Source organism: Arthrobacter sp. sptzw32, assembly GCF_059089735.1.
Genome location: NZ_JBNHEZ010000001.1, coordinates 169,318 through 396,638 on the forward strand (window position 1 = coordinate 169,318; position 227,321 = coordinate 396,638).

The 227,321-nt window shown below is 64.9% G+C and carries 212 protein-coding genes, 3 tRNA genes and 1 riboswitch (2 of these 216 only partly in view); of the genes, 144 read left to right on the top strand and 71 right to left on the bottom strand.

What is annotated here, in order from left to right; genetic code table 11:
* Both rplJ and rplL read left to right on the top strand, forming a co-directional pair.
* A protein-coding gene (rplJ, locus tag AC5RVN_RS00810; RefSeq protein WP_494041969.1) for a 50S ribosomal protein L10 crosses the window boundary here: on the top strand, positions 1–407 show its 3' portion. The gene continues 178 nt to the left of window position 1, outside the view; 407 of the gene's 585 nt are visible here — the last part of the coding sequence; the start codon falls outside the window, past its left edge; it ends in the stop codon at positions 405–407.
* 77 nt (positions 408–484) lie between these two features.
* On the top strand, positions 485–859 hold the full coding sequence (gene rplL, locus AC5RVN_RS00815) for a 50S ribosomal protein L7/L12 (RefSeq protein ID WP_307094334.1): 375 nt from the start codon (positions 485–487) through the stop codon (positions 857–859).
* Between the two features lie 126 nt (positions 860–985).
* Here rplL and AC5RVN_RS00820 read toward each other — a convergent pair whose 3' ends face one another.
* Positions 986–1,486: an aminoacyl-tRNA deacylase gene (locus AC5RVN_RS00820; protein WP_494041968.1), complete on the bottom strand. Its 501-nt coding sequence runs from the start codon at positions 1,484–1,486 to the stop codon at positions 986–988.
* Positions 1,486–2,685 carry an acetyl-CoA C-acetyltransferase gene (locus AC5RVN_RS00825; RefSeq protein WP_494136797.1) on the bottom strand — a complete coding sequence of 400 codons (1,200 nt, stop codon included), beginning with the start codon at positions 2,683–2,685 and terminating at the stop codon, positions 1,486–1,488. Before AC5RVN_RS00825 ends, AC5RVN_RS00820 begins: the two co-directional genes overlap by 1 nt.
* Positions 2,686–3,104: 419 nt before the next feature.
* Between AC5RVN_RS00825 and rpoB the strand changes: the two genes are divergently transcribed.
* The 7 genes from rpoB to AC5RVN_RS00860 all read left to right on the top strand — a co-directional run bounded on the left by rpoB (position 3,105) and on the right by AC5RVN_RS00860 (position 15,680).
* Positions 3,105–6,614, top strand: a complete 3,510-nt coding sequence (rpoB, locus tag AC5RVN_RS00830; protein WP_494041966.1) for a DNA-directed RNA polymerase subunit beta — start codon at positions 3,105–3,107, stop codon at positions 6,612–6,614.
* Positions 6,615–6,719: 105 nt separating this feature from the next.
* On the top strand, positions 6,720–10,619 hold the full coding sequence (locus AC5RVN_RS00835; RefSeq protein WP_494041965.1) for a DNA-directed RNA polymerase subunit beta': 3,900 nt from the start codon (positions 6,720–6,722) through the stop codon (positions 10,617–10,619).
* Positions 10,620–10,971: 352 nt separating this feature from the next.
* Positions 10,972–11,346: a 30S ribosomal protein S12 gene (gene rpsL / locus AC5RVN_RS00840; RefSeq protein WP_009358312.1), complete on the top strand. Its 375-nt coding sequence runs from the start codon at positions 10,972–10,974 to the stop codon at positions 11,344–11,346.
* A gap of 1 nt (position 11,347) precedes the next feature.
* Entirely contained in the window at positions 11,348–11,818 is a 471-nt protein-coding gene (gene rpsG, locus AC5RVN_RS00845; RefSeq protein ID WP_026531948.1) for a 30S ribosomal protein S7, read from the top strand.
* A 69-nt stretch (positions 11,819–11,887) separates the two neighbouring features.
* Entirely contained in the window at positions 11,888–14,002 is a 2,115-nt protein-coding gene (fusA, locus tag AC5RVN_RS00850) for an elongation factor G (protein ID WP_494041964.1), read from the top strand.
* Between the two features lie 260 nt (positions 14,003–14,262).
* Positions 14,263–15,453: an elongation factor Tu gene (tuf, locus tag AC5RVN_RS00855; RefSeq protein ID WP_163161890.1), complete on the top strand. Its 1,191-nt coding sequence runs from the start codon at positions 14,263–14,265 to the stop codon at positions 15,451–15,453.
* Between the two features lie 101 nt (positions 15,454–15,554).
* Positions 15,555–15,680, top strand: coding sequence for a hypothetical protein (locus AC5RVN_RS00860; RefSeq protein ID WP_494041963.1), 126 nt, complete (start codon positions 15,555–15,557; stop codon positions 15,678–15,680).
* A gap of 19 nt (positions 15,681–15,699) precedes the next feature.
* Here AC5RVN_RS00860 and AC5RVN_RS00865 read toward each other — a convergent pair whose 3' ends face one another.
* A complete protein-coding gene (locus AC5RVN_RS00865) occupies positions 15,700–17,136 on the bottom strand; it encodes a GH1 family beta-glucosidase (RefSeq protein WP_494136798.1) in 1,437 nt (478 codons plus the stop codon).
* A 398-nt stretch (positions 17,137–17,534) separates the two neighbouring features.
* On the opposite strand from AC5RVN_RS00865, the gene rpsJ reads away from it, so the two are divergent.
* The 31 genes from rpsJ (at position 17,535) to AC5RVN_RS01020 (ending at position 36,196) form a co-directional block, all read left to right on the top strand.
* Positions 17,535–17,843, top strand: coding sequence for a 30S ribosomal protein S10 (gene rpsJ, locus AC5RVN_RS00870; protein ID WP_003803825.1), 309 nt, complete (start codon positions 17,535–17,537; stop codon positions 17,841–17,843).
* A gap of 17 nt (positions 17,844–17,860) precedes the next feature.
* Positions 17,861–18,511: a 50S ribosomal protein L3 gene (rplC, locus tag AC5RVN_RS00875; RefSeq protein ID WP_013601833.1), complete on the top strand. Its 651-nt coding sequence runs from the start codon at positions 17,861–17,863 to the stop codon at positions 18,509–18,511.
* Between the two features lie 4 nt (positions 18,512–18,515).
* Positions 18,516–19,136, top strand: a complete 621-nt coding sequence (gene rplD / locus AC5RVN_RS00880) for a 50S ribosomal protein L4 (RefSeq protein WP_494105527.1) — start codon at positions 18,516–18,518, stop codon at positions 19,134–19,136.
* A complete protein-coding gene (gene rplW / locus AC5RVN_RS00885) occupies positions 19,133–19,438 on the top strand; it encodes a 50S ribosomal protein L23 (RefSeq protein WP_011692807.1) in 306 nt (101 codons plus the stop codon). Before rplD ends, rplW begins: the two co-directional genes overlap by 4 nt.
* Before the next feature lie 29 nt (positions 19,439–19,467).
* On the top strand, positions 19,468–20,307 hold the full coding sequence (rplB, locus tag AC5RVN_RS00890) for a 50S ribosomal protein L2 (protein WP_309073219.1): 840 nt from the start codon (positions 19,468–19,470) through the stop codon (positions 20,305–20,307).
* Between the two features lie 12 nt (positions 20,308–20,319).
* On the top strand, positions 20,320–20,601 hold the full coding sequence (gene rpsS / locus AC5RVN_RS00895; RefSeq protein ID WP_003803803.1) for a 30S ribosomal protein S19: 282 nt from the start codon (positions 20,320–20,322) through the stop codon (positions 20,599–20,601).
* Positions 20,602–20,639: 38 nt separating this feature from the next.
* Entirely contained in the window at positions 20,640–21,005 is a 366-nt protein-coding gene (gene rplV, locus AC5RVN_RS00900) for a 50S ribosomal protein L22 (protein ID WP_306634843.1), read from the top strand.
* Entirely contained in the window at positions 21,006–21,839 is an 834-nt protein-coding gene (gene rpsC, locus AC5RVN_RS00905) for a 30S ribosomal protein S3 (RefSeq protein ID WP_494041961.1), read from the top strand. It begins immediately after the preceding gene.
* Entirely contained in the window at positions 21,840–22,256 is a 417-nt protein-coding gene (gene rplP / locus AC5RVN_RS00910; protein WP_050054315.1) for a 50S ribosomal protein L16, read from the top strand.
* A 2-nt stretch (positions 22,257–22,258) separates the two neighbouring features.
* Complete coding sequence (gene rpmC / locus AC5RVN_RS00915; RefSeq protein ID WP_163161897.1) at positions 22,259–22,588, top strand: 50S ribosomal protein L29; 330 nt, start codon at positions 22,259–22,261, stop codon at positions 22,586–22,588.
* Complete coding sequence (gene rpsQ, locus AC5RVN_RS00920) at positions 22,585–22,890, top strand: 30S ribosomal protein S17 (RefSeq protein ID WP_091415064.1); 306 nt, start codon at positions 22,585–22,587, stop codon at positions 22,888–22,890. Before rpmC ends, rpsQ begins: the two co-directional genes overlap by 4 nt.
* 803 nt (positions 22,891–23,693) lie before the next feature.
* The gene (gene rplN / locus AC5RVN_RS00925; RefSeq protein WP_009358299.1) at positions 23,694–24,062 is read left to right on the top strand and encodes a 50S ribosomal protein L14; all 369 of its coding nucleotides are present in this window, start codon (positions 23,694–23,696) and stop codon (positions 24,060–24,062) included.
* Between the two features lie 3 nt (positions 24,063–24,065).
* Positions 24,066–24,425, top strand: a complete 360-nt coding sequence (gene rplX, locus AC5RVN_RS00930; protein ID WP_494041959.1) for a 50S ribosomal protein L24 — start codon at positions 24,066–24,068, stop codon at positions 24,423–24,425.
* A complete protein-coding gene (gene rplE, locus AC5RVN_RS00935) occupies positions 24,425–25,006 on the top strand; it encodes a 50S ribosomal protein L5 (protein WP_494041958.1) in 582 nt (193 codons plus the stop codon). Before rplX ends, rplE begins: the two co-directional genes overlap by 1 nt.
* Positions 25,007–25,089: 83 nt before the next feature.
* Positions 25,090–25,488, top strand: a complete 399-nt coding sequence (gene rpsH / locus AC5RVN_RS00940; protein WP_494041957.1) for a 30S ribosomal protein S8 — start codon at positions 25,090–25,092, stop codon at positions 25,486–25,488.
* A gap of 18 nt (positions 25,489–25,506) precedes the next feature.
* Positions 25,507–26,043 (top strand): 50S ribosomal protein L6, encoded by a 537-nt coding sequence (rplF, locus tag AC5RVN_RS00945; RefSeq protein WP_387545494.1) that lies wholly within the window; start codon positions 25,507–25,509, stop codon positions 26,041–26,043.
* 2 nt (positions 26,044–26,045) lie between these two features.
* Positions 26,046–26,429 (top strand): 50S ribosomal protein L18, encoded by a 384-nt coding sequence (gene rplR / locus AC5RVN_RS00950; RefSeq protein ID WP_188727435.1) that lies wholly within the window; start codon positions 26,046–26,048, stop codon positions 26,427–26,429.
* Positions 26,426–27,148, top strand: coding sequence for a 30S ribosomal protein S5 (gene rpsE / locus AC5RVN_RS00955; protein ID WP_494105525.1), 723 nt, complete (start codon positions 26,426–26,428; stop codon positions 27,146–27,148). Before rplR ends, rpsE begins: the two co-directional genes overlap by 4 nt.
* Positions 27,149–27,151: 3 nt before the next feature.
* Positions 27,152–27,358, top strand: coding sequence for a 50S ribosomal protein L30 (gene rpmD, locus AC5RVN_RS00960; RefSeq protein ID WP_028269574.1), 207 nt, complete (start codon positions 27,152–27,154; stop codon positions 27,356–27,358).
* Entirely contained in the window at positions 27,359–27,850 is a 492-nt protein-coding gene (gene rplO / locus AC5RVN_RS00965) for a 50S ribosomal protein L15 (RefSeq protein ID WP_461187377.1), read from the top strand.
* A 216-nt stretch (positions 27,851–28,066) separates the two neighbouring features.
* Complete coding sequence (gene secY, locus AC5RVN_RS00970) at positions 28,067–29,377, top strand: preprotein translocase subunit SecY (RefSeq protein ID WP_494041955.1); 1,311 nt, start codon at positions 28,067–28,069, stop codon at positions 29,375–29,377.
* 5 nt (positions 29,378–29,382) lie between these two features.
* Entirely contained in the window at positions 29,383–29,952 is a 570-nt protein-coding gene (locus AC5RVN_RS00975; protein WP_494042032.1) for an adenylate kinase, read from the top strand.
* A gap of 70 nt (positions 29,953–30,022) precedes the next feature.
* Complete coding sequence (gene map, locus AC5RVN_RS00980) at positions 30,023–30,850, top strand: type I methionyl aminopeptidase (protein WP_494136799.1); 828 nt, start codon at positions 30,023–30,025, stop codon at positions 30,848–30,850.
* 86 nt (positions 30,851–30,936) lie between these two features.
* Positions 30,937–31,872 (top strand): P1 family peptidase, encoded by a 936-nt coding sequence (locus tag AC5RVN_RS00985; protein ID WP_494136800.1) that lies wholly within the window; start codon positions 30,937–30,939, stop codon positions 31,870–31,872.
* Positions 31,873–32,044: 172 nt separating this feature from the next.
* On the top strand, positions 32,045–32,266 hold the full coding sequence (gene infA / locus AC5RVN_RS00990) for a translation initiation factor IF-1 (protein WP_009358723.1): 222 nt from the start codon (positions 32,045–32,047) through the stop codon (positions 32,264–32,266).
* 70 nt (positions 32,267–32,336) lie between these two features.
* Entirely contained in the window at positions 32,337–32,450 is a 114-nt protein-coding gene (rpmJ, locus tag AC5RVN_RS00995; protein ID WP_009358722.1) for a 50S ribosomal protein L36, read from the top strand.
* Between the two features lie 185 nt (positions 32,451–32,635).
* The gene (rpsM, locus tag AC5RVN_RS01000; protein ID WP_003803743.1) at positions 32,636–33,010 is read left to right on the top strand and encodes a 30S ribosomal protein S13; all 375 of its coding nucleotides are present in this window, start codon (positions 32,636–32,638) and stop codon (positions 33,008–33,010) included.
* Positions 33,011–33,064: 54 nt separating this feature from the next.
* On the top strand, positions 33,065–33,466 hold the full coding sequence (gene rpsK, locus AC5RVN_RS01005) for a 30S ribosomal protein S11 (RefSeq protein ID WP_018760435.1): 402 nt from the start codon (positions 33,065–33,067) through the stop codon (positions 33,464–33,466).
* Between the two features lie 131 nt (positions 33,467–33,597).
* Positions 33,598–34,608 carry a DNA-directed RNA polymerase subunit alpha gene (locus AC5RVN_RS01010; protein ID WP_013601812.1) on the top strand — a complete coding sequence of 337 codons (1,011 nt, stop codon included), beginning with the start codon at positions 33,598–33,600 and terminating at the stop codon, positions 34,606–34,608.
* Positions 34,609–34,679: 71 nt separating this feature from the next.
* The gene (gene rplQ, locus AC5RVN_RS01015; protein ID WP_494041952.1) at positions 34,680–35,273 is read left to right on the top strand and encodes a 50S ribosomal protein L17; all 594 of its coding nucleotides are present in this window, start codon (positions 34,680–34,682) and stop codon (positions 35,271–35,273) included.
* A 32-nt stretch (positions 35,274–35,305) separates the two neighbouring features.
* The gene (locus AC5RVN_RS01020) at positions 35,306–36,196 is read left to right on the top strand and encodes a tRNA pseudouridine synthase A (RefSeq protein ID WP_494041951.1); all 891 of its coding nucleotides are present in this window, start codon (positions 35,306–35,308) and stop codon (positions 36,194–36,196) included.
* A gap of 20 nt (positions 36,197–36,216) precedes the next feature.
* Here the strand turns inward: AC5RVN_RS01020 and AC5RVN_RS01025 are convergent, their stop codons facing one another.
* A complete protein-coding gene (locus tag AC5RVN_RS01025) occupies positions 36,217–37,884 on the bottom strand; it encodes a sensor histidine kinase (RefSeq protein WP_494136801.1) in 1,668 nt (555 codons plus the stop codon).
* 252 nt (positions 37,885–38,136) lie between these two features.
* Between AC5RVN_RS01025 and AC5RVN_RS01030 the strand changes: the two genes are divergently transcribed.
* Complete coding sequence (locus tag AC5RVN_RS01030; protein ID WP_494136802.1) at positions 38,137–38,931, top strand: response regulator transcription factor; 795 nt, start codon at positions 38,137–38,139, stop codon at positions 38,929–38,931.
* Between the two features lie 9 nt (positions 38,932–38,940).
* On the opposite strand, the gene AC5RVN_RS01035 is transcribed toward AC5RVN_RS01030, so the two are convergent.
* The 10 genes from AC5RVN_RS01035 to AC5RVN_RS01080 all read right to left on the bottom strand — a co-directional run bounded on the left by AC5RVN_RS01035 (position 38,941) and on the right by AC5RVN_RS01080 (position 47,544).
* On the bottom strand, positions 38,941–39,405 hold the full coding sequence (locus tag AC5RVN_RS01035) for an Hpt domain-containing protein (RefSeq protein WP_494136803.1): 465 nt from the start codon (positions 39,403–39,405) through the stop codon (positions 38,941–38,943).
* 92 nt (positions 39,406–39,497) lie between these two features.
* Positions 39,498–40,382, bottom strand: a complete 885-nt coding sequence (locus AC5RVN_RS01040) for a type II secretion system F family protein (protein ID WP_494136804.1) — start codon at positions 40,380–40,382, stop codon at positions 39,498–39,500.
* A gap of 7 nt (positions 40,383–40,389) precedes the next feature.
* A complete protein-coding gene (locus AC5RVN_RS01045; protein WP_494136805.1) occupies positions 40,390–41,322 on the bottom strand; it encodes a type II secretion system F family protein in 933 nt (310 codons plus the stop codon).
* 1 nt (position 41,323) lies between these two features.
* Positions 41,324–42,904 carry a TadA family conjugal transfer-associated ATPase gene (locus AC5RVN_RS01050; RefSeq protein WP_494136806.1) on the bottom strand — a complete coding sequence of 527 codons (1,581 nt, stop codon included), beginning with the start codon at positions 42,902–42,904 and terminating at the stop codon, positions 41,324–41,326.
* Positions 42,905–44,092, bottom strand: a complete 1,188-nt coding sequence (locus AC5RVN_RS01055) for a CpaE/TadZ family protein (protein ID WP_494136807.1) — start codon at positions 44,090–44,092, stop codon at positions 42,905–42,907. It lies immediately after the preceding gene.
* On the bottom strand, positions 44,089–44,865 hold the full coding sequence (gene cpaB, locus AC5RVN_RS01060; protein WP_494136808.1) for a Flp pilus assembly protein CpaB: 777 nt from the start codon (positions 44,863–44,865) through the stop codon (positions 44,089–44,091). The genes AC5RVN_RS01055 and cpaB (AC5RVN_RS01060) overlap by 4 nt, the downstream gene beginning before the upstream one ends.
* Positions 44,866–44,904: 39 nt before the next feature.
* Entirely contained in the window at positions 44,905–45,939 is a 1,035-nt protein-coding gene (locus AC5RVN_RS01065; RefSeq protein ID WP_494136809.1) for a pilus assembly protein TadG-related protein, read from the bottom strand.
* A complete protein-coding gene (locus AC5RVN_RS01070; RefSeq protein WP_494136810.1) occupies positions 45,927–46,331 on the bottom strand; it encodes a TadE/TadG family type IV pilus assembly protein in 405 nt (134 codons plus the stop codon). Before AC5RVN_RS01070 ends, AC5RVN_RS01065 begins: the two co-directional genes overlap by 13 nt.
* A gap of 94 nt (positions 46,332–46,425) precedes the next feature.
* Complete coding sequence (locus tag AC5RVN_RS01075) at positions 46,426–46,677, bottom strand: Flp family type IVb pilin (RefSeq protein WP_494136811.1); 252 nt, start codon at positions 46,675–46,677, stop codon at positions 46,426–46,428.
* A gap of 201 nt (positions 46,678–46,878) precedes the next feature.
* Complete coding sequence (locus AC5RVN_RS01080; RefSeq protein WP_494136812.1) at positions 46,879–47,544, bottom strand: prepilin peptidase; 666 nt, start codon at positions 47,542–47,544, stop codon at positions 46,879–46,881.
* A gap of 296 nt (positions 47,545–47,840) precedes the next feature.
* Between AC5RVN_RS01080 and rplM the strand changes: the two genes are divergently transcribed.
* The 3 genes from rplM to glmM all read left to right on the top strand — a co-directional run bounded on the left by rplM (position 47,841) and on the right by glmM (position 50,333).
* Positions 47,841–48,284, top strand: a complete 444-nt coding sequence (rplM, locus tag AC5RVN_RS01085; RefSeq protein WP_009358699.1) for a 50S ribosomal protein L13 — start codon at positions 47,841–47,843, stop codon at positions 48,282–48,284.
* A 38-nt stretch (positions 48,285–48,322) separates the two neighbouring features.
* Positions 48,323–48,829: a 30S ribosomal protein S9 gene (gene rpsI, locus AC5RVN_RS01090; RefSeq protein WP_050684362.1), complete on the top strand. Its 507-nt coding sequence runs from the start codon at positions 48,323–48,325 to the stop codon at positions 48,827–48,829.
* Positions 48,830–48,971: 142 nt separating this feature from the next.
* Positions 48,972–50,333, top strand: coding sequence for a phosphoglucosamine mutase (glmM, locus tag AC5RVN_RS01095; RefSeq protein ID WP_494136813.1), 1,362 nt, complete (start codon positions 48,972–48,974; stop codon positions 50,331–50,333).
* A gap of 69 nt (positions 50,334–50,402) precedes the next feature.
* On the opposite strand, the gene mscL is transcribed toward glmM, so the two are convergent.
* The 3 genes from mscL to coaA are packed head-to-tail and all read right to left on the bottom strand — an operon-like array spanning position 50,403 to position 52,680.
* Positions 50,403–50,807, bottom strand: coding sequence for a large conductance mechanosensitive channel protein MscL (gene mscL, locus AC5RVN_RS01100; RefSeq protein WP_494136814.1), 405 nt, complete (start codon positions 50,805–50,807; stop codon positions 50,403–50,405).
* A gap of 23 nt (positions 50,808–50,830) precedes the next feature.
* Positions 50,831–51,709, bottom strand: a complete 879-nt coding sequence (locus AC5RVN_RS01105; protein ID WP_494136815.1) for a M15 family metallopeptidase — start codon at positions 51,707–51,709, stop codon at positions 50,831–50,833.
* A gap of 5 nt (positions 51,710–51,714) precedes the next feature.
* A complete protein-coding gene (gene coaA, locus AC5RVN_RS01110; protein ID WP_494041935.1) occupies positions 51,715–52,680 on the bottom strand; it encodes a type I pantothenate kinase in 966 nt (321 codons plus the stop codon).
* Positions 52,681–52,816: 136 nt separating this feature from the next.
* On the opposite strand from coaA, the gene glmS reads away from it, so the two are divergent.
* From glmS to AC5RVN_RS01150, 8 genes are all read left to right on the top strand, one after another.
* A complete protein-coding gene (gene glmS, locus AC5RVN_RS01115; protein WP_494136816.1) occupies positions 52,817–54,703 on the top strand; it encodes a glutamine--fructose-6-phosphate transaminase (isomerizing) in 1,887 nt (628 codons plus the stop codon).
* A 131-nt stretch (positions 54,704–54,834) separates the two neighbouring features.
* The gene (locus tag AC5RVN_RS01120) at positions 54,835–55,182 is read left to right on the top strand and encodes a holo-ACP synthase (protein WP_307094374.1); all 348 of its coding nucleotides are present in this window, start codon (positions 54,835–54,837) and stop codon (positions 55,180–55,182) included.
* A 34-nt stretch (positions 55,183–55,216) separates the two neighbouring features.
* On the top strand, positions 55,217–56,809 hold the full coding sequence (locus tag AC5RVN_RS01125; RefSeq protein ID WP_494136817.1) for an NAD(P)H-hydrate epimerase: 1,593 nt from the start codon (positions 55,217–55,219) through the stop codon (positions 56,807–56,809).
* 66 nt (positions 56,810–56,875) lie between these two features.
* Positions 56,876–59,131, top strand: coding sequence for a glycogen debranching protein GlgX (glgX, locus tag AC5RVN_RS01130; protein ID WP_494136818.1), 2,256 nt, complete (start codon positions 56,876–56,878; stop codon positions 59,129–59,131).
* Positions 59,128–61,455 (top strand): malto-oligosyltrehalose synthase, encoded by a 2,328-nt coding sequence (gene treY / locus AC5RVN_RS01135; protein WP_494136819.1) that lies wholly within the window; start codon positions 59,128–59,130, stop codon positions 61,453–61,455. The genes glgX and treY overlap by 4 nt, the downstream gene beginning before the upstream one ends.
* Positions 61,452–63,221 carry a malto-oligosyltrehalose trehalohydrolase gene (gene treZ, locus AC5RVN_RS01140; protein WP_494136820.1) on the top strand — a complete coding sequence of 590 codons (1,770 nt, stop codon included), beginning with the start codon at positions 61,452–61,454 and terminating at the stop codon, positions 63,219–63,221. Before treY ends, treZ begins: the two co-directional genes overlap by 4 nt.
* A gap of 104 nt (positions 63,222–63,325) precedes the next feature.
* The gene (mgrA, locus tag AC5RVN_RS01145) at positions 63,326–64,366 is read left to right on the top strand and encodes an L-glyceraldehyde 3-phosphate reductase (RefSeq protein WP_494041928.1); all 1,041 of its coding nucleotides are present in this window, start codon (positions 63,326–63,328) and stop codon (positions 64,364–64,366) included.
* A gap of 162 nt (positions 64,367–64,528) precedes the next feature.
* Complete coding sequence (locus AC5RVN_RS01150; protein ID WP_494041927.1) at positions 64,529–65,614, top strand: inositol-3-phosphate synthase; 1,086 nt, start codon at positions 64,529–64,531, stop codon at positions 65,612–65,614.
* Between the two features lie 313 nt (positions 65,615–65,927).
* Here the strand turns inward: AC5RVN_RS01150 and AC5RVN_RS01155 are convergent, their stop codons facing one another.
* The 3 genes from AC5RVN_RS01155 to AC5RVN_RS01165 form a co-directional block, all read right to left on the bottom strand.
* Positions 65,928–67,604 carry a formate--tetrahydrofolate ligase gene (locus AC5RVN_RS01155; RefSeq protein WP_494136821.1) on the bottom strand — a complete coding sequence of 559 codons (1,677 nt, stop codon included), beginning with the start codon at positions 67,602–67,604 and terminating at the stop codon, positions 65,928–65,930.
* Between the two features lie 39 nt (positions 67,605–67,643).
* Positions 67,644–68,906: a D-inositol-3-phosphate glycosyltransferase gene (mshA, locus tag AC5RVN_RS01160; protein WP_494136822.1), complete on the bottom strand. Its 1,263-nt coding sequence runs from the start codon at positions 68,904–68,906 to the stop codon at positions 67,644–67,646.
* 77 nt (positions 68,907–68,983) lie between these two features.
* Positions 68,984–70,438: a family 4 glycosyl hydrolase gene (locus AC5RVN_RS01165; RefSeq protein ID WP_494136823.1), complete on the bottom strand. Its 1,455-nt coding sequence runs from the start codon at positions 70,436–70,438 to the stop codon at positions 68,984–68,986.
* Between the two features lie 82 nt (positions 70,439–70,520).
* Here AC5RVN_RS01165 and AC5RVN_RS01170 point away from each other — a divergent pair, with 82 nt between their 5' ends.
* From AC5RVN_RS01170 to tsaD, 6 genes are read left to right on the top strand one after another with little or no spacing between them, the layout of a single operon-like run.
* Positions 70,521–71,612 (top strand): carbohydrate kinase family protein, encoded by a 1,092-nt coding sequence (locus AC5RVN_RS01170; protein ID WP_494105501.1) that lies wholly within the window; start codon positions 70,521–70,523, stop codon positions 71,610–71,612.
* 37 nt (positions 71,613–71,649) lie between these two features.
* Positions 71,650–72,873 (top strand): alanine racemase, encoded by a 1,224-nt coding sequence (gene alr, locus AC5RVN_RS01175; RefSeq protein ID WP_494136824.1) that lies wholly within the window; start codon positions 71,650–71,652, stop codon positions 72,871–72,873.
* Positions 72,870–73,529: a tRNA (adenosine(37)-N6)-threonylcarbamoyltransferase complex ATPase subunit type 1 TsaE gene (gene tsaE / locus AC5RVN_RS01180; protein ID WP_494136825.1), complete on the top strand. Its 660-nt coding sequence runs from the start codon at positions 72,870–72,872 to the stop codon at positions 73,527–73,529. Before alr ends, tsaE begins: the two co-directional genes overlap by 4 nt.
* Positions 73,529–74,200 carry a tRNA (adenosine(37)-N6)-threonylcarbamoyltransferase complex dimerization subunit type 1 TsaB gene (gene tsaB, locus AC5RVN_RS01185; protein WP_494136826.1) on the top strand — a complete coding sequence of 224 codons (672 nt, stop codon included), beginning with the start codon at positions 73,529–73,531 and terminating at the stop codon, positions 74,198–74,200. Before tsaE ends, tsaB begins: the two co-directional genes overlap by 1 nt.
* 44 nt (positions 74,201–74,244) lie before the next feature.
* Positions 74,245–74,724 (top strand): ribosomal protein S18-alanine N-acetyltransferase, encoded by a 480-nt coding sequence (rimI, locus tag AC5RVN_RS01190; RefSeq protein WP_494137082.1) that lies wholly within the window; start codon positions 74,245–74,247, stop codon positions 74,722–74,724.
* Complete coding sequence (tsaD, locus tag AC5RVN_RS01195) at positions 74,721–75,812, top strand: tRNA (adenosine(37)-N6)-threonylcarbamoyltransferase complex transferase subunit TsaD (RefSeq protein ID WP_494136827.1); 1,092 nt, start codon at positions 74,721–74,723, stop codon at positions 75,810–75,812. Before rimI ends, tsaD begins: the two co-directional genes overlap by 4 nt.
* Before the next feature lie 30 nt (positions 75,813–75,842).
* On the opposite strand, the gene AC5RVN_RS01200 is transcribed toward tsaD, so the two are convergent.
* Positions 75,843–76,994: a glutamate--cysteine ligase gene (locus tag AC5RVN_RS01200; protein ID WP_494136828.1), complete on the bottom strand. Its 1,152-nt coding sequence runs from the start codon at positions 76,992–76,994 to the stop codon at positions 75,843–75,845.
* A gap of 394 nt (positions 76,995–77,388) precedes the next feature.
* Here AC5RVN_RS01200 and AC5RVN_RS01205 point away from each other — a divergent pair, with 394 nt between their 5' ends.
* Together AC5RVN_RS01205 and AC5RVN_RS01210 are read left to right on the top strand one after the other, a co-directional pair.
* A complete protein-coding gene (locus AC5RVN_RS01205; RefSeq protein ID WP_494137083.1) occupies positions 77,389–78,834 on the top strand; it encodes a glycoside hydrolase family 3 N-terminal domain-containing protein in 1,446 nt (481 codons plus the stop codon).
* An 86-nt stretch (positions 78,835–78,920) separates the two neighbouring features.
* Positions 78,921–79,739: a shikimate 5-dehydrogenase gene (locus AC5RVN_RS01210; protein ID WP_494136829.1), complete on the top strand. Its 819-nt coding sequence runs from the start codon at positions 78,921–78,923 to the stop codon at positions 79,737–79,739.
* 6 nt (positions 79,740–79,745) lie between these two features.
* Here the strand turns inward: AC5RVN_RS01210 and AC5RVN_RS01215 are convergent, their stop codons facing one another.
* The gene (locus tag AC5RVN_RS01215; RefSeq protein WP_494041916.1) at positions 79,746–80,990 is read right to left on the bottom strand and encodes a THUMP-like domain-containing protein; all 1,245 of its coding nucleotides are present in this window, start codon (positions 80,988–80,990) and stop codon (positions 79,746–79,748) included.
* A 53-nt stretch (positions 80,991–81,043) separates the two neighbouring features.
* On the opposite strand from AC5RVN_RS01215, the gene AC5RVN_RS01220 reads away from it, so the two are divergent.
* On the top strand, positions 81,044–81,421 hold the full coding sequence (locus AC5RVN_RS01220; RefSeq protein ID WP_494105494.1) for a hypothetical protein: 378 nt from the start codon (positions 81,044–81,046) through the stop codon (positions 81,419–81,421).
* Here AC5RVN_RS01220 and AC5RVN_RS01225 read toward each other — a convergent pair.
* Positions 81,346–82,281, bottom strand: coding sequence for a DMT family transporter (locus AC5RVN_RS01225; RefSeq protein WP_494136830.1), 936 nt, complete (start codon positions 82,279–82,281; stop codon positions 81,346–81,348). The genes AC5RVN_RS01220 and AC5RVN_RS01225 overlap by 76 nt on opposite strands.
* Before the next feature lie 224 nt (positions 82,282–82,505).
* On the opposite strand from AC5RVN_RS01225, the gene groES reads away from it, so the two are divergent.
* The gene (groES, locus tag AC5RVN_RS01230; protein WP_003805290.1) at positions 82,506–82,799 is read left to right on the top strand and encodes a co-chaperone GroES; all 294 of its coding nucleotides are present in this window, start codon (positions 82,506–82,508) and stop codon (positions 82,797–82,799) included.
* Positions 82,800–82,876: 77 nt separating this feature from the next.
* Positions 82,877–84,487, top strand: coding sequence for a chaperonin GroEL (groL, locus tag AC5RVN_RS01235; protein ID WP_461187321.1), 1,611 nt, complete (start codon positions 82,877–82,879; stop codon positions 84,485–84,487).
* 78 nt (positions 84,488–84,565) lie between these two features.
* On the opposite strand, the gene AC5RVN_RS01240 is transcribed toward groL, so the two are convergent.
* A complete protein-coding gene (locus AC5RVN_RS01240; protein WP_494136831.1) occupies positions 84,566–85,162 on the bottom strand; it encodes a dihydrofolate reductase family protein in 597 nt (198 codons plus the stop codon).
* A gap of 52 nt (positions 85,163–85,214) precedes the next feature.
* On the bottom strand, positions 85,215–85,817 hold the full coding sequence (locus AC5RVN_RS01245) for a dihydrofolate reductase family protein (RefSeq protein WP_494136832.1): 603 nt from the start codon (positions 85,815–85,817) through the stop codon (positions 85,215–85,217).
* A 67-nt stretch (positions 85,818–85,884) separates the two neighbouring features.
* Between AC5RVN_RS01245 and AC5RVN_RS01250 the strand changes: the two genes are divergently transcribed.
* The 7 genes from AC5RVN_RS01250 to AC5RVN_RS01280 all read left to right on the top strand — a co-directional run bounded on the left by AC5RVN_RS01250 (position 85,885) and on the right by AC5RVN_RS01280 (position 96,411).
* Positions 85,885–87,408 carry an ATP-dependent DNA ligase gene (locus tag AC5RVN_RS01250; protein ID WP_494136833.1) on the top strand — a complete coding sequence of 508 codons (1,524 nt, stop codon included), beginning with the start codon at positions 85,885–85,887 and terminating at the stop codon, positions 87,406–87,408.
* Between the two features lie 120 nt (positions 87,409–87,528).
* Positions 87,529–89,163 (top strand): helix-turn-helix transcriptional regulator, encoded by a 1,635-nt coding sequence (locus AC5RVN_RS01255; RefSeq protein WP_494136834.1) that lies wholly within the window; start codon positions 87,529–87,531, stop codon positions 89,161–89,163.
* A 94-nt stretch (positions 89,164–89,257) separates the two neighbouring features.
* Positions 89,258–89,602 (top strand): hypothetical protein, encoded by a 345-nt coding sequence (locus AC5RVN_RS01260; protein WP_494136835.1) that lies wholly within the window; start codon positions 89,258–89,260, stop codon positions 89,600–89,602.
* A complete protein-coding gene (locus AC5RVN_RS01265; RefSeq protein ID WP_494136836.1) occupies positions 89,599–90,705 on the top strand; it encodes a flavin-containing monooxygenase in 1,107 nt (368 codons plus the stop codon). Before AC5RVN_RS01260 ends, AC5RVN_RS01265 begins: the two co-directional genes overlap by 4 nt.
* A 9-nt stretch (positions 90,706–90,714) precedes the next feature.
* Positions 90,715–92,793: an acyltransferase family protein gene (locus AC5RVN_RS01270; protein ID WP_494136837.1), complete on the top strand. Its 2,079-nt coding sequence runs from the start codon at positions 90,715–90,717 to the stop codon at positions 92,791–92,793.
* Between the two features lie 262 nt (positions 92,794–93,055).
* Complete coding sequence (gene guaB / locus AC5RVN_RS01275) at positions 93,056–94,567, top strand: IMP dehydrogenase (RefSeq protein ID WP_493969892.1); 1,512 nt, start codon at positions 93,056–93,058, stop codon at positions 94,565–94,567.
* Complete coding sequence (locus AC5RVN_RS01280) at positions 94,558–96,411, top strand: ABC transporter ATP-binding protein (protein WP_494137084.1); 1,854 nt, start codon at positions 94,558–94,560, stop codon at positions 96,409–96,411. Before guaB ends, AC5RVN_RS01280 begins: the two co-directional genes overlap by 10 nt.
* Here AC5RVN_RS01280 and AC5RVN_RS01285 read toward each other — a convergent pair.
* Complete coding sequence (locus AC5RVN_RS01285) at positions 96,408–97,067, bottom strand: hypothetical protein (protein WP_494136838.1); 660 nt, start codon at positions 97,065–97,067, stop codon at positions 96,408–96,410. The genes AC5RVN_RS01280 and AC5RVN_RS01285 overlap by 4 nt on opposite strands.
* Before the next feature lie 49 nt (positions 97,068–97,116).
* Here AC5RVN_RS01285 and AC5RVN_RS01290 point away from each other — a divergent pair, with 49 nt between their 5' ends.
* From AC5RVN_RS01290 to AC5RVN_RS01320, 7 genes are all read left to right on the top strand, one after another.
* The gene (locus AC5RVN_RS01290; RefSeq protein ID WP_494041907.1) at positions 97,117–98,253 is read left to right on the top strand and encodes a GuaB3 family IMP dehydrogenase-related protein; all 1,137 of its coding nucleotides are present in this window, start codon (positions 97,117–97,119) and stop codon (positions 98,251–98,253) included.
* Positions 98,254–98,356: 103 nt separating this feature from the next.
* Positions 98,357–100,096, top strand: coding sequence for a glycerol-3-phosphate dehydrogenase/oxidase (locus AC5RVN_RS01295; protein ID WP_494136839.1), 1,740 nt, complete (start codon positions 98,357–98,359; stop codon positions 100,094–100,096).
* 41 nt (positions 100,097–100,137) lie between these two features.
* Positions 100,138–100,626: a PTS sugar transporter subunit IIA gene (locus AC5RVN_RS01300; RefSeq protein WP_494041905.1), complete on the top strand. Its 489-nt coding sequence runs from the start codon at positions 100,138–100,140 to the stop codon at positions 100,624–100,626.
* 105 nt (positions 100,627–100,731) lie between these two features.
* Positions 100,732–101,589, top strand: a complete 858-nt coding sequence (locus AC5RVN_RS01305) for an SURF1 family protein (protein ID WP_494136840.1) — start codon at positions 100,732–100,734, stop codon at positions 101,587–101,589.
* Entirely contained in the window at positions 101,586–102,110 is a 525-nt protein-coding gene (locus AC5RVN_RS01310) for a DUF3817 domain-containing protein (protein WP_494136841.1), read from the top strand. The genes AC5RVN_RS01305 and AC5RVN_RS01310 overlap by 4 nt, the downstream gene beginning before the upstream one ends.
* A gap of 88 nt (positions 102,111–102,198) precedes the next feature.
* Positions 102,199–103,788: a glutamine-hydrolyzing GMP synthase gene (guaA, locus tag AC5RVN_RS01315; RefSeq protein ID WP_494041902.1), complete on the top strand. Its 1,590-nt coding sequence runs from the start codon at positions 102,199–102,201 to the stop codon at positions 103,786–103,788.
* A gap of 130 nt (positions 103,789–103,918) precedes the next feature.
* Positions 103,919–108,040, top strand: a complete 4,122-nt coding sequence (locus AC5RVN_RS01320; RefSeq protein WP_494136842.1) for an AAA family ATPase — start codon at positions 103,919–103,921, stop codon at positions 108,038–108,040.
* A 31-nt stretch (positions 108,041–108,071) separates the two neighbouring features.
* Here the strand turns inward: AC5RVN_RS01320 and cpaB (AC5RVN_RS01325) are convergent, their stop codons facing one another.
* From cpaB (AC5RVN_RS01325) to AC5RVN_RS01335, 3 genes are all read right to left on the bottom strand, one after another.
* The gene (gene cpaB, locus AC5RVN_RS01325) at positions 108,072–108,797 is read right to left on the bottom strand and encodes a Flp pilus assembly protein CpaB (protein WP_494136843.1); all 726 of its coding nucleotides are present in this window, start codon (positions 108,795–108,797) and stop codon (positions 108,072–108,074) included.
* Positions 108,798–108,887: 90 nt separating this feature from the next.
* The gene (locus AC5RVN_RS01330) at positions 108,888–109,160 is read right to left on the bottom strand and encodes an FmdB family zinc ribbon protein (RefSeq protein WP_494041899.1); all 273 of its coding nucleotides are present in this window, start codon (positions 109,158–109,160) and stop codon (positions 108,888–108,890) included.
* A 113-nt stretch (positions 109,161–109,273) separates the two neighbouring features.
* Positions 109,274–109,894 (bottom strand): 5-formyltetrahydrofolate cyclo-ligase, encoded by a 621-nt coding sequence (locus tag AC5RVN_RS01335; protein ID WP_494105480.1) that lies wholly within the window; start codon positions 109,892–109,894, stop codon positions 109,274–109,276.
* 108 nt (positions 109,895–110,002) lie between these two features.
* On the opposite strand from AC5RVN_RS01335, the gene galU reads away from it, so the two are divergent.
* The 4 genes from galU to AC5RVN_RS01355 all read left to right on the top strand — a co-directional run bounded on the left by galU (position 110,003) and on the right by AC5RVN_RS01355 (position 112,714).
* A complete protein-coding gene (gene galU / locus AC5RVN_RS01340) occupies positions 110,003–110,908 on the top strand; it encodes a UTP--glucose-1-phosphate uridylyltransferase GalU (protein WP_494105479.1) in 906 nt (301 codons plus the stop codon).
* Positions 110,909–110,912: 4 nt separating this feature from the next.
* A complete protein-coding gene (locus AC5RVN_RS01345; RefSeq protein WP_494041896.1) occupies positions 110,913–111,533 on the top strand; it encodes a GNAT family N-acetyltransferase in 621 nt (206 codons plus the stop codon).
* A gap of 81 nt (positions 111,534–111,614) precedes the next feature.
* Positions 111,615–112,532, top strand: a complete 918-nt coding sequence (locus tag AC5RVN_RS01350) for a hypothetical protein (protein WP_494105477.1) — start codon at positions 111,615–111,617, stop codon at positions 112,530–112,532.
* 109 nt (positions 112,533–112,641) lie between these two features.
* A tRNA-Ala gene (locus AC5RVN_RS01355) sits at positions 112,642–112,714 on the top strand.
* A 37-nt stretch (positions 112,715–112,751) separates the two neighbouring features.
* On the opposite strand, the gene corA is transcribed toward AC5RVN_RS01355, so the two are convergent.
* Positions 112,752–113,747 carry a magnesium/cobalt transporter CorA gene (gene corA, locus AC5RVN_RS01360; protein ID WP_494041894.1) on the bottom strand — a complete coding sequence of 332 codons (996 nt, stop codon included), beginning with the start codon at positions 113,745–113,747 and terminating at the stop codon, positions 112,752–112,754.
* Between the two features lie 155 nt (positions 113,748–113,902).
* Entirely contained in the window at positions 113,903–114,451 is a 549-nt protein-coding gene (locus AC5RVN_RS01365) for an Lrp/AsnC family transcriptional regulator (RefSeq protein WP_494136844.1), read from the bottom strand.
* Positions 114,452–114,619: 168 nt separating this feature from the next.
* On the opposite strand from AC5RVN_RS01365, the gene AC5RVN_RS01370 reads away from it, so the two are divergent.
* Positions 114,620–115,861, top strand: a complete 1,242-nt coding sequence (locus tag AC5RVN_RS01370) for an MFS transporter (protein ID WP_494136845.1) — start codon at positions 114,620–114,622, stop codon at positions 115,859–115,861.
* A gap of 14 nt (positions 115,862–115,875) precedes the next feature.
* On the opposite strand, the gene AC5RVN_RS01375 is transcribed toward AC5RVN_RS01370, so the two are convergent.
* Both AC5RVN_RS01375 and AC5RVN_RS01380 read right to left on the bottom strand, forming a co-directional pair.
* The gene (locus AC5RVN_RS01375; RefSeq protein WP_307094416.1) at positions 115,876–116,379 is read right to left on the bottom strand and encodes an Lrp/AsnC family transcriptional regulator; all 504 of its coding nucleotides are present in this window, start codon (positions 116,377–116,379) and stop codon (positions 115,876–115,878) included.
* Positions 116,380–116,430: 51 nt separating this feature from the next.
* Positions 116,431–117,699: an MFS transporter gene (locus AC5RVN_RS01380; RefSeq protein ID WP_494105474.1), complete on the bottom strand. Its 1,269-nt coding sequence runs from the start codon at positions 117,697–117,699 to the stop codon at positions 116,431–116,433.
* A gap of 106 nt (positions 117,700–117,805) precedes the next feature.
* On the opposite strand from AC5RVN_RS01380, the gene AC5RVN_RS01385 reads away from it, so the two are divergent.
* Both AC5RVN_RS01385 and AC5RVN_RS01390 read left to right on the top strand, forming a co-directional pair.
* Positions 117,806–118,765 carry a LysR family transcriptional regulator gene (locus AC5RVN_RS01385; RefSeq protein ID WP_494105473.1) on the top strand — a complete coding sequence of 320 codons (960 nt, stop codon included), beginning with the start codon at positions 117,806–117,808 and terminating at the stop codon, positions 118,763–118,765.
* Positions 118,766–118,841: 76 nt separating this feature from the next.
* Positions 118,842–119,789: an N-acetylglucosamine kinase gene (locus AC5RVN_RS01390; RefSeq protein ID WP_494136846.1), complete on the top strand. Its 948-nt coding sequence runs from the start codon at positions 118,842–118,844 to the stop codon at positions 119,787–119,789.
* Between the two features lie 16 nt (positions 119,790–119,805).
* On the opposite strand, the gene AC5RVN_RS01395 is transcribed toward AC5RVN_RS01390, so the two are convergent.
* Positions 119,806–120,822 (bottom strand): pirin family protein, encoded by a 1,017-nt coding sequence (locus tag AC5RVN_RS01395; protein WP_494136847.1) that lies wholly within the window; start codon positions 120,820–120,822, stop codon positions 119,806–119,808.
* A 236-nt stretch (positions 120,823–121,058) separates the two neighbouring features.
* Between AC5RVN_RS01395 and AC5RVN_RS01400 the strand changes: the two genes are divergently transcribed.
* The 6 genes from AC5RVN_RS01400 to AC5RVN_RS01425 all read left to right on the top strand — a co-directional run bounded on the left by AC5RVN_RS01400 (position 121,059) and on the right by AC5RVN_RS01425 (position 126,894).
* On the top strand, positions 121,059–122,159 hold the full coding sequence (locus AC5RVN_RS01400) for an ABC transporter ATP-binding protein (RefSeq protein WP_494136848.1): 1,101 nt from the start codon (positions 121,059–121,061) through the stop codon (positions 122,157–122,159).
* Positions 122,159–122,890, top strand: coding sequence for an ABC transporter permease (locus tag AC5RVN_RS01405; RefSeq protein ID WP_494136849.1), 732 nt, complete (start codon positions 122,159–122,161; stop codon positions 122,888–122,890). The genes AC5RVN_RS01400 and AC5RVN_RS01405 overlap by 1 nt, the downstream gene beginning before the upstream one ends.
* On the top strand, positions 122,887–123,633 hold the full coding sequence (locus AC5RVN_RS01410) for an ABC transporter permease (RefSeq protein WP_494041886.1): 747 nt from the start codon (positions 122,887–122,889) through the stop codon (positions 123,631–123,633). The genes AC5RVN_RS01405 and AC5RVN_RS01410 overlap by 4 nt, the downstream gene beginning before the upstream one ends.
* Positions 123,630–124,592 (top strand): ABC transporter substrate-binding protein, encoded by a 963-nt coding sequence (locus tag AC5RVN_RS01415; protein ID WP_494136850.1) that lies wholly within the window; start codon positions 123,630–123,632, stop codon positions 124,590–124,592. The genes AC5RVN_RS01410 and AC5RVN_RS01415 overlap by 4 nt, the downstream gene beginning before the upstream one ends.
* Positions 124,593–124,765: 173 nt before the next feature.
* Positions 124,766–125,986 carry a pyridoxal phosphate-dependent aminotransferase gene (locus AC5RVN_RS01420; RefSeq protein ID WP_494041884.1) on the top strand — a complete coding sequence of 407 codons (1,221 nt, stop codon included), beginning with the start codon at positions 124,766–124,768 and terminating at the stop codon, positions 125,984–125,986.
* A 53-nt stretch (positions 125,987–126,039) separates the two neighbouring features.
* Entirely contained in the window at positions 126,040–126,894 is an 855-nt protein-coding gene (locus tag AC5RVN_RS01425; RefSeq protein ID WP_494136851.1) for a polyphosphate kinase 2 family protein, read from the top strand.
* A 26-nt stretch (positions 126,895–126,920) separates the two neighbouring features.
* Here the strand turns inward: AC5RVN_RS01425 and AC5RVN_RS01430 are convergent, their stop codons facing one another.
* The gene (locus AC5RVN_RS01430) at positions 126,921–127,139 is read right to left on the bottom strand and encodes an exodeoxyribonuclease VII small subunit (RefSeq protein WP_494136852.1); all 219 of its coding nucleotides are present in this window, start codon (positions 127,137–127,139) and stop codon (positions 126,921–126,923) included.
* A complete protein-coding gene (gene xseA / locus AC5RVN_RS01435; RefSeq protein ID WP_494136853.1) occupies positions 127,132–128,490 on the bottom strand; it encodes an exodeoxyribonuclease VII large subunit in 1,359 nt (452 codons plus the stop codon). Before xseA ends, AC5RVN_RS01430 begins: the two co-directional genes overlap by 8 nt.
* 162 nt (positions 128,491–128,652) lie before the next feature.
* Here xseA and AC5RVN_RS01440 point away from each other — a divergent pair, with 162 nt between their 5' ends.
* Together AC5RVN_RS01440 and AC5RVN_RS01445 are read left to right on the top strand one after the other, a co-directional pair.
* Positions 128,653–129,510: a hypothetical protein gene (locus tag AC5RVN_RS01440; protein WP_494136854.1), complete on the top strand. Its 858-nt coding sequence runs from the start codon at positions 128,653–128,655 to the stop codon at positions 129,508–129,510.
* A gap of 9 nt (positions 129,511–129,519) precedes the next feature.
* Positions 129,520–130,599: a 4-hydroxy-3-methylbut-2-enyl diphosphate reductase gene (locus AC5RVN_RS01445; RefSeq protein WP_494136855.1), complete on the top strand. Its 1,080-nt coding sequence runs from the start codon at positions 129,520–129,522 to the stop codon at positions 130,597–130,599.
* A 92-nt stretch (positions 130,600–130,691) separates the two neighbouring features.
* Here AC5RVN_RS01445 and AC5RVN_RS01450 read toward each other — a convergent pair whose 3' ends face one another.
* Positions 130,692–131,921 carry a DNA recombination protein RmuC gene (locus tag AC5RVN_RS01450; protein ID WP_494136856.1) on the bottom strand — a complete coding sequence of 410 codons (1,230 nt, stop codon included), beginning with the start codon at positions 131,919–131,921 and terminating at the stop codon, positions 130,692–130,694.
* Positions 131,922–132,019: 98 nt separating this feature from the next.
* On the opposite strand from AC5RVN_RS01450, the gene ychF reads away from it, so the two are divergent.
* Entirely contained in the window at positions 132,020–133,105 is a 1,086-nt protein-coding gene (ychF, locus tag AC5RVN_RS01455) for a redox-regulated ATPase YchF (RefSeq protein ID WP_494041877.1), read from the top strand.
* 458 nt (positions 133,106–133,563) lie between these two features.
* Here the strand turns inward: ychF and AC5RVN_RS01460 are convergent, their stop codons facing one another.
* Together AC5RVN_RS01460 and AC5RVN_RS01465 are read right to left on the bottom strand one after the other, a co-directional pair.
* Entirely contained in the window at positions 133,564–134,715 is a 1,152-nt protein-coding gene (locus AC5RVN_RS01460) for a N(5)-(carboxyethyl)ornithine synthase (protein WP_494136857.1), read from the bottom strand.
* 5 nt (positions 134,716–134,720) lie between these two features.
* The gene (locus AC5RVN_RS01465) at positions 134,721–134,870 is read right to left on the bottom strand and encodes a hypothetical protein (protein WP_494041869.1); all 150 of its coding nucleotides are present in this window, start codon (positions 134,868–134,870) and stop codon (positions 134,721–134,723) included.
* Positions 134,871–135,744: 874 nt separating this feature from the next.
* Between AC5RVN_RS01465 and AC5RVN_RS01470 the strand changes: the two genes are divergently transcribed.
* On the top strand, positions 135,745–136,224 hold the full coding sequence (locus AC5RVN_RS01470) for a hypothetical protein (RefSeq protein ID WP_494041868.1): 480 nt from the start codon (positions 135,745–135,747) through the stop codon (positions 136,222–136,224).
* Between the two features lie 151 nt (positions 136,225–136,375).
* Here the strand turns inward: AC5RVN_RS01470 and AC5RVN_RS01475 are convergent, their stop codons facing one another.
* Positions 136,376–136,963, bottom strand: a complete 588-nt coding sequence (locus tag AC5RVN_RS01475) for a CGNR zinc finger domain-containing protein (protein ID WP_494041867.1) — start codon at positions 136,961–136,963, stop codon at positions 136,376–136,378.
* Between the two features lie 89 nt (positions 136,964–137,052).
* Here AC5RVN_RS01475 and AC5RVN_RS01480 point away from each other — a divergent pair, with 89 nt between their 5' ends.
* The 8 genes from AC5RVN_RS01480 (at position 137,053) to AC5RVN_RS01515 (ending at position 148,162) form a co-directional block, all read left to right on the top strand.
* On the top strand, positions 137,053–138,147 hold the full coding sequence (locus tag AC5RVN_RS01480) for an LLM class flavin-dependent oxidoreductase (protein WP_494136858.1): 1,095 nt from the start codon (positions 137,053–137,055) through the stop codon (positions 138,145–138,147).
* A gap of 51 nt (positions 138,148–138,198) precedes the next feature.
* A complete protein-coding gene (locus tag AC5RVN_RS01485) occupies positions 138,199–139,050 on the top strand; it encodes a cysteine hydrolase family protein (RefSeq protein ID WP_494041865.1) in 852 nt (283 codons plus the stop codon).
* Between the two features lie 3 nt (positions 139,051–139,053).
* Complete coding sequence (locus AC5RVN_RS01490) at positions 139,054–140,670, top strand: cryptochrome/photolyase family protein (protein ID WP_494136859.1); 1,617 nt, start codon at positions 139,054–139,056, stop codon at positions 140,668–140,670.
* Positions 140,671–140,732: 62 nt separating this feature from the next.
* Positions 140,733–142,496, top strand: coding sequence for an ABC transporter family substrate-binding protein (locus AC5RVN_RS01495; protein ID WP_494136860.1), 1,764 nt, complete (start codon positions 140,733–140,735; stop codon positions 142,494–142,496).
* A 278-nt stretch (positions 142,497–142,774) separates the two neighbouring features.
* On the top strand, positions 142,775–144,445 hold the full coding sequence (locus tag AC5RVN_RS01500; RefSeq protein ID WP_494136861.1) for a peptide ABC transporter substrate-binding protein: 1,671 nt from the start codon (positions 142,775–142,777) through the stop codon (positions 144,443–144,445).
* A 129-nt stretch (positions 144,446–144,574) separates the two neighbouring features.
* Positions 144,575–145,504, top strand: a complete 930-nt coding sequence (locus AC5RVN_RS01505; protein ID WP_494041861.1) for an ABC transporter permease — start codon at positions 144,575–144,577, stop codon at positions 145,502–145,504.
* Positions 145,494–146,444, top strand: coding sequence for an ABC transporter permease (locus tag AC5RVN_RS01510; protein ID WP_494041860.1), 951 nt, complete (start codon positions 145,494–145,496; stop codon positions 146,442–146,444). Before AC5RVN_RS01505 ends, AC5RVN_RS01510 begins: the two co-directional genes overlap by 11 nt.
* Positions 146,441–148,162 carry a dipeptide ABC transporter ATP-binding protein gene (locus AC5RVN_RS01515; RefSeq protein ID WP_494136862.1) on the top strand — a complete coding sequence of 574 codons (1,722 nt, stop codon included), beginning with the start codon at positions 146,441–146,443 and terminating at the stop codon, positions 148,160–148,162. The genes AC5RVN_RS01510 and AC5RVN_RS01515 overlap by 4 nt, the downstream gene beginning before the upstream one ends.
* A gap of 9 nt (positions 148,163–148,171) precedes the next feature.
* On the opposite strand, the gene AC5RVN_RS01520 is transcribed toward AC5RVN_RS01515, so the two are convergent.
* Positions 148,172–149,050: an SGNH/GDSL hydrolase family protein gene (locus AC5RVN_RS01520; protein ID WP_494136863.1), complete on the bottom strand. Its 879-nt coding sequence runs from the start codon at positions 149,048–149,050 to the stop codon at positions 148,172–148,174.
* A gap of 271 nt (positions 149,051–149,321) precedes the next feature.
* On the opposite strand from AC5RVN_RS01520, the gene typA reads away from it, so the two are divergent.
* Complete coding sequence (typA, locus tag AC5RVN_RS01525) at positions 149,322–151,250, top strand: translational GTPase TypA (protein ID WP_494041857.1); 1,929 nt, start codon at positions 149,322–149,324, stop codon at positions 151,248–151,250.
* Between the two features lie 162 nt (positions 151,251–151,412).
* Here typA and AC5RVN_RS01530 read toward each other — a convergent pair whose 3' ends face one another.
* Positions 151,413–151,652, bottom strand: coding sequence for a putative acetyltransferase (locus tag AC5RVN_RS01530; RefSeq protein ID WP_494136864.1), 240 nt, complete (start codon positions 151,650–151,652; stop codon positions 151,413–151,415).
* Between the two features lie 134 nt (positions 151,653–151,786).
* On the opposite strand from AC5RVN_RS01530, the gene fdxA reads away from it, so the two are divergent.
* The 3 genes from fdxA (at position 151,787) to AC5RVN_RS01545 (ending at position 154,790) form a co-directional block, all read left to right on the top strand.
* Positions 151,787–152,113: a ferredoxin gene (gene fdxA / locus AC5RVN_RS01535; protein WP_009356972.1), complete on the top strand. Its 327-nt coding sequence runs from the start codon at positions 151,787–151,789 to the stop codon at positions 152,111–152,113.
* Between the two features lie 14 nt (positions 152,114–152,127).
* Complete coding sequence (gene dapC / locus AC5RVN_RS01540; RefSeq protein ID WP_494136865.1) at positions 152,128–153,276, top strand: succinyldiaminopimelate transaminase; 1,149 nt, start codon at positions 152,128–152,130, stop codon at positions 153,274–153,276.
* A 227-nt stretch (positions 153,277–153,503) separates the two neighbouring features.
* The gene (locus AC5RVN_RS01545; RefSeq protein ID WP_494041854.1) at positions 153,504–154,790 is read left to right on the top strand and encodes a citrate synthase; all 1,287 of its coding nucleotides are present in this window, start codon (positions 153,504–153,506) and stop codon (positions 154,788–154,790) included.
* 79 nt (positions 154,791–154,869) lie between these two features.
* Here the strand turns inward: AC5RVN_RS01545 and galE are convergent, their stop codons facing one another.
* Entirely contained in the window at positions 154,870–155,883 is a 1,014-nt protein-coding gene (galE, locus tag AC5RVN_RS01550; protein WP_494136866.1) for a UDP-glucose 4-epimerase GalE, read from the bottom strand.
* A 129-nt stretch (positions 155,884–156,012) separates the two neighbouring features.
* Here galE and AC5RVN_RS01555 point away from each other — a divergent pair, with 129 nt between their 5' ends.
* Together AC5RVN_RS01555 and AC5RVN_RS01560 are read left to right on the top strand one after the other, a co-directional pair.
* Positions 156,013–156,621 (top strand): TetR/AcrR family transcriptional regulator, encoded by a 609-nt coding sequence (locus AC5RVN_RS01555; RefSeq protein WP_494136867.1) that lies wholly within the window; start codon positions 156,013–156,015, stop codon positions 156,619–156,621.
* Between the two features lie 99 nt (positions 156,622–156,720).
* Complete coding sequence (locus tag AC5RVN_RS01560; RefSeq protein ID WP_494041851.1) at positions 156,721–157,332, top strand: hypothetical protein; 612 nt, start codon at positions 156,721–156,723, stop codon at positions 157,330–157,332.
* Between the two features lie 17 nt (positions 157,333–157,349).
* On the opposite strand, the gene AC5RVN_RS01565 is transcribed toward AC5RVN_RS01560, so the two are convergent.
* Positions 157,350–158,207 (bottom strand): transglycosylase SLT domain-containing protein, encoded by an 858-nt coding sequence (locus AC5RVN_RS01565; protein ID WP_494136868.1) that lies wholly within the window; start codon positions 158,205–158,207, stop codon positions 157,350–157,352.
* 5 nt (positions 158,208–158,212) lie between these two features.
* Positions 158,213–159,253, bottom strand: coding sequence for a 2,3,4,5-tetrahydropyridine-2,6-dicarboxylate N-succinyltransferase (dapD, locus tag AC5RVN_RS01570; RefSeq protein ID WP_494136869.1), 1,041 nt, complete (start codon positions 159,251–159,253; stop codon positions 158,213–158,215).
* A gap of 50 nt (positions 159,254–159,303) precedes the next feature.
* Between dapD and dapE the strand changes: the two genes are divergently transcribed.
* Positions 159,304–160,440 carry a succinyl-diaminopimelate desuccinylase gene (gene dapE / locus AC5RVN_RS01575; protein WP_494136870.1) on the top strand — a complete coding sequence of 379 codons (1,137 nt, stop codon included), beginning with the start codon at positions 159,304–159,306 and terminating at the stop codon, positions 160,438–160,440.
* A 64-nt stretch (positions 160,441–160,504) separates the two neighbouring features.
* On the opposite strand, the gene AC5RVN_RS01580 is transcribed toward dapE, so the two are convergent.
* The 4 genes from AC5RVN_RS01580 to AC5RVN_RS01595 all read right to left on the bottom strand — a co-directional run bounded on the left by AC5RVN_RS01580 (position 160,505) and on the right by AC5RVN_RS01595 (position 163,789).
* On the bottom strand, positions 160,505–161,344 hold the full coding sequence (locus AC5RVN_RS01580) for an amino acid ABC transporter permease (RefSeq protein ID WP_494136871.1): 840 nt from the start codon (positions 161,342–161,344) through the stop codon (positions 160,505–160,507).
* Entirely contained in the window at positions 161,341–161,991 is a 651-nt protein-coding gene (locus tag AC5RVN_RS01585; protein ID WP_102974984.1) for an amino acid ABC transporter permease, read from the bottom strand. Before AC5RVN_RS01585 ends, AC5RVN_RS01580 begins: the two co-directional genes overlap by 4 nt.
* A gap of 84 nt (positions 161,992–162,075) precedes the next feature.
* Entirely contained in the window at positions 162,076–162,963 is an 888-nt protein-coding gene (locus AC5RVN_RS01590; RefSeq protein ID WP_494041846.1) for a glutamate ABC transporter substrate-binding protein, read from the bottom strand.
* 70 nt (positions 162,964–163,033) lie between these two features.
* A complete protein-coding gene (locus tag AC5RVN_RS01595; protein WP_494041845.1) occupies positions 163,034–163,789 on the bottom strand; it encodes an amino acid ABC transporter ATP-binding protein in 756 nt (251 codons plus the stop codon).
* A gap of 103 nt (positions 163,790–163,892) precedes the next feature.
* On the opposite strand from AC5RVN_RS01595, the gene AC5RVN_RS01600 reads away from it, so the two are divergent.
* From AC5RVN_RS01600 to AC5RVN_RS01615, 4 genes are all read left to right on the top strand, one after another.
* Positions 163,893–164,675, top strand: a complete 783-nt coding sequence (locus AC5RVN_RS01600; RefSeq protein WP_494105453.1) for an LOG family protein — start codon at positions 163,893–163,895, stop codon at positions 164,673–164,675.
* A gap of 31 nt (positions 164,676–164,706) precedes the next feature.
* A complete protein-coding gene (locus tag AC5RVN_RS01605) occupies positions 164,707–165,135 on the top strand; it encodes a DivIVA domain-containing protein (protein WP_494136872.1) in 429 nt (142 codons plus the stop codon).
* Complete coding sequence (locus AC5RVN_RS01610; protein ID WP_494136873.1) at positions 165,132–166,394, top strand: hypothetical protein; 1,263 nt, start codon at positions 165,132–165,134, stop codon at positions 166,392–166,394. Before AC5RVN_RS01605 ends, AC5RVN_RS01610 begins: the two co-directional genes overlap by 4 nt.
* Before the next feature lie 232 nt (positions 166,395–166,626).
* Positions 166,627–166,794, top strand: a complete 168-nt coding sequence (locus AC5RVN_RS01615) for a DUF3117 domain-containing protein (RefSeq protein WP_494041841.1) — start codon at positions 166,627–166,629, stop codon at positions 166,792–166,794.
* 45 nt (positions 166,795–166,839) lie between these two features.
* On the opposite strand, the gene AC5RVN_RS01620 is transcribed toward AC5RVN_RS01615, so the two are convergent.
* A complete protein-coding gene (locus AC5RVN_RS01620; protein WP_494041840.1) occupies positions 166,840–167,472 on the bottom strand; it encodes an O-methyltransferase in 633 nt (210 codons plus the stop codon).
* A gap of 230 nt (positions 167,473–167,702) precedes the next feature.
* Here AC5RVN_RS01620 and sigE point away from each other — a divergent pair, with 230 nt between their 5' ends.
* From sigE to AC5RVN_RS01635, 3 genes are all read left to right on the top strand, one after another.
* Positions 167,703–168,317: an RNA polymerase sigma factor SigE gene (sigE, locus tag AC5RVN_RS01625; RefSeq protein WP_494041839.1), complete on the top strand. Its 615-nt coding sequence runs from the start codon at positions 167,703–167,705 to the stop codon at positions 168,315–168,317.
* A 7-nt stretch (positions 168,318–168,324) separates the two neighbouring features.
* Complete coding sequence (locus tag AC5RVN_RS01630) at positions 168,325–169,191, top strand: anti-sigma factor (protein WP_494041838.1); 867 nt, start codon at positions 168,325–168,327, stop codon at positions 169,189–169,191.
* A gap of 69 nt (positions 169,192–169,260) precedes the next feature.
* The gene (locus tag AC5RVN_RS01635) at positions 169,261–169,674 is read left to right on the top strand and encodes a twin-arginine translocase TatA/TatE family subunit (protein WP_494136874.1); all 414 of its coding nucleotides are present in this window, start codon (positions 169,261–169,263) and stop codon (positions 169,672–169,674) included.
* A gap of 28 nt (positions 169,675–169,702) precedes the next feature.
* Here AC5RVN_RS01635 and AC5RVN_RS01640 read toward each other — a convergent pair whose 3' ends face one another.
* The 3 genes from AC5RVN_RS01640 to AC5RVN_RS01650 are packed head-to-tail and all read right to left on the bottom strand — an operon-like array spanning position 169,703 to position 172,809.
* The gene (locus AC5RVN_RS01640) at positions 169,703–170,818 is read right to left on the bottom strand and encodes an Mrp/NBP35 family ATP-binding protein (protein WP_494042027.1); all 1,116 of its coding nucleotides are present in this window, start codon (positions 170,816–170,818) and stop codon (positions 169,703–169,705) included.
* Positions 170,819–170,843: 25 nt separating this feature from the next.
* On the bottom strand, positions 170,844–171,542 hold the full coding sequence (locus AC5RVN_RS01645; protein WP_494105449.1) for a DUF1003 domain-containing protein: 699 nt from the start codon (positions 171,540–171,542) through the stop codon (positions 170,844–170,846).
* Positions 171,526–172,809: a magnesium transporter MgtE N-terminal domain-containing protein gene (locus AC5RVN_RS01650; RefSeq protein WP_494041835.1), complete on the bottom strand. Its 1,284-nt coding sequence runs from the start codon at positions 172,807–172,809 to the stop codon at positions 171,526–171,528. The genes AC5RVN_RS01645 and AC5RVN_RS01650 overlap by 17 nt, the downstream gene beginning before the upstream one ends.
* Positions 172,810–172,886: 77 nt before the next feature.
* Here AC5RVN_RS01650 and AC5RVN_RS01655 point away from each other — a divergent pair, with 77 nt between their 5' ends.
* On the top strand, positions 172,887–173,831 hold the full coding sequence (locus AC5RVN_RS01655; RefSeq protein ID WP_494041834.1) for a YflT domain-containing protein: 945 nt from the start codon (positions 172,887–172,889) through the stop codon (positions 173,829–173,831).
* Positions 173,832–173,904: 73 nt separating this feature from the next.
* Here AC5RVN_RS01655 and AC5RVN_RS01660 read toward each other — a convergent pair whose 3' ends face one another.
* The gene (locus tag AC5RVN_RS01660) at positions 173,905–175,485 is read right to left on the bottom strand and encodes an aminopeptidase P family protein (RefSeq protein WP_494136875.1); all 1,581 of its coding nucleotides are present in this window, start codon (positions 175,483–175,485) and stop codon (positions 173,905–173,907) included.
* 80 nt (positions 175,486–175,565) lie between these two features.
* Here AC5RVN_RS01660 and AC5RVN_RS01665 point away from each other — a divergent pair, with 80 nt between their 5' ends.
* Positions 175,566–176,414: a PHP domain-containing protein gene (locus tag AC5RVN_RS01665; protein ID WP_494041832.1), complete on the top strand. Its 849-nt coding sequence runs from the start codon at positions 175,566–175,568 to the stop codon at positions 176,412–176,414.
* A 70-nt stretch (positions 176,415–176,484) separates the two neighbouring features.
* Here AC5RVN_RS01665 and AC5RVN_RS01670 read toward each other — a convergent pair whose 3' ends face one another.
* From AC5RVN_RS01670 to thiE, 4 genes are all read right to left on the bottom strand, one after another.
* Complete coding sequence (locus tag AC5RVN_RS01670; RefSeq protein WP_494136876.1) at positions 176,485–177,357, bottom strand: DNA-methyltransferase; 873 nt, start codon at positions 177,355–177,357, stop codon at positions 176,485–176,487.
* A gap of 8 nt (positions 177,358–177,365) precedes the next feature.
* The gene (locus AC5RVN_RS01675; protein ID WP_494105445.1) at positions 177,366–179,084 is read right to left on the bottom strand and encodes a DEAD/DEAH box helicase; all 1,719 of its coding nucleotides are present in this window, start codon (positions 179,082–179,084) and stop codon (positions 177,366–177,368) included.
* A gap of 293 nt (positions 179,085–179,377) precedes the next feature.
* A complete protein-coding gene (locus tag AC5RVN_RS01680) occupies positions 179,378–180,865 on the bottom strand; it encodes an RNB domain-containing ribonuclease (protein ID WP_494136877.1) in 1,488 nt (495 codons plus the stop codon).
* Between the two features lie 103 nt (positions 180,866–180,968).
* Positions 180,969–181,706: a thiamine phosphate synthase gene (gene thiE, locus AC5RVN_RS01685; RefSeq protein ID WP_494136878.1), complete on the bottom strand. Its 738-nt coding sequence runs from the start codon at positions 181,704–181,706 to the stop codon at positions 180,969–180,971.
* A gap of 27 nt (positions 181,707–181,733) precedes the next feature.
* Positions 181,734–181,852, top strand: a riboswitch (TPP riboswitch).
* Between thiE and AC5RVN_RS01690 the strand changes: the two genes are divergently transcribed.
* From AC5RVN_RS01690 to AC5RVN_RS01705, 4 genes are all read left to right on the top strand, one after another.
* Positions 181,845–183,185 carry an FAD-dependent oxidoreductase gene (locus tag AC5RVN_RS01690; RefSeq protein ID WP_494136879.1) on the top strand — a complete coding sequence of 447 codons (1,341 nt, stop codon included), beginning with the start codon at positions 181,845–181,847 and terminating at the stop codon, positions 183,183–183,185. Its footprint overlaps the riboswitch before it by 8 nt.
* On the top strand, positions 183,182–183,418 hold the full coding sequence (gene thiS, locus AC5RVN_RS01695) for a sulfur carrier protein ThiS (protein WP_494136880.1): 237 nt from the start codon (positions 183,182–183,184) through the stop codon (positions 183,416–183,418). The genes AC5RVN_RS01690 and thiS overlap by 4 nt, the downstream gene beginning before the upstream one ends.
* A gap of 4 nt (positions 183,419–183,422) precedes the next feature.
* Positions 183,423–184,232: a thiazole synthase gene (locus AC5RVN_RS01700; protein ID WP_494136881.1), complete on the top strand. Its 810-nt coding sequence runs from the start codon at positions 183,423–183,425 to the stop codon at positions 184,230–184,232.
* Positions 184,233–184,280: 48 nt separating this feature from the next.
* Entirely contained in the window at positions 184,281–184,619 is a 339-nt protein-coding gene (locus AC5RVN_RS01705; protein WP_494136882.1) for a 4a-hydroxytetrahydrobiopterin dehydratase, read from the top strand.
* Positions 184,620–184,666: 47 nt separating this feature from the next.
* Here the strand turns inward: AC5RVN_RS01705 and AC5RVN_RS01710 are convergent, their stop codons facing one another.
* From AC5RVN_RS01710 to AC5RVN_RS01720, 3 genes are read right to left on the bottom strand one after another with little or no spacing between them, the layout of a single operon-like run.
* The gene (locus AC5RVN_RS01710; protein ID WP_494136883.1) at positions 184,667–184,969 is read right to left on the bottom strand and encodes a hypothetical protein; all 303 of its coding nucleotides are present in this window, start codon (positions 184,967–184,969) and stop codon (positions 184,667–184,669) included.
* 40 nt (positions 184,970–185,009) lie between these two features.
* Complete coding sequence (locus AC5RVN_RS01715) at positions 185,010–185,234, bottom strand: DUF3107 domain-containing protein (protein WP_494105441.1); 225 nt, start codon at positions 185,232–185,234, stop codon at positions 185,010–185,012.
* 49 nt (positions 185,235–185,283) lie between these two features.
* Positions 185,284–185,949, bottom strand: coding sequence for a TetR/AcrR family transcriptional regulator (locus tag AC5RVN_RS01720; RefSeq protein ID WP_494041821.1), 666 nt, complete (start codon positions 185,947–185,949; stop codon positions 185,284–185,286).
* Positions 185,950–186,033: 84 nt separating this feature from the next.
* Between AC5RVN_RS01720 and moeB the strand changes: the two genes are divergently transcribed.
* A complete protein-coding gene (gene moeB, locus AC5RVN_RS01725; RefSeq protein ID WP_494136884.1) occupies positions 186,034–187,233 on the top strand; it encodes a molybdopterin-synthase adenylyltransferase MoeB in 1,200 nt (399 codons plus the stop codon).
* Between the two features lie 134 nt (positions 187,234–187,367).
* Here the strand turns inward: moeB and AC5RVN_RS01730 are convergent, their stop codons facing one another.
* On the bottom strand, positions 187,368–188,687 hold the full coding sequence (locus AC5RVN_RS01730) for a glutamyl-tRNA reductase (RefSeq protein WP_494136885.1): 1,320 nt from the start codon (positions 188,685–188,687) through the stop codon (positions 187,368–187,370).
* A 158-nt stretch (positions 188,688–188,845) separates the two neighbouring features.
* Between AC5RVN_RS01730 and hemE the strand changes: the two genes are divergently transcribed.
* From hemE to hemL, 10 genes are all read left to right on the top strand, one after another.
* Complete coding sequence (gene hemE / locus AC5RVN_RS01735) at positions 188,846–189,940, top strand: uroporphyrinogen decarboxylase (RefSeq protein WP_494136886.1); 1,095 nt, start codon at positions 188,846–188,848, stop codon at positions 189,938–189,940.
* A gap of 4 nt (positions 189,941–189,944) precedes the next feature.
* Positions 189,945–191,366, top strand: coding sequence for a protoporphyrinogen/coproporphyrinogen oxidase (locus AC5RVN_RS01740; protein WP_494136887.1), 1,422 nt, complete (start codon positions 189,945–189,947; stop codon positions 191,364–191,366).
* A 282-nt stretch (positions 191,367–191,648) separates the two neighbouring features.
* Entirely contained in the window at positions 191,649–192,485 is an 837-nt protein-coding gene (locus AC5RVN_RS01745) for a hypothetical protein (RefSeq protein ID WP_494136888.1), read from the top strand.
* A gap of 115 nt (positions 192,486–192,600) precedes the next feature.
* Complete coding sequence (gene hemQ, locus AC5RVN_RS01750) at positions 192,601–193,302, top strand: hydrogen peroxide-dependent heme synthase (RefSeq protein ID WP_494041815.1); 702 nt, start codon at positions 192,601–192,603, stop codon at positions 193,300–193,302.
* A complete protein-coding gene (locus AC5RVN_RS01755) occupies positions 193,299–194,591 on the top strand; it encodes a ferrochelatase (protein WP_494136889.1) in 1,293 nt (430 codons plus the stop codon). The genes hemQ and AC5RVN_RS01755 overlap by 4 nt, the downstream gene beginning before the upstream one ends.
* Entirely contained in the window at positions 194,588–195,586 is a 999-nt protein-coding gene (hemC, locus tag AC5RVN_RS01760) for a hydroxymethylbilane synthase (RefSeq protein WP_494136890.1), read from the top strand. Before AC5RVN_RS01755 ends, hemC begins: the two co-directional genes overlap by 4 nt.
* A gap of 60 nt (positions 195,587–195,646) precedes the next feature.
* Entirely contained in the window at positions 195,647–196,552 is a 906-nt protein-coding gene (locus AC5RVN_RS01765) for a uroporphyrinogen-III synthase (protein ID WP_494136891.1), read from the top strand.
* 58 nt (positions 196,553–196,610) lie between these two features.
* Positions 196,611–197,594 carry a porphobilinogen synthase gene (hemB, locus tag AC5RVN_RS01770; protein WP_494136892.1) on the top strand — a complete coding sequence of 328 codons (984 nt, stop codon included), beginning with the start codon at positions 196,611–196,613 and terminating at the stop codon, positions 197,592–197,594.
* A complete protein-coding gene (locus tag AC5RVN_RS01775) occupies positions 197,591–198,736 on the top strand; it encodes an LLM class flavin-dependent oxidoreductase (RefSeq protein ID WP_494136893.1) in 1,146 nt (381 codons plus the stop codon). Before hemB ends, AC5RVN_RS01775 begins: the two co-directional genes overlap by 4 nt.
* Positions 198,737–198,765: 29 nt before the next feature.
* A complete protein-coding gene (hemL, locus tag AC5RVN_RS01780; protein WP_494136894.1) occupies positions 198,766–200,097 on the top strand; it encodes a glutamate-1-semialdehyde 2,1-aminomutase in 1,332 nt (443 codons plus the stop codon).
* Between the two features lie 99 nt (positions 200,098–200,196).
* Here the strand turns inward: hemL and AC5RVN_RS01785 are convergent, their stop codons facing one another.
* The 4 genes from AC5RVN_RS01785 to AC5RVN_RS01800 form a co-directional block, all read right to left on the bottom strand.
* Entirely contained in the window at positions 200,197–200,934 is a 738-nt protein-coding gene (locus AC5RVN_RS01785) for an amino acid ABC transporter ATP-binding protein (protein WP_494041808.1), read from the bottom strand.
* Positions 200,931–201,695, bottom strand: a complete 765-nt coding sequence (locus AC5RVN_RS01790) for an amino acid ABC transporter permease (RefSeq protein ID WP_494041807.1) — start codon at positions 201,693–201,695, stop codon at positions 200,931–200,933. Before AC5RVN_RS01790 ends, AC5RVN_RS01785 begins: the two co-directional genes overlap by 4 nt.
* Positions 201,696–201,711: 16 nt before the next feature.
* The gene (locus tag AC5RVN_RS01795; RefSeq protein ID WP_494041806.1) at positions 201,712–202,653 is read right to left on the bottom strand and encodes an ABC transporter substrate-binding protein; all 942 of its coding nucleotides are present in this window, start codon (positions 202,651–202,653) and stop codon (positions 201,712–201,714) included.
* Positions 202,654–202,982: 329 nt separating this feature from the next.
* On the bottom strand, positions 202,983–203,693 hold the full coding sequence (locus AC5RVN_RS01800) for a 3'-5' exonuclease (RefSeq protein ID WP_494041805.1): 711 nt from the start codon (positions 203,691–203,693) through the stop codon (positions 202,983–202,985).
* A gap of 63 nt (positions 203,694–203,756) precedes the next feature.
* Here AC5RVN_RS01800 and AC5RVN_RS01805 point away from each other — a divergent pair, with 63 nt between their 5' ends.
* The 3 genes from AC5RVN_RS01805 to AC5RVN_RS01815 all read left to right on the top strand — a co-directional run bounded on the left by AC5RVN_RS01805 (position 203,757) and on the right by AC5RVN_RS01815 (position 211,005).
* Positions 203,757–204,173, top strand: a complete 417-nt coding sequence (locus AC5RVN_RS01805; RefSeq protein WP_494041804.1) for an MGMT family protein — start codon at positions 203,757–203,759, stop codon at positions 204,171–204,173.
* Between the two features lie 92 nt (positions 204,174–204,265).
* A complete protein-coding gene (locus AC5RVN_RS01810) occupies positions 204,266–207,523 on the top strand; it encodes an ATP-dependent helicase (RefSeq protein WP_494137085.1) in 3,258 nt (1,085 codons plus the stop codon).
* Entirely contained in the window at positions 207,520–211,005 is a 3,486-nt protein-coding gene (locus AC5RVN_RS01815) for an ATP-dependent helicase (RefSeq protein WP_494136895.1), read from the top strand. Before AC5RVN_RS01810 ends, AC5RVN_RS01815 begins: the two co-directional genes overlap by 4 nt.
* On the opposite strand, the gene AC5RVN_RS01820 is transcribed toward AC5RVN_RS01815, so the two are convergent.
* The gene (locus tag AC5RVN_RS01820; protein ID WP_494136896.1) at positions 210,992–212,278 is read right to left on the bottom strand and encodes a macrolide 2'-phosphotransferase; all 1,287 of its coding nucleotides are present in this window, start codon (positions 212,276–212,278) and stop codon (positions 210,992–210,994) included. The genes AC5RVN_RS01815 and AC5RVN_RS01820 overlap by 14 nt on opposite strands.
* Before the next feature lie 148 nt (positions 212,279–212,426).
* Between AC5RVN_RS01820 and nudC the strand changes: the two genes are divergently transcribed.
* Genes nudC through AC5RVN_RS01835 form a run of 3 tightly spaced genes read left to right on the top strand, consistent with a single transcriptional unit; the run spans position 212,427 to position 216,248 of the window.
* Positions 212,427–213,449, top strand: a complete 1,023-nt coding sequence (nudC, locus tag AC5RVN_RS01825) for an NAD(+) diphosphatase (protein WP_494136897.1) — start codon at positions 212,427–212,429, stop codon at positions 213,447–213,449.
* A gap of 58 nt (positions 213,450–213,507) precedes the next feature.
* Positions 213,508–215,640: an ATP-dependent DNA helicase UvrD2 gene (locus AC5RVN_RS01830; RefSeq protein ID WP_494136898.1), complete on the top strand. Its 2,133-nt coding sequence runs from the start codon at positions 213,508–213,510 to the stop codon at positions 215,638–215,640.
* The gene (locus AC5RVN_RS01835; RefSeq protein ID WP_494136899.1) at positions 215,637–216,248 is read left to right on the top strand and encodes a M48 metallopeptidase family protein; all 612 of its coding nucleotides are present in this window, start codon (positions 215,637–215,639) and stop codon (positions 216,246–216,248) included. The genes AC5RVN_RS01830 and AC5RVN_RS01835 overlap by 4 nt, the downstream gene beginning before the upstream one ends.
* 3 nt (positions 216,249–216,251) lie before the next feature.
* On the opposite strand, the gene AC5RVN_RS01840 is transcribed toward AC5RVN_RS01835, so the two are convergent.
* Positions 216,252–217,733 carry a zinc-dependent metalloprotease gene (locus tag AC5RVN_RS01840; RefSeq protein WP_494136900.1) on the bottom strand — a complete coding sequence of 494 codons (1,482 nt, stop codon included), beginning with the start codon at positions 217,731–217,733 and terminating at the stop codon, positions 216,252–216,254.
* 309 nt (positions 217,734–218,042) lie between these two features.
* Between AC5RVN_RS01840 and AC5RVN_RS01845 the strand changes: the two genes are divergently transcribed.
* The 5 genes from AC5RVN_RS01845 to AC5RVN_RS01865 all read left to right on the top strand — a co-directional run bounded on the left by AC5RVN_RS01845 (position 218,043) and on the right by AC5RVN_RS01865 (position 223,742).
* Positions 218,043–219,071: a YlbL family protein gene (locus AC5RVN_RS01845; protein ID WP_494137086.1), complete on the top strand. Its 1,029-nt coding sequence runs from the start codon at positions 218,043–218,045 to the stop codon at positions 219,069–219,071.
* 149 nt (positions 219,072–219,220) lie between these two features.
* On the top strand, positions 219,221–222,190 hold the full coding sequence (locus AC5RVN_RS01850; RefSeq protein ID WP_494137087.1) for a UPF0182 family membrane protein: 2,970 nt from the start codon (positions 219,221–219,223) through the stop codon (positions 222,188–222,190).
* Between the two features lie 162 nt (positions 222,191–222,352).
* Positions 222,353–222,426 (top strand) — tRNA-Met (locus tag AC5RVN_RS01855).
* Positions 222,427–222,594: 168 nt separating this feature from the next.
* Positions 222,595–222,668: transfer RNA gene (locus tag AC5RVN_RS01860), tRNA-Met, on the top strand.
* 141 nt (positions 222,669–222,809) lie between these two features.
* Positions 222,810–223,742 (top strand): cytochrome b/b6 domain-containing protein, encoded by a 933-nt coding sequence (locus AC5RVN_RS01865; protein WP_494136901.1) that lies wholly within the window; start codon positions 222,810–222,812, stop codon positions 223,740–223,742.
* A 37-nt stretch (positions 223,743–223,779) separates the two neighbouring features.
* Here the strand turns inward: AC5RVN_RS01865 and AC5RVN_RS01870 are convergent, their stop codons facing one another.
* From AC5RVN_RS01870 to AC5RVN_RS01880, 3 genes are all read right to left on the bottom strand, one after another.
* Positions 223,780–225,210, bottom strand: a complete 1,431-nt coding sequence (locus AC5RVN_RS01870; RefSeq protein ID WP_494136902.1) for a cryptochrome/photolyase family protein — start codon at positions 225,208–225,210, stop codon at positions 223,780–223,782.
* A gap of 86 nt (positions 225,211–225,296) precedes the next feature.
* Complete coding sequence (locus AC5RVN_RS01875) at positions 225,297–226,094, bottom strand: PspA/IM30 family protein (protein ID WP_494041796.1); 798 nt, start codon at positions 226,092–226,094, stop codon at positions 225,297–225,299.
* Positions 226,095–226,201: 107 nt separating this feature from the next.
* A protein-coding gene (locus AC5RVN_RS01880; protein WP_494136903.1) for a TPM domain-containing protein crosses the window boundary here: on the bottom strand, positions 226,202–227,321 show its 3' portion. The gene runs 929 nt beyond the window's last position; 1,120 of the gene's 2,049 nt are visible here — the last part of the coding sequence; its start codon lies off the right edge, out of view — the gene reads right to left on this strand; the stop codon is at positions 226,202–226,204.

The following is a 227,321-nucleotide window of genomic DNA, read 5'->3' on the forward strand; positions in this document are numbered from 1 at the left end:
CAGCCAAGGAAGCCGGCGTCGAAGCATTCGACGGCCAGCTTGCCGGCCCCACTGCAATCGCGTTCATCAAGGGTGACGCAGTTGCCGCTGCCAAGAGCCTGACGGATTTCGCCAAGACCAACAAGCAGCTGGTCATCAAGACCGGTTACTTCGAGGGCAAGGCATTGAACGCCAGCGAGGTTGCCGCACTGGCAGCCCTCGAGTCCCGTGAGCTGCAGCTCGCCAAGGTTGCTGGTGTCCTCAAGGCACCCGCTGCCGCCGCTGCACGCATCATCGACGCACTGCGCCTCAAGCTTGAAGAAGAGAACGGTGCACCGGCAGCTGCCGAGGCGCCCGCCGCTGAAGAAGCTCCCGCCGCCGAAGCAGAAGCTCCCGCAGCTGACGCTCCCGCGGCTGAAGAGAACTAATTCTCTTTACCCCACCAGACTCCGGTGTGACGCGTGGCTTCGTGCCGCTGAACACCACAACAGGAAGGACGCCTACCATGGCGAAGCTCAGCAACGAAGAGCTCATTGAAGCTTTCAAGGAACTGACCATCATCGAGCTCTCCGAGTTCGTCAAGCTCTTCGAAGAGACCTTCGAAGTTACCGCTGCTGCTGTAGCTGTTGCTGGCCCCGCCGGCGCTGCTGCTGAAGAGGTTGAAGAGAAGACCGACTTCGATGTCGTCCTCGAATCTGCCGGCGAAAAGAAGATCGCAGTGATCAAGGAAGTTCGCGCCATCACCTCCCTCGGCCTCAAGGAAGCCAAGGACCTGGTTGACAGCGCACCCAAGGCTGTTCTCGAAGGCGCCACCAAGGAAGCTGCCGAGAAGGCCAAGGAGCAGCTCGAGGCTGCAGGCGCCACCGTTACCCTCAAGTAACAACGCCTTTTCCTTTCGAAAAGCCCCGTCCGCGTTTGTGGGCGGGGCTTTTTGCGTCCCAATGCAAGTAGTGCCCAGCGCGTTTCCGGGGGTCGGAACGGCGGGTGGCGAAACCTGGTTGGAGCGTCAGGCGGGGTCGCTGATGTCCGCGACGACAGCGCGCAGCGCACCTGTGAGGGCGTCTGCGTCCACGAAGGCGCTGTAGCCGTGCGCGCCGGCTCCCATCGAGATCCTCCGCCCCGTGATGGTGGCGTCCGCGTATACCGGCCACGCGTTGGTGCTGCCCAGCGGGGTGATGGTGCCGCGTTCGTAGCCTGTTGCATCCAGCGCCACTTCCGCCGCCGGCAGGGAGAGCTTGTTGACGCCCACGAGGTTCCGGAGCTTCGGCCAGGAGATCTGGCGGTCACCGGGGATCAGGGCGAACAGGAACGAGCCGTCCTTGTGCTTGACCACCAAGGACTTCACGATGTCCGCGGGCGTGATGCCCAGGATGCCCGCCGCCTCCGCCAGGCTTTTAGCCTGCGGCCTTTCCACCACGTCCACCTGAAGCCCGCGGGCGGCGGCGTCGGCAAGGAACCTCTCCCTGCCGGCGCCGCCAGGGGCAACGATGGAGGCGTCGTCCGCCATCAGTCGCGGTACAGCAGGAGCGCTTCGCCCTGCCCGCCGCCGCCGCACAGGGACACCGCGGCTTTGCCCGTACCGCGCCGCTTGAGCTCGTGTGCAGCGTGGGTGGCCAGCCGGGCCCCGGATGCGCCGATCGGGTGTCCCAAAGCGATGGCGCCGCCGTGGATGTTGCACTTCTCGAGGGGGTAGCCCAGGTCCTGCAGGGACTGCACAGCGACGGATCCGAACGCTTCGTTGATCTCGATGAAGTCCAGGTCCGCGGTAGTCCAGCCGGCCCGGCCAAGGGCGTTCATGATGGCATTGGACGGCTGCGAGTGCAGGGAATTGTCCGGCCCGGCCACTTGCCCCGGCTTGCCCACCACTGCCAGGTACTCCAGCCCGTTTTCCTCGGCAAAGGCGCGGGAGGCAAGGACCAGGGCAGCGGCGCCGTCGGACAGGGGAGAGGAGTTGCCGGCCGTGATGGTGCCGTCAGTAACGAAGGCGGCGCGCAGCCCGGCCAGGGACTCAACGGAGGCGTTGGGACGCACCCCCTCGTCAGTGGACACTACGAGCGGATCTCCCTTGCGCTGCTTCACGCTGAGGGGCACGATCTCGTCGTCGAATGTTCCGTTTTTGGCTGCCAGCGCCGCGCGCTGGTGCGACTGGGCGGCCACGTTGTCCTGCGACGTCCTGTCGATGCCCAGGGCAAGGTTCCGGGTTTCGGTGGACAGGCCCATCGACTGGCCGTCAAAGGCGTCGGTGAGCCCATCGTGTGCAGCTGCGTCCAACGCCTGGATGGAACCGTAGGTCCACCCCTGCCGGGACCCTGGAAGCAGGTGCGGTGCCCGGGTCATGGACTCCTGTCCGCCGGCCACCACCACGGATACCTCCCCGCCGCGGATCATCCGCGCGGCGTCTATCACCGCAGTCAATCCTGAGAGGCAAACCTTGTTTACGGTCACAGCAGGGACATTCCACCCGATGCCGGCGGCGATGGAACTCTGCCGTGCCGGGTTCTGCCCCGCCCCTGCCTGAAGGACCTGTCCCATGATGACCGCCTCCACCTGGCCGGCGTCCACGCCGCTGGCCGCCAGTGCTGCCCTGATGGCGTGGGCGCCGAGGTCCACGGCCGTAAAGCTTGCCAGCTGGCCGTTGATCCGGCCCGTCGGCGTACGAACTGCTGCGAGGATGACAACGTCAGTGTTGTCTGCGGAGTTGCCCATGTTTATCTCTCCCAATTTGATCCGCTGTAGGCCACCAAGGCTATCGTGACGCGGCTCACCTAACTATCCCAACGTCCGCGCCGCCAGGTGCATTCCGGGCGGGGCGGGGATTCCGTGGGCGGCGCCGGGGTGAGTCAGTGAAACCGGTGCTTGCAATCGCGCCGGATGTGGGGTAGACATGTAGGTTATTTTGCCGTATCGTAGATATTTGCGTCTTCCCTGTTTACCTTCAGCCTTCATATAGCGGTGGGCTTTCGCCTGGCAGCTGGCAATCAACGTGCCGTCAACAACGTCACAGCATGGTCAGCACCGGCCCCGGGTCATATAGCGGAACCGGATGGTAGCACTGCGGAGTCATTCTGCAGGGTGCACAGCGGGGGAGATCTGAAAACGCCTGAAGGTCTGTGGAAGGATCCCTCTTGGTCGCCTCGAGCACCTCTAATAACGAAACCGCTAACACCGCCGACAGCACTGATGGTGCCACTCGCCGGCTCTCATTCGCAAAGATTCACGAACCTCTTGACGTTCCGAATCTGCTTGCCCTCCAGACTGACAGCTTCGACTGGCTGGTTGGAAACGAACGCTGGCAGGCGCGCGTAGCGAAGGCTGTCGAAGAAAACGATCTTAGCGTCGCCACCACGTCCGGACTCTCGGACATCTTCGAAGAGATCTCCCCGATTGAGGACTTCCAGGGCACCATGTCCCTGAGCTTCTCCGATCCGGAGTTCGCTGACCCCAAATACACCATGGCCGAGTGCAAGGACCGGGACGCAACGTACTCGGCACCGCTGTACGTCAAGGCCGAGTTCATGAACAACAACACGGGCGAAATCAAGCAGCAGACCGTGTTCATGGGCGACTTCCCGCTGATGACCGAGAAGGGCACCTTCGTGGTCAACGGCACCGAGCGTGTCGTCGTCTCCCAGCTGGTCCGTTCCCCGGGCGCCTACTTCGAGCGTGCCGCCGACAAGACCAGCGACAAGGACATCTTCACCGCGAAGATCATCCCGTCCCGCGGCGCCTGGTTCGAGCTCGAAATTGACAAGCGCGACCAGGTGGGCGTTCGCCTCGACCGCAAGCGCAAGCAGTCCGTCACTGTCCTGCTGAAGGCCCTCGGCTGGACCGAAGGCCAGATCCTCGAAGAGTTCGGCCAGTACGACTCCATGCGGGCAACCCTGGAGAAGGACGCCACCGAAACCCGCGAAGACGCGTTGCTGGACATCTACCGGAAGCTGCGCCCGGGCGAGCCGCCCACCGTCGAGGCTGCCCAGTCCCTGCTGGACAACCTGTACTTCAACTCCAAGCGCTACGATCTGGCCAAGGTTGGCCGCTACAAGATCAACCGCAAGCTTGGCATCGACCGCTCCCTTGGCGACAAGGAAGCTTCGGTCCTGCATGTTGACGACATCGTTGCCATGATCAAGTTCCTCGTTGCGCTGCACGCCGGCGAGAAGACCATCAAGGGCACCCGCGACGGCCAGGAAGTGGACCTGCGCGTCGAAATCGACGACATCGACCACTTCGGCAACCGCCGCATCCGCGCCGTCGGCGAGCTCATCGAGAACCAGGTCCGCACCGGCCTGTCCCGCATGGAGCGCGTTGTCCGCGAGCGTATGACCACCCAGGACGTCGAGGCCATCACGCCGCAGACCCTGATCAACATCCGCCCCGTGGTCGCAGCGATCAAGGAGTTCTTCGGAACTTCCCAGCTGTCCCAGTTCATGGACCAGAACAACCCGCTCTCGGGCCTGACCCACAAGCGCCGCCTGTCGGCCCTTGGCCCCGGTGGTCTGTCCCGTGACCGCGCCGGCATGGAAGTCCGTGACGTGCACCCGTCCCACTACGGACGCATGTGCCCCATCGAAACCCCTGAAGGCCCGAACATTGGTCTGATCGGTTCGCTGGCATCCTATGGACGCATCAACCCGTTCGGCTTCATCGAGACGCCGTACCGCCTGGTCAAGAACGGCGTTGTTTCCGACGACGTCCAGTACCTGACGGCCGACGACGAGGCTGAGGTGCTGATCGCCCAGGCCAACGCGCCGCTGGACGAGAACAAGAAGTTCGCCGAGGACACCGTCCTGGTCCGTGCCCGTGGTGGTGGAGGCGAGCCTGTCCTGGTTCCCGCCGAGGACGTCGAGTTCATGGACGTCTCCCCGCGCCAGATGGTGTCCGTGGCTACCGCCCTGATCCCGTTCCTCGAGCATGACGATGCAAACCGCGCACTCATGGGTGCCAACATGCAGCGCCAGGCTGTGCCGCTGGTCCGTTCCGAGGCTCCGTTCGTGGGCACCGGCATGGAGCGCGCTGCAGCTGTCGACGCCGGCGATGTCACCATCGCGAAGAAGGCCGGTGTGGTGACCGAGGTCTCCGCTGAGCTGGTCATCATGCTCAATGATGACGGCACGGAAACCAACTACCGCATCAACAAATTCGCCCGCTCCAACCAGGGCAACTGCTACAACAACCGGGTCCTGGTAAACGAAGGCCAGCGCCTGGAAGTTGGCGGCATCATCGCCGACGGCCCGGCAACGGACCAGGGCGAGCTCGCCCTGGGCAAAAACCTGCTCGTGGCATTCATGTCATGGGAAGGCCACAACTTCGAGGACGCCATCATCCTCTCGCAGCGCATTGTTGCCGAGGACGTTCTTTCCTCCATCCACATCGAGGAGCACGAGATCGATGCCCGCGACACCAAGCTTGGTGCCGAGGAAATCACCCGTGACATCCCCAACGTGTCCGAGGAAGTCCTGGCGGGCCTGGACGAGCGCGGCATCATCCACATCGGTGCCGAGGTTGAAGCCGGCGACATCCTGGTTGGAAAGGTCACCCCGAAGGGTGAAACCGAGCTGACCCCGGAAGAGCGCCTGCTGCGCGCCATCTTCGGTGAGAAATCCCGCGAAGTCCGCGACACCTCCCTCAAGGTGCCCCACGGCGAGTCCGGCACCGTCATCGGCGTCCGCGTCTTCGACCGCGACAACGACGACGAGCTGCCCCCGGGCGTGAACCAGCTGGTCCGCGTTTACGTGGCCGCAAAGCGCAAGATCACCGACGGCGACAAGCTCGCCGGCCGCCACGGCAACAAGGGCGTTATCTCCAAGATCCTCCCGATCGAGGACATGCCCTTCCTTGCCGACGGCACCCCTGTTGATATCGTCCTGAACCCGCTGGGTGTCCCGGGCCGTATGAACGTGGGCCAGGTGCTCGAAACTCACCTCGGCTGGGTCGCCAAGACCGGCTGGAAGATCGAAGGCGAGCCCGAGTGGGTCAAGCAGCTGCCGAACCTGCCGCGCGAGAGTGGCCAGACCACTGTTGCAACGCCGGTGTTCGACGGCGCCCGTGAAGAGGAAATCACGGGCCTGCTGGATTCCACCAACGTGACCCGCGACGGCCAGCGCCTGATCGACTCCTCCGGCAAGACCCGTCTGTTCGACGGCCGCTCCGGCGAGCCGTTCCCGGATCCGATCTCGGTTGGCTACATGTACATCCTGAAGCTCCACCACCTGGTGGACGACAAGATCCACGCGCGCTCCACCGGCCCGTACTCCATGATCACGCAGCAGCCGCTGGGTGGTAAGGCACAGTTCGGTGGCCAGCGCTTCGGCGAAATGGAAGTGTGGGCGCTCGAAGCTTACGGCGCCGCCTACACGCTCCAGGAGCTCCTCACGATCAAGTCTGACGACATCCATGGTCGCGTGAAGGTCTACGAAGCCATCGTCAAGGGCGAGAACATCCCCGAGCCGGGCGTTCCCGAGTCCTTCAAGGTCTTGATCAAGGAAATGCAGTCGCTGTGCCTGAACGTGGAAGTCCTCTCCACGGACGGAACCACAATTGAAATGCGTGACTCTGATGACGCAGTCTTCACCGCTGCGGAAGAACTGGGCATCGATCTGTCTCGTGCAGAGCCCAGTTCGGTAGAAGAGGTTTAGCAGGGGACTTGCGGCGGCGGGTTCGCACCCGTCGTCGCAAGTCACCTCCCTCTTCCCGTAACCCAAGACTTCAGAATTTAGAGAACAAGAGAGAACAGGGACCATATGTCCAGCGAATCCTCCTTCGGCCTCATGCAAATCGGCCTCGCAACCGCGGAAGACATCCGCGGCTGGTCTTACGGCGAGGTTAAGAAGCCGGAAACCATCAACTACCGCACCCTCAAGCCCGAGAAGGACGGACTCTTCTGCGAGAAGATCTTCGGCCCGTCCCGGGACTGGGAGTGCTACTGCGGCAAGTACAAGCGCGTGCGCTTCAAGGGCATCATCTGTGAGCGTTGTGGCGTTGAAGTCACCCGTGCCAAGGTCCGCCGTGAACGCATGGGCCACATCGAACTGGCCGCGCCGGTCACGCACATCTGGTACTTCAAGGGTGTTCCCTCCCGTTTGGGCTACCTCCTTGACCTGGCACCGAAGGACCTCGAAAAGGTCATCTACTTCGCTGCCTACATGATCACCAGCGTCGACGAAGCTGCCCGCCACGAGGAACTGCCCAACCTGCAGGTTGAGCACGACATCGAGAAGAAGCAGCTCATCGACAACCGCGACTCCGACATCGCGGCGATCGCCCGTGACCTCGAAGGCGAAATTGCCCGCCTCGAGGGTGAAGGCGCGAAGGCTGCCGACAAGAAGAAGGCACGCGACTCCGCCGACCGCCAGATGGCCAACGTTCGCAAGCGCGCCGACGCCGACATCGAGCGCCTCGAGCAGGTCTGGGACCGCTTCAAGAACCTCAAGGTCGCAGACCTCGAAGGTGACGAAGGCCTGTACCGCGAGCTGCGCGACCGCTACGGCATGTACTTCGAAGGCTCCATGGGTGCCGAAGCCATCAAGAAGCGTCTTGAAAGCTTCGACATGCAGGCCGAGTCGGACCTGCTGCGCGACATCATCGCCAACGGCAAGGGCCAGCGCAAGACCCGTGCCCTCAAGCGCCTGAAGGTGGTCAACGCGTTCCTGACCACCAACAACAGCCCGCTTGGCATGGTCCTCGACGCCGTCCCGGTGATCCCGCCGGAACTGCGCCCCATGGTCCAGCTGGATGGTGGCCGCTTCGCGACCTCCGACCTCAACGACCTGTACCGCCGCGTGATCAACCGCAACAACCGCCTCAAGCGGCTGCTTGACCTGGGTGCTCCGGAGATCATCGTCAACAACGAGAAGCGCATGCTTCAGGAAGCTGTTGACAGCCTCTTCGACAACGGCCGCCGCGGCCGTCCGGTCACCGGGCCGGGCAACCGTCCGCTGAAGTCCCTGAGCGACATGCTCAAAGGCAAGCAGGGCCGTTTCCGCCAGAACCTCCTCGGCAAGCGCGTCGACTACTCCGGCCGTTCGGTCATCGTCGTCGGCCCGCAGCTGAAGCTGCACCAGTGCGGCCTGCCCAAGCAGATGGCCCTGGAGCTCTTCAAGCCGTTCGTGATGAAGCGCCTGGTTGACCTCAACCACGCCCAGAACATCAAGTCGGCCAAGCGCATGGTGGAACGCTACCGTCCGCAGGTTTGGGACGTGCTGGAAGAGATCATCACCGAACACCCGGTGCTGCTCAACCGTGCACCCACCCTGCACCGCCTCGGCATCCAGGCATTCGAGCCCCAGCTTGTTGAAGGCAAGGCAATCCAGCTCCACCCGCTGGTTTGTGGCGCCTTCAACGCGGACTTCGACGGCGACCAGATGGCAGTCCACCTGCCGCTGAGCCCCGAGGCCCAGGCTGAAGCCCGCATCCTGATGCTGTCCTCCAACAACATCCTGAAGCCCTCCGACGGACGCCCGGTCACCCTGCCTTCGCAGGATATGATCATCGGCCTCTACCACCTGACCACCAAGCGTGCCGGTTCAGCTGGCGAAGGCCGCGTCTTCGGGTCGGTTGCGGAAGCCATCATGGCGTTCGACGCCCGCGAGCTGCACCTGAACTCGCAGGTCAAGATCCGCCTTGAGGGCTTCGTGCCCTACGCCGGCTGGGAAGCCCCGGAAGGCTGGGAGCAGGGTCAGCCCGCACTCGTCCAGACCTCCCTGGGCCAGGTTCTCTTCAACGAGACCCTGCCCGAGGACTACCCCTGGGTTGAGGCCGTTGCCGACAAGGGCGAGCTGTCCCGCATCGTCAACGACCTCGCCGAGCGCTACCCGAAGGTTGTCACCGCAGCAACGCTGGACAACCTGAAGGATGCCGGTTTCTACTGGGCCACCCGTTCAGGCGTTACCGTCGCCATCTCCGACATCGAGGTTCCGGCCGCGAAGCCGCAGATCCTCGCCGGTTACGAGGAGCGGGCTGCCAAGATCCAGGGCCAGTACGACAAGGGCCTGATTGACGACGACGAGCGTCGCCAGGAACTGATCGAGATTTGGAACAAGGCAACCAACGAGATCGCCCAGGCAATGCGCGACAGCCTGTCGCCGATGAACACCATCAACCGAATGGTGTCCTCCGGTGCGCGTGGTAACTGGATGCAGGTCCGCCAGATCGCGGGTATCCGTGGCCTGGTGGCCAACCCGAAGGGTGAAATTATTCCCCGTCCCATCAAGTCCTCCTACCGCGAGGGCCTGTCGGTTCTGGAATACTTCATCGCCACGCACGGCGCCCGTAAGGGTCTGGCTGACACCGCCCTGCGTACCGCCAACTCGGGTTACCTGACCCGCCGCCTGGTGGACGTCTCGCAGGACGTCATCGTCCGCGAAGAGGACTGCGGCACCGAGCGTGGCCTGGTCACGCCCATCGCCGTCGCCGACTCCAACGGTGAACTGGTGCTGGACGAGAACGTCGAGAACAGCGCCTACGCACGTACGCTGGCTGTCGACGTCGTGGACTCCGAGGGCAACGTCCTCGCAGCCGCCGGCACCGACTGCGGTGACGTTGTCATTGCCGAGCTGTTCGCAGCAGGCATCACCGAGGTCAAGGTCCGCTCCGTACTCACCTGTGAGTCCAGCGTCGGCACCTGCGCCCTGTGCTATGGCCGCTCGCTGGCCACCGGCAAGACCGTGGACATCGGCGAGGCCGTGGGCATCATCGCCGCGCAGTCCATCGGCGAGCCCGGTACCCAGCTGACCATGCGTACGTTCCACACCGGTGGTGCAGTTTCCGCCAGCGGCGGCGACGACATCACTCAGGGTCTGCCCCGTATCCAGGAGCTCTTCGAAGCCCGTACTCCGAAGGGTGTTGCACCGATTGCAGAAGCAGCCGGCCGCATCGCCATCGAAGAGTCCGAGCGCCAGATGCGCCTGGTCATCACTCCCGATGACGGAACTGAAGAGATCGCCTACCCGGTCCTGCGCCGTTCACGCCTGCTGATCGAAGATGGCGACCACGTCACCGTCGGCCAGAAGCTGATCAACGGACCGGTGGATCCCAAGCAGGTCCTGCGCATCATGGGTCCGCGTGCGGCACAGAAGTTCCTGGTGGACGAGGTCCAGGGCGTGTACCGCAGCCAGGGCATCGGTATCCACGACAAGCACGTCGAGGTTATCGTCCGCCAGATGCTGCGCCGCGTCACGGTCATCGAGTCCGGCGAATCGGACCTGCTGCCTGGCGAGCTCGCCGAGCGCAGCCGCTTCGAGGACGCCAACCGCCGTGTTGTCTCCGAGGGCAAGGCGCCGGCTTCCGGACGTCCTGAGCTCATGGGCATCACCAAGGCGTCCCTGGCCACCGAGTCCTGGCTGTCCGCAGCTTCCTTCCAGGAGACCACCCGCGTCCTGACGCAGGCGGCCATGGAAGGCAAGAGCGATCCGCTGCTCGGCCTCAAGGAGAACGTCATCATCGGCAAGCTGATCCCGGCCGGCACGGGCCTCCCGCGCTACACCGAGGTCACCGTTGAGCCCACTGAAGAAGCAAAGGCCAACCTGTTTACCGGCCCCAGCGCATTCAGTGACTTCTCGTACGACACCCTGGGCGGCGACGGAGCTCCTGAGTTCCACGCCATCCCGCTGGATGACTACGACCTGGGCAACGACTTCCGCTAAAGGCAGTCAGCGTTCCTGAAAGGCCCCGTCTCAACCTGCTCCACGGCAGGGGGAGGCGGGGCCTTTCGTATACACCCGATTAAGGCTCAGGATCAAGCCGTGCTAGAATTTTGGTAATTGTTCTGTGTGGCAGTGGATGAAGGCCGCCGCAGCATCATTTTGGTTTTGTTCTCATGATGCTGGGTGTGAGCTTGTTTCCGGGTTGCGGGCTAGGTGCGCAACGAATGCCACTCTTTTGCACGCCTCGGCACGATTCGAGACACCAAGGCTGCAGGGACAACGCCAAAACCGACGCAGTGACGGCTGACGCCTGAATGTTCCGGTCGAGATCAAACCAACGGAGAACACGAGAGTGCCTACGATTAACCAGCTGGTCCGCAAGGGCCGCACGCCTAAGGTCTCCAAGACCAAGGCCCCCGCGCTTAAGGGCAGCCCGATGCGCCGCGGTGTTTGCACCCGCGTTTACACCACCACCCCGAAGAAGCCGAACTCGGCTCTGCGCAAGGTGGCACGTGTGCGCCTCAACGGCGGCGTCGAAGTAACGGCCTACATCCCCGGTGTGGGACACAACCTGCAGGAGCACTCCATTGTGCTCGTTCGCGGCGGTCGTGTGAAGGACCTCCCGGGTGTCCGTTACAAGATCGTCCGCGGCGCCCTCGATACCCAGGGTGTCAAGAACCGTAAGCAGGCCCGCAGCCGCTACGGCGCAAAGATGGAGAAGAAGTAATATGCCTCGCAAGGGTCCGGCCCCCAAGCGGCCGCTCGTACTAGATCCCGTTTACGGCTCCCCGCTGGTCACCCAGCTCATCAACAAGGTGCTCGTTGACGGCAAGAAGTCCACGGCAGAGCGCATCGTCTACGGTGCCCTCGAAGGCGCACGCGCCAAGTCCGGCGGCGACCCCGTAGCAGCCCTCAAGAAGGCCATGGACAACGTCAAGCCTTCCCTCGAGGTCCGCTCACGCCGCGTCGGCGGCGCCACCTACCAGGTTCCGGTTGAGGTCAAGCCGGGCCGCTCCACCGCACTCGCCCTGCGCTGGCTGGTTGGCTACTCCAAGGCCCGCCGCGAAAAGACGATGACCGAGCGCCTCCAGAACGAAATCCTGGATGCCTCAAACGGTCTCGGTGCCGCTGTGAAGCGTCGCGAAGACACCCACAAGATGGCCGAGTCCAACAAGGCCTTCGCACACTACCGCTGGTAATACTTCCCGTACGCCGCCGGCCCTTCCAGGCCGGCGGCGAACGTGTAGTCCATCCGAAAGGGAGACACCGTGGCACAGGACGTGCTTACCGACCTTAGTAAGGTCCGCAACATCGGCATCATGGCCCACATTGATGCCGGCAAGACCACCACCACCGAGCGCATCCTGTTCTACACGGGTGTGAACCACAAGATCGGCGAAACGCACGACGGCGCTTCGACCACTGACTGGATGGAACAGGAAAAGGAACGCGGCATCACCATCACGTCTGCCGCCGTGACCTGCTTCTGGGAGAACAACCAGATCAACATCATCGACACCCCCGGCCACGTTGACTTCACCGTTGAGGTTGAGCGCTCCCTGCGCGTCCTCGACGGTGCCGTCGCCGTCTTCGATGGCAAGGAAGGCGTTGAGCCGCAGTCTGAAACCGTTTGGCGCCAGGCTGACAAGTACAACGTTCCGCGCATCTGCTTCGTCAACAAGATGGACAAGCTCGGTGCCGACTTCTACTTCACCGTAGACACCATCATCAGCCGCCTGGGCGCCAAGCCGCTCGTTATGCAGCTGCCCATCGGTGCCGAGAACGACTTCATCGGCGTCGTGGACCTGCTCTACATGCGCGCACTGGTGTGGCCCGGCGATGCCAAGGGTGACGTCACCATGGGTGCCAAGTACGAGATCCGCGAGATCCCGGCTGACCTCCAGGAAAAGGCCGAAGAGTACCGCGCAAACCTCGTTGAGACGGTTGCGGAGTCCTCCGAGGAACTCATGGAGAAGTACCTCGAGGGTGAAGAAATCTCGATCGACGAGCTCAAGGCCGGCATCCGCAAGATGACGATCAACTCCGAGCTCTACCCGATCTTCTGCGGTTCCGCCTTCAAGAACCGCGGCGTTCAGCCCATGCTCGATGCAGTCGTGGACTACCTGCCGAACCCGCTCGACGTCCCCCCGATGGTCGGCCACGATCCTCGCGACGAAGAGAAGGAACTGACCCGCAAGCCTTCCTCTGAAGAGCCGTTCTCCGCACTGGCCTTCAAGATTGCTGCGCACCCGTTCTTCGGCCAGCTCACCTTCATCCGCGTGTACTCCGGTCACGTGGAAGCAGGCGCCCAGGTGGTCAACTCCACCAAGGGCAAGAAGGAGCGCATCGGCAAGCTGTTCCAGATGCACGCCAACAAGGAAATGCCTGTTGAGGGCGCTACCGCCGGCCACATCTACGCAGCCATCGGTCTGAAGGACACCACCACGGGTGACACCCTGTGTGATTCCAGCAACCAGATCGTCCTTGAGTCCATGAGCTTCCCGGAGCCCGTGATCTCGGTTGCCATCGAGCCGAACACCAAGGGTGACCAGGAGAAGCTCTCCACGGCCATCCAGAAGCTCTCCGCTGAGGACCCCACCTTCCAGGTGTCCCTCAACGAAGACACCGGTCAGACCATCATCGCCGGCATGGGCGAACTCCACCTGGACATCCTGGTGGACCGCATGCGCCGCGAATTCAAGGTCGAGGCAAACGTGGGCAAGCCCCAGGTTGCCTACCGCGAAACCATCAAGCGCGCCGTCGAACGCCACGACTACACGCACAAGAAGCAGACCGGTGGTTCGGGTCAGTTCGCAAAGATCCAGATCGCGATCGAGCCGCTGGACACCGCCGAGGGCGAGCTGTACGAGTTCGAGAACAAGGTCACCGGTGGCCGCGTTCCCCGCGAGTACATCCCGTCTGTTGACGCTGGTATCCAGGACGCGCTGAACGACGGCGTCCTCGCCGGCTACCCGGTTGTGGGCATCAAGGCCACACTGGTTGACGGCGCGTACCACGATGTTGACTCGTCCGAAATGGCGTTCAAGATCGCCGGCCGTATGGCTTTCAAGGAAGCCGCACGCAAGGCAAACCCGGTTCTGCTCGAACCGCTGATGGATGTAGAGGTCCGCACCCCTGAGGAATACATGGGTGAAGTTATCGGTGACCTCAACTCCCGCCGTGGCCAGATGCAGTCCATGGAGGATGCACAGGGCGTCAAGGTCATCCGTGCGCACGTTCCGCTGTCCGGCATGTTCGGCTACATCGGTGACCTGCGTTCGAAGACCCAGGGCCGTGCTGTGTACTCCATGACGTTCAACAGCTACGCCGAGGTCCCGAAGGCAGTTGCCGACGAGATCATCCAGAAGACCCGCGGCGAATAGTCTCCGGACTTTCGCAGCGAACAAACTCGGGTGTGCTTCCGGTTGACGGAGGCCCGCCTGGTGCAGGTGGCCGGTACGGCCGGATTCATCCGGACAAGCCGGATTCCGGCCATCTGCGCGAACAGGCTCTAGGGACTAGTATTAGTTCCTGAATCTGCAATTTCAGTAATCCAAAGCCCCCCAAGTAGACTTACCTGAGTTTCTGCCGCTACAAGAGCGGCAGAAGGGTATGTCATTTGAAAACGTTCTAGGAGGAACCTGTGGCAAAGGCAAAGTTCGAGCGGACTAAGCCGCACGTTAACATCGGCACCATTGGTCACGTTGACCACGGTAAGACGACGTTGACGGCCGCCATTTCCAAGGTGCTGTACGACAAGTACCCGACTCTCAACGAGAAGCGTGACTTCGCGTCGATCGACTCTGCTCCCGAAGAGCGTCAGCGCGGCATTACCATCAACATCTCCCACGTTGAGTACCAGACCGAGAAGCGCCACTACGCACACGTAGACGCCCCCGGTCACGCTGACTACATCAAGAACATGATCACCGGTGCTGCCCAGATGGACGGTGCAATCCTCGTGGTTGCCGCCACTGACGGCCCGATGGCTCAGACCCGCGAGCACGTTCTGCTCGCCCGCCAGGTTGGTGTTCCCTACCTGCTGGTCGCACTGAACAAGTCCGACATGGTTGACGATGAGGAACTGCTGGACCTCGTTGAAATGGAAGTTCGTGAGCTCCTCAGCTCGCAGGGCTTCGATGGCGACGAAGCGCCGGTTGTCCGCGTTTCCGGCCTGAAGGCACTGGAAGGCGACCCGGAGTGGGTCAAGTCCGTTGAGGACCTGATGGCTGCTGTGGACGAGTCTGTTCCGGACCCCGTACGTGACCGTGACAAGCCGTTCCTCATGCCTATCGAGGACGTCTTTACCATCACCGGCCGTGGCACCGTTGTTACGGGCCGCGCCGAGCGTGGAACCCTCGCCATCAACTCCGAGGTCGAGATCGTCGGCATCCGCCCGGTCCAGAAGACCACGGTTACCGGTATCGAGATGTTCCACAAGCAGCTCGACGAAGCATGGGCCGGCGAGAACTGTGGCCTCCTGCTCCGCGGTCTGAAGCGCGATGACGTAGAGCGTGGCCAGGTTGTCGTCAAGCCGGGTTCCATCACCCCGCACACCGACTTCGAGGCAAACGTCTACATCCTCTCCAAGGACGAAGGCGGACGTCACAACCCGTTCTACTCCAACTACCGCCCGCAGTTCTACTTCCGTACCACGGACGTAACCGGCGTTATCACCCTGCCCGAGGGCACGGAAATGGTTATGCCTGGCGACAACACTGAGATGACCGTTGCGCTCATCCAGCCCATCGCTATGGAAGAGGGCCTCGGCTTCGCAATCCGCGAAGGCGGCCGCACCGTTGGTTCAGGACGCGTTACCAAGATCAACAAGTAATTCCAGTTGAACTGAAGAACAGCCCCGCTGCTACAGCAGCGGGGCTGTTCTCTTTGGTTAACCCCACCCTGATACTGTTGCTTGACCGAAAGGAGTTCATCATGGGATGGCTTATTTTTCTGATCATCGCGGTGGCCGTGGTGGCAGGTGTCTTCTGGGCCAAAAAGCACTTCCGCCGCGAGATTGACCGTGCCAAGCGGATCAACCGGGCAAACAAAAACCAGTAACGGCTTTCGGCGGCAGGGCTTAGCCCGCCGCGGCTCTCCTTGCCTTACTCAGGGCCTGGTACCAGTAGAAGGACTGCTTGGGCGTACGCTCCAGTGTTGCAAAGTCCACATGCACCAGGCCGAAGCGCTGTGAGTAGCCCGCCGCCCATTCAAAGTTGTCCATCAGGGTCCACACGTAGTAACCGCGCAGGTCCACGCCCGACGCCATCCCTCCGGGTGAGGTAGCGTCCAGCGCAGCCCGCAGGTGGGAAGCGATGTAGTTCACCCGTTCCTCGTCCTGGACGGGACCGGTGACACGCTCAGGTTCGGGGAAGCTCGCTCCACCTTCGGTGATGTAGACCGGCGGGAGTGCGTCACCGTACCGGTCCTGCAGTTCCTTGAGCAGGACACCCAAATGTTCAGGTGCCACGGGCCAGCCGAATCCAGTGCTGTCGTACTCTGGATAGCCCACCTCATGGAAGGGCAGCCGGGCAACTGCCTTGTGCGTATTGGCCGGTATGGGCGTCACGCCGCGGCCGATGGCAACCTTCACCGGGTAGTAGTAGTTCAGGCCGTAGAAATCGAGCGGCTGGTGGATGGTCCGCAGGTCGGCGTCGGAAAGCTTGCCAATGGAGCGCAGCCACGGCCTGGCATACAGCGGAAGGTTCGGGTAGCGGCCCAGCAGCACGGGATCAGCGTAGATGCGGTTCATCAGCAGGTCGTACATCGTTGCCACCAGCCTGTCACCAACGTTCCGGCTGGCTGGCCGGACCGGTGAGTGGAGGTTGGTAACGCCAACATCGCCCTTGACCCCGGCAGCCCGTAAGGCCTGTGCGCCCAGGCCGTGGGCCAGGAGTTGGTGGTGGATGGCAGGCAGGGCATCGAACATGAGTGTCCTGCCGGGCGCGTGGACGCCCAGGGCGTACCCGTTCAGGGTCACGGACAACGGCTCGTTCAGCGTGACCCACTGCGCCACGCGGTCGCCGTAGCGTTCGCCGGCGGCGGCGGCATACTCGCCAAACCGCTCGGCTGTCTCACGGTTCATCCAGCCGCCGCGCTGTTCCAGCGGCAGAGGGGTGTCCCAGTGATAGAGGGTGGCCATGGGGGAGATGCCGGCAGCGAGCAGCTGGTCGATCAGCCGGTCATAAAAGTCCAGCCCCTCGGGATTCAGGCCTCCGCGCCCGTCCGGCTGGATGCGCGGCCAGGAGATTGAGAAGCGGTAGGAGTCCACGCCCAGTTCCTGCAGCAGGGCAACGTCCTCCGGCAGGCGGTTGTAGTGGTCGCAGGCCACAGCGGGGGAGTGCCCGTCCATAATGCTGCCGGGCTTCTCCGCGAAGGCGTCCCACCCCGAAGGACCCCTGCCCCCTTGAGTCAGGGCTCCCTCTATCTGGAAGGCTGCGGCTGCGACGCCCAGCATGAACGACGGCGGCATGCGGCTGGCCAGTTCAGTCACGGATTCGGTGCTCTCCAGCGTCATGCCCCTATCATCCAATCGGTTGTTGCCGTTGGCAATGACCCCGGAGCGGGGGAGGCAAAGGGCCGATTCGCTTCTGGCGCCGGAATCCGGCATACTAGATGAGTTGTTCAAGCGCTCTTTCGCGTCCCGATCCGGATAATGCCGGGTGCCAGGGTCCAGGTAAGAGCCCAAACATAACCACTCCCCAAGGAACTGCGGACGAGTACGCGCGGACAGCGCGACACGCCCGACCGCGGGGGTCGGTTGCGCCGGCAGGTTGAGGAACCCGGATTCATCCGGATTCAGCTTGTGCGGCGGGTGGTAGTTACGACTTCAAATGCTTCGGCAGCCGCACAACAGGTAAGTGAACAGGGCAGCCCTAATCAGGGGAAGCACAGACTGAAAGAGAGTCAGGCGACATGGCGGGACAAAAAATCCGCATCCGGCTGAAGTCATATGACCACGAGGTCATTGATGTTTCAGCACGGAAGATCGTTGAGACGGTCACGCGCGCAGGCGCAACTGTAGTTGGCCCCGTGCCGCTGCCGACGGAGAAGAACGTTTACTGCGTAATCCGCTCTCCGCACAAGTACAAGGACAGCCGCGAGCACTTCGAAATGCGCACGCACAAGCGTCTTATCGACATCATCGATCCCACGCCGAAGGCTGTTGACTCGCTCATGCGTCTCGACCTGCCGGCAGACGTGAACATCGAAATCAAGCTGTAGGGAGGTGCTGAGAGACTATGACCGCAACCCGTAACGTAAAGGGCCTGCTGGGCACGAAGCTCGGCATGACCCAGGTCTGGGACGAGAACAACAAGCTCATCCCCGTCACTGTGGTCCAGGCAGATTCGAACGTCATCACCCAGCTGCGCAACGCAGAAGCTGATGGCTACGTAGCCGTACAGATCGGCTACGGCCAGATCGATCCCCGCAAGGTCACCAAGCCGCTGGCTGGTCACTTTGAGAAGGCAGGCGTCACGCCTCGCCGCCACGTCGTCGAACTCCGTACCGCAGATGCTGCCGAGTACGAGCTGGGCCAGGAGCTCTCCGTAGAGGTCTTCGAAGCCGGCCAGAAGATCGACGTCATCGGCACCACCAAGGGTAAGGGCTTCGCCGGTGTTATGAAGCGTCACGGCTTCCACGGCGTTGGAGCTTCCCACGGTGCCCACAAGAACCACCGTAAGCCCGGTTCAATCGGTGGCGCATCCACCCCGAGCCGCGTCTTCAAAGGCATGAAAATGGCCGGCCGCATGGGCGCCGTTCGTCACACCACGCTGAACCTCACGGTCCACGCGGTTGACGTCGAGAAGTCGCTGCTCCTTATCAAGGGTGCCGTTCCCGGCGCCCGCGGCCAGGTCGTCCTCGTACGCACCGCCGTGAAGGGAGCCTAGTTCAATGGCTAACACTGTCCAGGTTGACCTGCCTGCAGAGATCTTCGACGTACAGACCAACGTGCCGCTGCTGCACCAGGTCGTCGTAGCCCAGCTCGCTGCTGCTCGCCAGGGTACCCACAAGACCAAGACCCGCGCTGAAGTTTCCGGTGCAGGACGCAAGCCGTTCAAGCAGAAGGGTACCGGCCGCGCCCGTCAGGGTTCCATCCGTGCTCCTCACATGACCGGCGGTGGCATTGTCCACGGTCCCACCCCGCGTGACTACAGCCAGCGCACCCCCAAGAAGATGATTGCTGCTGCACTGCGCGGCGCACTGTCCGACCGGGCGCGTAACGGACGCATCCACGTTGTTGCTGAACTGGTTGAGGGCACCAAGCCTTCCGCCAAGACTGCACTCGCAACCCTGCGCGGCGTTTCCGACCGCAAGAACCTGCTGGTTGTCATCGAGCGCGCCAACGACGTTGCTGCACTGTCCGTGCGCAACCTCGCCGGTGTTCACGTTCTGTACGCAGACCAGCTGAACACCTACGACGTTCTCGTGTCTGATGACGTTGTCTTCACCAAGGCTGCCTACGAAGCATTCGTTGCCGGCAAGGCAGCTAAGAACGAGGAGGATGCCAAGTGAGTGCAGCCACCATCAAGGATCCCCGCGACGTCGTGCTTGCACCCGTCGTGTCGGAAAAGAGCTACGGCCTGATCGACGAGGGCAAGTACACCTTCCTGGTGGACCCCCGGTCGAACAAGACCGAGATCAAGCTGGCCGTGGAGAAAATCTTCTCCGTCAAGGTCGAATCGATCAACACCATCAACCGTGCCGGTAAGCGCAAGCGCACCAAATTCGGATGGGGTACCCGCAAGAACACCAAGCGTGCGATTGTCACCCTCAAAGAAGGCACTATCGACATCTTCGGCGGTCCGCTCGCGTAGCGGAGACCACTTTAACGAGGAAATAAATTATGGGAATCCGTAAATACAAGCCGACTACCCCGGGCCGTCGTGGCTCGAGCGTAGCGGACTTCATTGAAATCACGCGGTCGACGCCGGAAAAGTCGTTGGTACGTCCGCTGCCCAAAAAGGGCGGCCGTAACAACACCGGTAAGATCACCACCCGTCACAAGGGTGGCGGACACAAGCGCCAGTACCGTCTTATCGACTTCCGTCGCCACGATAAGGACGGCGTCAACGCCCGCGTTGCTGAAATTGAGTACGATCCGAACCGTACGGCTCGCATCGCCCTCCTGCACTACGTTGATGGCACCAAGCGTTACATCATCGCGCCGAACAAGCTGGCCCAGGGTGACATGGTGGAAGCAGGTGCCAACGCTGACATCAAGCCTGGCAACAACCTGCCGCTGCGCAACATCCCCGTGGGTACCGTTATCCACGCAGTTGAACTGCGTCCGGGTGGCGGCGCCAAGATGGGCCGGTCCGCCGGTGCATCCATCCAGCTCGTTGCCAAGGAAGGCCGTTTCGCCCAGCTGCGTCTGCCTTCCGGTGAAATCCGCAACGTTGACGTGCGCTGCCGCGCAACCGTCGGCGAGGTGGGCAACGCCGAGCAGTCGAACATCAACTGGGGCAAGGCCGGCCGTATGCGCTGGAAGGGCGTTCGCCCGACCGTCCGCGGTGTCGCCATGAACCCGGTTGACCACCCGCACGGTGGTGGCGAGGGCAAGACGTCCGGTGGACGTAACCCCGTCAACCCGAACGGTAAGCGGGAAGGCCGCACGCGCCGCCCGAACAAAGAGAGCGACAAGCTTATTGTGCGTCGTCGTCGTACTGGCAAGAACAAGCGATAGGAGCCTGGACACATGCCACGCAGCCTGAAAAAAGGTCCTTTCGTTGACCAGCACCTCTTTGTGAAGGTAGCCAGGGAAAACGAAAAGGGCACCAAGAACGTCATCAAGACCTGGTCCCGCCGTTCGATGATCATCCCCGACATGCTCGGGCACACGATCGCCGTACACGACGGACGCAAGCACATCCCGGTGTTTGTCACTGAGTCGATGGTCGGGCACAAGCTCGGCGAATTCGCTCCCACGCGGACATTCCGCGGCCATGTCAAGGACGACCGTAAGGGCAAGCGCCGCTAGGCGCCTGCACTTACGTCAAAGACGAGAGAAGGAAAGCAATGGAAGCCAAGGCAATTGCGCGCCACATCCGCGTAACGCCTATGAAGGCCCGGCGCGTCGTCAACCTTGTTCGTGGTTTGCAAGCGAATGAGGCTCTGGCAATTCTGAAGTTTGCCCCCCAGGCAGCTTCGGAGCCGGTATTCAAGGTAGTTCAGTCGGCAATCTCCAACGCCCGGGTCCTCGCGGACCGCGACGGCGTGGCGTTTGACGAAGGCGACCTCATCATCAGCGCAGCGTTTGTTGATGAAGGTCCGACCATGAAGCGGTTCCAGCCGCGTGCCCAGGGTCGTGCATTTCAGATCAAGAAGCGCACCAGCCACATCACCGTGGTAGTCGCTACCCCGGAGAAAGAGGAGGCTCGCTAAGTGGGACAGAAAGTAAACCCGCACGGGTTCCGACTCGGCATCACCACCGATCACGTATCGCACTGGTTCGCTGACAGCACCAAGGCCGGCCAGCGGTACAAGGACTTCGTTCGCGAAGACATCCGCATCCGCCAGCTCATGTCCACGGGCATGGAGCGCGCCGGTATCGCCAAGGTTGAGATCGAGCGCACCCGTGACCGTGTCCGCGTGGACATCCACACGGCCCGCCCCGGCATCGTCATCGGCCGCCGTGGAGCAGAAGCAGACCGCATCCGCGGCGAGCTCGAAAAGCTCACCGGCAAGCAGGTTCAGCTGAACATCCTCGAGGTCAAGAACCCCGAGATGGAAGCCCAGCTTGTTGCCCAGGGCGTTGCTGAGCAGCTGACCTCACGTGTGGCTTTCCGCCGCGCGATGAAGAAGGCCATGCAGTCCGCGCAGCGTGCAGGTGCCAAGGGCATCCGTATCGCCTGCTCCGGTCGACTGGGCGGCGCTGAAATGTCCCGCTCGGAGTTCTACCGCGAAGGCCGTGTGCCCCTGCACACCCTCCGCGCGAACATCGACTACGGCTTCTACGAAGCCAAGACCACCTTCGGCCGCATCGGCGTGAAGGTCTGGATCTACAAGGGTGACGTCACCGCCAAGGAACTGGCCCAGCAGGCCGCTTCCGCCCCGTCCCGCGGACGCTCCGGCGACCGTCCGGGCCGCCCGGGTGGCGCTGACCGTGGTGACCGCCGCCGTCGCAACGACCGTCCGGCCGCTGACGCAGCTCCTGCTGCCGAGGCTCCGGCAGCTGAAGCTGCAGCTCCGGCAGCAGCAGAAGGAGGACAGGCTTAAATGCTTATCCCACGTCGAGTCAAGCACCGTAAGCAGCACCACCCGGGTCGTTCCGGCGCTGCTACGGGTGGCACCAAGGTCACTTTCGGTGAGTACGGCATCCAGGCCCTGAGCCCGGCATACGTCACCAACCGTCAGATCGAGTCTGCCCGTATCGCGATGACCCGCCACATCAAGCGTGGCGGCAAGGTCTGGATCAACATCTACCCGGACCGTCCCCTGACCAAGAAGCCTGCCGAAACCCGCATGGGTTCCGGTAAGGGTTCACCGGAATGGTGGGTCGCAAACGTCAAGCCGGGTCGGGTTCTCTTCGAGATCTCCGGCGTCGAAGAATCGGTAGCACGCGAGGCCCTGCGCCTGGCAATCCACAAGCTCCCGTTGAAGGCACGCATTCTGCGTCGCGAAGGTGGTGAATAGAAATGGCAGTAGGATCCAAGGATCTGGCTCCCGCACAGCTGGACGGTTTCGACAACGAGCGTCTCGTTGAAGAACTCCGCAAGGCCAAGGAAGAGCTGTTCAACCTGCGTTTCCAGTCCGCCACCGGACAGCTGGAGAACCACGGCAGGCTGCGCGCGGTAAAGAAGGACATCGCCCGCATCTACACCGTTCTCCGTGAGCGCGAGCTGGGCATTCGTGCCGAGGTTGCCGCACCGGTTGTGGAAGCCAAGGAAGAAAAGAAGTCCAAGAAGGCAGCAACCAAGAAGGCCGACAAGGCTGAAACGGTTGAGACCGAGGAGGATGCCAAGTGAGTGAAAAGGACCAGAACGTGACGGAAACTGCTACCGCAGCCACGGCTGAGCAGCGCGGTTACCGCAAGACGCGTCGCGGCTACGTGGTTTCGGACAAGATGGAAAAGACCATCGTTGTCCAGGTCGAAGACCGCGTGAAGCACGCGCTGTACGGCAAGGTCATCCGCCGTACCTCCAAGGTCAAGGCCCACGACGAAGAGAACACCGCCGGCATCGGCGACCTCGTTGTCATCGCCGAGACCCGTCCGCTGTCCGCCACCAAGAACTGGCGGCTCGTGGAAATCCTCGAGAAGGCCAAGTAGCACCTGCTGCTTCGGTAACCGGAAGCCCCCGCTCCCTTTGGGAAGCGGGGGCTTCCGCGTTAACGGCTGGACGGTGAGAGAGCGTCGGTGAAAAGGCGGCGGGGAGTGAGAGATCGTCGGTGAAAAGGCTGCAGGAAGTGAGAGAGCGTGCCGGCCTGCCGTGCACGACGGCGGCGCCCCGCGTTTTTGGGGCATGCGGGGGAGTGGTGCCGAGGCAGGCCGAGAGGCTGCCCTGGGTTCCGCCGTCGTTCCCTCTCAGACGCTCTCTCACTTATCGCAGGTTTTGGACGAACGCTCTCTCAGTTACCGCCCCATTTTGAAAGACGCTCTATCACCTCACGTTGGTCAAGCTTAGGGAGTGAGAGAGCGTCGGTGAAAAGGCTGCAGGGAGTGAGAGAGCGTGCCGGCCTGCCGTGCACGACGGCGGCGCTCCGGGACTGGCGGGGGAGTGTCACCGAGGCGGGCAGAATGGAGGCTGCCGCGCGGGCGGCCGTCGTCCGTCTTGCAGGGGAGCGCCGGCGGTGATATGGGGTTGAGTGGAAAACGTGCTAAGATTTTGAGTTTGTATGGCGCCTTTCGTGCGCCGACATCAAACCTCGTAAACAAGCGTGCCACAGCATAGTGCCCCCTTGCGCCCAGGATTCTCCTGGACCGGATGGGAGCAACTGCTTCTGGCACGGGAGTTTAGGCCTGGTCTGGCAAAATCCAGGCAGGTCAAGAGACACCCCGATCAACCGTTCCGCAAGGCTCATTCCGTAGGAAGATTTTCGGTCTGAGAACCGGCGCGACGCAAGGAGTAAATAGTGATTCAGCAGGAGTCGCGACTCAAGGTCGCCGACAACACGGGTGCTAAGGAAATCCTTACCATTCGCGTTCTCGGTGGATCTGGCCGTCGCTACGCAGGCATTGGCGACGTCATTGTCGCAACCGTCAAGGATGCAATCCCGGGCGGCAACGTAAAGAAGGGCGATGTTGTCAAGGCAGTCATCGTCCGTACCAAGAAGGAACGCCGCCGTGCGGATGGTTCCTACATCAAGTTTGACGAGAACGCAGCTGTGATCCTGAAGGGCGACGGTGACCCCCGCGGTACCCGTATCTTCGGACCGGTTGGTCGTGAACTCCGTGACAAGAAGTTCATGAAGATCGTTTCTCTGGCTCCGGAGGTGCTCTAGTCCATGGCTAAGATCAAGAAGGGTGACCTCGTTCAGGTCATCACTGGCGCCAAGGCTGAGCGCGGCGGCGACCGCGGCAAGCAGGGCAAGGTCCTGCGCGTGTTCCCCGACACCAACCGTGTGCTGGTCGAAGGCATCAACCGCGTAACCAAGCACACCAAGGTCGGTCAGTCGCAGCGCGGCACCAAGACCGGTGGCATCGAGGTTGTTGAAGCTTCGATCCACATCTCCAACGTGGCTCTGGTTGACCCGTCCACCAAGAAGCCCACCCGCGTTGGCTTCCGCACCGAAACCGTTGAGCGCAATGGCGTCCAGCGCGAAGTGCGCGTCCGCGTGGCCAAGAGCTCAGGGAAGGACATCTAATGACTGAGACTCTCGAGACTCCGGCAACGAAGATCGTTCCTCGTCTGAAGACCAAGTACGCCGATTCCATCAAGAGCACGCTCATTGAGGAATTCAAGTACGAAAACGTCAACCAGGTTCCGCGCCTCGTGAAGGTCGTTGTGAACATGGGTGTTGGAGATGCCGCCAAGGACTCCAAGCTGATCGACGGCGCTGTCCGCGACCTCACCCAAATCACCGGCCAGAAGCCGCAGGTAACCAAGGCCCGCAAGTCCATCGCACAGTTCAAGCTGCGCGAAGGCATGCCCATCGGCGCACACACCACCCTGCGTGGCGACCGCATGTGGGAATTCCTGGACCGTCTGGTCAGCCTCGCACTGCCCCGCATCAGGGACTTCCGTGGTCTCTCCGGCAAGCAGTTCGACGGTAACGGCAACTACACCTTCGGTCTGACCGAGCAGGTTATGTTCCACGAGATCGACCAGGACAAGATCGACCGCGTCCGCGGTATGGACATCACGGTTGTCACCACTGCCAAGACCGATGACGAAGGCCGCGCGCTGCTCAAGGCGCTTGGTTTCCCGTTCAAGGCCGAAGACTAATCTAACTACGTAAAAGGTCCGGCGGTCCGGCTGTAAAAAGCAAGTACCGCGGAAACCGTTATGAGGAAGGGCAAGAGCCCACCATGACAATGACAGATCCTGTCGCAGACATGCTTACGCGTCTGCGCAATGCAAACTCGGCATACCACGATTCCGTGTCCATGCCGTACAGCAAGCTCAAGGCACGCGTTGCTGACATCCTCAAGGCCGAAGGCTTCATCGCCGGCTGGAAGGAAGAAGACGCAGAGGTTGGCAAGAAGCTGACCCTCGAGCTCAAGTTCGGACCGAACCGCGAGCGTTCAATCGCTGGTGTTCGCCGTATCTCCAAGCCGGGCCTGCGTGTTTACGCAAAGTCCACCAACCTGCCGCACGTGCTGGGTGGCCTGGGTGTCGCAATCCTGTCCACCTCTTCCGGCCTCCTGACTGACAAGCAGGCCGGCAAGAAGGGCGTGGGCGGCGAAGTCCTCGCTTACGTCTGGTAACGGGAAAGGAAGAGAATAATGTCACGTATTGGACGTCTCCCCATCACCGTTCCTGCCGGCGTTGAGGTCAAGGTTGACGGCTCTGTCGTCAGCGTCAAGGGTTCCAAAGGCGAGCTGAACCACACTGTGGCCAGCCCGATCGAGGTTTCCCTGGAAGCAGACACCCTGACTGTCGCCCGCCCGAACGACGAGCGCGCCTCCCGTTCACTCCACGGCCTGACCCGCACCCTGATCTCCAACATGATCGAGGGCGTTACCAAGGGCTACGAGAAGAAGCTTGAAATCGTCGGTACCGGTTACCGCGTTCAGGCCAAGGGATCTGACCTTGAGTTCGCTCTCGGTTACAGCCACCCGGTTAATGTCTCCGCACCGGAGGGCATCACCTTTGCAGTTGAGACCCCGACCAAGCTCTCTGTTTCAGGTATCAACAAGCAGCAGGTCGGCGAGGTTGCTGCCAACATTCGCAAGCTGCGGAAGCCGGACCCCTACAAGGGCAAGGGCATCCGTTACGCCGGCGAAGTCATCCGCCGCAAGGTCGGAAAGGCTGGTAAGTAACCATGGCCATCTCAATTAACAAGAAGCGTACGAACAAGAGCAAGTCTGCTTCGCGCAGCCGCCGCCAGCTTCGTATCCGTAAGCGCATCTCCGGTACGGCTGTACGTCCTCGTCTGGTCGTCAACCGTTCCGCACGCCACGTATTCGTCCAGGTTGTCGATGACACCAAGGGCCTGACCGTAGCGAGCGCCTCCACTCTGGAAGCCGACCTTCGTGTATTCGACGGCGACAAGACTGCCAAGGCCAAGCGCGTTGGCGAACTCGTCGCTGAGCGTGCCAAGGCTGCCGGTATCGAAGCTGTTGTCTTCGACCGCGGTGGTAACAAGTACCACGGCCGGATTGCCGCCGTCGCTGACGGTGCACGTGAAGGTGGGCTGTCACTGTGACGGAAGCAAACAAGGAAAAGGACACTGTGTCTGCAGATCAGAAGGCTACTGAAGCCGTAGCTGCCGCTGAGACCACTGCCCCCGCAGCTGCCGACGACCGCCGTGGCGGCGCTCGTCGCGGCGAGCGTGGCGACCGTGGCCAGGGCCGCGGCGACCGTGGTGGCCGTGGCGGCCGCGACGGCGGCCGTGAAGCCGAGAAGAGCCAGTTCGTAGAGCGCGTCGTCACCATCAACCGCGTCTCCAAGGTGGTCAAGGGTGGTCGTCGCTTCAGCTTCACCGCCCTGGTCGTCGTCGGTGACGGCAACGGTATGGTCGGCGTTGGCTACGGCAAGGCTAAGGAAGTTCCTGCCGCAATCGCGAAGGGCGTAGAAGAGGCCAAGAAGTCCTTCTTCCGCGTTCCCCGCGTTGGCAGCACCATCCCGCACCGCGTTCAGGGTGAGGCCGCTGCAGGCGTCGTTATGCTGCGTCCGGCTTCCGCCGGTACCGGTGTTATCGCCGGCGGCCCGGTCCGTGCAGTACTGGAGTGCGTGGGCATCCACGACATCCTCTCCAAGTCGCTCGGTTCCTCCAACGCCATCAACATCGTTCACGCGACCGTTGATGCCCTGAAGCGCCTTGAAGAGCCGGCAGCAGTGGCAGCACGCCGCGGCCTGCCCCTCGACGAGATCGCTCCGCCGGCACTGGTGAAGGCCCTCCTGAACCAGAAGGCGGGTGTCTAAGTCATGGCTAAGAACCTGATTCCCTCCGACACCCAGTTGGAGATCACTCAGATCAAGTCCGCCATTGGCGGCAAGCAGAACCAGCGGGACACCCTGCGGTCCCTCGGCCTGAAGCGGATCGGACACACCGTTGTCCGCACCGCCGATGCCGTGACCGTCGGAATGCTCAACACGGTTCCGCACCTGGTAAAGGTAGAGGAGGCGAAGTAAATGGCAGAGAACAATGCCGAAAAGGCACAGAGCGCGGCTGCTGAGAAGCAGAACGCCCTGAAGGTTCACCACCTGCGTCCCGCCCCGGGTGCCAAGACCGCCAAGACCCGCGTTGGTCGTGGTGAGGGATCCAAGGGTAAGACCGCCGGTCGTGGTACGAAGGGTACTGCAGCCCGCTACCAGGTCAAGGCTGGCTTTGCCGGCGGCCAGCTGCCGCTGCACATGCGCCTGCCGAAGCTGCGCGGCTTCAAGAACCCGTTCCGGGTTGAGTTCCAGGTTGTAAACCTGGACAAGCTCAACGAGCTGTTCCCGGAAGGTGGCGCAGTCACCGTGGAGAACCTGGTCGAAAAGGGTGCAGTTCGCAAGAACCAGCCCGTAAAGGTGCTGGGCACCGGCGACATCACCGTCAAGGTTGACGTCACCGCCCACGCATTCTCGGCCAGCGCCGCTGAAAAGATTGCTGCAGCAGGCGGAAGCACCACCGCGCTCTAGAGCCGGTGGGCGCCAAGCCCGTTGTTGAACTCCCGGTCTCCGGGGCCTCGGCCCTGGAGACCGGGAGTTTTTCACATCCGCCGGGCGTATTTTTCGCGCCACCTGACGCTTGCGCACTTCCACGGATTGTTCGCACGGCACATCCAACCGTTAGACTCGGTTGTTGGGATTTATAGATCCCCATCACACCACTCTTATTTACCACCAGGAGGACGCTTGCTTAGCGCATTTGGCCGGGCCTTTCGCACGCCTGATCTGCGACGCAAGTTGTTGTTCACGCTGGCAATCATCACCATCTTCCGCTTGGGTGCCTTCATTCCCTCGCCAGGTGTGGACTACCAGAATGTCCAGCAATGCTTGCAGAACGGTCAGACCGCCGGTGGCCTGTACCAGCTCGTTAACCTGTTCAGCGGCGGCGCGTTGCTCCAGGTGTCCATCTTCGCCCTGGGCATCATGCCCTACATCACGGCAAGCATCATCGTCCAGCTGCTCCGGGTGGTCATTCCCCGGTTCCAGCAGCTGTACGAAGAGGGAGCGTCCGGGCAGTCCAAGCTGACCCAGTACACGCGCTACCTCACCATCGCCCTGGGCCTGCTGAACGCCACCACGCTGGTTTCCCTGGCGCGGTCCGGGCAACTCCTGCCCGGCTGCAACCTGCCGATCATCCCGGACAGCAGCGTCATCACCACCATCCTGATCATCATCACCCTGACGGCCGGCACCGGCCTGATCATGTGGATGGGCGAGCTCGTCACCGAGAAGGGCGTGGGCAACGGCATGTCCCTGCTCATCTTTACGTCCATCGCGGCCACGTTCCCCACCTCCCTCGGCGCCATCTGGAGCTCGCAGGGTCCCGGAACGTTCTTTATGGTCCTCGCCATAGGCCTGCTGACAGTGGCCCTGGTCGTGTTCGTTGAGCAGTCCCAGCGCCGGGTCCCCGTACAGTACGCCAAGCGGATGATCGGCCGCCGCACTGTGGGCGGCACCAGCACGTACATCCCCATCAAGGTCAACATGGCGGGCGTGATCCCGGTGATCTTCGCTTCGTCCATGCTTTACCTGCCCGGCCTGATCTCGCAGTTCAACCAGCCCAAAGCCGGCGAGCAGATCCAGCCGTGGGTGGAATGGATCAACAACAACCTGGTCCGCGGCGACCAGCCGATCTACATGGTGCTTTACTTCGCCATGATCGTTTTCTTTACCTACTTCTACGTTGCGATCACCTTCAACCCTGAAGAGGTCTCGGACAACATGAAGAAGTACGGCGGCTTCATTCCAGGTATCCGCGCGGGCAAACCCACCGCTGACTACCTGCAGTACGTGCTGTCCCGGATCACCCTGCCCGGCGCCCTGTACCTGGGCTTCGTGGCATTGATCCCGCTGGTGGCACTGGTACTGATCAACGCAAACCAGAACTTCCCGTTCGGTGGCACCTCGATCCTGATCATGGTGGGCGTTGGTTTGGAGACCGTCAAGCAGATTGATGCGCAGCTACAACAACGTCACTACGAAGGGCTTTTGCGATGACGAGAATGCTGATTATTGGACCTCCCGGTTCCGGAAAAGGAACGCAGGCGGAACGGATTTCGGAGCGCCTCGGCGTTGTGGCGATCTCCACCGGCGATATCTTCCGTGCAAACGTAAAGGGCGAAACGCCGCTTGGCATCGAGGCCAAGAAGTTCATGGACGCCGGCGACTTCGTTCCGGACAGCGTGACCAACAAGATGGTGCGCGACCGGCTCAACGAGTCCGACGTCGAGGGCGGCTTCCTGCTGGACGGCTACCCGCGCACCACCGCGCAGGTGGACTACCTCGACGAGATCCTCGCCAAGGGCGAAGAGAAGCTCGACGTCGTCCTGCAGCTGACTGCGGACGACGAGGAACTGGTGCACCGCCTCCTGGGCCGTGCCAAGGAAACCGGCCGGAGCGACGACAATGAAGCCGTCATCCGCCACCGCCTTGACCTGTACCACGAGCAGACCGAAGCCGTAGTGGCCAAGTACGCCGAACGCGGCATCCTCACCCAGGTGGACGGCATCGGCCCCATCGACGAGGTCACCGACCGCGTGATGCAGGCCATCAAGGCCGCCCAGGCAGCCTGATCCAGGCACAGCTTTTCCGAGGCTCCTCCCGGTAAACGGGAGGAGCCTCAGCCATTTGAAAGGAAACACCATGGCCTTTGGCCAGCCCCGCATCGAATACAAGACCAACGCCCAGATGCGCACCATGCACGAAGCAGGCCTGGTCCTCAGCCGTGCCCTGGACGCCGCCGTGGCAGCAGCCGTTCCCGGCGTCACCACCAAGCACCTGGACGACGTCTTCGCGGCTGTCCTGAACGAAGCCGGCGCAAAGTCAAACTTCCTTGGCTACCACGGGTTCCCGGCCACCATCTGCACCTCCGTGAACGAGGAGGTGGTGCACGGAATCCCCGGCAGCCGTGTCCTCCGTGAGGGCGACATCATCTCCATCGACGGCGGTGCGATCGTCAACGACTGGCACTCCGACTCCGCCCGGACCGTCATCGTGGGCACTGCGGACCCGGAAGACCAGCGCCTCTCGGACGTAACCCGGGCGGCCATGTGGCGGGGTATCGCGGCACTGGCCAAGGGCAAGCACGTGGGTGACATCGGCGCTGCCATCGACGATTACGTCTCGTCCGTGCCGGGCAAACCGCTGGGCATCCTTGAGGACTACGTGGGGCACGGCATCGGCTCGGAGATGCACATGGCCCCGGACGTGCTCAACTACCGCACCAGCCACAAAGGTCCGAAGATCCGCCCGGGCCTCTGCCTCGCGATCGAGCCAATGCTCGTGCGGGGCAGCATCGACACCGCGGTGCTGGAGGACGACTGGACCGTGGTCACCACGGACGGCCAGCGCTCCTGCCAGTGGGAGCACTCCGTTGCGGTCCACGACAAGGGCATCTGGGTGCTGTCAGCGCCCGACGGCGGCGCGGAGCACCTGGTGCCCCTTGGCGTCACCCCCGTCCCCATCCCGTAGCAAAGTAGGTCGCAGTTGTTGTCGTTCTGGGCGCCCAAAACGACAACAACTGCGAGCCAGTTGGGGGAGGGGGAACAATGGGTGCCATGGGAGCAATCACCGATGTGCCCGGGGTCCGCGTAGGCCACGCCCAGAAGACCGACGACGGCTGGCTGACCGGAGTGACAGTTGTCCTGCCGCCGCCCGGCACCGTCGGTTCCGTGGACGTCCAGGGCGGCGGGCCGGCGACCCATGAAACCGATGCCCTTGATCCCACCACCCTGGTCAGCGCAGTGGACGCCGTGGTGCTCACCGGCGGCAGCGCGTACGGCCTCGCATCCGCCTCGGGCGCCCAGCGCTGGTGCGAGGAGAACAATCGGGGCTTCGCAGTTCCCGGGGGAGTGGTGCCGATCGTCCCCGCGGCCGCGATCTTCGACCTCGGCCGCGGCGGTGACTTCTCAGCGCGCCCGACGCCGGACATGGGCTACGCCGCAACTGCCGCCGCGGCTGCGCAGAAGGATGGGCACGACGTCGAACGCGGCAACGTCGGAGCCGGCACCGGCGCACTCCTCGCCCGTACCTACAAGGGCGGGATTGGCACCGCGTCGATCACCCTGGAGAACGGGGCAGTGGTCGGGGCCCTTGCCGTCGTCAACGCCCTGGGACTGCCGGTGGTTGAGCATTCCGTTCTCCGGGAGTCGGTAGTACAGCCAGGCACGCCCCTGAACACCACCCTCGTCGTCGTTGCCACCAATGCGGTCCTGGACGTGGCCGAGTGCAAGCGGACCGCCTCGGCTGCCCATGCCGGGATCGCCCGGGCCCTGAACCCGTCCCACACCTTGGCCGATGGCGATGTGGTCTTTTGCCTCGCAACCGGGGCGGTGCACCTGGACCGGACAGACGAAGCTGCCCGGCAGCTCAGCCTCATCACGCTGCAGAGTGCGGCAGCCGACGTCGTACGCCTGGCCATCCTTGACGGCGTGGCCAGTGCCAGCGCCGTGAGTACTCCCGGCGGGGATTATGGTGTGTTCGGCGCCGGGTAGGTTACTATTGCCGATTTAACTTTTGCCGCGGGACAGAGTAGTGTTGCTTGTTGGTTGTCTGGACTGCCACGCCCTTTTGGGGCCTGGAACCGGCAATCGATCCAACAAAAACGTTCGTGGTCATGCCCGGTGCAATCCGGCAGGACGGCGGCAACAACAGTTAGCGGAGGGTATGGCCAAGAAGGACGGGGTCATTGAGATCGAAGGCGTTGTGACCGAGGCGCTGCCTAACGCGATGTTTCGCGTTGAGCTCACCAACAAGCACATCGTACTGGCACACATCTCTGGAAAGATGCGTCAGCACTACATCAGGATCCTCCCGGAGGACCGCGTAGTGGTGGAGCTGAGCCCGTACGACCTCACTCGTGGTCGTATCGTCTACCGCTACAAGTAAATTGCTGGGCGGCTTCGGTGTGAACTGATCGCCGCTCCAGTTGACCAACTGTTACACGCAAAGGAATGCCATGAAGGTCAAGCCGAGCGTCAAGCAGATCTGCGAAAAGTGCAAAGTGATCCGCCGTAATGGCCGGGTCATGGTGATCTGCGAGAACCCGCGCCACAAGCAGCGCCAGGGCTAATTTCCTTCCCTGAAGGAAATCCTGGGTTGCTAACCCACGCAAGTAAATAAAGGCAGCACAAGCTGATCTGGAACATTGAGCTCGAAAGAGTCCGGACAGCTAACCCCCGGTCGGAGGCTGGGGCCGCACAGAATGTGCGGGTGTACTGCCTACGACCTCCGGTTTATTCAAGGAGTACTGCCACTATGGCTCGTCTCGCTGGCGTAGACATTCCCCGCGAAAAGCGGTTGGAAATTGCGCTTACTTACATCTACGGCGTGGGCAAGACCCGTGCACACGAAACCCTGGCTGCCACTGGCATCAGCGCTGACGTTCGCGTCAAGGACCTGACTGATGCACAGCTGGTTGAGCTGCGTGACTACATTGAAGGCAACTACAAGGTTGAGGGTGACCTTCGCCGCGAAGTAGCAGCAGATATCCGCCGCAAGGTTGAAATCGGCAGCTACGAAGGCCTGCGCCACCGCAAGGGCCTGCCCGTACGCGGACAGCGTACGAAGACCAACGCCCGTACCCGCAAGGGCCCGAAGCGCACCGTCGCCGGCAAGAAGAAGGCCCGTTAAAATCCCGGCCGGGATTAACGGTACTTTCCCCAATAACTTTCTGTAGGAGAAATAATGCCCCCGAAGACTCGTGGCGCGGTTCGCAAGCCGCGTAAGAAGGACAAAAAGAATATCGCGCTGGGCCAGGCGCACATCAAGAGCACGTTCAACAACACCATCGTTTCCATCACGGATCCGAGCGGCGCTGTTATCTCCTGGGCTTCCTCAGGTGAGGTTGGCTTCAAGGGCTCGCGTAAGTCCACCCCGTTCGCAGCGCAGATGGCTGCCGAAGCTGCTGCCAAGCGTGCCCAGGAGCACGGCATGCGCAAGGTTGACGTTTTCGTCAAGGGACCGGGTTCCGGACGCGAAACCGCGATCCGTTCGCTGCAGGCCGCAGGCCTCGAGGTTGGCTCCATCCAGGACGTCACCCCCGCTGCGCACAACGGCTGCCGCCCGCCGAAGCGCCGCCGCGTCTAAAGCTTTCGACGCCGCCTGAGCTTGCCCGGACCGTTGACGGTCCGGGCAAGCCCAGCGCGTTAAGTCTTCAGACCACATTTCCACCACCTGTGTTGCGTCATATAGCGGATGCTCGCCGAAAGGAAACCTAAGTGCTCATTGCACAGCGCCCCACCCTCTCCGAAGAGGTAGTCTCCGAAAACCGTTCGCGCTTCATCATTGAACCGCTGGAACCGGGCTTCGGCTACACCCTCGGAAACTCCCTCCGCCGTACCCTGCTCTCCTCCATCCCCGGTGCCGCTGTAACCAGCATCCGGATCGATGGCGTGCTGCACGAGTTCACCACGGTTCCGGGTGTCAAGGAAGATGTCACTGAGATCATCCTGAACATCAAGAGCCTGTCGGTCTCCTCCGAGCACGATGAGCCGGTTGTCGCTTACCTGCGCAAGCAGGGCCCCGGAGTCGTCACCGCCGCGGACATCGCTCCGCCGGCCGGCGTCGAATTCCACAACCCGGATCTGCACATCGCCACGCTGAACTCGAAGGGCAAGTTCGAACTCGAACTGACCATCGAGCGCGGCCGCGGCTACGTTTCGGCAGCTCAGAACAAGTCCGGCGACGCAGAGATCGGCCGTATCCCGGTCGACTCCATCTACTCGCCGGTGCTGAAGGTTACTTTCCGCGTGGAAGCAACCCGTGTTGAGCAGCGCACCGACTTCGACAAGCTGATTGTCGACGTCGAGACCAAGCAGGCCATCGCCCCGCGCGATGCCGTCGCTTCCGCAGGCACCACCCTGGTGGAGCTCTTCGGTCTGGCACGTGAGCTGAACACCGCAGCTGAAGGTATCGAGATCGGCCCGTCACCCACCGACGCTGCCCTGGCAGCCGACATGGCCCTGCCGATCGAGGATCTGGACCTCACCGTCCGTTCCTACAACTGCCTCAAGCGTGAGGGCATCCACACCGTGGGTGAACTCGTTGCCCGCTCCGAGGCTGACCTGATGGACATCCGCAACTTCGGTGCAAAGTCCATTGACGAGGTCAAGGCAAAGCTGGTTGAACTGGGCCTGTCCCTCAAGGACTCGCCTCCCGGTTTTGACCTCGCAGCACGCGCCGCAGCAATCGAAGAGGACGACGCCGCCTTCGGCGACGACGAACTCTAAACCAGACCTTGGCCGCGGGCCGGGCACCATGGTGTGCACAGCCCACGGCTTCCATTTGAGGAGAAACAATTATGCCTACCCCCACTAAGGGTCCGCGCCTCGGAGGCGGCCCGGCTCACGAGCGCCTCATGCTCGCGAACCTGGCAGCAGCACTGTTCGAGCACAAGCGGATCACCACCACGGTGACCAAGGCCAAGCGCCTGAAGCCGTACGCAGAGCGCCTGGTGACTTTCGCCAAGCGTGGCGACCTCGCTTCCCGCCGCCGCGTGCTCGGCCTGATCAGCAACAAGGGCGTCGTCCACGAGCTGTTCACCGACATCGCCCAGGCTGTGGAGAACCGCGACGGCGGCTACACCCGCATCACCAAGATCGGCAACCGCAAGGGCGACAACGCTCCCATGGCTGTCATCGAGCTCGTCCTTGAGCCCGTTTCAGCCAAGCAGGCCGTAGTAGCTGAAGCTACCGCGGCTGCCAAGCGCGATGCAGACAAGGCTGCTCCGGCTGCTGAGGAAGCTCCCGAAGCTGAGGTTGTCGAGACTGAAGCAGCAGAAGCACCGGCCGCTGAGGAAGCACTGGCTCCCGAGACCGCCGCTGCAGCCGAAGAGGCTCCGGCCGCTGAGGAAGCTGCTGAAGCTCCGGCTGCCGAGGAGAAGGACGCGAAGTAATTCGCTGATTTCCTTGGCATAGACTTGAGTCTATGAACCACCAAAAACCCGCGGCCCCCGTTATGGGGGGCGGCGGGTTTTTGCGTATCCGGCTTGATCTGTCCTACGACGGCGGCCCCTTCAGCGGGTGGGCCTTGCAGCCAGGGCTGCGGACCGTCCAGGGCGTCCTCGAGGAGGCGTTGCATCTGCTGGTCCGGCGGCCCGTCCGCGTCACCGTTGCCGGACGCACCGACGCGGGGGTGCACGCCCGCGGCCAAGTGGTGCACCTGGACCTCACGGACGCCGAGTGGCTGGAACTGCCGCGCGGTCACGAACTGGATCCCGCCGTCGCCATGCTCCGCAGGATACGCGGCGCGCTGAGCCGGGTGCTCGGTGACCTCACCGGGGCGGTGGAGGTGCACCGGATCGCGGTGGCACCGCCAGGTTTCGACGCCAGGTTCTCGGCCCTGTGGCGGCGCTACAGCTACCGCATTGCCGACGGCCCCGCACTGTGGGACCCGCTGGGCCGGTACTCGACGCTGTGGTACAAGAACCCGCTCGATGTTTCCTTGCTGAATGAGGGCGCTGCCAAGCTGCTGGGGCTGCAGGACTTCCTGTCCTTCTGCAAGCCCCGCGAGGGAGCCACCACCCTCCGTGAGCTGCAGCGTTTTGAGTTCGCCCGGGCTGAAGACGGCGTCATCGTGGCCACCATCCAGGCTGACGCTTTCTGCCACAACATGGTGCGTGCCCTGATCGGTTCTGCGCTGTACGTGGGGGAGGGCGCGGAGGAGCCGGGCTGGCTTTACGGGCGGCTGTTGGCCAGGAAGCGTGATGCCAGGTCCGTGCTGGCGGCACCGCACCCGCTGGTGCTGGAGGAAGTGGCGTACCCGTCCGACGGCGAGTTGCTGGCCCGTGCGGAGCTCACCCGCGCGCGGCGCGAGTAGCTAGTTGTGCGCTCCGAAGGCTAGAACGACGGCGGGGGGCCCTCGGCCGGGAGGGTCAGGGTGAACGTGCTGCCTTGCCCCTGTCCGCTGGCGCACGTGATCTTGCCGCCGTGGCCTTCCACGATGGTCTTGGTGATGGACAGGCCCAGTCCCGCGCCGGCGATGGCCGCGCCCCTGGCGGCCTCCGTCCGGTAGAAGCGGTTGAAAACCCTGGCGGTGTCCTCGCTGCTGATTCCCATCCCGGTGTCGCTGACGCTGAGCTGCACCCACTCCCTGGTGCTGTGGGCGCTGATGCTGACGCTCCCGCCGTCGGGGGAGTACTTGATGGCGTTGGACACGAGGTTGTCCAAAGCCTGGCCGATCCGGAGCGGGTCCGCGTACGCCCACAGGGGTGAGGGAACGTCGGCAGTGAGCGAGATGTTCGCGTACTCCGCCTGTGCCTGCGCGGAGTCGATGCTGCTTTCCACGAGGCTGGCCAGGTCCGTCCGTTTGGGATGGACATTGAGTGCCGCGGAGGCAGAAGCTGACAGGTCCGCCACCAGCGCCAGCAGCCGTTCGGCGTTCCGCTGCACCACCAGCGCTCGCTGGGCTAGCTGCGGCGGCAAGGCGGCGACGTCGTCGAGCACCAGGTCCACGTTGCCGATGATGGAATTGAGGGGCGTCTTGAACTCGTGCGTGACGTTGGAGACGAGTTCCTGGTTCGCCGCCAGCGCCTCAACCCAGCCGGTGACGTCACTGTAAGCGACAACAGCGCCGGTCAGCTGCCCGTCCTCACTCACCAGCGGCCGCGCCGCCGTCGAAATAGCCCGCTGCTCGGCACCCTCGCCCGCCCACACGAGGTAGTCGGCAAAGGACTCACCGGCAATGGCGCGGCTGATGGGGCGCTTTTCGGGTGGCAGCAGGGTCCGCCTGTCCTGCCCAAAGATCAGCTGGTGCCCGTGGCTGGGGACGGCGTCGTCGGCGCGGGTGGCCTCCCGGAAGTTGCGCTGCCGGTTGTTGGACACCAGCAGGCGGCCGGAACGGTCGACGGCGGCAATACCGACGTCGGTGGCATCAAGGACCGTCATGAGCAGCTTTTCACGCTCCCTGCTCTCGCGGAGCAGCTTGCGCAGCTCAATGTCCTTCTCCGCCAGCTCGCGCTGCTGAAGCCGGACGTGGACGCTGGCGAACCTGATGGCCAGGGACACCGAGAGCATCATCAGGGGAAAGAGGAAGGTGGTGGTGATATCCGAGGCCGTCAGGTTGGGGAACCGGCCGGCGAGCGAGGGCACCATGATGAGCATGGGGCCGAAGAAGCTCAGGACCAGGCTGCTGCGGGTGAGCATGCCGGAGGCAGAGAGCCAAATGACCGGGAACACCGCCAGCACGGCGAGGCCCGGGAGAAGGGGAGCAGCACCGTTGCGGAGCAGCCCGATCGCAACGAAGTCCAGGATGGGGATCAGCAGGTAGGGGCGGTGTGCCAGGCGCTCCCACGGTACGAGGAGACAGCCGAGCAAGAGCAGGACGGTCAGGACGATCCCGCCCATATACAGCGGATTATGCAGCAGCGTGGGCCAGGCAAAGGGAGTGGCAACAAAAAGGGCGGCAACGATCAAGGTCAGGGGCAGCTGGCACAGGGCAACCTGGGAACGCGGACCGAGCGTCTGGAAGAAGCGGGCGGGCTCCCGCGGGAAAAGGCGCTCAGCCATGGAGCCTGCCAGGGCCGAGGAGCGAGCAATGGTTTCCCCGCAGATGCGCGCCCGTATTCCTGTGAAGCAACCCTGGCACGCATCCTTTCTAAGCTCGATTCACTGTCCTTGTCATAATAATTGACTTTTCAAATGCATAGTTGAAAGAGATGTCATCAGCTGGGCTTGTCTGTAGCGTATAAAGGGTTGGAGCGGTTATGGCATCAGCGCTGGGCTGATGGGGGGTCGTAACTGCCTGGCGCAGGGATATCAATGGACGATCTTGGTGTGGCTGTAGTAATTGAAGACGACGCGGACGTGCGCAACCTCCTCGAGGGAGTGTTGAGCCAGGCAGGCTTCGAAGTGCATACAGCAGTTGACGGCAGGGCCGGTGTGGAAGTGGTCCGGGACAAGCAGGCCAATGTGGTGACACTGGACATCGGACTGCCTGACATCGACGGCTTTGAGGTGCTGCGGCGGATCCGTAACTTCAGCAACGCCTACGTGGTGATGCTGACCGGCAGGACCGAGGAACCAGACCTGCTGTCCGCCCTTAACGCCGGTGCTGACGACTACATCGCCAAGCCCTTTCGGCCGCGCGAGCTCAGGGCCCGCGTTGCAGCGATGATGCGGAGGCCGCGCCACGAGGTCATCGGGCAGAACTCGGCGGCTACGGTGTGGGGAGCGGTACCTGCTGTGGCAGTTGCGACCGCCCGCCCCCAGGACTCGGCCGTACTCCACCACAACGGACTCACACTGAACCACCGGACACGCACAGTGGAAATCAAGGGGGAGCCCCTGGGCCTGACCCGGAGCGAATTCGATTTGCTCCACGTGCTCCTGCGCGGCGGTGGGGCGGTGTGCACCCGGGCTGATCTCGTCAAGGCAGTACGGGGGGACCTCTACGGCGAGGACACCTACATCAGCGAGGCCGACGAACGCGCCGTCGAGGTTCACGTGGGCAACCTGCGACGGAAGTTGAAAGAGGATTCGGTTGCGCCCCGGTGGCTGCAGACGGTGAGAGGCGTTGGGTACCGCCTGGCACCGACCAGGCCGGACGCCGGATAGCGCGGGGAACTACCCGTTTTTGAGAATGTAAGTGGCCCGCAGTTCTGAAACGGTCTGGCCGCCGTCGCGAGTCAGCCGCTCCATGAGAACCCGGCCCTGGCCAAAGTCACCACGACGGATCAGTGCTTCCAGCAACTCTGCCAGTTTGGCCAGGCGCATCCCGCCGACCATGGCCGAGCTGATCTTCAGGCTGATGGCGGCATCCAGCGCTGAATCGGTATCTTGGCTGTCCACCGCGGCGGCAAGCCGTGAGCGGCGCTGGTCCCACATGGTTGCGTAGTCGCGGGCGAAGCGCTGGGCAAGTCCGGAGCCGGCAAGCTCGTCTTCCAACTCCTCCAGCACTGCCGCGTCAATGAGCGGCAAAAGCCCGGCGGCTTCCTGAGAGATTTCCGACCCGGTTGCCATTGAGATTCCGGACTCCGCTGGAGTCGCCGCTGCGCTCCTGTCGCTGGAGCCGGAATCTGGATTTCGCATTCTTCAAGGCTACTTCCTGGGATTAGTCGGTTGTCCTAATTACGGTGATCCTGTGCAAAACTTGAGGCATTTTCGCAGCAAGCCTGTGGCGTCTATTGCCCGCTGAATGTCTCGATGGTGTTGATGACTGCCGGCCCCAGGATTGCAATGAAAAGCACGGGAAAAATGAAGAACAGCAGCGGAAACAGGATCATCACGGGTAGCTTCATCGCCTTTTCCTCCGCGCGTTGGCGGCGCTTCACACGCATGACTTTCGCCTGCACACGGAGTACGCGGCTGATGGCAATGCCGTAGGTGTCTGCCTGAACCACGGCCTGCACAAAGCTGCGCAGCTCCGGAACGTTAGTCCTTTCGGCAAGCGCGATGTAGGACTCCCGGCGGCTGCGCCCAACCTGCATGTCCTGCAGGGTGCGCACCAGTTCCTCAGCCAGGGGGCCCTTGCCGTTTTCGCCGGCGCGTGCCATCGCGCCTTCGAAGCCAAGTCCTGCTTCCACGGAGATCAGCATCTGGTCCAGGGTGTTGGCCAGCTCCAGCTGCATGACCTTTTGCCTTTCCTGCCCTTTGCTGTAGAGCAGGAGGTCGGGGATGAAGTACCCCAGGACCAGGACGAACAGCCCAACGAGCTTGATGATCGGCGTCGTTCCCACTGAACTCAGCCACAGCCCGATCAAGCCGCCGAGCAAGCCGAGCGCAGGCTTGGCCGCCAGCACCCGGCCCAGGGGAAGGTTCGCCGGGCGGCCAGCCAGGGAAAGAAGATGGTCCAGCTTGTGCACGTAGCCGGCAGGGGTGAGGCGGCGGCCGATCTTTTCGAGCAGGCCGGTGCTGGTTTTTGTCCGCGCTTCTGCGTGGAGGGCACCCCGGGAGAGGATGTCTCGGGCAATCACCTGGCCCTTCCTGTCGACGGACAGCAGGGACCAGGTCAGATAGGCGAGCGGCAGGCAGGTAAGGAGGAGCGCGAGGGCTATCACGGGACTCATGGTGGCCTCAGAACTTCAGGTCGATGATCTTGCGCATCCACAGGCCGCCGATGGTCATCATGATGATCGAGGCGACGATCATGACCCACCCCAGTAGCGTGGAAACCATCTTGTCCATGTAGCCCGGACTTACCAGCATGAGCATGGCCACGATGCCGATGGGAAGCGCCATGAGGATGTACGCCGAGAACTTACCTTCCGCGGCCAGGGATTTGATGTGGCCCTTGATCTCGTTGCGCTCGCGGATCGTCTCGTTGACCTGGTCCAGTACTTCGGCCAAATTCCCGCCCACCTCCCGGTTGATCTGGATGGCTTGGCTGATCCAGACGAAGTCTTCGCTCTTCATGCGCTCGGCAGTGTCGTTCAGCGAAGTGAGGAGGTCCCGGCCCAGGCTGGTCTCCGAAACGATTCTGCGCATTTCCTCGGATGTTGGCGCCTGTGATTCATGTGCTGCAGCGTCAATGGCCCGCATGATGCTGTGGCCGGCGCGGAGGCTGCCAGAGAGGAGCTGCAGGGTGTCACCCAGCTGCTCACCGAAAGCTGTTCGTCTTTTGCCGGCGAGGAAGCCCAGTACCAGGTGGGCTGCGAAGGGTGCCGCGATTACCAGGAGGATGGCCAGCAATGGTCCCGCGACGACGAAGCCCATCAAGGCACCTACAAAGGCTCCAATAAGGACCAGCAGCAGGAAGTCCGCCTGGCTGAGACGCAGCCCTGCGTTTTCCAGCGTCTCCCGGTTGAAGTAGCGCACGTTCCGGGTGGCAAGGATCCGCTCGATCCCCTGGACCGCTGACCCGGCAAAGCGCGTCAGCTGGGATGTCGAGTCAGTCTGAAAGGGCCGGCGGCGGTCAAGCGGCACGGTGGGAGTCCGGGGCATCACCACAGCAATCCCCGCGACGGCGACGGCGGCGATTACCAGGATGATGCCAATCGTCAGGGCCATGTCAGGACCTTCCGGCGGGAGCCAAAGCGGCGCCGAACACACCCGCTGAAACGTGGATTCCCATGTCTTCGAACCGGTCTATGAAGCGCGGACGAATGCCCGTTGGGATGGGGGACCCGAGGAAGCGGCCGTGTTGATCCACTCCCGCCGAGTAATCAAACACGAAGGCGTCCTGGAGAGTGACGATGTCGCCTTCCATGCCCTGCACCTCAGTGACGTGCGTGATGCGGCGTGTGCCATCCCTCAAACGGGATATCTGGATGATCAGGTTAACGGCGGAGGCGATTTGTTCACGGATGGCCCGCAGCGGCAGGTCCATGCCAGCCATCAGCACGAGGGTTTCCAGGCGGGCGACGGCGTCGCGGGGCGAGTTGGAGTGCACCGTTGACAGGGACCCGTCGTGGCCGGTGTTCATCGCCTGGAGCATGTCCAGCGATTCGCCGCCGCGGACTTCGCCCACCACGATGCGGTCAGGCCGCATACGGAGTGAATTGCGAAGAAGTTCACGGATGGTCACTTCGCCTTTGCCTTCCGTGTTCGGCGGCCGGCTCTCAAGGCGGACCACGTGCTCCTGCTGCATTTGGAGTTCCACAGCGTCCTCGATGGTAACGATGCGTTCGTTGGCCGGAAGGAAGGATGAGAGAACGTTGAGCAAGGTGGTTTTTCCGGTGCCGGTACCGCCCGAGACGATGATATTCAGCTTGGCCTTAACGCAGGCGTCGAGCAGTTCAGCCATCGCCGGGGTGAGCGTTCCGAAGTCGATGAGGTTCTGCACTGTCAGGGGCACTTTGCTGAACTTACGAATGGTCAACGAAGATCCGCCGACAGCCAGCGGAGGGATCACGGCGTTGACGCGCGAGCCGTCTTCCAACCGTGCGTCGACCAGGGGAGACGACTCGTCAATGCGCCGTCCCACCTTGGAGACGATGCGCTCGATGACTTTGCGCAGGTGTTCTTCAGAACTGAACCTGGACTCTGTGAGGGTCAGCTTGCCCTTGCGTTCCACGTAGATCTGGTCCATCCGGTTCACCATGATTTCGGTGACCGCCGGGTCATCCAGGAGCCTCTGCAGCGGACCGTAGCCGAGCACGTCATCGGCTACGTCCGCCACCAGACGGGAACGTTCTTCCGCCGTTAACGGAACCTGTTCCTCATCGATGATGCGGCTGAGTTCTTCCCTGGCTGTGCTGCGCAGATCCTTTTCGGTAATGGTGGAGTCGTTGAAACGCGCTCCCATCCGTTCGAAAAGAGCCGTTGCCGCTCTTTGCTTGAGAGCTGCAAAAACATCCACCGGCTGTTGTGCCTTCGGCTTGGGGACGTCGTGCTGTGCGGATGGTTGCTGCGGCCGCTTAGCAACCGAGTCCAGATGGCTCCGTGCGGGTAGGTTTTCTCCACTGCTGAAAGGTGAAGAGTAGGTGACCGCTTGCTCCTTCGAATTTCCTGCAGCCTGCTCGGTTCTGGGCACAACCGCTGCCGCGGCGGGAACTGGAGCGGGGGCCGTAGCCGCGGCCGAGGCTGCAGCTTGAACAGTACCCGGCTGGGACTTTGACTGTGCCGCTTGAAGACGTTCGGACAGCTTCACCTAAACCACCACCCGGCGGTGGTTCTGCCGCTGACTCTTGGCGGAGGAGCTGAAGCGCTGTACAAGCTGGGTAAGACCTTTCACGGCTGGATCCCTTTTGGCTTCCTGAAGGACAGGAACCCCACGGTTGGTGGAAAACGCCACGGCACGTGACCGGGGGACGCTCACATCAACAGGAGCACCGATGGTCGACTCGATGTCCTGGACGGAGAGTCCGCACTTGGCGTCCGCCATGTTCAGGACCACATGCCTTCCCTCGGGAAGAATTTCGAGCTGGCGAAGGATGTCCAGGCCTGACCGCAGGCCGCGGACGCTGGGAATGTCCATGGCACTGACCCACACCACGTCTGTGCAGGCTTCCATTGCTGCCAACCCGATTTCGGGCAGGCCAGGGGCAGTATCGACCACAACGTACTGGAATTCTTCCGCCAGCTGCTCCAGCAGCCGGGTGACCTGTTGAGGGGAGATGTGGTCGGCTTCGACCGGGTTGTCAGGTGCACACAGCGCGTAGATGCTCGAAGGGTGCACGGTAAGGAACGCTTTGAGCACCAGTGTGTCCTGGCTCGCGGCGGGGGAGACTGCGTCGGTGACAGTGTGTTCGGGGCTGAGGTAGAGGCCGGAGGCAACGTCGCCGAACTGCAGATCAAGGTCCACCAGTACCACGCTCATCGGCGCAGCTTTGCCAAGGCCCACCGCAAGGTTGGTAGCGATGGTCGTCTTACCAACACCGCCCTTGGGTGAAAAAACACCGATCACGCGCCCCTTGCCGTTTTGGGCCTGCTGAGGCTGGTCCGCACGGTGGCGGTTGGCGAAGGACTGGCAGGCTCGCTCCAGCAGCACCCGCAGCTGGGCGGGGTCAGCAGATGGACTGAGGATGTCGCGGACTCCCGCACGCATGGCCTGCAGGACGAGTTCGGGGTCAGGTTCGCTAGCCAGGAGGACTGTAAGGTCCGGCACCTGGACGTCGAGGACAGTGGCGAGGCGGAGCGCCTCGTCTACGGGCACATCCGGTCCGAGGATGAGGACCTCCGGCTGTTCCTGGTTGAGCTGCGCGAACAAGTCATAGGGGCCTGCCGGCAGGACGTTCGTCAAGAACGTCTGGACACCGCCCTGGAGCCCGCCCGCAATGGCCTGCCGCAAACGGCCGTCAAAATCAGTGTTGGGTGTGATGAGGACGAAGCGGCTCACTTGTAAACCACTTCCTTGCGTTCGATGCGGGGCCCGTTGTCCTGGGCGTCGAGGGGTTCCTTGGTTAGCCAGAGGCTGCCGTTGATCGAAGCGAATATGATTTTGCCGGCTTCGATGTCGCTAACGGCGACGGTAAGCATGAGTGAGCCTTCCGGCAGCGTGGTGTCCTTCGGGTCAGGTGCGTTGGGGTTAGCGCTCGCCGTTGGTGTGGCAGCAGCCTCCGGTGCGGCCTCGGGTGCCCGCTGGACGGCTGTCACAAGAGCCTTGCGCACAGTGAGCTGGGTGGTGGGATCACCGGGGGCGGGCTTGTAGGCGCCATCCTCAAAGTTCAGCGAGATGCCGACGTGGTCACCGGCGTTGATCCGGCCACCCACCACGCGCTGCGGTTCAAGCTGGAAGGAGACTTCCTGGAGGCCGGCAGGAACCTCCACAGATCCGGAAGTTTTGATCTCCGCAGGAGCGACCAGTCGCTCGCTCAGAAGCTGTTCCCCAGGCACAAGGTCGACGGCGGCTACCTTGCCTGTTGTGCCCTCAAGGGACTTGACGGACGATTCCATCACTGCGGTTGCCGGCAGCTGCCTGGTAACCAGCGACGCCGTCATGGATTCCACAGGAGTGCCTGCGGGGATTGCCGTCTTTACCACAAGGACAGCCACGGGTTCGAGATTCTTAACAGCCCGCTGGTCAGCGCCTTGGGCGTAGGAAACAATCAAAAACGCGCCGACGATGGCGAGGACTGCTGCGGCCGCTCCTGCCACTAATCGAGACTTCACGAACTGCTCCTGACGTTGTGATGGGAGGACTGCCTGGAACTACTTAGTTAGTTCGACGACGGTGGCGCCGGTTGTGCTGACAGGGCCCAGCTTGTAGCCGTCAGCAAGGGATACATATTCAACGAAGCTGCCGATAATGCCTCGGCAACTGCCTGTGCAGCTCAGTCCGCTTCCAGGGGCCTGCTGGTTGCGGAAAACGAGAGGCAGCTTGTCGGCGCCGCCGAATTTCCAGCCCAGCACCTTGAAGGAAGCGAAAGCAGTCAGATGATAAGAAGCTGAGGCGCCGGTGCCAGTCGCTTTATCAAAGACAGGCAAGAGCACCACGATGTCCTTATTCGCAGCTATTGATTCTGCCCAGCTATTGAGTGTTGGTCCACAATTTTCAGGCGCGTCGTTACCTGTCTCGCTCCGGCTCGTGCTCACACTGAGGTCAATGCTGCTGCCGCATTCGCCAACTATCTGCTGCGTCCAATTGAATCCACCAGGAACAGGTTGCCCTGCGTATGTGCAGTCAGGCGTTCCCTTGTCACCATTAGTGCTAGGGTCGTGCCCCTCCAGCAGTTGTGGATTTTTGGCAGGAGCGGTGGACACCTGGCAAATCGAGAACGCTAGCGGAAATGGAGTTGGGCCTTCAGTGGGACTACCCCAGCGTACGCTTGAAGATGCAGATACCTCTGCCTTAGAAATTCCGAGCACCCCCGCGAATAAGAGCGAAAAGCTGTTTGTGGGGCTTCCAGATTCTTTCGCTCCCACTTCAACCTGAACCGTGCGGGCGGGTATGTTGAGGTTGATTGACTTCACATTGCTGAGGCCGTCCACAGCGTTGCCATTCGCAAACGCTGGTGCGAGTGGTGCATCGGCTTTGCAGTTCGTATCAGCAGCATTCTTGGCGCATTTTTGGGCGACCATCAGGGCAGTTGCGTCTGCTCCATTCTGCAGTTGCGCACGTTCGGAATAGAGCCTTGCAACGTCAATAGAGATAGCGGTGAAACCGAGCAGCGCCACCATGAGTACGGCAACGATGACAGCGATTCCGCCCCGCTCATTTTCGAACGGTGATACTAGCCGCCGCACAGCATCGTTCCTGTTCCTATCATGGCGAATGGACCGGCGATACCGGTCATCGTGCTGAGTGAGTATGTCACCGTTACTGTCACTTGACGTCCTGATGAACATGCCGTCGGGCCAGGTGTTGTTGCAGGTATGGCTACATATTCAAAGTCGACATCAGTGCTTTTTAGCTGCGGGTTCAGCGAAGGAGCCGCATTCACGGTGGCCGTGACTGCGTCTGCTTCGACAGTATTGATCGCTACGTTACGGGCACCTTCGCGGGCAGCGTTCGTCAGTGCCATCTGCACGTTGTATGCCCTGCCAAACTCCATGATCCCGAGCACGATGGTGATCAGTATCGGAAGCAAGATTGCGAACTCGACTGCGACAGCGCCGCACTCCTTCGTCGTGACCATCAACATCCTGCTCTTTTGGGCGGACCTATAGCGACTGCTGCTTAGGTAGGGCCGGTGGCGGAAGGTTTTTCTTCTACCACCGGCCCTGGAGTTGCTACTTGGAGCAGCTTGAGTCGGTAGTGGTGGTTTTTCCGTCGACAGTGGTGGACGAGGCAGCGGTGTACTGGCCGCCCTTGACACTGCAGCTCACGCCCTCGAAGGTTCCTTTCAGGCTCCCCCCGATCAGCGTGACAGCTGCAATGATGACGACGGCGATGAGGGCGACCATAATGCCGTATTCCACGGCGGTTGCGCCTTTTTCATCGCGGCGGATGCGGGTGGAGGTGTTTGAGAAGAAAGCAAGCATTTGAGACTCCTGAGCGAGTGAAGGGAAAGCTGGTCCGTCACCAGCTATGTCAATAGGATGCACAGGCATTCGCGCGCAGGATAGCGACTTTCTCACTTCCTGCGGAAAGCTTTACCAAGCTGCGGATTTCCTGCGTTTGACTTGCACAAACCTTGTTTGGCACGTGCCGCAACAAGCAGGTTCAGCGAATCAGTCGACCGCTCAGAATGCGATAAGAGTAGTGCCCAGAAGCGCAGCAAGCATTGAAGGGCCAAAGGCTACTTCCGCTTTTCTGCCAGCTTTCTTTGTTGTAGCCAAGGCGACGGAGACTATGCCGCCCAGCACAAAGCCGAGCGCGGAACCGTAAAACAGTTCGCTCCACCCCAGATAGCCCAGATACAGTCCCACGGGGGCGGCGAGCTTCACGTCTCCCATACCGATGCCGCTGGGGGATATAAGTGCGAGTGCCAGGTAGGCAAGGAAAAGAACGGCGGCGCCGGCTGCGGAACGCAGAAACGGGGACCAATCAGCAGAGACAGCACTGCTGATGCTGAGAAGCCCCAGGCCGGCAATAAGCAGAGTCAAGACCAGAGGATTGGGCAGAAGGTGATGGGCCAGATCTATCCGCGCCAGCTGCACGGCGAGCACGCCGTATACCAGGAAGGCCGGCAGCGCCGGGTCCCATCCAATCCGCAGCGCAAGGGCGGCAAAGAGGACTCCGGTGAGCGCCGCCGTCGTAATTCTTGTTTTTAGCGGCGGGAGACCGCCCAGGCGAGGGAGGAACCTCGCGATAAGAAGTTCGACGGCTAGGGAGAGACTGCAGCCGAGCAGTGCTGCTCCCAGGACAAGGAGCCATCCTCCGGACGCCTCGACAGCACCTGCAAACACCGCGACCCCCTGCGTCCGTCGGACCTGGCAACTGCTGAGTCAGCCGCCGGCTACCTCATTTTGACCCTGAACCCGTTAACGCGCTAATCTTGGTAGTCGTTGTGCGTGTCCTATTCCGATGGTGCGTGCCCGCTTGAGAATCCGGTTGCAGGATAACTACTCAACGTGCACATTCGGAACCTCAGGATGACTGGTTACATAGAGCCCTCACCTCTGTTCCGGTAGCGCGCAGACAGTAGGTGCACGAGCTAGTGACACCTAAACAAGAACGCCAGAACAAGAACGAGGCAAACACCGTGCGTACGTACACCCCGAAGCCCGGCGATATCAACCGCCAGTGGCACGTCATTGACGCCACAGACGTTGTCCTTGGTCGTCTTGCAAGCCAGACCGCAATCCTGCTGCGCGGCAAGCACAAGGCCACCTATGCATCCCACATGGACATGGGCGACTTCGTCATCATCATCAACGCTGAAAAGGTTGCCCTCACCGGCGCCAAGCTGGAGCAGAAGCGCGCATACCGCCACTCCGGCTACCCGGGGGGCCTGACCTCCGTCAACTACGCGGAACTGCTGGAATCCAACCCGGTCCGCGCCGTTGAAAAGGCCATCAAGGGCATGCTCCCCAAGAACTCCCTCGCTGCCCAGCAGCTGGGCAAGCTGAAGGTGTACCGCGGTGCTGAGCACCCCCACGCCGCCCAGCAGCCCAAGACTTTCGAAATCACCCAGGTCGCCCAGTAGTCCTGGCCACCAAACAACTTATCTATACAAGGAGAATCGTGGCTCAGAACGAAGAGACCACCGAAGCCGTAGAGGCTGAGGAAACCCTTACCAGCTACACCTCTGAAAGCTCAGCTGCTGACGCTGCTGCGCCGAAGAAGGAGCGCCCGGCCCTGACCGTTGCCGGCGCAGCTGTTGGCCGCCGTAAGGAAGCCGTTGCCCGCGTCCGCGTTGTTCCCGGCTCCGGCAAGTGGACCATCAACGGCCGCGCCCTGGACAACTACTTCCCGAACAAGCTGCACCAGCAGGACGTCAACGAGCCCTTCAAGATCCTTGATCTCGAAGGCGCCTACGACGTCATCGCCCGCATCCACGGCGGCGGCATCTCCGGCCAGGCCGGTGCGCTGCGCCTCGGCATCGCCCGTTCGCTGAACGAGATCGACGTCGAAAACAACCGCGCCACCCTGAAGAAGGCCGGTTACCTTTCCCGCGACGCCCGTGTCATCGAGCGTAAGAAGGCCGGTCTCAAGAAGGCCCGCAAGGCTCAGCAGTACTCCAAGCGCTAATCGCGCTTTCCAAGCGCTAAACCCGCTTACGCAGAAGCCCGTCCCGCCATTTTGGCGGGGCGGGCTTCTGCCGTTAAGGCCGGTGAAGAGCTTCTGGCCAGCCGTTTCAAGCTGAAGCAAAGCCATCCTCTACACTTGACCGGTGTCTAGATTATTTGGAACTGATGGTGTCCGGGGGCTGGCCAACGGCCTGCTGACAGCAGAGCTGGCCATGCAGCTGGCCCAGGCAGCCGCCGTCGTGCTCGGCCATGACCGCAACTCCAACGGCTCCCGGCCGCGCGCCGTGGTGGCCCGCGACCCGCGCGCCAGCGGAGAGTTCATCGCCGCCGCCGTGGAGGCAGGGCTCTCCAGCTCCGGCGTTGACGTCTATGACGCCGGCGTCCTCCCCACCCCTGCCGCTGCCTACCTGGTGGCCGATCTGGACGCGGACTTCGGCGTCATGATCTCCGCCTCGCACAACCCGGCGCCGGACAACGGCATCAAGTTCTTCGCCCGCGGCGGCCAGAAACTCCCCGACGAGGTGGAGGACGCCATCGAGGCGCAAATGGCCAAGGAAGCCGTCCGCCCGGTCGGTGCCGACGTCGGCCGCATCCAACGCTTCTCCGACGCCGAGGACCGTTACATCGTCCACCTCCTCCAGACCCTTCCGCACCGCCTGGACGGCCTCACCGTTGTCCTGGACTGCGCCCACGGCGCCGCCAGCGGGTGCTCGCCCCAGGTTTTCAAGGACGCCGGCGCCAACGTCGTGGTCATCGGCGCTGACCCCGACGGGCACAACATCAACGACGGCGTAGGCTCCACCCACCTGGAGCCCCTCAAGGAAGCCGTGGTGAAGTACGGCGCGGACCTGGGCATCGCCCACGACGGCGACGCCGACCGCTGCCTCGCCGTGGACCACGAGGGCAACGAGGTGGACGGCGACCAGATCATGGCCATCCTCGCCTTTGCACTCAAAGCCTCTGGCAAGCTCAAGGACGATGTTCTGGTGGCCACGGTCATGAGCAACCTCGGCCTGAAGATTGCCCTTCGCGATGCCGGCATCAGCATCCGCGAAACCGCTGTTGGGGACCGGTACGTCCTGGAGGAAATGCGCGACGGCGGCTACAACCTCGGCGGCGAACAGTCCGGCCACGTCATCTTCGCCGACCACGCCACCACCGGCGACGGCGTGCTCACCGGACTGCAGCTCGCCGCCCAGATTGCCCTGACCGGAAAGCCCCTCAAGGAACTGGCCACGGTCATGACCAAGCTTCCGCAGGTACTCATCAACGTCAAGGGCGTGGACCGGGCCGGAGTCCGCAGCAACGAGGTCCTTGCGCAGGCCGTGGCAGCGGCGGAAGCAGCCTTGGGCGATACCGGCCGGGTCCTGCTTCGTCCTTCCGGCACCGAACCCGTAGTGCGGGTCATGGTCGAGGCCGCCGACGAGGAGACCGCGCAGTCCATCGCCGAACACCTTGCCCAGGTGGTCCGGGCTGAACTCGCCCTGGAGCTCGTCTCCGAATAAGCCCGCACACAAGCAAAAGCGGCCCGCCTCCTGCAGGAGGCGGGCCGCTTTACGTTTTTCGGCGAGGAGTTAGGGCGTGCGGCTCTTGAGCGCGTCACGGATTTCGGTCAGCAGCGCGATCTGCGGGTCCTCCGCCGCTACCGCTTTTACGCCCTCATCAATATCCAGCTTCCGGTTACGCCGCTCGATCATCAGGTTCATCGGCAAAACCACAATGAAGTAAATAGCCGCGGAGATCAGCAGGAAGTTGACGATTGCGGTCAGCAGGACACCGAACTCGATGAAATTCCCGTTCAGGTCCACCCTCGCGAAGCTGTCGAAGTTGGGGGAGCCCACCAGGCCGGCAACAAAGGGCATCAGCACCTTGTTCACCAGCGCCGTGACCACCGAGCCGAAGGCAGTGCCGATAACAACGGCGACGGCAAGGTCAACCACGTTGCCCTTCATGATGAAATTCTTGAATCCAATAAGCATGGGAATCACGCTAGCCCATCTCCTTACAGATACCCCGGCGCAGCCCCCACGCCGAAGTACTCCTCCAAGGTGTTGATGCCCCGGGTCGTCATGTCCGTCGCAGCCTCCACACCGATGTACCGCAGGTGCCAGGGCTCGTAGTAATAGCCGGTAATCGGGTGGAACATCCACGGGTACCGCACCACGAAACCGAACCTATGTCCGTTCGCCTTCGCCCAGACAGCCGCGGGCTGGTCCGCGAAGCACGGCTGGAACCCGCACACCCCGGAGCCGTCGGCAATGTCGAACGCCCAGCCCGTCTGGTGTTCGGAGTAGCCCGGTCGCGCGCTGGCCGTGTCGGCGTCAGCCTGGCCGCGGGAAGCGACGTAACCGTTGTACGTGGTCACCTGCGTGCTGTAGGAGCGGTACCCGCTCGCCAGGACCATCGTGACGCCGTCCCGCGCGGCGGCGGCGAACATGGCCTCCGCCGCGGCCGCCGTCGTACTGTTCAGCAGAGCTGCCTCCCCGGAAACCGTCGTCGCCACATTGGGCCGCACCAGGTCCGCAGGCACGTAGTCGGCTGGCACCAGCGGCCGGTGCTTGTTGACCACCAGCCAGGGGCTCGCCGGGTCCGTGAGGGAGAACTGCCGCGGCAATGTGGAGGAGGGCGACGGCGTGGGGGACGGCTCCGAAGGCGGGGGAGCCGCCGTCGTGGCCTCCGCCGTCGGGGTTGCGGATGCCGGGGAGGAGAGCGACGGTGAGGCAGCAGGGGAGCCCGACGACGGCGTCGCCGCCCCAGGTGCCTCGGGTGTGCACGCTGCCAAAACAGTCAGTCCGGCCCCCGCGGCGAGGAAGCGGGCAAAGCTGCGGCGGCTCGTCGCCGTTGGCAGGTCATCAGGAGCAGCAGCGCAGTCGTAGCACACGTGTGCTAGACCTTCCGGAGCAGCATCCGGCGGATCGAGTGGTCCGCCTCTTTGGTGAGCACCAGCTGGGCCCGGCCGCGCGTCGGCAGGACGTTCTCCTCCAGGTTGGGCTCGTTGATCCGCTTCCAAATGTCCCGGGCCGTGCTCTCTGCTTCCTCGTCGGAAAGCGCGGCATACCGGTGGAAATAGGACTCAGGCTGTGCGAACGCGGTGCTCCGGAGCTTGCGGAACCTGTCCACGTACCACTCCTCTATGTAGGAAGTTTTGGCGTCCACGTAGATGGAAAAGTCGAAGAAGTCGCTCAGCGCCAGCCCCTGCCGGCCGTCATGCCTGGGCCTCGCGGGCGCCAGGACGTTGAGACCTTCGACGATCAGCACGTCGGGGCGGCGGACCACCACTTCCTTGCCGGGAACGATGTCGTACGTGACGTGGGAGTACCACGGCGCCCGCACTTCCTCGGCGCCGCTTTTGATTTCGCTCACAAAGCGCAGCAGCGCACGCCGGTCGTAGGACTCCGGGAAGCCCTTGCGCTCCAGCAGCTGCCGGCGCTTCAGCTCAGCCAGCGGATACAGGAAACCGTCGGTGGTGATGAGTTCAACATTCGGGGTGCCCGGCCAGCGGCGCAGCATCTCCCGGAGCACGCGGGCAATGGTGGACTTCCCGACGGCGACCGAACCCGCCACGCCGATCACAAAGGGGGTGCGCTGGGTCTGCTCGCCCAGGAAGGTGGTGGTGGCGGCGTGCAGCTGGCCGGCGGCCTCAACATACAGGTGCAGCAGCCTGGAGAGCGGAAGGTAAACCTCCCGGACTTCCTTCATGTCCAGGGGATCGCCAAGGCCGCGCAAACGGACGATGTCCTCCTGGTTAAGGGGCTGTTCCATCTCGTCTGCAAGCCGGGACCAGGTCTGCCGGTCCAGCTCAACGAACGGGGAGACGCCTTCACCGTTCGCGTCATTGCGTTGCACAGTCACTATAGAGATTCTGCCCCCAGCCCGGCCCAGAGCGAAATGCACGCAAGCACACACACGCGGGAACAACACAACAGAAGCGGCTTCGCGCCGACGCAGGGTTTAGATCTGGGGCACCCCTGCCGATAGTCTTGTGCCTATGTGTGGAATCGTGGGATATGTGGGCCGTTCTAATAACGGCGGAAGTCACAGTGCGCTGGACGTTGTCATCGAAGGGCTGCGCCGCCTGGAGTACCGGGGCTACGACTCCGCAGGGGTCGCCGTGGTGTCCCAGGGTTTGATTGAGTCGCGGAAGAAGTCCGGGAAGCTGAGCAACCTGATTGCTGAGCTGGAGGACCGTCCGCTGCCGGAAACCGTGACCGGGATCGGCCATACCCGCTGGGCTACCCATGGCGGGCCGACGGACCGGAACGCGCACCCGCACCTGGCCGATGACGGCAAGCTCGCCGTCATCCACAACGGCATCATCGAAAACTTCGCTGAGCTCAAGCTCGAGCTGCTGGAAAAGGGCGTCACCTTCCTGTCCGAGACGGACACCGAGGTCGCCGCCGCGCTGCTGGGAGATATTTTCCGAAACAAGCTCGGCGGGGACGTTTCCGACGGCGGCCTGACCCGGGCCATGGAGCTTGCCTGCCAGCGCCTCGAGGGGGCATTCACGCTCCTTGCCGTGCACGCGGACCAGCCCGACGTCGTCGTGGCCGCCCGCCGCAACTCACCCCTGGTGGTGGGCCTGGGCGAGGGCGAGAACTTCCTGGGCTCTGACGTCTCCGGCTTCATCGACTACACCCGCCGGGCCGTGGAACTGGGCCAGGACCAGATTGTCACCATCACCGCGGACACGGTGGAGATCACCGATTTTTACGGCAACCCGGCCGCGGGCAAGGAATACCACGTGGACTGGGACCCGGCCTCGGCCGAAAAGGGCGGCTTCAGCTCGTTCATGGAAAAGGAAATCCATGACCAGCCCGACGCCGTGGCCCAGACCCTGCTGGGACGGTCTGACCTGAACGGCATGCTGACCCTCGATGAGCTCCGGATCGACCCGGAGCTGCTGAAGCAGGTCAACAAGATCATCGTCCTGGCCTGCGGCACCGCCGCCTACGCCGGAACGGTGGCCAAGTACGCCATCGAGAACTGGTGCCGGATCCCCACCGAGGTGGAGCTCGCGCACGAGTTCCGCTACCGCGACCCGATCCTGGACGAGAAGACCCTGGTGGTGTCCATCAGCCAGTCCGGCGAGACCATGGACACCCTGATGGCCGTCCGTTACGCCCGGGAACAGGGCGCGAAGACCATCTCGATCTGCAACACCAACGGCTCCACCATCCCGCGCGAGTCCGACGCCGTGCTCTACACGCACGCCGGCCCGGAAATCGCTGTGGCGTCCACGAAGGCGTTCCTGGCGCAGATCACCGCCGCGTACCTGCTGGGCCTGTATCTGGCGCAGCTGCGCGGAAACATCTTCTCCGGCCAGATCAAGGACGTCCTCGCGGACCTGTCCAAGATCCCCGCGAAGATCCAGACCATCCTGGACGGCGCCGGTCCGCTCCGCGAGCTCGCCCGGAGCATGGCGAGTGAGACCTCCGTGCTGTTCCTGGGCCGCCACGTCGGCTACCCGGTAGCCCTTGAGGGTGCGCTGAAACTGAAGGAAATCGCTTACATCCACGCCGAAGGCTTCGCTGCCGGTGAGCTCAAGCACGGCCCCATCGCCCTGATCGACGAAGGCAAGCCGGTGTTCGTCGTGGTCCCGTCCCCGCGCGGCCGCGATTCGCTGCACGCCAAGGTGGTCTCGAACATCCAGGAAGTCCGCGCCCGCGGCGCCCGCACACTGGTCATCGCCGAGGAAGGCGACGAAGCCGTCAAGGCCTACGCCGAGCACGTCTTCTACGTCCCCGAAACCCCCACCCTCCTCATGCCGCTGCTGACCACCGTCCCGCTGCAGATCTTCGCCGCGGAACTCGCCGCGGCCAAGGGCTACGACGTGGACCAGCCCCGCAACCTTGCCAAGAGCGTCACCGTCGAGTAACTGCGGACCGGCAGAATGCTGCTTTGCCACTGAACGCCCCGGGCCATTCGCCCGGGGCGTTCTTTGTTCCCGGCACCCGGCACCGGGCACGGCGGACGGCAAGGCCCGGAGCGCCACCGTAGAGTAGTGCCATGATCGTTGGCATAGGCGTAGACGTTGTAGACATCGAGCGGTTCGGCCGTCAGCTTGAGCGCACCCCGGGCCTGAAGGACCGGCTGTTCGTGCCCGCAGAGCGGGAGCTGAACACCCGGTCGCTGGCCGCGCGGTTCGCCGCGAAGGAAGCAGTGGCCAAGGTCCTCGGGGCGCCGGCAGGCATGAACTGGCAGGACTGCTGGATCGGCCTTGATCACAACGGACCCACCGTTCAGGTCAAGGGAACCGTACTCGCCGTTGCCGAGTCCAAGGGCGTTAAGCGTTGGCACCTCTCCATCAGCCACGACGGCGGCATCGCCACCGCAACGGTCCTCGCCGAAGGCTGAACGGGCTGCCCAGCGCCCATAGTCGCCTAACACCGTGATCAGCGCCTACACCGGAACCCAGGTCCGCGAAGCCGAGAAACCACTCCTTGCGGCGGGCCTGGGCGATGTCCTCATGCAGCGTGCAGCCCACGGGCTGGCCAATTCGGTGGTCCGGGAACTGAAGTCCCGCGGCCGCCGGGTCTACGGCGCCACGCTTGTGGTGCTCACCGGCAAGGGCAACAACGGCGGGGACGGCCTCTACGCCGCCGCGTTTTTGGCAGCGCGTGGGATGCGTACGACGTCGGTGCTCACCGCTGATGCAGCGCATCCCCAGGCGCTGGCTGCTTTTGAGCGGGCCGGCGGCAGGACCCTGCACCTCGCCACTGCGGCACTGAGTGAGCTGGCAGCAGAAGCAGCCCGTTCCGACGTCGTCATCGATGCTGTGCTGGGAACAGGCGCGAAAGGCGGGCTGCGGGGGAGTACGGCCGAGCTTGTCAGTGCCATTGCCGATGGCCGGGCCGGTCAGGCTGCCGGCTTTGTTGTGGCGTGCGACCTGCCCAGCGGCGTCGACGCCGATACGGGGCAAGTATCAGAACCGGTGCTTCCCGCGGATGTAACGGTGACATTCGGCGCAGCAAAAGCGGGCCTGCTGGTTGACCCGGGCGCCGACTACGCCGGCAGGGTGGACGTGGTGCCTATCAGCATCGAGGACAATCTCGAAGATCCCGCCCTGCGCCGGCTTGAAGCTGCAGACATCGCGGGCCGTTTACCCAACCCCGCCCGGTGCGCGCACAAGTACTCCCGCGGGGTCCTGGGAGTGGTGGCCGGCTCCGCCGACTATCCCGGCGCGGCCGTCCTGGCCTGCCGGGGCGCCCTGGCCGCCGGAGTGGGGATGGTGCGCTACCTCGGGCCGCCCGAAGTCGGGGACCTGGTCCGCCAATCGTGCCCTGAGGTGGTCTGCAGTACAGGCGCGGTTGCCGGGAACCGGGTCCAGGCGTGGCTGGTGGGTTCGGGCATCGGTCCTGACGACCACGAGCAGCTGCAGCGCGCCCGCGACGCCGTCGGATCCGGCCTTCCTGTGGTAGCCGATGCCGGTGCCTTGCCCGCCCTTCCCGATGTCCTCGCCCCGCATGTGGTGCTGACTCCGCACGCAGGCGAGCTCGCCGCACTCCTCAAACGCCTGGGCGGTCACCAGGACCGCGCAGCAGTTGAGGCAGGGACCCTCGATGCCGTCCGCCAGGCCGCTGCGCTGACCGGAGCGACCGTCCTGCTGAAGGGGGCCACCACCCTGGTGGCCGCACCCTCGGGGGATGTGTACAGCCAGGCGGACGGCACGCCCTGGCTCGCCACGGCCGGCAGCGGCGACGTCCTCGCGGGCATCCTTGGGGCGCTGCTCGCCCAGTCCTCTCCCGACGTCGGACCCTCGCGAAAGTGGGGCACGGAAGCGAACGCCCGCTGGGCTGAGCTGGCCGCGCTGGGAGCCGCGCTGCACGGCCTGGCCGGGAGGGCGGCGTCGGAGGTTCGCTTCGGCGGACCGATCGCTGCTGGCGGAATCGCCGACTCCTTACCTCACGTTTGGGGTAAAGTAAGCACGCTTAGTAACTCTGGGGCCCCGCAACGTAATAGTCACACCCAGCCGTTACGGTAGGCAGTAGTTCGCACCGGCAGCAGGAGCCCCTGCTCTCCTGCTGCTAAATATCAATGAGGAGCATTAATGGAAGTCTGGCCTGGATCGGCTTATCCCCTTGGCGCCACCTACAACGGCACCGGCACCAACTTTGCCCTGTTCAGCGAACGCGCCGAAAAAGTTGAGCTTTGCCTTTTTGACGATGATGGCAAGGAAACCCGCATACCGGTAGACGAAGTGGACGGGTACGTCTGGCACTGCTACATCCCGCAGGTACAGCCCGGCCAAAAGTACGGCTACCGTGTACACGGCCCATACGATCCCGCTTCCGGCAACCGCTTCAACCCGAACAAACTCCTCCTGGACCCCTACGCAAAGGCCGTTCACGGGCAGGTGGACTGGGACCCTTCGCTGTTCACCTACAACCTGGGTGAGCCGGACACCATCAACAACGAGGACTCCGCCAGCCACATGATGATGGGCGTGGTCATCAACCCGTTCTTCGACTGGGACGGCGACCAGACCCTGCGGATTCCCTACCACCAGTCAGTCATCTACGAAGCCCACGTCAAGGGCCTCACGCAGTTGCACCCGGAGATTCCCGAGGAGCAGCGCGGAACGTACGCAGGCGTGGCCCACCCCGCCGTCATCTCCCACCTCCAAAAGCTGGGTGTCACCGCCATCGAACTGATGCCCGTGCACCAGTTCGTCAATGACGGCACCCTGGAGGACAAGGGCCTGAGCAACTACTGGGGCTACAACACCATCGGGTTCTTCGCGCCGCAGAACACGTACAGCTCCACCGGCGATACCGGCCAGCAGGTCCAGGACTTCAAAGCCATGGTCCGCTCGCTCCACAAGGCGGGTATCGAGGTCATCCTCGACGTCGTTTACAACCACACCGCCGAGGGCAACCACCTGGGCCCCACGTTGTCCTTCAAGGGCATCGACAACGCCTCCTACTACCGGTTGATGGAGGGCGACGAAAAGCACTACATGGACTACACCGGTACCGGCAACACGCTGAACGTCCGCCAGCCCCATTCACTCCAGCTGTTGATGGATTCCCTGCGCTACTGGGTCACCGAGATGCACGTGGACGGTTTCCGCTTCGACCTCGCCTCCACCCTGGCCCGCGAGTTCTACGATGTTGACAAGCTGTCCACCTTCTTCGAGCTCATCCAGCAGGACCCGGTTGTTTCCCAGGTCAAGCTCATTGCCGAGCCGTGGGACGTTGGGCCCGGCGGCTACCAGGTAGGAAACTTCCCGCCGCAGTGGACGGAATGGAACGGCAAGTACCGCGACACCGTGCGCGACTTCTGGCGCGGCGAGCACGCCACACTGGGTGAGTTTGCATCCCGTATCACCGGCTCGGCGGACCTGTACGAGCACTCCGGGCGCCGGCCTGTGGCATCCATCAACTTCGTCACTGCCCATGATGGTTTTACCCTCGCGGACCTGGTGTCCTACAACGAGAAGCACAACGACGCCAACGGCGAGGGCAACAACGACGGCGAATCCCACAACCGGTCCTGGAACTGCGGCGTTGAGGGTCCCACGGATGATCCCGAGGTCCTCTCCCTGCGGGCCCGCCAGCAGCGGAACTTCATTGCCTCGCTGCTGCTCTCCCAGGGCGTGCCCATGCTCCTGCACGGCGACGAGATGGGACGCACCCAGCAGGGCAACAACAACGGGTACTGCCAGGACTCCGAGCTGACCTGGATCAACTGGGACAGCGTTGACCAGCCATTGATCGAGTTCACCGCAGCCGTCAACGCGCTCCGCGCCAAGCACCCCACCTTCCGGCGCAGCCGGTTCTTCGACGGACGGCCCGTCCTGAGGGGCGAAGGCGAACGCCTGCCGGACATCGTATGGCTTGATCCGAGCGGCGAAACCATGAAGCCGGAGGCCTGGGACAGCGGATTTGGGCGGTCCGTGGGCGTCTTCCTGAACGGAAATGGCATCCAAGGCAAGGACACCCGCGGACGGCGGATCACGGACGTGAACTTCCTGATGTTCTTCAACGCCCACGATGACACCGTCAAGTTCACCCTTCCGGCGGATGAGTATGCCCCGGCATGGGACGTCATCATCGACACTGCCGGGCAGAACGCCGACACGGAGCCGGTCTCCGCAGGGCAGCCGCTGCCTGTGGAAGCCAAGTCCCTGGTGGTCCTGCGTGCCCACACCATTGAAGAAGTAGAACCGGACCACTCCGTTGCGGCATCCCTCGCGGCACTGACGCAGACCTCCACCAGCGAGACCGAGTCCCTCACCGCCCCCATGGTGGCGGAACCCGGGAAGACCACGAAGATCGGGGAGCGGAAGGACACGGGCAAGTGAGAGTACCTGCATCCACCTACCGCCTGCAGATCCGCAGCAGCTTCACCCTGTTCGACGCTGCTGAAAAGGTCCCGTACCTCAAGGACCTGGGAGCGGACTGGATCTACCTTTCTCCCATCCTGACGGCGGAGCAGGGCTCGGACCACGGCTATGACGTGACCGACCCCTCCGCCGTGGACCCGGAGCGCGGCGGCCCGGAAGGGCTGCTGGCCCTCTCCAGGGCTGCCCGCGAGCACGGCATGGGTGTCCTCGTGGACATCGTGCCCAACCACGTGGGCGTCGCAACGCCTGCACAGAACCCCTGGTGGTGGTCCCTGCTGAAGGAAGGCCAGGGCTCACCCTACGCCGAAGCCTTCGACGTCGAGTGGGAACTGGCCGGCGGAAAGGTCCGGCTGCCCATGCTGGGTTCCGGCGAGGACCTGGACAAGCTGGAGGTCAAGGACGGTGAACTCCGCTACTACGACCACCGCTTCCCGCTGGCCGAGGGCACTTATTCCGACGGTGACACGCCGCAGGAAGTCCACAGCCGCCAGCACTACGAGCTGATCGACTGGCGCCGCGCAGACGCCGAGCTGAACTACCGGCGCTTCTTCGCGGTCACCACCCTGGCCGGAATCCGCGTGGAAACCCCGCGTGTCTTCGAGGAAGCCCATGCCGAGGTGGGCCGCTGGTTCAATGAGGGGCTTGTGGACGGGCTCCGCGTGGACCATCCCGATGGCCTGGCGGATCCTGCAGGCTACCTGCGGTGGCTGAAGGACCTCAGCGGCGGAGCCTACATCCTGGTGGAAAAAATCCTGGAGCCGGGCGAAACCCTGCCCCAGGACTTCGCCACCGAGGGCACCACCGGGTATGACGCCCTGGCTGATGTGGACCGGGTCTTCGTTGATCCCGCCGGTGAGCAGCCGCTCAACGACCTGGACGCAAAGCTCCGGGAATCAGCAGTCCCCGCGGACTACGCCGAGATGATCCGCGGAACCAAGCGCATGATCGCCGACGGCATCCTCCGCTCCGAGGTTCTGCGGCTGGCCCGCCTGGTTCCGGAGTCCTACGGGCTTCCGGTGGAACAGGCTGCCGACGCGATCGCCGAGATCATTTCCGCTTTCCCGGTCTACCGGACGTACCTGCCCACCGGCGCCGAGGTCCTCAAGGAAGCCTGCGAGTCCGCGGCGGCCCGACGCCCCGAGTTGGAAGTTGCCGTTGGCACACTGCTGCCCCTGCTCCTGGACCCGGCCAACCCCATCGCGGTCCGGTTCCAGCAGACCTCGGGCATGGTGATGGCCAAGGGTGTTGAGGACACGGCGTTCTACCGCTACACCCGGCTTGGCACCCTGACGGAGGTGGGAGCCGAACCAACGGAGTTCGCTGTCTCTCCCGAGGAGTTCCACCACCGGATGACCCGGCGGCAGCAGGAACTTCCGCTGTCCATGACCACCATGTCCACGCACGACACCAAGCGCAGCGAAGACGCGCGGGCCCGGATTTCGGTGATCGCCGAGCTTCCGCAGGAGTGGGCAACCACGCTGAACAGCCTCCGCGAGCTTGCCCCGATTCCGGACGGTCCGTACGAGAACCTGCTGTGGCAGGCCATCGTCGGCGCGTGGCCTGCGAGCAGGGAACGGCTCCAGGGCTACGCGGAGAAGGCCGCCCGGGAGGCCGGCAACTCCACAAAGTGGACCGACCCCGACGAGGAGTTCGAGTCCGCGGTCAAGGCCGCAGTTAACGCCGTGTTCGACGACCACCGGGTCACCGAACTGGTGGAAGGCTTCGTGGCACGGACCGACTCCTTCGCTGCGTCCAACTCCGTGTCCGCCAAGCTGGTCCAGCTGACCATGCCCGGTGTGCCGGATGTGTACCAGGGCAGTGAATTTTGGGAACGCTCCCTGACCGATCCGGACAACCGGCGGCCGGTGGACTTCGCGGCCCGCCAGGAGGAGCTGGCAAAGCTCGACGCCGGCACGTTGCCGGCGGCGGGAACCGAAACCAGCAAGCTCCTGGTTACCTCCCGGGCGCTCCGGATACGCCGCGACCGGCCCGAACTGTTCCAGGGCTACAGCCCGGTGACGGCAACAGGGGCTGCGGCAGCGCATTTGCTTGCCTTCCACCGCGGTGCGGATGGAACTACCGGTGCCCTGACTCTCGCCACCCGGCTGCCTGCAGGACTTGAGGCCGACGGCGGCTGGCGGGACACCGCCGTCGAACTCCCCGCCACCATGCGCGACGAGCTCACCGGCGCCGGGTACGGGCCAGGCGCCGTTTCGGTGGCTGACGTCCTGGGTACCTACCCCGTGGCTTTGCTCGTACCCGTGGATGGAGAAAAGGCATGACCCTCGTCAATGTTGGGCCCGAGCGTTTCGACGTCTGGGCTCCCGACGCCCATTCGGTAATCCTCGTGGCCGACGGCCGGCAGTACCCGATGCTGAAGAAGGAGACGGCGCCAGGTTCGGAAGGGTGGTGGACTGCCCCGGACGCTCCGGCGGACGGCGACGTGGACTACGGCTACCTGCTGGACGGGGACGGCCAACCCGTGCCCGACCCGCGGTCGCGGCGGCTGCCCGAGGGCGTCCACAAGCTGTCCAGGACCTTCGACCCCGCCGCCTACGCGTGGCAGGACGGCGCCTGGAAGGGCAGGGAACTGCAGGGGTCGGTCATCTACGAACTCCATGTGGGGACCTTCACCCCAGAGGGAACCCTGGACGCCGCCGCCGGAAAGCTCGGCTACCTCGCGGACCTGGGCGTGGACTTCGTGGAACTGCTGCCCGTCAACGGCTTCAACGGAACCCACAACTGGGGCTACGACGGCGTGCAGTGGTACGCCGTCCACGAAGGATACGGCGGGCCCGCGGCCTACCAGCGCTTCGTCGACGCAGCCCACGCGGCAGGCATCGGGGTCATCCAGGACGTGGTGTACAACCACCTCGGCCCGAGCGGCAACTACCTGCCCAAGTTCGGTCCCTACCTGAAACAGGGCGATGCCAACACCTGGGGCGACTCCGTCAACCTGGACGGTCCGGGCTCGGACGTCGTGCGTGAGTACATCCTGGACAACCTCGCGCTCTGGCTCCGGGACTACCACGTGGATGGTCTGCGGCTTGACGCCGTGCACGCGTTGCGCGATGAGCGCGCCGTGCACATCCTCGAGGAGTTCGGTGCTCTGGGTGACGCTGTTTCAGCTGAAACGGGGCTGCCGAAGACGCTGATCGCGGAGTCGGACCTGAACAATCCGCGCCTGCTGTACCCGCGGGACGCAAACGGTTACGGCTTGGCGGGGCAGTGGAGCGATGACTTCCACCACGCGGTGCACGTGAGCGTCAGCGGCGAGACCACCGGGTATTACGAGGACTTCCAGTCCCTGGGGGTGCTGGCAAAGGTTCTTAGGGACGGCTTCCTGCACGACGGCAGCTACTCCAGCTTCCGCGGCCGCCACCACGGCCGGCCCATCAACCCGGCCTTGGCCCACCCGGCAGCGCTGGTGGTGTGCAACCAGAACCACGACCAAATCGGCAACCGCGCCACCGGGGACCGGCTGTCGCAGTCGCTGTCCTACGGGCAGCTGGCCGTGGCCGCCGTGCTCACGCTGACCTCGCCATTTACGCCCATGCTGTTCATGGGCGAGGAGTTCGCCGCCAGCACCCCCTGGCAGTTCTTCACCTCGCACCCTGAACCCGAGCTGGGCAAGGCAACTGCGGAGGGCAGGATCAAGGAGTTCGAGCGCATGGGGTGGGATCCCGCCGTCGTGCCCGACCCCCAGGACCCCGAGACCTTCCGCCGTTCCAAGCTGAACTGGGACGAAGCTGCCGGCGGTGACCACGCCCGGCTGCTGGAGCTCTACCGCTCCCTGACGGCACTCCGCCGGGAACACGCCGAGCTTGCCGGGCTGGGCTTCAGCGAGACAGACGTGAGGTTCGACGACGACGAGGGCTGGCTGCGTTTCCGCCGCGGCAGCGTTGAAGTGCTCCTCAACTTCTCGGACGCCAAGGTCCGGTTGGACGGCGTCTCCGGCTCGGTCCTGCTGGCAACGGACGAGGGTACCGGTCTTGACGGCGACGCCCTCGCGCTGGCTCCCTGGAGCGCTGCAATCCTGAAGTCCTGAACCCTGCTTGACTAAGTTACGCCGCGGGGCTGCTGCTGTCAGCCCGCGGCGTAACTTTTCTCCCCGGCACTGTAGCGCGGGTCACAGCTGGCAGGATGGAACGCATGACTTATTCCGCGGCCGAAGACCGCTACGAATCCATGCCCTACCGCCGGGTCGGCCGCAGCGGGCTGAAACTTCCGGCCATCTCGCTGGGCCTATGGCACAACTTCGGCGACGACAAGCGCTTTGACGAACAGCGCGCCATCCTCCGCCGCGCCTTCGACCTGGGCGTCAACCACTTCGACCTCGCCAACAACTACGGCCCGCCTGACGGTTCCGCCGAGACCAACTTCGGCCGGCACCTCCAGGACGACTTCAAGCCCTACCGCGACGAACTGGTCATCTCCACCAAAGCCGGCTACTACATGTGGCCCGGCCCCTACGGCGAATGGGGCTCCAGGAAGTACCTCATTTCCAGCCTCGACCAGTCGCTGCAGCGGATGGGCCTGGACTACGTGGACATCTTCTACAGCCACCGGCCGGACCCGGAGACTCCCCTGGAAGAAACCATGGGTGCCCTGGATTACGCCGTGCGCTCGGGCAAAGCGCTGTACGCCGGCATCTCCTCCTACACCCCGGAGCAGACCCTCGAGGCGGCCCGCATCTTGAAGGACCTCGGGACGCCGCTGCTGATCCACCAGCCCAGCTACTCCATGCTCAACCGCTGGACCGAGAACGGCAGCCCCAACCTGTACGAGGCACTTGACCAGGTGGGCGCCGGTTCCATCGCCTTCTCGCCGCTGGCCCAGGGCATGCTTACCGACCGCTACCTGAACGGTGTTCCTGCCGATTCGCGCGCCGCCAAGGCCCGGTTCCTCTCAGAGGACTCCATCACCGATGAAAAGCTGGACCGGATCCGCGGGCTGCACGGGATTGCCGAAAACCGCGGGCAGTCGCTGGCGCAGATGGCCGTCGCCTGGATCCTGCGCGACCAGCCCAAGGGCTCGCCCGTTACGTCCGCGCTGGTGGGCGCCTCGAGCGTCCGCCAGTTGGAGGACACGCTGGCCGCGATCAACAACCTGGAGTTCTCCGAGGACGAGCTGACTGACATCGACGAGTTCGCCGTCGAGTCGGACATCAACCTCTGGAAGCAGCCCGCCTAGGTTACCGCCGCCCATCAACGGAGTGGGACCGGGGAACAAAGCCCGGTCCCACTCTGTTGGGTACAATGAATAGGCGCCACGTGGCGCCGCCCCGCCGGCCGCCGTCGTACCTTCGTCGCAGCGCAACCTGGCTGGCCGACGTTTGTCCCCCAAAGGAGTTCCGTGTCTTCACATCCGATTCGTGTTGCAATCGTCGGCGTAGGAAACTGCGCCGCTTCCCTGGTCCAAGGTGTCCACTACTACAAGGACGCTGACCCCGAGGCCACGATTCCGGGCCTGATGCACGTTGAGTTTGGCCAGTACCACGTGGGTGACGTTGAGTTCGTCGCAGCGTTTGACGTGGATGGCAAAAAAGTTGGTGTTGACCTTGCCGATGCCATCCTGGCCAGCGAAAACAACACCATCAAGATCGCAGACGTGCCGCCCACCGGTGTCACCGTCCAGCGCGGCCAGACCCTCGACGGTCTGGGCAAGTACTACCTCGAGACCATCGAGCAGTCCACCGAAGAGCCCGTTGACGTTGTCCAGGCGCTCAAGGACGCCAAGGTCGACGTCATGGTTTGCTACCTGCCGGTTGGTTCGCAGGAAGCTGCCGAGTTCTACGCCCAGTGCGCCATCGACGCCGGCGTGGGCTTCGTCAACGCCCTGCCCGTGTTTATCGCAGGCACCAAGGAGTGGGCGGACAAGTTCACCGCCGCCGGTGTGCCGATTGTTGGTGACGACATCAAGAGCCAGATCGGTGCCACCATTACGCACCGTGTCATGGCAAAGCTCTTCGAAGACCGCGGTGTCACCCTGGACCGCACGTACCAGCTGAACGTCGGCGGCAACATGGACTTCAAGAACATGCTGGAGCGCGACCGCCTCGAGTCCAAGAAGATCTCGAAGACCCAGGCCGTGACGTCCAACGTTGAGGCTGAACTGGCCGCGAAGGACGTGCACATCGGCCCGTCCGACTACGTCCAGTGGCTCGATGACCGCAAGTGGGCCTTCGTCCGCCTCGAGGGCCGCAACTTCGGTGACGCCCCCGTTTCGCTGGAGTACAAGCTCGAGGTTTGGGATTCGCCCAACTCCGCCGGCGTGATCATCGACGCCATCCGCGCCGCCAAGATCGGGCTGGACCGCGGCATCGGCGGCCCCCTGCTCTCCGCATCGAGCTACTTCATGAAGTCCCCGCCGGAGCAGTTCAACGACGACCTCGCCCGCGAAAAGGTCGAAGCCTTCATCCGCGGAGACCTCGAGCGCTAACCCGTTCGTCCGGGTGGCCCCTGAGACCCTCTCTCACTTGACGTCGGTATTTGGGCAATCCTCTATCACATAACGTCTGTTTCCACGCGGCGCTCTCTCACTTTTAGTGGGGGAGCGCCGCGCGTTTAACCCCGGTAGCGGCGCGTGGCGTTGCTGGCCGGGGAAGGGCACATCAAGTGAGAGAGCGTCTGTGGAAAGCGCACATCAGGTGAGAGAGGGTTTGCGGAAAGCGCACATCAGGTGAGAGAGCGTCTGCGGAAAGCGCACATCAAGTGAGAGAGGGTGCGGTGAGTGGTGGCACAACGGTGGAGGGTCAGGTGAGGCCTACCGGGTTGCCGGCGCCGTCCACGTCCATGCGCAGCGCGGCCGGAACGGCGGGCAGGCCGGGCATGGTCATCACGGCTCCGGTCAGCGCCACAATAAATCCGGCTCCGGTCTTGGGCAGGAGATCGCGCACGTGGATGGTGAAACCCTTCGGTGCACCCAGGCGGGAGGCGTCGTCGGTGAATGAGTACTGGGTTTTGGCCATGCATACCGGCATGCCGCCCCAGCCGTTCCGTTCTATGTCGGCCAGCCGCTTCAAGGCCGGCACGGAAAAGTCGACGCCGTCCGCGCCGTAGATTTCCTGCGCTATGGTCCGGATCTTGTCCTCCACCGGCAGCTCCAGGGGATACAGGTGCCGGAAGCTGTTCGGGCCGGCCACGACGCCGGCGACGAGGGCTGCGAGTTCATCGCCGCCGTCGCCCCCGCCGCCGCATGCCCAGACATCGGCGACGGCGGCCTGGACTCCCTCGGCAGCACACCAGGCGAGCAGCCAGTCGAGTTCCTCGGGGGAATCCGACGAGAACCTGTTGATGGCAACCACTGGCGTCACACCGAACTTCTCGATGTTGCGTACGTGCCGGCGGAGGTTGGCCACCCCTGCTTCCAGGGCCGGCAGGTCCGGCAGGGTGAGCCGGTCCTTCGGCACCCCGCCCTGCATCTTCAGTGCCCGGACGGTGGCTACCACCACGACGGCGGAAGGGACCAGGCCGCCGCACCGTGCCTTGATGTCCATGAACTTCTCGGCACCAAGATCGGCGCCGAAACCGGCCTCAGTAACAACGATGTCCGCCAGCCGTCGGGCCGTCTGGGTGGCGATGAGCGAGTTGCAGCCATGGGCGATGTTGGCGAACGGACCGCCATGGACCAGCGCCGGGGTACCCGCGATGGTCTGCACCAGGTTCGGCTTAATGGCTTCCTTCAAGAGCAGGGTCAAAGCGCCCTGGACACCGAGATGAGCCACGGTGACAGGGGAGCGGTCAAAGGTATAGCCGAAGGTGATCCTGCCCAGGCGCTCCCGGAGGTCCGCCAGATCAGTAGCCAGGCAGAAAACGGCCATGACCTCCGATGCCACGGTGATATCGAATCCGTCCTGGCGGGGGACTCCCTGCGCCGGCCCTCCCAGGCCGATCACCACCTCCCGCAGGGCGCGGTCGTTCATGTCCAGCACCCGCTTGAATGTCATGCGCCGGGGGTCGATGTTCAGTTCGTTGCCCTGGTAGATGTGGTTGTCCACCAGGGCCATGAGCGCATTGTTGGCCGAGGTGATGGCGTGGAAGTCGCCGGTGAAATGCAGGTTGATCTCGTCCATGGGCAAAACCTGCGAGTACCCGCCGCCGGTGGCTCCGCCCTTCATGCCCAGGACAGGACCCAGTGACGGCTCCCGCAGGGCGATCATCACCCGGTGTCCGGCCCGGGCCAGCGAATCGGCGAGCCCCACTGTGGTGGTGGACTTGCCCTCACCTGCCGGGGTAGGGGACATGGCCGAGACCAGCACCACCTTCCCGTGGGGCGGAGGCGCCGAAAGCTGCGCGGGATCAACCTTCGCCTTGTACCGCCCGTACAGCTCCACCGCCGCCGCATTGATCCCCGCCGCAGCCGCAATCTCCTCGATGGGCCGGATTCGTGCCGCACGTGCAATCTCAAGGTCACTTGGGGAAGCAGACATCATTGTCCTTTTCTTGGGCGGATGCGGCAGGTGGGGGCGTTAGGTGGCAGGAACGGTGGTCAGGTGCTGGCCCACGAAATCGTCGACGGCGGCGTGGTAGCTTTCGAGCGTGATGGCGGCAGTGCGCTGCCACCCCGAGCTCTGGGCCCGGATGGCGGCTGCCCGTCCCATGTCTTCCCGGGTGGCGGGGTCGTCATACAGGGCCTCCAGCGCATCCGCCCAGTCAGAGGCGTGATGGCCGTCCACCAACAGCCCCGTCCTGCCGTCGAAAATTGCCCGGGAAAGCCCGCCGACGCGCGTCGCCACGACGGGAGTGCCGCAGGCCTGGGCTTCCAGGGCCACCAGCCCGAACGATTCGCTGTAGGAGGGCATCACCACAACGTCGGCCGCGCGGAACCAGGCCGCCAGTTCGGGCGCCTTCACCGGCGGAAGCTGCGTGACGACGTCGTCCATTCCCGCCTCCGCGACCAGCCGCCGGAGATTGAACTCCTTGTTTCCGCTCAGCGAGCCGAGGATGGTGAGCCGGAGGTTGATGTCCGGCCGCCGGCGCCGCAGCAGGGCCGCTGCCTTCACCAGGATCTGCGGACCCTTCAGTCGCTGGATCCGGCCCGCGAAGACGAGGTGGAAGGTTTCCGGGCCGATGCCCCGCCCGGTCCTCGCCCTGGCGCGGAAGGCAGGAGTGAAAGTGCTGAGATCGACGCCGGGCGGGGCGATGTCTATCCGGTCATAAGAGGCGCCGTAATGCGACACCAGCTCAGCGGCCTCGGCACTGGTGTTGGCGATCAGCCGCGCGGCCCCGTCCACGATCCGGTGCTCACCCAGCTCCCGGCGCCGCGGCTCAGGCTGTTCCCCGGACTCGAGCAGGAGGTTTTTGACCTTGGCCATGGTGTGCATGGTGTGGACCAGCGGCACGCCCCATAGTTCGGACAGCTCCAGCCCGGCGATGCCGGACACCCAATAGTGCGAATGGATGACGTCGTAGCGGCCATGCGGCTGCCGCTGACGGATCTGCTCGATTTCCTCCACCATGTGGTGGAGAAGTCCGGGAAGCTCTTCCTTGGGGATCTTCCTGGCAGGTCCGGCCAGGACGTTATGGACGCACACGCCGGGATCCGGGTGTTCGATGGCGGGCTGGCCGGCGGAGGTGGATCGCGTGAAGATCTCCACTTCCACGCCCGCTTCGGCCAGCGCGGAGGCCAGTTCGCGGATGTAGACGTTCATCCCGCCGGCATCACCGGAGCCGGGCTGCTCCATGGGGGAGGTGTGGAGGGACAGTAAAGCCACCCTGCGGACCGCTGCCACTGGACCTCCTTCCGGCCACCGGCGCAGATTAACGCGCCGGGTCAGTGCTGGGCATTCGATAAAACACTACTCCTGTGTCAACGCGTACCACTGCGCCACGTCTTCCTCAAGCCTGGAAAGGCCTGCTCGTAGCCGCTCAGCAGTGCTGCGGCGAGCTCCTCGGAGGCCACCAGCGAATGCCGGGCGAACGCCTGCAGTGCCGCCCCGCGGTCACCTTCCGTCGCTGCCCGCACTGTCAGCCGTTCCACGTCCTTGACCTGCTGCAGCAGCCCGAGCTGCTCCGGCGGTGGAGCCGCCTGTGCCAGCGGCAGCGCGCCGTCGGCCGTCACCGTACAGGGAAGTTCGACGACGGCGTCCGCCGGCAGGCCCGGAATGGCGGCTGCGAGGGTGGCCGCCTCCGTGCCGGCCGGGGGTAGCGCGAATGCCCCGGTAGTGCCGGCTGGGGGTAGCGGAGACGTCCCGGTGGCGCCGGCCGGCACGGTGTTGCGCGTGTTCAAAATCAGCTGGACCTCGCCGGAACCTGAAAGGGCGCGCATGGCCGCCAGTGCGACGCGTTCATAGCCGCCACCGGCAAGGTCGGCTTCGTCGCGGTGTTCGTCCTTCCCCCGGGCCTCGGCCAGGTATCCCTCCTCCCGCGACCGGCGCGCAGCCTCCCACATGGTGAACGCCTCACCGCCCGCCGCAGCCAGCCGCGGATACAACTCCTGCTGCTGGCTGTGAATGGATTCCCCGCGGGTAGCCGGCAGGGCACGCATCGCTTCCCGGGCTGCGTCCTGCTGGTAGTAGTAATACAGGTACTCGTTGGGGAGCGCGCCAAGGCGGGCCAGGAACGGTTGCGGAAAGAGCCTGCCTTCTTCGAAGGACTGGAGGGCCTGCGGATCGGACAACAGCGCGGGAAGGACGTCCCGTCCGCCGGACTCCAGCCGGTACAGCCAGCCCAGGTGGTTCAGGCCGTAGTAGCCCACGCCGTCGAGCCTTCCTTCCGGGAGTGCGACGCCTGCGGCCCGGGCGGCCCGGTGTACCAGGCCGCCCGCGGAGTCGCAGATCCCGATGACGCGCCTGCCGAGCACCGGCAGGAGTGCTTCGGTGACCATGCCGGCAGGGTTGGTGAAGTTGATCAGCCACGCGTCGGGGCAGTGTTCCTTCATCAGGTGCGCGAGCTCCAGCATGCGCGGGATGGTCCGGAGGGCATAGGAGATGCCGCCGGCGCCCGTGGTTTCCTGTCCCAGCAGCCCCAGGTCCTGCGCCACTCTTTCGTCGGCGACCCTTCCGGCCGTGCCGCCGGGACGGATTGCGGCAAACACCATCTGTGTCCGCGCCAACGCCTGCGCCAAATCGGTGGTGGGGTGCACCGGCAGGCGCCGACCAGGGCCGGGCATGCTGCGCAGGACAGCTGTCACGGCGGCCAGGCGGGAGAGGTCGACGTCGAACAGCACCAGTTCGCTGACTACGCCGGTGAAGGGGCCGGAGGCCAGGGCCCGGTAGATCAGCGGAACCCGGAAACCCCCGCCGCCCACAATCAAAAGCCGCATAATCAGCAGTCTAGGGGCGGGTGTCCGCAGCACCTACAGCAGCCCCTACCGGATGTCGGTGGCAGGGCGTAGTGTGCGGCACATGAACGCGATCCCGGCACGCCAATTCGACCCCCTGGCCGCCGTCCGCTCGCCCTCGGACCCCGGATTCGACGTGCTGCTGGCCGGCACGGTGTTCCAGGACATCATCTTCACCGGATTGCCCCACGCACCCGAGCCGGGCACCGAAATCTGGAGCGACGGCATGGGCAGCTGCCCGGGCGGGGTGGCCAACCAAGCCATCGCTGCCGCGCGTCTGGGCCTGCGGACCGGCCTCGCCGCGGCCTTCGGCGATGACGGGTACGGGGACTTCAACTGGAAGATCCTCTCTGCCCAGGAGCACGTGGACCTGAGCCTGTCACGGAAGGTTCCGGGCTGGCATTCGCCGGTCACTGTCTCGCTGTGTGTGGACAAGGACCGGTCCCTGGTGACCCACGGCCATGCCGCGCCGGTAACGGCGTCGGAGCTTATCGGGGACCCGCCTCCAGCGCTCGCAGGCATCGCGGAAGTGGGGCTGGAGGTTGAACCATGGGCCAAGGAGGCGCACCAGGCGGGAGTAAAGCTGTTTGGCGACGTCGGGTGGGACCCCAGCGGCGTCTGGGCGCCGGTGCGGCTGGACAACCTGCAGTACTTCCACGCGTTCCTGCCCAACCAGCGCGAGGCCATGGCGTTCACAGGCAAGGACGATCCGTGGACGGCCCTCTACGCGCTGGCGGACCGGGTGCCGGTTGCCGTGGTGACACTGGGGCCACAGGGGGCCATGGCGGTGGACTCCGAAACCGGGGAGGAGGAGTGGGTGCCTTCCCTGCCCGTCAAGGCGTTTGATCCCACCGGCGCCGGTGACTGCTTTGACGCCGCTTTCATCGTTGGCAGCCTGGCCGGCTGGCCGCTGGGGAACAGGCTGCGTTTCGCAAACCTCTGTGCCTCCCTGGCAGTGCAGGAGGTGGGAGGATCGCTGGCCGCCCCGGGCTGGGGGGACATCGCCGACTGGTGGAAGCGCGCCAATGCCCGGCCAGAACGGCAGACCAGCCAGTGGCTCCGGCGCTTCTCCTTCCTGGCCGACATCGTCCAGGACGTTCCGCTCGCGGCCCAGCGCAGGGCATCGGCCACCATCGCACACCTCTCAGACGCCTGATTATTCGGCCCGAAGCGCCAGCACTAGAATCACTAGGGTGACTTACCCCGCAACGACCGGTGATTTTGACGCTGCCCCGGGACAGGACCCCCGCAACGAGCGGTCCGCCGTGATCGACCTTGATGCCATCCGGCACAACGTCCGGCGGCTGGCCGCTGCAGCCTCCCCGGCGAAGGTCATGGCCGTAGTGAAGGCGGACGCGTACGGGCACGGCGCCGTCCCGGTGGCGCGTGCGGCCCTGGAAGCCGGCGCCGCCTGGCTGGGGGTTGCCCACATTTCAGAGGCGCTGGCGCTGCGTGCCGCCGGGATCGACGCTCCGCTGCTGGCCTGGCTGCACACCACGGAAAGCAACTTTGGCGCAGCGGTGGCAGCCGGCGTCGACATCGGTTGCTCCGGCTGGGAACTTGACCGCATTGTCGCCGCGGCCCGCGAGCAGGAACGCCCCGCCCGCATCCATCTGAAGGTGGACACCGGCCTGGGACGCAACGGTGCAACCCTCGATACCTGGGACCACCTGGTGGGCGAGGCCATGGAATACCAGGACCAGGGACTGCTGCGGGTGGTGGGGATCTTCTCGCACCTGGCCGTCGCCGACGAACCCGAACGGCCGGAAACCGACCAGCAGCTCGCCGCCTTCCGCGAAGCCCTGGCTGTGGCCGAGGACGCCGGCGTGGACCCCGAAGTCCGGCACCTTGCCAACACTCCGGCCACGCTGTCCCGTCCGGACACCCACTTTGACCTGGTCCGGACGGGCCTGGGGATTTACGGGTTGTCGCCCTTTGCCGGGCAGACGTCCGCCGAGCTGGGCCTCCGCCCCGCCATGACCCTCCGGACCCTGGTGTCCCAGTGCAAGGAGGTCCCGGACGGGCAGGGCGTCTCCTATGGCCTGCGCTACCGCACCAGCGGCCGCAGCACTTTGGGCCTGATCCCGGTGGGCTACGCCGACGGCGTGCCGCGCATCGCCACCGGCGGGCCCGTCCGCGTGGCCGGCAAAACCTACCCGGTAGTAGGACGGATCGCCATGGACCAGATGGTCATCGACCTTGGCGGCATCGGCCCTGCCGGGGCGGGCCTGCTGGGTGCCGAAGCCGAGCTGTTCGGCGACGGCGCCGACGGCGGCCCCACTGCTGATGACTGGGCGCGTGCCGCCGGCACCATCAACTACGAAATCGTCACCCGGATCAGCCCACGCGTACCCCGCCGCTTCATCAACGAAAAGGCGCCGGCCGCCGTCGGGCAGCGTGCGGAGGGGGCAGCGTGAACGCGCCGGAGCCCCTGAACAACGGCCAGGCCGCTCCCAACTGGGAAAAGACGTTCACCGCGACGACGGCGGACCAGACCCACGCGCTCGCCGTGCGTCTTGCGGAGGTCCTGGAGGCCGGGGACCTGTTGGTACTCTCCGGCGAGCTGGGTGCCGGGAAAACCACCTTCACGCAAGGTTTGGGGGAGGGCCTGGGCGTGCGCGCAGGCATTATCTCGCCCACCTTTGTCCTGGTGCGCATCCACCCCAACCTGCCGGACGGTCCGCGGCCCGGCGGGCCGGACCTAGTGCACGTGGACGCCTACCGGCTGGGATCGGCCGCCGAGGTAGACGACATCGACCTCGAGAACACCCTCGACTCCTCCGTGACGGTTGTGGAATGGGGCCACGACCGGGTGGAGCACCTGAGCGAGAGCCGCCTGGAAATTGACCTGCACCGTGCGATCGGCTTGAGCGGCACTACGGTCAATGGCACGGCACCAGGGGCTGTGGGCGGGGGAGCCGGAGCGTCCCCCGGGTTCACCCGGTCCGACGGCGGGACCCTGGATTTCGACAACGAGGACACGGACGAGCCCCGCACCATCGTGATGCGCGGGTACGGTCCGCGCTGGCCGGCGCTTCCGGGTCCGGTTGCCGCCTCTGAAGGGAACGCCTGATGCTTATCCTCGCCATCGATACCTCCGCCGTGGCGAGCGCTGCCCTGGTTTCCGGCGACGCCCTCGAAGGCGTGGTGGCCAGCTTCTCCACGGAGGACACCCGAAGCCATGCGGAAGTGCTCGCGCCGGGAATCGAACAGATGCTCGTTGACGCCGGTGTCAGCGGAGACGATATCGACGCCCTCGTGGTGGGCGTGGGTCCCGGACCGTTCACCGGGCTGCGGTCCGGCATCGCCACCGCTCGCACCCTGTCCTTCGTGTGGGGTAAACCCCTGTACGGGCTGATGAGCCTGGATGCCGTGGCACTGGAAGTGGCGGAATCCACCGCCGCGGCCCCGGACTTCCTGGTGGTCACCGATGCCCGGCGCAAAGAGGTGTACTGGGCCCGCTACAGCCTTGCCGATGGCCAGCTTCCCGTGCTGGAGGACGGGCCGCACGTTGGCTCTGCCTCGGATCTGCCGGACCTCCCCGCTTACGGTGCCGGTGCCGGGCTCTACGGGGAAACCCTGGAGGCGAACCCGGAATTCGCGCTGGAACAGCCGGACGCCCTGTACCTGGGCCAGTTCGCACTGGCCCGGCTTGCCGCCGGAGATTTCCTCCTCGACTCCACCCCCTTGTACCTGCGCGAATCCGATGCGCAGGTTCCCGGGCCCAGGAAGAGGGCCCTGTGAACGCCGCCGCGGATCCCGCCAGCCTCGGCGTCTCCATCCGGCAGATGACCCCCGAGGACGTTATCGCCGTCAGCGTCCTGGAGCAGCGGCTTTTCCCTGTGGATGCCTGGCCACTGCACATGTTTTACGACGAGCTGGCCCAGCCGGAAACCCGCTGGTACCTGGTGGCTGAGGGCAGCGAAGGCATCGTGGGCTACGCCGGGCTGATGTGCATAGAACCCATCGCGGACGTGCAGACCATCGCCGTCGTGCCCGAATACGAAGGGCGCGGAATCGGCACCACGCTGCTGACCTCGCTCATAGAGGAGGCGCGCCGCAGGTACGCAGCGGACCTCCTGCTGGAGGTGCGCGCGGACAACCCCCGCGCGCAGCAGCTTTACCGGCGCTTCGGCTTCGAACAAATCCACGTCCGCCCCCGCTACTACCGCGACGGCGTTGACGCCCTCATCATGCGCCTCCAGCTTCCCGGGCCTGAAAGCGAAGGACCGGGACACGGCACATCAACGGAAGCAGGCCAGCCATGAACCGCTCGCAGCCCCTGGTGCTCGGCATCGAATCCTCCTGCGACGAAACTGGAGTGGGCATCGTCCGGGGCACCACCCTCCTGACCAACACCGTGTCCTCGTCCATGGATGAACACGTCCGGTTCGGCGGGGTCATTCCCGAGATCGCTTCCCGGGCCCACCTTGATGCCTTCGTGCCCACGCTCGAGCAGTCGCTGTCCGACGCCGAAGTCACCCTGGAGGACGTGGACGCCATTGCGGTCACTTCCGGCCCCGGCCTGGCCGGCGCCCTCATGGTGGGGGTCTGCGCCGCAAAGGCCCTGGCCGTGGCCACCGGCAAGCCGCTCTACGCCATCAACCACCTCGTGGCGCACGTGGGCGTGGGACTGCTGGACGGGCAACAGGGCACAGCCGCTCCCCGGCTGCCGGAGAATCTCGGCGCACTGCTGGTCTCCGGCGGGCACACCGAGATCCTGAAAATCAACAGCATCACGGACGATGTGCAACTGCTTGGTTCCACCATCGATGACGCCGCCGGCGAAGCGTACGACAAAGTGGCCCGCATTCTGGGGCTCGGCTATCCGGGCGGGCCTGCCATCGACAAGGTGGCACGGACCGGCAACGCCAAATCCATCCGCTTCCCCCGCGGCCTCAGCCAGCCCAAGTACATGGGGACGGCCGGGAAACCCGGCCCGCACCGCTACGACTGGTCCTTCAGCGGGTTGAAGACCGCTGTGGCCAGGTGCGTCGAGCAGTTCGAGGCCCGCGGCGAGGAGGTCCCGGTTGCCGATATCGCAGCCGCATTCCAGGAAGCCGTGGTGGACATCATCTCGTCCAAGGCCGTCCTGGCCTGCCGGGAAAACGGCATCAGGGACGTGCTGCTCGGCGGCGGCGTGGCGGCGAACTCGCGCCTGCGGGAGCTGACCGGCCAGCGCTGCGCCTCGGCCGGGATCACGCTGCACGTTCCGCCGCTGGACCTCTGCACCGACAACGGCGCCATGGTGGCCGCCCTTGGAGCGCAGCTGGTGATGGCCGGAGTGGAACCCAGCGGGATCAGGTTCGCCCCGGATTCCTCCATGCCGGTCACCTCGGTCTCACTCCCGGCCTGACCACGACCGGCAAGGCGCCGGAGGAAGAATTCAGGCGGTGGGGCCGTTCCGCATCTGCTTGACCAGGTCCAGGACGACGGCCTGGAGGTCCCCGCCGTGCTCCTCGGCCACCCGGCGCTGCCGCTGGTAGCCGGCGCCGCGGCGGATGATCTTCTCGACGTCGGCAAGCTCATCCGGGCAGCCGAGCTTGGCGGCCACGGGCTCAAGCCGGTTCAGGGTTTCCAGCAGGTGGTCCGTAACCAGCTGCTCCTTGCCCGCGGCATCAAGGATGATGATCGCGTCCATGCCGTAGCGGGCGGCCCGCCACTTGTTCTCCTGGATGTGCCACGGCGGCATGGTGGGAATGGTTCCGCCGTTGTCCAGGGTGGTGGAAAACTCATCCACCAGACACTGGGTGAGGGCGGCGATGGCGCCCACTTCCTCAAGGGTGGCCAGCCCGTCGCAGATGCGCATCTCGATGGTGCCCAGGTTGGGCACCGGCCGGATGTCCCAGCGGATCTCCGAGAGGGTATCAATCACGCCGGTGGTGAACATGTCCTGTACGTAGGACTCGTATTCCTCCCACGAGCTGAACTGGAAGGGGAGGCCGGCTGTGGGCAGCTGCTGGAACATCAGGGCGCGCTGTGACGCGTAGCCGGTGTCCTCGCCGCCCCAGAAGGGGCTCGACGCCGAGAGCGCCTGGAAGTGCGGGAAGTAGTTGACCAGGCCGTCCAGCACCGGAAGCGCCTTCTCGCGGCGGTCCAAACCGACGTGTACATGCACGCCGTAAATGACCATCTGGCGGCCCCACCACTGGGTGCGGTCAATGAGCTTTGCGTACCGGGCCTTGTCCGTCACCGGCTGCAGCTGCGGCGGGCTGAAAGGGTGGCTTCCGGCACAGAACAGCTCCACGCCCATCGGATCGGTGATCTCGCGTACCGCTATGAGGGACCTGCTGAGGTCCTCCTTGGCTTCGGCGGCCGTCTCGCAGATGCCGGTGACCAGCTCCACCGTATTCAGCAGCAGTTCCTGCTTGATGTGCGGGTGCTCGTCATCGTCGCTAAGCTCCGGGTGGCGGGAGGCCACGCCGCGGAGCACCTCATTGGCAACCGAGGCCAGCTCGCCCGTCCTGCCGTCCACCAGCGCGAGTTCCCATTCGACACCAAGTGTTGATTGCCTCGATGAAGCGAACTCGATTTCCACGCGTTTCCTAACTGTCCTGTTTGCCGCTGGCTTCCGCCGTCACTGGGGGCTGCTGCGGCTCCTGCCGGCAGGCGAACGGGTGGTTCAAGTCTAGTGCAGGGGTAGCATCGTATTGATGGCCTTGTTCCAACACCTGCGTGACAGTCTTCACAAAACCTTCCCCGTTCTGGCTGCAGCCTCTGCTGCGGTGGCGCTCGCATCCTGTACCGCGGCTCCCGGCCCTGCCCCGTCGCAGGCACCTTCCACCCCGGCCGCACCTTCGGCACCACGCACGACGCCGGCACCCGCCACAGCTTCCCCCTCACCTTCGCCAACACCCGACCCTGCCCTGCGCCCGCTGGGGTGGGGCCCGCAGCAGCGGGACCAGGACGCCGCCGCCGCGGCCCTGGCGCGGATGTCGCCGGAGCAGAAGGCGGGGCAGGTCCTGCTTCCCTTCTTCACGGGCACGGACGCCGGTGCCCATGCCGCCGTCGTCGAACGCCTGCACCTTGCCGGGGCCATCATCATGGGCGACAACGTGCCGCTGGACCCGCAGGGGAATGTGGACGTCGCGGCCATGGGCGCCGCCAACCAGAAAATAGCGAGGGCGGCCACAGCTGACGGCAGGCCATGGCCGGGGATGATCGGCGTTGACCAGGAGGGCGGCATCGTGGCACGCCTCGGAGCGCCCCTGACGGAATGGCCGGCGCCCATGAGCTACGGCGCCGCCGGCAGCTTGCCCTTGGCGCAGGAGGCCGGGCAGGGGCTGGCAAGCGAGCTGGTGCCGTTGGGCTTCAACACGGACTTCGCCCCGGCCACTGACGTGACCATTGGACCTGCGGATCCCACCATCGGTGCCCGGTCCATGTCCGCTGACCCGGCCGCGGCTGCCAGCCTGGGGGTGGCCTACTCCCAAGGGATGCTGGCCGCAGGCGTCCTTCCCGCCGTCAAGCATTTCCCCGGCCACGGGTCGGTGACCACCGATTCACACCTGAACCTTCCCGTACAGCCTGCCGGTGTGGCCGATCTGAGTGCGCGCGACTGGAAGCCCTTCCAGGCCGCCATCGCCGCCGGCGCCCCGATGGTGATGACCGGCCACATCGCGGTGCCTGCCTTGGAACCCGGCGTACCGGCGTCGCTCTCCGCGCCGACCTACAAGGCGCTGCGGGGGCTCGGGTTCAACGGGGTGGCCGTGACCGATGCCCTGAACATGGGGGCGGTGCACAAGACGTACCCCGCCGGCTCAGCCGCCGTCATGGCCCTGGCTGCGGGAGCGGACCTCCTGCTGATGCCTGCCGACGTCGGGCAGGCCCATGCCGCGATTGTCTCTGCCGTGGCCACCGGCAGCCTGCCGGCGTCAAGGCTGGATGAAGCCGCCCTGCGGGTGGCAACCATGATGACGTGGCACGCCCGGGCCGCTGCGGGAACGGGCAAACCTACAGGTACTGCAGCCGGCAGCAGCGCCCCGCTTTCAGCCAAGGTCTCCACCGCTGCCGTCACGGTCCTTTCCGGCCACTGCGGCGTACCCCTCGCACCGGGCGCGGTCCGCGTGGCCGGTGGCAGCCCGGTGGACAGGGCACGGTTCGCGGACGCCGCGGCGCGACACGGCCTCACGTTGGGCTCCGGCCCCCTGGTCACCCTCATCCCGTACGGCGGACGGCCGGCGGGAGGGGACATTGCCGTCGCCCTCGATGCGCCCTGGCCGCTGGACAGCTCCGCGGCGCCGGTCAAGGTGGCCCTGTACGGCCGCAGCCAGGGCGCCTTCGATGCCCTCGCCGCCGTGCTGGCAGGTACGGCGGCGGCTCCGGGAAAGCTGCCCGCCGACGTCGGAAGGTATCCTGCCGGAACCGGCTGCCCCTAACCCAAGAAAGGCGCCAAGTGCCGTTTGGTGCGTTGAAAACGGCACTTAGCGCTGCCTCCTTGGGCAGTAACGGGTTAAATGGTGGGGTGCCCATCCTGAATAAAGACATGACCCTCTGCATCTCGCTCTCCGCCCGGCCCAGCAACAACGGGACCCGCTTCCACAACCACCTGTACGGACAGCTGGACCTGAACTGGATCTACAAGGCGTTCGCCCCCACCAACCTGGAACAGGCCATCGCCGGAGTCCGGGGGCTGGGAATCCGCGGCTGCGCCATCTCCATGCCGTACAAGGAGGACGTCATCGCCCTCGTGGACGAGATGGATGCCTCCGCGAAGGCCATCGACTCCGTGAACACCATCGTGAACACCGATGGGCACCTGAAGGCCTACAACACCGACTACACCGCGATTGAACAGTTGCTGGCCACCAACGCCGTTCCCACCAGCTATTCAGTGCTGGTCCAGGGGGCAGGAGGCATGGCCAAGGCCACCGTTGCCGCGCTCCGGGACGCCGGATTCACCAACGTCACAGTCCTCGCGCGGAACGAAACCACCGGCCGGGCGCTCGCCGAACAGTACGGGTTCCAGTGGCGTCCGGCGCTCGACGGCGGGACGGCGGACCTCATCATCAACGTGACACCCCTCGGCATGGCCGGCGGACCCGGAGCGGACACCCTGGCTTTCCCGCCCGAAGCCATCGACGCCGCACAGGTTGTGTTCGACGTGGTTGCCCTCCCTGCCGAAACCCCGTTGATCATTGCGGCCCGCGCCGCCGGAAAGCCGGTGATCACAGGAGCCGAGGTAGCCACGATCCAGGCGCTGGAGCAGTTCGTGCTCTACACCGGCGTCCGGCCGACGGCCGAACAGGTGCGGGCGGCCGAGGAATTCACCCGCGCCCAGTAGCGGCTTTCAGGCGGGTTCCACCACGATGACCACCCGGTCCTCGCCAATGCGGGTCAGGACCAGGGTGGCCGTTTTGGTACCGGCTTTCCTGCCGCCTGCGCTTTTCCCTGTGTTTTTCCCGCCGGGAAGGAGCTGTTTGCGCAGTTCCTCCGGCGTGACGGCGGTGCCGCGCTTCTTGATGTCCAGCACTCCGATGCCCTCCGTTTTCACCCACGCCTTGAGGGCCTTGACGTTGTACGGCATGACCTGGAGGACTTTGTAGGCGCGGGCGAAGGGCGTGTCCACCAGCTGCGGCGCGCAGATGTAGGCGATGTGTTCATCCACCAGGTGGCCGCCGAGCTGCAACGCGACGTCGGCCACCAGTCCCGCGCGGATCACGGCACCGTCGGGCTCGTACAGGTAGCCCTCCACAGGCCCCACCGGGGCGGCGGGACCAGCCCCGAAATCCTCGCCGCTGGTGAGCTCGGCCGCACCTTGGGGACCCAGGACCAGCGCCGCCCGGCGGATGCCGGGGCGCCGGACGGCGTTGAACCACAGCGCCACCTCGGTTACATCGCCGGAGACGGAGACCCACTGCGCCTCGCACTCCGCCGGCACCGAGTCATGGGGCATTCCCGGTCCCATTTTGACGCCGACCGCCCGGCCGGACGCAGCCAGGGACTCAACAAAGGACAGCGGCGGCGAAAAGGCCTCGGGGTCCCAGATGCGCTTGGTCCCGGAAGTGGAAGTGACCCGGCGCGCAGGGTCCAGCCAGACGCCGTCGATCCCTTCCAGCGGAACGGCAGTGGCATCCGCGTGGACCACGGAAGCGTTGGCGAAAGGGATGAGGTTTACGGTTGCGCAGGCGGCGGTGGTCTCGTCCATTTCCACAGCTGTGACCTTGATGTCCATCGACGCCAGTGCCAGGGAGTCAGCGGCCAGGCCGCAGCCGAGGTCCGCCACGTGGCCGATGCCCGCCTCGGCAAACCGCTGCGCATGGCGCGCGGCCACGTTGAGCCTGGTGGCCTGTTCCAGACCCGCCTGGGTGAACAGCATGCTGCGGGCAAACTCACCGAACTTCGCCTCTGCCTTGGTGCGGAGCCGGGACTGGGTCAGGACCGCGGACACCAGGGCGGGGGAGTGGCCGGCCTTCCGCAATGCTGAGTTCAGCTCGAAGGACTTGTCCTCCTGGTAGGGGCCCAAGGACGCCAAAAGCTCCCAGCCTTCCGGGGTCAGCAAGGGCGCGATCTGGTCCTGGGGAGCTGGAGACATGCCTTCCAGCCTAGTGGAGGAGCGTCCGCCGGGATGCGGATAGTGTTGAAAGCATGGATGAGAGCGCAGGCCCCCGGCAGTCCGAAGAACCAGCCAGGGACAGGGGCCCTGCCAGATTCGCCCGGCCTGCACTGATCGCCGGCTCCCTGGTGGCCGTGGTTTGCATCGGACTCCTGGTGGTCATCTTTTTCCTTGATACGTTCAACGCCACCGTTTACTCAGTGGGCGGCAATGACATTGCCGGCGACACCCAGGAGGCGCGGGACATCCGCGGGCTGTACGACGGCGCCCGGGCCGGCAGCATCGCCGTTCTGGTTTTCGCACTGCTGACGGCCGCTGCCGCGGGCGCTGTTCTTTACCGGGCCCGGAAGTCGGCTGCCGGCGACGGCGAGGGCGGGGAAGACGTCGGCTTTGATGACCTGGGACGTTGAGGCGGCCTGCCGCCTGCACTGGTCAGCAGCACCCCGGAAATAACCAAAACGCCGCCGAGGACCTGCGGAACAGTGATGGGCTGGCCCAGGATCACGGTGATGATGGCGGTGAACACGGCAATGAGGTTCAGGTAGTTGCCGGCGTTGGCCGCTGTGGTGCGCTTGAGGGCGAGGTTCCACAGCAGGTAGGAACCCAGCGAGGGGAACAGGGCGATAAACGCCAGGGACCAGCCCTCTGCAGGGGTTTCGGGGAGGCCGGCGCCCGCCACCACCGCGAAGGGGCTGAGGACAGCGGCCGCCATGGCCACCTGCACCGCCGTGGAGGTGACCGCGGGGATGCTCAGCCGGCGGGCGATGATGGTGTAGAGGCCCCAGACGGTGATGGCACCGACGATCAGGAGCTCGCCCCTGTTGATCGAGAAGGTCAACAGGCGCTGCAGTTCTCCGCCGGTGAGCACCAGCAGGACGCCCAGGAGGCCCAGGCCGATGCCCACCCAGCTCAGCGGGCGCGGCCTGTCCCGAAGCAGGACCACCGCCAGCACCATGATCAGGGCCGGATTCGCCGCCGTCACCAGGGAGGCGTTCAGGGCGGACGTGTTCTGCAGGGCACTGTAGAGCAGCAGCGTGTAGCCGCCCATGCCCAGGGCGCTCAAAAGCAGCAGGACCGGCCAGCGGCGCAGGACCGCCCTCCAGTCCGGCCGCTCCACGAAGTGGGCGAGCACCAGCAGCGGCACCGCGGCCAGCACCCAGCGCCAGAACGTCAGCTGAAGCGGCTCCATGGTCCGCATGGCGGCCTGGCCCACCACAAAATTTCCGGCCCAGAAAAGGTTGGCAAGGATGAGGTAAACGGCGGCGCGCACCGCTCAAATCTACACGCAGACAAGTACTCCAATGACGAAAGGCTGGCACTCGCCTTGACCGAGTGCTAACCCTTACATAGAGTCTTCATTAGCACTCTCCCTAGGAGGGTGCTAACACATGAAGAGCTGCCAGCCAGGCTGCTGCCGGCACCGCGACGACGGTTACCAGCCAAGGCCGAAAGCTTTCCAGTCCACGAATTTGCTGACGAAAAGGAGAGGTCCGAGTGTCGGTCTCTATTAAGCCTCTTGAGGATCGTATTGTTGTCCGCCCGCTCGAAGCCGAGCAGACCACGGCTTCCGGCCTGGTCATCCCGGACTCCGCGCAGGAGAAGCCCCAGGAAGGCGAAGTTGTTGCAGTAGGCCCCGGCCGCTTCGAAGACGGCAACCGCGTCCCGGTGGACGTAGCAGTCGGTGACGTAGTCATCTACTCCAAGTACGGCGGAACCGAAGTCAAGACCGGCGGCACCGAATACCTCGTGCTGTCCGCCCGCGACGTCCTGGCGATCGTCGTAAAGTAACTCTCCGGATCCCCGTGCCGCTGGTCCTGCATTCTGCTGGCCGGCTGCGCGGGGTTCTGTCTTGAAAGGACAAAACCATGGCAAAGCAGCTTGCGTTTAATGACGCTGCACGCCGGTCTCTTGAAGCCGGTATCGATAAGCTCGCCAACACCGTCAAGGTGACGCTCGGCCCGCGCGGCCGCAACGTCGTCCTGGACAAGAAGTGGGGCGCTCCCACCATCACGAACGACGGCGTCACCATCGCACGTGAAGTTGAGCTGGACGACCCGTACGAGAACCTTGGCGCACAGCTGGCCAAGGAAGTCGCCACCAAGACCAATGATGTTGCCGGCGACGGCACCACCACGGCAACGGTCCTGGCCCAGGCCCTGGTCAAGGAAGGCCTGCGCAACGTAGCGGCAGGCGCTGCTCCCGGCCAGATCAAGCGCGGCATCGAGGTTTCCGTTGAAGCCGTTGCTGCCCGCCTGCTGGAAAACGCCCGCCCCGTCGAGGGCACCCAGGTGGCCAGCGTTGCAGCAATCTCCGCCCAGAGCGAAGAGGTTGGTGAGCTCCTCGCCGAGGCATTTGGCAAGGTTGGCAAGGATGGTGTGATCACCATCGAGGAGTCCTCCACTACCCAGACCGAACTGGTCCTCACCGAGGGCATGCAGTTCGACAAGGGCTACCTGTCCCCGTACTTCGTCACTGACGCAGAACGCCAGGAAGCTGTCCTCGAGGATGCCCTCATCCTGATCAACCAGGGCAAGATCTCCTCGGTGCAGGAATTCCTGCCGCTGCTGGAAAAGGCGCTGCAGAGCTCCAAGCCGCTGTTCATCATTGCTGAGGACGTCGACGGCGAGGCCCTGTCCACGCTGATCGTCAACCGCATCCGCGGCACCCTCAACGTGGTAGCCGTCAAGGCCCCCGGCTTCGGCGACCGCCGCAAGGCAATGCTGCAGGACATCGCCACCCTTACCGGCGCACAGGTTGTGTCCCCGGAACTGGGCCTGAGCCTGGATACGGTTGGCCTTGAGGTGCTGGGTACCGCCCGCCGCATCACGGTCACCAAGGACAACACCACCATTGTTGACGGCGCAGGTTCGGCCGAAGACGTGGCAGCACGCGTTGCCCAGCTCCGTGCCGAGCTGACCCGCACCGACTCCGACTGGGACAAGGAAAAGCTGCAGGAACGCCTGGCCAAGCTGGCCGGCGGCATCGGTGTCATCAAGGTCGGCGCAGCCACCGAGGTTGAGCTGAAGGAAAAGAAGCACCGCATCGAAGATGCAGTGTCCTCCACCCGCGCTGCCCTCGAAGAAGGCATCGTGGCCGGTGGCGGTTCCGCACTGATCCACGCACTGAAGGCCCTGGACGAGGACCCCGCCGTCAAGGCCCTCGAAGGTGACGCCGCCGCTGCTGTGGGCATTGTCCGCCGCGCCCTGGTCCAGCCGCTGCGCTGGATCGCCCAGAACGCCGGCTTCGACGGCTACGTCATCACCGCCAAGGTTGCCGAACTCGAAACCAACAACGGCTTCAATGCCAAGTCGGGCGAGTACGAAGACCTGATCGCCGCAGGAGTCATTGACCCCGTCAAGGTCACCCGTGCGGCCCTCCGCAACGCAGCCTCCATCGCTGCACTGGTTCTCACCACCGAGACCCTCGTTGTGGAGAAGCCTGCCGAGGAAGACGAGCACGCGGGCCACAGCCACTAGTCCCCACCGTCTTCCTGACGGCGGGGCGCAGGTCTGGAAAACCGGCCCAGCGATTGCTGGGCCGGTTTTTTCGTCTCCCTACTTCCTCACCCTGTACCGCACGTGCGTGGCGAACGGTGAAGCGACAGTCTTGACAATTTCCAGGTCAACGTCCTGGCCAAAGCCGTCGAACAGACGCTTGCCGGCGCCCAGGATTACCGGAGCTGTCGAGAGCACCAGCTCATCCACCCTGCCGGCGGCCAGTGCCTGCCGAATCACGTCCGCGCCGCCGCTTATGGACACGTCCCTGCCGCCGGCCGCCGCGGCAGCCTGCGCCAGGGCGTCGTCAAGTCCGGAGACAAAGGTGAACCCTGACGAGGCCGCCGGCTGGTCCTGGGTGCGGTGGGTCAGGACGAACAGCGGGCCGGGAAACGGGTTGGTCCCTCCCCATGCCCCTGCAGCGTCATACATCCCGCGGCCTACAATGCCGGCCCCAAAACGGGCTGCGAGTTCGTCGTAAAAATCCTTGTCCGGCCCCCGCATGGCGAAGTCATGGCCGCCCTTGTAGGTCCACGGTCCTCCCATCACCCAGTAATGCAGGCGTTCGCCGCCCTTGCCCAAGCCGTACCTCGGTCCGTCCCCAGGGCCGGTGATGAATCCGTCAACCGACGTGGTGATGGCTGCGATGACGCCCAATGGTCCTCCTCAAGGCAGGATGGAAGGCAAGTCGGCCGGCTGCCGCACAGAGCTAGGTGCCGGCCATGTCCCGCGTCTCGACGTCGCTGGCGCGCTCGTACACCAGTGACACTGCCCCCTTCGGGAAGCTGCGCGCCGGCTCTGCCAGGCGGAACGTGGCCGGGACCGTCCCGGCGTCGAACAGCCGTTTGCCCTGGCCGAGGGTTACTGGATAAAGCCAAAAGTGGAGGCGGTCAATCACGTTTGCCGCGAGCAGTGAACGGATAAGCACGCCGCTGCCGAACATGTGCACCTGGCCGTACTCCGCACGGAGCCGGCCCGCGGCCGTGGCATCCTGCAGGACAGTGGTTCCCGCCCAGGCGGGATCAGCCAGCGTGCTGGAGACGACGAACTTGGGCACCTTGTTGAAGGTGGCCCCGATGTCGTCGGATTGGTGCGGCCAGAAGGAGGCGAAGATATCGTAGGTTTTCCGACCCAGCAGCAGTGCATCGATCTTGCTGATCTCGGACTCTATGGTGGCCTCGGCCTCGTCGTCCGACACCGGTGCCTGCCAGCCGCCGAAGGCGAAGCCGCACGCGGTGTCCTCCTCGCGGCCGCCGGGCGCCTGATAGACGCCGTCAAGGGTGAGGAACAGGTTTGCGACGATGATTCCCACGCGTCCATTGTGAAACTGGACTTCGGCGCTGTCCAGCCTCCGCAGGGGTGCGTGGCAGACTGGTGCCATGCTGCTCGACGAGCTTGTGAAGACCGCGGATACCGTCGCGTCTACCCGCTCCCGGCTCGCGAAGGTGGATGCGCTCGCGGACCTGCTGCGCCGCCTCGGGCCCGCGGAGATCGCGACGGCGGTCGGCCTGCTGGTCGCCAAGCCGCGCCAGGGCAGGGTGGGGGTCGGCTGGCGCGGAATGTCCGCGGCCATGGGGGAGCCGGCCGCCGTGCCGGGCCTGACTGTGGCAGACCTTGACGCTGCGCTGGACCGGTTGCTGGTGGCGGCAGGTGCCGGGTCGGCAGCGGAGCGCGCCGCCACCCTCCGGACGCTGACGGCGGCAGCGACGGAACGCGAGCAGGCCTTCATTTCCGGGGTGCTGCTGGGCGAACTGCGGACCGGCGCGCTGGAGGGGGTGCTGACCGATGCCATTGCCCGCGCCGCAAATCGCTCTCTGGACGCCGTGCGCCGTGCGGCAATGTTGACCGGCGATCTGGGCGGCACCGCCCTGTTGGCCATCACTGGCACGGAAGCGGAGCTCGACGCCGTCGGCCTCGTCGTCGGACGTCCCGTGCAGCCGATGCTCGCATCCACCGCGTCCAGTGCAGCTGCAGCGCTGGAGACCACGGGGGAGGCCTCCGTGGAGTACAAGCTCGACGGCGCCCGCATCCAGGTGCACCGCTCCGGTGACGAGGTGCACATCTACACCCGCACGCTGGCGGAGGTGACCCACAGGCTGCCCGAGGTGGTGGAGGTGGTGCGCGGACTGCCGGTGCGCGATGTGATCCTCGACGGCGAGACCCTCGCCCTTGACGAGGATGGCGGTCCGCGGCCGTTCCAGGAGACCATGTCCCGGTTCGGTGCTGATGCGGCGCGCAGCATGTTGCTGCATCCCTGGTTTTTCGACGTACTGCACATGGACGGCCGCGACCTGCTGGATGAGCCGCTGGTGACGCGCATCGGCGTGCTCGACCGCATCGCCCCCGGGCACCGCATCCCGGGCGAGGTCACGGCGGATGCGGCTACGGCTGAAAGGGTGTCCCGGGACGCGCTGGCCGCCGGCCATGAAGGTGTGCTGGTTAAGGCCGTCGGCTCCACCTACGCGGCCGGCCGCCGCGGCTCGAACTGGGTCAAGGTCAAACCCGTGCTCACCTATGACCTGGTGGTCCTCGCCTGCGAGTGGGGGTCAGGACGGCGCACGGGGCTGTTGTCGAACCTGCATCTCGGAGCGCTCGACCCCACCGGTGAGTTCGGTGAACCCGGCAGCTACGTGATGGTGGGTAAAACCTTCAAGGGCCTCACGGATGCCCTGCTCCGCTGGCAGACTGAGAGGTTCCAGGAGCTTGAGGTACGGCGGACGGCGGGCACTGTCTGGATGGAGCCGGTCACCGTGGTGGAGATCGCCATCGATGGAGTACAGCAGTCCCCGCGCTACCCCGGCGGAATCGCACTGCGCTTCGCCCGTGTGAAGCGCTACCGGGACGATAAAACAGCTGCGGAAGCGGACACCATCCAGACCCTGCGCGGGCTGCTGCGTTCGTAGGTTGTGCCGGTTCTCCAGGGGGCGTACGGTGACGCTTAAGTACCGGCGCCGCCTGCGTGGCGCCGGGTAGGAAACGCGACTGCGGCACGTCGGCTGGGTGGGTACCGGAAGGAGGCCACGGTGCCGGCTGGGACAGGAATTGATGCGGGCCGGTCAGCCTTCCGCGAGCAGCGCTGGACCGATGCCTTCGAGAGCTTCCGGGACGCGGACCAGCGGGGCGGACTTCCGGCAGCGGATCTTGAACGGCTCGCGACAGCGGAGATCCTCACCGGCAACAGGGGCGCGGGCATCGACACCCTCACAAGGGCGCACGAGGAATACCTCGTCGTTGGTGACATTGCCGGCGCCGCCCGTTGTGCCGCCTGGCTGGTGATGCACCTGGGGAACACGGGGGAGACCGCCCGTGCAGGTGGCTGGCTGGCGCGCGGCCAGAGGCTGGTTGACGAACTCCCCGAACCCGACGCCGTGCAGGGCTTTATGCTCGTCCCGGTTGCACTGGCCAAGCTTTACGGCGGTGAGCCGGAAGCGGCACTCGAGCTGTTCTCCCGGGCGGGGGAATTCGGCGCAAGGTTTCAGGACAAAGACCTGTCCGCGCTGGCCCTGCTGGGTTCGGGCCAGGCAACCCTGGCACTGGGCAAGGCTGAGGAAGGCCTCCGGTTGTTTGACGAGGCCATGGTGGCCGTGACCGCGGGGGAGCTCTCGGCCATTCCGTCGGGCATCATCTACTGTGCAGTCATTGGCAACTGCCAGGTGGCTTTTGACTTGCAGCGGGCCTTGGAGTGGACCACGGAACTGGACCGCTGGTGCCGTGCCCGCCCTGACACGGTGGCGTTCAGCGGCCAGTGCCAGGCACACCGGGCCGAGCTTTTCCGCTTGCACGGAGCCTGGGCCGAAGCGTTGGCGGCTGCCTCCATAGCCCAGGAGCGTTCCACCAAAGGTGATATCTGGGCGCTTTACGGCGGATACTACCAGCAGGGCGAAGTGCAGCGCCTTATCGGGAACCTGGATGCCGCAGAGGCTTCCTACAGGCAGGCTGCCGGCAGCGGGTATGAACCACAGCCGGGCCTTGCACTTCTTTCATTGGCGCGCGGGAACGCCAGGCAGGCGCAGGCGATGATTAGAAGGGCCGCCGGCGCAGCGGACGCGGCCACCCGCCGTCACCTGCTGCCCGCGTTGGTGGAGATCGAACTGGCAGTACCCGATGTGCAGGCGGCACGGCAGGGAGCGGAGGAGCTGACCTTTTTTGCCGGCGAGTGCCCCCGGCCCATGGTGCGTGCGGTGGCCTGCCAGGCTGACGGCGCTGTCCGGCTGGACGAGGGCGACCCCAACGGCGCCTCCCAAGCCCTTCGGCGGGCGTGGCACCTGTGGCTCGAACTGGGTGTCCCGTACGAAGCTGCCTGCTGCCGGGTCCTGTTGGGGCGGGCGTGCAGGGACCTCGGCGATGAGACTTCAGCGCAGATGGAATTCGAAGCCGCCCATGCCGAATTCCTTGAATTGCGGGCGGCGCCCGCCGCTGCCTGGGCGGCGTCGCTCATGAGGAAGGACGACGTCGGCGCTCCCGGCCCGCTGACGCCCAGGGAAGCTGAGGTGCTTCGGCTCGTGGCATCCGGCGAAGGAAACCGTGCCATCGCGGCGGCCCTGTACCTGAGCGAAAAGACGGTGGCCAGGCACATCAGCAACATCTTCCTGAAGCTCGGGTTGCCCTCCAGGGCCGCTGCCACCAGGTACGCCTTCGAACACGGGATTGCGGGCTGACACGGGCCTGCACAAATTTACCCATTCTGGCCCGGCTGACAGATGCATGTTTTGGCCGACGCGGGCAGGACGTCCCCGATCATAGCCTCAAAGCATGAACCTTCCAGTCCTCGCAGGCACACTGTCAACGGTGCTGTTCGCCGTGGGAATGCTGCCGATGCTGGTGAAAGCCGCCCGCACCCGGGACCTTGCCTCCTACAGCCTGGGGAGCCTGGTCCTCACCAATGTGGCCAACGCCGTGCACTCCGTCTACGTCTTCCACCTCCCGGCCGGACCCATCTGGGTCCTCCACTTCGCCTACATCACGGCATCCGCCCTGATGCTGGCCTGGTGGCTGCGCTACGGGAAGAAGGACCACGGCGATGAGGGCACCAAGGCGCCAGGACCGGAACGCTCAGCAGCAGGCATCCCCGTCAGCACAACAGGAGCACAGCCATGAACAGCAGCAACGCGTCCGGCATACTGGACACGATCATCATCGGTGGCGGCCAGGCCGGCCTGGCCCTGGGCCGCCACCTGAAGGAACAACAGCGGAACTTCGTCATCCTGGATGCGAATCCGCGCACCGGCGACGCCTGGCGCCAGCGCTGGGACTCACTGCGGGTGTTCACCCCCGCGAGATACGACGGACTGCCCGGCGAACCCTTCCCTGCCGATCCCCTGTCCTTTCCCACGAAGGATGAGATGGCCGCCTACCTGGAAGGTTACGCCGCCAGGAACAGCCTGCCTGTGCTCCACGGCACCCGCGTGGAGCGGCTGTGGAAGGAAGGGAACCTGTTCATCGCGGCAGCCAACGGCAGCCGCTGGGTGGCCCGGAACGCCGTCGTCGCCAGTGGGGCAGAACAAGTCCCCAAGGTTCCCGGCTTTGCGCAGCAATTGGCACCTTCCACAGTCCAATTCCATTCCAGCGCCTACCGGAATCCCTCCCAACTGCAGGAGGGGCCGGTCCTGGTGGTGGGGCTAGGGAACTCCGGAGCCGAAATTGCCCTGGAGGTAAGCCGGACGCATCCCACGTTCGTCGCTGGAAAGCCCGGCGGGCAGATTCCGGTAAAGCATGGCCGGACAGCGGCACGGTACTTCCTGCCCTTGGTGCGCTTCCTGGGGCTGCACGTGCTCACGCTGGATTCGCCTGTCGGACGCAAGGCAGCGCCCAGCTTCAAGGCACACGCCGCGCCCCTGATCAGGACCAAAACCAAGGACCTGGCCGCTGCAGGAGTGCAGCTGATGCCGCGGGTGGCCGCAGTGCAGGACGGAAAGCCCGTCCTGTCCGACGGAACAGCACTCAGCGTAGCCAACGTGATCTGGTGCACCGGGTTTCGCCCGGACTTCAGCTGGATCGACCCGGACCTGCTCGACGCCGGATCGATGCCGCGGCAGCACCGCGGCGTTGCACTCGATATCCCCGGGCTGTTCTTCCTGGGACAGGAATTTCAGTACGCCGCGGCATCCGCCACCCTTCCCGGGACCAGCCGCGACGCCCGCTACCTCGCGGGCAAAATCCCTGCGTTGGGTAAGATTGATGTTTTGCCTATGCGCGTGTGAGGTCTTTTTGTGTCGATAGCGGGAACAGATGCTGCAGCCGGCACGCCTCCAGGAGCCGCTGCCAAGGGCCGGAAACCAACTTTCCGGCCCGAGGTGCAGGGGCTCCGCGCCCTCGCCGTCCTGATGGTGGTTGCCTACCACGTGTGGCTGGGCAGGGTTTCCGGCGGCGTGGACATCTTCCTGCTGATCTCGGCGTTCCTGCTCACGCTTTCCTTCGTCCGGAAAGCCGAAGCAGGGCGGCCGTTCGGGCTCCTGGCGCACTGGCTGCACCTGTTCAAACGGCTGCTTCCGGCGGCAGTGGTGGTGATCCTCGGTGTCCTCGCCGGGACCTGGCTGATCCTTCCGCAGAGCCGCTGGCCGCAGGTGCTGGACCAGGCGTGGGCGTCGCTGCTCTACACCCAGAACTGGCTGCTCGCAGACACAGCAGTTGACTATTACGCCCAGGACCACGCCGGCGCCAGCCCGCTGCAGCACTTCTGGTCGTTGTCCATCCAGGGACAGGTGTTTATCCTGTGGCCTTTGATCTTCGCCAGCAGCGCATCGCTGCTGGTGCTGCTGCACCGCGTCCCGGCACTCAAAAGGGTCAACTACCGAGGACTGCTGGCGCTGGTCTTTGGCGCCGTCTTCGCTGTCTCGCTGGCCTACTCCATGGAGCAAACCGCCACCAACCAGGCATATGCCTACTTCGACACCAGGGCACGGCTCTGGGAGTTCGCGCTGGGTTCCCTCCTGGCACTGGCGCTGCCCTACCTCAAACCTGCCCGGGCACTGCGTGTGGTCCTTGGCTGGGCGGGACTGGCAGCGATGATTTCCTGCGGCCTGCTGCTGACCGTGGACCGGCAGTTCCCCGGATATGTCGCGCTGTGGCCCACCCTTGCCGCGGCCGCGATTATCATCGCCGGGCACACCGGCAGCCGCTACGGTGTGGACCAACTCCTGGGCAGCAGGCCCCTGGTGGCGCTCGGTGACAATTCGTACGCCCTGTACCTCTGGCATTGGCCCGTGCTGGTGCTCGCGCTCGCGGCAACCGGCGTGGAGGCACCCAACCTGGCCCAGGGACTGGGTATTGTCGGTGCTGCTGTGGTCCTCGCCGTGCTCACCACCCGTTTCGTTGAAAAGCCGCTCCGTGACTGGCGCTGGCCTGAGCGCCGGGCCTGGCGCACCGCCGTCGTTATTGCGGCCTGCGGGGCAGTCCTCGCCGGTCCGGTCGCCGTCTGGCAGACCACGCTCACGGCAGAGGAAAGCGCGACGGCGGCGCAGCCGCGCGAGCTCACGCCCGGGGCGGCAGCCCTCAGCCCGGACAACGCGCCGGTGCCGGTTCCCGGCGCCAAAATCATTCCCGGTCCGGCCGCCCTGGACCACGACTGGGCCGGAATCCACGCCCCCTGCACCGGCGCCAACGCCACCAGCAACCCCATCCTCGAGGGTTGCCGCCAGGAAGTCCCGGAGCGGGAAGTGACGAAACGCATCGTCGTCCTGGGCGACTCGCACTCCCAGCAGTACCTGGGTGCGCTGGCGCCTGTTGCGGCTGCGCGTGGCTGGGAACTGGTGACGCTGCTGATGCCGGCGTGCCGCTTCGGGGCTGAATCGCTGGAGAGAAACGCGGAGTGCAATGCCTACAACCGGGCAAGCGCTGCCTACGTTCTGGAACATCAGCCCGATGCGGTCTTCACGGTGGCAACGTTGACCCACGAGGAAGCCCCGTTCGAGACTGACGTTCCGGGTTACCTCGCGGGCATCAGGCCATTTGCTGATGCCGGGATCGAGATCATCGGAATTCGGGACAACCCCCGCTTCACCTTCAACATGCCGGAGTGCATCCAGCGGAACGGACCTGACGCGCCGGAATGCAGCGTGTCACTGGAACAGTCCCTGGTGAACCCCTCGCCGCTGGACAGCTATTCGGGCCAAATCGAGGGGCTGCATTTGATGGATCTGAGCGATTTCATCTGTGCCCGCGGCATCTGCCCCGGCGTGGTCGGGAACGTGTACGTCTACAAGGACGACAACCACCTCACCAGGACCTATGTGGAGAGCATGATGCCCATGTTCGAGCAACGGCTGCTGGCCGCAACGGGCTGGAGCTGACGCCCCTGAGGAGGGGCCACACGCGCAGGATTCCCGGGCGCTTCCGGGCGGGGGTGCGGTGTGGCGCGTGCAGTTGCTCACATTGCCGGTATGGAATAGGGGGATCGGCGCCGAGGTTCTAATATTTACTCAACACTTTCTGACCCCGGAACGCCGCCTGTAGTGGTGGTCCCGACCTTCTGCACAGGCCAGTCCCGTAATGACGGGCTGGTCATCGGCTGCAACCCCTACCCCCACAGCAACCAAGGTAAGAGGCGCACTCATGACCGAGCCCGAACACAACCCCTTTGGCTTCATCGGCCTGACCTACGACGACGTCCTGCTCCTTCCCGGCCACACCGAAGTCATCCCTTCCGAGGCGGATACGTCCTCCCGGATCTCCAAGCGCATCACCGTGCAGACGCCCCTGCTGTCCGCGGCCATGGACACCGTGACCGAATCCCGGATGGCCATCGCCATGGCCCGCCAAGGCGGCCTGGGCGTGGTGCACCGCAACCTGTCCATCGCGGACCAGGCGGACCAGGTGGACCGCGTCAAGCGCAGCGAGTCCGGGATGATCACCAACCCGCTGACCATCAGGCCCGAGGCGACCCTGCGCGAATTGGATGACCTCTGCGCCCAGTATCGAGTCTCAGGCCTGCCCGTCGTGGACGAGGACAACCGCCTGCTGGGCATCGTCACTAACCGCGACACCCGCTTCGTGCCCGAATCCGACTTTCCGCTACGGCTCGTCAGTGATGTCATGACCAAGATGCCCCTGGTGACCGGGCACGTTGGCATCAGCCGCGAGGAAGCCTCGCACAAGCTGGCCACCAACAAGATCGAAAAGCTCCCGCTGGTGGACGAGCAGGGCCGGCTCAAGGGCCTGATCACCACCAAGGACTTCACCAAAGCGGAGCAGTACCCGCTGGCCACCAAGGACGACGAAGGCCGCCTCCGCGTCGGTGCGGCCATCGGCTTCTTCGGGGACGGCTGGGAGCGCGCCATGGCACTGGTTGATGCCGGCGTCGACGCCCTCTTTGTGGACACCGCCAACGGCCACTCGCAGGGCGTGCTGGACATGATCCGCCGCCTCAAGTCCGATCCCGTGGCAGCGCACGTGGACGTCATCGGCGGCCAGGCCGCCACCCGCGAAGGCGCCCAGGCCCTGATCGACGCCGGCGCCGACGGCATCAAAGTGGGCGTGGGCCCCGGCTCCATCTGCACCACCCGCGTGGTGGCCGGTGTGGGTGTCCCGCAGATCACCGCGATCTACGAATCCGCCAAGGCTGCCATCCCAGCCGGCGTTCCCCTCATTGCCGACGGCGGCCTGCAGTACTCGGGCGACATCGGCAAGGCGCTGGTTGCCGGAGCCGACACCGTAATGCTCGGCTCCCTCCTGGCCGGCTGCGACGAGTCCCCGGGCGAGCTGATCTTCGTCAACGGCAAGCAGTTCAAGTCCTACCGCGGAATGGGGTCCCTGGGTGCCATGCAGTCCCGGGGAAAGAACACGTCCTACTCCAAGGACCGCTACTTCCAGGCCGACGTCTCCGGCGACGACAAGCTCATCCCCGAAGGCATCGAAGGCCGGGTGGCCTACCGCGGACCGCTGGCTTCCGTGGCCTACCAGCTGGTGGGCGGCCTGCGGCAGACCATGTTCTACACCGGCGCCCCCACCGTTGCCGAACTGAAAGCCCGCGGCAAGTTCGTCCGGATCACCCCGGCCGGCCTGAAGGAATCGCACCCGCACGATATCCAGATGACCGTCGAGGCGCCGAACTACGGATCGCGCTGACAACGGCAGGGGACAGGACGAAGGGCCAGCCGCAACGCCGGCTGGCCCTTCGTCCGTATGCCCGGGCGGTGGCCCAGGTTCTGCGGGTCAGTTTCCGGGCCTCACCCGGCGCTGTGGCCATGAAGGTGCTCGGCTCACTGATCTCCGCCGTGCTGCCGCTGGTCACCACCTACTTTGCCGCGCTCACCACCACCGCGCTGGCTGCTGCCTATGCCGGTGACGCCGGAGCCGGCCAGCTTGCCATCGTCTACGTGATCATCACCGCCGCCCTGGGCCTTTTCTGGGGTGCGTTCAAGAGCGTGGACCGGTACATCCAGCAGTTGATGAGCTTCAAGGTCGGCGCCATCGTCGGCGACCAGATGTACGAGCGCTTCCTCGCCCTCGAGTTCTGGCGCTACGACGACAAAGAAACCGTTGACCTGTACGACCGCGCCAAGAGGTTCTCCGACTCCTACGCAAGGGTGCTGGACCGGATTGCCGCGATCTTCACCCAGCTCGTCTCGGTCATCCTCGCCGTGGGCGCTCTGCTCCTGGTCAGCTGGTGGATCGCGGTGATCGTCCTGGTGGCCATCGTGCCCAGCGTCTACCTGCAGTTCAAGCTGTCCCGGGAACAAATAGCGCACTGGAACACACAGGTCGATTCCCGGCGGCAGCGCCGGATGATCGAGCAGAACCTGCTCCGGCCGCAGCACATCGCCGAGATGCGCCTTTACGGCATCGTGCACTTCCTGATGGACTTCCGGTCCCGCCTCCGTGACGCCGACGAGCGCCGGCGTCTTGATTTCCAGCGCCGCTACATCCCCAAACAACTCGCCGCCGACGCCCTCCAATATGGTGCGGAAGTGGTGTCGCTGATCTGGGTGGTGGGGCAGATCATCGCCCGCGCCCAGCCGGTGGGCCAGTTCCTTTATGTGCAGCAGATCGTCAGCCGGGCACTGTCCACGGCCAACAGCCTGGTATCGTCCCTCAGCTCCATCGACGAGGACCTGGCAAACCTCAAGGACTACGAACTGTTCATGGCCCTGCCGGTCCACTCCGAACACGCGCCGCCGCTGCTGCAGTCCCCGAAGACCGTGGAGCTCAAGGACATCCGCTTCACGTACACCGGAAGCGACATCGAGGTGATCCGCGGGATCAGCATGACTATCCGCGAAGGCCAGCACATCGCCATCGTGGGGGAGAACGGCGCCGGAAAGTCCACGCTGATCCGCATCCTTGCCGGCCTCTACCGCCCGGACTCGGGGCAGGTAATGCTCGACGGCGTGGACCTCGCCGCCGTCGACGTCACCTCCTGGCACCGCCACCTGGCGGTGCTAAGCCAGGAGTTCCTCAAGTACGAGTTCGCCACGGCGGCGGAAAACATCTATTTCGGCGACGTCGACTCACCCCGGGACGCTGACCGCATCCGGCGGGCGGCGGCGGACGCCGAGGCCCTGGATTTCATCAACAAACTCCCCAATGGACTGGACAACCACGTCAGCAACTGGATGGAGGATCCCCGGGGCCGCAAGGGCAGCGGGCTGTCCGGCGGCCAATGGCAACGCCTGGCGATGGCCCGCAACTTCTACCGGAACGCCTCCTTCATGGTGATGGACGAGCCGACGTCCGCCATCGACGCCCTCGCCGAACACCGGATCTTTACCCGCCTGTTCGCGGACCGCAGCAGCACCATCATCGCCATCAGCCACCGCCTCGCCACCATCGAAAAGGCCGACATCGTCTACATGCTGGAGGACGGGCAGATCGTGGAGCAGGGCACGCACCGGGAGCTGGTGGCTCTGCGCGGCCGCTACTTCCGGATGTTCGAGTCCCAGCTGAGCGCCCCCACCAGCCCCCTTGCCTAGCGGCCGCTGGAGCCAGGAAACCTGCCGGGCGCGGGCGCAGCCGACGAACTCCAGCTTCCCACCACCGTGGTGCGGACCCGGGCAAGGCTGGGCCTGGACGGGACGCTGCTGAAGCCGAACGTCACGGGAGGCAGGATGGGAGCCAGCGTGCCGGCGTCGTTCCCGTCCCAGCTGACGACGGCGGAACTGATGCCGTGGAGGTCAGTCACCCCGTAATACTCGTGCCGGCCGCTTCCGGCACTTCCGGAGGTCCGTGATCCGCCGCTGAGAAGGGCGGCGACCGGGCTGATCGCGCCCAGCCAGCGGGGGTGGACGGCGAGCGGCCGGGGCAATGCCAGCAGCGCGCTGCCCAGGAGGGTCCTGCGGCCCAGCCGGGCGCGGACAGCCAGGGGGCCGGCGTCGACCGTTATGAGGTCCCGGGCCAGGGTGGTGGCTACCTCCAGCACCCGGACCTCGTCGAAGCTGTAGGTATCGGAGATGAAGCCGGCCACCTCGGCCGTGGGCGCCAGCAGCAGGCGGTGCCCGGAGGGCTGCTGGACCATGACATCCGAGAACGGGCCGAAAGGTGAGGTCTGCCAGATGCCCACGACCGCGCGCAGACCCGACCCGGTGCCGACGCCGGCAATGTGACCGTCAAACACCCACCGCGAAGCCATCCCACCACTGTAGCCAAGGACAACACCGCTGCTGGGATAACCTAGAGCAGTGACTTACGAGATCGAGATCGGCCGTGGCAAGCGTGGGCGTCGTGCCTACTCCCTGGATGACATTGCGATTGTCCCCAACCGTCGTACCCGCGACCCCAAGGACGTTTCCGTCTCCTGGCAGATCGACGCCTACCAGTTCAGCATGCCGGTGATCGCGGCGCCCATGGACTCCGCAATGTCCCCGGCAACAGCCATCGCGCTCGGCCGGCTCGGCGGCCTCGGTGTTCTCGACCTTGAAGGCCTCTGGACCCGGTACGAGGACCCGCAGCCCATTCTCGATGAAATCGGGGCGCTGGAGGACGAGACCAACAGCCCGGCAGTGACGGGGCGGATGCAGGAGCTGTACAAGGCCCCCATCCAGCCTGAACTGATCACTTCCCGCCTCGCTGAGATGCGCGCCGCCGGCGTCACCGTGGCCGGCTCGCTGACCCCTCAGCGCACCCAGGAGCACTACAAGACCGTGGTGGCCGCCGGCGTCGACATCTTCGTTATCCGCGGCACCACGGTGTCCGCCGAGCATGTCTCGAAGGACCACGAGCCGCTGAACCTCAAGCAGTTCATCTATGAACTGGACGTCCCCGTGATCGTGGGGGGTGCGGCGGGCTACACTCCCGCGCTGCACCTGATGCGCACCGGCGCCGCCGGTGTCCTGGTGGGCTTCGGCGGTGGCGCCACCACCACCACCCGCCGTGCCCTGGGCATCCACTCGCCCATGGCGTCCGCCATTTCCGACGTCGCCGCCGCGCGCCGCGACTACATGGACGAGTCCGGCGGCCGCTACGTGCACGTTATTGCCGACGGCGGCATGGGCAGCTCGGGCGATATCGTCAAGGCCATCGCCATGGGCGCCGACGCCGTGATGCTGGGCAGCGCCCTCGCCAGGGCCGAAGAGGCGCCGGGCAAGGGCTGGCACTGGGGCCAGGAAGCACACCACCTGGAACTGCCCCGCGGGGACCGGGCAAACGTGGGAACCGTCGGTCCGCTCGAGGAAGTCCTCTTCGGACCGGGGCACCACACCAACGGAACCTCCAACCTCATCGGCGCGCTCCGCCGCTCCATGGCGACCACCGGCTATTCGGACCTGAAGGAATTCCAGCGGGTCGACGTCGTGGTTTCCCCCTACGCAGGGAACTGACGCGGGCGCCCAGGATCCCATCGCTTCCTGCGCCCTGCCCAAAGCGTGCCGCGACGAAGTAGGGTGGTTGCACTACCGGGACTAGCGGCACTGGAGGCGTTCGATGAAGAGTGTTCGTGCTAACGGCGGGGCCCTGGGCCCCGCAGCCAGGGAAGCAGCCATCCAAAGGCTGCGCGCAACCGCCGAGCCGGGCCAGGAACTGGATATCCTGATTGTCGGCGGCGGCATCGTGGGTACCGGTGCAGCCCTTGACGCCGTCACCCGTGGACTGGACGTGGGGATAGTCGAGGCGAACGACTGGGCCGCCGGCACGTCTTCCCGGTCCTCGAAGCTGATCCACGGCGGCCTGCGCTACCTGGAGATGCTCGACTTTGGCCTGGTCAAGGAAGCGTTGCAGGAGCGCGGGCTGCTGCTCTCCGAATTGGCGCCCCACCTGGCCCGGCCCGTGCCATTCCTGTACCCGCTGACCAAACCCTTCCTCGAGCGGCCCTACGTGGGCGCCGGCATCGCCCTCTACGACGCCATGTCCATATCCAGCGGACACAGCCGGGGAGTGCCCTTCCACAAACACCTCACCAGGCGCGGCACGCTGCGCGCTGCACCGAGCCTGAAGAACGATGCCTTTGTAGGCTCCATCCGCTACTACGACGGCCAGGTGGATGACGCAAAGTACTGCGCCAACCTCATCCGCACAGCCGCCTACTACGGCGCCCACGCCGTGAACCAGATGGCAGTGGTGGACTTCCTGCGTGAAGGCGAACGGGTGGTTGGCGCCAAAGTGGTCAACCACGAGGACGGGACCCAATTCAACATCCGGGCGAAGCAGGTCATCAACGCCACAGGGGTCTGGACCGATGAAACCCAGGCCATGGTCACCGACCGCGGCCAGCTGAAAGTCCGGGCCTCCAAGGGCATCCACCTGGTGGTTCCACGGGACCGTTTCCAGTCCACCGTTGGCCTGATCCTCCGTACCGAGAAGTCGGTGCTGTTCGTCATCCCGTGGGGCCGGCACTGGATCATCGGCACCACGGACACGGACTGGCACCTGGACAAAGCCCACCCGGCCGCATCAAGCAAAGACATCGACTACATCCTCGAACACGTCAACAAGGTCCTGAAGCGCCCGCTGACCCGCGAAGACGTCGAAGGGGTCTACGCGGGCCTGCGCCCGCTGCTGGCGGGTGAGAACGACTCCACCGCCAAGCTGTCACGGGAACACGTGGTGGCGCACCCCGTTCCTGGTCTGGTGGTGGTGGCCGGCGGAAAGTGGACCACATACCGGGTCATGGCCAAGGACGCCGTGGACGAGGCCACGCGCACCATGGACGAGCGGGTGCCGCCCAGCTGCACGGAGACCATCCCCCTGCTGGGGGCGAGCGGCTACAAGGCTGCGTGGAACCGCCGGAACCGCACAGCCGAGGAATCCGGTGTGCACGTTGCCCGCATCGAGCATTTGCTCAACCGGTACGGGTCCCTGACCCCGGAAGTGCTGGCCATTATCGAAGAGAACCCCGCGCTGGCCGAACCGATTCCCGGGGCCGATGACTATCTGCAGGCCGAAGCTGTGTACGCGGCAAGCCACGAGGGCGCGCGCCATGTCAATGACGTCCTGACCCGGCGGACCAGGATTTCCATCGAGGCCTGGGACCGGGGCGTGTCTGCCGTGCCCGTAGTCGCTAAACTGATGGGTGACGTCCTTGGCTGGAGCGACGCCCAACGTGAAAACGAGGTCAGGCACTACATTGCACGGGTGGAGGCGGAGCGCCTCAGCCAGCAACAGCCGGATGACGAATCCGCAGACGCCGCCCGCCTGGGTGTGGAAGATATCGTGCCCTTGCGCTGAGGGGCCGGCCGCACCAGCACTGCTGACTGAAGGGATACGCCTTGGCGGAACCACTTGACCGGTACGACGCCGGCCTCACCACGCCCGAAATGGTGATCCTGGAGCTTGAAGCATCGGACAAGGTGGACGCCGCCACCCAGCTCGCGGAACGGCTCTTCGCCGCCGGACGCGTATCGGACCTGCCCGGATTCCTTCAGCACGTCAACGCGCGTGAGCACCAGCTGGCAACCGGGCTGCCCGGCGGTATCGGACTGCCCCACGCCCGCAGCGAATTTGTGTCGCGCACTTCCATAGCCGTCGGCATCGCCAAGTACGGCCACGCCCTGGACTTCGGGGCCGCGGACGGTCCGGCCACGGTTATCCTGCTGATCGCCACCCCGGCCAGTTCCTTCTCCGACCACCTTGAGGTCCTGGCCACGCTGGCCCGCTCCCTGTCCAAGGAGTCATTCCGCGAATCGCTGCGCCGCGCCTACGACGCCGAAGTGATCGCGGAGCTCATCAATTCGAGCCTGGTGTTCTTCGACCACTGAGGCCTGGGACTGCGGCTGCCCTTTCCAGCTTGGCGCGGCCGCGGACGGGGCCGTCCCGCCCCTGGCGTTTAGTTGTTCTACAGCGGAACGAAGTACGGTTAAGACGTGTGGAAAACAGCCCTCAAACCCCGATGGATCGCAGGTTTCATCTTCGCGATCGTTATCTCCGGGGTGTTCGTGCTGCTCAGCCAGTGGCAGTTCGGCCGCTCCACCCAGCCGGAAGTACCGGTCAATCCGGCCACCGAGCAGGTGCAGCCCCTGACCGACACGCTTCAGCCGGGTGACTTCTTCCACGGTACCGACGCCGACCAAATGGTCAGTGCGCAGGGAACCTACGACCCGGGCAAACAGGTCCTGGTACCGGGCCGCCTGCACGGCGGCAAGACCGGCTACTGGGTGGTCTCCGCCTTCGCTGTTACCGGCGCCCCTGCCCTCAGCGGCGTTGCCGCCTCACCCCAGACGTGGATTCCGGTAGCGCGGGGATGGGTGGCAGACCCTGCAGATGCTCCAGCACCGCCGTCGGGCACAGTTGAACTCACCGGACGGCTGCTGCCCTCCGAAGCGCCATTGCCAGCAACCGCGCCCTCTCCCGGACAGGCCACAGCCGTTTCAGTGGCCGAACTGATCAACTACTGGGAAGTCAGCAGCTATCCCGGCTTTGTTGCTGCCACAGCAGAGATCGCCGACGGCACGGACGCCAGCCCCGCGGCAGTGCCCGGAGACCTCCTTCCCCTGCAGATCGGCCCGCAGCCGCCGGCCCAGCAGATCAACTGGCTCAACCTCTTTTACTCCCTTGAGTGGGTTGTCTTCGCCGGTTTCGCACTCTTTATCTGGTGGCGGCTGGTCAAGGACGACTACCACCGCGATCTTGAGGAAGGCCAGGATGACGATGATGCCGACACCCCGCTTCGCCCGCAACAGAACCAGCAACTTGATCAAAACCAGCAAAAGGTACAGCCATGATTGATCCGAAACCCGCCGCCCAGGCTGGAAGCACCAACACAGGCAGCAGCGCCGGCGGCAAGGTAACCGGCAAGAAACGCCGCTTCGGCGGCACCGAGGCGCAGATCCGGTCTGCCCTGAAGTTTTACAAGGTGCTGGCCTACCTCACGGGCGCGATGCTTCTGTTGCTCTGCGCCGAACTGATCGCCCGGTATGGATTCGGGCAGTACCTCTTCGCCGGCGGCACCAACGCCGTCACCGGCCAGCCGTTCGGGTTCGGTTTCGCGGATGCGGAACCGCCGGGCGTCCTCGGCGGCGTCAACCTGTCCGTCACGGTCCTCATTGTGCACGGCTGGATGTACGTGGTGTACCTGATTTCGAACTTCAGGCTCTGGTCCCTCATGCGCTGGCCGTTCCTCAAGCTGATCCTGCTGGCACTGGGCGGCGTCATCCCGTTCCTGTCCTTTATCGTGGAGAAGAAGTTCCACGCCGACGTCGAGGCTGAGCTGGCAGCCAACCCGCACGCCCCGCAGAGGTACTAGGCAGCGGCTGCGGCATGCAGGAGTTCGCTCCGTCACAGCGCAGCTTCTCAAGGTGCGCCGGTGCAACGGCGGCCAGTAGGCTAGTGCGGTGACTACTCCCACTGCATCCCAGACTTCCCAGAAGCCGGTGCTGGTTGTTGACTACGGTGCCCAGTACGCGCAGCTGATTGCCCGCCGCGTCCGGGAAGCAAATGTGTATTCGGAAGTGGTTCCGCATACCTACACAACCGAGCAGCTCCTGGCCAAGAACCCTGCCGCCATCATCCTTTCCGGCGGTCCCTCCAGCGTTTACGCTGACGGCGCCCCCAGCGTTGGTGCGGACCTGTTCGAAGCCGGCGTTCCCGTCTTTGGTATCTGCTACGGCTTCCAGGCCATGGCCAACGCCCTGGGCGGCAAGGTGGACAAGACCGGGCTGCGGGAGTACGGCTCCACCGAGACCACCATCCTCGGCGAGGGCCGTTCGGTCCTCGAGGGCATGCCCCAGCACCAGAACACATGGATGAGCCACGGCGACTCCGTCCACACGGCGCCGGACGGCTTCGAAGTCCTTGCCACGACCGCCGGCGCCGAAGTGGCTGCCTTCGCAAACGAGGAAAAGGGCCTGTTCGGCGTGCAGTGGCACCCCGAAGTCAAGCACTCCGCCTACGGCCAGCAGGTCCTGGAAAACTTCCTTTTCAAGGGCGCCCGGCTGGAACCGAACTGGACCACGGGCAATATCCTCGAGGAGCAGGTGGAGCGCATCCGCAAGCAGATCGGCGACGCCCGGGTCATCTGCGGCCTGTCCGGCGGCGTTGACTCCGCCGTCGCCGCTGCCCTCGTGCAGCGCGCCGTCGGCGACCAGCTCACCTGCGTCTTTGTGGACCACGGACTGCTGCGCGAAGGTGAGGCCGAGCAGGTGGAGCGCGACTTCGTAGCTGCCACCGGTGTGAAGCTCTACGTCGCCAACGAGCAGGAACGGTTCCTGTCCGCCCTGGCCGGCGTCAGCGATCCGGAAACCAAACGCAAGATCATTGGCCGCGAGTTCATCCGCGCCTTCGAAGAGGCGGAACTGGCCATCATTGCCGAGGCAGCCGCCCACGGCGAGAAGATCAAGTTCCTGGTCCAGGGCACGCTGTACCCGGACGTCGTCGAATCCGGCGGTGGTGAAGGTGCCGCGAACATCAAGAGCCACCACAACGTGGGCGGCCTGCCTGAGGACCTGCAGTTCGAGCTCGTGGAGCCGCTGCGGGCCCTCTTCAAGGATGAGGTGCGTGCGGTTGGCGCCCAGCTGGGACTGCCGCAGGAGATCGTCGGCCGCCAGCCCTTCCCCGGGCCGGGACTCGGAATCCGCATCGTGGGCGAGGTCACCAAGGAACGGCTGGACCTGCTGCGCAAGGCGGACGCCATTGCCCGTGCCGAGCTCACGGCTGCCGGCCTGGACAACGAGGTATGGCAGATGCCGGTGGTCCTGCTGGCCGACGTCCGCAGCGTCGGCGTCATGGGTGACGGCCGCACGTACGGCCACCCCATTGTCCTTCGTCCCGTTTCCTCCGAAGACGCCATGACTGCGGACTGGTCACGGCTGCCGTACGAGCTCCTCGCCCGGATCTCCAACCGCATCACCAACGAGGTGGAGGGTGTCAACCGGGTAGTGCTCGACGTCACCAGCAAGCCGCCGGGAACCATCGAGTGGGAATAGCATCATGAAGTGGCCGGCCTCCGACGAAGGAGGCCGGCCACTTCCGTTTCCGCCGCGAAAATCCCGCAATTTGGCTGCTCCAGTGTTGCGGTCTCTCAGTCCGGGCATGGAAGCGGCTACGCTCGAATCTATGCCGGTATGGTCCAGGGCGTCACGTGCAAACGCAGAAAAGAAGGCAGAAGTGTCAGTTGGTCAAGGCCACCCGGAAGGCTCCGAGGAGCTTCGCAAATGGCTCTCCGGGCTCAAGCCCGTCACCGGTGCGGATACGATGCTGCGCTTCACCAAGACCCCCGAGGGTTCCATCGACCTGACGCACGCCCACCCGTCCGGCCTCGCCCAGCTCATGGCCGGCCGGAAGACCCGGCTCTCCACGCTGATCCGGGAACGCCAGCAGTACGTCGTCGCAGCCAGGGCTTCACGCAACATCCGGTCCAAGATATTTGAGCTTGCCAACGACCGCGGAATTGATGCCGGCTATTTTTCTGCCGGCACGGTGGTATGGACTTCTGCCGTGGGCGGCAAGCCGCAGCGCATCTCGGCTCCGGTCATGCTCACGGCCATCTCCCTCACTGTCCGCCCGGGTGAGGATGACTACGAACTGCAGCTGACCGAGCAGGCACACATCAACCCGGCCCTGGTACGGCACCTGAAGAACACCCACGGGATCGTCTTCGACGTCAATGCCGTCACCCGGCTCGCCTACAGCACAGCCCGCTTCGATCCGCAGCCGGTCCTGGACAAGCTGGCAACGCTCATCCGGCCCATCCATGGCGCAGAGGCCCAGCACAACCTGCTCGTTTCCACCTTTGCCGACCTCTCCGGCAACCTGGACGACCCCTGGATCAACGACTCCAACCCCCTGGTGTCCGCGCTGGCCACCGCTGCCGGCGGTGAAGTGGTGGACTTCGATGAGCCGGACCCGTCCCGCTTTCCCTCGTTGGACAGCAGGCACCCCAGCGACGAGATGCTCCTGCTGGACGCGGATACCGATCAGCAGTACGTGATCGACGCAGCCCGTGCCGGGGATTCCCTGGTAGTCAGCAGCCCTCCGGGTACCGGCCAGACCCAGACGGCCATCAACACCATCGGGGCGCTGGTGGATGCCGGAAAGACGGTCCTGGTAGTAGGGGAGCGCCGTGCCAGCCTCAATGAGATCTCCGGCCAGCTCGAAGGCCTGGGCCTTGACTCCATCCTGTTCCAGCTGTCCGGGAACGTTACCCCGCAGCAGCTCAAGGGCCAGCTGGTCAGGGCGATCGTCCGGAACGAAAAGTCCCTGGAACCCCAGCTCGGAAACCTGCACGACACCCTGACGGAGCACCGGCACGCGCTCATGGACCATGTGGCATCACTGCACAACGTCCGCCAGCGCTGGGGCTGTTCGCCGTATGAAGCCATGCAGTCGCTCGCTGAGCTTACGTCGATCCACCCTGCCCCCGCCACCACCGTACGGCTCAAGCGCAGTGTCCTGGACAACATCAGGGACCGGGAGGAGCTTGCCGGCAGGCTCCGGCGTGCCGCTGAGCTGGGCAGCTTCAGCAAGGCGTCCACCACCAGCCCCTGGCACGGCGCGCGCCTCCTGACCCGCAAGGAGACGGAGGAAGCCCAGGACCTGGTCCGGTCCGTGGAGAAAAGCCTCCCTGACCTGCGCGAACGCATGAACGCAGTGGCGGAGCATGCGGAAATCCGGCTTGGGGCCACCTTCGCCGAGTGGGGCCAACAGCTCGAACTCCTCGTAGCCGTCCGCGGAAGTTTGGACAAGTTCACCCCGGACATCTTTGACCGGCCGGTCACTGACCTTATTTCTGCCACGGCACCGTCAGCCTGGCGCCGCGAGCGGGGCATCGAAATGACGGCCATGCAGCGGTCGCGGCTGCGCAGGGTGGCCAAGGAGTACGTCCGGCCCGGCGTGCACATCGCCGATCTCCACAGTTCGCTGGTCCTGGTGCAGGAACAGCGTGTCCTCTGGGCCGGCTATGCCACCACCCAGCGCCACCCGGCTGTGCCGTCCGGCCTTGCCGAGATCAACGTGATGTACCGTGCCCTGGAGCGTGAACTCACCCAGCTGGGCGAGGCGCTCAGGCACACGGAGGCGGGCGGCGCGCTGTCCACGGTCCGCTACGAAGAGCTGATGGAACGCCTGGAACGGCTGGTCGCTGACGCAGAGACCCTCAAGACGCTGCCGGAGCGCACCCTGCTGGTGGAGAACATGCGCGAGCACGGGCTGGGGGAGCTCCTGGCGGACCTGGCGGAACGCGAAGTTCCAGCAGGATCAGTCGCATCGGAACTTGACCTCGCCTGGTGGCAGTCGGCGCTCGAAGCGATGATCAGCGGGGACGACTACCTCGCGATGTCCGACGGCGACGCCCTGCGGCAGCTGGAGGCCGAGTACAGGCTGGCGGACAACGCGCATATTGCCAGCGGCGCAGCGCGGCTCCGCTGGGACCTGGCCGAAAGGTGGCGGGCCGGCATCGCCGCCCACCCCCGGCAGGCAGACCTGCTGCGCAGCCTGCTTAAGGATGGCCGGGTGTCGCTGCCCGCGCTGACGGCGCAGGCCCCGGACCTGATCGGCACCCTCGTTCCCGTCTGGTCCGTCAGCCCCTACCTGATGACCGGCCTCCTTCCCGCCGAACAGCACTTCGACGCGGTAGTCATCCTCGACTCAGAAGCCACGTCCCTCCAGGCCGTGCTGCCGTCCATTGCCCGCGCGCGCCAGGTCATTGCCTTCGGTGACGCCAAGATCGCGAGCCCGCGGACCTTCACTGTGGGCGTGGAGCGGCTGGCAGCAGGGGAGACGGCGCACCAGCGCGTGGAGAGTGCCTTCAGGGCGCTCTCGGAAGTGCTGCCGGTGTGGCGGCTCAACTTCGTCTACCGCGCGGTGGACGAGGACCTCGTCCTTCAGCTCAGCAAGAACTTTTACGACGGCGCCCTTCGCCGCCTTCCGGAGGGCCAGTCAGCTACCGGCCTGGACCGGTCACTGCTGGTGGAGTACCTGCCGGACGGCACCGGCCTGCCGAGCGCGGACCACGAGGGCGTCGAGTCCGTAGTGGCCGAGGTCAACCGTGTGGTGCAGCTGGTCTTCGAACACGCCCGCACGCGGCCGCGCACGTCCCTTGCAGTGGTCACAGCCAGCCTTCGCCATGCTGCCCGGATCGGGGAGTCCATCCGGCTTCAGCTGCCCAACCATCCGGGCCTTGCGAGCTTCTTTGGTGCCGGACCCGAATCCTTCCGCGTGGTTGACCTGGAACGCGCCCAGGGCCTGGTCCGGGACCATGTCATTTTCTCGCCCGGCTTCGGACGGACCCCGCACGGCCGCGCCCTGCACAACTTCGGTCCGCTTTCGGCTGAAGGCGGCCGGGAGAAATTCGCCCTGGCGATGACACGGGCCCGCCGGTCCATACACGTCCTGACGTGCTTCCGGCCGGAGGACCTGGACCATACCCGGCTGACACACGGCGCGGTGGACCTGTACTCCCTGCTGGACCGCGAGATCTCGGGGAACACGGATCTGGGAACCCCTGCTTCCCGTGCGGCGGCCAGCGAACAGGCACTTGGCGCGGATCCCCTGGTCGCTGACCTGGGGGACCGGCTGCGGGCACGTGGTGCGCGGGTCTGGCACCAGTATGACGGCGCCATCGACGTTGTGGCGGCAGCGGATCCATTGAGCACCATGGGCCGGGACGAGACCGACTTGCCGTGGCCGGTTGCCATCGAGTCCGACGGTACCGAGCAGTACCGCACCATGAGCGTGCGCGAACGGAGCCGGCTGCGGCCGCAACTCCTGGAGCGGCTGGGATGGCGGTACATGCCGCTGTGGACCATCGAGGTTTTCACTGATCCGTCAGCCTGTGCCGACCGGATTGCCGGCTACCTGGGACTTGAGCGGGTGGTGCTTCCCGGGCGGACGGCACCCTCAACAGGATTCCTTGACGACGATGTGGACCAGGCGCTGAATGGTATCGATGCCGGGGAACAGGCACGACCCCGGCCGCAGGACAAAGAATTGGACAGCAAGGAGGCGGTCTCCGTGGCCCCTGAAGAGAACAACAACGCAGCTGGGGACGCGCAGTCCGTCCCCGTTGACCCGGCTCCGGAAGAGGAACAGGATCAAGAGCAGGGCAAGGACCAGGTGCAGGGCGCGACGCAAGGCATTCTGCCGACGAAAGCCTCGGAAGATGACCCGAGGCGCTGGGGCGATGCCGACGACGATCACGATGCCTGGCTGAAGGAACAGAAGCCGCCGCACTGGGGCTGATGGACCGGGGCCGGCCACGCCTCCGCGGTGGCTAGGGCCCAACGAGGACGAAAAACAGCTTGCCCTGGGTGGAAGCGCCGGCCAGCCGTGCAGCCTGCTCGCCGCTGGCGGCCACCACGATGAGCCCGTCCGTCTCCGCCGTGCCCAGCCACTGCCCGCTCCCGCCGCCCTTGCCGGAGGTCCACAACACCGGCACAGCCGTAGCCAGGACTTCGGACGGTGCCTGCTGGTCGAAGCCGTTGCCCGCCGTCAGCACCACGTTCACCAGCTGGCCCGGCGACACGAGCTGGATGGACGACGGATCAGCCATGCGCAGCGGAACTGCTGCTGAGCCCGGCGGCGTGCCTGCCAAAAGCCCGGGACCCAGCAGCTGGGCGTCCGTCAGCAGCTGTCCTTTGCGCAGCGGAGCCGCCAGCTGCTTACCGGCCAACCCGCTCTCGTTGTCCAGGAAACCTGCGGCCATCATGGCCGGCGGCACCTGAACCCTTGCTAGATCTGCCGGTGCCATTGTTGAACCGGCGGGAAGATCCCTGGCAGCGGCCAGGGCAGTGACAGTGTGGACGGGCGCGGGGGTGAGCTGGTGGACGGTGATGGAAGCCGCTCCACACAGCAGCAACGCCGCAGCAAGCCGCCGGTTCCGGCTCAGCCACTTGCCGAACCAGGCCGCGCCCGACCTGCGGCCGGAGCTGACAGGACGCCGAGGGGTGCGCGGATGACGTGAGGCAGCGCGGCCGGGGCCAAGAAGGTTAAGAGGCATGCGCCTACGCTACGGCTGCGGGAATGACCGCAACAGGAGCGCGGCGCGCTATGTGGACAAGCCGGTCCGGCCGGCGTCGAATGGCCTCGCCTAGCTGGCTGCGGCCGCCGGAGCGGACGCGGCAGGCGCCGCAGCGGGAGCGGGCGTTGCAGCCGCGGGGGCCGGCGAGACCGTGCTTCCCTTCGAGTCCCGGGAATCAGTGCGGTAGAAGCCGGAGCCCTTGAACACAACACCCACGCTGTTGAACTTCTTGCGCAGCGTCCCCTGGCATTCGGGGCACGAGGTCAGCGTGCTGTCCGAAAACGACTGGACGATATCGAAGGCATGGCCGCAATCCTTGCAGGCGTACGCATACGTTGGCACTGGTGCTCCTCCTCTTGGGCAAACGAGAGGTCCCGTGCTGCGCGGTCATACCGTTAGCAGTCGCAGGGCCTGAGTGCTAATTCTATCATCTCCGCAACAACGCGCTGCGGGACCTAGTGGTGCCCGTTGAGCTGCCGGAACCCGGAAGGTGCCAGGACGGCAGGGACGGGGCGGTCGAACTCCTCCTCCGGGATTTCACCGACGGGGAGCAATTCTTCGTCATAGATAACGGCCGCGAGCGGAATATCCTTCCCCGCTGTTGCCAGATGCCCCAGAAACTTGTCGTAGTACCCCCCGCCTTGCCCAACCCGGTTGCCGGCAAGGTCGACGGCGGTGGCCGGGATGAAAAGGGCGGCGGCGGTTCCTGCCACATCGGGTCCGTGCCGGTCGCCGATCGGTTCCAGGATGGGCGCGTACCGGCTTTGCTCAAAACCGGCGTCCGGGTTCCAGAAGACCCACGCCAGTTCCCGCCCGGGTTCGCACACCGGGAGCAGGACCCGGTGGCCGTTGGTGTGGAGTGCGTCGATCAACGGAAGGGTGGGCGGTTCCACGCCGACCCCAAAGTAAACGCAGAACGTGGCAGGAGCTCCACCGGCCAGTGAGGCGGCCCAATCCACGCCATGGCGGGCGATTCCTGTCCCTGCGGCTTCCAATTGCTGCGGGGTCAAGGCTGCCCGCCGCAGACGGTGTGCGGTACGGATCCTGGTCTTGGTTGCCTTCGCATCCTCAAGCACGCTGTACTCCTCCATCGCTCGCCGTTCGGCGGTAGGTCTGTGCCGCAGGGGCTGCCCCCGGCCGTTCAATGATTACTGAATGCTTGACGCTGACGTTAGATTAGTCGGGTGACTACCAGTAACCCGAGAGTTCGCAAAGCCGTTATCCCCGCTGCCGGACTCGGCACCAGGTTCCTGCCTGCCACCAAGGCCATGCCCAAGGAAATGCTTCCGGTCGTGGACAAGCCTGCCATCCAGTACGTCGTTGAGGAAGCCGTGAACGTGGGCCTGAACGATGTCCTGATGATTACCGGGCGGAACAAGCGGGCCCTGGAAGACCACTTTGACAGGGTGCCGGCGCTCGAATCCACCCTGGAGGACAAGGGCGACACGGCGAAGCTTGCGTCCATCCAGGCCGCCAGCAACCTCGGCGACATCCACTACGTCCGCCAGGGCGACCCGAACGGCCTGGGCCATGCCGTGCTGCGTGCAAGGCAGCACGTGGGCAACGAAGCCTTCGCCGTCCTCCTGGGCGACGACCTCATCGACGCCCGCGACGAACTCCTCAGCACCATGATCGAGGTGCAGGCGAAAACGGGAGGGTCCGTCATCGCGCTCATCGAGGTGGACCCGTCCCAGATCAGCGCCTACGGCTGTGCCGATATTGCAGAGATCGACGGCGAGGGCTTTGTCCGCGTCAACCGCCTCGTGGAGAAACCCTCCGCCGAGGAAGCCCCTTCCAACCTTGCAGTCATTGGCCGCTACGTGCTGCACCCCGCCGTCTTTGACGTCCTCGAACGCACCGGACCTGGCCGTGGCGGCGAAATCCAGCTCACTGATGCCCTGCAGGAGCTCGCGTCCGGCGACGGCGAGGGGCAAGGCGTCTACGGCGTTGTCTTCCGGGGACGCCGCTACGATACGGGCGACAAGCTGAGCTACCTCAAGGCCTGCGTCCAGCTCGCCATCGACAGCGAAGACCTCGGTCCGGGCCTGCGGGAGTGGCTGCCGGGCTTCACCGCCGGCCTGTCCAAGTAGCACCGTGCGGCCCGGCCCCATCTGGCCCGTGACCCTGGAGTGCGGCGACCTGGTCCTGAGGCCCATCAGGTACCGCGACAAAAAGGAGTGGACGGAAGTCCGGGCCCGGAACAGTGAATGGCTGGCGCCATGGGAAGCTTCCAACCCGGACCCGGCCGGAGGCCTCCCTGATTACCGGCAAATGGTCCGTTCGCTGAACTCGCAGGCGGCCCAGTCGACGGCCCTTCCCTTTGTCATCACGGAGAGGGGTCCCGCCAGCAGGAACCCTGCGATCGTGGGTCAGTTGACTGTTTCCTCAATAGTCTGGGGATCGGCCATGATGGCGACACTCGGGTACTGGGTGGACCAGTCGCGGGCGGGGCGGGGGATAGCGCCCACTTCCGTGGCCCTGGTGACCGACCACTGCTTCCGCGCCCTGGGGCTGCACCGAATGGAAATCAACATCCGGCCGGAGAACGGTCCCAGCCTGCGGGTAGTTGAGAAGCTTGGTTTCCGGGATGAGGGTTACCGGCCGCGCTATTTGCACATCAACGGCCAGTGGGCGGACCACCGGTCTTTTGCCTTGACCTCAGAGGAAGTTCCGGAGGGATTGCTGCACCGCTGGCTTGCCTCCAGGCCGTCATAAATCCAATGATTTGTCGGCCGCTCCACGACACACCGCGGCCAATGCGGCTGCAGCTGACATGATGCTCATACGGTTTTGAGTGTGGACTTCCCCCTTAGCAGCTCAGTGATCCTTGTGGTTGCCGTTGTGCTCTGGATTGTATGGGTTGCCCCTTACGTCCTCCAGAACCGCCGGCACCAGTTCCAAACCGCCGGCGACTTCCTGGCAGATGCCCCCGCCGATGAAATACCGGACCCGCGAGCCGGGCTGGTTTTGAAGGTCGCCGCCCAGCAGGAGAAAGCCATGGACACCAGGAAGAGCACCGGATCCGCGACGCCCGGAGCCACAGCTGCGCCAACGCGCCAGTTCCGCTTCCGATACGGCCGCACCGCTCTTGCCCTGACAGGACTGGTTTCCTTGCTGACCGCGTTCATTTCTGCGGTACTGCTGGTGTTCGGACTTGGTGCTCCAGCTCTTCCTCTCGCCTGCGCGGCCCTGGCCGCGGCGTCCGTGGCCCTTCTTCGCTGGCTCGCTGTCCGGGACCGCAAGGCCAAAGTGGACGCTGCTTTCCGCTCCGCCATGAGCGCACCTGCGCCGGTGCCGGCTGCAGCACACGTCCCGCCGAAGCCGGAAGCTGCGCCGGTACGCACCGAAAGTCCGCTGTTCGACGCTGAGGCAGACAAGCCCAAGGCGAAGCCCCTGACAGCTGTGGAACTCCGTGAGGCGGCCCTTGCCGTTGCCGTGGCTGCCGGTGACACCAGTGCAGTGCAGGCTGCGCCGGCCAGCACCTGGGAGCCCGTGGAGGTACCCAAACCGGTTTACGTCGAGGCTGCCAAGGCTGAACGGCCCGCACCCGAGCCGCTTGAGTTGCCGGAGGCACCGAAGGCCACAGGGAAGCCCTCCCTGAAGCAGGGCTCCGCAGCCGCTCCTGCCGTCGCCGTCCCGGACGCCCAGCAGGTCAGTAAGGCCCAGAGCGCGCTCAGCAATCTCGACGACGTCCTCCAGCGCCGCCGCGCCTGACCATCTGGTTCCACGCCCATTGCCGCAGGGGCGCCGGTTGGCGTTGGGCCGGGAAAATTTGTAGCCTAGGTTCACCGGTGCCGCACCTGAAGAAAAGCGGCTGGTTCCCGGGGTTATAGCTCAGTTGGTAGAGCGCTTCGTTCGCATCGAAGAGGTCAGGGGTTCGAATCCCCTTAGCTCCACAAAGTTTCCGCCGGGCGCGTGCCCTGCTGCCTTCCCCTACAGCCAGCCCTTCTTCTTGAAGATGGCGTACATTACGGCGGCCGTCGCTGCCATCAGGCCGATTGCCATTGGGTAGCCCAGTTGCCAGTGAAGTTCGGGCATGTGGTCGAAGTTCATGCCGTAGACGCCGGCCACAAAGGACGGAGCGAAGAAGATCGCCGCCCAGGACGAGATCTTCTTGACCTGTTCGTTCTGTTCGGCGCTTGCCTCGTTCTGACGGTTGGCGGTGAGGGTGCCGTCCAGGGTCAGGGCGTTCTGCAGCAGGTCACGGAAGGAGTCCGCCCTGGAGATCACCCGCTCCACGTGGTCCTCCACGTCGCGCAGGCTGTGCCGGAGGTTGCTTTCCACGCCGTACTTTTCGAACCCCCGCTCGAGCTGGTGCAGCATGTCCGGCAGGGGGTGGATGGCCCGCTGGAACTGGATCACCTCGCGGGCGAGTTCGTAGATGCGGCGCGATACGGTGGTGTCGCCGCTGAACAGCTGGTCTTCAATCTCGTCGATGTCATTTTCAAGCCCGGCCACCACCGGCCCGTAGTCATCCACTACCCGGTCCAGCAGGGCGTAGAGAACGGCCTCCGGCCCGTGCCGCAGGAGGTCCGGCCTGCTTTCCAGCCGCTGCCTGACCCGCGCCACGCCGGCCGTTTCAGCATGCCGCACTGTTACGACAAAGTTCTTACCCGTGAAGATATGGAGTTCACCGAACTCCACCGTCTCCGTCGCATCCAGGTACCGGGCAGGTCGAAGCACAGTGAACAAATTGTCTTCGTAGCGCTCGAGCTTGGGACGCTGGTGGGCGGAGATGGCGTCTTCCACAGCCAGCGCATGCAGTCCGAACTCAGCAGCCACCGCCGCCATTTCCTCGGCGGTGGGGCGGTAGAGGCCGATCCAGGCCATCCCGCCGTGGTGCGCGAGGGTCTCGAAGGTCTGCTCCAGGTTCTCGGGCTCAGCGTGGCGTATGCCGTCCACGTAAACGGCGTTATCGATGATGGTCATGGCCGGCTGTTCTCCGCCGCTGGGATGCCCGGCATCAGGACCCCGCCCCGATGATTGCTCCGGAGGCGATCATGGCCAGCGTGGCGATGAACGCTGGCAGTACGGCGGGCCAGTTGATCTGCGAAACGTTTGAGAGCCAATCCATTCTGAAAATCCTAGCTGTCCGCCCCTGGCCCGCCGGCCCTCGGGGGTTTTGCAGGGCTGTGTTGCCCGGCACCGGTGGCTTTGGTGCCCGCGGCTTTGGTAAGGCCACTGATCAGTGGCTCGGTCCGGTAGGGGATGTGCGTGTGCAGTGCCAGCACGGTTTCGGTACGGATGACGCCCTTGATCTTCAGGACCTGCCGCAGGGCCGCCTGGAGGTTGTGGGTATCCGTGGCCACTACCCGGCACCAGACGTCGCCCCGGCCGGAGATCTCGTGCACTTCCAGAACCTGCGGAATCAGCCGGAGTGCCCCCACCACTCCATCCAGCTCGCGGTGCGAAACTTCGATGGTCACGAACGCCACCACGTCGTAGCCCACCGCCTCAAGATCCACCTCGCGGCCCCCGGACCGCAGGACCCCGGCGCGGAGCAGCCGGCGTACGCGCGATTGCGCCGTGTTCCGGGCAACCCCGAGCGCATCGCTGAGCTCACCGATCTGGATCCTGGGGTCCCGGATGAGCTCCAGGAGAATCCGGAGATCCGTGGGGTCCAAACTATTCAAATGGTCACTCTCCATCACTGCGGCACCGGATACTTGATGATTCTGCTCAATTCTGGCATCACTTTTCGATCGGAAGCGCAGGGATGCTGCATTGTAGAGCCATCAGGTGTTCACCCGTGGCGGGCTCCCACAAGGACCACCTGCCACGGCAGCAGCAAAGGCGGCACAATGACGGTTTTCAGTGAACTACGCATGCGTCCGGTTCCAGCCACAACGGCAGGGTGGGATGCGTCGGTCACTGCCCGGCTGGTGCTCGCCGGTGCCGTCATTTTCACCCTCCTGGTGGGCGCCAACCTCGCCACGCCCCTGTACCCGCTGCTGCAGGCGGAACTTGGGCTGTCGCCGCTCGACGTCACTGCTGCCTTCACGAGTTATGTTCTGGCCCTGGTGGCCACGCTGATGCTGGCGGGGCACTGGTCGGACCACATCGGGCGCCGGGCTGCCCTCATCCTTGCCGTTATTGCCGGCCTGGCCGGCGGCTGGCTCTTTGCGGAGGCACAGAACCTGACCGGGCTGTGCGCCGGCCGGGCGCTGCAGGGTATCGCTGTTGCCCTCGCTACCGGCGCCAGTGCCGCTGCCCTGCGTGAACTGCTGCCCTCCCGCCCGGAGTGGGCCTCCCGCTTCACGCTGCTGGCCTCTGCGGGGGGAGTGGCTGCCGGTCCGGTCATCGGCGGGCTCCTGTCCCTGCTGCCCGGGGCCACGTCGGCTCCGTACTACGTCCACGCCGCAGTCCTGGCCGCCCTGCTGTTCCCGCTGTACCTCCTCCGGGCACGGCCTGCCATCCAGCCGCCGGCAGGCCCCAGACCGCTGCACCTGCTCGCGCCGCGGCGGCCTTCCGTCACGCGGGAGGCGAGGGGCGCATTCTGGCTTGCGGCCGCCGTCGGCTTCCTGAGCTTCGCGGTGTTCGGCTTCTGCCTCTCGCTGGCCCCCGGCTACTTTGCCCAAATCCTGGCCGTCGAGAGCCGCCCGCTAATCGGCGTGCTGGCCGGCCTGACTCTCGCGGCGTCAGCGCTGACCCAGCTGGTGACCCTGCGGGGCCGCTACGTTGTTCCAGGCGGGCTTGCCGTCCTGGGTGTCTCGGTTCTCCTGCTCGGCGGGGCGGGCGCCTGGAACAGCCCCGCGCTGCTGGTGGCGGCGAGCCTTACCGCCGGTGCCGGACAGGGCCTCGCCTTCCGCACCGTCTTGAATGACGTGGCCGCCCGGGTAGAGCCCGCCCGCCAGGCCCAGACCATCAGCACGGTGTACGTCATCACTTACCTGGGCAGCGCCGTCCCGGTCCTGGGGCTCGGCTGGGCCTCGGGCGTGTTCGGCCTGGCGGCTTCCGTCACCGGATTCGTAGTGCTGTGCGGCTCGGCAGCGCTCGCCATGGCTGCCGTCACGCTCGGCCAGGCAGTGCGCGCCCGGAACTAGCCGGCGGATCCCCGCTACTCCGGGAGCGGCCCGTGGTTGCCCTGGATGTGTTCGAACACCAGCGTGGTCTCCGTGTGGCCCACCACCGGATCGGTGGCGAGGTTATCAAGCACCCAGTCCCGCAGGTCCTCGGTGGTGGCGACGGCGATGTGCAGCAGGTAATCCACTGAGCCGGAGGTATGGAAGGTGGACAGGACTGCCGGCAAATGCGGGACGCGTGCGGTAAAACGGTCGATCTGGTCCCGGTCATGCGCACGCAGCCGGACCGCTACGAGGGCCTGCACCGACCTGCCAATGGAGGACAAATTGAGCTTTGCCTCGAACCCCTGGACGATGCCCCGCTCCGTCAGTGCACGGGTACGCATCAGCGCTGTGGACGGAGCAATGCCCACCAGTTCGGCAAGCTGCTTGTTGGAGATCCTCGCATCCTCCACCAGCGCAGCAAGGAGCCGTTCGTCGATGGCATCAAGAGGCTCCAGGTGCACTCCCGGCCTGACGTTCCTGGCATTCGTGCTCACGGCAGCTCCTCTAAAAGTTCCTGCGTTCATCCTAGACGCAGGCGGCCGCATTCAGGCTGTGCCCCCGGCCTGCCCGGGCTGGACAACGGCCTGGGCGCGCGGGTGGACGACGGCGACAGTCACCGCGGTGAGGCACGCGAGGATCATGACAGCGGCCGCCAGGGCGTTCCAGCCATGGGACTGGAAGAGCAGGCCCCCGGCCCAGCCGATAAGACTCGACCCCAGATAGTAGGCAAGGTTGTACAGCGAGGCCGCCTGTGCCCGTCCGGTGCTGGCGATGGCGCCCGTCCAGCCCGCGCCGATGCTGTGGGCGGCAAAGAAGCCGCCGGTGAAGACCACGAGCCCCGCGAGGATCAGTCCCAGCGACGGCGCCAGCGTGAGGGCGAGGCCCGCCGTCGAGAGGGCAAGACCGGCGAGCAGCACATTGCGGCGCCCAAAGCGCATAGTGAGCCCTGCTGCCCAGCGGGAGGTGACGGTCCCGGAAAGGTAGGCCAGGAAGATGAAGCTGATGATGGTGGTTGGCAGGCCGAAAGGCTCACCCGAGAGCCGGAACCCCAGGTAGTTGTACACAGCCACGAAGCCGCCCATCATCAGGAAAGCCTGGACGTAAAGGGCGGCCAGCCGGATGTTGCGCAGGTGCCCGCCGAGGGTCCGCGCAGCCCCGCGAAAGCCGGCAGCCCGGGAGGCAGTGAACCCCCGGGCCTGCGGCACCAGCAGCAGGAAGGCAACTGCAGCAAGCGTCGCCAGGACGGAGACAGCAAGGGCGGCGGCACGCCACCCCCATAACTCCCCGGCGGGTCCGGCCACCAGCCGGCCGGCCAGGCCGCCAAGCGTGGTGCCTGCAACGTAACTTCCCGCAGCTACGGCGGCGTGGGCCTTCGTGACCTCCTCGTTGAGGTAGGCGATGGCTATGGCGGGGATGCCGCCGAGCGCCATCCCTTCGAGGAGCCGCAGGCTCAAGAGCACGGTGAAGTTGGGGGACAGGGGAACCAGCAGTCCGAGCACGGTAGCCCCGGAGATTCCCCACGTCATGGCCTTGACCCTGCCGATCCGGTCCGCCAGGAAGGACCAGGGGATCACTGTTACCGCCAGCCCCACGGTTGCAAGGGAGATGGTAAGCGCGGCCTCTGCGGCAGTGATGTCCAGGTCCGCTGCGAGGATCGGCAGGACAGCCTGGGTGGAATACAGCTGGGCGAAAGTTGCCACCCCGGCGAAGGCAAGGCCCGCGATGATCCGGCCGTACGCCGTCGAGCCTTTGGCATGACCCTCCCACCCTGCCGGGGAGGTCGGGCGGCCTGGGTTCGGACGGCTATGGGGCATTCCGCAAGCGTAGAACGGCGGGAGGCGTGTCTCCAATGCATCTTTTATGCCAGACTCATATCAAATTCGGAACGATGGCCCGTTCGGGTCGGGAGCAGGAGGAGCCATGGAGCCCGACCATAAACAGCTGGTACAGCTCCTGCCGCTCCTGCCGCTGCTGGCCGAACTTGGCCGGACCGAGCATGTCACCGAAACGGCCGGACTCCTCGGGGTGCCCCAGTCCACGGTGAGCCGGGCACTGGCACGGGCCAGCGCCGTCGTCGGCACCGAACTGCTGATCCGGGACGGCAGGGGAGTGCGCCTCACCCCGGCGGCCCGGTCCCTGCTGCCCTACATTGAGCGGGCGCTGGGCGAGTTCCGGGCCGGGCTGGACGTGGTCCGCAACGAGTCCGATGTTGTCCGCGGCAGGATCTCCGTCTCTTTCCAGCACACCTTTGGTGAATCCACCCTCCCGCTCCTTATCAGCGCTTTCCGCAGCCGACACCCCGGCGCCGTCTTCACCCTCAGCCAGGGAGCGCGTGACTCCTGCCTGGCGGAACTGGCAGCCGGCGAGGCCGACCTTGCCCTGACGGCACCGGTTGCTGCGGCAGGACGGAACCTCTTGTCCGCCCTGCTGTACCGGGAGCCCCTGCGCCTGGTCGTCCACCACACCCACCCGCTTGCGGGACGCCCGGTTGCCTCTGTCGCAGACATCCGCGCCGACCCCTTTGTGGCGCTCGGTCCGGGCTACGGTATGCGCTCGCTGACTGATGCCTTGTTCCGGGAGGCCGGGTACCGGCCCCGCATTGCCTTCGAAAGCCAGGACTCCCACACCGTCCGGGGCCTCGTCTCCGCCGGACTGGGCGTCAGCATCCTGCCACCCGGAGGTGACGCTCCCGGCCGTAAAGTAAGGGCGGAAACGGGCAACCTTGGCTGGGTGGAGGTGCCCCTGGACTCTGAACTGGCCTTCCGCGACGTGGGCCTGAGCTGGCGGCAGCGAAAAGCGGAGGCGGAACCGGCCGCTGTCCGCTTGTTCCGGGGGCTGGTCCTCACGGAGGGGCCCGAACTCCTGTCCGGGCTGGTGTAGCGGCGGTCCCCTCCGGCACGCGCTGGAGGGACAGAGCGCGGACCTCCGCCGTCCATGTGCCCAGTACCCTTGTGACGTGACGAACATCCAAAACCCCGCCTCACGGCCTGCCGACCCGCTCTCACCTCCGCCCGGCGCACCGCACGGCGTGATCATCGGCCTAGATATCGGCGGAACCAAGACGCGCGGAATCCGCTTCGAGAACGGCGTTCCGGTCCTGGATGAATCCGTTGGCAGTTCCAACGTCCAGAACGTCACCCGTGAAGAGGCAGCCGGCAACCTTGCGGGTCTTTTCGGGCTGATCGGCGGCGAGGGTGTGTCCCACGTGTACGCCGGGTCCGGCGGCATTGATACGGAGGAAGACGCCGCGGCCCTCGCAGCGCTGATTGAACCGCACGTCCCGGGGGCGCAGATTACTGTGGTGCATGATTCGCGCCTGCTGCTCGCCGCCGGCCACGCCAGCACCGGTGTTGCTGTGATCGCGGGAACCGGCTCGGCGGCCTGGGGGAAAAATGCCGACGGCGGCGAGGCCCGGGCAGGCGGCTGGGGTTACCTTCTGGGCGATGAGGGCAGCGGCTACTGGCTGGGCCGCGAGGCCGTGCGCCACAGCCTGCGGCGGATGAACCAGGGCCTTCCGGTTGACCAGCTCACCGCCGCCCTCCTGCAGTCCTGCGGCGTGGACCATCCCAACAAGCTGATTGCGCTGTTCCACTCCCCGGACACCGGCCGCCGGTTCTGGGCGCAGCAGGCGAGGCACGTGGTGGACGCCGCGGCTGCCGGCCATGCCGCAAGCCAGGAACTGCTGGAGCAGTCAGGTAAGGACCTTGCTGCGCTGGCGGTGCAGGTGTTGCAGCAGCTGAGGATTTCCGGCCCGGTAATCCTGGGCAGCGGCCTGGGCATGAACGTGGTGCCCCTGCAGGAGGCATTCCGGCGGCATCTGGCGGAAGCCGGCGTGACGGATGTCCGGGTCCTGGACCAGGACCCGGTGTTCGGTGTCCTGCAGCTGCTGGCAGAACAGGCCTGAACCGCACGGAACGTCCCTAAGGCACGGCCCTTTTCCGTGGCGTGAGCCTCACGGCAGGCAGCGGAGGAGCGGGAATGCGGCCGGCCTCCGGGCCCGCGTCAGGACCGTGGCCGTGGACAAGGCCATAACGGGCTGCTGTCATCTCCCGGTCGGGCAGGTCGGCCTGGGCTTCCCACTGATTACGGGCCTGCTCCACCTCATCGTGCGTGCGCCCCACGAAGTTCCACCACATCAGCAGCTCCTCCTGGAACGGCTCGCCGCCAATCAGGAGGAAACGGGTATCTGGCAGCGCCTCGATCTTCAGTTCCGGCCGGCCGGTACCGAGGTAACCGAGCGGTCCCGGCGGAACTTCCTGCCCGTCCAGCGTCAGCCCGCCGTCGAGCACCAGGATGCCGTGCTCGAAGTGCTCATTGAGGGGGAGCGCCGCCCTTCCCCCGCACGAGACGTCCGCTCCCACAATCGGCGAGTACATGGTGGCCGGGGAGGCCACGCCGCCGAGTTCGCCCACCATGACGGTGGCGCTGAAGCCGTCGCCCTCGAGTTGGGGCAGGTCGCGGTGCTGTTCAAAAGCAGGCTGCCGGTGCCGTTGCCCGTCCGGAAGCGCTACCCACAGCTGCAGGCCGCGCTGCAGCGGCAGCCCGCCCTCCGGCGGAAGAACGGCAAATTCAGAATGGGAGACGCCGTGCCCCGCCGTCATGATGTTCAGTTCGCCCGGCCGCACCACCACGTCACTGCCCACGCTGTCCCGGTGCCTGATGGTCCCGGCCATCGGCCAGGTCACCGTCTGCAGCCCGATGTGCGGGTGCGGAAGAACGGACATGGCAGTTCTGTCGGGGCCGAAACTGTCCAGGAAGCACCAGGCACCGACAGTGGGAAGCCCGCGCTGGGGCAGCGTCCGCTGGACGTTCATCGCCCGAACTCCGCCCAGCGGTACTGCACGCTCGGGCCACAGCTGCAGGCACGGGCCGGAGCTTCCTTCGGGCTGCGCCGGCGGACAGACTTCCTGCTGGGGAGAAACTTCCAAGTTGGTCACCTCCCCACTTTAGGCCGGGCGGCTGCTCCGCGGTATGTCCCGTTCGCCCAGCTCCGGGCCAGGCACCCATCCGGCAGATGCCCGGCCCCGAATGATTACAGTAGGGATTCCTTTGCCCGGATTCGGGTGCGCTGCAGGTGTTGCAGCGTCCGGTTTGGGTTACCGTAACTATCAGCGTGCTGTGACAATTTGCGTTGCTTTCCGAAGCCGCCCAACAGAACAGGTAAGTCCACACCATGGACCAGGCCATGATCGAGTTTCAGAGCGTCACCAAGCAGTACCAGGGCGGGCAACCGGCCGTGGACGAGCTCACCATGTCCATCAGCCCGGGTTCCATCACGGTCTTTGTTGGGCCCTCCGGCTGCGGCAAAACCACCTCGCTGCGCATGATCAACCGCATGGTGGAGCCCACGTCCGGTGTCATCACCGTGGGGGGCAAGGATGTCACGTCGGTCCCCGCGCCGGAGCTGCGGCGTTCCATGGGATATGTGATGCAGTCCTCCGGACTCTTGCCGCACCGCTCGGTGCTAGACAACATTGCCACGGTGCCCAGGCTCAACGGCGTGGCCAAGTCCGCCGCAAGGAAACGTGCCGAGGAACTGCTCGACGTCGTTGGCCTTGCCCCCTCCCTGGGCAAGCGCTACCCTTCACAGCTCTCCGGCGGCCAGCAGCAGCGCGTGGGCGTGGCCCGGGCGCTTGCCGCCGATCCTCCTGTCCTCCTGATGGATGAACCCTTCAGCGCCGTGGATCCGGTGGTCCGCGATGAACTTCAGCAGGAACTCCTGCGGCTTCAGAAGGACCTCGCCAAAACCATCGTCTTTGTCACCCACGACATCGACGAAGCCACAACACTGGGCGACAAGGTGGCCGTCTTTGCCACCGGCGGGAAGCTTGCGCAGTACGCCACTCCGGAAGAGATCCTGCGGGCGCCGGCAAATGACTTCGTGGCCTCCTTCGTGGGGCGGGACCGCGGCTTCCGCCATCTGGGGTTCACCCCGTCCGACGGCATGAGCGTCCACCAGGTGCCCACCCTGGTCCGGGGTGCCAATGGCAGCTTGGACACTGGCTCCGCGGCCGCCGGGTGGCAGCTCGTGGTGGATCCGGACGGGCGTCCGCTTGGCTGGGCCGGCCCCGGGAACGGCAACGCCCTCATCCCCGGCGGATCACTGTTCCGTCCGGGGGAGAGCCTGCGGCGGGCCCTCGATGCCGCGTTGTCCTCTCCGGCAGGACTGGGTGTAGCTGTGGATGCCGACGGCCGGGTACTGGGCGTCGTCAGGGGCGGTGAAGTCCTGGCCCTCATCGAAGAAGCGCGCCAGGTCCGGCAGGCTGCGCTCTGATGGAGTGGTTCCTTGCCAACAGCGGCATGGTCCTGGAGCGGGCGGGGCAGCACATGGTGCTGGCCCTGGTGCCCATGGTCCTGGGGCTGGTGATTTCGATTCCGCTGGCGCAGCTGGCGCGGCAGCACCCCGTGCTCCGCTCGGTGGTGCTCACGGCGTCGTCGCTGCTTTACACGATTCCCTCGCTGGCATTGTTCATCATCCTGCCCACCGTCCTGGGAACCAGGATCCTTGATCCGCTCAACGTGGTGGTGGCCCTGACAATCTACGCCGTGGCCCTGCTGGTCCGGGCTGCGCTGGACGCCTTCGACTCGGTGGATAAGGATGTCAGCCAGGCCGCCGTCGCCATGGGGTACAAGCCGTTTGCGCGGTTCCTGCACGTGGACCTTCCGCTGTCCCTGCCGGTCCTCTTCGCCGGCCTCAGGGTGGTTTCCGTCAGCAATATTTCGCTGGTCAGCGTGGCCGCCCTGCTGGGCATCGGAAATCTGGGGATGCTCTTCACCTCGGGGCTGCAGCGCGGTTTCGTGACTGAAATTGTGGTGGGCATTGTTGCCATCCTGGTCCTCGCGCTGCTGATGGACGCCATCCTGGTCCTCCTTGAACGGCTGCTGACCCCCTGGGAACGGGCCGGGAAGGGGCGCAAAGCGCAACCGGCCGCCGGCAGCGCGGGAGAAGCGGTTGCCGGGGCACGCCGTCTTTCGGAACCGCAAACCGGAGGCGGAAACGCATGAGCAACGTCTTCACGGATACCTTTGCCTGGCTCGCCGATCCGCTGCACTGGACCGGGAGCGCCGGCATTCCGGCGCGGCTGGCCGAGCACCTGCAATACACGGGCCTGGTAATGCTGATTGCGGCTGCCATTGCCGTCCCGGTGGGCCTCTACGTGGGTCATACAGGCCGGGGCAGGGTGGCCATCGTGGCGCTTGCCGGTGCCCTGCGGGCCCTTCCCACCCTCGGCTTGCTGACGCTTTTTGTCCTGCTCGCCGGAATCGGACTGATGCCGCCCATCTGGGCGCTGGTGATCCTCACCGTGCCGCCACTCCTGGCCGGAACCTATGCAGGAATAGCCAGTGTGGACCGCAACGTGGTGGACGCCGCCCGCGCCATGGGGATGACCGAACTGCAGGTCCTGTTCCGTGCCGAGCTGCCCAATGCCCTCACAGTGATGTTCGGCGGCTTCCGGACCGGTGTGCTGCAGGTGATCGCCACCGTCTCCGTGGTGGCCTACATCAACCTGGGCGGCCTGGGACGGTACCTGTTTGACGGACTCGTCCTCAGTGACTTCCCGCAGATGCTGGGAGGATCGCTGCTGATCGCCGTGCTGGCCATCGGCGTCGATCTTGTCCTGGCCCTAATCCAGAGGCTGTTCCTGACATCAGGGGCCTCGAAGCAGTCCCACCGCAGCCAGCAGGCTGCGGTCGATCTCAGAGACCCCGTTGTCGCGGAGTCTGTGGCACAAGGAGGTAAGTCATGAAAGAAAGCCGACCACAAGCCTTTGGCAGGCGGGCATTCGGCGGGGTGGCCGCTGGCATTGGCCTGGCATTGGCACTGTCCGCCTGCGGCGGATCGTCCGATCCGCTCAGCCAGGCCCCGGCCACCACCGGCACGGCCTCAGGGGGAGCCACCTCGCTGGTGATTGGCTCGGCGGACTTCCCCGAGAGCCAGATCATCGCCGAACTCTACGCAGGGGCGCTGAACGCCGCCGGCGTCACGGCCAGCACCAAGCCGAATATCGGCTCCCGCGAGGTCTATTTCAAGGCGGTACAGGACGGGTCAGTGGACGTCATCCCGGACTACACAGGGAACCTGCTGCTGCATGTGGACAAGGAAGCCAAGGAGGTTTCGGCGGACGAGATCGCCAAGGCCCTGCCGGACAAGCTGCCGGGCGGTCTTGCTGTGCTGGAAGCTGCCGAGGCCGAGAACAAGGACGCCATGGTGGTCACCAAGGCAACCGCGGAAAAGTACCAGCTTAAATCCATCGAGGACCTGGCCAAGGTCTGCAGCGAGATCGTGGTTGGGGCACCGGCTACCTTCGCAGAGCGCGCCTACGGGCTGCCGGGCCTGAAGAGCAACTACAACTGTGAGCCCAAAAAGCTGGAGCCCTTCAGCGACGGCGGTGGCCCAGTGACGCTCAAGGCGCTGCTCGAAGACCAGGTGCAGGTGGCGGACATTTACACCACCACCCCGTCGATCGCCGACAACGACCTCGTGGTCCTGGAGGATCCTAAGAACAACTTCATCGCCCAGCAGGTCATCCCGCTCTACAACGAAGCCAAGATGACGGACAAGGCGAAGGAAGCGCTCAATTCGGTGTCGAGGACCCTCACCACCGAGGACCTCACTAACCTCAACCGTGCAGTCAGCGGCAGCCAAAAACAGGGCGCCAAGGAAGCGGCTGATGCCTGGCTCAAGGACAAGGGCATCGTGAAGTAGGAGCGAACTTAACTGCTTTGCCGCAACGACGGCGGCTGCCGGACTTCGCGGGTCTCCGGACTCCCTGTCCGGCAGCCGCCGTCGTTGTACTTAGCCAGCGGGCGTGCGCGGCGCGGCGAGGCGTGTGGTTGACGTCTCAGTGGAAGCCATCCCTCCTGTGGCATATTTGATGGATGGCAGAATACAAGCAGTCCACGAAGCTCAACAACGTCCTTTACGACATCCGTGGACCGATTCTTCAGGCCGCCCAGCAGATGGAGGCGGAGGGTCACCGGATCCTCAAGCTGAACATCGGCAACCCGGCGCCGTTCGGCTTCGAAGCGCCGGACGCCATCCTGGTGGACATGATCCGCCACCTGCCCCACGCCCAGGGATACAGCGATTCCCGGGGCATCTTCTCCGCCCGCACCGCCGTCTCGCAGTACTACCAGACCCGCGGTATCCAGAACATCCATGTCGACGATATCTACCTGGGCAACGGCGTCAGCGAGCTCATCACCATGTCCCTGATGGCCCTGCTCGATGACGGCGACGAGGTACTGATCCCCACGCCCGACTACCCTCTGTGGACTGCGTCCGTGGCGCTCGCGAGCGGAAAACCGGTCCACTATCTCTGCGACGAGGAATCCGGCTGGCAGCCCGACCTCGAGGACATGGAAGCCAAAATCACGCCCCGGACCAAGGGCATCGTGGTGATCAACCCGAACAACCCCACCGGTGCCGTCTACCCCGAAGAGACGCTGAAGAAAATTGTGGCGCTGGCGGAGAAGCACGGGCTGGTGATTTTCGCCGACGAAATCTACGAAAAGATCCTCTACGAGGACGCCGTCCATGTAAACCTGGCGAAGCTTACGGGCGACCACGTTCTCTGCCTCACCTTCAGCGGACTGTCCAAGGCCTACCGCGTATGCGGCTACCGGGCCGGGTGGATGGCCATTTCCGGCCCCAAAAAGGATGCCGCGGACTACCTTGAGGGCATCAGCCTGCTGGCGAACATGCGGCTCTGCGCCAACGTTCCGGCCCAGCACGCCATCCAGACGGCGCTCGGCGGTTACCAAAGCATCAACGATCTGATCCTGCCCGGCGGCCGTCTGCTGGAACAGCGCAACAAAGCCTATGAGCTTCTGAACGCCATACCCGGAGTGAGTACCCAGCAGGCCAGGGGCGCCCTCTACCTCTTCCCCCGGCTCGACCCGGAGGTTTACCACATCAGGGATGACGAAAAGTTCGTCCTCGACCTCCTGCGCGAGCAGAAGATCCTGGTATCCCACGGCCGCGCCTTCAACTGGGTACGCCCAGATCACTTCCGCATGGTCACGCTGCCCAACGTCAAGGACATCGAAGAAGCCGTTGGCCGGATGGGGGACTTCCTAAGCAGGTACCAGGGGAACTAGCCTGTGGTCACGGGTGCCACGGGCCCCGTGTACCTTCGCGGAAAGGACCCTTCATGGCCGGCGTCGTCCAGTTCGAACAGCATCCCTCCGAAACCCTCCGGGCAGGGGAGGGGTTTTCGCTGGAAAGCGTGGATCCCGACTCCACTCCCGGCTACATCGGCCGCAAGCAGGACGGGCAGGTGCTGCTCGCGGAACTTGATGATGACCTGGGCGAACTGCAGGAGAAGCTTTTTGCCGAATCCCGCTTTGGCGGTAATAAACGGATCCTGCTGATCCTGCAGGCCATGGATACCGCCGGCAAGGGCGGAATCGTCAATCACGTCATGGCGGCCATGAATCCGCAGGGTGTCCAGTTCAAGGCCTTCAAGGCGCCTACGGAGGAGGAAAAATCGTACGACTTCCTGTGGCGCATCGAGAAGGAAGTGCCGGCAGCAGGAATGGTGGGTGTTTTTGACCGCTCACACTACGAGGACGTGCTCATCCACCGGGTCCACGGCTGGGCAAGCCCTGACGAACTCAAGCGGCGCTATGGAGCCATCAACGAATTCGAGGCCCGGCTGACGGGCTCGGGGACCAAAGTGGTCAAGGTCATGCTCTACATCAGCGGGGAAGAACAGAAAAAAAGGCTTCTGGCCAGGCTTGACGACCCGGCGAAGCACTGGAAGTACAGCCGCGGTGACCTCGAGGAGCGGGCCTTTTGGAATGACTACATGAAGGCCTACCAGGTAGCCATCGAAGAAACCAGCACCCCTGAGGCGCCGTGGCACGTAGTGCCTGCCAACAAGAAGTGGTACGCCCGGATCGCCGTGCAGCAATTGCTGCTGGGGGCGCTGTCCGAACTGAACCTTGAGTGGCCCAAGGCGGACTTTGATGTCGCCGTGGAACGGGAAAACGTGGCCCGGTCCTGACTCCGCTTATACCCGGCACTGATGACCTACAGCGGCTGGTCGCGGGCAGCTGCCAGCCGCTTCCTCGCGCCTTCCAGCCATTCCTCGCAGCGCGAAGCCAGCGCTTCGCCCCGTTCCCACAGCGCCAGCGATTCCTCGAGGCTGGCCCCGCCCGCCTCCAGCCTGCCCACCACCGCCACGAGCTGCTCCCGTGCTTCTTCATAGCTCAGCGCAGCGACGTCGTGTCCTGGCTCTTGTTCAGTCATTGGGTTCTCCTTGGTGCGTGCCCGGCTTGTGCGGGGCTGAGTCTGATGAAGGGGGGCCGGTGGAGGTGGCGCCGAAGCGCCCTTCTGCAACCCTGACCGAGAGCGGCGTGCCCGCCGGTGCCTCGGCCGGGCGGCGCACCACCGCATGCCCGGAGGTGCCGCGCCCTGCTGCCAGTGCGCCTGTGAGTTCGACGACGGCGTACCCCCTGTCGAGGGTCTTCTGAGGTGACAGCGCGCGTACCTGTGCTTTCAGGTGCCCGAGCTGGTCAGCTGCACGGACCACGGTGGAGCTCACCGCCGCGGAAGACCTTCGGAGCAGCCGCTCAATTTCTTCCGCGCGCATGGTCACCAGGCCCTCAGGCGCAGCCATGACCGGCCTTGAATGAAGGGATGCCAAGCGGTCCGATTCCCGGTCCACGAGGCGCTCCAGGCACCGGCGCAGCTGCTCCCGTGCCTGGCGCACGCCCGCCAATTCCTCCGACACTTCGGGCACGATCCTCTTGGCCGCGTCCGTAGGCGTGGAGGCACGAAGATCAGCGACGTCGTCGAGCAGCGGCCTGTCCGCCTCGTGGCCGATGGCACTGACCACCGGCGTGGCAGCGGCTGCCACAGCGCGAACCAGTTCCTCGCTGTTGAAGGGCAGCAGGTCTTCCAGCGCACCGCCCCCGCGGGCGATGACAATGACGTCCACCTCGGTGCGGGAATCCAACTCCCGCAGGGCCCGGACAATCTGGGACACGGCAGTGTTGCCCTGGACGGCCACTTCGCGGATTTCGAACTCGACGGCGGGCCATCGCAGGGCGGCGTTGCGGAGGATGTCCTTTTTGGCATCGGAGTCGCGTCCGGTGATGAGGCCAATGCGGTGGGGCAGCAGGGGCAAAGCCTTCTTGCGGGAGTCCGCAAAAAGCCCCTCGGCGGAGAGGGCCTGGCGGAGGCGCTCGATCCTGGCGAGGAGATCACCCAGACCCACCGGCCTGATGTCCCGGACCAGCATGTTCAGCCGGCCCGTCTTGATCCAGAACTCTGGCTTCAGCAGGGCAACCACCCGGGAACCGCGTTCCAGCGGCAGGTTCTGGCGCTCCAGCACTTTGGTCCACACTGAGGCCGGCAGCGAAACTTCCGCGTCAACGTCCCTCAGTGTGAGGTAGGCGTTGGTGCCGCGCCGGTTCAGTTCGATGACCTGGCCTTCAACCCATGCCGAGGGCGTGCGGTCGATGTGGGCTTTCAGCTTCTGGGAGAGGAGCTGCAAGGGCCATGGGTTGTCCGGCGTGGTTTCTGCCGCCGTCGCAGGCAGGGTAGTGGGCGCGGTCAGCTGCTGGTCCGGGAGCGGAAGTGAGGCCTGTTCAGACATGCGAACTCCCTTGCGGGGTTGGAGTTGCGGGCATGGGGTCCTTCGTCTGTTGAGCGGCGGTCATTCAACCTTATCCATAAGCAGTAGCACGCGGGGCTGACAGTGGCCGGCAGGAATGCCCGCCTAGGATGGGTTGACCGCCATCGACCTGAAGGATCTGCTGTGCGCACTTTTGTTTCCGCTGCTGCCACCGTGCTGGCCGTCGTGCTCGCTGCCGTGGCAGTTCCGGCCATCTGGCTGGACCGCAGCATCGTCCAGGAGCAGGGCTTCGTGGAACTGGCCGCGCCGCTGGGAAGGAATCCTGAGTTCCAGCAAGGATTGGCAGCGGCTGCAATCGGAACAATCGACACCAGCTCGGTCCCGAATTTCCTCTCAGGCCTGGTCCGGCCGGTACTGGAGAACGCCGCGGCGTCCCTGACCAGCCTCCCCGGCTATCCAGCTGCCTGGGAAGAAACACTGCGGAAAAGCCACCGGCTCAGTTTCGCAGGCACTGTGGCTGGCAACAGCACGGAAGCGTCGGCTGCCTCCTCGTCCTTGACCCTCGACGTCGCTCCTCTGGTGGCGCTGGGTGCCGGGGAAATCTCGCGTGCAACCAGGCTTCCCCTGGATCCGCCCGAGCAGACGCTGATCAACGTAGGCCAGCCCGAGCAGAAAGCGTGGATCGAGCGCCTGAGCACTTACGCCCCCGCGGGCTACCTGCTCGCAGGGGGATCGGCGGTAGCGCTGCTCCTGGCCCTTGTTGCAGCCCGGCGCCGCTGGACAGTGCTTGTAGGTGCGGGAGCAGGTGCTTTGCTGCTGGCGGTTTTGTGGGGAGTGTGCGCGCAGGTGGGATCCGCTGCGGCGCTGGCAACCGACAGCGGGAACGAGGTGGCCAACATGTTCAGAAACGAATTCGTCGCCGCTTCGTCGGGCCACTTCCAGTCGTGGATCTGGGCGGCCGCTCTTACCGGCGGCGCATTGCTGCTGGTGGGGACTGTGGCCGGCCTCATACCGCGAAAACCGGCCCTTGCAACCCGGTAGAATTAAGCAATGACCCCCTCAGCTGTTTCTCTTTCGATGCCCACAATTCCCCGTAGGCGCCGCTCTCCTGAGGAAGTAGCTGCTGCAGCCCCCGTAACCGGGACGAAAAAGGTGCTGCTTGCCGCCCCTCGCGGGTACTGTGCCGGAGTTGACCGTGCTGTCATAGCCGTCGAAAAGGCGCTGGAGCACTACGGCCCGCCGGTGTACGTCCGCAAGCAGATCGTGCACAACGTCCACGTGGTCAGCTCCCTGGAGGAAAAGGGTGCCATCTTCGTTGATGAAACGGACGAGGTGCCGGAAGGTGCTTTGGTGATTTTTTCTGCCCACGGGGTATCGCCGGCTGTGGTCCAGTCCGCGGAGGACCGGGGCCTGCGGACTATTGACGCCACCTGTCCTCTGGTGACCAAGGTCCACAAGGAAGCAGTGCGGTTCGCCAAGGACGACTTCGACATTCTGCTGATCGGCCACGACGGCCACGAGGAAGTTGAGGGTACGGCGGGAGAAGCTCCCGAACACATCCAGATCATCAATGGCCCCCACGAAGTGGACAAGGTGACGGTGCGGGATCCGGAAAAGGTCATCTGGCTTTCCCAAACCACCCTCAGCGTTGACGAGACCATGGAAACGGTGCGTTTGTTGAAGGATCGGTTCCCCACCCTCCAGGACCCGCCCAGCGAGGACATCTGCTACGCCACCACCAACCGCCAGGTGGCCATCAAGAAGATTTCCCCGCAGGCCGACCTTGTCATCGTGGTTGGTTCGGCCAACTCCTCAAACTCCGTGAGGCTGGTGGAGGTGGCGCTCGAGTACGGGGCGAAGGCGTCGTACCGTGTGGACTTTGCCAACGAAGTGGACGAAGCCTGGTTTGAAGGCGTCGCAACAGTTGGCGTGACGTCCGGGGCCTCCGTGCCCGAGGTGCTGGTGCAGGACGTCCTGCGCCTGCTGGCCGATTACGGTTACGGCACGGTGGAGGAAGTAGTCACGGCCGAAGAGGATCTCCTTTTCTCCCTGCCCAAGGAGCTGCGGGCAACCCTGAAGCAGGCCGGCGATGTCAGCCGTGCCCTTGGCGGACGCCGCCCGCGCAGCTGACGACAACTGGAAAGTGCCTGGCAGCTGGAAGCTGCCAGGCACTTTTGTTTCTTTGCTCCTTTTCCGGGAAGGATCTATTCGGGCGGGCCCCTTCAGGCAGCCTCGTCCTCGCTTTGGAGCTCGGGGGCGGCCAAAGCGCGCGGTGTGACCTCCACAACCGGAGGAGTAACCAGGCCGGATTCCTCCAGCGTATTCAGCTTCCGGGCAGTGGGGAGGACACGCGCTTCCAGGGTGCCCACCATGGAGTTGTAGCGGTCCACGGACGTCTTCAGGGAGGACCCCAACTTGGTGACGTTTTCGCCCAGGGTTCCCATCCGGTCGTACAACTGCCTTGCGAGGTCGAACAGTTCCCGGGCGCTGTCCGTCAGGACGTCCTGGCGCCAGGTGAACGCAACGGATTTCAGTACAGCCAGCAGCGTGCTGGGGGACGCCAGAACCACGTTCCGGGACAGTGCATGGTCGAGGAGCTCGGCGTCGGCCATGAGTGCTGCGGCCAGGATCGACTCGGCCGGGATGAAGCAGATCACCAGCTCGGGGGAGTTGCCGGGGATATCCCAGTACTTCTTGTTGCTGAGTGAGTCCACATGCGCCCGCAGGGCTTTGGCGTGGGCAGCCAGGAGCGCCTGCTGGGAGCGGCCATTTGCGCCGGGGACCGGTCCGGCCTGCACTGTCCGCGATTCCATGGACGCTCCAAGCTCCTGGGCTTCGAGGTAGGCCGACAAGGGGACCTTGGCATCCACCACCAGTTGCTTTTCGCCGGGCAACTGGACCACCAGGTCAGGGCGGACCGCCGACTCTCCGCCGGAGCTGTGGACCTGCTCGACGAAGTCAACGTGCCGCAGCATTCCTGAGGCCTCCACCACGCGCCGCAACTGGACTTCCCCCCACTGGCCGCGCGCACTGTTGGACCGCAGGGCAGACTCCAGGGCGTGGGTGGACCGGATCAGCTGTTCATCCGAGAGCCGCGCCTCCTGCAGCTGCTGGGCGAGCTGGCCGTACTGTTCCAGCCGGTCACGCTCCAGGAGCGCCACCTGCTGCTGCACCGCCGTCAGTTTCTCGGCCACGGGCGCCAGCGCGCGCAGCACGCTGCCGTCCTGGGACCGTGATTCGCCCAGCTCCCGGTTCTGTGCAGCCAACAGCCGGCGTTCGGCGTCGGCCGCGGCGAACTGCGCGCTCACCTCGGAAAGCCGGGACGAGACGGCGTCGAAGTCCTCTTCCAGGGCGCGGCTGTTTTTCCGCAGCACAAAGTAGGCCGCTGCGGCGCCCGCGAGGGCCCCCAGTAACAGCATGAACAGAGCCAGTATCAGCGCGAAAGCATCCATCTGCCCACTGTCGCATGGGGCTGTGACATTTTCCCGAAGCGACATCTCGGCCGGGCCCCGGACGGCCTTAACGCTTGCTGCGGGTAGAATCAATGCTCGTGGCTCTTACTATTGGCATCGTCGGACTGCCCAACGTCGGCAAATCAACTCTCTTTAACGCACTGACCCGCAACCAGGTGCTGGCAGCGAACTACCCGTTCGCTACCATTGAGCCCAACGTTGGAGTTGTCAGCCTGCCGGATCCCCGGCTCAAGCAGCTTGGCGAGCTCTTCAACTCACAGCGCCTGCTGCCCGCCGCGGTTTCCTTCGTGGACATCGCCGGCATCGTCAAGGGCGCCAGCGAAGGCGAAGGCCTCGGAAACCAGTTCCTGGCCAACATCCGGGAGGCGGAAGCGATCGCGCAGGTGGTGCGCGTCTTCGACGATCCCGACGTGATCCATGTCGACGGCAAGGTTGATCCCCGCTCGGACATGGAGACCATCAACACCGAGCTGATCCTCGCGGACCTGCAAACCATTGAAAAAGCCATCCCGCGCATTGAAAAAGAAGTGAAGATCAAAAAGCGTGAGGCTGCGGAGCTGAACGCGATTCTCGCCGCCCAGAAGGTGCTTGAGCGCGGCGACACCATTTTTTCCTCCATCAAGAGCGACAAGCTGGAGATGAACCACCTCAAGGAGCTCAGCCTCCTGACCGCCAAGCCCTTCATCTATGTCTTCAACGCGGATGAGGGGATTCTCGGCAGCCCGGAAAAACAGGAGGAACTGCGTGCCCTGGTGGCTCCGGCCGACTGCATCTTCCTTGACGCCAAGCTTGAGGCCGACCTCGTGGAACTTGACGAGGAGGAAGCCCGGGAAATGCTGGAAATGAACGGCCAGGACGAATCCGGGCTGGACCAGCTGGCCCGGGTCGGTTTCCACACCCTGGGCCTGCAGACCTACCTCACCGCCGGTCCCAAGGAAGCACGCGCCTGGACCATCCACCGTGGCGATACGGCTCCGCAGGCCGCCGGTGTGATCCACACCGACTTCCAGCGGGGCTTCATCAAGGCTGAGGTGGTTTCCTTCGACGACCTCATGGAAGCGGGATCAATGGCCGAGGCCAAGTCCCGGGGCAAGGTCAGGATCGAAGGCAAGGAATATGTCATGGCCGACGGCGACGTGGTGGAGTTCCGCTTCAACGTCTGATTGGGCCCCTTTTCCCTCGTAGTGAAAAGGATTAGGCGCTGTCAGTCCGTAAAGAGGCCGCATGGGTGCCAAGAGCCTCGCTCATCATGGCTCCGGCTGCGGACCGGTGCGGTCCTCATCGTGGGCAACAGGTGGGAAAAGCTCGGGGCGCCCGGCGCTCGGACCATGAACTCCATGGTCGGGGCGGAAGCGTCGAAGCTGGCAGCGTAGGAGTGGAGTGTGACAGCCGTGGATATCTACCGTCCCCGGCTGCGGTTAGCGGATTGGCAGCCATGCCGCTACCGCGCTTATGCGATGACGGCCGTCCTTGCGTTCCGCGGGGACAGAGCGGTGCCATGGATCAGCTGTGGCCAGTGGGCCAAGTCGCGTCGGCGGCGCAGCAAGCGTGGGGGAGCATCAGTGACGGCATTCAGTCGAACCGGTGATGCTGCATCCTTAGCGCCGGCCGGATGTTGCCTTTAGGAGTGCAGTGGGGCATGGGGGTAGTCCAGTTCCCTTCGCTGGAACTGAAGCACGTCCTCGTTCAAGATCACGCCGTCGCGGATCTCAATCGCACGGCGGATGGTTTCGTTTCCCGTCCATGCAGTAGGGCCGGTGATCACGGTTTCCAGGAAGGGCAGCAGGGCTTCGCTGATTTCCCAGCTGGAGGACTTCCAAAGGTAGGAGGGGCTGTGGTCCACAGCGTAGTAATCGATGTGGTCACCTACCGTAAAAATAGGCTCGGCGAAATTGGTGGTTCTCGCCCAGCTGAAGCCCATACCCTCATCGCAGGAAACATCCACGATCAGGCTGCCGGGCCGGAAAGCGTCCAGGTCCCCGGTCCGCAGGTAGGTCAAAGGTGCGTTGGGATTTTGCAGGGTGCAGTTGACCACGATGTCACTTTCGGCCAGGAACGGTGCCAGCGGGACCCTTCCGCGCTCAGTGATGACCTCGCTGAGAAACGGTGCTTTGGGGTCGTGATCGAACTGGACAATCCGCACCGAATGGATGGGCGAACCCACGGCGGCCACCCCACGGTTGGTCAGGACCTGGACGTCATGGATGCCATGGGCGTTGAGTGCGGTGACGGCTCCTCGAGCTGTCGCGCCAAAACCGATGACGACGGCGCTGAGCCTCCGGCCGTAGTCTCCGGTGGACCCCGTCAGGGCAAGGGAGTGCAGCACCGAGCAGTAGCCGGCCAGTTCGTTGTTCTTGTGGAACACGTGCAGCCCGAACCCGCCGTCGCTCGCCCAGTGGTTCATCGCCTCGAAAGCGATCAGCGTGAGTTTCTTGTCGATTGCCAGCTGGGTGATAGCCCGGTCCTGGACGCAGTGCGGCCAACCCCATAGGACCTGCCCGTCACGAAGATCGGCGAGGTCTTCGGGCTGCGGTTTGGGCAGGAGTACGATGTCGGCTTCGGCCAGCAGTTGCGCTCGTGGGGCGATGCGCCCCACGAGTGGTGCCATATGGCAGTCCGAAACGCCGAAACGCTCACCATAGCCTTCCTCAAAAATCAGGTGCTGCCGGATTTCGGGAGCGATGCGCTGAAGATGCAGCGGGTGTATCGGCAGGCGCCGCTCGTCGGGTTTGCGGGTGCTGGAAAGCACTCCGAGGGTGAGGTGACCAGTCATACCCGTCACTTCTTCTTAGGGCCTGCCGACTTGGCGGCGGTGGCCTTCTCCCCGGCCGGGGAGGGTGGTGACACGGCCTTCTTGTCGGCGCGTTTTTCCTTGATGGTCTTGGCGGATTTCTTGGATGCTGTTTGGCGCGGGGATTTGTCAGCCATGATTGCTCCTGTAGCGGAACCGAAAGGTTCCTGACTTCGAACCATACAGGTACCGGCCTAAACCTCCTTCGCAGCCGTCGTGCAAATCCTTTGAGGCAACGGTCTTGGCAGACTCAGGTGTTGATCATTCGCGCGACCTGCCGCAAAAACCAGCACAGTTCGAATGAAGCGGCCGCAGCTGGCCAATCCTGACCACCCGCCGTCGTTGGCGAGTCCTATCGATCCATCAAGTCGTCCGCTACGCGGTGAAGGTCCTGGGCCCACCCGGTTGAACGGTTGGGCGCTCCTGAACCAGCTTCAAAATTCGCAAGAGCTTCCGCTATGCGCTCCAGTGCTTGGGAGATATTGGCCTTCACCGCCAAGTAGCCTTCCTCCGAGCGGGGGTCAGAAGAAGCCGAAGACAGGAGCTCCGCTCCGGACCTGATGACCAATGAGGCCTCGTACTCGTTCACACTCACACCTCGCAGCTTCCTCGCATCTGACGTGCAGCAGAGCACAACCATACATCCCAGGTACCCGCCCGGGCCGGCGCAGAATGAACCAGCGGCGGCTGGCTCCCAAGGGGATCCTGTACCGGATCTGGTGTGGGCGGACCGAAAAGCCCATCAGGGCCGCTGGCTGCATAACGGATGACAGAGTTTCGATCGACCGAACTGATCGGCGCTTGAGTTCACAAATCCAGGAATTAAGTATCCCGAGTATTCGGTGCCTCACTGCCCAGCATGCGCGTCTTACCAGTCATAAGCGAATCCGGGCGTCAGAGCAGGATGAGCATGCTAGGGAAACTAACCCTGGTAATACCGGTGCAAAGCAGTTCAACGGGTCTAGTGTGGGCTGGGTCGGCAATCGCCGCGATTACCCTCAGGGAGGGTGCATGAACTCCAAACAGTCCAGCTCCGAGCAATTTCTCAAGTACTTGAAAAGCGTTGGCGGTTCAGAAGCTGATCTCAACGCTGCCGCCTACACGGTCAGCGATGACGACACCGTAGAGAGCGTGGTTTCACGCCTGCGGATGGAACAGCAGGAGCATGGGGGCAATGCCAAGGACCCCTCGATACTCCATGCCTCGGCGCAGGTGATGATTAGCCGGCGGGATGAACGTGACCCAGTCCACCACGAGGGGGCTTCCCAGGCAGGGGAATACCAGCTGGACATCCATCACACCGCGGGAAGCACCATACGGGAAAGCATCCCGGCGAGGGACATGGAAGCCGCCAAGGTCTGGGCACAAAAACAAATCGAAGTTCAGGGCGCAGAGTTCGGAGCCATCTACTTTCCGACGGGTGGGGGCGACTCACCAGGGACGGGAGCCCTCGTAGCCAGCTTCGACCGATCGGTGGGCTGGTACCGCTAGCCGAAGTTGCGCTTCCGGGTGTCGACCCGGGCGGGCACGGGGCTCGCAGGCACTGAAGTCAGGGAAAGGCTGGTGTCCGCAATAGCGGTCGCCGAGTTTGCCCGGCGGCGGAACGGGTCAGCTGCCCCACTCCCGACCGAGCACTAAGGATTCAGGCGGTGTCTAAGGCGCGTTTGCGTGTGTAGGAGCGTGCGGCGCGGACCCGGTCTCCGCAGCGGGTTGAGCACCATTGCCGCCGGGCGTGGGTGCGGAGGAAGAAACGCCCGCACGAGTCTGCTTCGCAGGATGCGAGCTGGGATGCCCGCTCGCCGGCCAGCAGCGAGGCAGCGTCTTCGGCTATGACGGCCATGACATGCTCCACCACCTGTGTCACGGGATGGTCGGCGCCACGGGTGAACCCGGCCTCCAAGTCGAACCGTAGCAGCAGGGCGCCGGGGGAGCGGTTCAGCGCACGATTAACAGCATGCACGGCGGTCTCCGGGGGAACGTCTCCGCTGACGTGGGCGGTGAAGAGGGCACGCAGATCTGCGCGCAGCCCCACAAGCCTGCCCTGACAGTAGCCCTCCAGGACCGACTTCGGGGCGATGAGGTCGCGTTCCCTCAGCCAGGTTGACGCCGCTTCGGGGGTGTTCAGTTCGTCGTAGCGTCTGCCGCCGGGCAGTTCATTTGAGCTGTTGACCAGGGCGAGGGAGGCGTGCTCCTCGGTCCCCGGCGCGGCTCCAGACTGTGTCTCAACCATAGTTCTCATGGTATCAGTTTCGTTTAAGCGTGAGATGCCTGCTAGTCTCCAATCACGGTAAAACCTGTCTTTTTCCATGAGGAGCTGTCATGCACTTCGACCAACCAGCCGGCGCGCCCCCGTTCGCGCTGTCCGTGCTTTCCGCGGGCGGCACCGGAGTGGGGATGACTGCCGAGGCCGGCCTGGAGGCGACGAGATCGCTGGCGCGGACGGCGGACCAGAACGGGTACCACCGGTTTTGGATGTCGGAGCATCATGCGATGGGCGCAACTTCGGTGTCCTCACCGGCGCTGATGGCACCACGGCTCATCGCCGACACCACGCGCATCCGGCTCGGCGCGGGAGGAGTCATGCTGCCAAACCATGCCCCACTGTTGATCGCCGAGCAGTTCGGGATGCTGGATGCCCTGGCCCCGGGCCGGATTGACCTCGGGCTGGGACGCGCGCCAGGCACTGATGCGGCCACCGCTGCGGCATTGCACCGGGGTGCGGATGCCAACGATGGATTCCCGCAGCAGGTGCTTGAGCTGCTCGGGTTCCTAAATGACGATTTCCCAGCCGGACACCCCTATCGGCGGGTCCACGCTGTGCCCGGCCCCTGGCAGGCAATGGAGAACCGGGTGCCGCCTGCTTCCACCGCCCCGGAAGTGTGGCTGCTCGGCTCCTCCCCGTACTCGGCACTGCTTGCCGCGCAACTTGGTCGGCCGTATGCCTTCGCGCTGCAATTCGGCGATGCCGACATCGATACGGCACTCCGCCTCTACCGCGAGAACTTTCAGCCCTCCGCAGTGCTCGCCGAGCCCCACACCCTGGTCAGCGTGCCCGTTGCAATCAGTGATGACGCGGCGGAGGCGCAGCGGCAGGCGGAAACGTCGGCGATGGCGATGCTGCGCATGTTTAAAGGCGAGGGCTACCTGCTTCTGCCACCGGACGAAGTCGCGGCCTACCCGGCCACGGCCCAGGAGCGGCAGGTCATCGACGCATACACCTGCCGCACTTTTCACGGAACCACGGCTACTGTCGCGGGCCGTCTCGAGGCCCTGCATGAGCGCACCGGCGTAGACGAGGTGATGCTCGTCGTCGGCGGCCACTCGGCAAGCCTCGACGAGCGCGGCATCACCCTGCTCGCCGATCGATACGCACTGCCCGCCGTGGAGGCTCCGCTTTCAGCAGCCGCGCATTAGCACCCCCAGCCAACGTTCCACGCCTTCACATCCCCCATAAAGGAGAAACCCATGACCGCACCACGCCGCGCCCTGATCGTTATCGACGCCCAGCAGGAATACTTCGACGGACTGCTCCCGATCCAATACCCGGCCCGCGAGGAATCCATTGACCGCACCCAGTCGGCTATTGAAGCCGCCCACCGGGCCGGAGTGCCGGTTGTGCTCGTCCAGCACGAACTCCCGACTGAAGCTCCGGTGTTCGCCACCGGATCTGCCACTTGGCAGAACCACCCCGGTGTTGCGGCCCACGAGGACGCAGCGGCCAAGCGCATCAGCAAGCAGTTCTCCAGCATTTTCGCGGACACCGGCCTCGATGCCTGGTTGCGCGGACAGGGTATCGACACGATCACGCTTGCCGGCTACATGACCAACAACTGCGTGATTGCCTCCGCCGCGGCCGCGGAGCCCCTCGGCTTCGCCGTCGAGGTCCTATCCGATGCGACCGGTGCAATTGACCTCGCCAACGCCGCCGGCACAGCACCGGCACGCCAGGTCCACGAGACCCTCATGGCGCTGCTGCATTCTAACTGGGCCGCCGTCACCGACACCGAGACCTGGTCCGAAGCCCTGACCGCCGGCGCGCCAGTGACAAGAGCGACCTCGTCACCTCCGCCGCACAAGGCCGCACCGCCGGGTAGAAACAAAACCCGAGCGATCGACCCCGCAGCACCAACCCGGGGTTCGAGGTGGTGCTCCTCAATTGTTGAAGGCGTCTTTGGCGGTCTTCCAGGATGGCCTGTTTGGACCTCTGTAGCAGAACGGATGCCATCCAGGTCGGTGTTGCGGCTAAAGGGCTCAACCGGACGATGCACTCCCGGCAGTAGACCTTGCCGGATACGGGGGAACCGCCCCTATTGTTAGGGAATGAGTCCCGGCCCGCATGTGCGTTTGGTTCTGCCGCATCAGTTGTTCTCCCAGCAGCTCGAAGTGCAAAACGGCACGATGTTTGTGCTGATCGAACACGACCTGCTTTTTCGCCAGTATTCGTTCCACTCCCACAAGCTGGTCCTGCACCGCGCGTCAATGAGCCGGTTTGCGCGCCGCCTTAGCGGGAAAGGCCACGAGGTGGCTGTCCTCCACAGCGAGGCCGGCCGCAGTTCCCGCCACAAGCTTGCGGAACTCGTGCGCCACCGCCGCCCCGGACAAGTGACCTGGTTCGATGTGGTGGATGACTGGCTTGAGCAGGACCTGTTTGCCGGCCTGGCCGACGGCGGTTACCGGATGCGCGAAGAAGACGTACTGGAGACACCAAACTTCCTGACCGGCCGCGCACAGATTGATGGCTGGTTTGCCCACAATGCGTCCCGGATGCACGACTTTTACGTGTGGCAGCGCCGCAGGCTCGACGTTCTTATCGACGGCGGGGAACCGGCAGGCGGGAAATGGTCCTTCGACGCCGATAACCGCAAGAAGCTCCCCCGCCGGTACAGGCCCCGAACGGTGAGCCGTTTCGCGCACCATCCCGTCCTGCGGCAGGAGGGAACCCTCGACCTTGAAGGGCTCACCGAACAGCCCGCCGATGCCGGAGGCGAGGTGGACGACGTCGCCCGGGCGGTGGCATGGGTGGCGGCGGAATTCCCCGAGGCTCCCGGTGACCCCCACCTCTTCGCCTGGCCCACCAGCGAAGACGAGGCACGCCGGCACTTGCAGGAGTTCGTCCGTGAACGCCTTCAGGACTTCGGTCCCTATGAGGATGCCATCTCCACTGAGCATCCCTTCATCTCCCACGGCCTGCTCACACCGGCCCTGAACATCGGACTGCTGGACCCCCGGGAGGTACTGCAGGAGGTGCTTGAGGGTGCAGCGCCGGGCATTCCGCTTGCCTCCCTTGAGGGTTTCGTCCGCCAAATCATCGGTTGGCGGGAATACATGCGTGCCACGTACCGGACCCGCGGCCGGCACATGCGCACCGCAAACCGGTTGAACCACAGGAACGAACTGGGGGACGGCTGGTGGGATGCCAGCACAGGGCTTGCCCCGGTGGATATGGTGATTTCGCGTGTCCTGGCCACCGGATATGCCCACCACATCGAGCGCTTGATGGTCCTGGGCAACGCAATGACCCTGCTAAGGATCCATCCCGACGACGTCTACGAATGGTTCATGGAACTCTTCATCGACGCCTACGACTGGGTGATGGTCCCCAACGTTTATGCAATGAGCCAGTTTGCCGCCGGGGAGGTGATCACCACGAAACCCTATGTTTCCGGCAGCAACTACCTGCGGAAGATGTCGGACCTGCCGGCAGGGGAATGGAGCAACGACTGGGACGGGCTGTACTGGACTTTTGTGGATGACCACCGGGAGGTCTTCGAAGCAAATTCACGCTCGCGGATGGTGGTTTCCCTGCTCGACAGGATGGACCCGGACAAGCGGCGGGAACACCGGCGCCGCGCTGAGGCGCTGCTCGGCGTGGGGCAGGAGACAACACGGCTGGTGCGGGCGGCGCCGGGGATCCCGCCGTCGGACGCCTTATCCTGAGTACAGGGCGTGATCCTGCCAATGTCGGGAGCCCCTCCCGCAAAGGACAACAAGGAGGCGGCATGCCGGTCAGGCGTCTGATGCAAGTCATCACTACAGCGGCAGCGGCCGCCGTGGTGCTTTCGGGCTGCTCCGGCGGGGGAGGCGCCACCCCCGTGGTGGCGGGGGAAGCCAAGCGCGGCGGCAGCGCCACCGTTGCCGAGGTCAACGCGTTCTCGTCCTTCAATCCGTACAGCACCGACGGCAACACGGACATTAACTCGAAAATCGGGCACATCACCCACTCGGGGTTCTACTACCTCGACGATTCCTCCACCGTGGTGCGCAACGACAAGTTCGGCCGCTTCGAAAAGGTTTCCGACGATCCGCTCAAGGTCAGATACATCGTCAACGAGGGCGTCACCTGGTCCGACGGCGAAGCCATCGACGCCGGCGACCTCCTGCTGAGCTGGGCTGCCGGATCAGGTTATTTCGATGACGCCGATCCGGTGGCCGGAACCGGAACCAGGTATTTCTCCACGGCCGCCGACACCAGCGGGCTGGCGGGAACTGTCCTTCCCGAGATCGGTGCGGACGGGCGCTCCATCACCCTGGAGTACACGGTGCCGTATGCCGACTGGGAAGTGGCGTTCGACGTCGGCCTTCCTGCGCACGTGGTGGCCGCCAAGACCGGCCTTGTCGATGAGGAAGACCTCGTCGACCTGATTAGGAACTCACCCCGGGGAGACGCCGAAGAGCCTGCAGTCAATACGACGCTGAAGCAGGTCAGCGACTTTTGGAACTCCGGATTCGATACCAAGAGTCTTCCGGACGATCCTTCGATCTACCTCTCCAGCGGGCCGTACATCGTCCGGGACATTGTCCCCGAAGTCTCCATGAGGCTGGTCCGCAACCGGGACTACGTATGGGGCCAGGAACCGTGGCTCGATGAAATCAACATCCGCTTCACCGGCGCGTTGCCGGCGGCCGTCGATGCCCTGCGGAACGGCCAGGCCGACATCATTTCGCCGCAGCCCTCTGCCGGTACCGATGATCTGTTCGAGGGATTGGCCGGCCAGGGCAACACGGTGGAGCGGTACAACCAGTCCGGCTATGACCACCTGGACCTGAACTTTTCCGGGCCTTTTGCCCGGGACGATGTCAGGGAGGCCTTCCTTAAGACGGTGCCGCGCCAGGCAATCGTTGATGCCGTTGTGGGGGATCTTATTCCGGACGCCAAGCCGCTTGACTCCCATGTGTTCCTTCCGGGGCAGCCAAAATACGAAGATACTGCCAGGAACAACGGGTCCGCCGACTACGCCGAGGTGGACATCAACGCCGCAAAGGCGCTCCTGGATGGCGAAACGCCCACCATCCGGATCCTCTACAACCGCGATAACCCCAACCGCGCAGAAGCCTTCGCCCTGATCAGGGACTCGGCAGCACTGGCAGGCTTCACTGTGGTGGACGCCGGGCAAGAAAGCGCGGACTGGGCCAGGGCCCTGGGCGGCGACGGGTATGACGCCGCGCTGCTCGGTTGGATCGGCACGGGAGTGGGCGTCAGCCGTGTCCCGCAGATCTTCCGCACCGGGGCCGGCAGCAACTTCAACGGATTCTCCGACGTCGACGCCGACAGGGCCATGGCAGAACTCGCCGGAACAACCGACCTGGCCAAACAGGACGAACTCCTGGCTGACATTGATCGGCAGGTCTGGGAAAACGCCTACGGCCTGCCGCTGTACCAGACCGTTGGCACCACAGCTTTCAGCGCCCGGATCGCAGGCGTAAAACCAAGCTCCGGCCCCTTGGGCGTCTGGTGGAACGTATGGGACTGGCGGCTGGTCTAGGAGCCTGCAAAGCCTCCATCTCCTGGACGTGGCGCGATTCACACTTTCGATTCGCCGTTCTTCCTACCGGCGAGTAGCATGTGACTTGCACAACTTCCGTTGACCGACTAAGCGTTCAGTTTTACCCGGTCACGGTTTGGCAACGGAGTACCAGTATCTGGACTTCGTGCGGTTAGGCTACTCGTACATGTAGGACGCGTCACAGTTGATAGCTGGGTCTCGCCTGCGGGGAAGCACAAGATTCCCCAAGTTTTCTCCCACAACTCATAGGAGGCGGAATGCGTTTTGCGCGCACTTCCAAAGCACTGGGCATCGTGGCAATCGCCGCACTCGCCCTCACCGGCTGCGGCGCTGGAGGCGGCAGCAATGACGGTGCCAGCCAGTCTGCCGGCGAACCCAATAAGGTCATCACCGCTTACAGCAACGAGCCACAGAACCCCTTGCTGCCGGCCAACACCAATGAAGTCTACGGCGGCCGCGTGGTCGAACTTCTCTTTGAGGGCCTGACCAGCTACGACCCCAGCGGTGAGTCCGTCAACGCCTTGGCCGAATCCATCGAATCCCCGGATGGCCAGAACTACATCATCAAGGTCAAGAGCGGCACCAAGTTCACCAACGGCGAGGAAGTAACTGCCAAGAGCTTTGTTGACGCCTGGAACTTTGCTGCCCTGAGCACCAATGCCCAGGCCAACAGCAGCTTCTTTGAGTCGATTGAGGGCTACGACGCCGTCAGCGCAACGAAGAAGGAAGGCGAGACCGAGGTCCCCGCTCCCACATCCCAGACCCTTTCGGGCCTGGTCCTTAAGGACGACACCACCATTGAGGTCAAGCTCACCCAGCCGGAGGCCGACTGGCCCCTGCGCCTGGGCTACAGCGCCTTCATGCCGCTGCCGTCCCAGGCAATCGCCGACCCCAAGGCCTACGGCGAGAACCCGATCGGCAACGGCCCCTACAAGATGGCCAAGGAAGGCGCCTGGCAGCACGACAGCCAGATTGAACTCGTCAAGAACGAGGACTACGCCGGCCCGCGTGTTGCAAAGAACGGCGGCGTAACCTTCAAGTTCTACACCGATCCGGCTCCTGCCTACACTGACATCCAGGCCAACAACCTGGACGTCACGGACGTCCTTCCGACGAACGCCCTGAAGACCTACACCACGGACTTCCCGGAGAACCACCTGAACAAGCCGTACGCCGGCAACTCCACCCTGAACATCCCGGGCTACCTGCCTGAGTTCCAGGGCGAGGCAGGCAAGCTGCGCCGCCAGGCCATCTCCATGGCTATCAACCGCGAAGAGATCACCAAGGTGATCTTCAGCGGCACCCGCATCCCGGCCAAGGACTTTACCTCCCCGGCAGTGGACGGCTACAACGACAGCGTTGAGGGTTCCGAGGTCCTGAAGTTCGACGCCGCCAAGGCAAAGGAAGCCTGGGAAAAGGCCAACGCCATCAGCCCCTGGCCCGCGGACAAGACCCTGCAGCTCGCCTACAACACCGATGGCGGCAACAAGGAATGGATTGACGCCGTTGCCAACAACCTGAAGAACAACCTGGGCATCCAGGCAGAGGGCCAGCCGTTCGCCAAGTTCGCCGAAGTCCTTGACCTCCGTAAGGCAAAGACGCTGCCGGGCTTCACCCGCGCAGGCTGGCAGGCGGACTACCCGTCGCTGTACAACTTCCTCGGCCCGCTTCTGCGCACCGGTGCCAGCGCCAACTACGAGGGCTACTCGAACCCCGAGTTCGACAAGCTCCTCGACGAAGGACTGGGCGCCAAGTCCACGGACGACGCCAACGCGAAGTTCACCGAGGCACAGGAAATCCTGTTCAAGGACCTGCCCAACCTCCCGCTGTGGTACTCCGCACGGCAGGTCGTATGGAGCCAGAACGTCACCAACGTGGACAGTGGCTGGAACGGTGTCATCCAGTACCACAACATCACTGCGAAGTAGTTCTGAGACCGTCCAACTCAAATAGCTAGTGGGGGTCCGGCAACAGCCGGGCCCCCATAGCCTTGATACCGGCAGGAAGCTGTCCCACATGAATTTCCCAACATCTCCAAAATCTTCGGAGGGTGTGCTGTGATCCGGTTCATTCTCCGGCGGTTGCTTCAAGTCATCCCTGTTTTTTTGGGCACCACCCTGCTGGTCTATTTCATGGTGTTTGCCCTTCCCGGAGACCCCATCAGGGCACTCTTCGGGGACCGCCCGCCGAGCGAAGCCGTCATCGCGGCCCTTCGGCGACAGTACAACCTCGACCAGCCGTTCTGGGTCCAATACGGCCTGTTCCTCAAAAACCTCTTCACGTTCAACCTGGGCGTCGACTTCACCGGCCAGCCCATCGCGGCCACCCTGGGCCGCGTCTTCCCCGTCACCGTCATGCTCGCCATCGAAGCACTCGTCATCCAGGCTGTGTTCGGCATCGGCTTCGGCCTGATCGCGGGCCTGCGCAAGGGCAAGATCTTCGACTCGTCCGTGCTGCTTGCCTCGCTCGTTGTCATCGCCATTCCCATCTTCGTGCTCGGCTTTGTCCTGCAGCTCGTCTTCGGTGTCTACCTTGGCTGGGCCAAACCTACGGTCGGCACGGACGTCAGCTGGGGCACGCTGCTGCTTCCGGCCTTCGCGCTGGCGCTTGTGTCCTTCGCCTACGTGCTTCGCCTGACGCGGGCGTCAGTGATCGAAAATTCGACGGCCGACTACGTCCGCACCGCGACTGCCAAGGGGCTGTCCCGGCCGCGCGTGGTGATGGCGCACATCCTCCGCAACTCGATGATTCCCGTGGTCACCTACCTGGGCGCCAGCCTCGGCGGGCTGATGGGCGGGGCCATTGTTACCGAAGGCATCTTCAACGTTCCCGGCGTGGGGCAGAAGCTCTACCAGGCGATCCTGCGCAGCGAAGGACCCACGGTCGTTGCCATCGTGAGTGTGCTTGTGCTGGTCTTCGTTATCGCCAACCTGCTGGTTGATTTGCTGTACGCCTGGCTTGATCCGAGGATTCGCTATGAAAAGTAACCAAGACACCACCCATTACGTTGCCCCCATCGAGGAGACCCCTCTGCTGGCGACGGATGCGGTCAAGACTGACCAGGCTCCGCTGAGCCTGTGGGCTGACGCCTGGCGGAAGCTCCGCCGTCGTCCCCTGTTCATCGTCTCGGCAGTGATGATCCTGATCATCCTGATCGTGGCATTCTTCCCGGGCTTGTTCACGCAGACGGCGCCCAACGACAACTGCCAGCTGGCAAACTCCGACGGCGCACCCTCGGCCGGCCACCCGTTCGGGTTCACCTTCCAGGGCTGCGACGTCTACGCCCGCGTCATTTACGGCACGCAGGCTTCCGTCATGGTGGGTGTTTTTGCCGTCATCGGCGTGCTCATCATCGGTGTGACCCTCGGCGCGCTTGCCGGCTTCTACGGCGGTTGGGTTGACGCCGTCATCGCCCGCCTCGGGGATATCTTCTTCGCACTCCCGCTGGTGCTCGGAGCATTGGTGGTAACCCAGCTCCCGTTCTTCCGGGAGAACAAGAGTGTGTGGACAGTCATCATGATCATCGTGCTGCTTGCCTGGCCCACCATGGCGAGGCTGACCCGTGGTGCTGTGATCGAAGTCCGCAACGCCGACTTCATCACGGCCGCCCGTTCGCTTGGCGTGTCCAGGATCCAAAGCCTGATCCGGCACGTGCTGCCCAACGCCCTTGCTCCCATCATCGTGCTGGCCACGATGGAGCTTGGTGTGTTCATCGTGCTGGAGGCCACGTTGTCCTTCCTCGGCATTGGGCTTCCCGGCAGCATCATGTCCTGGGGCAATGACATTTCTGCGGCGCAGGCGTCCATCCGCACCAACCCCGCCGTGCTGCTCTACCCGGCTGCCGCCCTGTCCATCACCGTCCTGAGCTTTATCATGCTGGGCGATGCCCTGCGCGACGCTCTTGACCCGAAGAGCCGCCAGCGATGAAGGAGGCACACGTGACCACGTCCGATGTCACTATTACTGAAGCCGGAACACCCGCGGACCGTCCCCTGCTGGAAATCCGGGACCTGGCCATCACGTTCGAGACCAGCAACGGTGAAGTTAATGCTGTCCGGAACGCGCACCTGACCATCATGCCGGGTGAGACCGTTGCCATCGTGGGCGAATCGGGGTCGGGAAAGTCAACCACCGCTCTGGCTGCCATCGGCCTCCTGCCCGGCAACGGCAGGGTTTCCGGAGGGCAGATCCTGCTGGACGGCGAAGACATCTCGCACGCACCCGAAAAGCGGATGATCGAACTGCGCGGCAACACCATCGGCATGGTGCCCCAGGACCCCATGTCCAACCTCAACCCGGTATGGAAGATCGGCTACCAGGTCAAGGAAACGCTCCAGGCCAACGGCCGTCCGAGTGGCCCTGAGGACATCGCCAAGGTCCTGTCGCAGGCCGGGTTGCCGGACTCCCACCGTCGCGCCAAGCAGTACCCGCACGAGTTTTCCGGCGGAATGCGGCAGCGGGCCCTGATCGCCATCGGCCTGTCCTGCCAGCCGAGGCTGCTGATCGCCGACGAACCTACGTCGGCCCTGGACGTCACGGTGCAGCGGCAGATCCTTGACCACCTTGAGGGCATGACCTCCGAGCTGGGAACGGCTGTCCTGCTGATCACGCACGATCTTGGCCTCGCAGCTGAACGCGCGGACAAAGTAGTGGTGATGTACCGCGGGCAGGTGGTGGAGTCAGGGCCGTCCCTGGAGCTGCTGCAAAACCCGCAGCACCCTTACACCAAGCGGCTCGTCGAGTCTGCACCTTCCCTGGCCAGCCGAAGGATCCAGGTTGCCAAGGAACAGGGCGTGGAGGCAGCGGATCTTCTGGCCCCGGCCGCTGAAGCGGTCGCTGCAGACAACGTGCTTCAGATCCAGGACCTGCGGAAGGTTTACAAGCTTCGGCAGGGCCTGGGCAGGGCATCTGATTTTGCTGCCGTCGACGGTGTGAGTTTCGATGTCCTTCGGGGAACCACGACGGCGATCGTGGGGGAGTCGGGCTCCGGCAAGTCCACGGTGGCCAAGATGGTGCTTCAGCTTGAGAAGCCCACCGAGGGCAGGATCCTTTTCGACGGCGTGGACACGTCCGTTCTGAAGCCTTCGGAACTTTTCAAGTTCCGGCGCCGGGTGCAGCCCATCTTCCAGGACCCGTACGGCTCCCTGGACCCGATGTACAACATCTTCCGGACCATCGAGGAACCTTTGCGGGTCCACAAGATCGGTAACAAGGCCAGCCGGGAGAAGAAGGTCCGGGAGTTGCTGGACCAGGTGGCCTTGCCGCAGTCCACAATGCAGCGTTACCCGAACGAGCTCTCGGGCGGGCAGCGGCAGCGTGTGGCTATTGCCCGTGCGCTTGCCCTGGATCCTGAAGTGATTATCTGTGACGAAGCAGTATCTGCGCTGGACGTGCTGGTCCAGGCGCAGGTGCTGAACCTGCTGGCTGACCTTCAGTCCAACCTGGGCTTGACCTACCTCTTTATCACCCACGACCTTGCGGTGGTGCGGCAGATCGCGGACCACGTATGCGTGATGGAAAAGGGGCGCCTGGTGGAAACCGGATCCACGGATGACGTCTTCGAGGCGCCGCAGCAGGAGTACACGAAGGCACTGCTCAACGCCATCCCGGGCGCGAAGCTGATGCTTCCGCCGGAAGTGGCGTAGCAGCCTTATCTATTCACCGGCTGGAGCCGGAGCCTGCCGGCTCCGGCTCCAGTTGCTTTCGGCCTTCCCGCCTGCCGGGTTCCGCTCCAGGCCAAGTTCGCGCAGGCTGCGTTCCAGGAGCAGTCCGAGTGCCCGTCGGCCGTTGGCGTTCATGTGCACGGCGTCAGCGAGGTCCTTGGCCAGGCCGTATCGGGTGAGCCAGTCACCCACGGATATAAAGGGCAGGTTGTGCGCTGCGGCCACCGAGCCCAGCAGGGCATCCACTTCGGTGCGGCGGCCGCCCCCGTTCTTTTCACCCCTTGCCAGGGTGCCAATCATTGCTATCCGGGTACCCGGATAGCGGTTTTGCAGCTCTGCGATCAGACGCCCGGCGTTGCCCGCGATTCGCTCGTCGGACGCCCCGCTGGCAGCATCGTTTCCCCCGCCCTGGATGACAATCAGCGCGGGAGTACCCGCAGGGAGCAACCAGTCACTCTCCAGGAGGGCATCGATGTAGTTGCCTGTCCTGCCGTTGCCAGAAGCAAACCCGGTGCCGCCCCGCCCGCCGAAATACACCTTGTACCCCGCAGCTTCAAGACCCTGCCGGGGCCAGCCGTCCAGTGGTTCCGACTGGGAGTCCCCGATCAGGAAGACCATCTTGCTGGCATCGGGGACAACTGCCCCAAGCCGCCCGTTCGCCGGGTTGAGCACGGGTGCCCCGGCAGCCATGCCGCCGTGGCTCGCGATGGCCGCTTCGGGCTGCCCCGCGGCGGCAGCAGCCTGCAAGGAAGGACCGGCGGGGGAGGGGGCCGGTACTCCGCAACCGGATAGGGCGATCACGCTGCACATTGCGAAAACGGCGGCGGCTCCGGATGGGGCGAAGCGGGACCGGGCCAAGGCTTTTCGCATCTGGTGTCTTTCGGGCGTGCATCGGGTGTCAGAGCCATCATGTGGCATGGCGGCAGGAATGGCCAGTGATTTTCCTCACTGATTCCGGCCCAGGTGCGGCCGTTGGGCTGCGGCCTGGCGCGGCCCGCCCGGAAAAATTTAGGCCAATAAACGGCACTGCGGCTAGAATTGGGGAAGGCGCCCTGTGCAAAGGGCCTGATCCGTCGTGCGTTCCAGTTGGAAATGTCGCGATACAACAGCTGACTTTCACCACTGAATCGAGCCATTACGCATGTCTGAAACCACCACCAACACTGCGGTAGCCACTGCATCACGCAGTGACCTCCGCAACGTCGCGATTGTGGCCCACGTTGACCACGGCAAGACCACTTTGGTCGACGCCATGCTCAAGCAGACCAACTCCTTTGCCGAGCACAACCACCTCGAAGACCGCGTGATGGACTCCGGTGACCTTGAGCGCGAAAAGGGCATCACCATCCTGGCCAAGAACACCACGGTGGCCTACAACGGTCCGTCCTCCAACGGTGAGACCATCACCATCAACGTCATCGACACCCCCGGCCACGCCGACTTCGGCGGCGAGGTTGAGCGCGGCCTGTCCATGGTTGACGGCGTCGTCCTCCTCGTTGACGCTTCCGAAGGTCCGCTGCCGCAGACCCGCTTTGTGCTCCGCAAGGCCCTGGCCGCACACCTTCCCGTCATCCTGCTGGTCAACAAGACCGACCGCCCCGATGCCCGCATCGAGGAAGTTGTCCACGAGTCCATGGACCTTCTCCTCGGCCTGGCCTCTGACCTGGCCGACGAAGTTCCGGACCTGGACCTGGACAAGATCCTCGAAGTTCCCGTGGTCTACGCTGCCGCCAAGGTTGGCCGCGCCTCCCTGGAGCAGCCCACCGACGGCACAGCCCCCGAGAACGAGGACCTCGAGCCGCTGTTCAAGACCATCATTGAGCACATCCCGGCACCCACCTACAACCCGGAAGGTGTCCTGCAGGCGCACGTCACCAACCTGGACGCTTCCCCGTTCCTGGGCCGCCTGGCACTGCTGCGCATCTACAACGGCACCCTGCGCAAGGGCCAGACCGTTGCCTGGGCACGCGCCAACGGTGAACTGAAGAACGTCAAGATCACCGAACTGCTGGCCACCAAGGCACTGGACCGCGTCCCGGCCGAATCCGCCGGCCCCGGTGAGATTGTCGCCGTCGCCGGCATTGAGGAAATCACCATCGGTGAGACCCTGACCGATGCGGAAAACCCGCAGCCGCTGCCGCTGATCACCGTGGACGATCCCGCGATCTCCATGACCATCGGTATCAACACCTCGCCGCTGGCTGGCAAGGTCAAGGGCGCCAAGGTCACCGCCCGCCAGGTGAAGGACCGCCTGGACAAGGAACTGATCGGTAACGTCTCCATCAAGGTTCTCCCCACCGAGCGTCCCGACGCCTGGGAAGTCCAGGGCCGTGGCGAGCTGGCCCTGGCCATCCTCGTTGAGCAGATGCGCCGCGAAGGCTTCGAGCTGACCGTGGGCAAGCCGCAGGTGGTTACCAAGACCATCGACGGCAAGATCCATGAGCCCATGGAGCACATGACCATCGACGTGCCGGAAGAGTACCTCGGCGCCGTCACGCAGCTCATGGCAGCCCGCAAGGGCCGCATGACCAACATGGCCAACCACGGTACCGGCTGGTGCCGCATGGAGTTCATCGTTCCGGCCCGCGGCCTGATCGGTTTCCGGACCAAGTTCCTCACGGACACCCGTGGCGCCGGCATCGCCGCCTCCATCTCTGAAGGCTACGAGCCTTGGGCCGGCCCGATCGAGTACCGCACCAACGGTTCGATGATCGCTGACCGCGCCGGCGTTGTGACGCCGTTCGCCATGATCAACCTGCAGGAACGCGGCTCCTTCTTCGTGAAGCCCACGTCCGAGGTTTACGAAGGCATGATCGTGGGCGAGAACTCCCGCGCCGACGACATGGACGTCAACATCACCAAGGAAAAGAAGCTCACCAACATGCGTGCAGCTTCCTCGGACACTTTCGAGAACCTCACCCCGCCGCGCGACCTCACACTCGAAGAGTCACTCGAATTCGCCCGCGAGGACGAGTGCGTCGAGGTGACCCCGGAAGCCATCCGCATCCGCAAGGTCATCCTGGACACCAACGAGCGTGCCAAGGCCAACCGCGCCCGCGCGAAGGTCTAATAAGCACCACCGCCAAAAGCTGCCGGTTCAACGGAGGGGCATCCCGCCGTCGAACCGGCAGCTTTTGCCGTTAACGGGCTTTAAGCCTTGGCAACGTACAGCTCTGCAAAATGACACCCGGGTCCGGTGCTCAGCGGCCGCTCCTGCGTCACGAGGGCTGTCTCAGCCGCGTGGCCGGCGCCGCTCCGGCGCCGGGGGGACTTCCTTGGCTGCCACAACCAGGTCCAGGGGAATGACGACGTCGGCCTGCCGGGTGCGGACGGTGCAGGCACCGGCGGCGCACGAGACAAGATGGCCGAGGGCGTCCGTGAGGCCGCCCTCGATGCGGTAGCGCACCACCACCCGCGTGCCGGCCTCGGCGGTGGAGAGAAACCGGGCGGGCGAAGGTGGGGCGTGACTCACCAGTTAATACTAGGCGGCCCGGCTAGGTTCGCGGGAATGGGCCGGGAGATAATAGGCTCAGATGTCAGGGTCCGGCCAGCTGCCGGATGCAAGTGCCGGCGGGATGCCGGAACCAACGTGGAGAGGCCAGGGACGTGACGTACGTAATCGCGCAGCCGTGTGTAGATGTCAAGGACAAGGCATGTATTGAAGAGTGCCCCGTCGACTGCATCTATGAGGGTGAGCGTTCGCTGTACATCCATCCGGACGAATGCGTGGACTGCGGCGCCTGCGAGCCCGTCTGCCCGGTTGAGGCGATCTACTACGAGGACGACACCCCGGATGAGTGGGCTGACTACTACAAGGCCAATGTGGAGTTCTTCGATGACCTGGGATCGCCGGGCGGTGCCGCCAAGATCGGCAACACCGGCAAGGACCACCCCATGATTGCCGCGCTGCCCCCGCAGAACCAAGACCACTGACGCCGGCAGGAACGGTGACCGCAGCAGTGAATACGTTCGGCCTTGACCTGCCCGACTACCCGTGGGAGGCCATGGCGCCGTATCTTGCCAAGGCCTCGGAGCATCCCGGCGGAGCGGTCAACCTGTCCATCGGAACGCCGGTGGACCCTACTCCCGCCCTGATCCAGGATGCCCTGAAGGCCGCCGCTGATGCCCCTGGATACCCCACGGTTCACGGCACCCCGGCCCTTCGGGAAGCCATCGCCGGATGGTTTGAACGGCGCCGCGGCGTGGCGGGGCTTGACCCGCGCAACATCATGCCCACAGTGGGATCCAAAGAACTGGTGGCGTGGCTGCCGCTGCTTCTGGGGCTGAAGCCGGGCGACGTCGTCGTACGTCCCAAGGTTGCCTACCCGACGTACGACATCGGCGCCACCCTCGCCGGCGCCACTTCCGTGGCAGCTGACAACCTGGATGAGCTCGACGACGCCACCCGCTCGCGTGTCCGGCTGATCTGGGTCAATTCCCCCGGAAACCCCACTGGCAGTGTCAGGGGTGTTGAATCCCTGAGGGCGCTCGTGGTGCAGGCACGCGAGCTCGGTGCCGTGGTGGCGTCGGACGAATGCTATGCGGAACTTGGCTGGGGAAGCTGGGACGTGCATCGCGGCGGCCAGCCGGTTCCCAGCATCCTGGACCCAAGGGTGGCGGGAGGCTCGCACCAGGGCCTGCTCGCCGTTTACTCGCTGAGCAAGCAGTCCAACCTTGCCGGCTACCGTGCGGCCTTCGTTGCCGGTGATCCCGACCTGATGCCCAACCTCGTGAACAGCCGAAAGCACGCCGGAATGATCGTTCCATACCCGGTACAGGAAGCCATGCGGGTGGCGCTGGGGGACGACGCCCACGTGGAGGCGCAGAAGGACCTGTACCGGGGACGCCGCGGGCGGCTGGTCCCGGCGCTGCTGGACTTTGGGTTGGAAATCAAGGAGTCCGACGCCGGGCTTTACCTGTGGTCCACGGCCGGAGAGAGTACCTGGGACACCGTGGCGCGGCTGGCGGAACGCGGCATCGTGGTTGGCCCCGGAGTCTTCTACGGGGAGGCGGGCAACGGCTACGTCCGGGTAGCCCTGACCGGAACGGACGAACGGATTGACGCTGCAGTGGCCCGGCTGGCCGACGCCCCGTAACAAACCTGTGACTCGCGCCACATAGGCGGCGTTTTCGGGCTTTTTTGATCGTCGCGGATTAGTGGCACCCGCCAAGGAGCGGTAGCTTTTAACTGACTATCAATGGTGGCTTTCTACAAGAAGGCAGCCCGGGTGTTGGAACCTGTGTTCTCAGGCTTCGTGCGCGGCTCACCTGATGTTGGATCAAGCTTTCGACAGAGGCCCAGAAGCCTCATGAAGGGGACTCCATGACTGAGACCAACAATGCTGCGACCCTGCACCACGCAGGAGGCGAGCTGAAGCTGCCGCGCATCCAGGTTGTTGAAGGGAACGAAGGCTACGACGTTTCCAAACTGCTGAAGCAGACGGGCGCAGTCACCTTTGACCCCGGCTTCATGAACACAGCAGCCACAACCTCGGCTATCACCTACATTGATGGCGATGCGGGCATCCTGCGCTACCGCGGATACCCCATCGAGCAGCTGGCCCAGCACTCCAGCTTCCTTGAGGTGTCCTACCTGCTGATTTACGGCAACCTGCCCTCGCCCACGGAACTGGACGAATTTGATCAGAAGATTCGCCGGCACACGCTGCTGCACGAGGAGCTCAAGGGCTTCTTCGGCGGCTTCCCGCGCGACGCGCACCCCATGCCGGTCCTGTCCTCGGCCGTATCCGCGCTGTCCACGTTCTACCAGGACTCGCTGGACCCGTTCAACGCTGAGCAGGTGGAGGTGTCCACCATCCGCCTGATGGCCAAGCTCCCGGTGATCGCTGCGTACGCGCACAAGAAGTCCATCGGCCAGCCCATGCTGTACCCGGACAACTCCCACAACCTCGTGGAGAACTTCCTGCGGCTCAGCTTCGGGCTTCCGGCCGAGCAGTACGAGGTGGACCCGGTGGTTGCGAAGGCCCTGGACCTCCTGCTCATCCTGCACGCGGACCACGAGCAGAACTGCTCCACCTCCACGGTGCGCCTGGTGGGCTCGTCCAACGCGAACCTCTTTGCGTCCGTCTCAGCCGGCATCAACGCCTTGTTCGGGCCTGCCCACGGCGGCGCCAACGAGGCAGTGCTGAAGATGCTCCGCCAGATCCAGGCCGACGGCACCAAGCCCGAGGACTACATGGAGAAGGTCAAGAACAAGGAAGACGGCGTCCGCCTCATGGGCTTCGGGCACCGCGTCTACAAGAACTATGACCCCCGCGCCAAGATCGTCAAGGCCACGGCCCACGAGATCCTCACCAAGCTCGGCGGCAACGACGAACTGCTGGACATCGCACTGCGCCTGGAAGAGAAGGCGCTGAACGATGACTACTTCATCCAGCGCAAGCTCTACCCGAACGTCGACTTCTACACCGGCCTGATCTACAAGGCCATGGGCTTCCCGGAGAAGATGTTCACCGTGCTCTTCGCCATCGGCCGCCTGCCCGGCTGGATCGCCCAGTGGCGTGAAATGATCACCGACCCGAACACCAAGATCGGCCGCCCCCGGCAGCTCTACATCGGTGAGCCCGAGCGGGACTACCCGGCCCGCTGACGGAACGCCCTGAAGTTCGACGACGGCCGCCTACCTCGCAGAGGTGGGCGGCCGTTCGCATCACTTGGGCCTGCCGTTATCAGGCCGAGTAGCCCTGCGGGTTGTTTTTCTGCCAGCGCCAGTGGTCCTCACACATCTCGTCCACGGTCTTGGTGGTGGACCAACTGAGGTCCGCCAGGGCGGAAGTGGCATCGGCCCAGAAGGCCGGCAGGTCGCCGGCGCGGCGGCCCGTGATCTCGTAGGGGATGGGCTTGCCCACAGCCTTCTCAAAGGAGCGCAAAACCTCCAGGACCGAAGAGCCCTTGCCCGAACCAAGGTTCCAGCGGAAGACACCGGCGCGGTCGGCAACATGGTTGAGGGCGGCCACGTGGCCTTCGGCAAGATCGACAACGTGGATGTAGTCGCGCAGGCAGGTACCGTCCGGGGTGTCATAGTCGCCACCGAACACCATCAGTTTTTCGCGCCGGCCCACTGCCACCTGGGCGATGAAGGGTACCAGGTTGTTCGGGATGCCCTGCGGGTCCTCGCCAATCCGGCCGGAAGGATGGGCCCCCACAGGGTTGAAGTAGCGCAGCAGGGCGATGTGCCAGCGGCTGTCTGCCGATCCCAGGTCCGAAAGGATGTCTTCAATCTGTTCCTTCGTGCGGCCGTAAGGGTTGTTGGCTCCAATCTCCATTTTTTCCACATAGGGGATGGGGTTGTGCTCGCCGTAGACGGTGGCTGAGGAGCTGAACACAATGGAGCGGACGTTGTGCCGGTCCATAACCCGGATGAGGTTAAGGGTCCCCACCAAATTGTTGTAGTAGTACTTGAGCGGCTCACGAACGGACTCGCCCACGGCTTTCAGTCCGGCGAAGTGGATGACCGCGTCAATCGTGCTGGCCGCAAAAACCTTCTCTACGGCGGCTTCGTCCACCAAATCAACATCGTGGAACTGGGCGGTCTTGCCGGTCAGTTCCGCTACCCGCCGAAGCGACTCTTCGCTGGAATTGACCAGGTTGTCGATGACCACCACGTCATGGCCGGCTTCCTGCAGGGACAAAACAGTGTGGGAACCGATATAGCCGGTGCCCCCTGTGACCAGAATTTTCATGCCTCCAACGCTATCCCACACGGGCACGGTTCTTCCCGTTATGTCCTGGTGGTGCCCGGCAGACATGCCGCCGAGCGCGCAGGCGGCGGGTTGGGCGGTTGAAGGAGCACGGATGTGCTAAAAAGTGGAGTGCCTAAAATCGTCAACGCCGAAGAACGGCGCCAGGATGTGGTGGGGGCGGTCTGCCGCATTATCGCCGTCGACGGGCTCGAAGGGGCATCGCTGCGCGAAGTGGCGGACGAGGCCGGGCTCGCCGTGGGGTCCGTCCGCCATTATTTTGCCGGCAGCGAGGAACTCCTCACCTATGCGTTCGCCAGGGTCATCGACACCATCGTGGCCAGGTTGAACCAGGCGATGCCCGCCCTGCAGAAGTACCCGCCGGCAAGCGCGGAACACCGCAGTGCGGTTTTAACACTCCTGGGCGAACTTCTGCCGCTGGATGAACAACGGGCCGTGGAAACCTGTGCGTGGATGGCCTTCCGCAACGCCGCAAGGATCAGGCCGTTCCTGTCAGCAGAGGCGGACCGCAGCCACCGGGAAGTTGCGGCGCTGATGGGACGCGCCATCACCACGCTGCTGCCGGCAAATGAGCCGGAGGAATCGCTGGTGGTGGAGGCGGAAAGGCTCCTGGCGACAGTGGACGGGTTGTGCATGCATGCCCTGCTCCAACCTGGCTGGATGACCGCCGAAATCTGCTTCGATGTCCTGGAGCGGCACCTGGACGGGCTGGTGCCATGAGGGCCGTTAACGTCGGCAACGCGGGGGAATAGACTGATAACCGGGGGCGTGGAACCGGATCAACAGGCCCGGTAACAGCACGCCAGGGAAGGATATCGGATGCACCAAACAGGCGGTTCCGGGTGGCAAATCACCACCGACACGTCCGGGCCCATGATGATTGCCCTGTATGTCCGCGATGCAGCCGGGTTGGACGGCGCCGGCCACCCGGCCCTCTCCCACGCTGCTCCCAAAATCCGCCAGGCGGACCACAGCCACCTCACCGCGGACGTTGGCGGTTTGAGTGTGCTCAAGACTGAGTGGGAGGCATGGTGGGCGCAGCTCCTCAAGGCCCATCCGCAAACGTCACCGGAGCTGTCACCGCCGGACTTCGAGGCCTTTGGCAATTCTCCGGCCTTGCAACGCGTACTCAAGGCGCACTTTGGGTCCGCCCTCACCTGGGCGCGGGAGCGCAGGAGCGAATACGCGGAGCTGGAAGCGGAGCGCGCTGCCATGGGCGCGGACCAACTGCTGGAGGACATGGTGGATGACAGGTTGTTGGAGGTAGGGCGGGACGCCCGCGACTTTAAGCTCACCATCATCGAGCTGCCGTTGAATGAGCAGCGCGCGTGGTACCTGGAGCCGGACAAAATCATCATGAGCCACCAGCTGATGAGCCAGCCGGAACTGTTCCGGAGCTACGTCCAGCCCGTGGTGGAAATCCTGGCATAGCCCGGCCGCCAGCGGAATCAGTTTCCGGCGCTTGCCGGTGAAACAGTAATCCTTACCTGCCCGTCAGCAGCGGAGGACTCCTGCCAGCCGTTCCGGTCTTCACGGTCCCAGCTGCGTCCGGCCACCTCCACCTGTGTGACTTCATAGCCCTTGGCGTTGGCAACCGCCCAATGCGCCACCGACCATGCCTGGCTGCCGCTGGCTTCCACTACCAATGTCCCGCCCTCCACTGCAGTGCCCAGCGGACCGTAGGCCTGCGCCAGTTCCGTTGACACGGCACCGGGGTCTCCGGCAGCAGCGGGGGAACGGAGCGTGCATTGCACGGATTCGGGTGTCTGGCCCGACAGGCCGGAGGCAAAAAACCGTCCCATCTGTTCGTGCTGGGCATAGGCGGTGGGGAAAGCGGACCGCTGGACCCGCTGCGCTGCTTCGGTGATCTCCATCGACTCATAGCCCGGAATCCGTACCAGAGCATCGTAGAAGGCGTTTGTGGCGTAGTACGGGTCCATCACCTGGGCCTCTGTTCCCCAGCCTTGCGAGGGGCGCTGCTGGAACAGCCCGCGCGAATCCGGGCCCGCCTGGTCACCGTGGGCGATGTTCCGGAGCTTGGACTCCTGCATTGCCGTGGCCAGTGCTATGCTCGCCGCCCGGGGCGGAAGCCCGCGCTGAACGGCGACGGCGGTGATCAGGGAAGCGTTCAGCGCCTGGTCAGGTGCCAGCTCCGCCGTTCCGCCACCTACGACGGCGGTGCAGCGTTCCGAAACGAGGGTCTCGGAACGCTGCACAAAAAACACTGCCGCATAAGCGCCGCCTGCCACCAGTGTGAGGGCCAGCAGCAGCACCAGGAAGCGGCGCAGGCCGCGGCTTCGTGCCATAGATATCAGTTGGCGTGCAGGGCGTCGTTCAATTCCACGGTCTGGCCTGCGCGGGGGAGGACCTCCACCGCGCCGTTGGTGGAGTTGCGGCGGAACAGCAGGTTCGGGACGCCGGAGAGTTCTGCCGCCTTTACGATCTTGGTGGTGTCTTCTCCCACCTCGTCCTTGGGACCGGGTACCCGCACCCGCGTTCCTGCCGTGACATAGAGTCCGGCTTCCACCACCGAATCATCCCCGATGCTGATGCCGACGCCGGAGTTCGCACCCAGGAGGACCCGCTCGCCGATGGTGATCCTCTCTTTGCCGCCGCCGGACAGCGTGCCCATGATGGACGCTCCGCCGCCGACGTCGCTGCCGTCGCCGGTAACCACGCCGGCGGAAATCCGGCCTTCAACCATGGAGGTGCCCAGCGTCCCGGCGTTGAAGTTGACGAAGCCTTCGTGCATCACAGTGGTGCCTTCGGCCAGGTGGGCACCCAGGCGCACACGGTCGGCGTCGGCAATCCTGACGCCCGTGGGGACAACGTAGTCCACCATGCGGGGGAACTTGTCGATGCCGTACACGGTGACTGCCCCGCGGCGGCGCAGGCGGGCGCGCGTCAGTTCGAAGTCCTCCACGGGGGCGGGCCCGAAGTTGGTCCATACGACGTTCGGGAGCTTGCCGAAGATGCCGTCCAGGTTGATGGTGTTTGGCCGGACCAGGCGGTGCGAGAGCAGGTGCAGCCGGAGGTAGGCGTCGGCGGTATCGGCCGGGGCTTCATCGAGGTTGATCTGGACAAAGACCACTTTCTGTTCGGTACCGCGGTCCTCGTCAGTGCCGGCTTCGGCGATGCGGGCGAGGGCGTCGTCTGCGTTCTCCACGGCGCGCAGGTTTTCCGCGGCAACACCAAGGGCCGGGGCCGGGAACCAGACATCCAGGACAGTGGCATCACCTGTTTCCTTGCCCCTGGCAGAGGCAATCGTGGCCACGCCAAAGCCGTAGGCGGAGCGTTCTTCGGTGGAGGCGTTCTGGGTCTCGGGCACAGCGGAGGAAGCAGTCTCAGTCATGGCCCCAGTCTATCGACGGCTACGGACCTCCTCCGAACTAGACTGGCTTCGTGACTGCCGAAACCGCCCCCGGACCCTCCACTCTTCCACTCGACCTGCGCCAGGACGTTGCGCTCCTCACGGCCGCCATCATGGACATTAACAGCGTCTCCGGAAACGAGGCCGACCTGGCTGACGCCATCGAGGGGGCCCTGTTGGCCATTCCGGAACTGCACGTTGTCCGGGACGGCGACTCAATCATTGCCCGCACGGAGCTGGGAAACCCTGAACGGGTCATCCTGGCAGGCCATCTCGACACGGTTCCGCTGCCGTTGACCGAAGGGTCCAGGGGTACGGTCCCGTCCAGTTGGGACTCCGGCGTCCCAGGGGAAGGAATCCTGTATGGCCGCGGCGCAACGGACATGAAGGGCGGCGTTGCCGTTCAGCTGGCCCTGGCCGCCACCATGTTCGACGGCGGCGCGCTGCCAAAGCGGGATGTCACGTTTGTTTTCTACGACCACGAGGAAGTTGAAGCCGTCAAGAGCGGCCTGGGCCGGCTGGTCCGCAACCACGGACACCTGCTTGACGGTGACTTCGCCATCCTGCTGGAACCCACTGATGGCACGGTGGAGGGCGGGTGCAACGGTACCAGCCGGTTCGAGGCAACAACGGTGGGGGAGGCCGCCCACTCCGCCCGCGCGTGGATGGGCAGCAACGCCATCCATGCCGCAGCACCGATCCTGGCCAGGTTGGCAGCCTATGAACCGGCCACCGTCATTGTGGACGGACTGGAATACCGCGAGAGCCTGAACGCGGTGAAAATCAACGGCGGCACTGCCGGCAATGTCATTCCGGACCGTTGCGTGGTGGAAATCAACTACCGCTTTGCCCCCGACAAGACCCCGGACCAGGCCGAAGCCGCGGTGCGGAAACTCCTGGCCGGCTTTGACGTCGTCCGGACTGATGCGGCCGCCGGTGCGCGCCCCGGCCTCCAGCATCCTGCAGCCGCTTCCTTCGTTGCCGCAGTGGGAGCCGAGCCCAAGCCCAAATACGGCTGGACCGACGTTGCGCGTTTCAGCGAACTGGGAATCCCGGCGGTGAACTTCGGGCCGGGTGATCCCTTGCTGGCGCACAAGGACAACGAACACGTCCACGCCGATGCCGTCCGGAAATGCCTGCAGGCTTTGCAGGACTGGCTCGCGGCCTGAAGTTAAAACGGCGATGGCCCGGACCAAACGGTCCGGGCCATCGCTGCTTGAGAAGTGGGAGCTGTCAGGGAACGGGGGCTTCGGCCTTTTCCGGCTCCGCCTTGGCCACGCCGCCGGCCGCCTTCTTGGAACCGCGGCGTTCGATCCACACCGCGATGCGTGAGACGCAGATGTTAATGGCAATGTAGATCGCCGCGGCCACGAAGAAGATGGGGAACAGGAACTGCGTGCCCAGGAAGTCGGCCATTACCTGGACGGCGCGCAGGAGTTCGCCGTACGCCACGATGTAGCCCAGCGAGGTGTCCTTCAGGAGCACCACCATTTGGGCCACCAGCGAAGGCATCATCCGCCGGATTGCCTGGGGAAGTTCGATCAGCAGGCGGGACTTGAAGCTGGTCAGGCCGATGGCCAGGCCGGCTTCACGCTGCCCCTTCGGCAGGGACTGGATACCGGCGCGGATAATTTCGGCGAACACTGCCGAGTTGTAGAGCACCAGGCCGGTGACAACGGCGATGAACGGCGAGGTGCCAAAGCCCAAAAGGACAAACAGCATCATCAGGACCACGGGCATGCCGCGCAGGAATTCCAGCACCACCCGGACCGGAATCCGGATGAAGGCAGCATCGGAAATGCGCAGCAGGCACAGCAGCAGTCCCAGTGGGAAGGCGATGACTGCCGCCAGTGCGGCCGCGCTCAGCGTTGCACCCAGGCCGTTGCCCAGGAGCGTCCAGACATCGGCGCGGGTGAAGATCTGCCAGCGGCGGCCTTCGAAAATGCCCTGTTCGGCGAAGGTCATGATGATCCAGGCCAGCAAACCCAAAATCAGCAGGGATCCCACGAGCGAACCGATCAGGGAGATCCGGCGGGCCTTGGGGCCGGGAACGTCGTAGAGGACAGAGCTCATCGGGCAATCGCCACCTTTCGTTCCACCGTGCTGGCCAGTATGCCCAGCGGAACGGTGAGGAGCAGATAGAAGAACGCAACACCCAGCAGGACGGGGATCACGGCGTCACCGTTGGCGTTGGCCAGCTGCCGGCCGTAGCCGAACAGTTCCAGGACGAAGAAGGCGCCTGCCACAGAGGAGTTCTTCACCAGGGCGATCAGGATGTTGATCAGCGGCGGGACAACCGTCCGCAGGGCCTGCGGCAGGATGATGAGGTTCAGGACCTGCCCGAAGTTCATGCCGATACTGCGCGCGGCTTCGGCCTGGCCTACCGGAACACTGTTGACACCTGAGCGGACAGCTTCGGCGATGAACGCTGCGGTGTAGGTACTGAGCGCAATGATCGCTGCAATCTCGAACTGCTCGAACTTCACGCCGAGCCGGGGAAGGACGATTGCAGCGAAGAAGAAGGCGATGGTCAGCGGTGTGTTGCGGAGGACTTCCACGTAGACGGTGCTGAAGCCGCGGAGCGCAGCCACCGGGGAAACCCTGGCTGCTGCGAGCAGGGTTCCGAGCACCAGTGCGATGACCCCGGAAACTGCGGAAAGGAAGAGTGTGCGGAGAAAACCGTTCCAGTACAGGGGGAGGTTTTCAAGGATGACGTCCATTGGATCCTTTGGCTGTGGGCGTGGACGGGAGTGGAAACAGTGGTTGCCGGAGCTGCTAGGCAGCCCCGGCAACCACTGAGTTACCTAGTAGCGGTCAAGCTCGGGCAGCTCAGGAGCGGTCTTAATGACTGAACCTGCCGTGGCTTCCCAGGCTTCCTTGTAAGACCCGTCCTCCTGGAACGATTCCAGCTGGTCGTTGATCCAGTTGCGGAACTCGGTGTCGTCCTTCTTCAGGCCGATGCCATAGGGCTCCTTGGTGAAGGTTTCGTCGGAAGCGAGCTTGAAGGCGTCCGGTTCCTTGTCCACGAAGCCGGCGAGGATCACGTTGTCGGTGGTGACGGCTTCAACCTGCTTGTTGCGCAGCGGCTCGAGGCAGGCCGAGTATGTGGCAGCCGGGACCAGCTCTGCACCGTACTTGTCCACGATGGTTGCGGCCGGCGTCGAACCCGTCACCGAGCAGACCTTCTTGCCCTTGACGTCCTCGGGGGTCTTGATGGTGTCGTTGTCCTTGTTCACCATCAGGGCCTGGCCGGCTTCGTAGTACGGGCCGGCGAAGCTGACAACCTGCTTGCGCTTGTCGTTGATGGTGTACGTGGCGATGACCAGGTCGACCTTGCCCTGCTCGATGAACGGCTCGCGGTTGGCCGAAACAGTTTCCGACCATTCGATCTTGTCAGCGGCGATGCCCAGCTTGGCGGCGATCAGCTTGCCGATTTCGACGTCGAAGCCCACAGGCTTGCCATCAAGGCCCACCTGGCCAAAGAGCGGCTGGTCGTACTTGGTGCCGATCTTGATGGTACCGGCCGAAGCGAGCTTCTCCATGGTGGTGCCGGCTGCGAAGCTGGGCTTTTCCGCCACTGTGGGGTCGCTGGTGGTGCCGGCGCCGCCTCCGCCGCAGGCGCTCAGGGACAGGGCGAGGGCAGCGGTAGCCGCCACGAAGAATGACTTCCGCCGGGTCATAAATGCCTTCATGACATTCCTTTCATTGATGGCCGTGGGTCACGGCCTGAGTGCGAACTGAGAGTGTTTGTTCGTTTGGTCTTCAGTGGGTGAGCAGCTTGGAGAGGAAATCCTTGGCGCGCTCGCTCTTGGGATTGGTGAAAAACTCCTCGGGGGTGGCGTCCTCGACGATCTGGCCGTCCGCCATAAAGACCACGCGGTCCGCGGCTTTGCGCGCGAACCCCATTTCGTGGGTCACCACGATCATGGTCATGCCTTCCTTTGCCAGCTGGATCATGACGTCCAGGACCTCGTTGATCATCTCGGGATCCAGCGCCGACGTGGGCTCATCAAACAGCATGACCTTGGGCTTCATGGCCAGGGCCCGGGCGATGGCAACGCGCTGCTGCTGGCCGCCGGAAAGCTGGGCGGGAAGCTTCGGCGCCTGGTGGCCGACGCCCACGCGTTCAAGCAGCGCCATGGCGTCCTTGTCCGCGGTTGCCTTCGCAACGCCTTTGACCTTGACGGGGCCGAGGGTGACGTTTTCGAGGATGGTCTTGTGCGCGAAGAGATTAAAGGACTGGAAGACCATTCCGACGTCGGCACGGAGCTGCGCGAGTTCCTTGCCTTCTTCCGGAAGGACCTTTCCGTCGATGCTGATAGTGCCGCCTTCAATGGTTTCCAGACGGTTGATGGCGCGGCACAAGGTGGACTTACCGGAGCCGGACGGCCCGATGACCACAACAACCTCGCCCTTGCGGACCTGCAGATTGATGTCCTTCAAAACGTGCAGCTGGCCGTAATGCTTATTTACGGCGTTCAGGGAGACGAGGGCATCGCCGGGCACATGAGTAGTCATAGGAAGAATCTAGCGAAGAACACAAGCTTATGACGCGAATCACCCCAGGTTCCTGCGGATCGTGATTCAAGAGATACCTGCAACGGGAGGTTAGCCTAGGGGAATGAGCATCAATGCAGATCCGGCCAAGAACTCCCAGCCGCGCCGTAAAGGCCCCCTTGAACTGCGCCGCAAACAGGCCGCCGTGGAGATGTCCGACCAGCATCTGCTTGATACCAAGGGCCCGGGGCAATTCGTCCATACCGATCCGTGGCGTGTCCTGCGGATACAGAGCGAATTCGTCGAGGGTTTCGGAGCGCTGGCGGACATCGGCAAGGCGGTCAGCGTTTTCGGTTCCGCCCGGACCAAACCTGGAAGCCCGTACTACGAGATGGGTGTCGAGGTGGGACGCAAGTTGGCTGAGGCCGGAGTCGCCGTCATCACCGGAGGCGGTCCAGGGTCCATGGAGGCGGCCAACCGCGGCACCGTGGAGGGCAACGGGGTGTCCGTGGGACTCGGCATCGAGTTGCCGTTTGAGCAGGGCCTGAACCAATGGGTGGACCTGGGCATCAACTTCCGGTACTTCTTTGCCCGCAAAACGATGTTCGTCAAGTACGCCCAGGGATTCATCGTCCTGCCGGGCGGCCTTGGAACGCTCGACGAACTCTTCGAGGCCATGGTCCTGGTGCAGACGCGGAAGGTGACGTCCTTCCCGATCGTGCTGCTAGGCGTCGAGTTCTGGGGCCCGATGATCGACTGGATCAGGGGAACCCTGGTGGCTGAGGGCATGGTCTCCGAGAAGGACCTGGACCTGATCCAGGTGGTGGATGACCCCGCGGAAGCGGTGGACCGTGTGCTCCAAGCGGGCATCACCCCCTCGCTGAACGGCGAACAGCGCCCGGAGTAGCGAAGGCGGCAGGGTCTGGCACGATGGGGTAGTGACTTTTTTCCTGGTCTTCCTCGCCGTGGCCCTGATCGGCGCCGTCCTGTGGGCCGGCACAGGGAGCCGTTCCGGGACGCCCGGCGGCCGCCCCCTGCCTGCCCTGCTTGACGGCGGTTTCGAGCAGCCCCCCGCCAACCTCCCGCCGGTCCTCTTGCCGGCCAATGCTGCGCCCCAGGACGTTGACCGTGTGCGGTTCTCGCTGGGCCTGCGGGGCTACCGGATGGACCAGGTGGACCAGGTACTGGATGAGCTGAGGGACCAGCTTGCGGCAAGCCGGCACGAAGTGGAAAGCCTGAAGGCCCGGCTGCAGGCATTGGAAGAAGCGGGACCCTCCGCCGGCACCGGAGCGCACGCAAAGCCTGTCACCGCCGAAGCCGCTGGGCAGGCCGGCGCAGGATCCGGGGCCGGAGAAGATCGCGCGTGAGCACCGCTACCCGTCGGGGAACAGGAATTCCAACGTCCGTCCAGGCGCTCGCCGTCCGATCCGGTGAAACGCTCCGGAGCTTGCCCTGGTGGCTCCAGGTTTCGGCCATCTATGTCATGGCGCGGTTCATCAGCGCCGGAATCTTCATGGCTGCAGCACTGCACCAGGGACCCAACCCCTGGTTCCCCGCCAAGCCCGATTACTGGAATTTCATAAACATCTGGGACGCAGGCTGGTACGCCCGAATAATTACCAGCGGCTACCCGGTGACACTTCCTACCGACGGGACCGGCAGGGTCCAGGAAAATGCCTGGGCGTTCTACCCCTTGTACCCCTCCCTCGCCGGCGGGCTCAGCAGGCTTACCGGTCTGGCACCTGCCGCTTCGCTGACCATCATCGCGATGGTGTCCGGCCTGGCGGCTGCCCTGGTGGTCTACGCCCTTTTCCGGCAGAAGGCAGCACACGGTCCATCGTTGTGGGCAGTGGCCTTCTTTGCCGTATTCCCTGTGTCCGCCATCCTTCAGGTTCCCTACGCTGAGCCGTTGTCCATGTTGCTGCTGGCATCTGCATTGCTGCTCGTGGTCCGGCGACGGTACCTGTGGGCCATCCCCATAGTGGTGCTGCTGTGCCTTTCCCGTCCGGTGGGTGTACCGTTCGCTGCGATGCTCGGGTTCCTCCTCCTGTACCGCATCGGGCAGCGCTTCGGACGCATCGAAAAAACCGGTGCAAAGCCGCAGCCGCATTCGCTCCGGGATCTGGCGACCCTCACCGCGCTCACTGCCGTGGCAGGAGTGTTCGCCCTGGCATGGCCCGCAGCAGCATGGGCGGCCACCGGAGATATCCGGGCCTACACGAAAACCGAAACAGCGTGGCGCGGGCACGACCTGGTCCCGTTCAAGCCATGGTTCGACACCGGCGTCGACCTCTTCGGCCCGGTGCTCGGATTGCTTGCGCCCTTTGTCTTCGTGGCCCTCTTCGCCGCGGTGCTGTACGTGCCCCCGGTGGTCCAACTTGGGGTCGAACTCCGCCTGTGGTGCGCCTGCTACATGGGCTACCTGGTGACGTTCCTGCACCCGCAAACAAGTACTTTTCGCATGCTGCTGCCGCTATTCCCGCTGGCACTGGGCGCCGCCCTCGTGTCCCGGTCCAGGGCCTACCGGGGAACCGTCGTGGTGATGTTCCTGCTGCTGCAGATAGTGTGGATCGTGTGGCTGTGGGCATGGGCGCCACTGCCCGGCGGGGGTGATTATCCGCCATAGCAATTCCTGCTTCGTTGCAGGTCAGGGCGGAAATTAGACCGGTCCGTAAATATCCATCAATTAGCTACGGACGGGTAATTCCGCGATAATGGTAAGTAAGCAAGGACAAAAAGCATTCAGAGTACGTGCAGCCGTGGCGGTGTCCAATCGCTCCGCCATGGCAGCTTGATCTACATGCGGACACAGCCCACCCGGGCTGATCAGTCCTGGGACTAATGGAGGGGAATTCCTCATGGCGGCTATGAAACCACGCACCGGCGACGGCCCAATGGAAGTCACCAAGGAGGGCCGCAGCCTGATCATGCGCGTCCCGCTCGAAGGCGGCGGGCGCCTGGTGGTCGAACTGAACCCTGCCGAAGCGGCCAACCTCAAGGAATGCCTGGTCGGCGTCACGGAATAATTGTGCAGGACAGGATCTGCAAGCCTTCGGCTTGCGGGTCCTGTCCTATTTTTTGACTGCTACCAGCAGGCCGTCGCCGGTGGGAAGCATGGCCGACGCCAGCCTGTCGTCGTCGCGAATGCTCTTGCCCACCTGGCGCAGGACCACAGTGTTGGCCTCGCGGCCGGCCGGGTTGGCCACCTTATCCTTGTCCAGCGCGTCGTTGATGATCAGCAGTCCGGCAGGCTTGAGGAGGCGGATGGCCTGCTCCACGTAACCGGGAAGTCCCGGCTTGTCAGCGTCGATGAACACCAGGTCGTAGGCCCTGTCTGTCAGGCGCGGAAGGACGTCGCCGGCGCGGCCCGAAATGGTGCGGGTCCGGTTGGCCGGGCTGCCGGCTTCCGAGAAGGCCTCCCGCGCGGCTTTGAGATGTTCAACGTCAACGTCGATGGTGGTGAGGACGGCTTGCGGACCAAGGCCGCGGAGCAGGCAGACGCCGGACACGCCGGCGCCCGTTCCAATCTCGACGGCGGTATGCGCCTTGGACGAGGCCGCCAGCACGGTCAGGACGGCACCGACGCCCGGACCGACGGGCGTGACGCCCAGTTCGAAAGACCGCTCCCGCGCCCGCAGCATGACCTCATCCTCAGCGGGCAGATCTTCTGCGTAGGACCAGCTGGTGGACTTGTCGGCGCTCATGGATGTTCGCTTTCTGGGCGGCAGGGGGAGTGGTCCTCTACAGCCTACTGGGTCGTGGGACAACAGCCGGGAAGCGGGGCTGTTGCGCCCACGGCTGAAGTTGTCCTGCAGTCAGGAAATTCCCAGACAGATTTGAAATGATTATTATCCGCTCATCCACAGGGTGGTCGGCGCCGAATCAACTATGTCAACAGTATCCGGGCGTTAGCATTCCACGAGGGGAGTGGACGATGTCATCACCAGTTGTGGCACCTGTCCCTGCAGCAAACAATCCCGAGGGCGAGTGGGTCCGCCCCACTTGGGAAGAAGTGGTCACCAACCACTCTGCCAAGGTCTACCGGCTGGCTTACCGCCTGACCGGTAACAAGTACGACGCCGAGGACCTCACCCAGGAAGTGTTTGTCCGCGTCTTCCGTTCGCTGGAGAATTTCAAGCCCGGAACGCTGGATGGCTGGCTGCACCGCATCACCACCAACCTCTTCCTGGACCAGGCTCGGCGGAAAACACGTATCCGGTTCGATGCCCTTGCAGAGGACGCCGAATCCAGGATTCCCGGGCGGGAACCGGGGCCGGAGCAGAGCTTCGAGCTCAACAACCTGGACCTCGATGTCCAGGCCGCGCTTGAGGAACTTCCGCCGGACTTCCGGGCCGCTGTTGTTCTGTGCGACCTTGAAGGTTTGTCCTACGACGAGGTTGCCGAAGCCCTCGGGGTGAAGCTCGGCACCGTGCGCTCCCGCATCCACCGTGGGCGCACCATGCTCCGCGAGAAGCTGGCCCACCGCGACCCGCGTCCGCACCAGTCCAGGCCGAAACTGTCGCTGCCGCGCATTGCCGGCATCCTCTGAACGGCGCATGAGGCCCCAGTTTCCGCTCGGCCGCAGGCATCAGCGCACCGCCAGCCATATCCGGTCCTGCGACGAATGCGCTTCTGCCGTGCGCCGGGAGCGCCAGTACCTGGAACGGCTCCGGGATGCGCCCATACCGCCGGCAAGCGATGACCTTACTGCCCGGCTTCTGGTTAGGACCCGGGAGCTGGCTGCCGAGCCGCCGCCTGCCGCCGCGCAGCATCAGCCGCGATGGGCCGCGGCCAGGATGCTAGCCTTCGCAGCGGGAGGCACTGTTGCTGCTGCCGGTGTTCTTGCCGCCGGTGCTTTCGCCGCGGGCGGTGATCCCTCCCCGGCAGGTGCCGAAGCAGCCGCCACCTTGTCCCAGGTCTCTGCACAGACCCCGGCGGACGGCAGGGCGCTGAGCGCCGAACGGCTGTCCGGCCTGCGCTCGGAAGGCTGGGTATGCCCGGAGCTTGAGGCGATGGGATTCCATCTGGAGTCGGCGAAAGCGGTGGTGCTTGAGGGCGGTCCCGCCGTCGAGCTGAAGCTTTCCGACGGGACGCACTACGCCACCGTTACCGAACGGCACGGCCCCGAGGATAAAGCAGCAGCTGATCAAGGTGCAGGGCAGGAAGATCTTCCCTTGCGGGTCCTAAATTCTTCGCCCTGGTCGGCCACCTACCGGACCCAGGGCCGCACCTTCACTTATGTCTCCAACCTTCCCGCGGAACAGGCCGACGATGCCCTTCCCATACTGCAGCGCCTCAGCGAACAGGCCGGAAGGGGTATTACGGCGCACGTGCTGGACGGTCCGCAGACGGGGGAGCCTGAAGCGGTGGGCGCACGCCTGCAGCGCGGCATGAACAGGATCGCGGCTGCATTTACGCAGTAAAACGGACCGTTCCCGCAGCCTGCGGACGCGAATCGTCACTGGCAGCCCGGAGAGGGTAATCTTCCTAAAGTGTTTGGAATCAACGGCCCGGAGTTCTTTCTTCTGCTGATCATTGGCGTCCTCGTGATCGGTCCCCAGCGGCTGCCCGAATACACGCAGAAACTGGCCAACCTGGTCAAGGAACTCCGCCGCATGGCCTCCGGCGCGCGCGAACAGATCAAGGAAGAAGTGGGGATCGACATCGACGATGTCGACTGGAAGAAGTACGACCCCCGCCAGTACGATCCCCGGCGCATTATCAAGGAAGCCCTGCTGGACGATGACACCAAGCCTGTCAGCGCCGGGGCGCCTGCTGCTGTTGCGGCTGTCGCCGGCGCCGCCGCCGTAGCGGAGGCTGACACCGCCGCCCGGAAGCGGCCCGGGCTTGTGCTCCAAACGCTGCCCGCCGGCGAGGCGGCCCCTTTCGACACGGAAGCCACCTAGCAAGGCAGAACCATGCCGGGGGAAGGCCTTAGCGGGGCTGTAGCCCCAGCTTCATCCCGGCCAGGCCCCGCGGCTTGGACGCCAGCCTGCCGGCGATGCCCGAAAGCGCTTCCGCCGCCGGTGTTCCTGCCTGGCCCAGGACGATCGGTACCCCAGTGTCGCCGCCCTCCCTCAGCTGGATGTCCAGCGGGATCTGCCCCAGCAGCGGTACGTCGGAGCCCACGGTGGCTGTCAGCCGTTTGGCGAGGACCGCCCCACCGCCGCTGCCAAACAGTTCCATCCTGCCGCCGTCGGGCATTTCCAGGTAGGACATGTTCTCGATAACGCCAGCCACTGACTGCCCTGTCTGGGTGGCGATGGCGCCGGCCCTTTCAGCGACGTCGGCCGCGGCGGCCTGGGGCGTGGTGACTACCAGGATTTCGGCTTTCGGCAGCAGTTGGGCCACCGAGATGGCGATGTCGCCCGTGCCGGGTGGCAGATCCAGGAACAGCGCGTCCAGGTCGCCGAAGTAAACATCGGTCAGGAACTGTTCAAGGGCGCGGTGCAGCATGGGCCCGCGCCAGGCCACGGGCTGGTTGCCGCTGACGAACATCCCAATGGAAATCACCTTCACGCCGTAGGCCACCGGCGGAAGGATCATGTCGTCCACCCGGGTGGGCGCCTGGCTGATGCCCATCAGCGCCGGAACAGAGAAGCCGTAAACGTCGGCGTCCACAATTCCTACCCGAAGCCCTTGAGCCGCCAGGGCACAGGCAAGGTTAACGGTCACCGAAGACTTTCCCACCCCACCCTTGCCGCTGGCCACCGCGTAGACCTTGGTGAGCGAGTTGGGTTCGTTGAAAGGGATGCCGCGCCGGCCGCCGGGACCCCGCAGCAGCTCCTTGAGGGCATCACGCTGGTCCTGGGTCATCACCTTGAGCTCCACGTCGACGGCGGATACCCCCGGTACTGCCAGCAGGGCCTTAGTGGCATCGGCGGTGATGGTGTCCCGCAGCGGGCAGCCGGAGATGGTGAGCAGGACAACCAGGTTGACCCTTCCGTCCACGGAGACGTCGACGGACTCCACCATGCCCAGCTCGATGATGGGGCGGCGGAGTTCGGGATCGATGACCGTGGCCAGGGCGGCGTGGACCGCCCCGTCCATGGAAGTGCTGTTGATGTGGTACTCCTTAGCGGTCCTGGGTGGAGTGCCCGGGCCTGACCCGGGGAATCTGCTGGGTGCGGGGGTTCCGCTGCCGGTCACGCTGTTCCTTAAGCTTTTCGCGTACCTTGTCGCGTGGGGATTCGTGTTGGCCCTGCCCGGAAGGATCGTGGGTCCGGAGCTCCTCCTGGGCTTCCAGCATGTCTTCGAGGAGCGAGCGCAGCTCCGCGCGGACGTAGTCACGGGTTGCCACTTCGCGCAGCGCGATCCGGAGTGAAGCCAGTTCACGGGTGAGGTATTCGGTGTCTGACAGGTTGCGTTCGGCGCGCTGGCGGTCCTGCTGCAGCGAGACGCGGTCGCGGTCGTCCTGGCGGTTCTGCGCCAGCAGCAGCAGGGGAGCGGCGTAGGACGCCTGCAGGGACAGCATCAGGGTCAGCAGGGTGAACCCGAGGTCGCGGGAATCGAACTGCCAGGCCAGGGGCGCGTATGTATTCCAGGCCAGCCAAATGACCACAAAGACCGTCATGTAAACCAGGAACGTTGGCGTACCCATGAAACGGGCAAAGCCTTCGGTGGCATGGCCGAAGGCGTCCGGATCCGGGGAGAACTTGGGCAGGATCCGCTGGCGCCCACTGAGCGGGGTGTCCAGGCTGCCCTTCGCCGCAGCCTTGGCAGGCAGACGCTGGTTGGGGTTCTTCGGAGCAGTGCTGTCAGCCAATGCGGCCACCGAGCCTTCTTATCGGGGCTTCGCCATCATGGGCGCGCCAGTCATCCGGCAACAGATGATCCAGAACGTCATCGACAGTCACCGCCCCCACAAGCCGGCCGGCGTCGTTAACCACCGGAAGGGAGTTCAGGTTATAGGTAGCCAGGGTCCTTGCAACCTCACTGATGTGGGCCTGGTCGGACAGCGGCTCCAGGTTCTTGTCCACCAGGTTCCCCAGCGGCTCGAACGGCGGGTACCGGAGCAGCTGCTGGATGTGGACGACGCCGAGGAAGCGCCCGGTAGGGGTCTCCAGCGGAGGCCTGGCAATAAAGATGGATGAGGCAAGCGCGGGGGAAAGTTCCTCACGCCGCACATGGGCGAGTGCCTCGGCCACCGTGGCCTCAGGCGGCAGGATGACGGGTACGGGGGTCATCAGGCCGCCGGCGGTGTCCTCGTCGTATTCCAGCAGGCGCCGGACGTCCTCCGCGCCCTCGGGCTCCATCAGCTGGAGCAGTTCCTCCGCCTGCGCGGAGGGAAGCTCGCCAAGGAGGTCGGCGGCGTCGTCGGGGTCCATCTCCTCCAGCACGTCTGCAGCACGCTGGACGTCCAGGGCGGACAGGATCTCCACCTGGTCATCCTCAGGCAGTTCCTGGAGGACGTCCGCCAGGCGTTCGTCCTGCAGCTCACTGGCCACCTCGAAGCGGCGTTTGTCGCTCATCTCCTGGAGAGCCTCGGCGAAGTCCGCGGGCTTGAGGTCTTCGTGGTTCGCCACGAACTGGGTGGCAGCCTGCGGTTCGGTCCTTGGGCCCTGCAGGGCGTCCGCCCAGTCAATGATGAGGGTTTCGTTACGGCGGAGCCGGCTCAGCGGCGAGAGGGAATGGCCCCGCCTGACAAAGAGCTTGCTGACGAACCAGTCGCGGGAGCGGTGCTGGTCCATGGCAATGTCTTCGATGGTGGCATCACCGCTGCCGTCCCGGAGCGTGACGCGGCGGTCGAACATTTCCGCGACCACCAGTGTTTCGGCGCCGCGCTGCTCGAAGCGGCGCAGGTTTACCAGGCCGGTGCAAATGATCTGGGTCTGGTCTATGGAGGTGATCCGCGTCATGGGCACAAAGACCCGCTTCTTTCCGGGTACTTCCACCACGATGCCCACCACGTGCGGGGCGCCCTGGGCGCCGCGGGAAAGCACAACAACATCACGCAGCCGGCCCAGCCGGTCGCCCAGCGGGTCAAAGACGTCCAGGCCCAGCAGGCGCGCCACAAAGACGCGGGTAGGAGTTGTGCTCACTCCTACAGGCTACCGAGTCTGCTCTCTTTTAGCTGAATTTACAGGCGGCACACATAGTCATGGGCAAGAATGGGACTATGGCAAACATTTTTGGTGCTCCCAAAGCTGGCGGGCCCAACGGCGTGGACGAAGCCCGCGCAGTTCCCACAGGCGAAACCGTGGGCTCCTACACTTCCTATCTTGACGCGCAGAAGGCCGTGGACTACCTCGCGGACCAGCAGTTTCCGGTCCACATGGTATCCATCGTGGGCAACGAACTGAAGATGGTGGAACGGGTCACGGGGCGCCTGAGCTACCCGCGCGTGGCTCTGTCCGGAGCGCTGAGCGGCATGTGGTTCGGCCTGTTCGTGGGCGTTATGCTCTCCTTCTTCGCGCCGTCACCGGGATACTTCTCCATCCTGACGTCCGTGTTGATGGGCGCTGCGTTCTTTATGCTCTTCGGCATCGTCACCTACGCCATGCAGCGCGGAAAGCGCGACTTCACCTCCACCAGCCAGGTGGTGGCCACCAGCTATGACGTCGTCGTCTCGCCCGAGGCGGCCCACGAGGCACGCCGGCTGCTGCAGCAGCTGCCCATGACCCGCTCGGACGCGGCCGCGGGCAACGGGCCCTACACGCAGCGGGACTACCAGAACCAGCCCTACCAGCAGCCGGGCCAGGGTCCTGCCCGTCCCTCGGGCTGGAACGACCCCTACGGCCAGTCTTCGGGCAACCAGCCGTCGGGGTCTTCAGTGCAGGGGAGTTCCGCGTACGGAACGCCAACCGGGCAGCAGCCCGACGCCGGCGATCAGCAGCAGCCTGCGCCGTCACCTGCGCGGGCGGTGCGGTACCCCGACCTGCCGGACGGCCGGCCCCAGTACGGCGTCCGTCTTCCGCAGGGTCCCGCGGGCGAGGCGTCCGACGCCGGGCAGTCCCCGGCGCCGCACGTACCGGCGCGGCATTCGGCAGAACAGGCCGACGCCGGGCAGCCGGCGGACCATCGTCCGGCAGACGACCAGCGCCCGGATGATCTCCGGCAGTAATTCCCAGGCAGCAAGCCGAAAACAGAAGCGGGGCCACCGGAACTTCTTCCGGTGGCCCCGCTTTTTGGTGTGCCTAGCTGGCGCCGTCGGCCTCGCGGTAGATGCCCGCCATCCAGTCCTCCACGTCGTCCGCCTTGCGCGGCAGGGCGGCGCTGAGGTTCACCGGGCCCCCGGCGGTCATCAGGATGTCATCCTCGATCCGCACGCCGATGCCCCGGTATTCAGCGGGAATGGCGAGGTCCTCTTCCTTGAAGTACAGGCCGGGTTCGATGGTGAACACCATGCCTTCGGTAAGGATGCCGTCCAGGTACAGCTCGCGCTTGGCCTGGGCGCAGTCGTGCACATCGAGGCCAAGGTGGTGGCTGGTTCCGTGCGGCATCCAGCGGCGGTGCTGCTGGCCCTCAGGGCTAATCGCTTCTTCGACGGTAACGGGCAGGAGGCCCCACTCCGCGAGGCGCTCGGCCAAGACCGTCGTGGCGGCGGTGTGGATTTCACGGAACCGGGTTCCCAACTGAGCGGCAGCAAAGCCGGCATCCGCGGCGTCGAGCACCGCTTCGTAGACTTTGCGCTGGACCTCCGAAAACACCCCGGTCGCCGGCAGGGTCCGCGTGATGTCGGCGGTGTACAGCGAGTCGACTTCCACGCCGGCGTCCAGCAGCAGCAGCTCCCCGGCGTTGATTTTTCCGGTGTTGCGGGTCCAGTGCAGGACGGTGGCGTTGTTGCCCGAGGCAGCAATGGTGTCGTAGCCGAGTTCGTTACCCACCTCCCGGGCGCGGGCGAAGAAGGCGCCCTCCACGACGCGTTCGCCGCGGTCGTGCGTCAGTGCCCGGGGCAATGCCTTGACTACTTCCTCGAATCCCTCCACGGTGGCGGCGACTGCGAGCTTCATCTGCTCAATCTCCCACTCATCCTTGAGCAGGCGCAGCTCAGAGAGCGCTTCGCTGAGCTTTTCGTCCAGGGCGTCGAGGACGGCGAGGTCCAGGTTGTCGGGGTCCTTGGCCGTGTTGTACCGGGCGGTGTCCACAAGGGCGTCGATGTTTTCGTCCACCTTGCGGACCAGGCGGATGGAGATGCCGCCAATTTCAGGGGCGCCCACATTCTTGGTGATGGCCGTTTCGAGCTGGTCGATGTGTGCCGTGGCAAGGCCGAGGCGGGCTTCAAACTCAGCGAGCGTGGGACGTGCGCCGATCCAGAACTCGCCTGAGCGTGAGTCGGCGTAGAACTGTTCGGTGTCACGCCCGGCGAGCGGCCGGAAGTAAAGCGCGGCGCGGTGGTTGCCGCCGTCGTCGCCCTTACCTTCTTCAACGGGTTCCAGGATCAGGACAGCGTCCGGCTCGTGGTCAAGGCCAAGCCCGGTGAGGTGCGCGAAGCCCGAGTGCGGACGGAAGCGGTAGTCGCAGTCATTCGAGCGCACCTTCAGCGGTCCGGCCGGGATGACCAGGCGTTCGCCCTTGAACTGGTCGGAGATGGCTTTGCGCCGGGTCGCGGCGTGGCCGGCGACGGCGTCACGGACCGGAAGTTCCTGGCTTGACGGAGCCCAGTTGCTGGCCATGAAGGCCTTGAAGGCATCGGAACTGGGCCGCTGGGAGCGGTTGTTGACGCGCTCTTCCAGAGGCTGGGCAGCAGAATTTTGGGTGTTATCGGCATCGTTCACGGCACCATCGTCTCACCAGCATGAAGGCTTGGGCGAATACCGGAATGAACGGGGGAGCCGGGGTCTACTAGGCTGGGATGGTGAGGATTGACCTGCATGCCCACTCCAATGTTTCCGACGGCACGGAAAAGCCCGCCGACGTGATGGCCTCGGCAGCCCGCGCCGGGTTGGACGTGGTGGCCCTGACCGACCACGATTCCACCGCCGGCTGGGTGGAGGCGTCCGCTGCGGCAGCGGAGCACGGCGTGGCCCTGGTGCCCGGGATGGAAGTTTCGTGCCGAACCGAGCAGGGCATCAGCGTCCACCTGTTGAGTTACCTGCATGATCCTGCACATCTGGGGCTGCTGGAGGAAATCACCAAGGCCAAGGATGCCCGGCAGACCCGCGCCGAGCGGATGGTCACGCTGCTCGCTGAGGATTACCCGCTTACCTGGGACGACGTCATCCACCATGTGGCGCCGGGCGCCACCCTGGGCCGCCCGCACATCGCGGACGCGCTCGTGGCTGCAGGTGTGGTGGAGGACCGCTCCGAGGCCTTCGCCTCCATCCTCACCTCCCGGTCCCGCTACTTCATCCAGCACTACGCGCCGGACCCGGCCACCGCCGTCGAACTGGTCCGGGCAGCAGGCGGCGTACCCGTGTTCGCCCATCCGGTGGCCTCCTCGCGCGGCCGCATCGTGGGGGAGCAGGTGTATCAGGAGATGATTGACGCCGGGCTCGCCGGCCTGGAGATCGACCACCGGGACAACTCCGAGGACGGCCGCGGGTTCCTCCGCAGGCTCGCCGCCCGGCATGACCTGCTGATCACCGGATCGTCCGACTACCACGGGACCGGCAAACCCAACCTGCTCGGCGAAAACCTGACGGCGCCCGAGGTCCTGGCCCGCATCGAGGACATGGGGACCGGGACCGCCGTCGTCCGCCCCTGACCGCTCCCGCCCACCCAACTGACTGGCATTAGATGTCGTTTTGAGCGGTCAAAACGACATCTAATGCGAGCTAGTTGGGTGGGAACGAGCTGAACTCGGCGTGCGCACCCAGGCGCTTGGCCATGATGTCGATCGCGGGCTGGTTCTGGTCCACGCACACAAACTTCCGGCCGAGCTTTGCGGCTACGGCTCCCAGCGTGCCGGAGCCCGCAAAGAAGTCCAGGCACCAGTCACCGGGCCGGCTTGAGGCCGCCACCACGCGGCGGACCAGGCCTTCCGGCTTCTGGGTGGGGTAGCCGGTTTTTTCCTTGCCGGTGGGCGAGACGATGGTGTGCCACCAGACGTCCGTGGGCAGCTTTCCCAGTTCCCGCTTGGCGGGGGTGACAAGCCCGGGAGCCATGTAGGGTTCCCGGTCCACCTCGGCACTGTCGAAGTGGTACTTGGCCGGGTTTTTCACGTACACAAGGATGTTGTCGTGCTTTGTGGGCCAGCGGTTCTTGGCACGGGCGCCGTAGTCGTAGGCCCAGATGATCTCGTTAAGAAAGCATTCCCGGCCGAAGATGGCGTCCAGCATCACCTTGGCGTAGTGCACTTCGCGGTAGTCGAGGTGCAGGTACAGGGTGCCGTCCTCAGCCAGCAGGCGCCAGGCCTCGACGAGCCGCGGTTCCAGGAACGACCAATAATCGCTGAACGCGTCGTCGTAGCGGTGCAACGCCCCTTTGACGGTGTCGTAGGAGCGCCCCTTGAAACCCACCCGGTCGCCGGTGCCGTCTGCGTTAGCCACCATGGTGGTCTGCTGGCGCTGCTGCGGGCGGCCGGTGTTGAACGGCGGATCCACGTATATCAGTGTGAAGGCGCCGTCCGGCAGCGAGGGGAGGAACTCCGCGTTGTCCGCGTGTACCACCAGGCTGCTGCCGTCCGGCGCCCAGACAGTGTCAGTCATGAAGGGGATTAGGCCTCGGTGCTGCCATGCTGTGCCGCGGTGTCGCTGCCGGCCACTACCTCGCCGTTGCGCCGGCGGGTACGCGTGCGGGAACGGCGGGCGCGCGAGGGCTGCTCGCCCTCGGTTGCAGCCGGGGCAGCGGCGGGTGCGTCGCCGGCGGCAGCGGGGGCTGCAGCTGCATCGGAGGTACGACGGCGGCGCTCGCCCGTGCGGGCTGCGGAGTCACCGCCGGTGCGTCCGCCGTCGCGGGTTCCGCCCCTGCTGTCACGGCCGCGGCTGGTGCGGTCCCGCCCGTCGCGCTCACGGGACGGGCCGCCGTCACGGGTGCCGCGGCTGTTGTTCTTCTTGCCGGTTTCCCCCAGGTCCTCAAGGACCTCTGCATCCACCCCGGCAAGGGTGCGCTTGTCACGGGGCAGGCGGCCCTTGGTGCCCTCGGGGATGTCCAGGTCTTCGTAGAGGTGCGGGGAGGAGGAGTAGGTTTCGACGGGCTCGGGCACGCTGAGGCCCAGGGCCTTGTTGATGAGGCCCCAGCGCGGCATGTCGTCCCAGTCGACGAAGGTCACGGCGGTGCCCTTGTTGCCCGCGCGGCCGGTGCGGCCGACGCGGTGCAGGTAGATTTTTTCGTCTTCCACGCACTGGTAGTTGATCACGTGGGTGACGTCGTCCACGTCGATGCCGCGGGCGGCGACGTCGGTGGCCACCAGGACGTCCACCTTGTTGTTGCGGAAGGCACGCAGTGCCTGTTCGCGGGCGCCCTGGCCCAGGTCGCCGTGGATGGCAGCGGCGGCAAAGCCGCGGTCCACGAGTTCCTCCGCCACCTTGGCCGCGGTCCGTTTAGTCTTCGTGAAGATAATGGTGCGGCCGCGGCCGCGGGCCTGCAGGATGCGGGCCACCACTTCGGTCTTGTCCATGCTGTGGGCACGGTAGATCAGCTGCCGGATATCGCGCTTGGTCAGGCCCTCGTCGTCCGGATCTGCGGCGCGGATGTGGGTGGGCTGGGTCATGTAGCGGCGGGCCATGGCGATGACCGGGCCGGGCATGGTGGCGGAGAAGAGCAGGGTCTGGCGGACAGCGGGGGTCCCGGCAATGAGCGTTTCGACGTCGGGCAGGAAGCCGAGGTCGAGCATCTCGTCAGCTTCGTCCAGGATGACGATCTTGACGTTCTTCAGGCTCAGGTGCTTCTGCTTGTAGAGGTCGATGAGGCGGCCGGGTGTGCCCACCACGATCTCCACGCCCTTCGTCAAGGCCTCCACCTGGGGCTCGTAGGCACGGCCGCCATAGATGGTGGCGATGCGGGCGTTGCGTTTCCGGGACGCTGTTTGCAGGTCGTTGGCCACCTGCACGGCGAGTTCACGGGTAGGCACGATCACCAGGGCCTGGGGCGCGCCGGGAACGGCCAGCTTCTCATAGCCGGGGTCGTCCTGGCCCACCACGCGCTGAAGGGCGGGGATGCCGAAACCCAGGGTCTTGCCGGTACCGGTCTTGGCCTGGCCGATGATGTCGTGGCCGGACAGGGCAACCGGCAGGGTCATGGCCTGGATGGGGAACGGGTGGGTGATTCCCGCGTCGGCCAGGGATTCAACGATGTCAGCGCGGACGTTATAGTCCGCGAAGGACTTTTCCTCGATCTCGTGGGGCAACTCGTCCGAGATGATGGTTTCTTCGGGCTCGATAACTTCGGTGCCGGTCTCGTCGGTCAGAAGCTGGTGGGTATGCAATTCACTCACTGGGGAGTTTCCTTATTCATTTGGGCAATGGCGCTGCCTGCTCAACGGGCCGGCCGCAAGGCTGTTCCGGAGCACGCTCGGGCGCACACGCAATTCCAGTGGAAGCCGATCGCGGGCTATCTAATTGCTGGCACTGGTGACCAACGGGTGTATCTCAAGATCGCGTAGGGGCGGGCTTGTTGGTTTCAAGGAAATCAACGACCGGGCATCCATTTCTACTTCTTCAGTCTAGCCGCAACAGCCCGATTCCCGGCTTTGGCCGCCAGGGGCCGTAGTTGCGGGCCGTGCCGCCGCTACTCGACGAGCTCGAAATGGACTTCCCGCGTGGCGATATCGGAGGAGACCAGGCGGACCCGGACCTTGGTGCCGGACTCCAGTTCGCCGGCGCAGCGGGCAGTCACCGCCGGATCTGCGATCTGGACGATCCCCGAACCGCCGTTGCCATGGCCGTTCTTCCCGTTGCCGTTGCCGTTCCTGCCGTTCTCTTTTTGCGGTTTGGACCCGGAGATGACAATGGCATCAAATTCCTGCCCCACGTGGTTGACCAGCAGGGCCGCCTCCACGGTATCCAGGGCCGTGCGCTCCATCCGGGATGCCAGCTGGTCGGAGCCGGCCATGATCTCGGGCAGGGACGGAAGGGCCTCCCTCGCCCATCCCGGCACTTCGCCGCCGCTGCTCAAAGCCTCGCAAATCACCAGCACAAAGCGGTCCACCAGCCGGCGCAGCGGGGCGGTGGTGTGCGCATAGGCGGCGCCGATGGCCGATTGCACCGCGTCCTCCGGGACGGACCCGTCAAAGGCCGTGTAGGCGGCGCCCCGGAACAGCATGCCGGCGGAGTGCATGATGGCCAGCTGGCGGGGTTCCGTCGGGTCCAGGCTCCGCAGGTATTCGCCGTAGCTGACTTCGCCGTCCCAGGGCTTGCCCAGGGCCTCGGTCTGCAGCCGGAAGTGATTCAGGGAGCGCTCGTCCGGGGAAGGCATGGTGCGCAGGATGCCCACCTTCCCCGCCAGCATGAGCTGGGCCGCAGCCATTCCGGTCATGAGGGATATCTGTGCGTTCCAGTCCTCCACCGGAAGCTGGGGAGCGGCGGCAATCCGGTAGCCGCCGTCGGGAAGCTGGACGATCTCCTGTTCCGGCATGTTCAGGCTGGCACCGCCGCGGGCCCGCTCCAGCTCCACGCGCTTGAGCCCCACCTCCCTAAGGAGCAGCAGCACCGGGGCCGCGGTGCCGGCGTCGAGCTCGGCCTGCACGCCCTTGTAGCTGAGCTTCGCGCGGCTGCGCATCCGGGCCCGCTTTACCGCTACGGACTGCACCCCGGCGGCGCTGTCCAGGCGGAAGTCCCAGACGAACGCGGAGCAGTCCTGGCCGGGGAGGAGGCTTCCGGCCTGTTCGCTGATGACCTCCGGATGCAAGGGGATCCGCCCATCGGGGGCATAGAACGTCTGGCCGCGCCGGCGCGTTTCCGCGTCCAGGGGCCCGCCGGGGGCCACGAAGGCGGGCACATCCGCAATGGCATACAGCACGTGGTAGCCGTCGCCGTCCGGCTCGATGAACAGGGCCTGGTCCAGGTCCGTCGACGACGCCGGATCGATGGTGATGAATTCGATGCCGGTGAGGTCATGGCTGGGGAGCTGCAGGGACTCGACGGCCGCCTTTGCGTCAGCCACCGCGTCCTCCGGGTAGGCGCCCGGCAACTCCAGCTCGGTCCGCAGGGCGCTCAGGGCCGCCTCGAGCGCGTTGTTGTGCTCGTGGACGTTGGGAGCCAGCCGATGGTGTGACACGAAAATCAGCCTAGCCCGAATCCCGGCCATAATGCAGGTGCCGGGCCCGGATCACCCCACGTTGCTGATCCCGCCGCGGACGCCGTCGCTCGGGCGCCCGAAGTCAGGGCTTCCGGGCGTCCAGCGCCGCGAGTAGCGCAGCGGCGGCCGCTGCCGGATCGGAAGCTTCCGTAATGGCGCGGACCACCACGATCCTGCGCGCGCCTGCAGCCACCACCTGCTCCACGTTGCCATGGTCAATGCCCCCAATCGCGAACCAGGGGAGGCCGTCGTCGGACTGCCCTTCCAGGCCGGCCGTCCGCGCAGCTTCTGCGGCGTACTTCACCAGGTCGAGCCCTACCGCGGCCCGTCCCGGTTTGGTGGGGGTAGCCCAAACCGGGCCTACACAGAAGTAATCCAAGCCTGCCGGAGCCGAGGCTGCAGCCAGGGCGGCGTCCACCTGCGCCGGGCTGTGGCTGGAGAGGCCAATGGCGGCATTGCCGTTGAGCAGGGTCCGCGCAGCCTCGAGGGGCAGATCCTTTTGGCCGATATGGAACACCGGGGCACCGGACAATACGGCGATATCCGCCCTGTCATTGACGGCCCAAAGCCGGCCGTGCCGCTCTGCCGCTTCCTTGAGGACGGCCAGCAGTTCGAGCTCCTCGGCTGCCTCGATGTTCTTGTCCCTGAGCTGGATGATGTCCACGCCACCGGAAAAAGCGGCATCAACGAAATCCCCGAAATCCCCGCGGTCCGTGCGCGCATCGGTGCAGAGATAAAGGCGGGCAGCGTGAAGGCCGTTGCTGATCTTCGCGCTGCCAAGGACGTCAGTGCCGGCGGCAGGGGCGTGGGACACATTCATGGACCAAAGCCTAGTTCCTCTACACTGGCCTCGTACTGCGGGAGCCCGCGGCAGCTGTCACAAAGCGCCGGGCTGAGAGGGCGTCAGAGCCGACCGCTTGACCTGATCCGGTTAATGCCGGCGTAGGGAAGGAGACACATGGGCGCACCTTCAGGCAGCTCTCTCAACGCCCAGTCCGGGCGGGCGGACAACATCGTCCACGCCGACGTCGCCGTCATCGGCGGCGGAGTCATCGGCCACAGCATCGCGTGGGAGGCGCAGCGCTCCGGCCGCGCAGTGGTGGTCATCGACGACGCGCCGGGGTCGGGGGCGAGCTGGGCTGCCGCAGGAATGCTGGCTCCGGTGAGCGAGCTGCACTACCAGGAGGAGGACCTCCTGGAATTCATGCTGGAGGCCTCCGTACGCTGGCCGGCTTTCGCCGCCGGCCTCGCTGCAGCTTCAGGGACAGATCCGGGATACATTACGACGCCGACCCTCGCCGTGGGAGCCGACGCCGGGGACCGCCGCGCCCTGATGGACCTGCGCACAGTCCAGCAGGCGAACGGCCTCTCCGTTGAACCGCTCACCGTCCGGGCAGCGCGGCAGCGGGAGCCGCTGCTCAGTCCCGGGATTTCCTGTGCACTGGACACCCCGGCGGACCACCAGGTGGATCCGCGGCTGCTGGTGGCCTGCCTGCAGGCCGCCCTGGCCGGCGGGCGTGCGGGTAACGGAGGCGGGAGCAGGGGCCGCGCCGCAGGGCACGGCACCGCAGCAGCCGGCGCCGTCGACGGTTATGCAGTCCCTGCCCGCGCGGCCGGGCTGCTGTGGCAGAACGGAAGGGTCGCCGGGGTACGCCTGGCAGGCGGGGGTGCCGTGTTGGCCGCCGAAACGGTGGTGGCGAACGGGCTGCACGCGGCAGCGCTGGAAGCACTGCCCGGCAATCTGCATCTGCCGCTGCGGCCCGTCTACGGGGACATCCTGCGCCTTGCCGTTCCCAAGCATGTGCAACCCCTGGTCACGTCCACCGTCCGCGGGCTGGTGCACGGCGTCCCGGTCTACATCGTCCCGCGCCGGGACGGCACAGTGGTGGTCGGGGCAACCCAGCGCGAGGATGCCCCCTCGGCCGCTGATGCCGTTTCCGCCGGCGGCGTATACCAGCTGCTCCGGGACGCGCTGGTGCTGGTCCCCGCCGTCGCCGAACTTGAACTGCTGGAAGCCACCGCCCGGGCCCGCCCCGGAACGCCGGACAACGCACCGCTGCTCGGGCGGGTACCCGCGGCGTCCGGGCCGGCCGGCCGGGACGCCCGTTATGTCGCCGGGCTCATCATTGCCACCGGCTTCTTCCGCCACGGAGTCCTGCTGGCTCCGGCGGCTGCCGCCGTCTGCCGGGACCTTTTGGACGGCGGGCCGGACCCGCGGTGGGCGGCCTTCAACCCTGGCCGTTTCTCCCGCTCCGGCTACCCGTCCACCAACCGCTTACGCCAAAAGGAAACAGCATGAACATCACCTTGAACGGAACCCGGCACCTTGTACCCGAGGGCGCCTCCATAAGCGCGCTCGTCAGCGAGGTCACCGGACGCCCCCTCGCTGCCACCGGCCAGGCCACCGACGGCCGGAAGCTTGGCGTGGCTGTCGCGCACAACTCGGAGGTAGTGCCGCGCAGCCAGTGGTCCGCCATCGCGCTCGCGGACGGCGACGAAGTCGAGCTCGTCACGGCCGTACAGGGAGGCTGACACCATGACCGAAACCATCACCACCTCAAGCTCAACCGGCCAGGACGATCCGCTGGTGATCGACGGTGTCGCGCTGACCTCCCGGCTCATCATGGGCACCGGCGGTGCCCCCAGCCTTGACGGCCTGGGAGCGGCCCTCCTGGCCTCCGGAACCGCCCTGACCACCGTGGCCATGCGGCGGTACTCCACCGCGGAAACGGGTTCACTATTCCAGCTGCTCATGGACCACGGCATCCGCGTACTGCCCAACACCGCCGGCTGCTTTACTGCCCGGGACGCCGTGCTGACCGCCGAACTGGCCCGTGAGGCGCTGGAAACAGATTGGGTGAAACTGGAAGTCATTGCCGACGAACAGACCCTGCTGCCGGACGCCGTCGAACTGGTGGACGCCACGGAGCAGCTCGTCAACAGGGGATTCAAGGTTTTTGCGTACACCAACGACGACCCTGTCCTTGCCCTGCGGCTCGAGAACCTCGGGGCCACTGCCGTGATGCCGCTGGGGGCACCGATCGGCACGGGACTGGGCATCCTAAACCCGCACAATATCGAGCTGATCGTCTCCCGCGCCTCAGTGCCGGTGGTTCTGGACGCCGGCATCGGCACTGCCTCGGACGCAGCCCTGGCCATGGAACTGGGCTGCGACGCCGTCCTGCTGGCCACGGCCGTGACCCGGGCACAGAATCCTGCCCTGATGGGGGAAGCCTTCAAACACGCAGTGATCGCCGGTAGGCTGGCACAAGCGGCCGGCAGGATACCGCGCCGCGAACATGCACTGGCGTCCTCGGCCATGGAGGGCCGGGCCGAGTTCCTGTAGGCCTCCCCCCTGGTGCTGCGGGCGCCGGCCACCAGGCAAGGAGCAGCTATGGCCGGCAAGGACGTTCTTTCTCCCGAGCGGCTCGAGGACGCCCTGGCGGTCCTGCCGGACTGGCAGTACAGCGGGGGTGCGCTGGTGACCTCATACACACTGCCGACGGCGGCTGCCGCGCTTGAGCTGATTGCCGCCGTCGGGCGCCTCTCCGAGGAGCAAAACCACCACCCTGACCTGGAGTGGCGGTACAACCTGGTGTACCTCCGGTATACCTCCCACGATGCCGGGGGAGAGGTCACGGCCCGCGACGTGCGCGCGGCCGAGGCAGTACGTGAAGCTGCAGCCGCGCTGCAGGCGGTTGCCGAGCCTAAGAAGCATCCCGCCGGCTCTTAACCGCCTGTGCCACTGCCTCGGGCAGTGGCCACAGTATTGCGGTCCGGTTAGAGCTTTAGGGCGGCAGTAAGCCGTTCCAGGTCATGCCTGGCCCTTGTGCGTCCCAGATAGAGGACAACGGCCACCGCCGCCGCAGTACCCAAAATAATGGGGAGGACCCACGGCAGCCACGTCATTCCCGGCCGGTACCCGAAGCCCGCAGCCATCAAAATGATCCAGGTAACAGCCCCGACACCCACACTGACGGCGGCGGGAAGGACTGCCCCGTATTTTGTGTGCCGTTTGTCATTGGCCCAGACGATGAAACCTGCAGCTGCTGTTACCAGCACCACGATGGTCAGCGAAAGCATGGCTCTCCTTGGAATGCCGGCCCCGGGCCGGGGCGCGGGACTAGAACTGGCCGAAACCTACGCGGCGGACTTCTTCGGCTCCGATCTCTACGTAGGCGAGGGCCTTGCCGGGAACAATGATCAGGCGTCCCTTGTCATCCTTGAGCCGCAGTTCGCTGCCGCTGGTGATGGCTTCCTCCACAACTTTGGCTACGGAGTCTGCGTCCTGGACAGATTCCAGCACAATCTCGCGGCCAACATTCTGCACGCCGATCTTAATTTCCACAGGGGCCTCCCAGCCGTTCACGTTTCTCGGGTTATGTCTTATTTGTAGTCTAGGACTCTTTGGGGAAGCGAGAGATTCCGCGCCAAGCTAAACGGTAGATGAGGTCGCTGGCCACATCCAGGTCCAGGTTCCCGTCTGTTTCGAGCCAGTACCGGGCACTGACCTGCGCCATCCCGGCAAGCCCGCGTCCCAGCAGCTCTGCCTCCAGGTGGGGAAGCTTTGTGTCCTCCGCGATGACGTGGGCAATGGCATCGGCAAACGTCCGGTTGAAGGTTTCCAGCCGTGAGCTGACGTCCGGATCGTTAATGAGGTCTGATTCGAAAACCAGCCGGTGGGCCTGGTCATCGTTGGCGATGAACTGGAAGTAGGCACGCATCACGGCCTGAACACGTTCGTCGTTGTCCGTGGTGGAGTTCAGCGCTCCCAGCATCAGTTCCGTGAGGGACGCCAGGTGGCTCTCGAGCAGGGCAAGGTACAGTTCCCGCTTCGAGGGAAAGTGCTGGTACAGGACAGGTTTGCTGACATGGGCGGTTTCGGCGATTTCGTCCATGGCGGCGCCGTGATAACCGTTGGCAACAAAGACTTCCTGTGCTGCGGTAAGAAGTTGTGCTCGCCGTTCGTCCCTTGGAAGCCGGGCGGACCGTTGCCCCGCGGGGCGCGAAGCGGTTTGGGGTTCGGCTGCGGACGGGCGGTCAGCCCGTGCTTCATGGACCACAGTTGTCCTTCTTTCCCTTGCAGTTACCCCCACTCTACTTCGGGGTAATATGACCCGGCGGTATCCTGGGGCATACATTGAAGTATGGCTTCGTCATTCACGGCAAATGTTTCGGCTGTCTCACTGAATCCCCTGGTTGAACCGGCGGATGCGCTCACTCCTGGCGAGGTGGAGCGCTACTCGCGGCACCTCATCATTCCCGAGATCGGCGCGCTGGGGCAGCGGCGGCTGAAAAACGCAAAAGTACTGGTGATCGGCGCCGGCGGGCTCGGATCACCCGCGCTGCTCTACCTGGCGGCCGCCGGGGTGGGAACAATCGGAATCATCGACGACGACGCCGTTGACCTCAGCAACCTGCAGCGCCAGGTCATCCACGGCGTGGCGGACGTGGGCCGGCCGAAGATTGAATCGGCGCGGGACGCCATCGCCGCCCTCAATCCGCTGGTGGACGTCCGGCTGCATAACGTCAGGCTCGATGCCTCCAACGCCCTGGAGCTGTTCGCCGGCTACGACCTCATTCTGGACGGTGCCGACAACTTTGCCACCCGCTACCTGGTGAATGACGCCGCCGCCATCCTTGGCAAGCCATACGTGTGGGGCTCCATTTTCCGGTTTGACGGGCAGGTGAGTGTCTTTTGGGAAAAGCACGGGCCCACCTACCGTGACCTCTATCCTGAAGCGCCGCCGGCGGGCTCCGTTCCGTCCTGCGGCGAGGGCGGCGTGTTCGGGATGCTCTGCGCAGCCGTGGGGTCGCTGATGGTGACTGAGGCAGTGAAGCTGATTACCGGCGTCGGACGTTCATTGCTGGGCAGGGTAGCCCTATTCGACGCCCTGGGCGGCAGCTGGCGGGAGATCCGCGTGTCCAAGGACCCGGCAGCAGAGCCCATCACTGAGCTGACCGACTACGAGGCGTTCTGCGGCATCACCCCGGCAGCGCAGGCGGACACGGAACACACGGTCACCGCAACGCAGCTGGCCACCATGCTGGCGTCCAGGAACGCGGGCCTAAAGGACTTCGAGCTGGTGGATGTGCGGGAGCCCGGCGAGTACGACATTGTGCGCATCGACGGCGCCGTGCTCATCCCGCAGGGACGGATCCTTGCCGGTGAGGCGTGGCAGGAGCTTCCGCAGGACCGGGACATTGTGTTCCTGTGCAAGGCCGGTACCCGCTCTGCGAACGTGCTGGCGGCGGCCCAAAAGGCGGGTTATCAGCGGGTCAGCCATCTCGACGGCGGGATCCTGGCCTGGGTGCGCGAGGTGGAGCCCAACAAGCCGGTCTACTGACCCGCGCCCCCTGCCACGCTCTCTCACTTACTGCACCTTTTTGCGGAACCCTCTCTCACTTCCGTGTGAATAGTGAGAGAGGGTTGCCGGAAAGTCTGCAGGATCTGAGAGAGGGTTGCCTGGGCTGTGGGTGGTCAGGCGCTTTCGAGGCCGCTGTGGTCCACCGGGCACTCGGCCTGTGGAACTGCACGTGCTGCCGGCTGCTCCACGGTGATCCCGTAGAGGGCTTCCAGCGCTGCCACGTACTCGTCCTGCTGTCCGTTGGCGGCAAGTTCCCGGGCGCGCACCGTGGGGACGTGAAGAAGCTGTTTGACCATGCGCCGAAGTGCGAACTCCACTTCCTCGGCCGCGGCGGTGCAGCCGTGCCGGGCGCGGACTTTTTCCATCTCGGCGTCCAGGACGTCCATGGTGTGCCGCCGCAGCGCGACAATCGCGGAATCCACGGAACGGGCCTCCCGTTCCTGTTCAAAGGCCTTGGCGGCGCCGCTGACAATGCCGCTGGCCTGGGTGAGTGATTCAGCCTGTTCCTGCGGTGCGGCGAGGCGTACGGACTCCAGCGTCAGCAGCTCAACGCCGTCCAGTTCGCCCACGCCGGGGTCGAAGTCGTGTGTCAGGGCGAGGTCGATGGCAATCAACGGCTGCGGCGAATCCGCACGTACCAGGGCAAGTTCGTCAGCTTCCACCCGGGTGTCGGAACCGCTGCAGCCGATCATCACGTCGGCTGCGGCAACGGCGGAATGGAGCGATTCGGCGTCGAGCGCAGTGCCGCCGCGAGTAGCGACAAACCCTTCAGCGCGGCCCGAAGAGGAGAAGACGGAGATGTCGGTGCAGCCGCGCTCACGCAGCAGAGCCATTGTGGCGCCTGCGTAGGCTCCGGTGCCGAAGACCACTACCTTCTTGTTGGACCAGTCCGGGTTCTCGGACAGGTCGGTTGCCAGGTCCAACGCCACGGAAACGATGGACAGGCCCCTGGAACCGAGGGCGGTCTGCGCGCCGACGTCCTTGGCGGTCTTGGAGGCGGCCTGGAAAAGGCGGACAAGCCCGGAACTTGCGGTTCCTTCATGCTGTGCGGTGATCAGTGCACGGCGTACCTGGCCGGCGATTTCACGCTCTCCAACCACCGCTGAATCCAGTCCGGCGCTGACGGCGAAGAGGTGCTGGCTTACTTCGGGTCCGGTGCGGGTGCTGAAGGAGCGGGAGACGAGCGGCTCGCTCAGTCCGCTGACTTCGCTGATCTGTGCGACGAGGGCGGCCCGGGCGGCCTCAACATCGTCCGGGTGGGGTGCTTCGCCGTAGATTTCGTACCGGTTGCAGGTGGCAAGGACCACTGCACCCGTCACTGCCGGCGATCCGGAGAGAGCGGATGTGGCGATCCCCGAAGCACCGCTGCTCAACTGAGCAACGGTCTCAAGATCGATGTCGGCGTGTGTAGCCACCAATGAGAAAAGAACCACAGCAGGTCAATCATAGCTTTTTCGTTCCTCGGTAGAACAACTGCCCGGCACCGAAGCGGGCGGCCGGGGCTGTGATTCCTGCCACGACGCGGGCGGGGCGCTCTGCCATGACAGCCTGTCGTTATCTTTTACTGCCGTTTTTGGGCACAATCAAAGGCATGACTTCGACCCCTGCCACGTCCGCTGCCGGCGCCCTTGCTGCAGACCATCCACTGGTGGATGGCCGCACCGCAGACTCGCCGCTGATCACGGCCTACCGGGGTGGAAAGCCGTCCCGCCGTCCTGTCTGGTTCATGCGGCAGGCCGGACGCTCCCTGCCGGAGTACCTCAAGGTCCGGGAAGGCATCGCCATGCTGGACTCCTGCCTGCGGCCGGAGCTTGCCTCGGAGATCACGCTCCAGCCGGTCCGCCGCCACGACGTGGACGCCGGCATCTTCTTTTCCGACATCGTTATCCCCCTGAAGCTCGCGGGGGTGGGCGTGGATATCGTCCCCGGAGTAGGTCCGGTCCTGGACAGGCCCGTGCGGACCGCCGCCGACGTCGCAGCCCTGCCGCAGCTGACCTGGGAGGCGCTTGAGCCCATCCGGGAAGCGGTTCGCCTTACCGTGGCAGAACTCGGCAGCACCCCCCTGATAGGTTTCGCCGGGGCGCCTTTCACCTTGGCGGCCTACATGGTGGAGGGCAAGCCGTCCCGCGACCACCTCGGACCGCGCACCATGATGCACGCGGACCCGGAGACCTGGCAGGCTCTCTCCAACTGGGCCGCCGATGCGTCCGGCCTGTTCCTGCAGGCCCAGCTGGAATCCGGCGCCTCCGCCGGGCAACTGTTCGACTCCTGGGCGGGCTCACTGGGCCTGGCCGACTACACAAAGTTTGTGGCGCCGGCATCCACCCGCGCCCTCCACCACGTGCGGCACCTGGGCGCGCCGCTCATCCACTTCGGGACCGGCACCTCCGAGCTGCTCGTGGCCATGCGGGACGTGGGCGTGGACGTGGTGGGCGTTGACTACCGCCTGCCGCTTGATGAGGCCAACCGCCGGCTGGGCGGGTCCGTCCCGCTCCAGGGCAACATCGACCCTGCCCTCCTCCCGGCCCCCTGGGAAATCCTCGAAGCCCACGTCCGCTCTGTTATCGCCGCCGGAGCGGCGGCACCCGGCCATGTCCTCAACCTTGGCCACGGCGTTCCTCCCGAGACCGACCCGGCCGTCCTGACACGGGTCGTGGAACTCATCCACTCCATCTCCCCGGAGTAAAACCGTGACGGGTCACCCGGCTGGTGCCCGGTCCGCGCTGGTGCTGGGCGGCGGGATAGCAGGCCTCCTGTCAGCCCGGGAGCTCGCTGCTGCCGGACACCGCGTCACAGTCCTCGAGGCCGGCGGGGAGTGGGGCGGCTGCGTAGGCAGCCACGTCGTAGCGGGCCTGACATTGGACAGCGGCGCAGAGTCCTTCGCCACCCGGTCCGACGCCGTCGCGGACCTGGCCGCCCAGTTGGGCCTTGCGGACAGGATCGTTGCACCCCGGCCCGGCGGCGCCTGGGTCCAGCTCCCGGACGGCCCGCGTGAACTGCCCAAGACCGGCGTCCTGGGGATTCCGGCCAACCCCTGGGATCCCGAAGTCCGCCGGTCCCTGGGCCTGCCCGGCTCGCTCCGGGCCTCCCTCGACAGGATCCTGCCGGCGTCCATCGGAACGAGCGCGGATGTTGTCAGCGTTTCCGCGCTCGTCCGCGCCCGCATGGGACGCCGGGTCCTGGAGCGGCTGGTAGAGCCCGTTGTGGGCGGCGTCCACTCTGCAGATCCGGGACTGCTCGACGTCGACATGGTGGCCCCCGGGCTCCGCGCAGGACTGCGGCAGCACGGCTCCCTGGCCGGCGCCGTGGCTGCGCAGCGGCGCAACCGCAGCCGACCGGCAAAGGCAGGATCCGCCGTCGCGGGCCTCAAAGGCGGCATGTACACCCTGGTCAGCGCCCTCGTTCGTGACCTCCGTGGCCGGGGCGTCACGCTCCTCGCCAATGCGCGCGCAACCTCCGTGGTGCGGACAGCGGATGGGTGGCGCGTTGGCGCCGCCGGGGAAACGTTCGACGCCGGTTTGCTGGCTGTGGCAGTGGACGGACCGGCCGCCGTCGGGCTGCTGCAGCACGAGGTCCCGGCCATAGCGGGAAAACAACCCGGTTCTGGGCCCGACGTGCAGCTCGTCACCCTGGTCCTGGACAAGCCCGAACTGGACCGCCGACCCCGCGGCACCGGCATCCTCGTTGCGCCCCAAACTCCCGGCGTCCGGGCAAAGGCTCTGACCCATGCCACCGGTAAGTGGGATTGGCTGGCGGCCGCCGCAGGCCCCGGGCGGCACATCCTCCGGCTTTCCTACGGACGGGTTGACGGCGGCGGCAACCAATTGGGCAGGCCGGATACGAACGATGGGCTCCTGGCAGCAGCACTTTCCGACGCATCGGCACTGCTGGGCGTGGGCATCAGCCGGCAGGACGTCGTGGACTGGGACGTTGTCAGGTGGGGCGCCTCCCTGCCCTTTGCCGCCGTCGGGCACCGTGCCAAGGTGACGGCGATCCGAGAGGCGTGCAACGCCGTCGGCGGCCTGGCCGTGGTGGGCGGCTGGGCAGCCGGGAACGGACTGGCCGCAGTGGTGTCCGACACGGTGACGCAGATCCGGAGCCTGGCCGGCTGAACGTTAGTGCTGGTCAGCGGGGCCACGGCGCCAAACACGCCGGCCTGGAAGCGCTGTCCGGCGCCCCACCGGTTTTTAGATCGGGCGGCCCCGTAGTTAGGGTCGATGACTATGGTTTACAACAGGTCCGAGCTTTCCATGTCCCGGACCGGTACTAACGGGGGAGTCCGGCGAGGCGCAGCAGCCGCGGCAATCGGAGCGGTACTGGTTCTAGCCACAGGCGTCCCGGCGTCCCAGGCGGCTGAGGGATCCCCGAGTACTGGTGACCCGGCGGTTCCTGCCGTGGACACTCAATCCCTCCCGGTGGTAGCCCAGCTCCGGGGTAGTTCGGAGGATGCGCGCGAGGACGCGCCCGGGCAGAACCGCGGGAAGGACGCCAACGGTAAGGCTCCGGGAGGGAACGGGCATGGCCCTGGTTCCAAGCAGCACGCCGGTCCCAGCCCCGCTGCCACTCCTTCCGCGGTCCCGTCAGTACTTCGGCCAGCCGTAACGGCTACCCCGAAGCCCGACTCAACGCCCGCGCCCACTGCCCCTGCCGCAGTGTCACCGGCGCCGACATCCAGCGCCGCCGCATCCGGTACTCCGGCCGCCAGCCGCCCTGCGGCGCCCACCCCTGCCGGTTCCGCTTCCGCACCCGCATCGTCGCGGAAGGTGCCCGGGGTCGCGCCCACGGTTCCTGCCGCCGCTCCCGAGCTGCCCGCCGGCAGCGCCCCCGCGCCGGCCGCTCCGGCTGTTCCGGAAACGCCTGCAGCGGCGGGCGGGATCACGCCGGCAAAGCCGGCTTCGCCTGGATCGGACGCAGCCGGGAATTTCCCATCGGCAGAAAAAGACGGTGCCGTGACGGGCGCCGTGCCGGATGCAGCCCCGGCGGCCCGCGCCGCGGAAGGTGACCTCTCAGCGACCGGCGGGCAGGGGGCATCTGCGCCGGTCTACTCGATGCCGCAGGCCCTGCCGGGGTGGACGCCCTACGCCGCATCGGTACCTGGCTACAGTGCCCGGACCAGTGCCAGCCTCAGTGCCCAGCCGGAACCTAAGAGTGCCCTGGTGTGGCTTGGCTCGGGGCTGGTAGGGGTTGCCGGCGCCGCGGGACTGGTTTTCTTCCGGCTGCGGAATCCCTAGGCCCGGCTGCCGGGAGCGCCGGAACAGCTGATGCTGCTGTGACCTTAGTCACTTCTACGCGCTGTAGAACTCGCTGGTTTCGACTTGACGGGTACGAGGGGGCAAACTTGTAACCATGAGCCACACTTCTGCCGAATCTGTCACTAAAACCGAAGAATCAGCCGAGCAGTTCTTTACCCTTTGGACGGTCTTCAAGCGCTCCGAAGCCCTGATCCGCAGCGCTGATGCTGCCGCCGACTTTGAAGCCCTGCTGGAACGGCTCGCCGAGGCGGGCGTGACGCATCGCGGCAGCTACGACGTTTCCGCAATGCGCGCAGATGCCGACGTGATGGTGTGGCTCCACGGCCCCAAGCCGGAAGCGCTTCAGCAGGCAATCCGCGATATCCGTCGGAGTACCCTTTTTGCCGGAACCGAGATCGTCTGGTCCGCGATGGGCGTGCACCGTGAGGCCGAGTTCGCGAAGAACCACACTCCCGCGTACTCCCGGGGGGTGGCACCTGCCGAGTGGCTGTGTGTCTACCCGTTTGTCCGCTCCTACGAGTGGTACATCCTGCCGGACGCCGAGCGCGGGAAGATGCTCCGCGACCACGGGCTGCTGGGCCGCGACTTTCCGCAGGTCATCTCCAACACCGTCTCTTCCTTCGCGCTGGGCGACTGGGAATGGATCCTGGGCCTTGAGGCGCCCGAGCTCGTGGACTTGGTGGACCTCATGCGCCACCTGCGCGCCACAGAAGCACGCAACCACGTCCGCGAGGAGATACCCTTCTACACCGGACGCCGCATTTCTCCCGCGGAAGTTGCAGAGGTGCTGGCATGAGCCCCCTTGACGCCCGGGATCCCGCAGCAGTTACCGCTCTCAATCCCGTAACCGAGGCGGGCCGGATGGCCCCCAAGGATTACGACGCCGTCCTGCTCGCGTCCTTCGGCGGGCCCGAAGGGCAGGAGGACGTGATTCCGTTCCTCCGCAACGTCACCCGCGGCCGGGGCATCCCGGACGAACGGCTCGAAGAAGTCTCGCACCACTACCGTGCCAACGGCGGCATCAGCCCCATCAACCAGCAGAACCGTGAGCTGAAGGCGGCCCTTGAGGCAGAGCTTGCCGCCCGGGGCATCGACCTTCCGGTGCTCTGGGGTAACCGCAACTGGGCCCCGTACATTCCGGAGACCCTGCAGGATGCGTACGGCGCCGGGCACCGCCGCCTGCTCATGATCACCACCAGTGCCTACTCCTGTTACTCCAGCTGCCGCCAGTACCGCGAGGACATTGGCATGGCACTGACGGAGACCGGTCTGGACGGCCGGCTCGAGGTGGACAAGGTGCGCCAGTACTTTGACCACCCCGGCTTCGTGGAGCCTTTCGTCGAAGGCACCGCTGCGGGCCTGGCGGACGTGCGGGCAAAGCTTGCCGCCGCCGGCACGCCCGACGCTCCGGTTCAGATCCTGTTCGCCACCCACTCCATCCCCACGCGTGACGCAGACGCCGCAGGTCGGTCCGAGGGCGAACCCCGCGAATTCGAAGAGGGCTCGGCGTATGTTGCCCAGCACCTTGCCACCGCTGCCGCCGTGATCCAGCGTGTGGAAGAGGAATCAGGCCTCACCGCCCCCTGGAGCCTTGTCTACCAGTCCCGGTCGGGCGCCCCGCACGTGCCGTGGCTCGAGCCTGACATCAACGACGCCATCGAGGAGCTGGCAGGCCAGGGCGTCAAAGGCATCGTCATTGTGCCACTCGGTTTTGTCAGCGACCACATGGAAGTTGTCTGGGACCTGGACACGGAAGCCTTGGAGACCTGCGCAAACCTCGGTCTCGCCGCGACACGCGTTCCAACACCCGGCACGCACCGCAAGTTCGTCAATGGCATGGTGGACCTGATTTCAGAGCGTACCGCCACCAACAACATCAGCGAACGCCCGGCCGTGACCGCCCTGGGGCCCTGGTACGACGTCTGCCGTCCGGGATGCTGCGCGAACTTCCGGGGTGAAAAGCCGACCATCGCAGGAGCGGACACCACTATCGGGACCGGCCACGATCCCTACCCCGGTGAAGCCGCCGGGGACCAGTCCGCCGCAGGCCAGTCCAGCCCGGCCGGGGGAGCGCCGCACCAGTGACGGTCCGTATCGGAACCCGTGCCAGCAAGCTGGCACTGACCCAGACGCAGCAGACTGCCGACCAGCTCGCCGCCGTCGGAGGCTTCCCCGTGGAGCTCGTCCACATCCGGACCGACGGCGACGTCCTCACCGGTTCCTTGTCGCAGATGGGCGGCACAGGCGTTTTCGTCGCTGCCCTGCGGGATGCGCTGCTGCGCAACGAATGCGACGTGGCGATTCATTCGCTCAAGGATTTGCCCACCGGCCCCGCAGTAGGGCTAAGCCTGGCGGCGACGCCCAAGCGGGTGGATGTGCGGGATGTCCTCTGCGCGCGCGACGGCCTGAAACTGGCCGACCTTCCGCACGGCGCCACTGTGGGCACGGGCTCGCCCCGCCGTGCGGCGCAGCTCCGCACAGCCCGGCCCGATCTCGACATCATGGACATCCGCGGCAACGTGGACACCCGGCTGGGCAGGGTACCCGGGCTGCCCGGCAACGTCACGGATGACGTGGTTGCGGGCAAGTCCTGCGACCTCGATGCCGTGGTTCTTGCTGCCGCAGGTCTGGAGCGCATCGGCCGGCTGGACGCCGTCAGCGAATTCCTCGAAACGGACATCATGCTGCCCGCTGGCGGCCAGGGCTCGCTCGCCATTGAATGCCGCACCGCCGACGCCCCGCCCCGGCTGGGCTCCACCGACGGCTCAAGGGAAGTCCTGGCACAGGCACTTGGCGCGCTGGACGATCCGGACACCCGGCTCGCCGTCACCGCTGAACGAGCCCTGCTGGCCCGGCTGGAAGCCGGCTGTGCAGCACCGGTGGGCGCCTACGCCTTCCGTAAGGGCAGCATGCTTCACCTTGAAGCCGTGGTATGTGCCGTGGACGGCACCGCTTCGGTCAGGGACAAGCGGGCAACCGACGGGCTCACGGAAGTAGGGGCCACCCTGCTGGGCATCGAACTTGCAGAAATCCTCCTGGCCGCCGGTGCTGCCGATATCGCGGACCTGCAGGCCTCCTGAGCCGGCCGTGGAAGTGCCTGCCCGTGGTGTCCAGCACCCGCCTGACGGGGAGAACCGACCATGACGGACAGCAGCACGGCCGGCGCCGCTGCGGAGCTAGGGAGCGGGAAGCCGCTGGGCGGTGCCAGGGTACTGATAACCCGCAGCCCTGAACGGTCACTGCAACTTTTGGCGGCGCTTGTGGAGGCCGGCGCGGAGCCGCTCCTGCTTCCACTGATCGACTTCGAACGCGCCGCGGACCAGCACTCCCTGGATGTCGCCTGCGATGCGCTCGGCGTCGGCGCTTTCGACTGGCTGGTGGTCAGCAGTGCAACCACAGTCCACGTACTCAACGCCAAGGCAAGTGAACGGGGAGTGACGCTTCAGCAGTGGATTCCTGCGCGCACGCGGATCGCTGCGATAGGACCGGCCTGCCGACGGCTCCTCGAAGCCGCCGGCCTTCCGGTGGCGCTGACGCCCAGTAGCGAACAATCCGCCGCCGGACTCCTGGAGGTCTGGCCTGCCGGCGCCGGGAAGGTACTGCTGCCCCAGGCGGATATCGCTTCGCCACGCCTCGCCGAAGGCTTGACGGCGGCGGGCAGCACCGTCACCGCAGTCACCGCGTACCGTACGGTTGACTACCCGGCGGCAGCGGAGCGCAGGCTGGTAATACCGTCTGAGGATGCGGGACCGGGGCAGCGGACGCCGTCTTACTCCCTCCTGGCACCGGAGGCAGCCGCCGCAGACATCGCAGCCGGGAGGATCCACGCAGTGGTGGCGGCTTCGCCCAGCGCCGTGAGGCGCATCTCCGCGCTCCCGCCGTTGCGCCGATGCCGCCTGGTGGTGATCGGGCGGTCGACGGCGGAACAGGCCGCTGCTTTGGGCCTCCCCGTGGCAGCAATCGCCGAAGAACCAACGCCCCGGGGGCTGGTTGCCGCCGTCGAAACGGCGCTCGGTGCAGGACAGCCCGCAGGTGAGCCGCCGTAAGGGGCAGCAAACGCCAGTTGGAACTTTCCCGCTTTACCCTCACCGTGAAGGACACCGCATGACTTTTCCGAGCCAACGCCCCCGCCGCCTGCGCACCACCCCCGCCATGCGCCGATTGACCGCTGAAACCCGGCTGGCCCCGGCAGAGCTGATTTTGCCGGCTTTCATCCGGGAAGGCCTCAGCGAGCCGAACCCCATCAGTTCGATGCCCGGCGTCGTCCAGCACACCACGGAGACGCTCAGGCGGGCAGCGGCGGAAGCCGTGCAGCTGGGCCTGGGCGGGATCATGCTGTTCGGCATCCCGGAGACCCGCGACGCAGAGGGCACAGCCTCCCTTGACCCTGAGGGGGTCCTGAACAAGGCAATCCGGGACGTCCGGGCAGAGGTGGGCGACGACCTGGTGATCATGAGCGATGTTTGCCTGGACGAGTTCACAGACCACGGGCACTGCGGCGTATTGGATGCCGGGGGGTACGTGGACAACGACCGCACCGTTGGGATCTACGCGCAGATGGCGGTAGCACAGGCGGAGGCTGGAGCCCACATGCTGGGTCCCTCCGGCATGATGGACGGGCAGGTCGCGGCGATCCGCACCGCCCTGGACCATGCAGGCCACACCAACACGTCCGTCATTGCCTACGCTGCAAAGTACGCATCGGCCTTCTACGGACCGTTCCGGGAAGCCGTGGACTCCCAGCTCAAGGGGGACCGCCGGACCTACCAGATGGACGCGGGCAACCGTAGGGAAGCCCTCCGCGAGGTGGAACTCGACCTCGCCGAGGGGGCAGACGTAGTGATGGTGAAACCGGCCATGAGCTACCTTGACATCGTTGCCGACGTGGCGGACATGAGCCCTGTCCCGGTGGCGGCCTATCAAATCTCCGGGGAGTACGCCATGATCGAGGCTGCGGCCGCGAACGGCTGGATCGACCGGCGGGCGGCCATCACCGAATCCGTGCTCGGCATCCGCCGCGCGGGCGCCCACATGGTGCTGACCTACTGGGCAGCGGAACTGGCCGGCTGGCTGAAGGAGTCGTCATGAGTGAAACAAGCACCGGCGGGGGAGCCGGTCTGGATCCGGCATCCTCGGGCCGCCTGCCGCAGCCCGCGGCGGGTCCCACCGTTTTGGGGCCCACGGAACCGGTGGGCGAAGGCCGCATCCTGATCGGGCTGAATACCTTTGGTGACGTGGGGGAGCATCGGGACGGCAGCTCCCAGTCGCATGCGCAAGTACTGCGCCAGCTGCTGGAGCAGGCGGAGCTGGCGGACGCCGTCGGACTTCACGCTTTTGATGTTGGGGAGCACCACCGCAAGGACTACGCCGTGTCTGCGCCCGAGGTCTTCCTCGCCGCGGCTGCCGCCCGCACCACCCGGATCCGCCTGGGTTCGGCCGTTACGGTCCTCAGCTCCGACGATCCCATCCGGGTGTTCCAGCGCTTTTCCACCGTTGACGCGCTCTCCAACGGCCGCGCCGAAGTGATGCTGGGCCGCGGATCATTCGTTGAGTCCTTCCCCTTGTTCGGGCTGGATCTGGCGGACTACGAGGTGCTGTTTGAGGAGAAGCTTGAGCTCTTCGACAAGGTGCGTGCCCAGAAGCCGGTGCATTGGGAAGGCCGGACCCGGCCAGCAATTGCCGGGCTGAGCGTGTACCCGCCCCTGGAACGGCACCTGCTGCCCACCTGGATCGGCGTCGGCGGAACACCCGAATCCGTGCTCCGGTGCGCGCAGTACGGCTACCCCATTATTTTCGCGATCATCGGCGGGCAGCCGCGCGCGTTCCGCCCGCTGGTGGACCTGTACCGGGAGGCCATGTCCAAGTACGGCCACCCAATGCAGCAGGTTGCCACGCATTCGCCCGGCCACGTGGCAGATACGGACGAGCAGGCCCGGGAGGAGCTCTTTCCGCACTGGCTGAAGCTGCGGAACAAGATCGGGGCCGAGCGCGGCTGGGGTCCTGGCGGAAGGGGAGAGTTCGACGCCCTGTGTGCGCCCGAAGGGGCCCTCTACGTCGGCTCACCGGAAACCGTCGCCCGAAAAATTGTCCTGCTCAAACAGACCCTGGGCGTGGACCGTTTCGACCTCAAGTACAGCAACGGCCCGTTGCCGCACTCTGCCATGATGCACTCCATTGAACTGCTGGGCACGGCGGTGGCGCCCCGGGTGTCGGAACTGCTCGGCAACTGACACGCCGGCCAGCTGAGAGAATAGGAACCATGACTTCCAGCAACCCTCGCAACGAGGCACTCTTCGACCGCGCCCGCCAGCTGATGCCGGGCGGGGTCAACTCTCCTGTACGGGCGTTCGGGTCCGTCGGCGGAACCCCGCGCTTTATGGTCGCTGCCAAGGGCCCGTACCTGACGGACGCCGACGGCAAGGAATACGTGGACCTGGTCTGCTCGTGGGGCCCCGCCCTGCTGGGCCACGCGCACCCCGCCGTACTCGATGCGGTCCACGCAGCTGTGGACCGCGGCCTGTCCTTCGGCGCATCCACCCCGGACGAGGCGAACCTCGCGGCGATCGTCAAGGAACGTGTTCCTGCCGCCGAACGGGTCCGTATGGTTTCCACAGGCACCGAAGCCACCATGACGGCTGTCCGGCTTGCCCGCGGCTTCACCGGCCGGAACCTGATCATCAAGTTCGCAGGCTGCTACCACGGCCACCTGGATGGACTGCTGGCCTCGGCCGGCTCCGGCGTAGCCACCCTGGCATTGCCCGGTTCCGCCGGCGTCACCGAGGCCACGGCTGCTGAGACCCTGGTGCTCCCTTACAACGACCTCACTGCCGTCAAGGAAGCATTCGCCGCCCACGGACCCAACATCGCAGCAGTCATCACCGAGGCGGCTCCGGCCAACATGGGCGTAGTCACGCCCGGCGAAGGCTTCAACCTCGGCCTGTCCCGCATCACCCGCGAACACGGCGCGCTGCTCATCGTCGACGAGGTCCTCACAGGGTTCCGCACCGGTTATTCCGGCTACTGGGGCCTCACTGGCGGTGCGCCGGATGCCGCCGAGCCATGGGCCCCGGACCTGCTCACCTTCGGCAAGGTCATCGGCGGCGGAATGCCGACGGCGGCCCTCGGCGGACGTGCGGACATCATGGACTACCTTGCCCCCATCGGTCCGGTGTACCAGGCCGGGACGCTCTCCGGGAATCCCGTGGCGATGGCTGCGGGTGTGGCTACGCTGACCCACGCCACCCGCGACGTCTACTCCTACATCGACGTGCGGTCGCTGGAACTGTCCTCCGCCCTGTCCGGCGCCCTGGACGATGCCGGCGTGGACCACTCCATCCAGTTCGCCGGCAACCTGTTCTCGGTGGCTTTCGGAACGTCGGCCCGCGGCGTGCAGAACTACGCCGACGCCCAGGCGCAGGAGAGCTTCCGGTACGCGCCGTTCTTCCACTCGATGTTGGAATCCGGCGTCTACCTGCCCCCGTCTGTCTTCGAAGCCTGGTTCCTGTCCGCCGCGCACGATGACGCAGCCATGAACCGGATCTTCGACGCCCTTCCGGCCGCAGCAAAGGCAGCAGCAGCCGCCCGCGGCTAGGAAGCCAGGGCAGTCCCGACGCCGGACACCCGGCGCCGGCCAGCAAAAATCCCCGGTTGCATCATGCAACCGGGGATTTTTGTCGGCCTGGGGCAGTTGCTACAAGACGTCCGACAGGAAGTTCTTCAGGCGGTCCGTCCGGGGCTCGCTGAAGATCTGCTGCGGCGGTCCCGATTCGACCACCACGCCCGCGTCCATAAACGTCACCATGTCCGACACGTTGCGGGAGAAGCCCATCTCGTGGGTCACCACCACCATAGTCATGCCGCCCTTTGCGAGGTCCGTCATAAGCGCCAGGACGCCCTTGACGAGCTCAGGGTCCAGCGCGGATGTGGCCTCGTCGAAGAACATCACTTCCGGCTTCATGGCCAGCGCCCGGGCGATCGCCACGCGTTGCTGCTGGCCTCCGGAGAGGTTGGCCGGGCGGGCGTCTGCCTTGTGCTTCAGGCCCACCAGGTCCAGCTGCTCCAGGGCCTCGGCGCGGGCCTGCTCCTGCGACAGCTTCCGGAGCTTCCGCAGCGCCAGGGACACGTTGTCCACCACGGTCTTGTGCGGGAACAGGTTGAACTGCTGGAACACCATGCCGATCCGCTGCCGGAGTTCATCCGGGTTGTCCTTCAGGACCGAGCGGCCATCCAGCAGGATGTCGCCCTGGTCGGGTTCGATCAGCCGGTTCATCACCCGCAGCAGCGTGGACTTGCCCGATCCCGACGGACCGATCACAGAAGCCGTGGTGCCCTTCTCCACGTGCAGGTCAATGCCGCGGAGAACATGGTTGTGGCCGAACGAGAGGTGCAGGTTCTTGCCGGTCAGGGTTCCGGAAGCGAATTCCGTCATGCGTGTGCCCCCTTGCCGATAGGCGCTGCCAGCTCATCCGGTTCCTTCTTCTCCGGCTTGCCGGTACGCAGCCGGTTGTCGATGAAGTTCACGAAGTGCGTCAGCGGGACGGTCAGGATCAGGTACAGCACCCCGGCGGCCACCAGCGGAGAAAGGTTGCCCGTATTGGCCATGGCGTCATTTCCGATCCGGAAGATTTCCCGGTCGGAGGCAGCCAACCCCAGCATGAAGACCAGCGATGAATCCTTCAACAGCGAAATGAACTGGTTCACCAGTGCCGGAAGAACCCGCCGGATGCCCTGCGGCACCACCACCAGCCGCATGGAACTGCCGTAGCTGAATCCGAGCGCCCTGGATGCCTCCAACTGGCCCTTCTCCACGCTCTGAATGCCCGAACGGAAGATCTCACCGATGTAGGCGGCCGCGATCAGCGTCAGAGCCAGGATGCCCAGGGGGTATGGGTTCCTGGACCCGGTGATTTCACGGGCTATGGGACTTAGCCCAATGCCGATGACAAGGATTACCAGGATGGCGGGGAGGCCCCGGAAGATGTCGGTGTAGATGCGCGCCAGCCAACGGACCCCCGCGTTGCGCGAGATCGCCATCATGGCCAGCCCCAGTCCCAGCAGGGAGCCGAGGACGCCGGAGGCTATGGCCAGGATCAGGGTGTTGGGCAAGCCCACCATGAAGAGGGCGGGAATGACTTTGGCCATTTCCTCCCAGTTGAAGAAGGTATCAGCCAACTGGTCCAAGAGATCCATAAACGTCCCGGCTCAATCAGCTCTGGGGAACCGTGGCGGCCTTGCTGCCCGGCTTCCAGTCGCTCGGCGTTTCGCGGTCCGGGTACCACTCCTTGGTCAGCTTGGACCAGGTTCCGTCAGCGATTACGGCGTCCAGGCCGGAGTTCAGCGCGTCGATCAGCGGCTGGTTTTCCTTGGCAACGGCGTAGGCAGTGAAGTTCTGCGTGTTGACGACGGACTCGGCGATGACGGTGCCGTCGCCTTCCTTGACCTGTCCGGTGGCCTGCTGCGACGGAGCAACCCAGGCGTCCACCTGGCCGTTGCGCACGTTGGCGTAAACGGTGGCGTAGTCCGGGAAGCGGATCGGCTCGAGCTTCAGGGTGTTGGTGACGTAGTCGTCCTGGACGGTGCCCTGGACAACGCCGATCCGGAGATCGCCCTTGAGGTCGGCGAACCCCTTGACGTCGCTGTCGGTTTTGGCGACTACTGCCATGAAGCCGAAGTCGTAGCCGTTGGTGAAGCCGACGTTTTGGCGGCGGGCGTCCGTGGTGGAGATGGAGGAGGAGCCGACGTCGAACTGTTTGGTCTGCACCTGGGAAAGGAGCGCCGAGAAGTCCGTGGCGACGAATTCGACCTCGAGGCCGAGCTTGCCGGCGATGGCGCGCAGCAGTTCGTTGTCGTAACCGGTGAACTTGCCGGAGGGGTCGATGAAGATGTTCGGCGGGGCGTCCGAGAGGGTGCCTACCTCGAGCTTGCCTTCAGTGTTGAGGCCGAGCTTTGTCTTGTCGATCTGATCGATCGGGGTGACGTCGGCGGTGGTGTACTTGTCCAGCGTCTGCTGGTCACTGCCGGCGAGGGCGTCCGTGGGCGTTCCGCTGGGCTCGGCAGAGCCTGAGCCGCCGCCGCACGCTGCGAGGGAAACCGCGAGGGCTAGTGCCACGGGAGCGGTAGTGAGCCACTTCATCGCTTTGATTTTCATCAGGTTGTCACTTTCATTGAGTCATAAGTCAACCGGGCCGCAAGGCTGCGCTGTTGGCGCCTGGCACCTGCCCGGTGCTGGTCAAGCAGGGCCGTGGCAGGGGTGACCGCAAAACTTTATTGTCTCACTACCGCTAATCCCACCCTGCTGTCGAACAGCAGAGTACTGAGTCCTGATTTGAGCGAATTTAGTTCGCCCGAAGGGTGCTCCGGCGGTCCGTCCCATCCCTCGGGGCGGTTAGCAACGAATCCGCGGAGCCTTGAACAGGCCTCCACATGAAGCGATATGACTGTGAAATATGTCTCCATGTGCTGTCCGGGACCTGCCGGTTAGAAGCCGCCGGTGCCGGCATCCTGCGGGGGGAGCACTGGCCAGTCGCCTTCAATGACAGCGGCCGGCTTGGTCTTGCGGAGGTAGCCCTGGAAATCGGCGGCCTGGCTCACGGCCCAGTCCACCTGAAGCTGGTGCAACTGACTGGCGGGCATGCTCAACGTCGGGAATTTCCCGGCCATGGCATCCAGGACCTTGAGCGTAGCCAGCGCATCAGCGGCGGACGTGTGGGCGTTGTCCAGGACTACGCCATACTCTTCGCACAAGGCCGTCAGTGTCCGCTTGCCCTTGCGGTAGCGGTCCACCTGCTTATTCATGATGTACGGGTCCAGGACCGGAAACCGCGTGAGCTGCGGGACGCCGTAGCGTGCCGATTCAGCAGCCAGGACCGTGAAGTCATAGCTGGCATTGAACGCAATGACGGGAGTGCCGTCGTCGAAAAGCGCCTGCAGCACTGCGGCAAGCTCCTGCGTCACCTCTTGGGCAGGCCTGCCGTCACGCCTGGCCTGCTCAGTGGTGATTCCGTGCACATCACTGGCTTCGGCAGGTATTTCAACTCCCGGATCGGCCAGCCACTCATGTTCTGTGATGACCTCGCCCTTGTGATCCACAACAGTGACTGACGCCGTGACAATGCGGGCGGCCCGCGAGTTGCGGCCGGTGGTTTCGAGGTCGAAGGCTGCGCGGGGAAGGGTGTTCCAGGTGCTCATGCCACAACGCTAACGGGGGCCACCGACAATTCCCGGGAGCGCCACTGCGGCTACATTGGATCAATGCGGATTGAGTATGTGGAGGCGGTACTGGCCATTGTGAGGCTGGTTCCGGCAGGGTCCGCAGTTGCGTACGGCGACGTCGCTGAACTCCTGGGAGCGGGCGGCCCCAGGCAGGTGGGCTCAGTCATGAGCTCCTGCGGAAGCGGTGTTCCGTGGTGGCGCATCGTCAAGGCCAGCGGACAGGCGCCGGAGGGCCACCAGGCCGAAGCCCTCCGCCGCTACCTCCAGGAAGGAACCGTGTTGACCGGTGCCTACGAGTCCTATCTGCGGACGGGGGAGGGTTCCTGGCGTGTTGACCTCTCCGTCGCGCGCTGGGCGCCCGATGATGACGATTTGGACCGCATCGATACCGTCGCCGCCGAGCTGCAGCGCCGGGCCGGCAGAATGTCAGTGGCCGATGATGGAATGTCGGCGTGACAGTAACAGCTCCCTTTACAGGCCCCCGCGACGAGTACTGGCAGGAAACGGCAGAAGGCCTTGTAGCAGGGTTTGCTTTAGCAACAGAAGCCATGCCCGACGCCGGGACCGGGCTCCCTGCCCAGTCCGGCTTTCCGGGCCTCAGACTGCTGCCGCCGCGGCAGTTTTATGCCGACGCCCCGCTGCTGTCGTCGGATCAGCAGGCAGCTGTTGACGTGGCACAGGGCTCCGGGCCTGTCCTGGTTCCAGGGGCACCGGGAACGGGAAAAACAACGGTCCTGGTCGAAGCCGCGGTCACCCGCGTTTTTCGGGACGGAGTGGACCCTGAACGCATGCTCATCTTGGCTCCCACGAGGCTGGCGGCGGACTCCCTGCGGGACCGGTTCACCGCCCGTCTGGACAGAAGCCTCAGCACCACCCCGGCCCGCACCTGGGCGTCCTACGCCTTCGATGTCCTCCGGCGTGCCAAGGCCGAAGGCGTGCTGCCCCTTCCAAGGCCGCCACGCCTCCTTTCCGGTCCGGAGCAGGACCTCATCATCAAGGAACTCCTTGAAGGCCACCGCCTGCCCGGGCTGGAGCTGCCGTGGCCGGAGGATCTCGCAGGAGCGCTGGAGACGCGCGGTTTCCGCCAGGAAGTACGGCAACTGTTCGATCGCGTTATCGAGTCCGGGCTGACGGCCGCTGACCTTGCTGACCTGGGCCGGCAGTGCGGCCGGCCTGACTGGATTGCCGCCGCGGGGCTGTATGCAGAGTACCGGGACGTCCTGGACCTGCGTATGCCTGAGGCTTTTGATCCGGCCGGGATCATCACCGCTGTGCGCCAGATCTTCCAGGACGTTCCAGAATTCCTGGAAGCCGAGCGCGAGCGGCTGCAGGTGGTCATCGTCGATGACGTGCAGGAGGCTAACCCGGCTGTCTTTGAGCTTCTGGCTGACATAGCCCGCAGAAAGGATTGCTTCGTATCCTTTTCCCCGGACACCGTAGTCCAGGGTTTCCGCGGGGCTCGCCCCGACCTTGTGGCCGAACTGCCGCAGCTGTTGTCGCCGGGTGCCCCGGTCCTGGAGCGGCCGCTGCGCTATGCACACCGGCACGGCCGGGTATTGGCAGACGCGTGGCTGGGGGTTGCCGGCCGCATCTCCCAGCGGGCAGGCGGCCAGCTGGCACGCCAACTGGAGCAGCCGGCGGGGGACCGGGAGCAGGGCACGGTGGAAGCGCACTTGGTGCCGTCAGCGGTGCACGAACTGCGTTATGTGGCACAGCGCATCCTGGACCAGCACATCAACCATGGCAGGGACCTGGCCGGCATCGCAGTCATTGTGCGCAACGGCGCGCAGGTCAGCGAGCTGCAGCGTTACCTGTCCGGGCAGGGGATCCCGGTCCGGGTGCCCGTGGCCGAATCGGCCGTCCGGGACGAAGTGGCGGTTCGCCCCCTGCTCGACGCGTTCGCCGTCGCGCTGGATCCGGCGTTGCTGACCCCGGAAACAGCTGTATCCCTTTTGACGTCCCGTATCGGCGGTGCCACGTCCATCGAGCTGCGGCGGCTCCGGCAGTCGCTGAGGCGGGAGGAGCTCCTGGGCGGAGGAGGACGCACCAGCGACGACCTCCTCGTCGAAGCCCTGCTGGAACCGGGAGCGCTCTCTTCCCTCGGCATGGAAGGCCGTGCGGCGCGACGCACAGCAGGGATGATCCAGGCCGGACGGAAAGCTGCCTTCGAACCCGGGGCCAACGCTGAGTCTGTACTGTGGGCGCTCTGGAACGCAACCGGCCTCTCCGCTGCCTGGACGAAAACGGCGCTGGCCGGCGGGCCGCACGGCGCCCGGGCCGACCGGGATCTTGATGCGATGATGGCGCTCTTCCACACGGCTGAGCGTTATGTGGACCAGATGCCCGGCGCCGGTCCGGAGCAGTTCCTTGAGTACCTGCTCAACCAGGAACTTCCCATGGACACCCTGGCCGCCCGGGCCCAGCTGGAGGACGCCGTGGAATTGATGACTCCGGCAAGTGCGGCAGGGCGGGAATGGCCTGTGGTGCTGGTGCCCGGACTCCAGGAAGGTGTGTGGCCGAACACGCGGCTCCGCGGCGAGTTGCTGGGCAGCACCCTGTACGCCGACGCCTTTGAACACGGAGCAGGTTACGCGCTGCAGCGGGATCCGCTGAGCCGGTTGCGGGACATCCGGTACGACGAACTGCGGAGCTTCTCGACGGCGGTGTCGCGGGCGCGTGAACTTCTGATCTGCACTGCCGTCTCCTCGGAGGACGATCAGCCGTCCTCCTTCCTGGATTATGTTTCACCCCTTCATCCGGATCAGCACGCCCGGTCCTACACACCGGTGGAGCGCCCCATGACCTTGCGCGCTCTGGTTGCCGAACTCCGGCAGTATGCCCAGCTGGACGGCCGGCATGCTGTTGAGGCGGCGGAAGCGGTGCGCGTCCTCGCGCGGCTTGCTGCTGTCGAGCCTCCCGTGGCCGGCGCGCACCCCGGAAGCTGGTGGGGGCTGCCACAGTTGACCTCTTCCGATGCCGTGGTTCCCCCCGGCGGGACAGTATTTGTGTCGCCGTCGAAAGTGGAGACCGTCCAGAAGTCGCCGCTCGACTGGTTTGTGCAGGCAGCCGGCGGTGAAGCGGCCACCGATTTCGCCAGGAGCCTGGGCACTTTGGTTCACAGCATCGCCCAGGAATTACCTGAGGCATCAGGAGCAGAATACGTAGCCGAACTCGTGCGGCGCTGGCCTGCGCTGGGGATGAAGGACAACTGGGAGGGAAGGCTTGATTTCCAGCGGGCCGAAGCGATGGTACGCAAGCTGGCCCAGTACGTGCTGGTCATGAGGAGCGAAGGCCGGAGCCTGCTGGGGGTGGAGCAGGACTTTGAGGTGAAGCTCCCCGATGTAGCTGTTGACCACGGTGCGCCCCGTGCAGCCGTCCTCCGCGGGCAGGTGGACCGGCTGGAAATCGACAGCGAGGGCAGGCTGGTCATCGTGGATCTCAAGACAGGAAAACGCCAGCCGGGCAAAACCGAACTCGGCACGCATCCCCAGCTTGGCTCCTACCAGGCCGCGGTCCTTGCCGGGGCTTTCAATGACAACGCTGAAGGAGGTGCCCCTGCGGTCCCGGGTGGTGCGATTCTCGCCCAGCTTGGTACAGGCGCAAAAAACCCCGGCATCCAGCAGCAGGAGGCACTCGACCCGAAGGACAACTGGGCAATGGACATGGTGAAGGAGGCAGCTGCAGTGATGGGCGGCAGCGAATTCATGGCACGGCACGATCCGTCAAAGGGCAGCCACGGCGGCCATGGCTGCCGGCTACCTGAAGTGTGCCCGCTGTGTGTACGGGGAAGGCAGGTAACGGAATGAGCGGGACAACAGTCTCCGCCGGGGTGCCGGAACCGCGCTTCACGCCGGAAAAGCTCTCTCTCCTGCTGGGCGAGAAGAACGTCCCCACGCCGGAACAGTCAGCCATTATCAGTTCACCGCTGACGCCGCGGCTGGTCATCGCGGGTGCAGGGTCCGGCAAAACCGCCACCATGGCGGACCGCGTGGTCTGGCTGGTGGCCAACGGCTGGGTCAGGCCTGAGGAAGTTCTCGGGGTGACATTCACCCGGAAGGCAGCCGGCGAGCTCGCGTCCCGCATCCGGGCCAAGCTGGCTGCCCTGCAGCGGCTGGCCGGGCAGGACACGGGGCACCGGCTGTTCCCGAAGGACGTGGCCACCAGTGAGTCCCTCGAGCCCAAGGTTTCCACCTACCACTCCTTTGCCAGCGGCGTTGTTTCAGATTACGGACTCCGGCTGGGCGTGGAGCGGGACGTGGTCCTCCTCGGCGGCGCCCAAGCCTGGCAGCTGGCCACTGAAGTGGTGGAAGCCTACGACGGCGAATACGCGCACTTCCGTTCTGCCAAATCCACCCTGGTGAAGGCTGTCATCCAGCTTGCCGGGGAATGCGCGGAGCACCTTCAGGAGCCTGAGGACGTGGAAGCATGGCTGATGGCCCGGCTGTCCGAATTTGAGTCCCTGCCGTATCAGGAGTCCAAAAAGAAAAACCCGCCCCAGGCGGCGGCCGAGCTCGCCGGGATGCTCCGGACCCGTGCGAGCGTAGCGGACATGGTTGGCCGGTACGCGGCAGCCAAGCGGGCGCGGGGCGCCCTTGACTTCGGAGACCTGGTGGCCCTCGCGGCGAAGGTGGCGCAGGATGTCCCCTTGGCCGCCACCATGGAACAGCAGCGGTACAAGGTGGTGCTGCTCGATGAGTTCCAGGACACCTCCTACGCCCAGCTGGTGCTGTTCTCCCGGCTTTTCGGCGGAGGGCACGCGGTGACCGCAGTCGGCGACCCTAACCAGTCGATCTATGGCTTCCGCGGGGCCTCGGCCGGTCAACTCTTCCACTTCGTCCGCGAATTCCCTGTCCGCAATGGTCCAGCGGAGGCCGGGCAGTGGGCTCCTGCCCCCACCTCCTACCTGACAACGGCCTGGCGGAACGGCCGCTCCATCCTCGCGGCAGCCAATGTCATGTCGGAGTCCCTTGGGAAGGCGGAAGCCCAGCGGGGACCGGCGGGCGGGGGAGGGCGGGCTGCAGCGGATGTGCCTCCGCTGCAGCCGAGCCCGCATGCAGTTGAGGGAACAGTGGTGTTGGGGCGCTTCGGGACAGATGTTGATGAAGCGTGCGCGCTGGCTGATGACGTTCTCAAGTACCGGGTAACGGACTTCGAGCTCAAAACCGACGGCACGCCCGTACCGCCGGCCATTGCCGTCCTCTGCCGCCGCCGCGCGCAGATGGAGACTGTCCGGCGGCAGTTTGAGGCCAGGGGAATTCCCTATGAAATTGTCGGGCTGGGCGGGCTCCTGGATACTCCAGAGATCGTGGACCTTGTGGCCACCCTGCGTGTGCTGGCCGACCCTGGGCGCTCCGATTCGCTGATGCGCCTCCTGGCCGGTGCCCGCTGGCGCATCGGGCCCGCAGACCTGATGGCGCTGCGCGACTGGTCCAGCCAACTGGCGCGCCGTCGGGGGCAGGCTGCCGAAAAAACACCTGACGAGCTGTCGGATGAAGCCGGCGGAACTGTCGTCGAAAGCGACCTGACTGACGGGGCCAGCCTGGTGGAGGCCCTGGACTGGCTGCCCCGGGAGGGCTGGGTTTCTGCCAATGGCCGGTCCCTTAGCGCTGGTGCCCGCGGCAGGCTTGCGCGGCTGTCATTGGAGCTGCGGCAGCTTCGAAGCTACCTCGGTGACGACCTCACCACCCTGCTGGGTGAAGTTGAGCGGGCCATGCTGCTGGACATTGAAGTGGCAGCGCGGCCGGGCATCAGCATCCACCAGGCCCGCCGCAACCTAGATGCCTTCCAGGACGCTGCGGCAGGCTTCCTGCGGACGTCACAGCGCGTGGATATCCTCGCGTTCCTGTCCTGGCTGGAAGCTGCAGCTGTGGAGGAAAACGGCTTGGACGCGCCGGCCGCCGACGTCAACCGGGAGGCCGTGCAACTCCTGACGGTCCATGCATCCAAAGGCCTCGAATGGGATGTGGTCTTTGTCCCCGGACTCAATGCGGGGGCCTTTCCCAGTGACAGGGATTCCCGCTGGAGCAGCGGTTCGGCGGCACTGCCCTGGCCGCTCCGGGGTGACCGCGCCGACCTTCCCCAGTGGGACCTGGACCAGCCGGACCAAAAAGGCTGGCTGGACGCGGAAAAAGACTTCAAAGCGGACGTGCAGGCCCACGGGGAGTCAGAAGAACGCCGCCTCGCCTACGTCGCCTACACCAGGGCCAAGCATGTCCTCTGGGCATCCAGCCCTGCATGGGTCGGCGCAAGGGCAGGGCGTGCGCACATGTCACCGTTTCTTACCGAGCTCGAGAAACTCACAACGGTAACAGGGGTTTTGCCCCGCGCGGCTGCGACAGTCCATCCCAGGTCACTCGAGGAAGCTTCCCTTCCGGAGGAAAGCCCCCTGACCCTTGAGGCCGAAGTTGCCGTTTGGCCGTACGACCCCCTGGAGGGGCCCGTGGATCCTTGCACCGGCGAGCGGCTGCGTCTTTCGCGCGGACGGCGCGAAGCCATGGAAGCAGCTGCCGCCAATGTTCTTGCCGCCCTGGGAAACGCGCACGGGGAATCGCCCGTACCGGGCCAACCGGAAGTACCCGCAGCTGAGCCTGAGCCCGGCAAGGAGCTGACCGGCGTGGCCCGGGGATGGGCCCGCGAAGCGGCGCTGCTGCTGGAACGCCGCGCCAGGAGGAATGCCGGCAGGGACGTACACCTGCCCGGCCACATTTCCGCGTCCACCCTGGTGGAACTCCGGGAGGACCCCGCCGCAGTCCTTGGCAGGCTCCGCAGGCCTGTACCACGGGAACCGGGCATGTCGGCCCGGAAGGGCACCGCATTCCATGCATGGGTGGAGGAGTATTTCGGTACCGCCGGAATGCTGGACCTCGGCGAAGCTCCAGGCTCCGATGACCACATCGATGCTGCCTACGACCTTGACGCCATGGTGGCCACCTTCAAGGCGTCACCCTGGGCCGACCGGTCGCCGGCCTTTGTGGAGGTTCCTGTCGAAACCCGCGTGGGCGGCGTGGTCGTACGCGGCCGCATCGACGCCGTCTTCCAGGATGCCGACGGCCGGTGGGACCTGGTGGACTGGAAGACCGGACGGCGGCCGTCCGCTGCGCAGCTGAGGACCAAGGCCGTGCAGCTTGCCGTGTACCGCCTGGCCTGGGCCCGGCTGAAGGCAGTGCCTCTACAGGAAGTACGGGCAGCCTTTTTCTACGTCGCGGACAATGAGGTGGTGCGCCCCCACGATCTTGGAACAGCCGCAGAGCTCGAGGACATCGTGGCCGCTGCCCTTAGGTCCTCGTGACGTCGACAATGGAGATGGCGGCGGTGGAGGTGTCGTCCACTACTTTCCTCTCCTCCGCTTTGGGCTGAGGTTTGTTCTCCGCCTGGCTGCCGCTCTGCGCCTTGTCTGCGTCAGCGGCTTCGTTGCGGGTGTCGGCCGCGGGCTCCGCCGGGATGGCGGTGACGTGAACCGCCGGCTGGACGGGGGCCTGGACGGGCAGCGGGACCACTGTGACGGAAGGCACCGCAACGGCAGGGCCGGCGTCGGCTGCCCGCATGACCGGCACGCCGGCAGCTGCGGGCACGTTGCCCACTGCGGGCACACTGCCCGTAGCCGGAGTCCCCGGGGCCGGCTGTGGCTCCACGCTGATAGGCTGCCCGCCGTACTCTTCGATGTCCCGGGCAAGGCTGCGAAGCATTTCCTCTGCTTCGGAAACCATGCCGGGGTCATCCGACGCGATTCCCTTCACCAGGTACTGGGCAAGGGCGAACTCGGCCGACAGTGCTGCCCGCCGCAGGAGGTGGTTGTCCGGCGTGTCGCGGCGCCCGGCAGTATAGGCACCCAGGACCGCGTCCACGAAGTCCTGCTCGTTAGAGGCTACAAGCCAGGCGAAATCGTCGGCAGGATCGCCGATCCGCAGATCGGTCCACCCGGTCACGGCAGTCACCCGCTGGCCTTCCACCAGGAGGTTATCTTCGTGAAGGTCGCCGTGCACCACACTGGGGTTGAAGCGCCACAAGGAGACGTCTTCCATCGCGTGCTCCCAGCGGAGCAGCAGGGCCGGGGGGATTTTCCCGGTGGTTGCAGCCTGGTCAAGTTCATTCAGCCGGCGCTGCCGGAACTCGTTTGGCGTGTAGCTGGGCAGGTCGGCGTTGCTGACCAGCGAACGGGGCAGGTCATGGATGGCGGCAAGGGCACCGCCAATGTCGCGGGCAAGGGCATCCGGGCCGGCGGTCAATTCCTCGACGCTGCGCGTGCTGCCGGACAGGTGCGAGTAGACGAACGTGCTCAAGGTTCCCAGCCGTACACTGCCGGCAACGGTGGGCATAAGGAAAGGCAGTTCGGCGCGGATGCCCGGGGCGAACGCCCGCAGCACGAGGAATTCCGTCTCCAGCCGTGCGCTTGCCTCGGCGTGGCGCGGCGAGCGGACCCGCCACCGCTTGCCCTCGGAATCGAGAAGGAGGGCAGAGTCGAAGTCCGCGGGGTCGTCCGGGGCAGAGCTGACGGCCGTCGGGGTCAGTCCGGGGACTGCCGCGGTTGCAACGGCTGCCAGTTCAATCGGTTTTCTTCTCACCGTTCCACGGTAGATTGCGTCCAGTCCAAGACACCGGTCCAAGGACGGCGAGTCTTCAGATAGTCCAAAACAGGGTAGGCATGCGGGCCCCGTGGGTGGGACGTGCCCCTGAATATCAATTGTCCGTCCCAGTCAGTACGGTGGACCCATGAGCCATGCGGAGTCTGTGACACCGGTCCAACCGGGAAAGGCAGCCCGGCTGCCGGCGAACCACCTGACGGAAACGGTACTCCCGGTCCCTCCTGCCCTGATCGACCGCGGATCTGTCGCCCGGGCCCAACCGGGGATGGTGGAAGAACTCCTGGCCGCAACCGACACCATGGCAGTGGTCATTTCCGGCCGGCAGGGCCTGGTCCAGGGCGGCGGACTGTTTATGGCGAAGGCAGGAGCACTGCGTGATGACCTTGCCGCTGCCGGTGCCGCACCGCGGCTGACCGTATACCTTGGTTCCGCCCTTCCTGACTCGGACCTGGCCCCGGGTACCCAGCTGCTGCTCTTCGTCCTGCCGGAAACAATTGAGCCCGGAACGGCCGGCGTCCCTTTGGATGCAGCGTGGGCAGGGTTCCGCGATGTTGCCGCTGGACTGACCCCAACGCAGACCGCGCTCTTCGTGGAAGCCAGCGCCATCGCCAAGTGGCACGCCACCCACACGCATTGCCCGCGCTGCGGTTCGCCCACGGGCGTCGAGGCCGGGGGATGGGTGCGGCGCTGCCCGGTTGATTCCTCGGAGCACTACCCCCGCACCGATCCCGCCATCATCGTCACCGTAGTGGGCCCGGACGGCCGCCTGCTCCTCGGCGGCGGCGGAGACCCTGCTGCCACAAATTACTCGACCCTGGCGGGGTTCGTGGAGCCCGGGGAGTCGCTGGAACAGGCGGTGGTCCGGGAGATCCACGAGGAAGTGGGAGTGCGGGTTACCGCGTGCCAGTATCTTGGCTCGCAGTCCTGGCCGTTCCCGGCCTCCCTTATGCTTGGATTTACCGCCGTCACTGAAGACGCAGAGGCAACGCCCGACGGCGTGGAGGTCACCAGGGCGCGCTGGTTCAGCCGCGAGGAACTCCAGGACGCCGTGCTCGCCGGTGAGATCACCATCTCCAGCCGGTTATCGATTGCCCGCTCCCTGATAGAGCACTGGTTCGGCGGACGTATTCAGGACCTGTCAGGTTCCTGAAACTTTAGTTATCCACCAGACTCCAGCACGCGGTAGTCGAGACGAAAAAGCAGCAAGAGTGACTACAGATATTTTTGACAGTGCAGCTTCCGTGGAGGACCGCATTCTTGGCGGGCTGGACGCGGAACAGCGCGAGGTGGCGAGCACGCTCAAGGGTCCCTTGTGTGTCCTTGCCGGTGCCGGGACCGGCAAGACCCGCGCCATCACGCACCGCATCGCCTACGGTGTGCACACCGGGGTTTACACCCCCCAGCGGCTGCTGGCCGTGACCTTCACTGCCCGTGCGGCGGCGGAGATGCGCAGCCGGCTGCGGGACCTTGGCGCAGGCAACGTCCAGGCCCGCACCTTCCACGCTGCGGCTCTGCGGCAGCTCCAGTTTTTCTGGCCGCAGGCTGTCGGCGGAACGCTGCCCAACCTGCTCGACCACAAAGCCCAGATACTTGCCGAAGCGGCCCGGCGGCTTCGGCTGAGCACGGACAGGGCCTCCATCCGGGACCTTGCCTCGGAAATAGAGTGGGCAAAAGTATCCATGCTGACCCCCGCCAATTACCTGGAAAACGCGCAGGACCGTGGCGCTCCGGGCGGTTTCGACCTCACCGCCGTCGCGAGGGTCTTCCAGTCCTATGAGGATGTCAAGACAGACCGCAACGTCATTGACTTCGAAGACGTCCTGCTGATTACCGTGGGCATCCTGCAGGAGGACGAAAAGGTCGCCGCCACCGTCCGCGAGCAGTACCGGCACTTTGTGGTGGACGAGTACCAGGACGTTTCACCGCTGCAGCAGCGGCTCCTTGAGCTATGGCTGGGAGGAAGGGACGAGCTGTGCGTCGTCGGGGACGCAAGCCAGACCATTTACTCGTTCACCGGTGCCTCGCCGAAACACCTCCTGGAGTTCAAGGCCCGCTATCCACAGGCCAATGTGGTCAAACTGGTCAGGGACTACCGCTCCACGCCGCAGGTGGTCAAGCTCGCCAACGATCTGCTGGCCGGCCGGCGGAGCGGAGGAGCCGTTGCCGACGCGGCCTGGGCTGCGCCGCTCCAGCTGGTGGCGCAGCGGCCGTCCGGGCCGGCGCCCCAGTTCACGGAGTGCACGGACGATGAAGCGGAAGCCGCCACGGTGGCGCAGAAGATCAAGGCACTGCTCGACGCCGGCACTCCGGCCAGCGAGGTGGCTGTCCTGTTCCGCACCAACGGCCAGTCCGAAGCTTACGAACAGGCGCTTGCTGCCGCCGGCATTGGTTACCAGCTGCGCGGCGGCGAGCGCTTCTTTGCCCGCAAGGAAGTACGCGATGCCATCCTGCAGCTGCGGGCAGCCACCCGGGCAGTTTCCGGCGAATCGCCGGAACCGCTGGGCCAGCTGGTCCGTGACATCGTGGCTTCCCTTGGCTACACGGATGCCGCCCCCCACAGCGGCGGTGCGCTCAGGGAACGCTGGGAATCCCTTGCGGCGCTGGTTGCCCTCGCCGATGAACTCGTCAAGAGCCGGGGGCCGGAGTTTGGCCTCGCCGAATTTGTCAACGAGCTTCAGGAACGTTCACTGGCCCAGCATGCACCCACGGTGCAGGGCGTCACCCTTGCTTCCCTGCACGCGGCCAAGGGCCTGGAATGGGACGCCGTGTTCCTGGTGGGGCTCAGCGAAGGACTGATGCCCATCTCCTTCGCCGACACACCCGAATCGGTGGACGAGGAACGGCGGCTCCTCTACGTCGGAATCACCCGCGCGCGGGAACACCTGTCTCTGTCCTGGTCCACGGCCAGGACTCCCGGCGGCCGCGCCAACCGCAGGCCGTCCAGGTTCCTGGACGGCCTGCGCCCGGATTCCGTGGCCGGCTCAAACATCAGGGGCAAGGGACCGGCTCCCCGCCGCAAGGCTGCCGCCCCGGCTGTATGCCGGGTTTGCGGCAGCATGCTGACCACCGGAGCCGAACGGAAGGTGGGCCGGTGCAGTGCCTGCCCGCCAAGCTATGAGGAACAGACCTTCGACGCCCTGAGAACCTGGCGGCGCGAGGTGGCGCTCGCTGCCGATGTACCCGCGTTCGTGGTGTTTACGGATGCAACACTCACCGCCATCGCGGAGGCCCGGCCGGCGTCGCTGGAGGAACTTGCGGCGCTGGCGGGAGTCGGACCGTCAAAGCTGGAACGCTACGGGGAAGATGTCCTGCGGGTCCTGGTGGAAAGCACGTCCCTGTGATCACCACGGAGGGCGGTGCTCCCGTTGAGGTCCGCCGTTCCGCCCGCCGCACCCGCACGGTTGCGGCGTTCTGGGAAAACGGAACCGCCGTGGTCGCCATCCCGGCGCGGTTCACGGCAGCCCAGGAGAAGGAATGGGTTCACCGGATGCTGGCCAAACTGCACCGGCAGGGGGACCGGCGCTCAGCTTCCGCAAGGAGGCGTCCCGCCTCAGACGCCGCCCTGGCCGCCCACGCAGCCCAGCTCTCGGAAAGGTACCTCGGCGGAAAGGCCGTGCCGGCGTCGGTACGCTGGGTCGGTAACCAGAACTCGAGATGGGGTTCGGCCACCCCTGCGGACGGCACCATCCGCCTCTCGGACAAGCTGCGTCCCATGCCGCAGTGGGTCATCGACTACGTACTGCTCCATGAGCTCGCACACCTCCTGGTGGCCGGGCACAACGCCGCGTTCTGGAAGCTGCTGGAGGCTTACCCGGAGACTGCACGGGCGAAGGCCTTCCTGGAAGGAGTGTCCTTCGCCGTGGCCCGCGGCCTGCCCGGCAGTAAAGCAGGGGACGCCACCGGCGTCACCCGTCCAGGGCAGGAGCACTGGGCGGACGACGCCGACTAGTCCTTAGCTCTTGGGCCCGCCGCCGGGCCCGTCCTGTCCGTCCTCCTGGCTGCCGGCGCCCGTCCCGTCGGTATCCGTGCCATCGGCAAGCTTGCCGTCCTGCCCGCCGTCGGCTTCTTCGGCTCCGCTGGAAGGAGCGTCGTCAAAGCCACCGCTCAGCAGCTTCTGCAGGGCATCGTCCACCTCAGTGTCGCTGGCTTCAGCGAGTTTCCGGCGTCCGCTGAAGCCACGGGGATCGTCCAGGTCCTCGGCAGTGGGCAGCAGGTCGGGGTGGTGCCAGATGGCGTCACGGCCTTCAACGCCGCGTTCTTCCTTCAGCGTTGCCCACAGCGTGGCCGCATCCCTCAGGCGGCGGGGACGAAGTTCGAGTCCCACCAAAGAGGCGAAGGCGTGCTCTGCCGGGCCGCCCGTGGCACGGCGCCGGCGGACTGTTTCCCGCAGGGCGCTTGCGGATGGCAGGACCTTCTCCGTGGCCGCGGCAGTGAGTTCATCCACCCAGCCCTCCACCAGTGCGAGCGCTGTTTCCAGCTTTTCCAGGGCCTGGTCCTGGGCGGGCGTCCGCTGGGGCATGAACACGCCTTGGGAAAGGGCTTCCTGGATACCCTCCGGATTGCTGGGATCAAGGTCCCGGGCCAATTCCTCTATGCGGGAAGTATCAATGTGGATTCCTCGGGCGTAGGCCTCGATGGCGCCCAGCAGGTGGCCACGCAGCCAGGGAACCTGGACAAAGAGGCGGGCGTGGGCAGCTTCCCGGACAGCCAGGAAAAGCCGGATATCGTTCTCAGGCAGCGAAAGCCCTTCGCCGAAGGCAGCGACGTTGGTGGGCAGCAGGGCCATCTCCAGGTCTGCGAGGGGAACACCGATGTCGGTGGAGCTCACGACGTCGGTGGAGAGGGCGCCGATTGCCTGCCCCAACTGCATACCGAAGATCGCACCGCCCATGTTCTGGAGCATCGACGAGGCCCCGCCCATCATGGACTTCATTTCTTCGGGCATCTGCTCGGTCATCGCCGATGACAGTGCATTGGCGATGCTGTTCGCCACCGGCTCCGTCAGTCTCTTCCAGGTGCCGAGGGTGGCTTCGACCCACTCCGCCCGTGACCAAGCGCGCCCGATCAGGCCGGTGGCGGGAAGATCGGTGACAGGGTCGAGCCACAGTTCGGCGAGCCGGAGGGCTTCGTCCACTTCGCGGGACTGCTGGGGGTTGACTGACGGGTCAGCGCTGCCGGCTGCGACCCGCCTGGCGTTCTCGTGGGCCAGCTTCCAGTTCACCGGTCCTTCGGACGGTGCGCTCATCATGGCCTGCACCTGGGAAAACATCTGGGCCAGCAGGTTGGGGTCGTTGGGCAGGCCGGCCGCCTTGGCCAGTTCGGCAGGGTCGAAGTTTTCCATCCCCTGGCCGCCCATCAGGTTTTGCAGCATCTCTGTCAACGGGTCCTTGGGGGTGTCGTCGCCGTTGGACGGATTAAGTGGGTTGGAGGTCATGATCCCGCCGATCGTCGGTGTGACTGTTGATCAACCTTCACGGTACCCCGGTGGTGGTCGGCTGTCTGCCGCACCAGGTTGCCGTTCGCTGTCGGCAAAGAACTCCGCACGGCGGGCACCGGTAGTGTTGGTTCAGTGACTACGACCCGTGGCGGCAACCCCTCAGAGGACCACGCCGCCGAACTTTCCTCCCGCCCCTGGCACGGGGTGTCAGAGGGCTTTGAAACCGGCGCGCCGGCAGGTACCCCGGAAGCTGGAACGGCAGCGGTTCCGGGCGGACAGGAGCGCCGGGACAAAAAGGTTTCGGCCATGATGGTGGCCGGAGTAAGCGCCCTGGTGCTCGGACTCGCTGTGGGCACCCTGCCGGTGCCGTACGTCGTCGAAACACCCGGCCCGGCGTACAACACCCTGGGCCAGAGCCAGGGCAGACCGGTCATCACTGTCACCGGCCGGGAGACCTATCCTGCAGCGGGCAACCTTGACCTGACTACTGTGTACGTGAGCGGCGGTCCCAGCAGCCCGGTGAGCATCATGGGCGTTTTCTCCGCTTGGCTCGACCCGTCCAAGGCGGTGTACCCGCAGGAGTTGATCTACCCCACCGGGACCAGCAAGGAAGAGGCCGAGGAACAGAGCTCGGTCGCCATGGCCACGTCCCAGGAGAACGCTGTGGCGTCCGCCCTTAAGGAACTGGAGATTCCTTTCGGGCAGCAGCTCCAGGCTGCAGATCTTTCCGAGGGCTCTGCCGCGGCCGGAAAAATTGATCCCGGCGACATCCTCAAAACCATCAACGGCAAGGACATCACGTCCCTCGCTGTTATCCAGCAGGAACTGGCGGCAGGAAAGGGTGCCCCCGCCACAGTGGTGGTGGAACGCGCCGGCCGGCAGGTCACGCAGGAGATCACCCCGAAGGACAACGGTGCGGGGCGGTTTATTCTCGGTGTGATGCTCAAATACCTGTTCACCTTCCCCTTCAACGTGGAGATCTCGCTGGACAAAGTGGGCGGGCCCAGCGCGGGACTGATGTTTTCCCTCGGCATCATCGACACCGTCACTCCCGGAGACCTCACCGGAGGAAAACATGTAGCGGGTACCGGGACCATCACCCCCGACGGCGTGGTGGGGCCCATCGGCGGCATCGCTCAGAAGATGCAGGGCGCAAGGGCAGCAGGAGCCACCCTGTTCCTCGCCCCGGCTGCCAACTGCGGTGACGTGGTGGGCCATGTTCCTGACGGCCTGCAAGCGGTCAAGGTGGAGAGCCTTGCGGAGGCCCGCCGCGCCGTCGAGCTTGCCGGTTCCGGCGGGGACACATCCGGCCTTCCGGGCTGCACGACGAACTAGACTGGGCAGGAACTAAGCTTTACCGCCACTCGTGGCACTTAAGACGGACGAAACCAGCGTTTGACCGGTACGTACGTCGCTCGCACGCACGTTTCGAATAACTGACGACCAGCTATGAGGTACCGAGTTTGTCCCGTCCCGCCAGCACCATGTCCACAGGTAAACCCCCTTCAAGACGCGGGGCGTTGACGCCCACCCTGATCGTTGTCGCCCTGGTGGTAGTGGGCTTCATCTTCTTTGCCAATGTTTGGACCGATGTCCTCTGGTACCGGCAGCTTGGCTTCATCGAAGTGTTCGTTACCGAGAACCTGGCCCGGATCGCGATCTTCGCCGCCGGCTTCGCGGTGATGTTCCTTGCTGTCTTCTTCGCCATCCGGATCGCCTACCAGTCCCGGCCGGTGTACGCCCCCGACTCCGAAATCCGCGACAACCTCAACCGCTACCAGGCGCAGCTCGAACCCGTCCGCCGGGTAGTCATGGTGGGCCTGCCCGTCCTCTTCGGCCTTTTTGCCGGCAGCGCCGCGGCGAGCCAGTGGCAGAAGGTCCTCCTGTTCTTCAACCAGGAACAGTTCGGCAAACAGGACCCGGAGTTCGGCCTGGACATCAGCTTCTACCTCATGACGCTGCCGTTCCTCGGTTTCGTTACCGGTTTCCTGATCAGCGTGGTGGTGATCGCCGGTATCGCAGGCATCCTGACGCACTACCTCTACGGCAGCATCCGGCTCATGGAGCGGGGGGTCTTCACCAGCCGCGCGGCGCAGATCCACATCGCCGTCACCGGCGCCGCTTTCCTGGTGCTGCTGGGCATCAACTTCTGGCTGGACCGCTACTCTGCAGTGCAGGGCAACAACGGACGCTGGGCTGGTGCCCTGTACACGGACGTCAACGCGGTCATCCCCACGAAGGCGATCCTCGCCGTGGCAGCTCTGCTGGTTGCCGTTTTGTTCGTTGTGGCTGCGGTGATCGGCCGCTGGCGCCTGCCCGTCATCGGAACCGCAATGCTGGTCATTACCTCCATCCTGGCCGGCGGCGTCTACCCCTGGGTGATCCAGCAGTTCCAGGTGCGCCCCTCCGAAGAGACGCTGGAAAAGGAATTTATCCAGCGCAACATTGAAAACACCCGTGCCGCCTATGGCCTGGATAAAATTCAGGTTGACCGGTACGACGCCACCAACACGGCCACTACAGGAGCGCTGGCGCCGGATGCCCAGACGACCGCCAACATCCGCCTGCTGGACCCGAACCTGATCTCTGACGCGTTCTCCCAGCTGGAGCAGTACCGCCCCTATTACCAGTTCCCGGAAGCGCTGAACGTGGACCGCTACGAAGTGGACGGCAAAATCCAGGACACCGTGATCGCTGTCCGGGAGCTGAACCCCACCAACGTGGCAACCAACCAGCAGGGCTGGCTCAACCAGCACGTTGTGTACACCCACGGCTACGGTGTGGTGGCGGCCAAGGGCAACAAGTTCACCGTCGACGGCAAGCCGGAGTTCCTCCAGTCGGGCATTCCCTCAACCGGCGTCCTCGGCGATGACTCGAGCTACCAGCCCCGGATCTACTTCGGCGAGTCCTCGCCGGACTATTCCATTGTTGGTGCACCGGACGGTGCCCCGGCCCGCGAGCAGGACAGGCCGTCAGGCGAGGGGGAGACCCAGTACACCTTCGAAGGCAACGGCGGGCCCAACGTCGGCACGTTCTTCAACAGGGTGCTGTACTCCATCAAGTTCCAGTCCTCCGATCTGCTGCTGTCGGATGGTGTTAACCCGGAGTCGCAGATCCTGTACGAACGCAACCCCCGTGAACGCGTGGAGAAGGTTGCCCCATACCTGACGGTTGACGGCAACGCTTACCCGGCCGTGGTGGACGGCCGGGTCAAGTGGATCGTGGACGGCTACACCACCAGCCAGTACTACCCGTACTCCCAGCAGGAGCAATTGTCGGACGCCACTGCTGACTCCCAGACCACGTCCGGGCGCGCGGTCGCCCTGCCCAACAGCACGGTCAACTACATCCGCAACTCGGTGAAGGCCACGGTTGATGCCTACGACGGGTCAGTCACCCTGTACGCCTGGGACGACCAGGATCCGCTGCTGAAGTCCTGGCAGAAGGTCTTCCCCACGTCGCTGAAACCGTTCTCGGAAATGTCCGGCGATGTCATGAGCCACGTCCGGTACCCGGAGGACCTGTTCAAGGTCCAGCGCCAGCTGCTGGGGGAGTACCACGTCACGGATCCGTCCAGCTTCTACAAGACCAACGACGCCTGGAGCGTCCCCGCGGATCCCACAGTGGACACCGACGTCAAGCAACCGCCGTTCTACATGTCCCTGCAGATGCCGGACCAGGAGAAGCCGGCCTTCCAGCTGACGTCATCGTTCATTCCGCAGATCGTCAACGGCAACGCCCGCAACGTTCTCTACGGCTTCCTCGCAGCTGACTCCGACGCCGGCAACCAGGCGGGTGTTAGAGCTGAGAGCTATGGCAAGCTGCGGCTGCTGCAGATCCCGCCGGAGATCCAGGTTCCCGGGCCGGGCCAGGCACAGAACAAGTTCAACTCTGACCCCACCGTTTCGCAGGCACTGAACCTGCTTCGCCAAGGTGCTTCGGACGTGCTGAACGGCAACCTGCTCACACTTCCGGTGGGCGGCGGCATCCTTTACGTCCAGCCGGTTTACCTCAAGTCCACCGGTGAGACGTCCTACCCGACGCTGCAGCGTGTCCTTGTGGCCTTTGGTGACAAGGTCGGCTTCGCCCCAACCCTCGACGAAGCGCTCAAGCAGCTCTTCGGCGGCGACTCGGGGGCTGCTGCCGGTGACTCCGACAACAACGGCCAGACGCCCGCGGATCCGGCGGCTCCGGCCACCCCGGCGGGCGCAGATGCCAAGGCCGAGCTGAGGGCAGCGCTGGACGAGGCAAACGCTGCCATCCAGGCAGGCCAGGCCGCATTGTCAGCCGGTGACTTCGCAGCCTATGGTGAAGCGCAGAAGCGCATTGCAGCTGCCCTCCAAAGGGCGGTGGATGCGGAGGGCAAGATTCCGGTTGCCGCTCCCGAGGCAACTCCGGCTCCAGCTTCCACCGCGACGCCCGATGCCACGCCTTCGCCTTCGCCCACCAGCTGACCACCCGGCAGCTGGCCGGCCATCGGCCTGCTGACCGGCAGCTGACCAGCACGTCGCCACCGTCGCCCGCTCCCTCCGGAGCGGGCGACGGACCGGCGAGACGGAGATCACGCCCCCGCGATTTGGCCTGGTGTTCACCGGCCGGTAAAGTAGTTCTTGCGACGCGGGGTGGAGCAGTTCGGTAGCTCGCTGGGCTCATAACCCAGAGGTCACAGGTTCAAATCCTGTCCCCGCAACTGACGGAAGTCCCGGACACTGGAAACAGTGTCCGGGACTTCCTGGTTTAAGCCGCCAGCCCGGACGCTGCGCCTGCGGGACAGCGTCACTCCCGGGTCTGGAGTTAGGCCGCCACTATGGATCGTGTAAAAATTTGCCGCCGAAGTAGGGTAGTGTTGTTTCAGCGACGCGGGGTGGAGCAGTTCGGTAGCTCGCTGGGCTCATAACCCAGAGGTCACAGGTTCAAATCCTGTCCCCGCAACTATAAGAAGGCCCCGACCGGCAGACAAGCCGGGCGGGGCCTTCTTTTTCCTTACATGTGGTTAGTTCCTAGTATTCTCTTTCGCAGAGCCTCACAGATTGTGAGCACTTCGCCAGTCATTCTCGAGAGGAATGTTGCTCGATGTCCACACCCACGAAAAGGCCCGGCACTGCCGCGGGCAAGCGGTCCCGACTCTACTGGGGTGTCCCCGCGGTCCTCGCGGTGCTGGTCCTCGTGGTGTTGATCGCCAAGTGGCTGATGGGCCTGCCCGCCGTTGCTTCATTCGTAGCAAACTATCCGGGCCATTCTGAGCTGCCGGCAGAAGCCCCGGAGGGATTCCCGGCCTGGCTTGCCTGGCAGCACTTCCTGAATGCTTTCTTCCTGCTGTTGATTATCCGCACTGGATGGCAGGTACGAACCACAACGCGCCCCAGTGGTCACTGGACGCGCAACAACAAGGGATTCATCAAGACCAAGAACCCGCCCACCAAGATCAGCCTTGAACTGTGGTTCCACCTCACCCTGGATGCACTCTGGATCCTCAACGGCCTGGTCTTCGCGGTGCTGCTGTTCGCCACGGGACAGTGGATGCGGATCGTTCCCACCAGCTGGGATATCTTCCCGAACGCGCTTTCAGCCGCCCTTCAGTACGCCTCGCTGAACTGGCCCACCGAGAACGGCTGGGTGAACTACAACGCCCTTCAGTTGCTCTCCTACTTCGTTACCGTGTTCATCGCGGCGCCGCTGGCATTCATCACTGGCCTGCGCATGTCCTCAGCCTGGCCCAAGAAGTCTGCCGGCCTCAATAAGGCCTACCCCATTGAATGGGCGCGGGCCGTCCACTTCCCGGTGATGATCTACTTTGTTGCCTTTATCGTGGTGCACGTTTTCCTGGTGCTCGCCACTGGGGCGCTGCGGAACCTCAACCATATGTACGGGGTGAGGGACGGCGACGGCTGGTTCGGGTTTTGGGTCTTCCTCGCCTCGTTGGTGGTCATGGCCGCGGCCTGGTTCCTGGCCCGCCCCATCTTCCTGCGGCCGATTGCGTCCCTGATGGGCAAGGTCAGCCGGTAGTACCTGCCGGCCGGCATCCGTCCCGCTCGCGGGTCCCTCAGTCCTTGAGTCGGCTGTAGGTCTCCAGGGCCCTTCCGCGCGACTCAGGCAGCCCGACCAGGGGCTTCGGGTAACCCGGCACGTTGTCAGCTTTCCACGGCTCGTGGATGGTCTTGCCGTCAAGGCCGGCGAGTTCAGGGACGAATTGGCGCAGGTACCGCCCAGCCGGATCGAACTTCTTGCTTTGCGTTACAGGGTTAAAGATGCGGAAGTAGGGGGATGCGTCCGCTCCTGAACCTGCTACCCACTGCCAGTTGGCGGGGTTGCTTGCGGCGTCAGCATCAACAAGGGTGTCCCAAAACCACTGCTCACCAATGCGCCAGTCGGCCAGCAGGTTCTTGACCAGGAAGGACGCCGTCGCCATGCGCACGCGGTTGTGCATCCAACCGGTCTGCCACAACTGCCGCATCCCCGCGTCCACCAGGGGGTAGCCGGTGCGGCCCTGCTGCCAGGCCTTCAGTTCGCCGCTGCTGAGTGACTGCCACTCAAAGCGGTCAAACTCCGGCCGGTAGTTGCGGGTGGCCAGGTTGGGGTTGGTATCCAGAAGATGCCAGCAGAATTCCCGCCAGCCGAGCTCGGACTGGAAGATCCCGACGTCGGCCGGCACCTTGCGGGGGAACCGCTGCCGGATTTCCCGCCACACCCGGAAGGGGCTGATCTCGCCGAAGCGCAGGTGCGGGGAAAGGCGGCTGGTTCCTTCGACTGCGGGCACGTTCCGGCCCGTCGCGTAGTCTTCCGCCGGTCCGTCCAGAAAGTCTTCCAGACGGCGCCGGGCACCGTCCTCTCCCGGTTCCCAAGTGTCGGCCAGGCCCCCGCTCCAGTCGGGGGAGTGCGGCAGGAGGTGCCAGCTGTGGAGATCTTCTCCGGCAGGAAGTCCCCCTCCCGGGCCTGGGGCGGGAGGGGGAAGCTGGTCCGGTGCACCGTGCGGCTCCCTGATGTCCCCTGCAGCGAGGCAGGCCCGCCAAAAGGGCGTGAACACTTTGTAGGGTCCGCCGCCGCCGGTGCGGATAGTCCAAGGTTCGAAGAGGAGGTTCGCCTGGCAGCTCGATGATGAAACGCCGTTGTCCCTGGCCCACTTCTCCACGGCGGCATCCACCGTGCGCTCCGGCAGTCCGTAGCGCCGGTTCCACAACAGGTGGGCAGCGGCCGTCTCGGCAGCCAGTTCCCGGAGAACGGTGGCCGCAGGTCCCCGGCGAAGGAGGAGCCGTGACCCTGCCTGCTCCAACGAGGTTGCCAGCGCGGAGAGCGAATGGTGCAGCCACCACCGGCTTGCTCCGCCCAGGGGCCGGATCCCCGCTGACTCCTCGTCGTGAATAAAGACAACGGTCACAGGCAAACCCAGCGCCGCCGCTTCGGTCAGTGCCGGGTTATCGTCCAGGCGGAGATCGTCGCGCAGCCAGACGATGGAAGTTGCATTGGAGGAAGCCATGCCACCACGGTACACAAACGGGCATAAGTAAGGCCGGGGTGGTGACCCCGGCCTTACTCGCCATCAGGGAAAATCCCTGCCAGCCGTCAGAGCTTGTCGAAATCAGCTTCGTTCACGGTGGACTCAGAACCCGCTGAACCGCCGGCACCCGCACCAATGGCAGGCTTGGCTGTGCCACCGGACTTCAGCGCGGCAAGGCGTGCTTCAATTTCCACCTGCTCGCCGAGGTCCTCAAGCTGGTTGAACTGGGCGTCCAGGCTGGACTCGGTGAGCTCCTGCTGTCCGCGGACCTTGGCCTCTTCGCGGCGGATCTTCTCTTCGAAGCGGCCCACTTCGCTGGTGGGATCCATGATGTCGATGCTCTTGATGGCATCGTGCACCTGCGACTGCGCGGCCGCCGTCTTGGAACGGGCCACCAGTTCGTTGCGCTTGCTGGTCAGCTGGTTGAGCTTGCCCTTCATCTGGTCCAGGCCGGTCTTGAGCTTGTCCACCACTTCGCGCTGGGAAGCAATGCTCGGTTCGGCCCCCTTGGCCTCGTTCTCCGCGGCGATCTGGCGCTGCAGTGCAACTTTGGCGAGGTTGTCAAACTTCTCCGCATCAGCCGGATTTCCGCTGGCGCGGTACTCGTCGGCCTTGCGCGACGCGGCGAGGGCCTTGTTGCCCCAGTCGCGCGAGTTCTTGACGTCCTCGTTGTAGTCGTCCTCGAGCATGCGAAGGTTGCCGATGGTCTGCGCCACGGCGGACTCTGCCTCGGCGATGTTGTTGGTGTAGTCCCGGACCATCTGGTCCAGCATCTTCTGCGGATCCTCAGCATTGTCCAGCAAAGTGTTGATGTTTGCCTTTGCCAGCTGTGCGATACGGCCGAAAATGGACTGTTTAACCATGGTGTTACCTTTCGTCCTGCTCTGTGGTGAGCACTGAAATCAGTGAACAGTTGTGTTGGTACAGATCGGTCAGCCGTGTGGTTCCGGCCGGGAGTGGGTTGCAGCTCTCAGAAGCTTCCGGAGTCGCCTCCGCCGAAGTCCCCGCCGCCAAAATCGCCACCGCCAAAGTCTCCGCCGCCCCAGCCGCCGCCGTCACTGTGGCCGCCGCCCCAGCCGCCGCCACCGCCGCCGTTGAGGATGGAGTTGATCAGGATGCCGCCGAGGATGGCACCGCCGAGTCCGCCGCCGCCGCCTCCGCCGAACATGCCGCCGCGGCCGTAGCCCTGGTTCGCGTAGCCATCGAAGTGGTCGACATCCGCCTGGGCCAGCTGGGCCGCCTGGGCAGCCAGGGCGTGGGCCTGCTGGGCGTACGTCAGGGCGGTTACCGGATCGGTGCGCGCGATGGACAGCGCGTAATCCAGGTTCCGCTGCGACTCCGCCAGCCGCGTGCGGGCCTCCGTTCCCACGCCACCGCGCCGGGCGGTGATGTAGTCGGAGGTGGCGCTGATCTGGGCCTGGGCAGACATGATGGTCTGCTGGAGTGACGCCTGGGCCCGGCGGGCCTGTTCCTGCTGGTCCCGGACACCGCTGAGCGCCTGGTCGAGTGACTGGTGGGCCGTCTCTACCCGCTGCAGTGTGGCGATGGGGTCGATCTTTCCGCCCTGAATTTCCGCCTTCACCTGGGCCAGTGCCGCTTCCACGGCGGCCACTGGGCCCGCAAGCTCCGAATGGGTTCCTGACTGGATCATTGCCCTTGCCTGCGCGAGGTCGTGGGACGTGTCCACTACTGCCGAGTCCAGGCTGCTGCGGGCCTCATCCAGGCTGGACGAGCGCTTGGAGATCGCGTCGAGGAGGACGTTCGTCTGGTGCAGGCTCTCCTCCGCGGCGCGGACTGCTACGGCGGCGAGGCTTCCTTCACCTTCACCCAGTTTCTGTTCTGCGGTGGCGGAAGCGTTCTGAACGAAAGCCAGCCGTTCCTTCGCCTGCAGGATGTTGTCCGAAACCTGTGCCAGCGCGGTCTCGGCATACTTGCTCCGAAGCGCGGTGAGGGACTGTTCGGCGCTGGAGATCTTCGCGTCAGCTTCCCGGGCTCCGGCGTTAACGGCTGCGAGTGCGCGGGGGGCGTTCTTCTCCAGCTCCCGGAGGGAATCGAAGTCTGCCTTCTGCTCCTGGAGTGACGCCAGTGCC

Excerpts from the sequence above, each read along its gene's own strand:
- AC5RVN_RS01765 (WP_494136891.1), top strand. The coding sequence starts at position 195,647 with ATGACGGACAGCAGCACGGCCGGCGCCGCTGCGGAGCTAGGGAGCGGG.
- AC5RVN_RS01265 (WP_494136836.1), top strand. The coding sequence starts at position 89,599 with ATGAACAGCAGCAACGCGTCCGGCATACTGGACACGATCATCATCGGT.
- rpsM (WP_003803743.1), top strand. The coding sequence starts at position 32,636 with ATGGCTCGTCTCGCTGGCGTAGACATTCCCCGCGAAAAGCGGTTGGAA.
- typA (WP_494041857.1), top strand. The coding sequence starts at position 149,322 with ATGTCTGAAACCACCACCAACACTGCGGTAGCCACTGCATCACGCAGT.
- AC5RVN_RS01485 (WP_494041865.1), top strand. The coding sequence starts at position 138,199 with ATGACCGCACCACGCCGCGCCCTGATCGTTATCGACGCCCAGCAGGAA.
- rpsH (WP_494041957.1), top strand. The coding sequence starts at position 25,090 with ATGACAATGACAGATCCTGTCGCAGACATGCTTACGCGTCTGCGCAAT.
- AC5RVN_RS01450 (WP_494136856.1), bottom strand. The coding sequence starts at position 131,921 with ATGGATGCTTTCGCGCTGATACTGGCTCTGTTCATGCTGTTACTGGGG.
- AC5RVN_RS01515 (WP_494136862.1), top strand. The coding sequence starts at position 146,441 with ATGAAGGAGGCACACGTGACCACGTCCGATGTCACTATTACTGAAGCC.
- sigE (WP_494041839.1), top strand. The coding sequence starts at position 167,703 with ATGTCATCACCAGTTGTGGCACCTGTCCCTGCAGCAAACAATCCCGAG.
- hemE (WP_494136886.1), top strand. The coding sequence starts at position 188,846 with ATGACTTCGACCCCTGCCACGTCCGCTGCCGGCGCCCTTGCTGCAGAC.
- AC5RVN_RS01495 (WP_494136860.1), top strand. The coding sequence starts at position 140,733 with ATGCCGGTCAGGCGTCTGATGCAAGTCATCACTACAGCGGCAGCGGCC.
- AC5RVN_RS01545 (WP_494041854.1), top strand. The coding sequence starts at position 153,504 with ATGACTGAGACCAACAATGCTGCGACCCTGCACCACGCAGGAGGCGAG.
- AC5RVN_RS01785 (WP_494041808.1), bottom strand. The coding sequence starts at position 200,934 with ATGACGGAATTCGCTTCCGGAACCCTGACCGGCAAGAACCTGCACCTC.
- AC5RVN_RS01155 (WP_494136821.1), bottom strand. The coding sequence starts at position 67,604 with ATGTCTGCTTCCCCAAGTGACCTTGAGATTGCACGTGCGGCACGAATC.
- AC5RVN_RS01630 (WP_494041838.1), top strand. The coding sequence starts at position 168,325 with ATGAGGCCCCAGTTTCCGCTCGGCCGCAGGCATCAGCGCACCGCCAGC.
- AC5RVN_RS00820 (WP_494041968.1), bottom strand. The coding sequence starts at position 1,486 with ATGGCGGACGACGCCTCCATCGTTGCCCCTGGCGGCGCCGGCAGGGAG.
- rplF (WP_387545494.1), top strand. The coding sequence starts at position 25,507 with ATGTCACGTATTGGACGTCTCCCCATCACCGTTCCTGCCGGCGTTGAG.
- rplE (WP_494041958.1), top strand. The coding sequence starts at position 24,425 with ATGACTGAGACTCTCGAGACTCCGGCAACGAAGATCGTTCCTCGTCTG.
- corA (WP_494041894.1), bottom strand. The coding sequence starts at position 113,747 with ATGACCATCATCGATAACGCCGTTTACGTGGACGGCATACGCCACGCT.
- AC5RVN_RS01400 (WP_494136848.1), top strand. The coding sequence starts at position 121,059 with ATGGACCAGGCCATGATCGAGTTTCAGAGCGTCACCAAGCAGTACCAG.
- rplX (WP_494041959.1), top strand. The coding sequence starts at position 24,066 with ATGGCTAAGATCAAGAAGGGTGACCTCGTTCAGGTCATCACTGGCGCC.
- AC5RVN_RS01690 (WP_494136879.1), top strand. The coding sequence starts at position 181,845 with ATGGGCGCACCTTCAGGCAGCTCTCTCAACGCCCAGTCCGGGCGGGCG.
- AC5RVN_RS01170 (WP_494105501.1), top strand. The coding sequence starts at position 70,521 with ATGAACGCGATCCCGGCACGCCAATTCGACCCCCTGGCCGCCGTCCGC.
- AC5RVN_RS01025 (WP_494136801.1), bottom strand. The coding sequence starts at position 37,884 with ATGGCTGAGCGCCTTTTCCCGCGGGAGCCCGCCCGCTTCTTCCAGACG.
- infA (WP_009358723.1), top strand. The coding sequence starts at position 32,045 with ATGGCCAAGAAGGACGGGGTCATTGAGATCGAAGGCGTTGTGACCGAG.
- AC5RVN_RS01320 (WP_494136842.1), top strand. The coding sequence starts at position 103,919 with ATGCCGGTATGGTCCAGGGCGTCACGTGCAAACGCAGAAAAGAAGGCA.
- AC5RVN_RS00975 (WP_494042032.1), top strand. The coding sequence starts at position 29,383 with ATGCTGATTATTGGACCTCCCGGTTCCGGAAAAGGAACGCAGGCGGAA.
- rplB (WP_309073219.1), top strand. The coding sequence starts at position 19,468 with ATGGGAATCCGTAAATACAAGCCGACTACCCCGGGCCGTCGTGGCTCG.
- AC5RVN_RS01790 (WP_494041807.1), bottom strand. The coding sequence starts at position 201,695 with ATGGATCTCTTGGACCAGTTGGCTGATACCTTCTTCAACTGGGAGGAA.
- AC5RVN_RS01815 (WP_494136895.1), top strand. The coding sequence starts at position 207,520 with ATGAGCGGGACAACAGTCTCCGCCGGGGTGCCGGAACCGCGCTTCACG.
- AC5RVN_RS01075 (WP_494136811.1), bottom strand. The coding sequence starts at position 46,677 with ATGCTTGCTTTCTTCTCAAACACCTCCACCCGCATCCGCCGCGATGAA.
- AC5RVN_RS01845 (WP_494137086.1), top strand. The coding sequence starts at position 218,043 with ATGATGGTGGCCGGAGTAAGCGCCCTGGTGCTCGGACTCGCTGTGGGC.
- treZ (WP_494136820.1), top strand. The coding sequence starts at position 61,452 with ATGACCCTCGTCAATGTTGGGCCCGAGCGTTTCGACGTCTGGGCTCCC.
- AC5RVN_RS01490 (WP_494136859.1), top strand. The coding sequence starts at position 139,054 with ATGAGTCCCGGCCCGCATGTGCGTTTGGTTCTGCCGCATCAGTTGTTC.
- AC5RVN_RS01220 (WP_494105494.1), top strand. The coding sequence starts at position 81,044 with ATGGATGAGAGCGCAGGCCCCCGGCAGTCCGAAGAACCAGCCAGGGAC.
- AC5RVN_RS01295 (WP_494136839.1), top strand. The coding sequence starts at position 98,357 with ATGAAGAGTGTTCGTGCTAACGGCGGGGCCCTGGGCCCCGCAGCCAGG.
- AC5RVN_RS00985 (WP_494136800.1), top strand. The coding sequence starts at position 30,937 with ATGGGAGCAATCACCGATGTGCCCGGGGTCCGCGTAGGCCACGCCCAG.
- rplP (WP_050054315.1), top strand. The coding sequence starts at position 21,840 with ATGCTTATCCCACGTCGAGTCAAGCACCGTAAGCAGCACCACCCGGGT.
- groL (WP_461187321.1), top strand. The coding sequence starts at position 82,877 with ATGGCAAAGCAGCTTGCGTTTAATGACGCTGCACGCCGGTCTCTTGAA.
- cpaB (WP_494136843.1), bottom strand. The coding sequence starts at position 108,797 with ATGCCTCTTAACCTTCTTGGCCCCGGCCGCGCTGCCTCACGTCATCCG.
- rimI (WP_494137082.1), top strand. The coding sequence starts at position 74,245 with ATGACCCCCGAGGACGTTATCGCCGTCAGCGTCCTGGAGCAGCGGCTT.
- moeB (WP_494136884.1), top strand. The coding sequence starts at position 186,034 with ATGGCTTCGTCATTCACGGCAAATGTTTCGGCTGTCTCACTGAATCCC.
- AC5RVN_RS01800 (WP_494041805.1), bottom strand. The coding sequence starts at position 203,693 with ATGAGCACCTGGAACACCCTTCCCCGCGCAGCCTTCGACCTCGAAACC.
- glgX (WP_494136818.1), top strand. The coding sequence starts at position 56,876 with ATGGAAGTCTGGCCTGGATCGGCTTATCCCCTTGGCGCCACCTACAAC.
- dapD (WP_494136869.1), bottom strand. The coding sequence starts at position 159,253 with ATGACTGAGACTGCTTCCTCCGCTGTGCCCGAGACCCAGAACGCCTCC.
- nudC (WP_494136897.1), top strand. The coding sequence starts at position 212,427 with ATGAGCCATGCGGAGTCTGTGACACCGGTCCAACCGGGAAAGGCAGCC.
- mgrA (WP_494041928.1), top strand. The coding sequence starts at position 63,326 with ATGACTTATTCCGCGGCCGAAGACCGCTACGAATCCATGCCCTACCGC.
- AC5RVN_RS01215 (WP_494041916.1), bottom strand. The coding sequence starts at position 80,990 with ATGTCTCCAGCTCCCCAGGACCAGATCGCGCCCTTGCTGACCCCGGAA.
- hemB (WP_494136892.1), top strand. The coding sequence starts at position 196,611 with ATGACTTTTCCGAGCCAACGCCCCCGCCGCCTGCGCACCACCCCCGCC.
- AC5RVN_RS01590 (WP_494041846.1), bottom strand. The coding sequence starts at position 162,963 with ATGAAGGCATTTATGACCCGGCGGAAGTCATTCTTCGTGGCGGCTACC.
- rpsK (WP_018760435.1), top strand. The coding sequence starts at position 33,065 with ATGCCCCCGAAGACTCGTGGCGCGGTTCGCAAGCCGCGTAAGAAGGAC.
- AC5RVN_RS01560 (WP_494041851.1), top strand. The coding sequence starts at position 156,721 with ATGCACCAAACAGGCGGTTCCGGGTGGCAAATCACCACCGACACGTCC.
- AC5RVN_RS01840 (WP_494136900.1), bottom strand. The coding sequence starts at position 217,733 with ATGACCTCCAACCCACTTAATCCGTCCAACGGCGACGACACCCCCAAG.
- AC5RVN_RS00835 (WP_494041965.1), top strand. The coding sequence starts at position 6,720 with ATGTCCAGCGAATCCTCCTTCGGCCTCATGCAAATCGGCCTCGCAACC.
- AC5RVN_RS01035 (WP_494136803.1), bottom strand. The coding sequence starts at position 39,405 with ATGCGAAATCCAGATTCCGGCTCCAGCGACAGGAGCGCAGCGGCGACT.
- AC5RVN_RS01805 (WP_494041804.1), top strand. The coding sequence starts at position 203,757 with ATGCGGATTGAGTATGTGGAGGCGGTACTGGCCATTGTGAGGCTGGTT.
- xseA (WP_494136853.1), bottom strand. The coding sequence starts at position 128,490 with ATGTCTGAACAGGCCTCACTTCCGCTCCCGGACCAGCAGCTGACCGCG.
- rpsS (WP_003803803.1), top strand. The coding sequence starts at position 20,320 with ATGCCACGCAGCCTGAAAAAAGGTCCTTTCGTTGACCAGCACCTCTTT.
- AC5RVN_RS01470 (WP_494041868.1), top strand. The coding sequence starts at position 135,745 with ATGAACTCCAAACAGTCCAGCTCCGAGCAATTTCTCAAGTACTTGAAA.
- AC5RVN_RS01755 (WP_494136889.1), top strand. The coding sequence starts at position 193,299 with ATGAGCCCCCTTGACGCCCGGGATCCCGCAGCAGTTACCGCTCTCAAT.
- AC5RVN_RS01580 (WP_494136871.1), bottom strand. The coding sequence starts at position 161,344 with ATGAGCTCTGTCCTCTACGACGTTCCCGGCCCCAAGGCCCGCCGGATC.
- AC5RVN_RS01620 (WP_494041840.1), bottom strand. The coding sequence starts at position 167,472 with ATGAGCGCCGACAAGTCCACCAGCTGGTCCTACGCAGAAGATCTGCCC.
- AC5RVN_RS01810 (WP_494137085.1), top strand. The coding sequence starts at position 204,266 with ATGCCCGACGCCGGGACCGGGCTCCCTGCCCAGTCCGGCTTTCCGGGC.
- AC5RVN_RS01875 (WP_494041796.1), bottom strand. The coding sequence starts at position 226,094 with ATGGTTAAACAGTCCATTTTCGGCCGTATCGCACAGCTGGCAAAGGCA.
- AC5RVN_RS01520 (WP_494136863.1), bottom strand. The coding sequence starts at position 149,050 with ATGCGAAAAGCCTTGGCCCGGTCCCGCTTCGCCCCATCCGGAGCCGCC.
- AC5RVN_RS01870 (WP_494136902.1), bottom strand. The coding sequence starts at position 225,210 with ATGGCTTCCTCCAATGCAACTTCCATCGTCTGGCTGCGCGACGATCTC.
- AC5RVN_RS01445 (WP_494136855.1), top strand. The coding sequence starts at position 129,520 with ATGACCCCCTCAGCTGTTTCTCTTTCGATGCCCACAATTCCCCGTAGG.
- AC5RVN_RS01865 (WP_494136901.1), top strand. The coding sequence starts at position 222,810 with ATGTCCACACCCACGAAAAGGCCCGGCACTGCCGCGGGCAAGCGGTCC.
- AC5RVN_RS01500 (WP_494136861.1), top strand. The coding sequence starts at position 142,775 with ATGCGTTTTGCGCGCACTTCCAAAGCACTGGGCATCGTGGCAATCGCC.
- AC5RVN_RS00860 (WP_494041963.1), top strand. The coding sequence starts at position 15,555 with ATGGGATGGCTTATTTTTCTGATCATCGCGGTGGCCGTGGTGGCAGGT.
- tsaB (WP_494136826.1), top strand. The coding sequence starts at position 73,529 with ATGCTTATCCTCGCCATCGATACCTCCGCCGTGGCGAGCGCTGCCCTG.
- AC5RVN_RS01670 (WP_494136876.1), bottom strand. The coding sequence starts at position 177,357 with ATGACTGACACTGTCTGGGCGCCGGACGGCAGCAGCCTGGTGGTACAC.
- hemQ (WP_494041815.1), top strand. The coding sequence starts at position 192,601 with ATGAGCCACACTTCTGCCGAATCTGTCACTAAAACCGAAGAATCAGCC.
- rplO (WP_461187377.1), top strand. The coding sequence starts at position 27,359 with ATGGCAGAGAACAATGCCGAAAAGGCACAGAGCGCGGCTGCTGAGAAG.
- rplC (WP_013601833.1), top strand. The coding sequence starts at position 17,861 with ATGACCGCAACCCGTAACGTAAAGGGCCTGCTGGGCACGAAGCTCGGC.
- rplR (WP_188727435.1), top strand. The coding sequence starts at position 26,046 with ATGGCCATCTCAATTAACAAGAAGCGTACGAACAAGAGCAAGTCTGCT.
- rpsJ (WP_003803825.1), top strand. The coding sequence starts at position 17,535 with ATGGCGGGACAAAAAATCCGCATCCGGCTGAAGTCATATGACCACGAG.
- AC5RVN_RS00825 (WP_494136797.1), bottom strand. The coding sequence starts at position 2,685 with ATGGGCAACTCCGCAGACAACACTGACGTTGTCATCCTCGCAGCAGTT.
- AC5RVN_RS00865 (WP_494136798.1), bottom strand. The coding sequence starts at position 17,136 with ATGACGCTGGAGAGCACCGAATCCGTGACTGAACTGGCCAGCCGCATG.
- AC5RVN_RS01030 (WP_494136802.1), top strand. The coding sequence starts at position 38,137 with ATGGACGATCTTGGTGTGGCTGTAGTAATTGAAGACGACGCGGACGTG.
- AC5RVN_RS01310 (WP_494136841.1), top strand. The coding sequence starts at position 101,586 with ATGATTGATCCGAAACCCGCCGCCCAGGCTGGAAGCACCAACACAGGC.
- AC5RVN_RS01475 (WP_494041867.1), bottom strand. The coding sequence starts at position 136,963 with ATGGTTGAGACACAGTCTGGAGCCGCGCCGGGGACCGAGGAGCACGCC.
- AC5RVN_RS01410 (WP_494041886.1), top strand. The coding sequence starts at position 122,887 with ATGAGCAACGTCTTCACGGATACCTTTGCCTGGCTCGCCGATCCGCTG.
- AC5RVN_RS01260 (WP_494136835.1), top strand. The coding sequence starts at position 89,258 with ATGAACCTTCCAGTCCTCGCAGGCACACTGTCAACGGTGCTGTTCGCC.
- guaB (WP_493969892.1), top strand. The coding sequence starts at position 93,056 with ATGACCGAGCCCGAACACAACCCCTTTGGCTTCATCGGCCTGACCTAC.
- AC5RVN_RS01020 (WP_494041951.1), top strand. The coding sequence starts at position 35,306 with ATGAACCACCAAAAACCCGCGGCCCCCGTTATGGGGGGCGGCGGGTTT.
- galE (WP_494136866.1), bottom strand. The coding sequence starts at position 155,883 with ATGAAAATTCTGGTCACAGGGGGCACCGGCTATATCGGTTCCCACACT.
- AC5RVN_RS01040 (WP_494136804.1), bottom strand. The coding sequence starts at position 40,382 with ATGAGTCCCGTGATAGCCCTCGCGCTCCTCCTTACCTGCCTGCCGCTC.
- AC5RVN_RS01370 (WP_494136845.1), top strand. The coding sequence starts at position 114,620 with ATGACGGTTTTCAGTGAACTACGCATGCGTCCGGTTCCAGCCACAACG.
- AC5RVN_RS01585 (WP_102974984.1), bottom strand. The coding sequence starts at position 161,991 with ATGGACGTCATCCTTGAAAACCTCCCCCTGTACTGGAACGGTTTTCTC.
- AC5RVN_RS01460 (WP_494136857.1), bottom strand. The coding sequence starts at position 134,715 with ATGACTGGTCACCTCACCCTCGGAGTGCTTTCCAGCACCCGCAAACCC.
- AC5RVN_RS01710 (WP_494136883.1), bottom strand. The coding sequence starts at position 184,969 with ATGCTTTCGCTGACCATCGTGGTGCTGGTAACAGCAGCTGCAGGTTTC.
- AC5RVN_RS01250 (WP_494136833.1), top strand. The coding sequence starts at position 85,885 with ATGCTGCTCGACGAGCTTGTGAAGACCGCGGATACCGTCGCGTCTACC.
- rplQ (WP_494041952.1), top strand. The coding sequence starts at position 34,680 with ATGCCTACCCCCACTAAGGGTCCGCGCCTCGGAGGCGGCCCGGCTCAC.
- AC5RVN_RS01430 (WP_494136852.1), bottom strand. The coding sequence starts at position 127,139 with ATGACTGAACAAGAGCCAGGACACGACGTCGCTGCGCTGAGCTATGAA.
- thiE (WP_494136878.1), bottom strand. The coding sequence starts at position 181,706 with ATGAATGTGTCCCACGCCCCTGCCGCCGGCACTGACGTCCTTGGCAGC.
- AC5RVN_RS01705 (WP_494136882.1), top strand. The coding sequence starts at position 184,281 with ATGGCCGGCAAGGACGTTCTTTCTCCCGAGCGGCTCGAGGACGCCCTG.
- AC5RVN_RS01655 (WP_494041834.1), top strand. The coding sequence starts at position 172,887 with ATGGCAAACATTTTTGGTGCTCCCAAAGCTGGCGGGCCCAACGGCGTG.
- AC5RVN_RS01640 (WP_494042027.1), bottom strand. The coding sequence starts at position 170,818 with ATGGACGGGGCGGTCCACGCCGCCCTGGCCACGGTCATCGATCCCGAA.
- AC5RVN_RS01285 (WP_494136838.1), bottom strand. The coding sequence starts at position 97,067 with ATGGCTTCGCGGTGGGTGTTTGACGGTCACATTGCCGGCGTCGGCACC.
- AC5RVN_RS01795 (WP_494041806.1), bottom strand. The coding sequence starts at position 202,653 with ATGAAAATCAAAGCGATGAAGTGGCTCACTACCGCTCCCGTGGCACTA.
- AC5RVN_RS01700 (WP_494136881.1), top strand. The coding sequence starts at position 183,423 with ATGACCGAAACCATCACCACCTCAAGCTCAACCGGCCAGGACGATCCG.
- AC5RVN_RS01045 (WP_494136805.1), bottom strand. The coding sequence starts at position 41,322 with ATGGCCCTGACGATTGGCATCATCCTGGTAATCGCCGCCGTCGCCGTC.
- rplD (WP_494105527.1), top strand. The coding sequence starts at position 18,516 with ATGGCTAACACTGTCCAGGTTGACCTGCCTGCAGAGATCTTCGACGTA.
- AC5RVN_RS01595 (WP_494041845.1), bottom strand. The coding sequence starts at position 163,789 with ATGACTACTCATGTGCCCGGCGATGCCCTCGTCTCCCTGAACGCCGTA.
- AC5RVN_RS01415 (WP_494136850.1), top strand. The coding sequence starts at position 123,630 with ATGAAAGAAAGCCGACCACAAGCCTTTGGCAGGCGGGCATTCGGCGGG.
- mscL (WP_494136814.1), bottom strand. The coding sequence starts at position 50,807 with ATGCTTATTGGATTCAAGAATTTCATCATGAAGGGCAACGTGGTTGAC.
- thiS (WP_494136880.1), top strand. The coding sequence starts at position 183,182 with ATGAACATCACCTTGAACGGAACCCGGCACCTTGTACCCGAGGGCGCC.
- AC5RVN_RS01205 (WP_494137083.1), top strand. The coding sequence starts at position 77,389 with ATGTCGCCGGAGCAGAAGGCGGGGCAGGTCCTGCTTCCCTTCTTCACG.
- map (WP_494136799.1), top strand. The coding sequence starts at position 30,023 with ATGGCCTTTGGCCAGCCCCGCATCGAATACAAGACCAACGCCCAGATG.
- AC5RVN_RS01850 (WP_494137087.1), top strand. The coding sequence starts at position 219,221 with ATGTCCACAGGTAAACCCCCTTCAAGACGCGGGGCGTTGACGCCCACC.
- AC5RVN_RS01165 (WP_494136823.1), bottom strand. The coding sequence starts at position 70,438 with ATGCGGCTTTTGATTGTGGGCGGCGGGGGTTTCCGGGTTCCGCTGATC.
- tsaD (WP_494136827.1), top strand. The coding sequence starts at position 74,721 with ATGAACCGCTCGCAGCCCCTGGTGCTCGGCATCGAATCCTCCTGCGAC.
- AC5RVN_RS01070 (WP_494136810.1), bottom strand. The coding sequence starts at position 46,331 with ATGGTCACGACGAAGGAGTGCGGCGCTGTCGCAGTCGAGTTCGCAATC.
- AC5RVN_RS01615 (WP_494041841.1), top strand. The coding sequence starts at position 166,627 with ATGGCGGCTATGAAACCACGCACCGGCGACGGCCCAATGGAAGTCACC.
- rplV (WP_306634843.1), top strand. The coding sequence starts at position 20,640 with ATGGAAGCCAAGGCAATTGCGCGCCACATCCGCGTAACGCCTATGAAG.
- AC5RVN_RS01380 (WP_494105474.1), bottom strand. The coding sequence starts at position 117,699 with ATGCCCCATAGCCGTCCGAACCCAGGCCGCCCGACCTCCCCGGCAGGG.
- AC5RVN_RS01775 (WP_494136893.1), top strand. The coding sequence starts at position 197,591 with ATGAGTGAAACAAGCACCGGCGGGGGAGCCGGTCTGGATCCGGCATCC.
- hemL (WP_494136894.1), top strand. The coding sequence starts at position 198,766 with ATGACTTCCAGCAACCCTCGCAACGAGGCACTCTTCGACCGCGCCCGC.
- AC5RVN_RS01510 (WP_494041860.1), top strand. The coding sequence starts at position 145,494 with ATGAAAAGTAACCAAGACACCACCCATTACGTTGCCCCCATCGAGGAG.
- AC5RVN_RS01420 (WP_494041884.1), top strand. The coding sequence starts at position 124,766 with ATGGCAGAATACAAGCAGTCCACGAAGCTCAACAACGTCCTTTACGAC.
- glmS (WP_494136816.1), top strand. The coding sequence starts at position 52,817 with ATGTGTGGAATCGTGGGATATGTGGGCCGTTCTAATAACGGCGGAAGT.
- rplL (WP_307094334.1), top strand. The coding sequence starts at position 485 with ATGGCGAAGCTCAGCAACGAAGAGCTCATTGAAGCTTTCAAGGAACTG.
- AC5RVN_RS01120 (WP_307094374.1), top strand. The coding sequence starts at position 54,835 with ATGATCGTTGGCATAGGCGTAGACGTTGTAGACATCGAGCGGTTCGGC.
- AC5RVN_RS01425 (WP_494136851.1), top strand. The coding sequence starts at position 126,040 with ATGGCCGGCGTCGTCCAGTTCGAACAGCATCCCTCCGAAACCCTCCGG.
- AC5RVN_RS01600 (WP_494105453.1), top strand. The coding sequence starts at position 163,893 with ATGAGCATCAATGCAGATCCGGCCAAGAACTCCCAGCCGCGCCGTAAA.
- rpmJ (WP_009358722.1), top strand. The coding sequence starts at position 32,337 with ATGAAGGTCAAGCCGAGCGTCAAGCAGATCTGCGAAAAGTGCAAAGTG.
- rpmC (WP_163161897.1), top strand. The coding sequence starts at position 22,259 with ATGGCAGTAGGATCCAAGGATCTGGCTCCCGCACAGCTGGACGGTTTC.
- rpmD (WP_028269574.1), top strand. The coding sequence starts at position 27,152 with ATGGCTAAGAACCTGATTCCCTCCGACACCCAGTTGGAGATCACTCAG.
- rpsG (WP_026531948.1), top strand. The coding sequence starts at position 11,348 with ATGCCTCGCAAGGGTCCGGCCCCCAAGCGGCCGCTCGTACTAGATCCC.
- AC5RVN_RS01465 (WP_494041869.1), bottom strand. The coding sequence starts at position 134,870 with ATGGCTGACAAATCCCCGCGCCAAACAGCATCCAAGAAATCCGCCAAG.
- AC5RVN_RS01565 (WP_494136868.1), bottom strand. The coding sequence starts at position 158,207 with ATGGCACGAAGCCGCGGCCTGCGCCGCTTCCTGGTGCTGCTGCTGGCC.
- AC5RVN_RS01480 (WP_494136858.1), top strand. The coding sequence starts at position 137,053 with ATGCACTTCGACCAACCAGCCGGCGCGCCCCCGTTCGCGCTGTCCGTG.
- AC5RVN_RS01385 (WP_494105473.1), top strand. The coding sequence starts at position 117,806 with ATGGAGCCCGACCATAAACAGCTGGTACAGCTCCTGCCGCTCCTGCCG.
- AC5RVN_RS01405 (WP_494136849.1), top strand. The coding sequence starts at position 122,159 with ATGGAGTGGTTCCTTGCCAACAGCGGCATGGTCCTGGAGCGGGCGGGG.